The following is a 225,436-nucleotide window of genomic DNA, read 5'->3' as shown; positions in this document are numbered from 1 at the left end:
CCGGAGACTGGCCCACGTGTCGGCTGAACGCCGTACTGAAGGTGCTCGCCGAGCTGTACCCGACGCGCTCGGCGACCTCGGCGATGGCGAGCTCCCGGCGGCGAAGCAGCCCCCGCGCAACGGCCATCCGCCAGTCCAGCAGGTACTCCATCGGGGGCAGCCCCACGGTGCGCGTAAAGCGAGCGAAGAATGCCGAGCGCGAAAGCGCCGCGCTCTTCGCGAGCTGCGCCACCGTCCACGGCCGCGTGAGGTGACCGTGCAGCTGCCGTATCGCGGGTGCGAGCCGCGCATCCGCCAGGCCGCGCAGGAGCCCCGGAGGCGCGTCGTCGCTCGAGGTCGACCGCAGCGCCTCGATGAGCAGTAGCTCCACGAGCCGCGTGAGCACGAGGTCGCGGCCCGAGCGCTGCTCGCTCGTCTCGTCGCCGACGAGTCGTACCAGCACGGAGAGTCGCTCCACGCCGCACACGTGCACCTGAGCCGGGAGCAACGACACCATCAGGGCCGCGTCAGGCGAGTCGAAGACGAAGTAACCGCCGAGCAGGCGCACGTCGGGATGGCCGCCACGCGTGCCGTGACGCACCTCACCCTTCGGAGAGGGCGTCACCTTGGGGTTGATGCGCTCGGGTGTCACCGGCTCGAAGCCGGACATGGTGAAGCCCGGCGTCGCCGGCAGGAGTACGAAATCGCCCGCCTCGAGCGTGAGGGCGGGCTGGCCGTCGACAGCGAGTCGGCAGCGTCCTTCGAGCACGGCACAGAAGCTCGGCTGGCCAAAGTCCGAGTAGCGAACACCCCAGCGCCCCGCTCCGCTGATGCCCTTCGAGAAGACGGCTCGTGGTTGAAGCAGGGCGATGACTTCCGAGAGAGGGTCGGTCATCGCTGGACTCTAGCAAACGAAATATGGACCGCACGTGGTGGAGAGTCCTGTCGGCCGCACGTACCTTGAGACCATCGACGCCGCGCGAATCGCGGCAATGCAAGGAGTCGACATGAAGACGGTGCTCATCACGGGGTGCTCCTCCGGCTACGGACTCGAGACCGCGCGCCACTTCCACGCGCAGGGCTGGAACGTGGTCGCCACCATGCGAACGCCACGCGAGGACGTCCTCCCTCGTTCGGACCGGCTGCGCGTGGTGCCGCTCGACGTGACGAAGCCCGAGAGCATCGCGGCGGCGCTGGAGGCGAGCGGGCCCATCGACGTGCTCGTCAACAACGCGGGCATCGGGCTCATGGGGGCCTTCGAGGCCACGCCGATGGCCACGGTGCGTGACGTGTTCGAGACCAACGTCTTCGGTGTGATGGCGATGACGCAGGCGGTGCTGCCCCGGTTTCGCGCACGCAAGTCGGGAGTGGTTGTGAACGTGACGTCCAGCGCGACGCTGGCGCCGATGCCGCTGGTGGCTGTGTACACCGCGAGCAAGGTGGCCATCGAAGGGTTCACGGCGTCGCTCGCGTTCGAGCTCGAAGCCTTCAACCTGCGCGTGAAGCTCGTCGAGCCGGGCTATTGCCCGAGCACCCGTTTCACGAGCAACGGCAGCCCCCGCATGGAAGGGCTGTTCCCCGAGGCGTATGCGCCTTTCGCACAGCGCATCTTCGCCTCATTCGGGCAGCCGGCCGCGGTGACGCGCGAGTCCGACGTGGCCGAAGCGGTCTGGCACGCCGCGAACGACACGTCGGAGAAGCTCCGTTTTCCCGCGGGTCCCGACGCGGTTGCGCTGGCCCGGTCGGCGTGAGCAGGCTCAACCGCGAGCTCAGCTCCCCGAAGGTGCCGTAGCGGCGAGGGCTTCGGCGGCGGGGACGCTCCTGGCTCCTCCCCGGCGGTATTCGCGCCGGTACGCCCCCGGGGTGCTCCCTCCCCAGCGTTTGAAGGCCCGATTGAACGAGGCCTCGCTCTGGTAGCCGATGACCGTCGCGAGCTCGCTCAACGGAGTCTGGCTCTCACGAAGGAGCTGGGCGGCCTTCGTCATCCGCCACCGCGCGAGGTACTCCAAGGGGGGCTTTCCGACGAGCGCGGTGAAGCGGGCGGCGAAGCCGGAGCGTGAGAGGGCGACGGCCGATGCGAGGCTCTCGACGGTCCAGGGGGCGGCGGGTCTCTCGTGGATGAGCGAGAGGGCCTTTCCAATCTGGGGATCCGCGAGCGCGCACAGCCCATGCTCCTGGCACTGACGTGTCGCGATGTGCGCCCGCAGGGCCTGCACGAGCAGGATGTCCGCGAGCCGGCTCATGACGACGGTCGCCCCCGGGCTGGACGAGGCACTCTCGGTGATGAGGAGTTGAGCGGTCGACGCCAGCGACGGGGCTATCGCCGGATCATCCGCGGCGACGTGGACGAGGCGCGGGAGCCGCTCGAACAGCAGCGTGCGCGGCGAGGCGCCGAGCCGGAAGGAGCCCGCGACCAGGGTGGTGCGTTCGCCATCGCCTCCGAGCCGTATCGGCCCCACCCCCCGGGTTCGCTTGCATTCGCCCTGCCCCAGGATGTGGAGCGGACTTCCTTCCGCGTCGCGGAGCGTGTGCGCTCCGCCGTGCGGGAGCAGGGCCAGGTCTCCGGCCGACAGGGTGACTGCTCCCTCGAGTCCCTCGACTTCCAGGCGAGCGCTTCCGCGCGCGAGCAGGACGATGTGCGCGCAAGGCCTCTCGCAAAACTGGATGCCCCAAGGCGCACACAGCTCGAAGCGGCCATACATGACGGTCGACAGGCGCATCGTGTCCAGCACGTCGGCGAGGACATCCGAGCCCTGCTCGTCCTGTGGCTCTGGACGCCCTGCAAATTCTTTTGGACTGGACGACATGGCGCGTCCATAGCGGCCTCGGCATTTCCTGGCCATGCCAAACACCTCGAAGCTGCTGTCTCCCTTTCGTCTCGGCCGTCTCGAACTGAAGAACCGGATGGTGATGGCGCCCATGACGCGCAGCCGGGCGCTGGTCGACGGCAATGTGCCCACCCCCCTGGCGGTGCCCTACTACACGCAGCGCGCCTCCGCGGGGCTCCTCATCACCGAGGCCACCCAGGTCAGCCCTCAGGGCGTGGGGTACATCCGCACGCCTGGCGTGCACTCGCCCGAGCAGGTGGCGGGCTGGAGGAAGGTGACGGGGGCCGTCCACGCGGCGGGCGGAATCATCTTCGCGCAGCTGTGGCACGTGGGGCGTGTCTCGCACCCGGATTTCCATGACGGTCGCTTGCCGGTGGCTCCCTCGGCAATCGGGTACGAAGGGGAGGTCTTCACGTTCCAGGGCAAGAAGCGCGTCGTGACGCCGCGAGCGCTCGAGACCGGGGAACTGCCCGGCGTCGTCGAGCAGTTCCGGCGCGCGGCCGAGAACGCCCGGGAGGCGGGCTTCGATGGCGTCGAGCTGCACGGCAGCAACGGCTACCTGTTGGATCAGTTCCTGCGGGATGGCTCCAACCAGCGCACGGATGCGTACGGCGGCAGCATCGAGAACCGGGCTCGTTTCCCGCTGGAGGTGGCGCAGGCGGTGGTGGGCGTCTGGGGCGCGGAGCGGGTGGGGTACCGGCTCTCGCCGCAATCGTTTCCCTACGCAGGCGTGACGGATTCCACGCCGGCCGAGACGTTCACCTATATGGCGCGCGAGCTGAGCCGGTTGGGGCTCGGCTATCTGCACGTGACCGAGGCCGTGTCGGGCCAGGGAGTGCCGAGCCCGGAGCAGCGCATCTCCCCGCTGCTGCGCAAGGCGTTCCAGGGAGCGTTCATCGTCAACGGTGGCTACGAAGCGCAGACCGGCGAGGCGGCGATTGCCCTGGGCGAGGCTGATCTCGTGGCCTACGGCGTGCCGTTCCTCGCCAACCCGGACCTGCCGGAGCGCTTCCGGCATGAAGCTCCCCTCAACCCGGTGGACGCCTCCACCTTCTTCACCGGCGAGGAGAAGGGCTACACGGACTACCCGACGCTGCGCTAGCTGCTCGAAGGGCAGTGAGCTCGAAGCTCGAGCCGCGCCCGGCAGCGCTCAGGCGATTGCGGCCGGGCCGGTGGGAGCCGTGAGGGGAGGGGCGAGCGCGGCGAGGGCCTCGCTGAGGAGGGCACAGTGCGGGTCGTTCTCCTCGGCGCGGGCGAGCCAGCGTGCTGCATTTTCGCGGTCGCCCAGCCGCGCGCAGCCCAGCACCAGGGTGCTGGCTCTACGGCAGGCCTCCATGGCTCAAGCTGAAGCTATCATGACGGAGCAGGCCACCTGGCCCGACGACCCATCGCGGGGGAGCGGGCCTGGCGCCTGAGCGAGGACAGACCGTGGAATTCCGACACCTCTCCGCACCCGCCTGGTCGGCGTTCAAGTCCTGGCTGCTCAAGTTGCGCGGCGTTCCCATCTCCCACCTCCGGCTCCTGGCCGGCGGCTGTCCGGCGGAGGAGCTGCCCGCGCTCGCGAAGGAACTCAAGCGCGTGCGGGCCGACTTCAAGAAGCGCCCCAACGAGGTCTCGGCTCCTGCGGACGAACGCCTCCGGACGGACTACGCGGCGCTCGGTGTGCCCTGGTCCGCGTGGAGCGAGGTGGCGCGCGAGGTCCAGCGCGACCTGAAGCGCAAACGGTACGCGCGCTGGACGGGGGCGGATGCGCTCGAGTTTCCCGAGGGGCCTTCCGCCGAGGACCTGGTGACCGTCTTGTTGTTCGGAGGCGTGGAGCAGGCACGACCCCATCTGCTGCGCCGCGCGTCGCTCGCCGCAGGCTCGCTCGAGGCGCTGTGGTGCCGCTGGCTGGCGGGTGAGCCGCTCGAACCCGAGACGCTGCGCTCGTTCGCGGGTGCACCGGAGCGACTCGCCGAGCCCCTCTACACTCCAGGCATCGGGGAGGTGCTGCCGCTGTTCTTCGTCCATCCCGACCCCGCACGCGCCGAGCGGGCGCTGGAGGTCGCCTCAGCCCAGATGGGCTCGGCCCGGTCGCAACTGTTGATGGACTTCCTGCGCTCCCTGCTCGGCCTGTGGCGTCAGGACACTTCGGTGGAGGAGGTGAGGGCGCGCTTCGATACGTGTGTCGCGACCGTCTCGCCCTCCGAGGTCGCCCATCTGAGCGCGCCCGCCTATCTGTATTGCCGATACATCGAGGCACTCCCCCCGCACGCGCTGCTGGAACGGGTGGGCTCGCGTCTCGAGCGCATCGCCGTGCCTGCCCGGGTTGCCGATGTCCAGCCCGTCATGGAGGCCCTCGCCGCGCTCGAGGAGTTGACGGCCATGGGCCTGGGCCTCCGCGTGGAGCAGCGGCCCGGGGATGTTCTCCTCTCCGCACAGGAGCCGGAGATTGGGGGAGGGGACGAGCTCCTGTAGCGCCGCCGTATGCGATATGTGGAGTCCCCCCTCGAAGTGGAGTGGGTCCACCCGCCATGAGTCGCCGCGCCGGACCCTCGGGTCGGCTACGGCGCGAGAAACGGCAGCAGCTCTCCGGTCTTCTGCCACATCGACGACGGATACGCCTGCGCCGAGCTGAAGCCTTTGTTCGTGAAGAAGTACTCGTAGCCAGACTGGTACGACGCCTTCCAGCCGTAGCCGGGATGGTCGGGCTCGCTCCACTCCGTCGTCGGGATGCCCATCGCTTGGAGCGCCGTGCCGAGCCACTGGTTGTAGAGGAGGCCTGCCCACAGGGAGTTGCCCTCGCTGCCCGTGCTGGAGTCTCCGCTCACCTTGCGCGTGATGTTCCGGTAGTCGCAGTAGCTGCCGGCCTTGAGGGCGCCTCCCGCGCTTCCGGCGGTCACCACCGGGACGGAGAAGGAGAAGTGTGGGGTGTTGCCGTTCTCCTGTGCCCACGCGACCAGCGAGTCATCCAGCAGCGTTCCACCCGCGCCGTTCGAGAACCGCTCGAAACGGGAGACGAGGTCGAGGAACACTTGCGAGAAGAAGACCTGGTTGAACTGGACCACCAGGTCCTGGTTCGCCCCGGCCACGGTCGCCGGATGAACGACGTTGTTGTGCCAGTCTTCACCCTGTGGGGCGCGGGTGGTGAACGTCAGGTTCTGGTTGTTCTCGTCGATGCTGATGGTGGCGATGCGACAGACGCCGCAGTTCATCGCCACTGCGAGCACCTCGTTGATGAGCCGGAAGTATTCGACGTTCTTCGCAGGATCTCCCGCGAAGGAACCCGAATTTCGAAGCGACAGGTTGTCGGTGGTGGGCCGCGACGGCACCTGGCAGCCGGTGCTGGTGGTCCCCAGCCGGCGTTGCAGCTCCGCGACTGCGTCGATGTGCTGGTCCAGTCGCGTCTTGTCCTCGGCCGAGAGCCGACCGCTGCCGTTGCGCAGCCGCCGGTAGCTTTCGAGAATCTTGTCCACCACCGGTGCCCGGGAGGAGCCGGAGCTGCCGGTGCCGGCCAGCAAGGTGTCGAACAGGGCGAGCGAGCTCTCGGTGCCGCTGATAGAGCTCGAAGCGACCCCGGAGGAACGAACCCCGGCGGTGCTGTACCCCCAGCTGCCGCTCGAGGTGCCTGAGGCGGCGATGGCGACGCTTCGATTCCGGACGGAGGCGACGCTCGGGTAGAAGGCCGGAGAGTAGGCCATCACCTGGTCGATGGTCGCTCGAGGCGAGTCGGGCCGCTGCTTGTCGAAGTCGTAGTAGCCCAGCGCGGCGCCGAAGTTGTGGCCCATGTACAGGGGGAAGTCGAGGCCCCGCAGGATGTTCATCTTCGAGACGAGGGTGGGCGTGAGCACCGTCGACCTCGCGGTCAGCACCCGACTGATGACCGCATCACCGCTCGCGTTGACTGGCGCGGCCAGCGTCCCTCGCCGGACGTCGTGGTCCGCGTAGAACAGGCTCTGTGTCAGCGCCGGGTCCGCCGGCCACATGTTCGCGCCGAAGATGGCGCCATGCGGGGTGCGGAAGTGCACGAAACACTTCGGGCGCTGAGCCGTCTGGGCTTTCGCTTCGCTGGGGCTCAAGAGCGATGGGAGCAGCGGCAACGCCAGCACGGCTCCGCCCGCGCCGCGCAGAAACATGCGGCGGTCCACTCGGAAGACAGGTGTCCTGCTCACTGGAAGCTCCTCTGCTTGAATGTGGGGTGATTGGCGACTGCCTTCAGCATGTCGGACATGGGCGCGCCGCTGCGCGCGAGCGTCTCCATCTCCGAGAGCAGGCAGCCATCCCGCTCGGTGGACTCCACGCGGGCGTGCGAGAAGCGGAAGTAGTGCCGCGCGACGCAGGACTCGAAGAGCTGGCTGTCATCGAGCATCTTCGTGAGCTCGGCGGCGTTGGAGACGACTCGCCACTCGGCGTCGTAGACCCGCATCTCCGCCACGGTGTCCACCGAGGGTGCGGTGGTCACGTGGCCCTGCGGGTCGAACAGCCGCTCCACGCTGCGCTCTCGCCCGAGCGCATCGAACCCTTCCAGCACGAAGCCCGGCGGATTGATGGTGTGGTTATGACATCCACCACAGCTGCCTCCGGAGGTGAGCTGGGTCACCACCTGTCGCGTCGTCAGGGTGTCGGTCGGCTTGGGAGGCCTGTCGCTGGCGTTGGGAGGTGGGGCTCCGACCTGCTGGCAGAGCAGTGCGTTTCGCACCAGGTACCCCTTGTGGATGGGACGCGTCGACGCGGTTCCCGTGGCCAGCAACGCAGCGCGTGTCAGCAGCCCGCCGCGGTTCTGGGAAGGGATGACCGGCGCCGGACCGGACCCATTCCAGACGGGCACATCGTAGATGGAGGCCAGGAATGGGTCCGCCGTGTAGGACCTCCGGTCGCGGAGGAAGTCGCTCACCGAGCCACCCGACACGACGGTCTGCCAGGCAGAGAGCTGGACGTCTTCGAACATCGCGGTGCGTGCGGCGTCCGTGGGCATCTCCGCCCCGACGAAGGCCTGGTAGACCGGGTCGTTCCGGAGCGCCACCAGCGACGGCAGCTCCTCGAGCCGCAGCCACTCGCTGACGAACTCGTGCAGCGAGCTTCGCAGCTGGGGGCTTTGCATCATCCGGTTGAGCTCGGCAGTGAAGCCGCTCGCAGTCAGGAGTGAGCCATTGGTCGCCGCGGCCCAGAGCGCGTCGTCTGGAGGCGCTTGCCAGAATTGATAGGACAGCCTCGAGGCCAGCTCGAACGCGGAGAGAGGGCTCACCGACTGGCTGGCATTCGTTCCATGCTCGACCCGGTAGAGGAACCAGGGCGAGCTCAGGAGCGTGGTGATGACGTCGGCCACCGCCGCCCTGTCCACCGGAGTGGCCCCGGCGATGTCCGCGAAGACGGTGACCTCCGCCGTCGGCAGTGGGTAGCGCAGGACGCGGGAGCCCCATCCACGGATGAAGGTCTCCAGACAGGCTCGGTCGTTGCCGGTCTGGCTGTCGCTCGCGCAGCTGCCCAGGAGGGCGTTGCGGCGCGCGTCGCTGCTGGTGAGCTCCTGGGCCACGGTTTTCCCCAGGTCGTACATGACGTCGACCTGGGACTGCTGGATGGACTGGTCCAGCCGGCTGTAGCCGCCCTTCAAGTCACCGGGCGCGGGTGTGCGCTGGTCCGTGGGGTACCGGGCGAAGACGGGCTCAATCTTCGTCCAGATGGCGTCCGCCTCGTTCGGCAATGCGCGGGCAATGGCGAAGCGAAGCGAGTTCGCCAGCTGCGTCCGGGACAGCCTGGGCAATGGCAGGTCCGCGGGGACGGCGTTCGCGTCGCAGGAGAACTGCGCCGGCGCAGGGGGGATGGGCACGGACGAAGCCGGCGGAGCGGAATCGTCTCCGCCGGGGGGGTCGTCTCCGCCGGGACTGATTTGCTCGGCGCTGCCAGAACAGGCGACCGCGCCAGCGCAAAGAAGCAGGAGGCTCACGTAGCGTGGAAACGTCATGCCCCCAGCTACGCGCGCGGCCGAAAAAACTTTCCTCCCCGTGAGGGCAGGCAGCAGGAGTGCACGGGCGGCCGATGCTGGCTGTGGTCCACGGTCGACGGTACTCTCACCGTCACCGCATGACCGCTCTGCTCAGCGCGCTCTCCCTCGTCTTCCTGACCCAGGCCCCGGCGGTGTCCGTTTCCTTCGACCTTCGTCCCCTGTCCGACCAGGACTATCGGCGGTGGGACGGCGTGGAGCTGGAGCGAAAGGTGGCGCTCCGGTTGATACAGGAGGGCTTCGCGGTCGTCTCTCCGGAGCGCCCGGCGCAGCTTCGACTGCGCGCAAGCCGCACTCCAGAAGGACTGCGGCTCGAGGCAGTCGGGCCGCGGCAACGGGTCGAGCAGCGCGTTCGGGTGGGGCGGGGTTCGCTCGCGGAGCTTCACCTGGAAATCGCCCAGAAGCTCTCGGAGATGACGCGGGCGCTGAAGCCCGAGCCGGAGCCGCCCCCGCCCGCGCCTGTGCCCCCGCCTCCCGAGCCCGCGCTCCCGCCTCCCGTGGCGGTGGCTTCCGCCCCACTGCGCTCCGAGCTGGACCTGAGCCTGGGCCTGGGTTCGCTCTGGCGTGGACCCGCGGTCGACCCACACCTCCTGCTCTCCATCAGGCGCGGCCTGGGGGTGTTCGGCCTCGAGGCGGAGGCGGGGCTCGGGGGAGCTCGCGGCGCAGCGCTGACCGTGTTCGAGGTGCAAGGTGGCGCCTTCTTCAGTTATCGGCGCTCCGTAGCGGAGCGCCTTCAGATAGAACCTGGCGCGGGCGTGGGCCTCGTCCTCCACACCTTCCAGCTCGCGGACCCCTGGGTGTCGGCCCAAGCGGGTACGCAGCTGTCTCCCGCAGGCTGGGCCCGGATGAAGCTCCGGTGGAGGTTCACCGAGCGCCTCGCGGCGGAGTTGCGCGTGGCCCTGGGCCTGCTGAGGCCCATGTCCCATGTGAGCGAGGGCGGAACGCTGTGGTCGCGGGGAGGCGCGAGGCTCGAAACCGGCGCCAACCTCTCCTGGCAGCCGTAACCTTCGAGGAAAGTTTCTCCGGCTCCAATCGTAGGTCCCCAGGTGCTGGATGTCGCACGCTCCCCACTCCAAGGCCCCGCCCGCCCTGCCTGCCCGACCTGTGTCGTTCGATACGCTCTATGAGGAGCACTCCGAGGCTGTCTTCTTCTGGGCCAAGCGGTATGCGGCCGGCCGCTCGGGCTGGGCCGAAGACGTCACCCACGATGTCTTCCTCAAGGCCTGGGAGCACCGAGCCTGGCTGCGCGAGGAGGACGTGAGGGGCTGGCTGTTTCGCGTCACGCAGAACGTGGCGATCTCCACCTTGCGGCGCGAGAACACGTTTCGACGGCGCGTCGCCGACTTCCTGTTTCCGCCGCAGCGCACGGAGACGGAGTCCACGCCCGAGGCGGCCCTCGAGCGGCGAGAGGCGGTGCGCAGCGCCACGGCGGCGCTGGACCGCTTGCCGGGGCAGGAGCGCGTGGTGATGGGTTTGAAGATGCTGGATGACCTGAGCCAGCGCGAAATTGCCCAGCTCCTCTCGCTGTCAGAGGGCTACGTGTCGAAGTTGATCAGCCGCGCCCAGGAGCGTCTGTCGGCCTGGGGATGGAAGGTGGACGATGGCTCCTCGTGACTTCCGCGCCGAGCTCCGGCGTGAAGACCAGCTCCGCCGCGAGCAGGGGATGTCCCCGGCCGCCCGGGCCCGGCTGTGGTCGCGGCTGCGGGACGCACGCGAGTCGAAGCCGGCACGGCACAGACGTCCTGCGTGGTGGATGCTCGCCGCGTCGGCAGTGGCGCTGGTCCTCGCGGTGTTCTTCTGGCGCACTCCGTCCGCCCGCTCGCTGGGGGGGCTCGAACTCGCGCAGGCCACTCCCGACCTGAAGGTGCGGGAAGACGCCGCGGGTGTGGAAATCCAGATGGGTGAGGCCTCCCTGGTGGACGCGGCCCGAGGCATCACCCTCCGAAACCTGGGGCCGCTCGTCGTTCATCGTGAACCGTCGGGGGTGCGACTGGTCCGCGGCCGCGCGGAGTTCTCGGTGAAGCGCCGAAAGCCAGGTGCACCCCCCGCTGTCGTGCTCGTGTCAGGCGGGGCCATTGAGGTCATGGGCACGCGCTTCACGGTGGAGGAGCGGGAAGCGGGTGGAGCGGTCACCCTGCACGAAGGCGCCATTGTCTTCCGTCGGCTCACGGGTGAGGTGGTTCAGCTGCGGGTGGGGCAGACGTTGGAGTGGCCGGTGGCCGAGCCAGCGCCTTCCGAGCCGGAGCCGCCCCAGCCACTGGCGACGTCCAGCCCGGGGGGCGCCTCCTCCCGACCACCCGTTGCGGCTGCCCGTGCCCCGAGCGTGGACGAAATCTTGCGAGAGTTGGAGGTCCTTCGCGGTCGGCGCGAGTTCGAGCAAGCGGCGCGGCACCTCGAGGCGGCGATGCGCAAGCAGCCAGCGGCGACGCGGGAGCACCTCAGCTTCGAGCTGGGCTCGTTGCTCACGTACCAGCTCAAAGACGCGCAGCGCGCCTGCGCGCATTGGGTCCGGCACGAACGACAGTTCCGGCGTGGGCGCTATGCGGAGGCGGTCCAGCGTGCCCGTGGGACGCTGTCTTGTCAGGCCGGCGAACGCGAGACAGAGCGATGAGACTGGGACGCTGGAGCATGCTGTCGCTGGTCGCGGCGCTCACCGCCTGCGAGCCGGCCATCATCGACCATTCCCCCCACTCCAATCTGCTCGACGCCGAGACGGCTTCCCTCGAGACCGGGCTCGGACAGTGGGCCGCGTGGTACTCGGTGGCCGTTTCGAGAGAGCCTACCGCTGCGAGAGACGGCGAAGCGGGCATGCGCGTGGAGGTGAGCGAGCTGTACGGCTGGGGCATCCAACTCGACAACTGGCCGGGGTTTGCCGCATCCCCGGGGGCGCACCGCGCTTCTTTCTGGGCACGCGGGACGCCGGAACGCTCACTGGTCGCCCAGATGCGGGTCAGCTGGCGCGATGCAGGCGGCCGGGAGCTGCAGTCGGAGCTGCTCTCCAGCCCGGTGCTTTCCGCGGAGTGGGTTCGGACCGCTCGCGAGCTGACGGCCCCGGCCGGAACGGAACGGGTGGGGGTGGAGGTGACAGGCACCGAGGGTGCCCCAGGCGATGTCATCGAGCTGGATGTCCTGGTCGTGCAGGCATTGAGCGCGCCTTGAGCAACTCCTGCGCCTCCAACCTCAGAGACCCCTGCAGGTTGGAGGAACCCTGCAAGGGTATTCGAGTTGCAAATGTAAAGACAAACCCCGGAGCCGTGGGAACTCACGCCGCGCGAGCGCGGACCGGTGCGGGGCTCAGTAGTAAAGCCACCGCGCCGCGGAGGACGTGCTGGTGCGGGCGCAGATGAGGTCACTGGTGGTGCCGTTGCTGGCGCAGCAATGCGTCGTCGCGCCCACGGGCGAGCAGAACGTGTTCGCAATCGAACTGCACGCCTTGTAGCCGGTACAGGTTTCGAACTGGGAGACCGTCGCCTCCGCACCGTCCGCAGGCGTGGCCTCGCTCTCCGGCCCGGTGTCTGCGCCGCCACATGCCATGAGGGAGAGGCCGAGGAACGCCGCCATCACAACAAGAGAACGCTTCATGAGAGACCCCTGTCGAGTGAGTGGAACGGGGGCCAGCGTAGTCTACTCACGCAGTGGAGCCCCCTCGGTTGTGAGCAACCGGTAGTGCGTGTCCTCCTTACCCTTACCGGTGGGGCGCATGTCGGAGTAGAGGAACTCGGCGTCAGCCACGGGTGACGAGGATATCCGGCCCGGATGTCACATCCCGCGGGCGTCCGGTGTCTCCATGTCGACGGAACCCGATACAGACACCAGGAGAAGACATGACCTCGCCCAGGATCCCCCCGAAGGAGATCACCGGACTCTACGGCGCGATAGTGAAGAAGTTCGCCGGCAGGACGTTCGGTCAGGTCCCCGAGTCGCTCGGCGTGATGTGGCACCACCTGCCGGTGCTCAAGGCCAGCATGGGCTTCGGGCAGAAGCTACAGAAGTGGGACCAGTGCGACGAGAGCCTGAAGTCGTACGCGCACATGGCGGTGGCGTCGCTGGTGGGCTGCTCGTGGTGCCTGGACTTCAACTACTTCATGGCCCACAACCATGGGTTGGACGTGGACAAGGCGCGGGAGATCCCACGGTGGCGGGAGTCGAACGTGTTCACCTCGCTGGAGCGGGAGGTGCTGGGGTATGCCGAGGCGATGAGCCAGACGCCCCCCACGGTGACCGACGAGATGGTCGCGAGCCTGAGGAAGCAGCTCGGTGCCGCAGCGCTCATCGAGCTCACCACTGTGATCGGGTTCGCCAACCTGACGACCCGCTCCAACACCGCCCTGGGCATCGAGTCGGAGGGCTTCTCCGCCTCGTGCGGGCTGAAGCCGATGGCCCAGCCGAGCGCACGGCCGGGGGGAGCGTCCGCGTCATGACGGCCTCGATGCGCCCGACGTCGCCGGGAGGCGAGCCTCTCGGCGACGGGGCCTACTCGACCTCCTCGCCCGACGCGGCCCGCGCTCCGCCAGGCTCGGAGGACCCCTTCGTCACCCACCGCAGCCTGCTCTTCACGGTCGCGTACGAGATGCTCGGCTCCGCGGCCGACGCCGAGGACGTCGTGCAGGAGGCCTGGCTGCGGTGGGCGGACCTCGGTGACGCAGGTCGGGCCGAGGTGCGCGACCCACGCGTCTACCTGGTCCGGATCGTCACCCGGCAGGCCCTCAACCGGCTACGCACGCTCGCCCGCCGCAAGGAGGAGTACGTCGGCGAGTGGCTGCCCGAGCCGTTGCTCACCAGCCCCGATGTCGCCAAGGACGTCGAGCTCGCGGAGAGCGTCTCGATCGCGATGCTCACCGTGCTGGAGACCCTCACCCCGGCCGAGCGGGCGGTGTTCGTGCTCCGGGAGGTCTTCGACATGCCGTATGAAGAGATCGCCCCGGCGCTCGACAAGACGCCAGCCGCCGTCCGGCAGATCGCCCACCGGGCGCGGGAGCACGTGGCCGCACGCCGGCCCCGGATGCGGGTCGACCGGGCAGAGCAGCAGGCCGTCCTGGAGCGGTTCCTGGCTGCGGTCAGCTCTGGCGACTTGCAGGGCCTGCTCGACGTGCTCGCCCCCGACGTGGTGCTGGTCGCCGACGGCGGCGGCCTGGCGACGGCGGCCCGGCGCCCGGTTGTCGGCGGCGATCGCGTGGCCGGGTTCCTGTCCCGCTTCCCCACGCTCGCCCCTGGCGCTCGGATCGCGACCGTGTGGATCAACGGCGCGCCCGCGCTCCGGATCGACGCCGCCGGCGACTTCGACACAGCGGTCAGCGTCGTCGTCGAGAGCGGCCGGATCACCCGGATCTATGCCATGCGCAACCCGCACAAGATGGCCCGGCTCGACGAGCAGGTGACGCTGAGCCGGTAGCGGACATGGATCGGCTGCACCCGAGCATTGGAGAGTTGCCCGACAGGTGGGAGCGGACCGCGGCGGTCCTCGTGTCAGGGGGCGACGGTCGCGGCGGCGCTCGGCGGGACGTGGGCCTCCACCCAGCCCACGATGTCTCCGACGACCTTGGCCGCGTCGGGCTCGTGCGCGAGGTCGTGGCGCTGGCCCTCGTAGATGATGAGGCGCTTGTCGGTGCTCGTGGCCTGCGCCACCAGGGCGCGGCTGCCATCGATGGAGGTGATGACGTCCTCGCCCCCGTGCACCACCAGCAGTGGGAGCTTCAGGTCCTGGAACTTCCCAGCGAGCGCTTCGATGCCGGCGATGAGCGCCTTGACGGAGCGCGCGGGCAGCTTCTCGTGGGTGATGAGCGGATCCGCGAGGAACCGCTCCTTCTCCGGGCCGTCGTGCAGGAACATCTGGCTGTCCAGGTCCTGCGCGGGCAGCCCGGGGAGGATCGTGCCGAAGATCTTCGCCAGGCGCGTGTCGAAGCCGGACACCCCAGGAGGTAGCACGATGCCCGCGCCGCTCAGGATGAGCCCCGACACGTCGGGGGCGTGCTGGAGCGCGTAGTGCGTGGCGATGAGCCCGCCCATGCTGTGGCCGAACACCACCACCGGCACGCCCGGGTGTCGCGCGCGGGCGTCCTGGACGACGCCATCCACGTCATCCACCAACTGCTGCATGGACTCCATGCGCTGGCGGTCACCGCCGGAATGGCCGTGGCCCCGGTGGTCCTGCGCGACGACGGCGAAGCCCTGGGCCTGGAGCGCATCCGCGAGCCGGCCGTAGCGGTCGGAGTAGTCCCGCAGGCCGTGGATGAGGATCACCACGCCGCGCACGGGCGGCTGGGCGGGCTCCCACCGGACGCTGCTCAGGCACATGCCGTCGGAGGCGGTCCGCTCGAAGCCGGGGGACGTGGCGGGACGCGTGCGGCACGCGGTGGCGGCTGCGCAGCCCTGCAACAGGACGAGCGCGGCCAGGGTGGTGAGGATGGGGACGGAGAGGAAGGGCTTGTTCATGGCGTCCAATGCACCATGCGGTGTCCCGGCCCACATCGGCCAGATGGCGGATCACACGATGCCCGCGCGCGCGGCCACCAGCGAGGCGCCCGCGCGGGTGCTCACGCCCAGCTTTTCGTAGATGTGGATGGTGTGGTGCTGCACCGTGCGGTCCGACACCCCGAGCTTCTCCGCGATCTCCTTGTTCGTCGCTCCGCCCGCCAGCAGGCGCAGCACGTCCACCTCACGGGGCGTCAGCGCGGACGTGGGGCCAGGGTCCGGCGCGCGCCGGACATCCTTCGTCCCGGTCACCACCGCGACGCAGTCCGCATCCAGCCGGCCCGCCTTCACCTCGGCCTCCAGGACCTGTCTGGCCAGGGGGACGGTCCGCGCGGGACGGTGGGGGCGCTCCTCCTGGAGCGCGACCCAGACGTCGGCCACCGCGAGCAGTCGCGCGGCCCGGGACAGGGCGGCTGGCGCGAGGCCCCGGGGATAGCCTCCGCCATCCAGTCGCTCGTGATGCGCGCCCGCGAGCTTCGCTGCGTCCCGCAGCATGGGCGTGGCGGTGAGCAGTTGCTCGGTGGCGTGGGCATGGGCCCGGGACGTCTCCCGGTCCGAGGGGGACCATTCGGGTCGCAGCCACAGGCCGGTGGGCAGGGTCACATGTCCCAGGTCGTGCAGATACGCCGCGAGTTGGAGCGTGGCCTGCTCCGCCGCGTCCAGGCCCAGGCGGGGCGCGGCGGATGCGCACGCTTCCGCCACGCGCCGTGAGTGTCCGCGGGTGAAGGGGCTCTGCAGGTCCGCGAAGTCCCCGAAGGTCGTTGCCAGCGTGGTGGCGTCGATGGTGGGCGGTGATTCGAGCAGGCACGCTTCCGCCGCGTCGATGCGCGCATCCGACAAGGTCTGGAGCGAGGCGGTCGCGGCCAGGGCCCGCTTCGCCCACGCCGGGTCCAGCGTCGTCCCGGATTGCAGCGCCAGGGCCTCCTGCGCGACGGCCGTGCCCGAGCCGACGAAGAAGACGACGGCCACATGCGCCGCCTGCGCGACGCGCCCGACTTCATGCAGAGCCGTGCCGCCCAGGAGGCGCGGACCGCCCGCGCCGTCCCAGCGCTCGTAGGCCTCATCCAGCCCCTGGAGCACCCGTGCGTCCAGCCCCAGGCCGGAGGCGAGCAGTCGCGCCGCGCCACATGCCTCCGCGAACCATTCCGAGCGCAGTCGCCGCGACGACGTCAGCAGGCGCGCCAGTCCGACGGCGCGGCGGGGCAGGCTGGGGTTGGCGTCCAGGACCGAGCGCACGACATGCTCGGGGCGGCCCGCGTCCCCGCGCAGCAGGTTGCGGCGCAGGTGGACGTCATTGCCCAGCCGCGACTCCTGGGCCGCGTAGGCGGTGCAGCCCAGGTGGCGCAGCAGGCCCACGTAGAAGGCGGCCCGGGCGTCGTCCCGGGACAGTCCGCCGTCCAGCGCCAGCTCCAGCGCGAACAGACCGGTCAGCAGGCTCTTCTCCCCCTCCAGCCCATTGGCGAGGTCGAGCACGGAGGACAGCGCGGAGAGCGAAGCCACCGGATCCTGGCGCAGGTTCATCACGGGAAGAGCTTGGCACGGAGCAAGTGCCCGGAGCACAGCGGTTGCGGACCCGGCGCGCATCGGCCAGTTGGCGGATGCGCTCCACCACGGGGGCGGGGCGCTGCTGGCGCAAGGCGAGCCGGTGCGCGAGCGCGGCCCGCGAGTTGGAGCGGTGCGCCTTCGCGGCTTCGGCCGTCAGCTCACTTGGGGGCTGGTGGGGCGGTTCCTCCAACTCGAGCTCCCGGCGATGTGAATGAAAGTCCCGGGTCCCCGTCATGAAGGACACAGCGCGAGGGGGGCGGCAACAGTTGCCCCTCCGCTGGAGACCTCAAGGAAAAGGAGAAGTCCCATGTTTGCGGCTCGCAGTGGCGCCGAGGCTGGTCGTGCGCGTGATAACCGATCGTCCGCGAAGGGCAGGGGATGGGTAGCGCTCGCGCTGCTGCTCCTGCCGCTGACGGCGGCGGCGGGACCGGGCCCGAACTACCGCTGGGACGAATCGCGCAACCGCCCCGGGCCCAACCGCTGCCACGATGACTCGCAGTGCGATGGCGCACGCACGTGCAGCCCCGCGGGCTGGTGTCAGGGCGAGGCACGCCCCACGCCGCCCCCTCCGCCTCCTGGGCGTTCGGAGCGGGACCATGGCCGGGGAGAGACGCGTCCCCAGCGCAGCACCTTCATCCGCAGCAAGCTCGCGGGGCTCGTCATCGACATCGGGGAGAACAACCGCTCGCCCGGCGCGGGGCTCGTCGCCTTCCGGGCCAGGTCCAACCGCGAGGGCAATGACAACCAGATGTGGGAGCTGGTGCCCACGCAAGGTGGCTACCTCATCCGCAGCCGGCTCAACGGGCTCGTGCTCGACGTGGAGGGGGCCAACGAGGCCGCGGGAACCCGCGTGATCACCTGGGAGGCCCACGGCGGACTCAATCAGGTGTGGCAGCTCGTGCCCGGTCGCGTCCGCGGCACCTACTTCATCCAGAGCCGGCTCAACGGCTTTGTGCTGGATATCGAGGGCGGCAGGACGGATGGCGCGGGGCGGATCATCACCTTCCCCATGCATCGCGATGGGCCGGCGGACAACCAGCTCTGGCGGCTGGACATCTGACCCCATCACCACGGGGCGCAGGAGACGGCAGGTCATGCGTGGCAGCACCTGCGCCACCGGGTCACCGACACGTGACTTCGTGTGGGGCAGGGCGCGTCGCGCCCGCTCCATGCTCGTCAATAGCGGGTGCTGGGAATCACGCCGAGCGATTCTGGAGCACCGTTCTCCAAAGCCTCTGGAAGGGTTGGAGGAGGCCACTGTGCCTAGCCACCGGTACGATCGCCGAGCTGCGTAGAGTCTCGGTCCTTCCAACAACACCCCCATGGACCTGCGCCTGCTGCACCGTCCTGCCTACGTCCGCAGGACGGGAGAGGTGTGCCCATACGCAGGCAGAGAGGCGTTGAGGCGTCTGGTCCGAGCGTAATGCCGACCTCTCTCAAGTGGGAGAGAGGACCCGGCGGCTCGTCGTGCATACTGCTCACCGTGAGGGTATGGGGAGAGGCGCACGGAGTTGCAGCCGTGTCGCAGAGTCTACCACCTCCTGCTGTCCGGTCCGCCTTGAGCGCCCTGTGTGATGTTGGTCCTTCCTTCCGATGGGGAGCTTGGCTTGATGCCCGCGCTGGTCGCTCTTTGCGGAACGCCTTGCCTGCAGCGGCGGTAGCGCGGGCCGTTTCACGAACGGCATTGGTCGAGGCTGCCCCTGCGCCGCAGTTAGGACGAACTGCTGGGGCTTGGGACGAAGTCTCTCGACCGCGGCAGGCGCCCAACTCGACCTGGCGCTCACCTCCGCCACCTTGTCGATGCCTCGGAAGTTCTCACGGGTAGCAGACATCAGGAACCCAAACCTCAAAGTTGCCCTGTGTCGTTAGCGACCCTGCCTACGCCTCGTCGGCGCAGGAACTCAACAGTCCCGCGCGCCGCGCACGCGCCTTGATGCCCCCGTGACGCAGCGACCGAATTTGGGGTAGGCACAAGCAGCGGGGCGCGTGGCGGGCGATGCGAGCGGGACGGAAGAGCCTCTCGTTCGACGATCCTTTCCGATCCTGATTGATCTTGAGCGCTCTGCGTAGAGCCTGATACGCTGGCGCAGCGTCCGAGGTGGGCGCTAGCGGGAGTCCTGCGTCTTTCGCGCTGCTGGAGCGGTCAATGTACCAGCATGAACCCTGGGCGTCGGCGGACGAGGTCGCCAAGCACCTCGGCATCGCCAAGGACACGGTATACCGGTGGATCGAGTCGAAGTCCCTGCCGGCGCACCGGGTCGGGCGCCTATGGAAGTTCAAGCTATCGCAGGTCGACGAGTGGATTGAGGCAGGCGGTGCTGCGGAGCCCGAAGGCAACGATGAGCGGGGGTGAACAGAAACTCGACAACACCGCGTAGTCAGCGGCACGGCCTACTGGCAGACGGCAAGAGCAACCGCCCCGCGCTCAACTGCGCCGACGCCTGCCGCGAGCGGCCGACGACGCCCCAGTGGCTGCTACCTGTGTGCGACGCCCGCCCCGAGTCGCGGGTCGTCTGGCTCGTTGACACCCCAGCGAATGCCCAGAGCAAAGACTGAACGTGGCCACCGATGAACTCAGCCGAACGCCAACTCGAAGAGTCGCTCATCTCTAAGCTCGTGGGCCTCAAGTACGAGTACCGCGAAGATATTCGCGACCGCGATGCCCTCGAACGCAACTTCCGCCAGAACTTCGAAAAGCTCAACCACGTAAACCTCACCGACGGCGAGTTTCAGCGGCTCCTCGATGAGCTCGTCACCCAGGACGTGTACGAAGCTGCACGCGCCCTGCGAAACCGTGAGGCGTTCGTCCGCGACGACGGCACCCCGCTCAACTACACCCTCGTCAACATCAAGGACTGGTGCAAGAACACCTTCGAAGTCGTCAACCAGCTCCGCATCAACACCGACAACAGCCACCACCGCTACGACGTCATCCTCCTTATCAACGGAGTCCCCGTCGTCCAGATTGAGCTGAAAACGCTCGGCATCAGCCCGCGGCGGGCGATGGAGCAGATCGTCGACTACAAGAACGACCCGGGCAACGGGTACACGAAGACGTTGCTGTGCTTCGTCCAGCTCTTCATCGTGAGCAACCGGACGGACACTTGGTACTTCGCCAACAACAACACACGGCATTTCGCCTTCGACGCTGACGAGCGCTTCCTCCCCATCTACCAGTTCGCCGCCGAGGACAACACGAAGATCACGCACCTCGACGACTTCGCGGATCGGTTCCTGGCCAAGTGCACGCTCGGTCAGATGATCAGCAGGTACATGGTCCTCATCGCCAGCGAGCAGAAGCTGATGATGATGCGCCCGTACCAGATCTACGCCGTCAAGGCCATCGTCGACTGCATCGAGCAGAACTGCGGCAACGGATACATCTGGCACACGACCGGCTCCGGCAAGACGCTGACCTCCTTCAAGGCATCGACGCTACTCAAGACGAACGAGAGCATTCACAAATGCCTTTTCGTCGTTGACCGCAAGGACCTCGATCGCCAAACCCGCGAGGAGTTCAATCGCTTCCAGCAGGGCTGCGTCGAAGAAAACACCAACACCGCGACGCTCGTCGAGCGCCTGCTGTCTGACGACTACGCCGACAAGGTCATCGTCACCACGATTCAGAAGCTTGGGCTCGCCCTCGACGAGAATAGCAAGCACAACAAGCAGAACGTCGCCCAAGGACGCGTCACCTACAAGCAGCGCCTCGAATCTCTCCGCGACAAGCGGATGGTCTTCATCTTCGATGAGTGCCATCGTTCGCAGTTCGGCGAGAACCACAAGGCCATCAAGGAGTTCTTCCCCAACTCCCAGCTTTTCGGGTTCACCGGCACCCCGATCTTCGAGGACAACGCGACCGTCAAGCAGATCGAGGGCGACGTCGCCACCCTGCGCACGACGACGGACCTCTTCCAGAAGCAACTCCACGCCTACACCATCACCCACGCCATCGAGGACCGGAACGTCCTCCGCTTTCACGTCGACTACTACAGACCGAAGAACGCGCCGGCTCTGAAGCCCGGCCAATCCCTCGCCAAACAAGCCGTCGCTCAGGCCATCCTCGACAAGCACGATGCTGCGACTGGACGCCGCCGTTTCAACGCTCTGCTGGCGACGGCCTCGATCAACGACGCCATTGAGTACTACGAGGTCTTCAAGAGGCTCCAGGCCGACAGAAGGTCAGCAGACCCCGACTTCGTGCCTCTCAAGATCGCCGCGGTGTTCTCCCCGCCGGCAGAGGGCAACAAGGACGTCCAGCAGATCCAAGAGGACCTCCCTCAGGAGAAGGAGGACAACCGCCACGACCCTGAGGGCAAGAAGGGCGCGCTCAAGGTGATTATCTCCGACTACAACCAGCAGTACGGCACCAATCACGACATCAACAACTTCGACCTTTACTATCAGGACGTTCAGCAGCGCATCAAGGACCAGCAGTTCCCCAACCGCGACCTGCCGCGCCGGGGCGAGGAGAAGATCGACCTCACGATCGTCGTCGACATGCTGCTCACGGGGTTCGACGCGAAGTACCTCAACACGCTTTACGTCGACAAGAACCTCAAGCACCACGGCCTGATCCAGGCCTTCTCCCGCACGAACCGCGTCCTCAACGCCACGAAACCCTACGGCCACATCCTCGACTTCCGCCAGCAGCAAGACAGCGTCGACACCGCCATCGCTCTCTTCTCCGGTGCGCAGGCTGATCGGGCCCGCGAGATCTGGTTGGTCGACAAGGCTCCCGTCGTCATCGACAACTTCAAGCAGGCCGTCGCCGACCTTGGCGAGTTCATGACGTCGCAGGGCCTCGAAGCCAAGCCCGATCAGGTGAAAAACCTCATGGGCGACGACGCCCGCGCCCAGTTCATCAAGCGGTTCAAGGAGGTCCAGCGCCTCCAGACGCAGCTTGACCAGTACACCAACCTTACTGACGAGCAGCGAGCGCAGATTGAACAGGCCCTGCCCAAGGACGACCTCCGCGCCTTCCGCGGCGTGTACCTCGAAACCGCGCAACGCCTGAAGGAGCAGCAGGGGGCCTCTGGAAAGGAGGGCCAGCCTGCGAGCGCCGAGGTCGACCAACTCGACTTCGAGTTCGTCCTCTTCGCCTCCGCCGTCATCGACTACGACTACATCATGAAGCTGATCGCCAAGTACTCGGGGCAGGACCCGAAGAAGCTCACGATCAGCCGCGAGCAGCTCATTGGGCTCATCCAGTCCGACGCCAAGTTCATGGACGAGCGGGACGAGATCACCGAGTACGTTCGCTCGCTCAAGGAGGGCGAGGGCCTCGACGAAGCCGCCATCCGTGCCGGTTACGAGCAGTTCAAGGCCGAGAAGCAGGCCCAGCAGATCGCTCATCTCGCCCATGCCCATCGACTGACGACCGAGTCGCTCTCGGCCTTCGTTGACACCATCCTCCAGCGCATGATCTTCGATGGCGAGCAGCTCACCGACCTGATGGAGCCGCTCGGTCTCGGCTGGCGCGAACGCCGCGAGCGCGAACTCGCGCTCATGGCCGACCTCGTCCCCCTCCTGAACAAGCGGGCCCATGGCCGGGAAATCTCGGGCCTCAATGCATACGAGCATGGGGGGGCACGATGACGGCTCGCGAGCCATCACGCTCGGTACCCAGGCTGCGGTTTCCCGAGTTCGAGTGCCAGCGCGGGTGGCCGCTTACGACCCTCGGAGCGGTATTGGACGAACATGGACTCAAGAGCGACGGCACGTCAGACGTGCACTCGGTGTCGCTTGCCAAGGGCATCGTGCCGCAGGTCGAGCACATGGGCCGGAGCTTCGCTGCGAGTGACACAGGGCACTACAGCCTCGTCCGGCCTTTTGATGTCGTGTACACCAGAAGTCCGCTCGCTAGTTTCAAGCTCGGGATCGTCAAGCAACACAGAAGAGACTACAACGCAATCGTCTCGCCGCTTTACGGCGTGTTTGCGCCCAAGAACCGACATGTTGGCCTGCTCGTTGAAGCTTTCTTCGAAAGCCCGGCGCGAGCCTTCCGCTACCTTGATCCTCTCGCACAGAAGGGCGCGAAGAACACCATCCAGCTCTCCAATGAACGATTCCTCTCCGGCTCACTCTGCCTGCCGGAAGACGAGGATGAGCAGCAAAAGGTAGCCGAATGCCTCGGCTCGCTGGACGAGTTGATCGCTGCGGAGGGCCGAAAGCTCGAAGCGCTGGGGCAGCACAAAGAAGGGCTGATGGCGCGGCTCTTCCCACAGGGAGACGAGTCCGTGCCGCGCCTCCGTTTCCCCGAGTTCCAAGACGCCGGGCATTGGGAGAGAGAGCCCTTATCCAAACTCTGCGACATCAAACACGGCTATGCCTTCGAGGGAGAGTTTTTCAGCGACGAGGGCAAGTATGTGCTGCTCACGCCTGGTAACTTCTACGAGCGAGGCGGCTACCGCGACCGAGGCGAGAAGCAGAAATACTACACCGGCGAAATTCCCCGCGACTACGTGCTCAATCGCGGGGACTTGCTCGTGGCGATGACTGAGCAGGCAGCCGGTTTGCTTGGCAGCTCTATTCTCGTTCTGGATTCCGACAAGTTCCTGCACAACCAGCGACTCGGCCTTGTCACGAAAAAAATCGGAGTCGCGTGGAGCAATGAGTTCTTCTTCTATGTCTTCAACACGCAGCCCGTTCGAGAGGCGATTCATGGCAGCGCGTCCGGCATGAAAGTGCGTCATACTTCGCCGACAAAGATTGGCCAAGTCGTCGTCTCCTTTCCAGCCTCGCTGTCAGAACAACAACGCATCGCGGACTGCCTTTCCGCGCTCGACGCCCGCATCGCCGCACAGACTGGCAAGCTCGACGCCCTCAAGCAGCACAAGCAGGGTTTGCTGCAGCAGCTCTTCCCGAGCCTGGAGGGCGAGGCGCAATGACCGACGCCAGCTACGCGGATCTGCCGGGCGTCGCCACGCACCTTCGGGCGCTGCTGGCCGACAAGGCCCAGAAAAAGCCAGACAAGAGTCCGTTCGTTCTGCTCTATGCCTTCAACGGCACCGGCAAGACGCGACTGTCCGCCGCCTTCAAGGACCTCGGCAAGGTCATCGACCAACACGGTGAGGTGCAGAGCCGCGACACGCTCTATTTCAACGCGTTCACGGAGGACCTCTTCTCGTGGGACAACGATCTGGAGAACGACCAGCACCGCACGCTGAAGCTCAACGCGGCTTCCAGCTTCTTCGTCGGGCTGAACGAGTTGGAGATCGAGAACCGGATCCGCCCGCTGTTGGACCGCTATGCGGACTTCGACTTCAAGATCAACTTTGAGTTTGACCAGGTGACCGGCAAGATCGCCAGCGCGGAGGTTACCTTCTCTCGGAACGTGCTGAGCGGCGACGGCGACGCTACGAGACTCGACGAGGTCGACGGCATCAAGATCTCGCGGGGCGAAGAGAACATCTTTGTCTGGTGCTTCTTCCTCGCCATCCTCCAGCTCGCTCTCGATGGAGCGGAGGCATACAAGTGGGTCGAACATGTGTACATCGACGACCCGATCTCATCCCTCGATGAGCACAACGCCATCGTCGTCGGAAACCACCTAGTCCAGCTCTACCGCGAGGCACAGCGGCCGATCAAGACGGTTGTGTCGACGCACCACGCGCTGTTCTTCAATGTCCTGCATTACGAATTGAAGAATCACGTATTCACTCCACTTCAGTTCACTCTCAAGCGCGATCGTCGCAAGGACGGATACGTTCTTCCAGAACACCGTGGCGACACCCCACAGTTCTATCACGTCGCGGCCCTGGCAGATCTGTGGCAGGTGGCCCAGAGTGGGCAGGCGAGCACGTTTCATTTCAATATCTTGCGCACGGTGCTCGAGAAGACCGCCCTCTTTCTTGGCTACAGCCACTTCTCGAAGTGCATCAAGGATGCCGATGATGACGCAGACGGCATCCTTCACCAGCGTTTCGTTGATCTGCTGAGCCACGGTAAGTACTCGATGTACGAGCCAACCGAGATGGCTGACGACACGAAGGACTACTTCCTCACGATCTTGAAGGGGTTCGTGGAGCGCCACCCATTCAATCGAGAGCTGGTACCCGAACCCGCCGGAGACACTGAGAAAGCATGACCGAGAACAACCAAGCACAGCTCGGAAAGACGCTCTGGACCATCGCCGACCAACTCCGCGGGGCGATGAACGCGGACGACTTCCGCGACTACATGCTCGCGTTCTTGTTCCTCCGCTACCTGTCGGACAACTACGAGCAGGCCGCGAAGAAGGAACTCGGGCGGGACTACCCAAACCCGAACGCGATCGGCAACGGAGGGCGGTCTTCGTTGTCGGTGTGGTACGCCGATAACCCGGGCGATGTGACGGCGTTCGAGAAGCAGATGCGGCTCAAGGCCCACTACGTCATCCGGCCCGAGCACCTGTGGACCAGCATCGCCCACATGGCTCGCACCCAGGACGGAGAACTCCTCAACACTCTCCAGGCCGGGTTCAAGTACATCGAGAACGAGTCGTTCCAGAGCGCGTTTTCGGGCCTGTTCTCCGAGATCAATCTCGGGTCTGACAAGCTCGGCAAGACCTACGCCGACCGCAACGCGAAGCTCTGCACGATCATCACCAAGATCGCCGAGGGGCTTGCGGAGTTCTCCACCGATAGCGACACACTGGGGGACGCCTACGAGTACCTGATCGGCCAGTTCGCCGCGGGCTCGGGCAAGAAGGCGGGCGAGTTCTACACGCCGCAGCGGATCTCGGACATCCTCTCCGCGATCGTCACGCTTGACAGCCAGGAGCCGAAGACCGGCAAGCGGAAGCATCTCGCTAGCGTGATGGACTTCGCCTGCGGCTCGGGCTCCCTGCTGCTCAACGTGCGCAAGCGCATGGGGCCGCACGGTATCGGCAAGATCTATGGGCAGGAAAAGAACATTACTACCTATAACCTCGCGCGGATGAACATGCTCCTGCACGGGGTCAAGGACTCGGAGTTCGAGATCTACCACGGTGACACGCTCACCAACGACTGGGACATGCTCCGCGAGACGAACCCCGCGAAGAAGCCTTACTTCGATGCAGTGGTCGCCAACCCGCCCTTCAGCTACCGGTGGGAACCCACCGAGGCGCTAGGCGAGGACGTGCGCTTCAAGAACTACGGGCTCGCGCCGAAGTCGGCTGCGGACTTTGCGTTCCTCCTGCACGGCTTTCACTACCTGAAAGACGAAGGCGTGATGGCGATCATCCTGCCGCACGGCGTGCTGTTCCGGGGGGGCGCCGAGTCCAAGATTCGCACGAAGCTGCTGGAGGACGGGCACATCGACACGGTCATCGGGTTGCCAGCGAACCTCTTCTACTCGACCGGCATTCCCGTGTGCATTCTGGTGCTGAAGAAGTGCAAGAAGCCCGATGACGTGCTGTTCATCAACGCGGCCGAGCATTTCGAGAAGGGCAAGCGTCAGAACGTCCTGAGCGACGAGCACATCGAAATAATCATCGACACCTACAAGCATCGCAGGGAGGAGGATCGCTACTCCAGGCGGGTGGAGATGGCGGAGATCAAGGAGAATGGTTACAACCTGAACATCTCGCGCTACGTGAGCACGGCCAAGCTGGAGGTCGAGATCGACCTGGCGGCGACGCACCAGGAGCTGGTGCAGATCGAAGATGAAATCCGCGAGGCGAAGGACCGCCACAACGACTTCCTCGAACAGCTTGGGCTGGAACCGTTGCCGTAGGTGCACGTCCCGCGCGTCCGCCCCAGCCCCGACGTCGACGCAGCCACCTGTGGCTACCGAATATTCGTATCCGTCCGGTGAACGCCGTGCCGGACTGCTTGAGGACGGACGGGAGCTGTGCTCGGCTGTGGTCGCGAGCCCATGCGTGAGCGGGTTGATGGCAGGGACCTGAGCGATGGCGCTCAGGAGGAGTCGGCGACGCGCAGGCGCTTCCACTGGTGCGGCAGCAGCTCGACGATGCGCGACTGGGGATGCGTCTGCACGCGCAGCAGCACGTCGGCCAGGTACGCCTCGGGGTTGACGTCGTTGGCCTCGCAGGTGGCCACCAGCGCGTAGAGGCCGGCCAGGTTCTCTCCCGCGGCCTCGTGGCCGACGAAGAGAAAATTCTTCCTTCCCAGCGCTGCCTTTCTGAGCGCCGCCTCTGAGCGGTTGTTGTCCAAGGGCAGGCGCTCATCGGAGACGAAGCGGCTCAGGGCGTCCCATTGCTTCAGCGCGTAGGAAATGGCCTGCCCCAGCGGCCCCTTCGGCGGATGCTGCGGAGCCTGCTGCTCGAGCCAGGCGCGCAGCTGCCCGAGAACAGGCTCGCTGTGCCGCTGGCGCAGCTCGCGGTGGGCGGACGTGCGCACCACATCCGCCTCGCGCGCCTGGGTGTCAAGGACCGGGGTCATGGACCGCGTGAGGGTCGGCCAAGCGGATCGCCCTGTTGAGCTCTTCAGGGAGCGGTGGCGAGCGCGTCGAAGAAGCGGCGGCGTACATGCGCCCAACACCCGACGCGAGTGCGCCCGTCGGGCAGCGTCACCGGGTTGTAGCCAGTGTAGCCATCCACCACGAGCGCGCCCGTCGTGCCGCCCAGCACGTCCAGGGGTGTCTTGCCCCCGCGCCCCATGCTGAAGCGGTAGCCGATGAGCCACTCGCCCTTCTCGTTCTGGGTGAGGAATGTCCAAAGGTAGCCCAGCCGCGTCTTCTTCACGTCCAGCACTCGCAGCGGCGTCTCGTCGGCCCACACCACCTCGGCGGACGCAATGCATTGCAGCAGGTGCCGCGACAGCGGCAGCAGGACCGAGGCGGACAGGTGGAAGAGGTCCGTCAGCGTGCTGCGACTCATCGGCACGCCGCCCCTCTCAATGCGCTGGGCCAGCCGGTGCAGCGGCATGGCGTCGGCGCACTTGGACGTCACCACGTGCGCCAGGATGCCCGGGCCGTACTCGCCCTTATCCACCACCTTGGCGGGCGCGGGCGCCGTCACCACGCCCTGGCCGCACTTGCATGAGAGGACTTCCTGCACGTGCACCTGCCGCTCGAAGCGGGCCGGCAGGTACTCGTACATCTCCGTGGTGCGTCCCTGGCCCAAGGCTTTCAACTCCTCGCTGCCGCAGGCCGGGCAGCGACGCGCTTCGGCGGGGACGTCATGGCGAATCTCGCGCGTCAGCGCCCCCTCGGCCTTGCGGACCGCACGCTCGCGCCGCTTCTTCCTGGCCGCCTCGTCGCGCGCCGCCTTCGACTCCTCGCCCGCCGCTTCCCCGCGCAGCTCGCACGCCACGGACGGCATCCGCTCCGTCTTCCTGCCGAAGACGTGGCGCTCCAGCGCCGCCATCTTCCCCTCCAGCGAGGTCAGCCGCCCTCTCAACTCCTCGGCTTCTTCGCGCCAGGGGCAGTGGTGGTCGAGTGGGAGGACGCGTGGCACCCGGACTCAACAACGCGTCGGGTAGGCCCTTCACGAGGCGACGTGCTCAGGTACCTGTCCGCCCCGGGGGCGTCCAGGCGGGCTGGCGCTTCACCTCGGCCACGTCGATGCCGTCCAGCAGCATCGCCAGCTGCGTGGCGTCGAGCGCGACGGACTGCGCGTCGGCGTCCACCGGCGGCAGTCGGAAGCGGCCCGTCTCCAGGCGCTTGTAGAAGAGGCACAGCCCCGTGCCGTCGTAGAAGAGCACCTTGAGCGCGCTTCTCCGCTTGCCGAAGAAGACGAAGAGCGCCCCGCTGCGCGTCGGGCGGCCCAGCCGCTCCTCCACCAGTCCCGCCAACCGCTCGAAGCCCCAGCGCAAGTCGATGGGCTGAAGCCCGACGAAGATTTCGACGCCGTGCGGAATCATCGCGCCACGCTCCGGCCCGCCACCCCGAGCGCCTCCAGCACCACCCCCACCGTCGCCACGTCCGCGCCAGGCGGAACCAGGACACGTGCGCCCTGCACTTCGATGATGACCTGGGCGGTCCGCGGCGCCGCCTCGACGGAGGCCGTGGCCGTGACCAGCCGCACCATGGGCAGCACGGAGCCCGCCTCACCGCGCGCTGTCTCCGCCAGACGACTGGACCATCGGTACAGCGGGCCCGTCGTGAACTCCTGGCCCTTGCAGTACTCCGCCGCGCTCAGCCCGCTGGCGCGCCAGTCCGCGACTCGCTTCCTCCACAGCTCCTCGTTTGCCATGCGCCCCACCTTGCGCGCGCCGGCTCAGCTCCACCAGACGGGGCTCGTGCATCGGATACGGAAGAAACGCGGCCAGTAAGTGGGCTGAGCGCCTACCCGGCCGGTCATTCCGTGCATCCTCGCGCCCCCCACGAGCACCGCCCCCGCGGTGCGCCCAGGGACGCGCGCGGATGAGCTACCGGAGAGTCGACATGGACAGGTTGAGAGAGTTGGTGCGGCTGCACCGCATGGGGACGTGTGCGCGCGAAGTGGCACGACTGTTGGGAATGGGCCCGAATACGGAGAGGACATACCGCGGCGCTCTCTGCGGCCGGTGTGCTGGAGGGACCAGCCGATGCGGTGCCCGAGTTGGAGGTGCTCAAGGCGCTGGTGCAGGCGCACCTGCCGTCGAGGCTGCCACCGCCAGCAGACCTCGTCGCTGGTGCCCTGGCAGCAGCGCGTGGAGGGGTTGCTCGGGCAGGGACTGGGGCCCCGCGCCATCCACGACAGGCTGCGGTTGGAGGTGGAGGGCTTCGCGGCGAGCTACTTCTCCACCGTGGAGCAACTCCGGAGGGCCCAACTGGAGTGGGCCCACCCACCGGTACAACGAACACTGGCTGCTGGAGCGCCACAACTTCCTCTCGCCGAGGGACCCGACGGTCGGCTCTTTAATATGGCCGCTCGGTAGTGGAGGAACGTGTGTGGGGCGAAGGCTGGGGCTACCGGGAGTTTGGAATCAGTGAAAGGCGCACGTCAGCGAGTGCGTTATGACTTGGACGGGCCTGTAGAAGGAGTCTCTAAGAATGAAGGAGCCTCAGTTCTGCCCGATGTCGTAGTGAGTTGTCACCCGGAGACAACGCCGGATTCAGGAGAACTCATACGCGCTGAGGCCCCCATCACCAGTGCGAGTATTTATGGGGAGCTTTTGGGAGGAAGCACTTTGCGCTCGTAACTCTCTTGGTCGAGCGGACAGTCAATGAGGCTCATGAAGTCGCGCTTGTTCAGGCGGCACTGCTTTGCCATCCGAGCCAACAGAAAGTCGTCGAGGTCTGAGCCCGAATGACTGGTCTTTGTGAAGATGGCGGTCTTCTTGTTACTCCCAAGCTCGTGATAGGCGTAGTAGTGGTGGTCGCCATCCGTTTGAACAAAGCCTTTACGCTGGAGAGCAGTCTCGACATCCTTACGTTTGCGACTAGCCATTCTTCCTGCTCACGCGTCGGCTGAGATCCTGGCGAAGCTGCAAGGCATCATCCGCAAGTGTAGAGGGATCGGTTTCGACATACTCGCGCCAGAGAAAGGCTAACTGTTCGGCAAGCTCGTCGGCCAGTTTCTCCCGTGTACGTCCATGCACCATGACGTGCAGCTCAGGATGTTCCGCCACAAAATATTGCTGGCTCTCCTCATCGAGAGAAGGGGTAAGAACTAGAGGAGGAGATAAACTGTACTCTTGGCCATCATGCTCGATGGAAACGAAAGTCATTGGGCTGAGGTCAACCGGCTCGATGTTACTTACCTCCATGAGCTTTTTGGGGTGGCCTTCCTCGTCAACAACGAAGTAACCCGTTACCTGAAAGAGGCCTCGTCTGGCTTCAAGGAGGCGCTCCTCGACTTGCGGCAAGTAGACGCAGTCAACCTCCTTTTGGGTGGGGGGATAGAGGATGACGACCTTTCGCTCCGAGAAGTCAATCCTGACCATTTGGCCAATCACCGAGGTCGTTTCGCGACGCTCCTCGGGGGTGCTCAGCCACTGCTCATCCGTCCATTGCTCAAGAGCGGGCATGGCCTTGGGGCCGAGGATGATTTCTTGGTCCCGGTTTTTAGCGGTCAGGGCCAATCCCCAGGCATCACCTCGCTTTGGCAGCAGCTTCTTTGTCTCTTGAAGGAGTCGCTGTCGGTAGGCCGAGTCTGGGACGAGGTTTTTGACCTGCTCGAAGCTGCCGCGGGCGACTGCGTCCCAAAGCGTGTAGATATCGTTCAGAAGGCCGTGTGCATGAACAGGTTCCGGGAAGCTGGGAATGCCCTCTCCGATGTCCATGGGAACGGCGTAGCTGCCAGGCTGGGGGAGAGCGCAGCGCAAGGTGTAGCGCTTGCGGAAGTCCGCGCTGGGCTTGAATCGTTGGTGGACTTCCAGCCCCTCGCGAGAGGCAGCGAGGAGCCAAGCGGTTTGCTGCATGCCTTCGAGCGTACGGACCAGAACCTCTGCCGGGACAGTGTGGTCCTCGGTCACAGGGCCGGTAATGCGCAGTTGGCCTTCGTGATCGGTCCCCATAAAGTTGCCTCAGACTTCTCGATTCGCCCTGGAACAATACGTCAACAGGGGAGAGGATGCCTGAACTGGCCTGAGGTATTCGAGGCAAAAAAGGCCCCGCCATTTCTGGCAGGGCCTCTTCACTTCAGCTCCCCGACGAGGACTCGAACCTCGGACCTAGTGATTAACAGTCACCCGCTCTACCGGCTGAGCTATCGGGGAATATGTACGTCGCGGCAAAACGGCGTTGCCGAGATGACGCGCTTTGTAGAGAACGGAGCCCGCCGTGTCAACAGTCCCGTTTGATCCGCTCTCGCGGCTTCACTCCCAGCCCTGGTCCGCGCTCGCGGGCCTGGTCTCCATTGCCTCGGAGGCCATTGCCCAGGTGCTCGCCGGCTCCCCGGCCGAGCGCGTCCTCGACCGCACCCTCCGAGACCACCGCCACCTCTCCCGGGAGCAGCGCCAGGCCCTCAAGGAGGCCGTCTACAACGTCGGCCTCTGGCGCCGCCGCCTCGGCTTCCTCCTGGGCCGCGAGGACGCCACACCCCCCTTCCTCCTCTACGCCCTGCTGCACGGCCTGGCCGGAGTCCCCGTCGCCGAGGCCGCCGCCCTCGCCGGCCTCGGGGAGGGCCCGCCCCCGGTCCTGAACGCCGGGGACGCCCCCACGCTCGCCCTCCGGGCCTCCCTGCCGGACTGGCTCGCCGACCACTTCGCCCGCGAGCTGGGCCCCGAAGCCGACGCCTTCTGCGCTCATCTCAACGTGCCCGGCCCCATCACCCTGCGCGCCAACCCGCTGCGCACCTCTCGCGACGCCCTCGCGGAGCGCCTCCTCACCGAGGGCGTCACCACCCGGCCCGGCCCGTGGAGTCCCCTCGCGCTCCACGTCGAGGGCCCGCGCCCCAACCTCTACGGTCTGCCCTCTCTGCGCGAGGGCCTCTTCGAGGTCCAGGACGAGGGCAGCCAGCTCCTCGGGCTCCTGGTGGAGGCCCACCCCGGGGAGACGGTGCTGGACCTGTGTGCCGGCGCCGGTGGCAAGACGCTGCTGCTGGGCGCGGAGATGAAGGACGCCGGCCGGCTGATGGCGTACGACCCGGACCCCGAGCGCCTCGACCGGCTCCTCCAGCGCAGCGCCCGCGCCGGCCTCTCGCACGTGCAGGTGCTCCGCACGCCGCCGGAGCCAGGGCTTGGCGCCGACCGCGTCCTCGTGGACGCGCCGTGCTCGGAGCTGGGCTCCTTGCGCCGCGGCCCCGACCTGCGCTTCCGCGCCAGCCCGGACGTGCTCGCCCACTTCCCTCCGCTGCAGCAGGACATCCTCCAGCACGCGGGCGACCTCGTGCGTCCCGGGGGCCGGCTCGTCTACGCGACGTGCACGGTGAACCGCGCGGAGAACGAGGACCTCGTCACGGCGTTCCTCGCCTCGCGGCCCGAGTTCCACCTCGTGCGTCCGGGCGCGGGCTGGCTCGCGCCCGCGTGTGTCCGGGACGGGTTCCTCTTCGTCGCGCCGCACCGCCATGGCACGGACGCCTTCTTCGCCGCCGTCATGGAGCGCTCGGCCGGGTAGGGGAGGAGGCGCCGAGCGGCCGCAGTGTCCTCGTTCCGACGGACGGGGGTACTCAACGCTTCGAGTCGCGCTGGCTCGAAACGGCGTGCCCCCCACGGCCCCGGTGCTATGAAGCGCGACGTGCGTTGGCTCAAGCCCCTCTCGCTTCGTCCCCGCGACACCGTCCACGTCGTCGCCCCCGCTTCCGCCTTCGACCGCCCCGGCTTCGAGGTGGGCCTGGCCGTCCTCGCGGAGCGCTACACCCCCGTCCACCGTCCCGACATCTTCTCCTCGCACCGCTACCTCGCGGGAGATGACGTCCGGCGCACGGAGGAACTCTCCCGCGCCCTGCTGGACCGCGACGCCCGCGCCATCTTCTGCGCCCGCGGCGGCTACGGCAGCGCCCGCCTCCTGCCGGACCTCCCGCTCGCGGACGCCACGCATACCGCCTTCTGCGGCTTCTCGGACGTCACCTCCGTCCACGGCGCCATGCAGGTGCTCGGCCGCGTCTCCATCCACGCGCCCGTGCTCACGCAGCTCGGCCGGCAGCCGGTGGAGGTTCGCGACTACCTCTTCCGCCTCCTCGAGTCCCCCGAGGCCCCGCCGCCGCTGACGGGCACGGCCACCTACGTGCCCGGCATGGCGGAGGGCCACCTCGTCGGCGGCAACCTCTCCGTCCTCACCCGGCTCATCGGCACGCCGTACATGCCGCCGCTCGACGGCGCGGTGCTCCTGCTGGAGGACGTCACCGAGCGCCCGTACCGCATCGACCGCATGTGGACGCACCTGCGCCTCTCGGGCGTCTTCTCGCGCGTGCGCGGCATCGTCCTGGGCGACTTCACCTCGTGCGAGGAGCGGAAGGCGGACTACTCCAGCGCGGACGTGCTCCGGGAGCTGGCGAAGGAGGCGGGCCTGCCCTGCGCCGCCGGCTTCCCCATCGGCCACGGTGACATCAACTACCCCGTCGCCCTGGGCACCCAGGTGCGGTTGGACGCCGACGCCGCGCGCCTCACCTTCCTCGAAGGAGCCGTGCGCGCATGAGCGGCAGTCCCCACCCCATCGCGATTCTGCAGACCGTCCTCGACGACGCGTGCAAAATCGGTGTCTTCCCCGCGGCCCAGGCCATCGTCCTGCACCGGGGCGTCCAGGTCTTCGGCCACGTGACGGGCAAGGTCTCCGGCGACACGCGCTTCGACCTCGCCTCCGTCACCAAGGTGCTCGGCACCACGGCCCTCTTCCTGCGCCTGTGGACGGAGGGCAAGGTGGGCCCGGACACGCACGTGTCCCGCTTCTTCCCCGGCTCGCCCGTGGGCGACGCGGGTGCCACCGTGGCGGACCTGCTCTACCACCGCTCCGGCCTGCCGCCCTTCGTGCCCTTCTTCGCCCAGGCGCTCACCGCTCACCCGGAGCTGCTCGACGCGGACTGTCCCTCCGCCGTGCGCGCCCGCGTCCGCGAGGACGTCATCCAGGCCGCCGCCGCCACGCCGCTCGCCGCCGCGCCGCGCACCCGCACCGCGTACAGCGACGTGGGCTTCATCCTCCTCGGCGAAATCCTCTCCCGCGCCGCCAACGCCCCGCTGGACACGCTCTTCACGCGCTACATCGCCGAGCCGCTCGGCCTGTCCGCGCGCTTCCACCGCCTCACGGACTTCCCCGCCGACTCCACCCCCGCGCCCACCGGCGCCACGCGTCCTCGCGAGCCCGCGCCCGGCCAGGAGGGACTCTGGAAGGACGTGCCCACGCAGCCCACGCGGCCCGGTGAGGTCGACGACGACAACGCCTGGGTGATGGACGGCGTGGCCGGACACGCGGGCCTCTTCGGCACCGCGGTGGACGTGGCCCGCTTCGGGCAGGCCGTGCTGGACGGGTGCTCCGGCGGCGCGGCGGTTGCGCCCGGCCCGCTGTGGCACCGCCTGCTGGCCACCGACTCGCTCGTGGAGGGCAGCACGCGCTCCATGGGCTTCGACTCGCCGTCCGCGACGCTGTCGAGCGCGGGCCACTACATCGGCGACACGCCGCCGGGCGCGGTGGGGCACCTGGGCTTCACCGGCACCAGTCTCTGGGTGGACCTGCGCCGCTCGCTGGTGGTGGCGCTCGTCACCAACCGCGTGGCCAACGGCCGCAACGAATTGCGCATCCGCGACTTTCGACCCGTCTTCCACGACCTCGTCGTGGAGGCGCTCGACCTCACCGACTTGAAGCAGGGAACGCATGGCTGACGACAACGGAAACGTCCTCGAGACTCTCGAACCCGGCAGTGTGCGCCGCATCCACCTGGTGGGCGTGGCCGGCACCGGCATGGGCTCCTTCGCGGGCATGCTCAAGGCCGCTGGCTACGAAGTCACCGGCAGCGACGAGAATGTCTACCCGCCCATGAGCGACATGCTCAGGACATGGGGCATCCCCGCCTCCTCGCCCTACCGTCCGGAGAACCTGGACGCGGCGAAGCCGGACCTCGTCATCATCGGCAACGTCATCCGCCGCGTGAATCCGGAGGCCACCGCCGTGCGCGAGCGCGGCCTCAAGCAGATGAGCTTCCCCGCCGCGCTGGGCTCGCTCTTCCTGGACCGCTCGCACTCGGTGGTCGTGGCCGGCACGCACGGCAAGACGACCACGTCCTCGCTCATGGCGCACGTGCTGGTGGAGGCCGGCAAGGACCCGTCCTTCCTCGTGGGCGGCGTCACCCAGAACTACGCGGGCAACTACCGCGTGGGGAAGGGGCCGCACTTCGTCGTCGAGGGCGACGAGTACGACACCGCGTACTGGGACAAGGGCTCCAAGTTCCTCCACTACCGCCCGCGCACCGCCATCCTCACCAGCGTGGAATTCGACCACGCGGACATCTTCCGCGATTTGCCCCACTACGAGGCCACCTTCGAGAAGTTCGTCCGGCTCATCCCGAAGGACGGGCAGCTCGTCGTCTGCGCCGCGTACCCCAACGCCGTGAAGCTCTCGCGCGAGGGCTGCCTGGGGCGCGTGGTGACGTACGTGGCGAAGGAGGGCGCGGACGCGGACTACACGCCGCGCGGTGTGTCCTTCAGCGCCGCGGGCGCGCGCTTCGACGTGGTGGAGCGCGGCCAGGTGCTGGGCACGGTGGACCTGCCCATGGGCGGCCTGCACAACGTGGAGAACGCGCTGAGCGTCATCGCCGCGGCGCGCGGCCTGGGCCTGTCCTTCGAGGAGATTCGCAAGGGCCTGGCGACGTTCAGCGGCGTGAAGCGCCGGCAGGAGGTGCGAGGTGAGCCCGGCGGCATCATGGTGGTGGACGACTTCGCGCACCACCCCACCGCGGTGCGGGAGACCATCGCCGCCGTCCACAACCGCTACCCCGAGCGGCGGCTGTGGGCCATCTTCGAGCCGCGCTCCAACACCAGCCGCCGCAACATCCACCAGGAGGACTACGCGCACGCCTTCACCGGCGCCGCCCGCGCCAGCCTCAAGGTGCCCGAGCGCCACGACAAGGTGCCCGTCGGTGAGGAGCTGGACGTGCGAAAGCTCGTCGCGGACCTCCAGGCCCAGGGCATCGCCGCGGAGGGCTCCACGGACGTGCAGGCGATGGTGGAGCTGGTGGCCCGCGAGTCCCGTCCCGGCGACGTGCTGCTCGTCATGAGCAACGGCGCCTTCGGTGGCTTCATCGACAAGCTGCTCGCGGCCCTCAAGGCGCGGCTGGGAGCCTGAAGATGCGCACGCGTCCTTCCCTCGCCGCCCTGATTGCGGCCCTCGCGCTCGCCGGGTGCGCGAAGTCGCAACTGCCGCCACTCACCGACCCCGCCCCCAGCGGCGGCGGCGCGGCGACGGCACCGGAGGCCCGCGCGGGCACTCCGCTGGAGTTCAAGGTGAGGCGCTACCCCGGCGGCGAGCCGTATGACCTCGCCAGCGACAGGGGCAGCGTGGTGCTGCTGGACGTGTGGGCCACCTGGTGCGAGCCGTGCCGGGACGCGCTGCCCTTCTATGAGAACCTCGCGCGCGAGTACGCCGGCCGGGGCCTCAAAATCTATGCGCTGAGCGTGGACGAGGACGCGCGCGCCATTGCCCCCTTCCTGCAGGAGACGAAGGTGGGGTTGCCCATCCTCCTGGACGAGAATGCCCAGGTGGCCGAGCGCACGCTGAAGGTGAAGGGCATGCCCACCACCTTCTACATCGACCGCCGCGGCGTGGTGCGCCACCTCGAGGAGGGCTTCGCCGAGGAGTTCCTCACGCGCTACCAGTCGCACATCGAGGCGCTGCTCGCCGAGCCCGCGCCGTAGGGAAGGGAAGCGACGTCATGTCCCAGGACACGCCCGCCACCTTGCGCCGCACCGCGGAGGAGGGCGCCCGCCTCGCCGGCCGCATCCTCAAGGACCGGTTCCTGGGCGAGCGCACGATTGAGTACAAGGGCGGCATCGACCTGGTGACGGACGCGGACAAGGCGTCGGAGGAAGCGCTGCTCGCCTTCATCCGCGAGCGCCACCCGACGCACGCCATCCTCGCCGAGGAGAGCGGCGCCAGCGCCGGCGCCAACCACTTGCGCTGGCTGGTGGACCCGCTGGACGGCACCACCAACTACGCGCACCGCGTGCCGCACTTCTGCGTCAGCGTCGCCGTGGAGGGCCCCGGCGGCGTGCTGGCCGGCGCCGTCTATGACCCGATGCTGGACGAGCTCTTCTCCGCCGCGCGGGGCGAGGGCGGCACGCTGAATGGCCGCCCGCTGCGCGCCAGCGGCGTCGCCACGCTGCACGGGGCGCTCTTGTGCACGGGCTTCCCCTACGACGTGCGCGAGCGCCCGGAGGGGCCGGTGGGCCTCTTCAACCGCTTCATCCTCCGCGCCCAGGGCATGCGCCGCACCGGCAGCGCCGCCATGGACCTGGCCTACGTGGCCGCGGGCCGCTTCGACGGCTTCTTCGAGTTCGGCCTCAAGCCGTGGGACATCGCCGCGGGCTCGCTGCTGGTGGAAGAGGCCGGCGGTGTCATCCGCCACGTCACCGGCGCGCCCTTCAGCGTGCTGCGCGGGGACGTGATTGCCTCCGCGCCCGCGCTCGCGCCGGAACTGCTGGCCGAGGCGAAGCGCTTCGTGGACGACATGGACTGGAAGCCGAAGGGCTAGAAGAAGCTCTCCGGCACGAAGACGATGTCGCCGGGCTGGAGCATGAAGTTCTTCTCCCGCCCCACGCCGATGTCCTCGACGGGCACGCGAATCTTGCGCTCCTGCCCATTCACCACGCGCGTCACCAGCGTGTTGTTCTTCGCCGCCAGCTTGGTGAAGCCGCCCGCCAGCGTAATCGCCTGGACGATGGACATCTCCCCGTCCACCGGGAAGGTGCCGGGCTTCTGCACCTCGCCGAAGACGAAGACCTTCTGCGAGTTGTACTCGCGGATGAGCACCGACACCTGCGGCCGGCGCACGTAGCGCGCCAGGCACGTCTGCAGCGCGTCCGCCGCGCCGCTGGGCGTCTTCCCCTCCAGCGGCACCTTGCCGCACAGCGGGTAGTCGATGGTGCCCTCGGGGGACACGCGCCAGGTACCCGAGTGCTCGGGCTCCTGGAAGACGCGCACCTCCACCACGTCACCGGGGCCCAGCGTGCCGCCACCCGCGCGTGCTTCCCCTGCCTCGGCCGCCGGCGTGGGAGTCGGCGGGGGCGGGCGGGAAGCCGTGCCGAAGCACGCGGGCAACGCCGCGAGGAGCACCACGGCCAGGGAGGAGCGAGTGAGGGTCATTCCAGGTGGGGCGCCCCGGCATGTCGCCAGGGCAGGGCAGGAGCGGTGCGGCTTCAGTACGTCACGGAGAGGCGAGCATACCCCTCGTGGCGCGTGTAGTTGAGGCCGCCGCCCGTCACCGAGGACGTCCGCGAGCCCAGCATGTAGCCGGCCGCGAAGGAGAGCCACGGGCGGAACTGGTACTCGGGGCCCACGTCCAGGCTGACGAGGGTGTCACCGCGGTCGCCGGTGAAGCTGATGAAGTCCACCGCGCCGCCCGCGTGCAGCGTCAGCTTGCCGCCAAAAATCGCCCGTGCCTCGCCATAGCCGCGGTTGTCGGTGAAGAGGCCGTAGGCCGCCACCGGCTCCAGCGTGCGCAGGTAGCCCGCCTTGAAGCTCAGGGTGGGGCTGAAGAGGTACGTGCCCTCGAGCTGCGCGAGGAAGGTGCCCCCGCCCGCGGCGGCGAGGTTCTGCCCCCAGCCCGCCTTGGCCGTCACCGCCACCTTGGGCGACACCAGGCCCGCGACACCGAGGAGGGCGCGCGCCAGCGTGGCGCCCTGGGTGCCGTCGTTGAAGTAGCTGCGCAGGTCCACGCCCGTGTCCATGACGACGGCCGTCTTCGGCAGGAAGCGCCAGCGGCCCTCCAGGCCGAAGTGCAGGTTGCCGTAGTCGAACCGGTCCGCCGTGAGCGGGTCGCACACGCCTTCCGTGCAGTCCACCGGGCTGGTGGCGCCGAGCGGCTCGAAGAACTCCACCGCGTAGGCCGCGTTGGGCGTGAGCTCCACCGCGCCGCCGCCCGGCCTCCACGGCACCTTCACCCGCGCCTCGTTGAAGAGGCTGAGCACGCCCGCGCCAATGGCCGCGGTGCGCGTGCGGTCTGAGCGCACGAACTGGTCCGACACCTCCAGCGACAGCGGGGCGTCCGGGTTGAGGCGCGCCAGCAGGTCCGCCGCGCCTTCCAGGTGCGACGCGGTGCCCGAGTCGGCCGTCATCAGGCCCGTGTACAGCACGTAGTCCAGGTTGGCGTTCAGGTTCAGCGCCAGCTGGGAGGATGGCACCTCCAGCCGGAACCCGGGCCGGAAGTGCATGGCGAACTCGCCCGACAGATTCGGGGAGATGCCCGACGTCGTCGGCTCCTCACCGGCGGGGGTGGCGAAGTAGCCCACGCCGCTGTCCAGCCGCGTCTCCAGGTCGAAGTACGGGTGAAGCCGCCCGCTGCCCACCTTGAAGCCATTGCCGCCGAGGGGTGGCGTTGCCACCGATTCCTGGGCCGTGGAGGTGCCGCTCAGCGCCAGCAGCGCCAGCACACCCCAACCCCCCCAAGATTTCCCAGGCAGCTTCATGGTTCAGAAGGACTTCCCTGATGGAAGGGTTACCCTCTCCCACCTTTCACGCGTACGGCCCGAGGCGTCATAACACGCGCATTCGCCGGGGCCGAAATCATTGTTGGACACAGGATGGAGACTCGCTCGGTGAGCCAGAGGGCACGCGGAGCGTCAGCGGATGGGGCTGGCCGGAGGCGGGCGGACGACGACGTCATCCGGCACCGGCGGCCGGGTGGGGTCCCCGCCAGGCAGGTTCTCCGGTTCCTCCACCTCCACGAAGAGGTTCTCATCCGTGCGGAAGGCCAGCTGGCCGATGCACTCCTCGGCCTCGGCGCGCAGCTGCGTCACCTTCTGCCGGGCGATCATGACCTTGGTGTATTCGTGGTCGCTGGTGGAGGTCTCCTTGCGCGACAGGGCCTCCTGGAGCGACACGTCGGCCTGCTCGGAGATGCGCAGCAGGCCCTTTATCTGGGTGAGCTTCTCGTTGGCGCAGTTGAGCTTCACCACGTCCTTGGTGCGCCGCGCCTCTTCCACCTTGCCCAGCACCTGGCGGAGCACCTCGCGCATGGCGCCCAGGGACTGGGTGCTGCGCGTGAGCTTCTCTCCGTCCGGCACGTCGCTGGCCTTCTCGAAGCTCACGGACGCGGCGGCGGGTGCCGGCGGCGCGCCAGCGGGCTGGGACGGTGCCTGGCCCTGCGCCAGCGCCACCCCGGCGGCGAGTACCACGACAAGCGTTCCCACGGTGCGCATGCGCCTCACGGCTCTCCCCGGCCCTTCCATGAAGGTCAAAGCGTAGAGTCAGGGGGGTAGGGTGTCAAACCGACCACGGTCCAGGTTTTCAGGCCTTCCCAGCGAGGCGGGCATTGGCCTCGCGCAAGCGGGCAGACAGGCTCCGGGCGATGTTGACGACGACGAAGGTGAAGCCGTCGCCGTGCGACTGCCGGAAGGCGCGCAAGTCCTGCGCGGTGAGCTGGAGCAGGTCCGCGTCCGTCTTCGCGCGCACGGTGGCGGAGCGGTAGTCCTTGTCGATGAGGCCCATCTCCCCGAAGAACTCGGGGGAGGACAGGACGATGAGCGGGTGCACGTCGCCGGAGGGCTGACGGCGCACCACCTCCACCTGCCCGTCGACGATGACGAAGAGGCTGTCGCCCAGGTCTCCTTCCTCGAAGACGACCTCTCCGGCCGCGAAGCGGCGCATCCGCGCGAGCTCGGCCAGGCGGGCGAGCTCCGCGGGGGAGAGCATCTCGAAGAGGGGTGACGACGAAATGACGGACAGCTTCTCCATGGTCCCCCCGGGGCCCTGGTGGGATGGCGTAGGCGTTGGAGCCTACCCCGCCGGAGAGAAGACGAAGGGATAGGAAACAGCGGTGTCGGAGTCGGGCTTGAAGGGGAACGCCCAGTTGCGGATGGTGGTGCGGATGCAGCTGCCCACCGCCTCGCTGCCGAGGGTGTTCTCCTCGATTTCGACTTCGCCGGCGCGGCCCGAGGGCTTGATGACGAAGCGCACCACCACCTTGCCCTTGAGGTTGGGGTTTCGCTTCAGCTCCTTCTCGTAGCAGCTCTGGATGGACTTGAGGCGCGAGCGGACGTAGCGGGCCAGCGCCGCGCGGTCCACGTCCGAGCTCTCCACGTCCGGGGTCGCGTCCTGCACCCTGCCCTGCACCTGGGCCTCCTTCTTGGTGCCCAGGTCCACCTTGCCGCCGCCCTGCGTGCCCACTTCGCCGATGCCCGTCACCCGGCCAGCGCCGCCGCCGCGCGGGCCGGTGCCGCCGCCCACGGAGGCCTCGGTGGCCACGCCCACGCCGCCCGCGCCGGCCAGCGCCGCGGCGATGTCGCCACCGCCGCTGGCTCCGCCCAGCACGTCCGCGAAGGCGCCCTGGCCCCCGCCGCCGTTGGAGCCGAGAATCTTGAGCAGGCCCTTGCCGGAGACCTTCTTCACCACCTCGGCGCGGCGCTCGGCGGCGTCACCGCCCGCGGGCTTGGTATCGGCCTTGTCCGCCGCGTCCTTCGGCTCGTCGCCCTTCTTGTCGTCCTTGGGGGCCTCGGAGGGGCCGGCCTCGGCGACGCGGGGCGCCTCCTGCGGGCGCTGGGGGATGATGGCGCGCACGAAGCGGTCATCCAGCTGGTCCAGGGCCAGCTCGGGCTCCTTGGGCGCTTCCGCGGAGATGATGAGCGCGGCGCCGGAGAAGTGGATGAAGAGCGAGGCCGCGAGGATGCCGAAGAAGACGCGGTCCATCGTCTTCCACATGCTGACGCGGATGTCCGCGGGCAGCACCGGCTTCGCGTCTTCCAGAGGCGGCGCGACGAACTGGAAGAAGAGGGTGACGTCGCCCAGCTCCACCTTGCCGCGGGCGCTCTCCTGCAGCGGCAGGACGTAGAGGTCGCCGCGGCGGGTGGCCAGCCCCTGCGAGCGCAGGGCGTCGAAGTCCACGTCCGAGGAGCCGAGGTTGACGCGGCCCTTCATGGTTTCGTCGATGACGAGCTGGAACTGCTGGCCCTGGAGCTCCAGCAGGGAGAAGCGGGCCGGCCGGTCATCCGCCGAGGGCAGGACGATGGTGTTCCGGGCGTCACTGCCGATGGTGACGTTGTCGCGGCGGACGTGGTGCTCCTCGACGATGCGGCCGTTCTGGATGACGCCGACGCGGAGCAGCTTGTTCTGCGGAGTGGCTGCCATGGGCTTAGAAGGGGTCCTGCTCCACGCTCTTGACGACCTTGGGCACGAAGGTCTCCGTGCGACTCAGCTCGTCGAAGCTCAGGTTGGAGCGTGGAAGGATGTAGAAGGCCTGGGGCTTCTGGATGCGCCCCTCGACGGTGATGGCGTCCAGGCGGATGACCTTGCGCGGCTTCTTGGCCGTCCCCGAGGTCGCCGTGGACGTGCTGCCGGACGTGCTCGCGCTGGACGTGCTGGCGCTGCCCGCGGACGCGGAGTCCTGCGCGAGCACGGGCGCGGCGGCGAGCAGCATGAGGAGGGCGAGGGCGGTGCGCATGGTGGGCCTACTGGGCGTCGTTGGCGAGCTTACCCGAGCCGGCCGGCGCGGGGGCAGGGGTAGGGGTGGTGGGCGACTGTGCACTCCCCGGCTGGGACACCGCACCCGGAGCAGAGGTTCCCTCGGAGGTCCGGGCGGTGGCGGCGCCCTTCTTCTTCCGGACGGTTTTCGCCTTCTTGCTGGTGGCCGGGGCCTTCTCGGCCTCGGGGGCAGGGGGCTGGGCCTCGGCCGTCGGAGCCGGCGTGCTGGCCTGCTTCTGGGCGGCGGCCTTCGCTTCGGCGGCCTGCTTGTCGGCGGCGGCCTTGTCGGCCTCGGCCTTCTGCTGCTCCTCGGTCTTGCGGAGCTGGTCCTTGCGCTCGCGCTCGCGGCGGCGCTCCTCGCGTTCGATTCCCTTGCGCGCGTCCTTCACGTACTGGTCGATGCGCTCGTCCCGCCCGCCCTTGCCCTGGTACTGCTCGAAGTAGCTGATGACCGTCTTGAACCGCTCGAGCGTGTCCACCCCGGGCGGCTCCACGTCCAGGTAGAGGATGGCGAGGTTGAAGTACGGGTCCGCCGAGGCCGGCACCAGCTTCAGCACCTGCTCGTACTCGGCGCGGGCGCGGGCGAAGTCGCCCTGGCCCCGGTACGCGTTGCCCAGGTTGAGGCGCGCGGAGGCGAAGTCCGGCGCGGCGCGCACCGCGGCCTCCAGCTCCGTGACGGCGGCGGGGTAGTCCTGCGCCTCGTTGAGCAGCGCGCCGAAGTTGTTGCGCGCCTCCGCGAAGTCGGGCCTGAGCCGCGCGGCTTCCTTGAACTCCTCCAGCGCCTGCGGGCGCGCCTTGAGGTCCAGGTACACCAGGCCCAGCGCGTTGTGCGTGGCCGCGTCCTCCGCGTCGATGGCGCGCGCGTTCTCCAGCACCATGCGCGCCAGCTCGTGCTTGCCCTCGCGGTAGTAGACCTGCGCCAGCACCTGCATGGCGCGCACGTGGCGCTCGTCGCCCTTGAGCGCGAGCTTGGCCTCGGACGCGGCGGACTCGTGCTTCTTCTGCTGGAGCAGCGTGACGGCCAGCGCGGTGCGCAGCGGCACCGAGTCCTTGCGCGTCTCGAGCAGCCCGCGCAGCTCTGCTTCGAGCTTCACCGAGCGGCCCGTGCGGCCGTACAGGCGCGCGAGGCAGTCCCACGCGGCCTCCTGCTCGGGGGCCACGGCCAGGGCCTGGCGGTAGGAGCGCTCCGCGTCGTCCGGCTTGCCCAGCCGCTCCTGCACGATGCCCAGGTTCGTCCACGCGTAGGCGAGCTTGGGCTGCTCCTGCGTCAGCGTCCGCAGCGCGGCTTCGGCCGCGGTCAGCTCTCCCCTGCGGGCGATGTCCACCGCGCGCGCGAAGTCTCGCGCCGGGCCCCGGGGCTCCTCGGGGCGCACGAGGGCGGCGTCCGCGGGCTTCGCGGCCTGGGCCTGTGCATCCGTGCCGGCGGTCCCCGCGTCGGCGGCGGTGCCGTCCGTCACGGGCGCGGGCGTTGCTGAATCCGCGCGCGGCTGCGGGCCGGAGGCGCAGGCCGACAGCAGCAGGCCGGATGCGACGGCGGCGAAGAGTGCGCGGGCGCCGGGGAAACGCGAGGTGGGGCTCACTGTGCACCTCCGCCACTGAGCTTCGGCTCTTCCCGCGGGGTGGCAGGGCGAGGGCCGTCCACGGTGCCCACAAGGCCATCCGGGTAGGCGCCGTCCGCGGAGAGGGCCTGCTTGGGCTCCTTCAGCACCGGGTACTCCTTGGGGCGGAAGCGGTTGAGGGCCTCGAGCGTGCGCCGCGTCCACTCGTTGGAGATGCGATTCTTCCGCGCCTCCGCGAGCGTGGCCGCGTAGCTCTCCACCGCCGCGTCCTCCAGGGCCGTCGTCTGCTGCGCGAGCTGGTCCTGGTACACCACCACCGCCTCTTCACCCAGGCGCTTCACCTCCGCCGGGACGGGCGTCTCGATGATGGTGTTGGCGAAGCGCTCCAGCGCATGGCCGCGCCGGTACAGCGCCGCCAGCGTCCACTCCAGCCGCTTGTACGGGTAGACGCGCGCGTAGGCCTCGTTCACCGACTTCACCGCGTTGCGCTTCGCCGTGAAGCTGCGCTCCAGCGCCTTGCCCTTGCCGCCAATCTTCAGGCGGTCGAACTTCTTCAGCTCGGCCTCCGCCGCCTGGAAGCGGCCATAGGCGGCCGCGTCCGCCGCGAGCGGGTGCGTGTCCGGCTGGAGCTTGCGCCGGTCGAACTCGCCGGCCGCCTGCGTCCACGCGCGCTGCGCCTCGCGCTCGTTGCCCAGCTTCTGGTGCGCGTCACCCATGCGCCGGTAGGCGTCCACCACCAGCTCCACCTGGCCGGGCTTGCGCGAGAACTTGGTGACGAACTCCTGGAGCGCGCGAATCTGCCCGCGCTCGTCGCCCTGCTTCTCGTAGATGAGGGCGGCGCGGTACTGGTTCTTCGGCGCGTCCTCCGCGTTGGGGAACAGGTCCGCGTAGCGCAGGAAGACCGCCGCCGCCTCGGGGTAGCGCTGCTGGCCCTCCAGCAGGCGGCCGGTGTTGAAGAGCGCGGCCTCGCGGTCCTTCGACTTCGGGTAGTCCTTCACCAGCTTCTGGTAGCTGCCCACCGCCTTGTCGAAGTCGTACGAGTTCTCCGCGTTCACCGCCACGCGGAACAGCGCCGCGTCCGCCAGGGACGACTTGGGGTACTCGCGGTAGATGCGCTCGTAGAGCTTCAGCGCGGAGTCGAAGCGGCGCGTTTTTTCGTAGGCGACCGCGGCGTTGTTGAGGGCCTTGTCCGCGAACTCGTGGCGCGGCTCCTCGTCCACCAACTGGATGTACTTCTTCGCGGCCTCGTCGTGCTTGCCCTCGGCCATGAGCTGGTCGGCCAGCTTGAAGCGGCCGGCGAGCTTGAACTTGACCAGGTCCTTGTGGAGGTCGCTGGACGGGTCGATGACCTGCGAGTTGGCGGCCAGCCGCGCGCTGACCTCCTCCACGCTCTTCCAGTCCTTGTCGATGAGGAACGTCTCGACGATGAGGTTGGTGGAGAACTTCGCCACCTCGTGCTTCGGGTACGTCTGGACGATGGACTCGAAGCGGCGGCGCGCCTCGGGGAAGTCGTTGTGCGAGTAGTACAGCTCCGCGGCCTTGTACGCGATGCCCGGCGCCTTCTCCCCCTTGGGGAGCATGGCCAGGTACTTGTCCGACGCGGTGATGAGCTTCTGCTCGGTGGCGGTGAAGGCGACGGGCTGCACCACCTCGCCCTCGGGGCGCTCGGTGGAGCGCAGCGGCTTCAAGTCCGGCGCCTGCCCGGACTGCACGTCGACGACGAGCTGCTGCTGCCACGCGAGCACCGCGTTGAGCGCGGCGTCGTCGCGGTGCTTCTCCGCCACGTTGGTGTCGCGCACCAATTCGTAGCCCTTCGCGGCGGCGGCGAACTGGAAGGAATTGTAGAGGCACTCCGCGTGGTAGAAGCGCATCTCGCCCGCGCTCTTGCTGCGGGGGAAGCGCTCCAGGTAGGCGCCGTACGCGCGCGCGGCCACCTGGAAGCCCGCGTTGGCCTGCTCGAACTTGCCCTCCTGCTTGAACACCAGCGCCTGCTGGTGGTGGTAGGTGGCGGTGCCGTAGAGGCTGCGCTCGACGAGCGCGTTCGCCTCGGAGAGCACCTCCGGGTCGCGCTTGTTCTTCTCGTACCAGGCGGTGCCCGGCTGGTAGAGGTTGGCCAGTGTCTCGGACTCGGTGAAGGACTCGGCCATCAGCCGGTCGCCCGTGTACGCCTGGACGATGCGCTGCTGCAGCCGCGGCGCGTCCGGGGCGAGCGGGTCCTTCGCCAGCACCAGCCGGTACGCTTCGATGGCGGCCGGGTACTTCGTCTGGTCGAAGTAGACGTTGCCCAGGCGCCGGTACACCTCCGCCTCGTACGGGCGGGCGCCGCGCTGCGCGAAGAGGGCCTGCGCGCGGGGGACGCCGCCCCACGTCTCGTCCGCGAGGGAGATGGCCACGTACTGGAGGGCCTCCTCGCGCAAGTCGCCGCCGGCCTTCTCGTCACCCCGGGCCACGCGCTGGGCCTCGTAGAAGTCCGCGAGCGTGAGGAACGAGCCCACCGCTTCGTCGAAGCGGTCCATGCGGTAGTACGTCCAGCCCAGCTTGTAGACGGCCTTGTCGTAGAGCGGGTGCGCGGTGTCGCGGCTGGCGGACTCGAAGGCGAAGGCGGCCTTGTCCAGCGCCTTCGGGTCCTCGTAGTCCTCGAACCAGTGCTCGCCGATGCGCACCCACGCCTCGGTGGAGAAGCGGCTCTTCGGGTAGCGCGAGATGAGCTGCTCGTAGGCGAGGAGGCTCTCGTCGAACTGCTTCTGCTCTTCCAGGCAGTAGCCCAGCAGGTACGTGGCGCCGTCGTTGAGGCGGTAGGCCGGGAAGTCCTTCAGCAGCCGGCGATAGAGCGCGATGGAGTCCGAGTAGTCCACCGTCGGCTCGGTGGGCACTTCCGCATCGGGGTTGCTTTCCGCCACCTCGAGCCTGTCGCGGTACTCCTTGCTCAACACCAGGTACGCGTCCGCGGAGCGCTCGTAGTACAGCTCCGCGAGGCGGAACATCACGTCCGGCGTGTAGCGCGGCTCGTTGGGGTAGCTGAGGAGGAACTTCTCGAAGCGGGCGATGGCGGCCAGGCGCTCCTTGCGCTCCTGGGACTCCAAATCACGGATGGCCTTCTCGTACGAGCCCGACAGCGAGCCGCGCTTCTGCTCGTACTTGCGCTCCACCAGCTGCTGCACCTCGCGGTGGAACTCGCGCGACTCCTCCTCGTACGTCTTCAGCGCGCGGCTCACGTCCTGGAGCAGCGCTTCCTGCTCGGGCGTGCGGCCCAGTCCCTTCAGGTACTCGGGGCGCGACGGGGCCGGCGCGGGCGCGGCCGGCGTGGCGTCCGCGGCGGGCGCTTCCTTGGGCGCGGAGGCAGGAGCCGCCGCCGGAGCGTCGGCCTTCCCGGCCTCCTGGGCGCCGGACGGAAGGGAGGTGAGGGCGAGCAGGGCCGCGAGGAGGCCGTGGCGCATCACTTGCCGTCCTCCACCAGGACGTCGCGGAACTCGGCGTCCAGCTCGCGCAGGGCCTTGTCCTTCTGTGCGGACAGCTTCTGGATTTCCGTCGTCTTGTCCTGCTTCTCGGTGAAGGCCACGTCCACCACGCCGACGTCCGCCTTCAGCACCAGGTCGTAGAACTGCTGCCGCACGCGGCGGAAGCTCTCGTAGGCGATGCGGCCCACCAGGTTGCGCGCGTCGCCCGTCACCGAGGCCACCTCCGCCTCGTAGCGGTTGAGCAGCTCCTGTTCGGCCACCACCTTCTCGTGGATGACGCGGCCGCGCGTCTCCAGCCGGGTGCGCAGCACGCCCCGCGCCGCCGCCACGCGGGCGCGCATCGCGTCCGTGCGGCCCCGCACCTCGTGGGCCTTGAGCAGCATGCTCGCGGCGTCCGGGGACAGGCGGGCTTCAGCGGCGGCCAGCAATTCGTGCTCGCGATGCAGCGCCTCGGCGTACCCGGCGCGGATGGTCTGCTCGCCGGCCAGCTGCGTGGCCGCGGCGTTGCGCTCGTCCATCAGCCGCGCGCGCGTGGCGGCCAGCTCCGCCTGCAGGTCCGCCAGGGTCTGCGTCTCCGCCTGGAGCTGCACGAGGAACTCGCGCTCTTCATTGGGGTCCGACTTGCGCTCCAGGCGCGTGTCGTCCACCCACTTGCGGATGGAGGTGGCGACGGCCTCCATGCTGCGCAGCTCGTAGCCCAGGCGGAAGGCGTCGCGGTCCACCGCGTCCACGCGGGCCTGCATGCGCTGGCGCCGCTCCTCCAGCTCCTGAATCGTGGTGGGCAGCTTGCCGAAGCGCACGCCCAGGGCCTCACGCTCGCGCCTCAGGCCCGTCAGTTGCTCGCGCTCCGCGGGAGTGAGCACGTCCTCCAGCGCGGCGCCCTCCAGGCGCACCAGCGCGGCCTCCGCGTGGGTGAGGGCGGTGTCCACCGCGTCCGCGCGTGTGTAGCCCTCCTGCAGCTCCGGGAAGGTCTCCAGCCCGCGCGTGTCCAGCGCCTGGAGGATGCGCTTCGCGAGGTCCTGCGCCTCGCCCGCGCCCTTACGGCCGCTGTCGATGTCACCCACCATCCGGATGGCCTCGGCCACCTCGCGCTCCGTGGTGGCGTAGCGCAGCGCGAGCGGGGGCAGGAGCGTGCTGATGTCCGGCGAGGCGTCCGTGCGCGCGAGGAGCCGGTCGAAGTACACCACCGGGTCCCGGTCCACGCGCAGCAGGTTGTCCATCGTGTCCCGCACCGGGCGGAAGGTGTCGATGACGTGCGTGTACGTGTCGATGGACTGGTCGTAGCTGTGCAGCTTCTGCAGCAGGTTGCCGTGGAGCAGGCGCGCCTCGGGCGCCAGCTGCGAGTCGGGCGCCACCAGCAGCAAGATGTCGATGGCGTTCTTCGCCAGCTGGTGGTTGCCCATCTTCACGTGGACCCAGGCCACCTCGTAGAGCGAGTCCGGGAAGGACTCACTGTCGCGCGGCACCCGGCTGTACGTGTCCAGCGCCTCGTCGAAGCGGCCCGTCTCGTACAAGAGCCGCCCCAGCGACATCAGCGCCAGCTCGCGCACGCGCTGTGTGTCGGCCTCGGGCGACGTGCCGGTGGTGGGGCGCCGCACGCCGGGGGCCACTGCGTGGACCTGCGGGGCCTGCGCGGTAGGGGAGAGCGCCAGCTGCTGGAACTGCTGGATGGCGCCGGGCAGGTCGCCGGCCTGCACGGACAGCACGCCCAGGTGGTACGCGGCCTGGAGGCGGAAGGCGCCGTCCGGGGACTGCGCCAGTGGGGTGAAGGCGGCGCGCGCGCGGGCGAGGCGCTCCTCGGGCGGCAGGTCCACGCGGCGGAAGAGCCACTTCGCGTAGACGTACGCCATCTCCGCGGGCAGCTGCCCGCCGGACAGGGCGCGTGCCTTCTCCACGTAGCCGTCCACGCCCTCGTAGTGGTTGAGGCGCCCGGCCACGACGAGGAAGCGCGACAGGGCGTCGCGGTAGCGGGTGGAGGAGATGGGCAGCGCGAGCAGCTCGCGGAGGTACAGCCTCGCGCCGATGTAGTTGTTCTGCTGGAGGAGCGAGTCCGCCAGGTAGAAGAGCGCGTCCGTGTAGCGCGCGTGGCTCTTGAAGCGCGGCTCGCTCACCAGGTCGTAGAAGAGGACGGACGCCGCCGGCCAGTCTCCCAGCAGGTACTGAATCTCTCCGTCGGAGAAGCGGCGCTCGCGCGAGTCGTCCTCGCTGGGCTCGGCGCGCTGCGAGTACTGCAGCTCCACGAAGCGCAGGTTCTCCTCGGCGCCCCGCAGCCCCTGCTCCACGGCGACGAGCTGCTGCGTCAGGTCGCGCGAGGACAGGCGCGACGCCGGACGGGGCTCGGCGGCGGGGGCGGGCGCGGTGCCCAGCAGGGCGGCCGCGAGGGCGAGGGCGCGGAGCGACGCGTTCACCAGTGGGTCCCTACTTCGTCTCGGAGGAGGTGGTGGCCGGGGTCGGCGCGCCGTCCGCGGGCGTCACCTTGCGGCCGGGGTCCTTCGACACGTCGATGTCGTAGCGCACCGCGGGCCGGTCCTTCAGGTCCGTCGTCATGCCGCCCTGCTCGAAGCCCACCACGCGCACCGTGGACAGCTTCCCGGGCTCCGCGTTGAAGGTGTAGCTGGATTGCACCTTGAACTTGTAGCCCTCCAGGTAGCTGAACACGCCGTAGCCGTTGCCGCGGTACACCAGCCGCACGGCAATCTGGTGCTGCCCGGGGACGATGCGGCCGTTGAAGATTTCGAACTCCAGGCGCTTGCCCAGGTCTCCCTCGGTGTCCACCTGCGTGTAGATGGGCGCGCCGTCGAGCGCGTACGCCACCGACTCCAGGAGGAAGGAGCCTCCCATCTCGTTCTTGTGGACGATGACCGCGCGCGAGCCGGTGGAGACGTCACCGCCGAGCACCGACTCCTGCAACAGCAGGAGCCGCGCCTTGGAGCGGTAGATCTTCTCCTTCAGGTCGACGACCTCCTCTTCCAGCGTCTTCACGCGGGTGTCGAAGGCCTCGTCCGCCGTCTGGGCCTGGGTGGCCTGCGCCGCGGAGGACTGCGCGGCGGCGGGCGGTGCGGCGGCGGCGGGCTCCTGCGCGAGCGCCGGCATCCAGGCGGTGGCGCTCAGGAGCGCGAGGAGGTGGAAGGTGGCGGCAGCGACACGCACGGTGCGACCTCAAGAAGCTGGACGGCCCGACCCGACGGCCGAGGTCATAGCACCCTTCCCGGCGGGCCGTCTTGTCACGACCGGTGCGAGCGGCCGACGCCCGCCCGGTGGCCTGCTTGCTTCAGCCGCCCTTCTTGAGCTCCGTGAGGACCAGCTTCGCCACCGCCTTGAGCGTGTCGAACACGCCGACACCGGTGGGCGCCACCGCCTGGTACTCGGGGATGTTGCGCGGGTTGAGCGCCTTGCGCATCTCCTCCACCGTCACCGCGTTGGGCAGGTCGCGCTTGTTGTACTGGACCACGTACGGAATCTTGTTCAGGTCGTAGCCCTGCTCGGCGAGGTTCACACGGAGGTTCTCGATCGACTCCATGTTGGCCTCCATGCGCTCGATCTGACTGTCGGCGACGAAGACCACGCCGTCCACGCCCTTGAGGATGAGCTTGCGGCTGGCGTCGTAGAAGACCTGACCTGGCACCGTGTACAGGTGGAAGCGCGTCTTGAAGCCGCGAATCTCACCGAGCGACAGCGGGAGGAAGTCGAAGAAGAGCGTGCGGTCCGTCTCCGTGGAGAGCGAGATGAGCTTGCCCTTCGTCTCCGCCGCGGTCTTGTTGTAGATGTACTGGAGGTTGGTCGTCTTCCCGCAGAGGCCGGGCCCGTAATAGACAATCTTGCAGTTGATTTCGCGGGATGAGTAATTGATGAAGGACATGGCTTCCCGGCTTACTCGCTGAAGAGGTTGTCGATATCGTCGTCGGAGATCTCGGCGAAGGGCGACCCGGCTCCAGGGCTGTCGGTCTTCTTCACCAGGCTCTCGAAGATCTTCGTGAGCTCGTCGCTGGCCTTCTTGATGCGAAGGCGGACGAGGCCGAGGCTGGTGCGGTTGTCGAAGATGACGACCAGCACGACCCGGCTGCCGACGATGGTCATGTACAGCGAGTCCTTGGCCCCCTCGTGGAACTGGTTGGGGAACTCGTTCTCACCGATCAGCTTGGCCAGGCCGCCCATCGCCGCCACGTTGCCGGCCGTCAGCGAGGCCAGCGAGGTGGTGTCGATGTTCTGAGTCTGTCCGGCCGAGGAGATGAGCTGACCGTTCTTGTCGACGAGGAAGACCACCTTCGCGTTCGCGTCCTTCGTGAGCCGGTCGCAAACGGCGTTGATCTTGGTGAACTCCTCTTCGTACATCACCAGTTGCGTGCCCATGGGCGTATGCGCTCCTCAGCGTTCGCTCGCCCCGCTCACGCGATGCTCCGATTGTTTCTGGAGTGAATCCCGGAGGTTAGACGAGGCGCTACCGACCGTGAGGATGCTTAGCAAAGCGAACCCACTCCAGCAAGAAGCCATCCGCTCTCCGAGCGCGATCTGCGGCCGTCCCCATGCCGTACGGACGGGCTGTAGGAAGGCGGCGGGGGTGCACGGAGCCCTCCGCCGGCCATTCCGGGGTCACGGGGTTGGGGGTGTTCGCGGCTTTCTCTATACTCGGCCGGGCTTTGCATCCCCCCATCCCCCTCTCTAACCTCCTGGCGCGGCTGGCGCTGGTGTTCCTCGTGCTGGTTCCCCCGGCCTCCGCCCGGGCGGAGCAGGTGGCCGAGCATGCTTCGCTGCGCCTGCGCTACGGCGTGGCGCTGCGCGACGGGCAGCAGGCGGATGTAGGGCCGGGGCTCACCTACGAGGGCTTGACTCCGAACGACCTGGCGGTGGTGGGCATGGGGTGGGTGGGCCCGTGGCTGGGCGCGTGGGCGGGCGTGCAGCGCGAGGCGTTCGACTTGAAGGAGGGCGCGCTGCGGATCACCGGCGGCAGCCTGCTGCGCGCGTCGGTGGGCCCGAGGGCGCGGTTGTTCCTGGGGCCGGTGCGGGCGGAGGTGGGGGCGGGCTACGGCTTCGCGCAGCTCCCGCTCTTCGGCAGCTCGGCGGAGCCGGTGCTGGCGCGGGGCGTGCGGCACGCGGCGGTGGTGAATGGGCGCGTGCTGGTGCCGCTCTTCCTGGGGCTGAAGCTGGAGGCGCGCGGCGAGTTGCCGGTGACGCTGGCGGCGCGAGACGCGTCGGGCGCCGAGGCGGAGGCCACGGGCTTCTCGGCGGGAGGCGCGCTGCTGATTCCGCTGAAGCGCGCGTCGCGGTGGGGCGGCACGCTGGTGCTGGACTTCCAGCACGTGCGGGACACGGTGACGCTGGCGGACGGGACGCGCTCGGAGCAGCGGCTGCGCCGGGTGGGCGCGGCGCTGGAGTTGACGTGGAATGACTTCGTGCCTGCCGCTGCGCCGCTTCCTCCCGTGCGGGTGCCGGCGGGGACGCTGTCGCTTCAAGTGGTGGATGCGGAGACGGGCGCGGCGCTGCCGGGGGCACGGGTGGTGGTGGGGGATGTGGAGCGCGTGGCGGACGCGCAGGGCCGCGTGGACACGGAGCTGCCTCCGGGCGAGGTGGCGGCGCGGGTGAGCGCGGAGGGCTATGCCCCCGAGGAGGCGCGGGCCACGGTGGAGGACGGTGGGCGCGCGGCGGTGGAGGTGCGGGCGCGCAAGCTGCCTCCTCCCACGGGAGCGCTGCGGGTGACGGTGGTGAATGCGCAGAATGGCGTGCCGCTGCCGGGTGTTCGCGTGGCGGTGGGCTCGACGGAGGTGCGCACGGACATGATGGGACAGGCGCGCGTGAAGGACCTGGCGCCCGGACCGGTGGCGGTGACGGTGAAGTCCCCGGGCTTCCGTCCCGCGGAGGAGGCGGCCGTGGTGGTCGCCGGGCAGGAGTCGGCGCTGTCCGTGCCGCTGGCGTCGGAGCGCAAGAGCGGGCCGGCCACGCTCACCGGACAGGTGCGCAGCATGCGTGGCGGAAAGCCGCTGGCCGCGACGCTGCGCATTCCGCTGGCGAAGGTGCGCACGCGCGCGGATGCGAAGGGCGCCTTCAATGTCCGCGTGAAGGGCGGGACGTACCGCATCACAATCTCCGCCCCCGGGCACCTGTCGCAGACGAAGTCCATCAAGCTGCGCGATGGCGAGCAGGCCATCTTCAACGTCGACCTCTTCCCGAGGCAGAAACGGTGAGCACCGCGCGCCCCTACTTGCTGGCCGTCCTTTCCCTCGCCACGGGCACGTCCGCCCCTGCTCTGTCTCAGAGGTGTGAATGGTGAGCACCGCGCGCCGCTACTTCCTGGCCGTCCTGCTCCTCGCCACGGACACGGCCGCCCCTGCTCTGCCTCAGAGGCGTGAATGGTGAGCACCGCGCGTCCCTATTTCCTGTCCCTCATGCTCCTCGTCGCGGGCTGCGACGAGGACGCCGCCACGCCGTCCGCGACGCCCGTGGCCCCGGCCCCCGTGCCGGACGCGGGCCCGGGTGCGGAGCTTGGACGCCTGGAGGGACTGTCCGGCGAGGTGCGGCTGGAGCGTGGAGGGAAGTTGCTTCCGGCGGTGGCGGGGCCTCTCCACGGCGGCGACGCGGTGGAGACAGGCGCGGGGGGCGCGGCGACGGTGCGCTTTCCGGACGGGCGCTCGGTGGAGGTGGGGCCGGACGCGCGCTTCGCCATGGGCGAGGACTCGGGCGGCATCGTCATGCAGGTGGAGCGCGGCATCATCCTGTCGCGCGTGCCCGCGGGGGCGCGCCCCAGCAGCCCGGGGGCGAAGAAGGTGACGCTGAGCATCCTCACGCCCTTCGGCCTCACCCGCGTGGGCTCGGACGCGCCCAGCGAGGTGAGCGTGGCGGTGGAGAAGGACGCCGGCCGCGTGGAGGTGCGGCTGGGCGCCATCGAGTTCGTGGGCAAGGACGGGCAGGAGCTCCGCGCCGCACAGGGCGAGGCGGTGGCGGTGGCCGGCGGCAAGGTGGAGCTGGTGCGCACGCCGCGCGTGGTGGAGCTGGCGCCCATCCCCGTGACGGTGCGCCTGGGCGCGGGCCGCGCGGAGGTGCGTCCGCAGGGCACGGTGCGCTGGCGCCCGGTGAAGAAGCAGGGCGAGGTGCTGTCACCGGGAGACGGCGTGCGCACGCGTCCGGGCGGCACGGCGGTGCTGGCGCTGGAGGGCTCGTCCTCCGTGCTGTCGCTGGGCTCGGGCACGGAGCTGGTGCTGGAGTCGGCGGGGCAGGGCGGCACCACGGACGAGGCGCGGGTGGACCTGCGGCAGGGCGGGCTGGGGCTGCAGCTCGCGCAGGGCCGCACCAGTCGCGTGGTGTTGCCGGGGCTGGGCCTGGAGGGCAGCGGGGCAGGGCTGGAGGTGCGGCGCACGGCCACGGGCTACCGCGTGGACGCCTTCACCGGACAGGTGACGCTGGTGCGCGGCGAGTCGAGGCAGCCACTGCGCGCCGGAGAGCGCGCCACGCTGGAGGGCACGTCCGGCGCCGCTCGCGTCGAGCCGCTCGCGCCCGCGCCGCTCGCGCTGAGCATGGGCGACGGCGCGGAGGTGTACCACCAGGGCCTTTCCGAGGTGGCCTTCACCTGGGAGGGCGAGGGCGCGGCGCAGGTGGAAGTGGCCACGGACGCGGGCTTCACGCGGCCGGTGCTGACGGGCACGGTGTACCGGCCCTTCGTCAACGTCTCCGCCCCCGCGCGCGGCACGCTGTACTGGCGGGTGCGCCGCGAGGACGGGACGGAGATGGCGAAGGGCAGCGCGAGCTTCGCTCCGGAGCGCCCGTCGAAGGACCTGGACCGCGTGCGCAACGTGGTGCCGGAGGGGCCGGAGAAGACGACCATCTTCTACCAGGACAAGCCTCCGGCGGTGACCTTCACCTACGGGGCGGAGGCCTCGGCGGCGAAGTACCGCGTGGCGGTGTACCGCGTGGGCGCGCTGGGCACTCCGGTGGCCGAGCGCATCGTGCCGGACACGCGCGCCGCGCTGGACGCGGGGGCGCTGGTCGAGGGCAGCTACCTGTGGTCCGTCACGCCGCTGTCGGCGTCGGGAGCGCAGCTCAAGGGCGGACGGATGAACAAGCTGGAGCTGGTCTACGACAACTCGGTGCCGGAGCTGGTGGTGGCCTCGCCGCGCAACGGCACCCGGGCCGCGGAGAAGGTGCGGGCCACGGGGGTGGCGCCGGTGGACGCGCGCCTGTCCATCAATGGACGTCCGATACCCCTGGATGGCAAACACCGTTTCAGTACCTGGGTGGAGCCGGTGGGCACCCCCCCGATGCTGGTGTTTAAGATGAACCGTCCCGGTGCCCCGGAAGTCCACACGGTGCGCACCCTGAAACCACGAGGGCCGTGAGGATGACACCCACCCAGACGCCCCGGCCCGTTCCCGAGGAAGCCTCCCCGCCCCTGCTGCGCCCCTATGGCCAGTACGTGCTGGTGCGGAAGCTGGCCGAGGGCGGCATGGCGGAAATCTTCCTCGCCAAGCTGCTGGGCGCGGACAACTTCGAGCGCAACGTCGTCATCAAGCGCATGTTGCCGCACCTGTCGAACATCCCCGACTTCGTGGAGATGTTCCGCGACGAGGCGCGGCTGGCGGCGAAGCTGTCCCACCCCAACATCGTGCAGATACAGGAGCTCGGCTTCACCGAGGGCTGCTACTACATCTGCATGGAGTACCTCGCGGGCGAGGACTTCTCCACGACGCTGCGGCTGGCGGGACGGCGGCGGCAGTACGTGCCCTTCCCGGTGGTGCTGCGCGTGCTCATCGACGCGGCGCACGGGCTGCACTACGCCCACGAGTTCTGTGCCGAGTCCGGGCAGCCGCTGAACATCGTCCACCGCGACATCTCTCCCTCCAACCTGTACCTGACGTACCAGGGACAGGTGAAGGTGCTGGACTTCGGCATCGCCAAGGCCGAGTCGAGGCTCGTCAACACGCGCACCGGCGTGGTGAAGGGCAAGTACATGTACATGGCGCCGGAGCAGGCGCAGGGGAAGGAAGTGGACCGGCGCGCGGACGTCTTCGCGCTGGGCGTGAGCCTCTACGAGGCGCTCACCCACGTGCGGCCCTTCTCGCGGGAGAACGACCTGGCGGTGCTCAACGCGCTCCTGCATGGCGAGTTCAAGCGCCCGCGCGAGCTGCGGCCCGACCTGCCCGAGGAGCTGGAGGCCATCATCCTCAAGGCCATGGCCTTCAAGGCCGAGGACCGCTACCCCACGGCGGAGGCCTTCGCCGAGGGCCTGGAGGCGTTCCTCGGGGAGAACCTGAGCGCGTCCGGCACATCGCAGCTGGGCGCCTTCCTGCGCGGCCACTTCGGCGAGGAGCGCTTCACGGAGCGCACCCGCATCCCGACGCTGGCCACGCTCACCGCCACGCACGGCACGGAAGGTTCGCCCGTGCAGGTGCCGGCGGGGGCGAAGCCCGCGACGGACGTGTACGGAAGTCGTTCCCAGGGGGCCGATGCGCTCACGGCGATGGCTCCGGGAAGGCCGTCCCAGCCTGCCGTCGCGGCGGGTGTGGGCGCGGTGCCGGCCGGGCCGCAGGTGCCGGTACAGGCTGCTGCCGTGGGCTCCGAACCTGGGCGTCGGCGCTGGCTCACGGCCAGCATCGGTGTCGCGGGAGCGCTGCTGCTGGCCGGTGCGGCCGTCGTCGGCTACGCCGGTGTCCAGCGGGTCCAGACGTCTCCGTCCATCGTGCAGCCTCCCGAGGCGGCGGGGGGGCAGGCGGTTCCGGCCCCGGTCGGGAGCAATGGCGCCACGGCGGCGGGTGGCGTCGCGGCGACGGGGACTCCCGCGCCGGCGGGCGACCCCGTGGGCGCGACGCCTGTTGCCCTCGCGGCGGGTGGCTCCCCGGAGGCTGCCGCGGGTTCTCCTCAGGGAACGCCGGTGGGTGACACGGCGGCGACCGCGCAGGACTCCGAGCACGCGGGCGTCGCCGGGGTTGCGAGCGCGGCGGTGGGCTCCGAGACGGACGAGAATGCGTCCCCGGAGCAGGGCAGGAAGCCGGAGGCTCGTACCGCCACCGCGAAGAAGCTGGTGACGCTGGGCATCGAGGACATCCAGCGCGTCGTGTCGCGCGGGCGGGCCCGCATCACCTCCTGCTTCGAGCGCTTCAAGACGGACCTGCCGTCGTCGCAGGGAGAGGTGCAGGTGCAGCTCACCATTGCCTCGTCGGGCAAGGTGCAGGCGGGGACGCGCGGGCCGCTGGCCTCGACAGGAGTGGGACGCTGCCTGGAGGCGCAGGCCGAGCGGCTGCGCTTCCCGGCCCACCGGGACCAGGAAGTCACCGTGGTGATGCCCTTCTCGTGGCGGGTGACGGAGTAGCGGCGCCGGAAGCCCGGCGCCGCCAGGTGCTCTTCGGCTACAGGTCGCGGCGGGCGGACAGCGCCTTCGCCAGCGTGGCCTGGTCCGCGAACTCCAGGTCGCCACCCATGGGCAGGCCCTGGGCGATGCGGGTGACGCGCAGGCCCATGGGCTTGAGCAGGCGCGTCAGGTAGAGCGCGGTGGCCTCGCCCTCGACGTCCGGGTTGGTGGCGACGATGAGCTCCTCCACCCGGCTGTCGTTGAGGCGCTCCAGCAGTTCCTTGATGCGCAGCTGCTCCGGGCCCACGCCCTCCAGCGGAGAGAGCACGCCGTGCAGGACATGGTAGCGGCCCTTGAACTCGCGCGTGCGCTCGAGCGCCATCAGGTCCGCGAAGGTCTCCACCACGCAGAGCACGCGCTCGTCACGGCGGGAGTCCCGGCAGAAGCCGCACGTCTCCGAGTCGGTGAGGGAGAAGCAGCGCACGCACAGGTGCACCTTCTCCTTCACCTCGCGGATGGCCAGGGACAGGTCCGAGGCGTACTCGCCGGGCGCCCGCAGGATGTGGAACGCGAGGCGCTGGGCGGTCTTCTCGCCAATGCCCGGCAGCTTCGCGAGCTGGGCGACAAGTCGATTCAGCGGATCGGGAGTCATCCGGTATCAGGTAACGCCGGGGATCTTGATGCCGCCGGAGATTTTCGCGAGCTCGCGCTGCATGTGCTGGCGGCTGCTCGCCAGGGCAGCATTCACGGCGGCGGTGATGAGGTCCTCGAGCATCGACGGGTCATTCGGGTCGATGGCGGACTTGTCGATCTTGATGCTGCGGATCTCCTGGATGCCGTTGGCGACCACCGTGACGAGGCCCTCGCCGGACTTGGCCTCGACGGTTTCCTCCGCCAGCTGCTGCTTCCGCTCTTCAATCTTCTCCGTCAGCTTGTTCGCCTGCCGGATGAAGTAGTTCAGGTCGACGCCAGGCATGTGCTTCCTCGGTACTCGTGGGAGCGGGTGCCGTCATTGGCCCCGCCCGGGCGTGGAATGAGGGCGCACCCTACCGTTGCGCGCGGTGGTTGTCAGGCGCTGTCGTCCGGAGTGTCGGCCGCAGGGACGGCCGAGGGGCGCTCGGGCTCGTAGACCTGGATGTGCTCGATTTCGCCTCCCAGGAACTTGAGCACCGCGCGGACGGCGGGGTGTCCGCGCACCTTGCCCTCCGTGCTCTTCTCGTGGTTGGCGCGGCTCTGGGCGTCCTGCTCGGCGATGCTAAGCGTGGCCCGGCTGTCGTCGGCGGTGATGTCCTGGAAGGACAGCCTCACCGGGCGGCCGAAGTGCTCGGCCAGGAGCTTGTCGATGGTGGTCTTGCCCGCGGCGGCCGACACCGTCATCCGGTGCAGGCCCGCCGTGGGCAGATAGCCGAGGACGATTTCCCCCGCCCGCATGGACAGGAGGCGGCCGTTGGCCAGTGCCGTTCCATGACGGAGCGAGGAGCCCTTCACGCTCTCCACCGCGGCCCGCCATCGCTCGATGAGGGGCAGGTTCGGGTTGTCGCGGCCGCGGGTGACAGGGAGCGGTGCTGAGGACTCCGGCTCTGGCTCGGCGTCGGGTTCCGGGGTGAAGCTGGCGGGTGCGCGTGGCGCTGGTGCGGCGGCCGGAGGGGGCGTGAAGGTGGGGCTCGCGGGGACCATTGCCTCGGTGCCAGGCGCGCGCGGGGCGGACGTGGGCTCGAAGGTGGCGGGCGCATGCGCGCTCAAGGACGCGACGGCTGAGGCAAGTGCGGAGTCGGGCGAGTACACGCTCGGGGCATCGCCAACAGGTTCAGGCGAGGAGCCGGGAGCATGTGTGGCCAGCGCTGCATCGGCGGAGGCCGTGGCGGCGAGGGGCTCGGACGGGACGTCGTCCGGGATGCACTCGCCAGAGGCGCAGCCCTCGGGCGAGGCCTCCTCGGGGTAGAAGCGCGCGTCGTCATCCTCCGCGTAGGGCGGCGGCTCGGACGGACCGGGCTGCGGCTCCGGCTTGCGGACGTTGGTGACGCGGACCGAGGGCGCGGGCTCGGTGGTGCGCGACAGCGGCGTGGCTCCAGCCGGAGGCAGCGGAGGTGCGGACGGGGCCTGGGCGCCACCATTCTTCCGGAGGAAGGAGAGCGGGCGCGCGGCCGTCGGCGGCAGCCCGTCCATCAGCGGTCCGGACGACGCCACGTCCTCGGCGGAGTACGCGGGGACGGCCGAGGCTGCTGACGCCGTCAACGCCGTGGCGCCAGCACCTCCTCCGTTGCGCAGGAATGACAGGGGCCGGGCCGCGGAGGGCGGCAGGTCGTCCATGAGTGGCCCGGTCGGGGCCACGGGCGGCATGACAGGAATCGCGGGCCCTGCGTGCATCGGCTCTGCATGGCGCGCGACTTCCACCGAGCGCATCGGCTCGGCGGACTGCCTCGGCTCGCCCATGGGCACGGGCTCCGCGTCACGCACGGGCTCGACCGCGGGCCTGGTGTCCCACGGACGTGGGGCAGGGGAGGACTGAGACGGGACGTCGTGCCGGGACTCAGGCGCGAAAGTTCGTGGGACTGGAGCGACCTCCCGGCGCTCCAGCGGTGTTCTTCGAAGCGCCTTCCCCCTGGGGAAGCCCGGCCGCGAGCCGGTCCACCCGCGCGAGCAGCTCCGGAATCGAGCCACCCGGCGAGAGCTGGATGGCCTTGAGCAGGGCCATCTCCAGCGCGAGCCTCGGCTGGGCCGCGCGCGACACGTCCCAGACGCAGCCGTGCACCACGTCGAACAGGCGCGTGAGCTGCGCGGTCTCCGCTTCCTTCGCCAGCGCCAGCAGCGCCTTCTGCTCGGACTCGGCCAGCTCGTCCGGGGCCTGGTTCAGCGTCTTGGTGACGAAGAGGTGCCGCAGCTGCAGCGCCAGCTCCTCCGCCAGCCGCTTCAGGTCCAGGCCGCGATTGAAGACCTCCTCCACGCGCTCGAGGATGCGCTTCGCGTCCTTGCGCACCAGCGCCTCGGCGAAGTCCTGCACCATCGTACGGTCGATGGCGCCCAGCGCCTCGGCCACGTCTTCATCCGTGGGGTTGGCGCCGCACGACGCGAGAATCTGGTCCAGGAGGCTGAGCGCGTCGCGCATGCCGCCCTCGGACTGGCGCACCACCAGCGACAGCGAGCGGTCGGAGATGCCCGCCCCCTCCGCCTTGCAGATCTCCTGCAGCCGCTGGAGCATCCGCGCCGCCGAAATCCGGCGGAAGTTGTGGCGCTGGCACCGCGAGAGGATGGTGTCCGGGAGCTTGTGCGCCTCGGTGGTCGCGAAGATGAACTTCACGTGCCCGGGCGGCTCCTCCAGCGTCTTGAGCAGCGCGTTGAACGCCGCCCCCGACAGCATGTGGACCTCGTCGATGATGTAGATCTTGTGCCTGTCCCGCTGCGGCAGGTACTTCGCGTTCTCGCGAATCTCGCGGACGTTCTCCACGCCGTTGTTGGAGGCACCGTCGATTTCCGCCACGTCCACGCTGGTGCCGGCGGCAATCTCCGTGCACGCGCGGCACTCGCCACACGGGCTCGCCGTGGGGCCCTTCTCGCAGTTGAGGGCCTTGGCGAGCAGGCGGGCGGCCGTCGTCTTGCCGACTCCACGAGGGCCGCAGAACAGGTACGCGTGAGCGACCCGGTCCATCTTGATGGCGTTCGCGACGGTCCGGACGACGTGCTCCTGTCCGGTCATGTCATCGAATTTCTGCGGCCGCCATTTACGCGCGAGGACGAGGTAGCTCATGTGCCCGGTCATCTAAACACGACGGCGTGAATGATCCATCTCATTGCCTCCCCACGAGGTGGGGCAGCACTCAGCGTCCGAGCGCCTGTAGCACCACGCCGGCCGCGTTGTGTCCGGCCGCCCCGATGACGCTGCCCGCGGGGTGGCACCCGGCGCTGCAGAAGTAGAGCCCCTGCACCGGCGTCTCGTAGGGCAGCCGGTCGGTGAAGCCCCGCTTGTTGTCCACATGGTGGATGTGGCCGCCCGTAATCCCGAAGTGCTTCTCGATTTTCGGCGGCGTGAGCACGAAGGTCTCCTGCACCAAATCACTGGTGCCGGGAGCGAAGCGGTCGCAGATGGACAGGAGCTGCTTCACGTAGCGCGACTCCTCCTGCTCCCACGTCGTGCCCTTGAGCGCGTAGGGCACCCACTCCACGAAGAGGGCGGAGTTGTGGTGCCCCTCGGCATCGCGCAGCGACGGGTCCACCGTGGTGTGGATGTACCACTCGATGGAGGGGAACTCCGACAGCCTGCCCTCCTGCGTGTCCTTGTAGGAGCGCGCCAGCGCCCCGAGCACGTCGTCCTCCTGCGGCAGCAGGTGGATGGTGGGGCCGAACTGGCCGCGGTCCTCGGGAAGGCACGTGAAGCGGGGCAGGCCCTTGAGGCACAGGTTCACCTTCAGCGTGGTGCCCGGCACCGCCATGGCATCCACCTTGGCCCGGTAGTCCGCGGGCAGCGCACCCTGCTCCACCAGCTTCAGCGTGCGGAAGGGGTCGCCGTTGGACACGACGACGGCGGCGTTCACCTCCTCGCCATTCTCCAGCACCACGCCCTTCACCACGCCCCGGTCCACGCGCACGGAGGTGACTTTCGCGCCGGTGCGAATCTGCGCGCCGTACTTCCGCGCGACGTTGGCGATGGACTGCGTGACGGTGCCCATGCCGCCGCCGACAATCATCCACGTGCCACCACTGCCGGGCAGCCGGCACATGTTGTGGACGAGCAGGTTCATCCCCGTGCCGGGCGTGTCGTAGCCGCCGTCGAGGCCGGAGAACGCGTCCGTCACCGCGTACATGGCCTTCACGAGGTCGGACTTGAAGCCGAAGCGCTCCAGGTACTCGCGCGCCGTGCCCCGGCACAGCCGCACGAAGTGCTGGCGCAGGGCGGGGCGCACGAAGCGCTCGGCGGTTTCTTCGATGGACACCGGGGGCTGGAGCCACGTCGGGGCGATATCGTCGCGCAGCGCGGCCAGCTCGGCGTTCATCGCCTGGTTGGCCTCCCAGTCCGCCTGGGAGAAGAACTCGAGGAACTGGCGCTTCAGCTCGCGCTCGTCCGAGCCGAACAGGAGGTAGCGCTTGCCGGTGGTGGGCAGGAAGTAGTGCGGATCCCTGCGCTTGAGGGGCAGCTCCAGCTCCAGCTCGCGCAGCAACTCCGGCGGCATGAGGCCCAGCAGGTACGCGCCGGTGGACACGCCCAGCTTCGGCGCGGTGCGGAAGGGGTACTCCGTGCGGCACGCGCCGCCAATCACGTCCTTGTCCTCGAGGACGGTAACCGAGAGTCCCCTGCGCGCCAGCAGCGCTGCTGTCACGAGCCCGTTGTGACCCGCGCCCACCACGATGACGTCCGGCATGTCTGCTCCTCCTGGATGGCCCGCGTTCCTACCCCAACCCGAGCGGAGAGCGAGCGGACGAACGTCGCGCATCTTGCGCCCGGGCGGCGGGACGGGGAGAGTCAGCCGCGACCGTGTCCTCGCCCGCTCTCCAGTTCCCGGCCCCCGCCGTTCCCGAGTCAACACCCGAGCCGGCCTCGGACCTGCCCGGCCCCGCGCCCCGAAATGGTCGGCGCTGGCCCGTCTTCCTGCTGCCGGTGGTGGCGCTGCTGCCCGCCGTCATCGCCGTGCTGCAGCTGGGCCGCATCCACCCGGACGAGGTGTACCAGGCCCTGGAGCCCGCCTGGTGGCGCGTCCACGGCTACGGCGTGCTCGCCTGGGAGTGGAAGGACGGCATCCGCAACTGGGCCGTCCCCGGCGTGCTGGCCGGCTTCCTGAAACTGGCGGACCTGCTCGGAATCACCCGTCCCCAGGGCTACCGGGCGGTGGTGGCCCTCCCGCAGGCGGCGCTGCACGCCTGGAGCGTCTGGGCCGCGTACCGCTTCGCCGCGCGCCGGGCCGGGCCCGCGGGTGGATGGCTGGCCGCCCTCCTGGTGGGCCTCTACGGGCCGGTGCTCGTCTTCGCGGGGCGCACCCTGGGCGAGTCCTTCTCCGCCTCCTTCCTCCTGGTGGCCATGGAGGCGTTGGACAGGCGCGAGCGCCCGGTGCGCGCGGGCCTCGTGGGCGGCGCGGCCCTGGGGCTGGCGGTGGTGACGCGCTACCCGTCGGCCATCTTCGTCCTGGCCGCGCTGGTGTGGCTGGTGGCGGCGCGGCGCTGGCGGCTGCTGGCCTTCACCTGCGCCGGCGGGCTGGTGGTGGCGGCGGGGCTGGGCGCCCTGGATTGGGCCACCTGGGGCTCACCGTTCCATTCGTTCCTGGCCTACGCGCGCTTCAACGTCTTCTCCGAGGGCGCGGCGGCGCGCTTCGGCTCGGACCCTCCCAGCTACTACGCGCGGCCGCTCCTCACCGCCGTGCCCCTCTGGGCATGGGGCGCCGCGCTCCTGGGTGTGGCCGCCCTGCGCCAGCGCCTCGCGTTGTCCCTGCCGCTGTGGTGCGCGGCCGTGTACACGGGCGTGCTGCTGGCCACCGCGCACAAGGAGGAGCGCTTCCTCTACCCCGGTCTGGTGCTGGCCGTGCTGGCCGCGGCGGCGCCGGTGGCGGCCTTCATCGCCACACGCGCACGGGCTGACGCCCGGTGGAGTCTCGTGGCGCTCGCCCTGGGGACAGGCCTGGGTACGGCCGCCTTCTTCCCCTCCAGCGACCTGCGGGCGGACCAGTTCCGCGCCATTGTCGCCGCCACGGAAGGGGGCGGCGCGCGCGGGCTGCTCATCGTCAACGAGGGGCTGTGGGGCGCCGGCGGCTTCTTCTACCTGGGCCAGCAGATTCCCTGGCTCACCTGCGACTGGCCCCAAGACGGCGCCTTCCAGCACGCCATGCGCGACAGCAGCTTCAACCGCGCCGTCACCTTCGAGGACCGAGCCCTCGCGGAGCTCCAGGCGGCCGGCTTCCGCGTGGCGCGCAGAATCGGCCGCGAGACACTCCTCGTCCGCGAATAGGCAGACATGGAAGCGGGCGCGGGGCTGCCCGCAAAGGCGAAGAGCCGGCACCCTGAAACAGGGTGCCGGCTCTTCAAAAGAAACGGCCGGGACACACGCGGAAGTACGCTACCGTTGCTTCCTTCCGGACCTGGCGGAGTTCACGCCTCCACGTTGCCCCGACCACAAAGTCTGTAACAACCTACTGCTGAAACAACAACGGAGAGGGTGGGATTCGAACCCACGATACCCTTTCAGATATACACGCGTTCCAGGCGTGCGCCTTCAACCGCTCGGCCACCTCTCCAGAAGTCTGGAGCGGAGAGCGTAGGATTCGAACCTACGGTACCGTTACCGGTACGCCTGATTTCGAGTCAGGTGCCTTCGACCACTCGGCCAGCTCTCCAGTATTCAGTTTTCACGTTTCTTCGCGCGCAAGCGCTCGAAGAACGTCTTCAAAAGCTGGCGACTTTCGTCCGCCAGGATGCCACTTGTGACCTGGAGCCGGTGGTTGTGTCGAGGCTCCTCGACCAGGTTGTAGAGCGAACCGACCGCGCCCGCCTTCGGATCCGAGGTGCCGAACACCAACCGCGTCACCCGGGATTGAACCAGCGCACCAGCGCACATGGCACACGGCTCCAGCGTCACATACAGGGTGACGCCCGAGAGCCGCCAGACGCCCAGGCTCCGTGCCGCGGCATCCATTGCGAGCATCTCGGCATGAGCGAGTGGGTTGCGGTCCACTTCGCGGCGGTTGAAGCCGGTGCCAATGACCTTTCCGTCATGCACCGCAACCGCACCGACGGGGACCTCTCCGAGTTCCGCGGCTTCCCGCGCGAGCGCAAGCGCCTGCTGCATGAAAGCTTCGTCGTCACTCATGGAGACGGGTGCTCGGAAGAAGAAGTGCGCTCCCTGGAGGATTCGAACCTCCGGCCTTCGGATTCGTAGTCCGACGCTCTATCCAGCTGAGCTAAGGGAGCATTTCTTCCGGCGCTGCTACTGCTACAAGTGGCGGAGAGAGAGGGATTCGAACCCTCGATACCCTTTCGAGTATGCAGGTTTAGCAAACCTGTGCCTTCAGCCTCTCGGCCATCTCTCCAGCTTTTTTCTGTCAAAGAACCACAAAACTCAAGCACAAAATCGGAGGCGGTAGGATTCGAACCTACGGAGGGCTTGCACCCTCTGCGGTTTTCAAGACCGCTGCCTTCAACCGCTCGGCCACGCCTCCAGGCTTCAGAGCCGGCGGAGTCCCTCGGTCCGACGGCGACCGTGGGGCCGCCCTTCTACCTCATTCGGGGCCCGTTGCAAGCCGGATTCAAGGCTCAAAGTGGCTTCAGTTCCTTCAGCCCCCCCATGTACGGCCACAACGCCTCCGGGATGGCCACGCTTCCGTCCTCGCGCTGGTAGTTCTCCAGGATGGCGACGGTCGTCCGCCCCACCGCCAGGCCACTGCCGTTGAGCGTGTGGACGAGCTGGGGCTTGTCCCCCTTCTGGGCCCGGTAGCGGATCTTCGCCCGGCGGGCCTGGAAGTCGCCGAAGTCCGAGCAGGAGGAGATCTCGCGGTACGTGTCCTGGCCCGGCAGCCAGACCTCGATGTCGTACGTCTTGCGGGAGCCGAAGCCCATGTCCCCGGTACACAGCAGCATCACGCGGTGGTGCAGCCCGAGCCGGCGGAGGATGTCGCAGGCGTCGTCCGTCAGCGCCTCCAACTCGTCCAGGCTCTTCTCCGGTGGGGAGAACTTCACCAGCTCCACCTTGTGGAACTGGTGCTGGCGGATGAGGCCGCGCGTGTCCTTGCCCGCCGAGCCGGCCTCGGCGCGGAAGCACGGGCTGAAGGCGCAGTAGCGCAGGGGGAGCTGCTCGCCCTCCAGGATTTCGTCCGCGTGGTAGTTGGTGACGGGGACTTCCGCGGTGGGGATGAGGAAGCGCTCCGGGTCCCCCAGCGTCTTGAAGGCGTCGTCCTCGAACTTGGGCAGCTGCCCGGTGCCCATCATCGACTCGCGCAGCACCAGGTAGGGCGGAAGCATCTCCAGGTAGCCCTTCTGGGTGTGCACATCGAGCATGAACGAGGCGAGCGCCCGCTCCAGCCGCGCCAGCGCGCCCTTGTAGAAGGCGAAGCGGCTGCCGGAGACCTTGGCGGCGCGCTCGAAGTCGAGCATGCCCAGCTTCTCGCCCAGCTCGAAGTGCTGCTTCGGCGCGAAGAGGAGGTTCGGCTTCTCGCCCCAGGCGCGCACCTGGACGTTGTCCTCGGCGCCGGCGCCCACGGGCACGGACTCGTGCGGCACGTTGGGGATGAGCAGGAGGATGCGGTTGATCTCCTCCTCCACTTCCTTGAGGCGGGCCTCCTTCTCCTTGATTTCCTGCGAGACGGCGCGCATGTCCCCGCGCAGCGCGTCCAGGGCCTTGGGGTCCTCCTTCGCCTTGCGCTTCATCTCCTCGTTGGCCGCGTTCCGCCGGGCGGACAGCGACTCCATGGAGACGTACAGCTCGCGCCGCTCGGAGAAGAGGCGCTGGAAGGGGCCGAGGTCCAGGCTGCCGCCCCGCGTCTTCAGGCGGGCGACAACGGCATCGAAGTTCTGCGCGACATAGCGGAGGTCCAGCATGGGGCGCCTTCTAGTCACCCCGCGCGGGAGCCACAAGGTTCCTCGTGCGTGGGGTGCTCAGGGGCCGACGCCCGGGAGCCCTTCTGGCTGACGCCGGCCGTGCGGGAGGCCACGGCCGGCCGCCTGTCGGGGAGCCCGCGGGGACTAGTTCTGCAGGTCGTAGATTTCGTCCTCGATGTCCTTCTTGTCCGTCGCGTCCGGCTTCTTGGAGAGGTAGTCCTTGAACGCCTGGACGGCCTCGCGGCGCTTGTTGCGCTCCTTATAGGCGAAGCCCAGGTAGTAGTAGGACATGGGGTTCTCCGGCTCCACGCTGGTGGCCTTGCGGTACCAGTCGATGGCCTTGGCGTACTGGGCCTGCTCCGTGAAGGCGCGAGCGACCTTGTAATAGACGTAGGTCAGCTTCGGGTCCTGCTTGAGGGCCGTCTCGTAGCGCTTCACCGCGTCGTTCCACCGGGCGGCGCTGAAGTACGCGTCACCGATGGAGCCCAGCACGCGGGTGCGGCGCGGGTCGGCCTTGAGGCTGGCCTCGAACGAGGTGATGGCCTCGTCGAACTGGCCGCCCTCCAGGTACGCATGGCCGAGCGCCTCGTGGGCGTCCGCGTTCTGCGCGTCCAGTTCCACCGCCTTCTGCCACTCCTTCATGGCGTCCGGCAGGTTCTTCGCGTCGCGCAGGATGACGCCGTAGGCGTAGTGGTAGTCCGGGCGTGAGGGCGCGCGCTCCACCGCCTTGCGCATGTTGTCCACGGCGCCGGTGAACTCCAGCCGCTTCGCCTTGACGAGCCCCAGGTAGTAGAGCGCCTCGTGGTTGGAGGGCTCGTTGCTCAGCGCCAGGCCCAGGTTGCTCTCCGCGCCGGCCAGGTCGCCCTTCTCCAGCAGCACCGCGCCCAGCGTAATCGGCGTGGTGGTGGAGCGGGGGTCCTCGGCCTTGGCCTTCTCCAGCTCCGCCACCGCCTCCTCGAGCTGGCCCAGCCGCCAGAGGACGATGCCGCGCTGCAGCCGGCCGTCCTTCAGCAGGTGCGGGTCCAGCTCCAGCGCGACGTTGGCCTCCGTCTTCGCCTTCTCCAAATCGCTGTTCAGCAGCGCCACGCGAGACAGGCCCAGGTGGGCGTCGGCGAGGTTGGGGTCCAGCTGCACGGCCCGCTCGAACTCCTGCTGGCCCAGCAGCGCGTTGTTCTCCGCCAGGGCCAGCTCGCCGAGGCCCGCGCGCACGCCGGCGTGGTCCGGGGCCTTGGCGGCCGCCAGCTCCAGCTGGGTGCGCGCCTCGGCGTTGCGGCGCTGGCGCAGGTAGAAGCGGCCCAGGTACAGGCTGGCCTCCACCAGCTTGTCGTCCGCGGCGATGGCGCGCTTGTAGTGGCCCTCCGCCTCGACGGCCTTGTCGAGCGCGTCCTCGATGCGGCCGTAGAGGTACGCGATGCGCGCCTCGCTGGGGAAGCGCTTGTTGGCCTTCTGCACCGCGTCCAGGGCGGCCTGCATCTTCCCCGTCATCACCAGGGTGGTGATGTGGCCGTCCGTGTACTCGAGGTTGTCGGCCTCCTTGGTGGCCAGCTCCGCGTAGAGGGGCTGCGCGCCCTCGTAGTTGCGCTGCGAGCGCAGCACGAGAGCGAGCTGGCCCTTGAGGAATGCGGAGCCCTTGTCCTTCTCCATGGCGGCCGTCAGCTCGGCCTCGGCCTCCTTGGGCTTGTGCTGCTGGAAGAGGGCCACGCCCTTGAGGCCGCGGGCGCGGGCGAGCTCCGCCGGGCCCAGCGCGGACTTGACGTCCTCGGCCAGGGCGCGGTCCACGGCCTGGGCGCCCTTCTCCCCGTCCTTGCGCACGAGCAACTCCACCGCGGCCAGCTCCACCGCGGAGGCGACGTGCTTCGGGTCGGCATCCAGGGCCGCGGCATACGAAGCGGCGGCCTCGTCCGCACGGCCCGCGGCCTGGTGCAGGTTGCCCAGGGCGTGGTGCGCCTTGGCGGACTTCGCGTCGCGGGCCAGCACCTTCTTCAGCGTCTCCATGGCCTGGGTCAGGTCGCGCTTCTGCCCGTGGGCCTCGGCCAGCAGGAAGGCCAGCTCCAGGTCGCCCTGGTTGGCCTCGCGGCTGTATGCATCCGCCAGCGCGGGGAGCACCGTGTCGGCCTGGCGCGAGGTGAGGGCCATGGCCGCGGCGGCCTTGATGACGTCCACGTCCTTCTCACCGAGCAGCTCGATGTCCGGCATCGCCTCCTGGCAGCGGGCAATGTCGTTCGCGTCGGCGGCGGCGTAGCGGCGCTGCAGGTAGTGGACGGACTGGCACCACAGCGAGCGCACCGCGGGGTACTCGCCCTGCGCGAGCACCTGGGTGCTGAGGGTGTACGCCTGCTTGTAGCTGGCGAAGGTGTCCTGGAGCAGGGCCTGGCGCGCGTCGTCCACCAGCTTCGCCTGGGGCGAGCCGGCGGAGACGCGGGAGGGGAAGAGGGCGCGGCGGCCGTAGGCGCCGTAGCGCGAGCCGAACTCCATGCCCACGCCGATGCCCAGCAGCACCACGCCCACTCCGGCGGCCACCATCAGGGGGATGCGCTTCTTCCACTTCTCCGTGGTGCCAGTGCGGTCCACCACGGCCACGCCGGCCATGCGGCCCTCGTAGAGCTGCTCCAGCCGCTTCATGCTGGCCTGCTGTGGGGCGGCGTCGGCGCGGGGGGCATCGGCGGTGGCCACGGTGGGGGCCGCGCTGGGCGTCACCACCTTGGCGGGGCCCTCCATCAGCCGCTGGATGGCGGCGGCGAAGGTGGCCACGGTGCCGATGGGCGACCAGCTCTCCGAGTCCGTGGAGACGTCCTCGTTGCCGAGCAGCTGCCCGTCCTCGAGCATCTTGACGATGACGCCCTCGTCGAACGGGCCGAACACCTTGCCCGAGCGGCGGCGCACGTGGAAGCGGCGCACCTTGGCTCCGGACTGGGCGCCCGCGTCCTTGCCGGCGGCGTCGTCGATGAACGACAGCATCTCCAGGCCGTCCGCGGGGCCGGCGTTGGGCGGGGGCGGCAGCGGCTCGGAGAGGTCCGCCTCCAGGTCGTCGCCGGGCCTCGCGGTGGGGTCGAACTCGAGCGCGTCGGGGATGCCGGCCGAGGCGGCCTGGGGCGGGGGCGAGCCGAAGTCCACGTCACCGAAGTCCACCGTCGGGTTGACGTTGGCGGGCGGCGGGGGCTCGGCGAAGTCGAGGTTGAAGTCCGGCGCGGGCGCGGCGGCCGGCGCGGGCGCGAAGTCCAGGGCGAACGGGTCCGCCGAGGGCGCGGGGACGGCCGGGGACTCGGCGAAGTCGAAGGACAGGTCCTGCGGCGGCGCGGCCGGCGCGGGCAGGTCCGAGTAGTCGGGCGGGCCCGCGGGGGAGGGCAGGTCCGAGTAGTCCATGCCCGCGGGCGGCGGGGGCAGGGCGAACGGGTCACCGCCCGCGGGAGACGGCAGCTCGCCGAAGTCGAACGACGGCGCGCTCGAGGCGGGCGGAGGCGGCAGGGCGAACGGGTCCTCGCCGGGCATCGGCGGCTGCGCGTACGCGTCCGGCGGCGGGGGCAGGGCGAACGGGTCCGTCTCGGGCGTCATGCCCACGGGCGGCGGAGGCAGGGCGAACGGGTCCTCGCCGGGCATCGGCGGCTGCGCGTACGCGTCCGGCGGCGGGGGTAGGGCGAACGGGTCCGCCTCGGGCGGAGCGCCGAAGTCGGGCGCCTGCGCGCGCTGGGGCGTGGGCGGCAGGGCGTAGGCCTGGGCCTCGCCGCTCGGCGGCTCGATGTCGAAGGCGAACGGGTCCGCCGCGGCCTGGGGCTCGGCGGGGACGGGCAGCGCGTCGTCGGAGAAGTCGAAGTCGCGCGCGGTGCCGCGCACCTCGTCGGTGGTGCCGTAGGTCGGCGCGGCGGCGGCCGGCTCCTCGGAGAAGTCGAAGTCGCGCGCGGTGCCGCGCACCTCGTCGGTGGTGCCGTAGGTCGGCGCGGCGGGGGGCGGCTCGCGGTACGCGTCGCTCGGCAGCGGGATGCGGACGACGCGCGTCACGTCCCGGTTCTCGGGCGCGGGCTGCGGGTTGTCGTCGTACTCGCTGAAGGAGTCCATCGGCGAGGCCGCACCCGGCAGGGGAATGGCCTCGGACCGGGGCGCGGCCACGCCGGGCAGGGGAATGGCGGCGGCGGACGTCTCGGCGTACCCGCCGTCGTCGAAGGCGAACGCGTCCGCCTCCGGCGCGGCGCCCGGCAGCGGGATGGCCTCCGAGTACGACGGCGCGGCTCCCGGCAGGGGAATGGCCTGCGAGTACGACGGCGCGGCGGCCGGCAGCGGAATGGCGGCGGCTCTCGGCGCGCTCCCCGGCAGGGGAATCGCGGCCGACTGGGGCGCGGTGGCACCCGGCAGCGGAATGGCGGCGGACCGGGGCGCGGCCGAGCCCGGCAGGGGGATGGCGGCCGACTGCGGCGCGGCGGCACCCGGCAGCGGAATGGCGCCCGCGTCGAATGCGGAGGGCGCGGCCGAGCCCGGCAGGGGAATGGCGGCGGAGCCGTCATCGAAGGCGAACGCGTCCGAGTCCGGCGCGACGGCGCCCGGCAGGGGAATCGCGGCCGACGGCGCGGCGGCACCCGGCAGCGGAATGGCAGCGGCGGCCTGCGGCGCGGCGGCACCGGGCAGCGGAATGGCGGCGGCCTGCGGCGCGGACGGCGCGCTCACGGCCTCGAGCTTGATGGGGAAGGTCGTCTGGCACCGGGCGCACTTGAGCTTCGCGCCACCGGGCGGGATCCGCTTGTCATCGATGTTGTAGTTCGTCTGGCAAGACGGGCAGGAGACTTTCATGGGGTTCCTTCGACGGACCGGCAGGCGCGAATGGCTCGCGAGCGGGCATCGGAGCGCCTTCGCGGTGCGCGCAGGGTAGCAGAGCCGTTTCCACCCCGGAAAGAACGCGCCTGCCGATGCCGAACGGCCCCTCCCTTGGTCCCCCAGACGGGCGGGCAAGGGCTCTGTCCACCCGTCGGTGAGCGTCGTGCGTTCGTTTCCCCCCTCCCGGAGCGGAGGTGGTAGACCCGGCCTGTCATGGAACCCATCGTCATCCTTGGCGCGGGACTCGCGGGTCTGTCCACCGCCCATTTCCTCCGGAAGCCCTGGCGGCTCATCGAGAAGTCGGACCGGGTCGGCGGGCTCATCAAGACCGAGGTCATCGATGGGTGTTACTTCGACCCCACCGGCCACTGGCTGCACCTGAGGGACCCGGAGATCCAGAAGCTGGTGAACACCGTCTGGCTGCCGGAGCAGATGGTCCGCATCCAGCGCAAGGCGGGCATCTACTCGCGCGGGGTGTTCACCCGCTTCCCATACCAGGTCAACACCCATGGCCTGCCGCCGGACGTGGTGGCGGAGAACCTCGTCGGCTACGTGGAGGCCATCTACGGCGAGAAGGGCCGCGCGCTGCGCGAGCGCGAGCCGAAGAACTTCGAGGAGTTCATCCTCCGCTACATGGGCGAGGGCTTCGCGAAGAACTTCATGGTGCCCTACAACCAGAAGCTCTGGACGGTGCACCCGCGCGAGCTGTCCGCCGCCTGGGTGGGGCGCTTCGTGCCCCGCCCCAACCTCAAGGAAGTGGTGGACGGAGCGCTGGGCGCCGGCAGCGACGCCGTGGGCTACAACGCCTCGTTCCTCTACCCGCGCGAGGGCGGCATCGAGAGCCTCGCCCGCGCCATGCTGCGCCACCTGAAGGGCGGCGAGCTGAGCGTCAACCTGGAGCCCACCTCCATCGACTGGAAGGCCCGCAAGGTGACGCTGTCCGACGGACGCGTGCTGGGCTACTCGGGGCTGGTCTCCAGCATCTCCCTGCCGGGGCTGGTGGCGCTGCTGGCCAGGGGCGGCGCGGGCGTGCCGGAGGAGGTCGTGGCCGCGGCGAAGCGGCTGCGCGCCACCACCGTCACCTACGTGGCCGTGGGCGCGCGCGGGGCCAACCGCCAGCCCTGGCATTGGATCTACCTGCCGGAGCCGGAGTTCCACACGTACCGCATCGGCTCGCCCTCGGCGGTGTATGCGCCGCTGGCGCCGCCGGACACCTCCAGCTTCTACGTGGAGTACAGCCACCATGGCGAGCTGGCCCCCGCCACCGCGGAGAAGTACGCGGTGGAGGACCTGGTGCGCTCGCAGATGATCCACTCGGCGGACGACGTGCTCTTCGCCCGGGCGACGGAGATTCCGCACGCGTACGTGCTCTATGACGACGCATACGGGCCGGCGAAGGCGGAGATCCTCCGCTTCCTGGAGCACGCGGGCATCCTCATCGCCGGGCGCTACGGGCAGTGGGAGTACTCGTCCATGGAGGACGCCATCCTCGCGGGCCGTGCCTGCGCCCGGACGCTGAACGGTTGACGGCCCGGCTCTCGCCCCATATCTGAGGGACCCAATTCCATGGCCCCGCACCTCTCCGTCGTCATTCCTGTCTACAACGAGGAGTCCATCATCGCCTCGGCGGCGGAGGAATTGCGCCAGGGGCTGGATGCGCGCGGGCTCGACTACGAAATCATCTTCGCGGAGAACGGCTCGCGAGATGCCACGCCGCGCATTCTGGAAGACATGTGCGCGAAGAACCCGCGCCTGCGCTGGTTCCACTCAGAGCGGCCCAACTACGGCTCCGCGCTCAAGGCCGGCATCCTCATGGCCAGTGGCACGTACGTGGTCTGCGACGAAATCGACCTCTGTGACTTGACCTTCTACGACGCGGCGCTGCCGCGGCTGGAGCGGGGCGAGGCGGACATGGTGGTGGGCTCCAAGGCGGCCAAGGGTGCCAGCGACCAGCGCCCGCTGGTGCGCCGGGCGGCGACGCGCGTGCACAACGGCCTGTTGAAGGTGGCGCTGGGCTTCCAGGGCACGGACACGCACGGGCTGAAGGCCTTCCGCCGCGAGGCGCTCCTGCCTGTCATCCACAAGTGCGTGGTGGACATGGACGTGTTCGCCAGCGAGTTCGTCATCCGCGCCTGGCGCGAGGGGCTGAAGGTGATGGAGATTCCCATCCAGCTCCACGAGAAACGCCAGCCCTCCATCCACCTCTTCAAGCGCGTGCCCAACGTGCTCAAGAACGTGGGCAAGCTGTTCTACGTCATCCGCGTCCGCGGGACGTGAGCCGGTAGGAGGGCGCGCACCGTGCGGCTGGCGTCCATCTCCGTCGACCTCGACTCGCTGCCGCACTACTGCCGCATCCACGGTCTGCCGGAGTCGCTGCTCGACGAGCGCGCCCGCACCCTGGTGCACGCCGTGGCGGTGCCTCGCTTCCGCGAGCTGCTGGACGGGCTGGGGGCGCCGGGCACCTTCTTCGCCATCGGTGAGGATTTGGAGTCGGACCCGGGCGCCGCGGCGGGGATGCGCGCGGCCCACGAAGCGGGCATCGAGGTGGCCAGCCACAGCCACGCGCATGACTACGCGCTCACGCGCCGGGGCCTGCCCGCCATCCGCGAGGACCTGGCGCGCGCGGATGCCGCCATCCTTGCGGCCACGGGAGTCAGGCCCGAGGGCTTCCGCGCTCCGGGCTACACGCTGAACGCGGACCTGTATGCGGCCACGGCGGAGCAGGGCTACCGCTATGGCTCGTCCGCGTTCCCCGCCGCGCCGTACTACGCGGCGAAGGCGGCGGTGATGGGGGCGCTGGCGCTGGTGGGGCGGCCGTCGCGCTCGGTGCTGGACACGCCGCGCGTGCTGCTGGCGCCCCGCGTGCCCTACCGGCCGGACCCGTCACGGCCCTACCAGCGGGGCTCGGGCGCGGTGCTGGAATTGCCCATGGCGGTGACGCCGGGCGTGCGCTTCCCCTTCATCGGCACCTTCGCCACCACGCTGCCGCTGTCCGCCCTGCGCGCGGCCTGGCGCGCGTGCCGGAAGGACGCCTTCTTCAACTTCGAGCTGCATGGCGTGGACGTGCTGGACGCCACCGACGGGATTCCCCCCGAACTGGTGCGGCAGCAGCGGGATTTGCGCGTGAGCGCGGCCCGGAAGCTGGAGCGGCTGCGTGAAGTCTTCGGCTGGCTGAAGGCGGAGTGCGACGTCGTCACGCTGCGCGACGCGGCCGGGCGGCTCTCCACCTCGCTGTGAGCGGCGCCGCCCGCCGGGGCGTGTCCGCTGGCGCACTCCGTCATTCCCTCACTCCCGGAGTCCGGGCTGGTGGTGTAAAGAACCTCTCCTATGCTGGAGCGCCTCACCGACCGAGTGAAGAAGGGCCTGCGCGACTGGACGGACCGGCTGGCCAATGACGAGCAGAAGCACCGGCTCCAGGCGCTCGCCCGCCCGGAGAACGAGTACGGGGTGGACCCGTTCGGCTTCAGCCTCGACTACAGCCTGTCCGCCCTGGCGCCCTTCGTGTGGCTCTACCGGAACTACTTCCGCGTGGAGACGTACGGCATCGAGAAGGTGCCCGCCGGCCGGGTGCTGCTGGTGTCCAACCACTCGGGCCAGATTCCGTTGGACGGGGCCATGATTGGCGTCTCCATGATGCTGGAGGCCAGCCCGCCGCGCGCCATCCGCAGCATGGTGGAGAAGTGGGTGCCCTCGCTGCCCTACGTGTCCACCTTCATGGCCCGCGTGGGCCAGATTGTCGGCACCCCCGAGAACTGCCGCCGGCTGCTGGACGCGGAGGAGGCCATCCTCGTCTTCCCCGAGGGGACGCGCGGCATCAACAAGCTGTGGCCCCAGCGCTACCAGCTCCAGGAGTTCGGCCTGGGCTTCATGCGGCTCGCGCTGGAGACGCGCACGCCCATCATCCCCGTCGCCGTCGTCGGCGCCGAGGAGCAGGCCCCCGCGCTGATGGACTTGAAGCCGGTGGCGAAGCTGCTCGGCTTTCCGTCCTTCCCCGTGACGCCGACGGGCCTGCCCATCCCCCTGCCGACGAAGTACCGCATCTACTTCGGCGACCCACTGCGCTTCACCGGCCGCCCGGATGACGAGGACAGCGAGCTGGACAAGAAGGTCCGCACCGTGAAGGCCGCGATTCAGTCCATGCTGCACCAGGGGCTCAAGGAGCGTCGGGGGGTGTTCTGGTGAGCGCCACGTCCAGCAGTGCCACGCGGCCGGCCGTCGTCGTCACTGGCATCAGCGGCAACCTCGGCCGCACGCTCGCCAAGCTGCTCCACAAGCACGAGCGCATCATCGGCATCGACCGACGCCCCTTCGTGGGCCGGCCGAAAGACGTGGAGATGTACGAGCTCGACCTGCGCAAGAAGAAGGCCGAGGACGTCTTCCGCAAGAACGAGGTCAAGGCCGTCATCCACATGGGCATCATGCATGACCCGCGGATGAGCGAGGAGGAGCACCACTCCTTCAACGTCGTGGGCACCACGCGCCTGCTGGAGTACTGCGCGAAGTACGGCGTGAAGAAGGTGGTGGTCCTCTCCTCGGCCAACGTCTACGGCCCGAGCCCGGACAACTCCAACTTCCTCACCGAGGACGCGCCGCTGATGGCGGCCAGCCGCTTCTCCGGGGTCAGAGACCTCATCGAAGTGGACATGCTCGCGCACAGCTTCTTCTGGAAGCACCCGCACATCGAGACGGTCATCCTCCGTCCCGTCCACATCGTCGGGCCCACAATCAAAAACGCGCCCTCCAACTACCTGCGGCTGCGCCGGCCGTGGGTGATGGCCGGCTTCGACCCCATGGTGCAGCTCATCCACGTGGAGGACGTGGCGCGCGCCATGGTGGCGGCCCTCCGCCCCGAGCCCAAGGGCGTCTACAACGTGGTGGGCCCCGGCGAGGTGCCGCTGTCCTCGGTGATGCGCGAGTTGGGCAACACCCCCATCCCCGTGCCGCACCCCATTGCCCGGCCGCTGTTGCGCACGTTGTTCAAATACCGGCTCGCCAACTTCCCGCCCCCGGAGCTGGACCACATCCAGTTCCTGTGCGCCGTGGATGGCAGCCGTTGGGTGACGGACGTGAGCTGGAAGCCCCGTAACTCCATGCGGGACACCATCCGCTCCGTCCTCGGCGAGTAGCGACGGGGCAGCGACGGGAAAGTCCGAGACCTCCCTGACACCGATGTCACGCCTGGCGTGACGCCTCCTTCACGGGTCACTGACAGCGATGTCAGGACCCGGGCAGGAGAGCAGGCGGGCGGCCGGGCGTCTGGGATTGCAACCCCTTGAATCTCCAATGGCCCGCCTGCCTCCAAAGACTCGCATGGAGGCTGGCACTCGCATTGCTCTAGGGAAGCCACGAAACGGCGCGGCGACGCGGGCCTGGACACAGCGTCGCCATCTGCCCACCTGTCAGGGCGCCCCATTGGGGGGTTCCCGACGCCTATCGTCTCGGCCGGCCCCGAGACGGTAGGCGGATTTTTTAGGGCGCCCCATTGGGGGGCACCCGACGCCCACCGCCTCGGCCGGCCCCGAGACGGTAGGCGGATTCTTGTAGGGAGCCTCATTGGGGGGCACCCGACGCCCACCGCCTCGGCCGGCCCCGAGACGGTGGGCGGTTTCTTTTCTACGGCAGCTCGCCCTCGAAGGGCCCTTCGAGCTGCCGCTCCAGCAGCCACGCCCCGTTGCGGAGGACGAACTCCGACGTGACGAGGGCGGTGCGCGCGGAGGCGGAGGGCAGGCGCATCCACTGGATGCGGCTCTGCACCGTGGCGCGCTGCCCGTCCTCGGACAGCTTCACGTCCTCGATTTCGTAGTCGGTGACGGTGAGGTCCTGGTCGTCGTTCTGTTTGATGCGCGCGCGCTGGAAGTCCTCGCGCCGCTCCGGGACGATGAACCGGGCGGCCGAGCGGTAGTCCCGCCAGCGGATGACCTGGTGGAAGCTCTCCACCGTGCCCTTGAGTGCCTCCAGGCTGGATTTCTTGGACGTGGTTGCGCACGCCCCGAGGACGAGCACGAGGAAGAGGGCGGACAGGCGTTTCACGGCAGGGACGGTAGCACCCGCGAGCATCCCCGGACGAGGACGGGGTGGTATGGTCCGGCTCCCCCTCCCGAGTACCGGAGTCGTGAGCGCACATGGCCAAGTCGATGGTGGAGCGATACGAGCAGCTCCTCCGGCAGGACCCTACTTCTTCCGTCTTCGTCGAGCTGGCCAAGGCCCTGCTGGAAAAGGGGGACGCGGCGCGTGCCATCGAGGTCTGCGGGCAGGGCATCTCCCACCACCCCACGTCCACGGTCGGCCGGGTGCTGTGGGGCAAGGCGCTCATCCAACTGGGGCGTCCCGCGGAGGCGATGGAGCAGTTCGACCAGGCCATCGGCATCGAGAAGGACAACCCCTACGCGTACAACCTCATCGGCGAGGTGCTGCTGCAGCGCGGGCTGTTCCGCTCGGCGTTGCCGATTCTGCGCAAGGCCGTGGCGCTGCAGCCCAATGACGGGCGCGTGAAGCTGTGGCTGGAGCAGGCCCAGCAGGCCCTGGCCGGCGGCCCCGCTCCGGTGTTCGCGGACCTGATGGGGCTGGAGAAGACCAAGACGGCGCAGGAGGGCGAGTCCCCGGATTCGGCCGAGGACGGCGCGCAGGAGGCCGCTTCGTCGTCGCCCATGGCGGCCGCGAGGCTGCGCGCCGCCGCGCTCGGTGACGCCGCGAAGGCGAAGCCGGCGGGTGGGCGTGAGGCGAATGGCGCGGCCGGAGCGCGCACTCCTGAAGGTGCCCCTGGCGGCGACGCGGGTGCACGGCGCGCGGAGGGCGCGGCCGACACGGGCACCGAGGCGGATGGCGGAGCTGTTGGCTCGGGACAAGCGAGTGCGTCCGCGAAGGCCGGCCGCACGGCCACGGGTGAGCAGCCCCGCGCAGGGGTGGATGGCGCATCAGGCGATGTGGCGTCCTCACTCGGGCTGATGAACCGTCAGGTCCCCGTGCTGCGGCCGGTGGCTGGCACGGAGCTGCCGGGCCTGGACCTCTCGCTCGACGACGAGGCCCCCGCCAGGGGCGACGGCGCCCCGGGCTCCAACGAAGCGTCGGGTGCGTCCGGGGACGGAGCCTCTGGCGAGCACACCGCGTCCTCGACGGGAACGTCGGACGCCGCCAGCGACGAGGCGTCTGGCACCGAGGATGGAGGCTCACCGGAGGCCGGGAGCCCGGACCTGCTCCAGGCCGCTCCGCCCGAGGGCACCAGTGAGCTGCCGCTGCTCCTCTCCGGCGAGTTCACCACGGCGAAGCCCACGATTCCCGCCGCGGGGGGCGGGCTGCTGGGAGACCTGCCGCCTCCCGACCCCACCGCGCGCAACCCCGTTGCCGCGCGCACGGCCTCACCGGTGCGCCCTTCGGGTGGCAAGCGCTCGCTGCTCGACGACATCCCGGATGCGACGGCGACCGCCAACCCCACCGTCGCCGCGAAGGCCAAGGCCCCCGCGCCGGACACGGAGGCGCTCACCGTCGCCTACGAGCAGGAGCTTCGCGAGAAGCTCAAGCGCGAGGCCGCCAAGACGTCGTTCATCGCCCGGCACGGCGTGAAGATTGCCGGCGCGGTGGTGGCGGTGCTGGTGCTCGGCATCGCGGTCATCGGCTTCATCAAGATCAGCTCGGACCACGGCGGACAGACGCTCAACGAGGCGCTGGCCCGCGCCGAGGACCTCACCGTCCAGGACACGCGGACCTCGCTGGACGCGGCGCTCGCGCAGCTCCAGCTCGCCCGGGAGATGGACGAGAGCAGCAGCCGCGCCTGGGCGCTCACCGCCTGGACGCACGCGCTGCTCTTCGCGGACCACGGCCTGTCTCCGGACGACCGGCGCCAGGCGCTGGAGGCGCTGGAGAAGCCGGGCGTGAAGGAGGGCTCTCCCGGCCTGGTGCTCGTCACCAACGTGCTGGTGGCGGATGACCGGGGGCGCGAGCCCGCCCGCCGCGCGCTGCTCTCCTCCACCGAGGATGGCACCGAGGTCCACGCGCTCGCCGCCAGCCTCCTGCTCGCGGCGAAGGACGAGAAGAAGGCGCTGGAGCGCTTCGACCGCGCGCTCCGGGCCTCGCCCGCCAACGTGCGCGCGCTGGTGGCGCTGGGGAACTACTACCTCGCCTCCGAGGACTTCGCGCAGGCCGTCGAGATGTTCGAGCGCGCTCGCAAGAAGTCGCCCGAGCACCCCGCGGCCCGCATCGGCCTCGCCGAGGCGCGGCTCGCGCTGGACCAGGACCTGGACGCGGCGCTCGCGGACGTGGCGCCGCTCGCGCAGGACGCGAAGCTGCCGGACACGCTGAAGGGGCGCCAGCAACTGGTCCACGGCGAGCTGCTCTCCGCCAAGGGCAAGCATGACGAGGCCCGCGCCCTGCTGGGCAAGGGCGCGCAGGGGCCCATGGCCTTCGACTTCCAGCTCGCGCTCGGTGCGGCCAGCCGCGCCGCGGGGAAGCTGGACGCGGCGCAGGCTGCCTACGAGGCCGCCCTCAAGCTGCAGCCCAAGAGCGACGAGGCCCGCGAGGGCCTGGGTCGCGCCCTGTTGGATAGAGACCGTGAGCGAGAGGTGCTGACGCGCCTGGAGGCGGACGGGGGCCGCAAGGTGGCCATGGTGCGCGGCGCCGCGTACGCGCGCCTGGGAGACTGGAAGCGGGCCCGCACGGAGCTGGCGCGCACGCGCGTGAATGACCGCTACCCGCCGGAGGCCATGTCCTGGCTGGCCCTGGCCGACGCCGCGGAGGGCAACGCGCCCCAGGCGCGCGAGCTGCTGGAGAAGGCGCTGGCGGCCTCCAAGCACCCGCGCAACGACATGCGGCTGGCGCTGGGGCAGGTGTACTGGCGCGAGCGCGCCTTCGACAAGGCGCAGGCCCAGTTCGAGGAGGCGCAGAAGGACCCGCGCGACTACGAGGCATCCTGCTCGCTGGGGCGGCTGCTGCTGTCGCGCGGGCTGCCGGACATGGCCCTCAAGCCGCTGACGCAGGCGGTGGAGCGCAACGGCGCGCACGGCGAGTCCCGCGACGCGCTGGGCCGCACACTGCTGGCCCTGGGGCGCACGCCGGAGGCCCTCAAGCAGTTCGAGGCCTGGCAGCTGGAGAACCCGGGCAGCGCGGGGGCACACAAGGGCTTCGCGCTCGCGCTGTACCACGCCGGCCGCCGCAAGGAGGCGGAAGGGGCGGCGGGTCGCGCCGCGAAGCTGGCGCCGGACGACGCGGAGGCGCACCGGCTGCGCGCCGCCATCCTCTTCGCCGCCGGGGACGCGCGGGGCGGCTTCTCCGCGCTCGAGCGCGCCAACAAGCTGGACCCGAAGGACCCGGACACCTTCTGCGAGATTGCCCACGCCTTCCTGCGCCAGGGCAACGTGGACAACGCGGACGCGGCCTTCGCCGCCGCCCGGCGCGAGGGGCCGGACGCCACCTGCGGCCGAGTGGGCGAAATCTACGCGCAGCTCCCCTCGGGCGGGCGCGCCGCGGCGCGGACGCTGGAGGACCTGGCCGCCCGCGCGCCCACCGTCTGGGACAAGGCCTTCGCTCAGGCCACCATGGCGCGCGTGCTGCTCGGCGCCGGGGCGCTGAAGGACGCGCGCTCCGCGGCGGACGAGGCGGTGCGGCTGGCGCCGTTCGAAGGCCGCTCGCACCTGGCGCTGGGGATGGTGGCCCTCAAGCAGCGGCAGGAGGCAGCGGCGAAGACGGCGCTGGCGAAGGCCGTGGAGCTGGAGCCCACGGATGGCCTGGCCCACCTGGCGCTGGCGGACGTGCTGGTGCGGGAGTCGGCGGAGCTGCCCCGCGCGGTGGAGTCCTACGAGGCCTTCCTGCGGCTGGCGGACGGCTCTCCGGAGGCGGCGCGGGTGAAGAAGGCGCTGCCCGTCCTCAAGAAGAAGGCGGCCAGATAGCGTGACGTCCTACCCACCCCGCCCCGAGGCGGCCCCGCTGCTGCGCATCATGTGGGGCAACGCCTTCCTGCTGTCGCTGCTCTACCTGGTGCTGGGCGTCGGCGTGGAGCTGGCGCTGCGGCTGTACCCCACGCGCTTCCTCCAGCGGCTGTCGCTGTCGCTGGACTCGCTCCCGGCCCGCGCGCTGGAGCTGACGGGGGCCCTGGAGCCGCTGCGTGAGGCCTACTTCAGCGGCCGCATCACCGAGTCCGGCGTGCGCGTCGTCTTCGGCGTCACCACCGTGCTCGTCATCTTCCTGCTCGCGCTGGTGGTGGGCTCCCTCATGGGCGGGCTCCGCTTCTTCATGGCGCGCCGTGCGTGGCGCCGCGCGGGCGGGCGCTAGCGAAGCACCCGCTCAGGCCAGCCGCCGGGACTTCCGCACCCGGGGCGGAGTCGCCGGCACCGCCTGCGGCTCATGCCCCGCCGCGCGGGCCATGAGGCAGATTTCCACCACCTTGGGGCCGAAGCGCTCCCAGCGGCTCTCCCCGGTGCCCTTCACCGAGAGGAAGGCGTCCCTATCAATGGGCAGCGCCGAGGACAGCCCCAGCAGCGTGGCGTCGTTGAAGATGATGAAGGGCGCCACCCCCAAATCCTTCGCCAGCTCCCTGCGCCAGCGGCGCAGCTCCGTGGAGGCCAGCTCGCTGTAGCTCGTCACCGGCGCGGAGGCGAATGACGCGGCACGCGGCCGGGACGCCGCGGGGCCCGAGGCGAGCAGTGGCGGCATCTTCTCCGGCGCGCACACATCGCAGTTGCCGCATGACGCTGCCGCGTCCTGCTGGCCGAAGTACCGCAGAATCGCCGAGCGCCGGCACTTCTTGTCCCGGTCCGTGTACGCGTACTCCGTCATCCGCCGCAGGAGCGCGAGGTTCTGCCGCTCCTGCTCGCGCACGCGGCTCAAGTCGAGTCCCAGCTCACGGAAGGCCACCCGCTCCAGCGCGCGGATGGAGCGCCCGGCGAAGGGCCGCCGCACCCGCGCCGCGCCGGACTTCTCCAAGAGCCCCAGCGCGTGCCGCACCTCGTCCACCGACAGCCCCGTGCGCCGCGCGAGAATGGGCAGCTCCGTCGTGGCCTGCCGCCCCACGGGGAAGGTCTCCAGCAGTGACTTGAGCAGCCGCTGCGCGTCCGCCGCATGCGGGTGCGCGGCCAGCGCCTTCTCCGTCAGCGTGATTCCGTGCTCGCCCTCGCCCCGGCCACCGCGCTCGATTTTCCCCTCGCGCTCCAGGATGCGCAGCGCCGCGGACACCTCGAACTCGCTGGCATTCACCGTGCCCGCGAGCGCGTACACACCACGCTCGAACTCCTCCACCGACTGGAGCACGCCCCACACGTCCCCGAACACCGCCTCCGAGGGGTGGCTGCTCTGGATGAGCCGCTCCTGCGTGTACACGTCCGAGTGGTTGAAGAGCAGCACCGCCCGCGCGTCGCCTCCGTCGCGGCCCGCGCGGCCAATCTCCTGGTAGTACGCCTCCACCGCGCGGGGGATGTTGGCGTGGGCCACGAAGCGGATGTCCGCCTTGTCGATGCCCATGCCGAACGCATTGGTGGCCACCGCCACCGCGTCCTTCGTGGACATGAACGTGTCCTGCGCCTTGCGGCGCGCGTCGTCCTCCATGCCCGCGTGGTACAGCACCGCCTTCAGCCCCTTGCCGTGCAGCTCGGAGAAGATGCCCTCCGCCGCCCGCCGCGTGGAGCAGTAGATGATGCCGCTGCCCCCCAGCGCCGCCAGCCGCCCGCAGGCCTCGAACCTGTCCGAGTCCCCGCCCACCTCCTGCTTGCCCAGAAAGAGGTTGGGCCTGTCGAACCCCTCCATGAACTCGCGCGGGTCCTTCATCAGCAGCACGCGGACGATGTCCGCGCGCACCTCGGGCGTGGCCGTGGCCGTCAGCGCCACCGTGCGCGGCGGGCGCAGGCGCTTGCGCACCTGGCCCAGCAGCGCGTAGTCCGGCCGGAAGTCGTGGCCCCACTGCGAGATGCAGTGCGCCTCGTCCACGGCGAGCAGGTCCACGCCCAGCTCGGACACCGTCTCCAGGAAGCTCTGGCTCCGGAAGCGCTCGGGCGCCACGTACAAGAGCTTGTACTCCCGCGCGCGCAGCCGGCGCATGCGCTCCGCGCGCTCCAAATCCGACAGCGACGAGTTGATGAAGGTGGCCGGAATGCCGCGCGCGGTGAGCGCCTCCACCTGGTCCTTCATCAGCGCAATCAGCGGCGACACCACCAGCGTCAGCCCCGGCAGCAGCGTGGCGGGCAGCTGGTAGCACAGGCTCTTGCCCGCGCCGGTGGGCATCACCACCACCGTGTTGCGCCCGCTCATCACCGAGGAGATGACGGGGGCCTGACCCGGCCGGAACTCCGACAGGCCGAAGTGGCGAACCAGTCCCTGCTGAGCTTCCTCGAAGTAGGGCAGGGCCACCGGCATCGCGCGCATGTTCACCATCCTGGTCCGGCCGTCAACGGAAACGTCGCCGGCGTGCCACCCCACCTCACAGGTCAAGCCCCGGTGGGACGGGAACACCCAGCAGCGCCCGTTTGCGCGCCACCTCCCGCATCCTCAACGCCGTCCGCTGCGGCTCCAGCCGGCCGTCAACCACCACGTCCCCCTCGCGCACTCCCGCCGGCAGCGACGCCCGCTCCACCGTGCATGCCTGCCCGGTATCCAGCCGCACCACCTGCGCCCGCGCGTCCTCCAGCAACTCCACCTGCACCGCGCTCCACACTCCCAACGCACCGACCATCATCCGCCGCCTCCATTCGCGCTCCAGCCGCGCTTCGTCTCCCACTCCGTGTCCGGGAACAGTCCCCGCTCCATCATCGACACGTAGGCGCCGTCCCCCACCACCACGTGGTCCAGCACCTTGATGTTGAGCAGCTGCGCCGCGGAGATGAGGTGCCGCGTCAGCCCCACGTCCTGGATGCTCGGCTCCGGGTCTCCGGACGGGTGGTTGTGCGCCAGGACGATGGCGGTGGCGCGCGCGGTGAGCGCCGCGGCGAACACCTCGCGCGGGTCCACCGGGCACGCATTCATGGTGCCCTCCGCCACGCGCGCGTCATGCACCAGCACGTTGCGCGCGTTGAAGCACAGCACGTGGAACACCTCGCGCCGCAGTGCGCCCAGCTTGGGCCCCAGGTACGCGTGAATCTCCTGCGGCGTGCGCAGCTTGGGCCGCCGCTCCACCGTGCGCTGCGCGCGGCGTCCCAATTCCAGCGCCGCCAGCACCTGCGCGGCGCGCACCGGCCCCACGCCGGGCAACAGGCTCAACGCCAGCGGCTCCTCCTGCACCAGGGCCTTGAGGCCGCCGTCTCGTGACAGCAGTGTGCCCGCCAGCTGCAAGGGCCCGGGCGAGCGCGGCCCCGGGCCCCACACCACGCACAGCAGCTCCGGGTCGGTGAGGGCCTCCGCCCCCAACCGGAAGAGGCGCTCGCGCGACTCCTCCACGCCCCCGGCCCCACGCGCCCGCACCGTCCCGCCGCCCGCGGATTCTCCGCCCGCCCACGCCGCTTCCGCTGCCTGCTCCATCCCGCCCACCTCCACGGGTGTGGGACAAAGCAACGCGCGTGCCTGCCTGCTCTACCTGGGGAGTCCTCCTCCCACCCGTCCCGACTCGCGCGAAGCAGCCCGTCTTCCGGACGGACATGCACGCACCACCCCACCTCTCGGGGCGTGAGACTAGAAGCGGGAGATGGCGAAGAAGGCCTTTATCTTGTCGTTCGTCTCGCGCAGCCGCTCACTCAGCGTGCGGACGAACGTCCAGAGCAGCACGTACGCCAGGTCCTTGTCGGTGAACATGAGCTGGTCCAGCTTCGCGCGCTCGATGACCCACACCGTGCAGCTCACGTGGGCGATGGCGTCCGCCGAGCGGGGAGAGTCCTCGATTACCGCCATCTCTCCGAAATACTGTCCAGACTCCAGGATGGCGAGCGCCTCCTCGCCGATGCCGGGCACCGTCTTGGAAATGCGGACCTTGCCCTTCTCGATTACGAACATCTCCTGGCCGGCCTCTCCCTCGCGGAAGAGGAAGGCGCCCGCCGGGTAGTCCCGGGAGTGGCCGATTTGCGCCACCTTGGCGAGCTGGCCCTGGGTCAAACCCTCGAACAGCGCAACCTTCTTGAGGACAGCGGCATCCATGAGGCCAGCTTCGTATCACGCGCCCGAGGGCCTCTGGTACCTTCGAGGCTCCAACAGGACAGGGAGGACCAGGTGGCGGAGGAGAAGATCAACAAGGTGACCATCATCGGCTCGGGGCCGGCGGGCTACACCGCGGCCATCTACGCCGCGCGTGCCAACCTGCAACCCGTGGTGTTCGCCGGAGGCCCCACGCTGGACCATCCCCAGCGCGTCCCCGGTGGCCAGCTCATGGTGACGACGGACGTGGAGAACTACCCCGGCTTCCCGGAGGCGATTACCGGCCCGGAGCTGATGGACCGGTTCCAGAAGCAGGCCGAGCGCTTCGGCACCGTCATCCACATGGAGAACGTCGTGAAGGTCGACTTCTCCCAGCGCCCCTTCCTCATCACGGGGGAGAGCGTCAGCTACCGCTCGGAGACGGTCATCATCTCCACCGGGGCCACGGCCAAGTGGCTGGGCGTGAAGGGCGAGGACGCCTACAAGAACCGGGGCGTATCCGCGTGCGCCACCTGTGACGGCGCCTTCTTCAAGAACCAGGACGTCATCGTGGTGGGTGGCGGCGACACGGCGATGGAGGAGGCCACGTACCTGGCGAAAATCGTCAAGCACGTCACCGTCGTCCACCGCCGCGACTCGCTGCGCGCCTCCAAGGTGATGCAGGAGCGCGCGCTGCAGAACCCCAAGATTTCCTTCCTGTGGAACTCCGCGGTGGAGGAAGTCGTGGGCGGCCCCAAGGGCATGTCGGGCGCGGTGGTGCGCAACCTGAAGACGGGTGACAGCCAGCTGCTCAACGTCACCGGCCTCTTCGTCGCCATCGGCCACACGCCGAACACGGAGCTGTTCCAGGGCATCCTGGAGACGCACCAGGGCGGCTACCTCAAGACGGTGCCGGGCAGCACCCGCACCAACATCGAGGGCGTGTTCGCCTGCGGTGACGTGCAGGACAGCTACTACCGCCAGGCCATCACCGCCGCCGGCACCGGCTGCATGGCGGCCATCGACGCCGAGCGCTGGCTCATCGAGCACGGCGAGTAGCCCTCAGCCGCCGCGTGACACCGGCGAGCACTTCACGAGGCCGGCCCGCATCCTTCGGGCCGGCCTTGCCATTCCAAGCAAGGACGCCCATCCAACCATGAGCACGAAGCAGAAGACGGTGGCGGTGCACGCCGGCAGCCGGCTGACCGGGAGCAAGGCGGTGCCCGTCTCTCCGGCCATCTACCCCTCGGCGGTGAACTGGTTCGACAGCAGCGACGATTTGGACGGCGCGCTCGACGGGAAGGACTACGCCTACGCCCGCATCAGCGCCCCCAATACGACGCTGCTGGAGGAAGCCGTGGCCGCGCTGGAGGGCGCCGACGCGTGCGTCGCGTACGCCAGCGGCATGGCCGCGCTCCGCTCCGTCTTCGAGGCGCAGGGCTTCAAGTCGGGTGACAGGCTGGTGATGCCGGCGGACGGCTACGGCGTCACGCGGCTGCTCTACAAGAACCTGTGCGCCACGCTGGGCGTGGAGCTGCACGCGCTGCTGATGACGGACGCGCGCACGCCCGAGCGCATCCGCGAGCTGCGCCCGCGCATGGTGCTGGCGGAGAGCATCACCAACCCGCTCTTGCGCGTGCCGGACCTGCGCGTCCTGTCGAAGGTGAGCCGCGACGTGGGCGCCACGTTCGTGGTGGACGCCACCTTCCCGTCGCCCGCGGGGCAGCGCTCGCTGGAACTGGGCGCGGACTACGCGGTGCAGTCCACCAGCAAGTGGCTCAACGGCCACAGCGATGCGCTGGGTGGCACGGTGAGCGGCTCGAATGCGCGCATCGCTCCGCTGCGCTCGGCGCGCATCCTCGCGGGTGACGTGCTGGGGCCCTTCGAGGCGTGGCTCACGCTGCGCGGCCTGCGCACGCTGCCGGTGCGGATGAAGGCCCATGCCGAGCACGCGGCGCACGTGGCGAAGCGTCTGTCGGACTCGCCGCTACTCGAGCGCGTCATCTACCCGGGCCTGCCCTCGCACCCGGACCACGCGGTGGCGAAGGAGTTGCTGAACGGCGGCGGCCCCATGGTGGCCTTCGAAATCAAGGGCATCGGCCGTCCGGAGGGGATGCGCTTCCTGGAGGGGCTCCAGGTGTGCCGGCCGGGCCCGTCGCTCGGGGACGTGTGCACGCTGGTGATGCACGCGGCCAGCGCGAGCGCGCGCCGCATGACGCCGGAGGAGCGCGCCACGGCGGGCATCCAGGAGAACCTCATCCGCGTGTCCGTGGGGCTGGAGGACCCGGACGACATCGTCGAGGACCTGCTCGGCGCGGTGGCGCAGGTGGTGCGCCGGTGAAGATGGTGGACGTGGGCGACAAGCCCAAGACGGAGCGCGTGGCGGTGGCCACCGCGCGGCTGCGCATGCTCCCCGCCACCCGTGAGCGCATCCTCGCGGGGAAGGTGGAGAAGGGGGACGTGCTCGCCGCGGCCCGGCTCGCCGGCATCATGGCCGCCAAGCGCACCCCGGACTTCGTGCCGCTCTGCCACCCGATTGCGCTCGCGGGCGTGGAGGTGACGCTCACGCCAGAGGAGGCGGGGCTGTCCGTCCGCGTGCAGGTGAAGACGGTGGACCGCACGGGCGTGGAGATGGAGGCCCTCACCGCGGCGTGCGCGGCGGCGCTCACCGTCTATGACATGTGCAAGAGCGTGGACCGGGGCATGGTGCTGGAGGCCGTGCAGCTCGAGCACAAGGCCGGCGGCCGCTCCGGCACGTGGGACCGCGAGGCGGAAGGCCCGGGCGAGACGCCGGCTCCGCGCGCGCGCGGTGGGAAGCGGAAGGGCGCTGTGGAAGGCGCGCGTTCCGCACCGACTCCGACGGCACGGGGGGGGAAGCGGAGCGAAGCGGCAACGGCCGCGCGCGAATCGCCGGCTCCCACCGGGCGGGGTGGGAAGCGGGGGAAGCGAGTCGGTGAGGCGGAGGGCCTGCGCGAAGCCCTTGCCACCGTTGTCAGCGCCGGAAAGCGCACGAAGCGGGGCGGCTGAGCGGGGCTACCGCCACGACAGCTCGAACGTGGCACCGGCGCCCTCGCGGGAGAGCACCCCCACGCGCACGTCGCGGGCGCCCGCCAGATCCAGGCAGGCCTCGAGGATGCCCTGGTAGTAGCCCGGCTGGTCCATCACCTCGTTGATCCACAGCTCGCAGTGCGTGGCGCTCCGCTCGGTGAAGCGGGACTCCACGTAGTTGTCCGCGCTCTGGAACGTCTCGTTGATTCGCCGCATCGAGCGCAGCGGCCCCAACAGCCGCCCCATGCTCACCATGGCGCGCCCCAGCGCGGTGCGCTCCACGCTTCGCGCCAGCATCTGTCCCAGCATCCGGTACGCCTCGCCCGTGGGCACGGCCGGGTAGAGGTCCGCGACGATGATGGCCAGGCTGCGCCTCCACGTGTCGAAGGAGTACGCGGGCCTCAGCCGCTCCGTCGCGTCCAGCCCCGCCTCCCTCAGCGCGTTGTACGCCGCGGGCGACAGGCGCAGCCGCACCGACGGCTGGAGGAGCCAGTCGACAGTGTGCTCGAAGATGACGCGCTGCCTCGGCGCGGGCTCGGCCCGGGCCTGCTCCCCCCATGCATGCATGGCGCGGCTCCTGGAGTGCTCCGGCCGGTGTGGTGCCGGAGGGACAGGATACGAGGGGGCCACCCACATTCCGGCGGGCCCGCGCCCCGCATCCGACGGCTCCCGGACGTTGCACGCGCGCCGTGTTCATCCCGCGACGCAAGCCTCCGCGACGAAGGCGTGGGTCTACTTCGCGCCACCTGCCTCCGCGCGCAGCCGCTCCAGGAAGAAGGCCACCACCACGAGCGAGTGGGTGATGTGGCCCTCCAGGATGAGCCGGGGCACGTCCGCGCGCGGGTGCAACTCCACGGCGATGTCCTCGCCCTCGTCCTGCTGTCCCGCGTGATGCTTCACGCAGTCCAGCGCGAGGTAGCTGAAGCACTGGTTGGCCTGGAGCGCGGGGTTGGGGTGCACTGCGCCGAGCGGCACCACGCGGCCCGGCACGTAGCCCGTCTCCTCCTCCAGCTCGCGCGCCGCCGCCACCGCCGGGTCCTCGCCCGGCTCCACCATGCCGCCGGGAATCTCCAGCGTGGCGGACTGGATGCCGAAGCGGAACTGCCGCACCAGCACGAGCTCGTCATTCGTCGTGACGGCGATGACATTCACCCAGTCAGAGCAGTCCACGAGCACGCGCGACGCCTCGTGGCCCGTGCGCGGGTCCGCCCAGCGGTCCTCGCGCACCTTCAGCACGCGGTAGTCGAGCTCCAACCCCCGGCGCAGTCGCAGCCAGGGCTTCACCGTCTGGGACACGTGGATTTCCTCCCGGGCCCAAAGGCCCGGAGTGTCAGTCCGGGCCCGCAGGGCCCGGCGCCTTCAGTTGAGCAGCGAGGCGCGCTCACGCAGCTCGCGGGCCGTCAGCTCCAGCCTGTCGCGGTCCGGCGCTTCGGGGGACAGCTCCAGGCAGCGCTCCACGTCCTTGAGCGCCGCGCGGTAGGCGCCCAGGTTGGCCAGCAGCGCCGCGCGCGTGCGCAGCTCACCCGGGTGGTCCGGCGCCAGCAGCAGCAGCAGGTCCACCACCGCCAGCCCGCGCTCACAGTCCTCGCGGCCCAGGTACACGCGCCGCAGGTTGGACAGCATGCGGTACGTAATCAGCTCCACCGGAGCGGGCGCCAGCATGGCCCGGTCGAACTTGAGCTGCGGCGCCACGCGCTTGAGCAATTCCTCACAGCCGTGCTCGGTGAGGATGTCCCCGTGGTGGAACGGGTCCATGACGAGCTTGTGGTCCCCCGCGTCGTGCGCCACCAGGAAGTGGCCGGGGAAGGGCACGCCATACAGGGAGATGCCCGCGCGCCGCGCCACCTCCAGGTAGACGACGGACAGCGTTATCGGCAGCCCCACCTTCCGCTCCAGCACCTGGTTCAGGAAGCTGTTCTCCGGCGAGTGGTAGTCGTCCTCGTTGCCGCGAAAGCCCTCGATGTCGGCCAGCACGTGGCGCAGCGCGCGCAGCGGCGCCAGGGCCTCGCCCTTCTCCTTGAGCCGCTCCGTTTCCACCTGCACCCGACACGCCAGCACGTCCAGCATGTGCAGGCAGCCGGGGGCGTCCAGCGTGGGGTGGTCCAGGGTGGCGATGGCGAGCGCGGCCAGGTCCAGTCGCGGCGGCTCGGCGGCCAGCGCCGACACCAACCGCTCCCGCGCCAGCGGCGGGCTGAATCCAGAGGGAATACTCACGACGGGAACCAGTAACCCACGGCGGGCCGGACGGCAAAGGCAGGCAGACGACCGTCAGATTGCAGGCGGAGCAAGCGGCAGCCGTCCCTTGATTTCCGCACGCAGCGCCACCTGGGCCGAAATCAGCCCGGACAGGATTCCATCCTCGAACTCGAATGTAGGGTGTTGCTTGAGTTCCGGGAAGTCGTGGGGATTGCGGAGCTCCTCGGGGGAGATGTTGGGCACGGCCTCGCGGGCGAGCCGCAGCACCTTGGCCTGTTGTTGAGAAATCATCCGGTCGAAGAGCTGGGACGAAAGCTCCAGCATCTCCTGGGCCAACTGCTCTGTCATGAGGGGGCCTACTCCTGTGCGATGTCCCACTTCGCCCGGCGGTAGCTGTAACGGAAGGCGGACGCGTCCGCCTCCTTTGCGTTGCCCTCGGTCTCCCGGCCGTCCAGGAAGGCCACGAAGTCGAACTGGCGGTCCTCGCGGCCGTACTCGGCGTCGAAGACGCGGACCAGCTCGTTGGCGGGCAGCGTGCGGCGGCCGGCCACGTCCACCAGGGGAACGCTCAGGCCCTTCGTCTCCGTGGAGGGCGCGTAGGACTTCCACACCAGCTCGGTGCACACGAGCGTCTGGTCGGAGAAGAAGTCGAAGTTGAAGTCGTAGGGGCGGCCCTGGAAGGTGAAGGCGCGCAGCACGGCGCGGGCCTTGTCCAGCTTGGACAGGCGGGGGCGCATGACGCCCAGGTAGTCCACGCGCATGCCGTGCTCCAGGCCGGTGAAGGACACGCCCTCGCTGATGGACTCGATGATGCGGATGGGGTCGCCGTGCGTGTCCTTGCCGGTGTACTCGGCCCACTTGGTGGGGAAGGCCTTGGCGAGGTGCTGCGAGAAGGAGGCGGGCTTGCCGGGCAGGGTGGCGGCCCAGGCCTTCACGTCCGAGTCGTTGTCGAAGTAGGCGGCGAGCTCGTCCGGGGTGCCGACGAAGAGCTCCGCGTGCGGCCAGAAGCCCGGCAGGCCGACGTTGGAGAGGAACCAGTTCTGCCGGGCCACCATGATGTCGCCGGGCTCCATGCGCTTGAGCACCGCGAGCACCTGCTCACGGGCGATGAGCGGCTGGCCGATGCGGTGCACGCGCGTGTCGCCCATCCACTCGGCCACGGCGCGCTGCACGGGGAAGAAGGCGCGCTGCGCGCCGTCCACGGTGAGGTCTGTTGCCGCCTTGGCGAAGAGGGTGGGGCCGCGCTTCACGAGCAGGCCCTTCGCCACCTTGCTGTTCTCCTTCATCTCCTGCATCACCCAGGGCACGCGCGGGGCGTCCAGCGCGCCGGCGCGGGACAGCAGGGGGCGCAGCTGCTCCTTGTAGCCGTCACCGGTGATGAGCTGCGTGGTGGTGGCCACGTGGATGACCTTCTCCTTGAAGCGGGCGAAGGCGCGCGGGGGCAGGCCGTACTCGGGGGCGGGCTCGTCCAGCAGGACTTCCAGCTGCTGCCGGCCGCCGGTCAGCTCCGCGTAGGTGAGGCCGTGCGCGAGCTCCGTGGTGAGCGCGCCGTGCGTGAGGAGGAAGCCCCAGGCGTGCTTCTTCGGCTGCGTGAGGGAGGGCACCTTCACGAAGTCCCAGTAGCGCTGGCGGATGACCTCGGTGGAGACGAAGTAGTCGAAGAAGGCGGCCCAGGTGGTGAGCAGCAGGCGCTTCTGGTCCGGCGTGTACGGCTCGCTCTGCTTCTGGAGGTAGACGCCGCGCGACTTCTTCACCGACTCCTGCAGGGCCCGCAGGCCCGTGGCGTAGCGCTCCAGCTGGGCGAGGTCCCGCTGGGCCTGGGCGACGAAGGCGTCGTCATCCAGCGCGTAGATGTCCGCGGCGGCGGTGGGCGCGGCGGAGGGGGCGGGCGTGGCTGGCGGGGTGGCGGGCGTGCTGGCGAGCGCAAGCCAGGCGAGCAGGAGGGGTGCGGCGGGCATGGGCGTGGGGCTCCGGCGGAAACAGGGGCTGCGAGGCGCACTCTACCTCGGGAAGGGCAAAGGCGGCTGGCCCCCTGGCCGGGCGGGGGTGGGACGGATGCGGTGCGGGTGGTCCCGCGCAGGGGGCATCCCCATTTTGTTCCTTACCCACGCTGCGCCCGGGCCCTGGTGTCCGGGCAGAAAGGCAGAGTCACGATGGCATACGGACTCGCGGAAGACCCCGGGCTTTCCATCACCTCGCACCTCGACTCGGTGGACTACCCCGCGGAGCGAGAGCAGATCGTTCGGGCCGCGGAGGACAGTGGCGCTCCCGTCGACATCATCAACGTCCTCAAGTCGCTGCCGCGGACGGAGTACGCGTCGCGCGAGCACGTGATGCGAGACCTGGCGGAGGCTGCGAGGCGGTTCGGCGCGCCCTGGCTGAAGGACGACGATGGTGTGGACAGGGACCGGCGCAACATCGGGCGAGACCTGGTGGAGAACGCGCCCGCTGGCCACACGCGGCACCCGTGAAGTACCGGTCCGTCGGATGAGGAAGCGCTCGCGGGCGCTGGCGCTTTCTGCCAGCGTGCGCGGGCGCATGCGTCCAGGCCTCCTGCTGAGCTGTCTCGTGCTGTCCCTGACCGCCGCCTGTCGAAGGGCGCCGCCGCCGATGGTCCCCACGGCCGCGCGGCCGCCGCCGGTGCGGCTCGACTTCCAGCCTCCCGTGGACCGGGTCCTCACCGAGACGGTGCGCGCCGTGCGCGTGGTGGAGCGCGCAGGTGCGGCCGTGCGCGAGGAGGCGGAGCTGACCACGGAGACGCGCTTCACGCCCGCGGAGGGTGGGTGGCTGCTGGCGCAGGTGGTGCCGCGCTCGCGGCTGGTGCGCGGTGGCGCGGCGAGCGCCGTGGACGGAGGCTCGCAGGGGACTGCGCAGGGCTCCGCGGTGCCGCAGGGCGCCGCGCAGGGTTCGCAAGCGCCGTCGGGCGCAAGCGCGCAGCAAGGTGCCGCGCAGGGCTCCACGGGCGGCACCGAGGTGGACACCTGGGTGGACGACGTACTCACGCGCTTCACGCTGCGGGTGCGGCTGGCGGCGGACGGCACCTTCGTGAAGCTCGTGTCACCCGAGTCCGCGCTGGAGGCGCTGCGGCAGGTGGTGCCGGCGGGGACGGATGCGGCGGCGCTGGAGCGCTTCTTTTCTCCCGAGGTCCTCGAGGCGAGGACGCGCCGCGAGTGGGAGGCGCGCTACTCGGGCCTGTTCCGGCGCAACCTCATGGAGGGGCAGCGCATCTGGGCGGTGGACGTATTGCCCCTGGGCGACACGCAGGTGGCGTACGTGCTGGAGCGCACGGTGCAGGGCACGCGGGACACGGACTACGGCGACGCGCTGGTGCTGAGCCTGCGCTGCCTGGACGCGCTTCCGGCGGATGCGACAACCGAGCTGACGGACGCGTTGGAGACGGCGGGCCGGCCGCAGCTCACTCCAGGCGTGACGTGCGAGGGCGAGCAGCTGGTGGCGCGGGGCCGCTTCGTCCCGGTGAGCCGGGAGCTGACGGTGAAGGCGACGGTGGCGGGAGAGCAGTGGACCATCACCACGGAGTCGAAAGCACAGGGTCTTCAGGAGGAGGCGCGATGAGCTGGGAACAGAACCTCGTGGAGGACGAAGCGGGCGTGGAGCGCGTGGTGCAGGGCGCGCGGCGGGTGGCGGTGCTGGGCATCAAGACGGAGCAGCAGTCGGGGCAGCCGGCCTTCTACGTGCCGGACTACCTGGCGCGGGCCGGCGTGGACGTGGTGCCGGTGCCCGTCTACTACCCGGACGTGACGCACATCATGGGCAAGCCGGTGTTCCGGCGGCTCGCGGACGTGCCCGGTGACGTGGACCTGGTGGACGTCTTCCGCCGGCCGCAGGACATCGACGCGCACGTGGACGACATCATCGCCAAGAAGCCCAAGGCCGTGTGGTTCCAGTCCGGCATCCGCAACGACGCCGCGGCGGAGAAGCTGGCGAAGGCGGGCATCCAGGTGGTGCAGGACCGCTGCCTGATGGTGGACCACCGGCGGTACGGGAAGCGCTGAGCCGCGCCGTGCCCGGGGCCCGCGCCAGGAAGCGCGCGGGCCCGGGCCGTTACTCAGTACTGCCCGGAGATGACCTTGGGCAGCGCCTTGCGCAAGTCAGGCAGCGGACCAATCTGCTGCGAGCTGGCCGCCTGTGCGGTGCCGTTGTTGCGGAGCAGGCCACGCATCTGGATGCTCGTCAGGCGGCGGCCGTTGGCCAGGGCCACGCCCTGCGCGCTGGCGGCGGCGCCGACGATGACGGGCGAGGCGCTCGACGTGCCGCTGAAGACCGCCGTGTAGTACTGGTCCTCGCCGCTGGCGAACTTGTCGCCGTAGCCCAGCGAGTAGACCTTCTCACCCCAGCCGTGCACGTCCACGCGGCTGCCGTAGTTCGTCCAGCACATGGGCACGCGCGTGGTGGCGGTGCTGGCGCCCACGATGATGGCGCCCGATTCGCGCACGCTGCGGTTGAAGGCATTGCCGTATGCCGCCGCGTCCAGGTTGGCGCTGCCGTTGCCCGCCGCCTCCACCACGATGACGCCGTTGGCCGTCGCGGTGCGGATGGCGTCGTAGTTCGCCGTCCAGTACTCCATGGCGATGTAGTTGCACTGGCTGGTGTTGCACGTGCACGCCGTGCCGTCCGACGGGCCGCCAGCGTGCAGCTCGATGAGGACGATGCCGCCCAGGCCCGCGGCCGTGGCCGCCTTGGAGATGGCGCTCGCGGTGCTCTGCGAGGCGATGCCCTCGATGCCCACCCGCGCCGCGTTCGCGATGCCCGTGGTGCCGTACGCGTTGGACACGCTGGCAATCACACCCAGCACCGCCGTGCCGTGGTTGCGCCAGGCGAGGTCCGCGTACTGCGTGCCGCCCGTGTAGAACATCGCGGGCATGTCCTCGTGCGTGGTGCGCCACGCGCCCTCGATGTCCACCACCTTCACGTTGGTGCCCGTGCCGCCCGCCACCGTCCACGCGTAGCTGGCGTCCACGCCGCCGGGCGCCACGCTCAGGTAGCCCTGGCTGGACTGGTACAGCGGCGTGGTGGGCGGGACGTCCGCCGCGGCCAGCAGGCCTCGCAGCGCCGCGTCCATGCCGAAGTTCACCATGGCCGGCTCGGGCGGAGGCTCGGCGTAGGCCACCTCCACGCCGTCCAGGCGGTTCAGCTCGTTCACCAGGTCCGCCACGCCTCCGGCGGTGGTGCCCGGCAGCAGCGGCACCTCGAAGTAGAGGTTGAGGTCAGCGAGCTGCTGCCCGCTGCGCGCCTCACCAGCGGCCTTGCGCGCCTCCAGCACGGGCTCGGCGTCGTCGAAGAGGCGCGCGGGGGCGCCGAGGCGCGGCGCGCGCTGCAGCAGGGACTCCACGGCGGCGGCATCGGCGCGCAGGCTCGCGTCGCTCAGGCCGCGGCCGGCCAGCAGCGAGCGCTCCGCCTCGCCCCGCTCGGAGGCGATGGGCACCAGGCGGTTGTCACGCAGGCGCACGCGGCTGCCCTCGTGGAACTTCACCACGATGCGCTCCACGTACGTGTTCGCGGCCAGCTCGCGGCCGGTGTGCTTCTCAGCGAGGCCACGGGGCTCCAGCGGCTTCGGGGCGGCTCCGGCGGCGGGCGCCAGCGCCAGGAGGGACAGGGACAGCAGCGCACCACGCAGGGGACGCATGGACAGGAAGGACGACATCGGCATGGACTGCCTCCACTTCGAGAAGAGGACGGCCGTGATGCGCGCCTCCGGGCTCAGGCCCGGAGGAACACGAATCACGCGGACGTCTTACAATTCCGGTCTGTCATCGAATGCCCGTTAGGGTCTGGAGATTGTCTGAAACCGGACATGGGCGCCGGCTGCGGTCGGGCGTCATGGAGTGCCTCCGGGCGCGGGTAGGTGTCGTCCGCCTCACCCGTGCTGGCGCCTCGGTGCATCTGCCGGGTCGATGATCCGCGTGTTAGGTGCGTGAGGCAGTCCGGGGGGAGCGCATGCACTCAGGTCAAGTGTTGGGAGGGGCCCTGTGCGGGGTCCTTCTCGTCCTCGTGCCCCTGGGGGCGCACGCGGCACCGGGGCCCGAGGTGCGCCCCTACCTCGTGTCCGTGGGGCGCCTCTACGAGGACCTGGAGTTCGAGCGCGCACTCGAGCAGCTCGTCACGGCCCGGCACCTGTGTCGCGGACTCGAGGACGACGTGGCGCTGTCGCTCTGGGAGGGCATCCTCCTGGCGGAGCTGAGCCGCACGGAGCAGGCCAATGCGGCCTTCAAGGCCGCATTGTTCCTCCAGCCCGAAGCGCGGCTTCCGGCGAAGGTGTCGCCCAAGATGTCTCGCCAGTTCGAGGCGCTGCGAGTGGGCGTCAAACGCGGCCTGGCCAGGGGGGAGCGCGCGCCGGAGGCGCCCGCGCCCGCCGCCGTGGCGGATGCTCCGCGCAAGGAGTTGGTGGAGTCTCCACGGGTCGAAGCTCCGTCCCCCGTAGTGCCCGCGACCCTGGAGGCCCCGGTGGCGCGTGCCGAGGTGCCGCTCGCGCGCGGCCCCGAGACGCGAACGGAGTCCTCGCTGCGCTCCAGGGCGCATCTGCCCGCCATCATCGGTGGCGCGCTGGCCGCCGCCGGTGGCGTGTCGTGGGCGCTGTCCCGGACGGAATTGTCGAAGCTGCGGAGCGCGGATGCCTCGCTGGCCACGCCGGCGGACGTGGACCGGAGCGTCTCGCGCGGCCGCACGTTGCAGACCGCGGGCGTGGGCCTGGTGGGCGCGGGAGTGGTCGGGCTGGGCGTGGCGGCCGGGATGTATCTCCTCGGCGCGCCCACGGAGCATGTCTCGGTGAGCATGGGGACGGATGGGACGTCGGCCCTCGTGTCCGGGAGGTGGCCGTGAGGACGCTCCCGCTGTGGGCCGTGCTGGTGTTGCTGGGCACGGGCTGTGCCGACTTCGACGTGGAGAAGCAGGAACTCTGCGAACGGTTTCCTGCGCGCTGCGGGACAAGCATCGGAGGGGACGAAGACCCGGATGCGGGCGCGGGGCCAGCCGCGCCGGACGCGGGTACTGCGCCGGACGCAGGCGGCCCGCCGCGAGTGACGAATACCCAGCCGCTGATGCCCATGACCCAGGGGGGAGGCACGCTCACGTTCCAGGTCGCAACGGAGACGCCTCCGGCAGGCAGCCTGCGCTTCGAGTGGTCCGCCACCTCGGGCTCGCTGGGCGTGCAGGAAGACGGCGCGACCACCAGCCGCATCCAGTGGACGGCTCCGGACTGCCTTCCCGACGGGACACCGCCCTTCGTCACGGCCACCATCACCCACTCCCTGGGACCTTTCACCCCGGTCCGGTTCCTCGTCGGTGGGGTACCGGACTGCCCGGCCTGGAAGCCCGCGGGCACCCTGTCCGTCAGCCGTGAGCGCTTCACCGCCACCATGCTGTACGACGGCAGGATCCTGGTGGTGGGCGGCCTCGACGGGAGCACCACCCTGACCTCCGCGGAGCTCTATGACCCCGTGGCAGGCACCGTCTCCCCCACCAGCGCAATGACGGTGGCGCGTTCGGGCCACAGCGCGACACTGCTGTCCACGGGGCAGGTGCTGGTCGCGGGCGGGAGCAACTCCAGTGGCCCCCTGACGTCCGCCGAGCTCTACGACCCGAGCACGGGAACCTGGACCCAGACAGGCGTCATGGCCAATGGCCGGTACTTCCACTCGGCCGTCCGATTGATGAACGGGAAGGTGCTGGTGGCGGGGGGCTGGGGAGCCATCGTCTCGCTCAACACCGCGGAGTTGTACGACCCGAGCGCGGGCACGTGGTCCGCGACGGGGTCGCTGCTTCAGGCCCGTCATGGCCACACGCTGACCGTCCTGGCGGGCGGCGGGGTGCTGGCCGTGGGGGGAACCCGGACGTACTTCGGTAGCGGGGGGGCGCCGGCCTCGGAGTTCCTCGCCACCGCGGAGCTGTTTGACCCGTACGAGGGCACGGGCACCTGGTCCTCCACTGGCTCCATGGCCCAGGCCCGGCGCGCGGGCCACTCGGCCACCCTGCTGGGCTCGGGCAAGGTGCTGGTGCTCGCGGGCACCGGTGCAACCGCGCCCCTCACCACGGGAGAGCTCTATGACCCGTCATCGCGCACCTGGTCGTCCATCCGTGCCATGGCGTCCCCGGGGCGCACCGGCCACGGTGCCAGTCTCCTGGGCTCGGGAAAGGTGCTGGTCACCGGCGGCAGCTATGGCAATCCGCTGCGGACCGCGGAGCTGTATGACCCGGAACGCGATGCGTGGAGCTCCGCGCCGGGAATGGCCGCGTCGCGCACGGGCCATGCGGCCTTCACCATTCCACAAGGGGATGCGTTGGTCCTGGGCGGAGGGGTGACGGGCGTGGAGCGCTACGAGCCAGGCACTGGCGTCTGGAAGCGCACGAACGGCATGGGCTCGGTGCGCAAGCGCCACACGATGACGCTGCTGACCTCCGGCCAGGTCCTCGTCACAGGCGGGGTGGATTCCACCGGTGCACGGCTCGCCACCGCGGAGCTGTTCGATCCGCTCACGGGTCGGTGGTCTCGCACGGGTGACATGGCCACTCCGCGTGAGAGCCATACGGCCACGCTGCTGTCTTCGGGGCGGGTGCTCGTGACGGGAGGCACGGCGGAGAATGTCCCCTCGGAGGTGTACGACCCGGGCTCCGGGAGCTGGACCGCGAGCGGCCTCATGAGTCTGAACCGTAGCAGCCACACGGCGACGTTGCTGCTCTCGGGCCGGGTGCTCGTCACCGGTGGAACGGGAGGCTTCGCGTCGGCGGAGCTGTACGACCCGGACGCTGGAACCTGGGCCTATACGACGAGCATGGCGGAGGGACGCACTGCCCATGCGGCGACGCTGCTGCCTTCAGGGAAGGTGCTGGTCACGGGCGGCCAGAGCGGAAAGACGTACCTCGCCACCGCGGAGATTTATGACGAGGTGGAGAATGGGAGCTGGACTCAAGCCACCTCCATGCGCCTGCCCCGGAGTGCGCACACTGCCACGTTGCTGCCCTCGGGCCAGGTCTTCGTGGCCGGAGGCTTTCGGGTCCTGCCCGGCTCGAGCAATGAGCTTCTCGCCGCGCACTCTCTCGAGGCCACGGATTCCTACGCTTCCGAGAGTGGCCAATGGACTGCCTTGAGCAACATGACCGCCGGAGGCTTCATGCTCTCTGGACGTCATGACCACGCCGCCGTGCTCCTTCCAGGTGGAAGAGTGATGGTGATTGGGGGGACCACCAAGCCGGGAGGAAGCCCCAACTACTACACCAACTTCACCTCGGAGATTCATGACCCGGCCACGGGGCACTGGACTCCCACGAGCAAGACTGTCGGGGAGCGACGCAGCGGTCACCGCGCATTGCTGCTCCCCACCGGAAGGGTGCTCGTCACGGGCGGCACCAACGACACGGGGGCGGAGCTCTACATCCCCTGAAGCGCCTCACCACTCCGCTTGCGCGAAGGGCACCGGAGGCCGCGCCAGGGCGCGCTCGGCGGACAGGCGCGCCTGGTCCAGCGCGTCGAAGCCGCGCTCCATCGTCGTCGGCGTCACCGGCGGCAGGTTGGACACGACGACGTAGACGGGCACCTGCCGCTGCTCCAGCACGGTGAGCTGGAGCCGGAAGTGGTCTCTCCGGAGCGCCGCCGAGCCCGACGCCAGCCCCTGCGCGTACGCCATGGGCCCACCCACCACCTTGCGCGTCCGGCTGGGCAGGAAGTGCACGAGGATGGCGTCCAGGTCCTTCCCCACCGCGCTCTCGTTGAGCGACAGCGCGGGCGCCTTGTCCACCAGTCCGCCGTCCCAGTACAGGTTGCCCTCCAGTGGCACCGCGCGGAACAGGCCCGGGTACGCGCAGGTGGCGTGGACGCGCGGGGCCAGCTCGCCCGAGGTGAAGACCTCGTGCCGGCCCAGCGTGAGGTTGGACGCCACCAGCAGCAGCGGGTGCGGCAGGTCCTCGAAGCTGCGCACCGCCAGCGTGTCCTCCAGCAGCCTCCGGAAGCGCTCACCCTTGAGCAGGCCCGTCATCCCGTGGCCGATGGCATCCGCGTTCAGCACCGCGCCAATCGGATCCGGGTCCCAGAAGTTGGCGCGCGTCTGCCGCAGCACCAGTTCCTCAATCGCGTGCACGGGGATGCCCGCCGCCGCGTACGCCGCCACCATGCCGCCGGCGGAGGTGCCCGCGTACACCTGGGGCCTGAGCCCCGAGGCCGCCAGCCCCTTGAGGAAGCCGGCGTGCCCATAGAAGCCGAAGTAGCCCGCGGAGAGGACCAGGCCGAACCGCTTTCCATCGAGGAGCTGGTGCAGGGTGGGAGAGGCCATTCCCAGGATGTACGCCACTGTCCGGAATCAGGCAACGCGATGCGTCTAGAGAGTGCTGGCGGTTGTCGGAGTATCGACGTATGTTGATGCGACGATATGGAGGAGCTGTCCCAGTCATTCCGGGTGCTCGGAGACCCGACGCGCCTGCGCATCCTGCGGTTGGTGGCCGAGGCCCCGTTGAACGTGACGGAGCTGGTGTCCCTCGTGGGCGTGGCGCAGTCGTCGGTGTCGCACCACCTGGGCAAGCTCAAGGGCCTGGGGCTCCTGCGTGAGGAGCGGCAGGCGGGCTTCAGCTACTACTCGCTGGCGCTGGAGCAGCAGGACTCGCGCTGGCCGCTCATCCGGCTGGCGCGCGAGGCGGACGACGCGGCGGGGGACTCGGCGCGACTGAAGGATTTGCTGCGCGCGCGCGAGGACAGGCAGGCGCTCAACGAGCGGCTCCTGGAGCCGGGCCAGTCGTGGTTCCTGTGGGCCGGGGCGCTGGCGTCGCTCTTGCCGCCGCTGGACGTGGCGGACTTCGGCTGTGGCACCGGCGTGCTGAGCGTGGCGATTGCGCGGTGGGCGCGGCACGTGTGGGCCATCGACCAGAACGCGGACGCGCTGGTGCAGGCCCGCGAGCGCGCCGGCCGCGAGGCGCGCTCCAACATCACCTTCCTGTGCGAGGACCTGCAGCGCCTGTCGTTGAAGGCGGGGCGGATGGACCTCGTCGTGATTTCGCAGAGCCTCCACCACGTGGAGTCCCCCGAGGCGGCGCTGGCCGAGGCCGCCCGCCTGCTCAAGCCGGGCGGCCGGCTGGTGCTGCTGGAGCTGATGCCGCACGAGGAGCGCTGGGTGCTGGAGCGGTTGGGCCACCGGCACCTGGGCTTCGCGCCCGAGTCTCTCGAAGCCGCCCTGCGCGAGGCCGGCTTCACGTCCCTTACCCGCGACACGCACGCGCGCGACGGGGCCAGTCCCTTCCGCGTCTTCCTGCTGACCGGAGTCAAACCATCATGACGAGCCACCTGCCCGCCGCACTGCCTCCCCCTTCTGGTGAGAACGGCCGCCGCGTGGAGGCCCTGCGCACCGCCATGCGCGAGCGCGTGCTGGTGCTGGACGGCGCCATGGGCACGCTGCTCCAGAACCACGACCTCAAGGCGGCGGACTTCGGAGGCGCGGAGTACGAGGGCTGCAACGAGAATCTCGTCCTCACCCGGCCCGAGCTCGTGGAGAGCATCCACGCGCGCTACTTCGCGGCGGGCGCGGACGTGACGGAGACGGACACCTTCGGCGCCACGCCGCTGGTGCTCAACGAGTTCGGCCTGGGACACAAGGCGCTCGAAATCAACGAAGTCGCCTCCCGGCTCGCGCGCAACGCCGCCGCCGCCGCCGAGGCGAAGGACGGCCGCATGCGCTGGGTGGCGGGCTCCATTGGCCCCACCACCAAGGCCATCAGCGTCACCGGCGGCATCACCTTCGAGGAGCTGGTGCAGAACTTCGCCGTGCAGGCCGAGGGGCTCGCGCTCGGCGGCTCGGACTACCTGCTGGTGGAGACGGCGCAGGACACGCGCAACGTGAAGGCGGCGCTCCTCGGAATCGAGCAGGCCTTCCGCAAGTTGGGCTACTCGCTGCCGGTGGCGGTGTCCGGCACGATTGAACCCATGGGCACCATGCTCGCGGGGCAGAGCGTGGAGAGCCTCGCCGCATCGCTGGAGCATGCGGACCTCCTGTACCTCGGGCTCAACTGCGCCACGGGCCCGGACTTCATGACGGACCACCTGCGCTCGCTGTCCGCGATGAGCCCGTTCCCCGTGTCGTGCGTGCCCAACGCGGGCCTGCCGGACGAGAACGGCCACTACCTCGAGACGCCGGACATGATTGCCCGCTCGCTCAAGCGCTTCTGTGAGCAGGGCTGGCTCAACGTGGTGGGTGGCTGTTGCGGCACGCACGCGGGCCACATCGAGACGCTCTCGCAGGCGGTGAAGGGGCTCAAGCCCCGGAATGCCTCGCCCCGGCCCCGCGCCTCGCTGTCCGGCGTGGACTACCTGGAGGTGAAGGACGACGAGCGCCCGCTCATCGTCGGCGAGCGCACCAACGTCATCGGCAGCAAGAAGTTCAAGGAGCTCATCGTCGCGGGCCAGCTCGACGACGCGTCCGAGATTGCTCGCGCGCAGGTGAAGCGGGGCGCGCAGGTCATCGACATCTGCCTCGCCAACCCGGACCGCGAAGAGCTGGAGGACATGCGCAACTTCCTGGAGGTGGTCGTCAAGAAGGTGCGCGTGCCCCTGATGATCGACTCCACGGACGAGCGTGTCATCGAGATGGCGCTCACGTACAGCCAGGGCAAGGCCATCATCAACTCGGTCAACCTGGAGGACGGCGAGGAGCGCTTCGAGAAGGTGGTGCCGCTGGCGCGCCGCTTCGGCGCGGCGCTGGTGGTGGGCTGCATCGACGAGGTGGGCATGGCCGTTCCGCGCCAGCGCAAGCTGGAGGTGGCGGAGCGCTCGTACGAGCTGCTCACGAAGAAGTACGGCATGAAGCCGGAGGACCTCTACTTCGACCCGCTCGTCTTCCCGTGCGCCTCCGGCGACGTGCAGTACACGGGCAGCGGCGTGGAGACGATTGAGGGCGTGCGCCTCATCAAGGAGCGCTTCCCGCGCTGCAAGACGGTGCTGGGCATCTCCAACGTGTCCTTCGGCCTGCCCACCGCAGGCCGCGAGGTGCTCAACTCCGTCTTCCTGTACCACTGCGTCCAGGCGGGCCTGGACATGGCGTTGGTCAACTCGGAGAAGCTGGAGCGCTACGCCTCGCTGCCGGAGGAGGAGCGCAAGCTGGCGGAGGACCTGCTCTACAACCGCGGCACGGACCCGGTGACGCCCTTCGCCGCGCACTTCCGCGAGCGCAAGCCGGCCCGCGCGGCCGTCAGCAGCCTGCCGCTGGAAGAGCGGCTGCAGCGCTACATCATCGAGGGCACGCGCGACGGCCTCACCGCGGACCTGGATGAGGCGATGAAGAAGTACGCGCCGCTGGAAATCATCAACGGCCCGCTGATGAAGGGCATGGACGAGGTGGGCCGCCTCTTCGCCGCCAACGAGCTGATTGTGGCGGAGGTGCTCCAGAGCGCCGAGTCGATGAAGGCCGCGGTGAACCACCTGGAGCCGCACATGAGCAAGGCCCAGGCGGCCATGCGCGGCAAGGTGGTGCTCGCCACGGTGAAGGGCGACGTGCACGACATCGGGAAGAACCTGGTGGAAATCATCCTCGCCAACAACGGCTTCCACGTCGTGAACCTGGGCATCAAGGTGCCGCCCGAGCAGCTGGTGCAGGCGGTGCGCGAGCACCGGCCGGACATCCTCGGCCTGTCGGGCCTGCTGGTGAAGAGCGCGCACCAGATGGTGGCGACGGCCGAAGACTTGAAGCGGGCCGGCGTGGAGACGCCGATTCTGGTGGGCGGCGCGGCGCTCAGCCGCAACTTCGTGGACCGCAACATCGCCCCGGCCTACGGCGGCGGCACGGTGGCCTACGCGCAGGACGCGATGAGCGGCCTGGACCTGGCGAAGCAGATCGTGGACCCGGGCGCGCACGAGAAGCTGCGCGGCGACCTGGCCGTGCGCCGCGAGAAGCTGGCGCAAGAGGTGAAGGAGCGCCCGGTTGCAGCGGCGCCCGTGTCGCGCGGACGCAGCGCCGAAATCCAGGTGCTGGAGACGGTGCCCAAGGCGCCGGACTTCGAGCGGCACGTGCTGACGAACACGCCGCTGGACCACATCTGGAAGTTCATCAACCCGGTGATGCTGTACGGGCGGCACCTGGGTCTGCGCTCTTCGTCGCGCGCGCTGGGCACGCCGGCCGAGGCGGAGCTGGCGAAGACGGAGGAGGGGCGCAAGGCGCTGGCGCTGAAGGAGGCGGTGGAGGAACTGAAGGGCGTGCTGCGCGGCGGGCTCATGCACGCGCGCTCCGTCTTCCAGTTCTTCCAGGCGGGCAGCGACGGCAGCCGGGTGGTGCTCTTCGACGGGAATACCGGCAAGGAGGCGGCGTCCTTCGACTTCCCCCGGCAGGACCGCGAGGGCGGGCTGTGCCTGGCGGACTACCTGCGGCCGCTGGAGGGCGGCAAGCCGCGCGACAACGTGGCCATGTTCGTCGTCACCGCGGGCGCGGGCATCCGCGAGCTGGCGGAGGAGCTGAAGGCGAAGGGCGAGTTCCTGAAGATGCACGCGGTGCAGGCGCTCGCGCTGGAGACGGCGGAGGGCTACGCGGAATTGCTGCACACGCAGTTGCGCAGCATGTGGGGCACGCCGGACCGTCCGGACATGACGATGCTGGAGCGCTTCCGCGCGGAGTACTCGGGCAAGCGCTACTCCTTCGGCTACCCCGCGTGCCCGCGCCTGGAGGACCAGTCGAAGCTGTTCGCCGCGCTGCGCCCGGAAGAAATCGGCGTGCAGCTCACCGACGGCTGCATGATGGAGCCGGAGGCCTCGGTGTCCGCCATCGTCTTCCACCACCCGCAGGCCTCGTACTTCTCCGTGACGTGAGCGGGTGACGGCGGCGCGTGGCTCGGAAGCTGCACCGGGTTCACGCGTCCTCTCTGGCCCAGAGGGGCCACACCCCGCTGGAGAGTTCCCGTGTCTGACATCCGTGTCGTGCTGCTCGTGCTCGGACTGTTCCCGGGCGCGGTGCTCGCCCAGTCCACCGAGTCATTGCAGCCACCGCCGCTCATCGGCGTGGAGGAGGTCGCCGAGGAGGAGTCGGCGGAGTCCGTCCCGCCCGAGGCGCTGCCCTCGCGGCCGGCCGCGGAGGTGGAGTGGGCGCCGGAGCCTCCCGGACGGGTGGCGGGCCGCGTGCTCCTCGAGTCCATGGGCGGGGCGGTGGGCGGCGTGGGAGGCGCGTTCGTGGGCATGGTGGCCACGCTTCCCATCGGGGGGCTGGGCTGCGACGGGGATGTCTGTGACGGCTCGGGCCTGGTGGGTGGCGCGCTCGTGGGCTGGTCGCTCGGCGCGGCGCTGGGGGTGTATGGCTCGGGCTCGCTGCTGGACGGGCGGGGACGCTTCCTCCCCACGGTGGGGCTGGGGTTGCTGGCGGGGAGTGCGGCGGCGGGGCTCTACATGTCGGACGTCGGCGCGGAGCAGGTGTTTCCCCTGCTCATCGTGCTCCCGCTGGCCACGTCCATCGTCACGTATGAGGTCACCTCGTCCTGGGCGCAGCCCGAGCCGCGCACGCTCGCGGCGTCGTCTCGCGGCACCGGCATGTGGTGGACGCCCACGGTGGGCGTGTCCTCGCGCGGTGGCACCCTGGGGTTGATGGGGCGCTTCTGACGTGTGTCGTTGAGTGCCGTGTATGGGGTTTCACGGATTCCTCCCATCCGATGTTTGTGTATTCCTTCCTGTTTCCACGGCTCACCAGGGAGGGAAGACAGACATGAAGAAGCTCTTCGCGACGGTTTGCCTCGCATTGGGTGTGATGGCGTGCGGCCCGGCCACGGACGGAGCGGAGGCGTCGCTCGAGTCCACCGAGCAGGCGCTGTGCCCGACGGGATGTCCCTTTGGCACCACGTCCCTGGGGTACTCGTGGGTGTGTACCGGCCAGACGTCGAGCACCTGTGCCTCGGGGTACGAGGAGGAGACGCTCTTCTGCCGCGACAACTCGACCGGGCAGATCGTGTCGGGTGGAACGACGTGCCGCAGGCGGTGCGGCTGCGCCATCGAAGCGGAGTGAGCGCGCCCGCGGCTAGAAGCGTGCGCCCAGGCTGAGTCCGGCGGTGAGGAGGTCGCCTTCGTAGCTGGGGCCGGAGGTGAAGGCCTCACCGCCGATGATGCGGTAGCTGGCGCGTGCGCCCGCCGTCACGCCATTGAACCGGTACTCGACGCCGGCCGCGAGCGGGAACTCCGGGACGAAGCCATTGCGTTCATCCGGTGCGCCATTCGTGTAGATGTAGCTGATGCCCAGGCCCGCGCCGACGAAGGGCTTCCAGTGCCCCCCGAGCGTGGGCCCGAGCTTGGCGACAGCGCCCAGGTTGTGCCGCCACAGCGCGCCGACGTTGGACTGCGCGAAGCCATTGGCCGAGCCCTCGTAGCCGGCCTCCAGGCCGAGGGCCGGGAGGAGCGGCGTCTCCCACTGGATGTCCATGAAGGCGCCCACGTCCGTCTCGCCGCCGAGCGGTCCGGTGTAGCTCGTCAGCCCGCTGTGCACCGTCAATCCAGAAGCCCCGAAGCCGGGCGCCGGCTGCAGCTCCGGGTTGCTGTCCTCCGCGAGGGCCGGGGTGGCCAGCAGCGCCGCCGCCAGGGTGCCCGCCCGCAATGCGTGTCGCGTCATCGCCGCGTCCCTCCTCGGCCCGCCAGGCGTGTCCGCGGAAAGCATGGGGCCGGGACGAGAGGTCCGGAACCCGGCACGCGGGGGATGTTGAGCAGCCCCGGAGGGAGGGGCGAGCGGTTAGAGTGGGTGCATGAGCGCCCCGAACATCCGTCGAGCCGTCCAGCTGCTGCCCGCCTGCGCCACCACCGGAATCGGGAGCCTGCCGCACACGCAGGTGGAGCTGGGGCTCCAGGCCGCGCTGGCGCAGGACATCCCCTTCCTGCCGCAGCTCCCGGTGGGGCACCCGTCCGAGCTGATGATTCCCGCCGCCCTGGAGGGGCTGCCGGGCCTGGCCTTCGACGCGGAAGGGCTGTGCACGGTGGACCTGGCGGCGTGGGAGGCGGGGCGCGCGGACTTCGAGGCGCGGCTGGAGGCGGCGCTGTCCGCCGGGAAGCTGGAGGCGTACGAGCCCTCGCCGGAGGGGTGCCGCGCCTGGCGGCCCTTCCTGTGGGAGGTGGAGACGCGGAAGCTGGCCTTCGCGAAGGCGCAGCTCGCGGGGCCCTTCACGGTGCGCTCGGTGGCGCGCGCCTCGACGGGGCAGTCCGCGCTGGAGGTGCCGGGGCTGGACCAGGCAATCTTCCGGCTGGTGCTGGCGCGCTCGCTGGCCATGGTGAAGGCGCTGCGGCGCGCGGGCACCACGCCGCTGTTCTTCCTGGACGAGCCGGGGCTCTACGCCTTCCAGCGCACGCAGCCGCGGCACCTGCTGGCGCTGCAGGAGCTGAAGCTGCTGGTGGTGGCGCTGCAGCGCGAGGGCGCGCTGGTGGGCGTGCACTGCTGCGGCAACACGGACTGGGGCGCGCTGCTGGACGTGCAGCCGGACCTGCTGTCGCTGGACGTGCGGCTGTCGCTGGATGCGATGGTGGAGGAGCGCGAGGCACTGGAGCGCTTCCTCGCGTCGGGCGCGACGCTCAGCCTGGGCATCGTCCCCACGGACCTGGCGTCCGCGTACGAGGTGGGGGAGCTGGTGGACTCGGTGGAGGCGTCGCTGAAGGCGGCGCTGCCGCGCGGCTTCACCTTCCCGCAGGTGGTGTCCACCGTGGTGCTGACGCCCGCGTGCGGGCTGGCGATGCGCTCGGTGGTGGACGCCGAGCGCATCCTGGAGGAGCTGAAGGCGGCGCAGCGACGGCTGCGCGGGGCGCTCGAGGCGGAGCGTCCCGCGGCCCGCCAGACGCCCAATCCCCACTGAGGGGGTGTGCGGCTACTGGCGGCCGAGGCGCAGCTCGCGCTCCGCCTGGAACCAGTCATGCTCGGGGTTGCCGGGCGTGCTGCCCCGGGCGAGGAAGATTTCGTAGGCCCGTCGGGCAATCTGCTCGTGGGTGGGGCTGTTGCGGAGCGCCGAAGTCATGGGCTCCGTATTCGTGGGGCGCGCGGGCATGCTCGCCGGTGTGTGGGGGGTCTGCTTGTTGGCGGTATTGCGTGCCATGGGAGCCTCCTCCAGAGGGGTTGACGCGCGGAGTCTGGGGCGCGGATGGGCGCGTGCGTAACCGACCCCCAGGGTCAGGGGTTCTCGGAGCAACAGGATGAATGAGGCTCTGTCGGGTGTCGGACAGGGGACCTGCCGCACCGTGTGAGGGCGCGCCGCACCTGCGGAGTGGGGCCCCGGCGCTGTCAATCTCCGCGCAACACACCCGAGGCGAGCGCGGCGTCCAGCGCGCGCTGCATGGCGGTGCTCATGCCGAGCGCGGACGCCTCTTCGGGAGTGCACCAGCGCAGCTCCTGGAAGGCGGGCGTGCGCGTGGGGCGCTGGGGCCCGGACACGCGGAGCAGGCGCAGCGTGAGGTCGCGGTGGGTGAGTTGCCGCTTCACCGTGCCCAGCGCGCCTTCGAGCTTCACCTCCGTGCCCAGCGCGGCGGCGAGCCGCGTGGTGGCGTCGGCGGCCGGAAGGTCTTCGTCCACCTCGGCGGCGGGCAGCTCCCACAGGCCGCCGAAGAGGCCCGCGTCCGCGCGACGGGCGAAGAGGAGGGTGCCCGCGTGCGTCCATACCGCGAGGGCCAGCGTCAGCTTCTTGGGCGCGGCGCGCACCTTGGCGGGAGGCAACTCATCCACGCGCCCCTTGCGGAAGGCGAGGCACGCGTCGCGCACGGGGCACAGCAGGCACAGCGGGCTCTCCGGCCGGCACACGGTGGCGCCGTGCTCCATGAGGGCCTGGTTGAAGTCGCCGGGCCGCTCGCCCTTCACCAACGCGGTGGCGAGGGTCCACAGCGTGGCCTCGCGCTCGCGGTCTCCGGGGAGTCCTTCCACCTCGAAGAGGCGCGACAGCACACGGGCGACGTTGCCGTCGACGAGGGGCGCTTCCTCTCCGAAGGCGATGGAGGCCACCGCGCCCGCGGTGTAGCGGCCGAAGCCGGGCAGGGTGAGGAGCTCCTCGGCGGTGGCGGGCAGCTTGCCGCCGAAGCGCGACACCACTTCCTGCGCGGCGCGGTGCAGGTTGCGAGCGCGGCTGTAGTAGCCCAGCCCCTTCCACCCTGCGAGCACGTCGTCCAGCGGCGCGGCGGCCAGCGCGAGCGCCGTCGGGAAGCGCGTGAGGAAGCGCTCCCAGTATGGAATCACCGTCGACACCTGCGTCTGCTGGAGCATGACCTCGCTCAGCCAGATGGCATACGGGTCTCTCGTCCGGCGCCACGGCAAGTCACGCTTGCTGCGGTCGTACCAGCCGAGCAGCGGACCGCGCACGGCGGCGAGGTGCGCGGAGCCTGGAACGGCGATGGGCGCGGCGGACGCGGTGCGCTTCGCGCGGCGGGCGGGAGTCGCGGTGACAGAGGGGGCGCTGTCTTCCACGCGGAGCGCTTGAGCGGTAGGTCCACGCTCGCCCGCCGTCTTCTCGCGCGCGGAAGGGGCGCTGCGCTTCACGGGGGATGCGCGCTTCGCACGCGGCTTCGGGCCCGAGGTGTCAGGTGCATCGGAGGCCGGGGCCTGCTCGGACCCGGCCCGCTTCGTACGAGGACTCCGGAGACTCATGCGTCCTTCTTCGGCTGACGTGCGTCGGCGGCCAGGCGTCGGGCGACGCGGTCGAACAGTCCGGGCACCAGCCGGTTGGCCATCACCATGACGCGGCCGGGGAGGGTGAGCACGGTGTCGCGGCGTCCGCGCAGGCTGGCGCGCACCATGGCGGTGGCGACCTCCTCGGCGGACATGGCCCTCAGCGGAATGGCGTCCTGCTTCCATCCCTCCGCGTGGAGGCGATTCTCCCGGAACTCGCTCTCGGTGAGCCCGGGCGAGACGAGCAGCACGCGGATACCTTCGGCGGCCAGCTCCGCGCGGAGCGACTCGGTCATCACATTCACGGCGGCCTTGGACGCGCAGTAGCCGCCCAGCATCGGCAGGCCCCGGTGGCCCAGGACCGAGCTGACGTTGACCACCTGCGCCCCCGGGCGCTTGCGCAACAGCGGCAGCGCCGCGCGAGTCACCCGCCACAGCGCGAACACGTTCAGCTCGAACACCTGCCGTAGCTGCGCCTCGCTGATCGCCTCCAGCGGGCCATAGAGCCCCTGGCCCGCGTTGTTGACGAGCACGTCCAGGCCCCCGAAGGCGGCCTCCGTTTCGCGCACCAGGTGCTCCACGTCCTCGCCGCGAGTCACGTCGCACCGCACCGGCAGTGCTCTCGCTCCGAGTGCCGTCACTTCACGGGCCGCGTCCTCCAGCTCCGCCAGCCGCCGGGCCGCGAGCACCACGTCGGCGCCTGCCTCCGCATACCGCTTCGCCGCCGCCCGCCCGATGCCCGCGGAAGCCCCGGTAATGAGGACCGTCCGGCCCTTGTAGGGTTGGGTCTTCATAGCGCGCGCACCTTACCCGCACGGTTCGGTCGCCCAAGTGTCTTTCAACGCAAGGCGGGCGCTCGTTTCCTTGCTCGTCCCCCTTCTGGAGGGGCAGACGAACGCCTAGGATGCGCCGCTTCCATGCGGCGCCCCACCCTCAGCAACGACTTCTCCTGGTCCAAGAGCCGCCACGAGAAGTTCTCCGAGTGCCTTCGTGCGTATTACCTCTACTACTACCGCTCCTGGGGCGGGTGGGAGGCGGACGCGGCGAAGGACGTGCGGGAGCTGTACGTGCTGAAGAAGCTGGCCAACCGCTTCAGTTGGGCCGGCAGCGTGGTGCACGAGAGCATCAAGGACGTGCTGCTCGACTGGCAGGCGGGGCGGGTGGTGGACCCGGCGACGGTGGAGGCGCGGGCGCGCAAGCTGATGCAGGACGACTTCCGGCACTCGCGTGGGAAGGCGTACTGGAACCAGAAGTACCGCAAGCAGTTCACCGGCCTGGTGGAGCACGAGTACGGCGACACGGTGCCGGACGAGGCGTGGAAGCAGAACTGGGAGACGGTGCGCGGCGCGCTCGCGTGGTTCTTCGCGTCGCGCTGGCCGCAGCTCGCGCGGGGCCTGAAGCCGCAGCAGTGGCTGGAGGTGGATGCCGGCTTCGACTTCGCGCACTTCACCCTGGACGGCATCAAGGTCTTCGCCATTCCGGACTTCGCCTTCGTGGACGCGGACGGCACCACGGTGGTGGTGGACTGGAAGACGGGCAAGTCGCGGGACGGATACGACGAGCAGGTGCTCGGCTACGCGCTCTACGTGTCGCAGCGCTACCGCGTCCCGGTGGAGAAGGTGCGCGCCTCGCTGGTGTACCTCAACGAGGGCAAGGAGCAGGACGTGACGGTGGACCCGGCGGCGATGGAGTCCTTCCGCCGCCACTTCGACGGGAGCGTGGCGAGGATGCGCGCGCTCCTGCAGGACGTGGCCACCAACACGCCGCTGGACGCGCCCGCCTTCCCGCCCACGGACGACGTGGGCTCCTGCGCGCGCTGCGTCTTCCGCCGCCCCTGCGGGCGCGAGGCCGCCGTGGCGGAGTTCCAGGCCCAGCGCCAGCAGCAGGTGGCCTGAAGCGGCGCGGAGGGTTGCCTACCGCGCCGAGGCCAGCCGCCGCACCACCACGCCGGCCGCATTCATGCCGAAGCACGACGTGACGAAGGCCACGCTGCCGTCAATCTGCGTGCGGTGGTCGCAGGTGTGGAATTCGTTGTCCTGCGGGCACACGCACAGGAAGCCGTCGGTGGCGTCGTCGTACTGGAGCGTCACCGGCATGCGCCGCGCTTCGATGGAGTAGACGGCGGTGATGCCGGTGTGCCGGTCCGTCTCCACGGCGTACTTGCGCTTGAGCAGCTTGCGGATGTCCTTGGCGAACGGGTCCATGTGCGTCTCGGACAGGTCCTCCACGCGGATGGCCGTGGGGTCCAGCCGGCCCGCGGCGCCCATGGAGCTGACCACCGGAATGCCCAGCGTCACGCAGCGGTGCAGCAGGTGCAGCTTGGCCTTCACGTTGTCGATGGCGTCCACCACGAAGTCGTACTGACCGGCCTGCAGCATCTGCTCGGCCACCTCCTCGCGGTAGAACTCGCGCACGGCTTCGACCTTCGCCTGCGGATTGATTTCCTGGCAGCGCTGGCCCATCAGCTCCGCCTTGCTCTTGCCCACGCTCTTCACCGTCGCGTGGAGCTGGCGGTTGGTGTTGGTGACGCAGACGTCGTCATGGTCCACCAGCGTCAGGTGACCGATGCCGCTGCGCACGAGCCCCTCGGCCGCGTAGCTGCCCACGCCGCCCAGGCCGAACACCACCACGCGTGCGTTGGCCAGCCGCTCCATCGCGTTGTCGCCCAGCAGCCGGCCCGTCCGGTCGAAGCGCCGGGAGAGCTTGAAGGGGCGGGCAAGCGAGTTGTCCCCCTTCGCCTGGGTGGCCGGGGCAACGGGCGGAGTCTCAGTCTCGGGGGTGGTCGAAGGGAGCGGCTGCGGGTTCATGGCGGTCCTCTATAACGCGACGCTCGCCTACCGCGAAGGCAGGGGGAAAGCTTCCCGGAACAGCCTACGCGCGTTCTCGGTCGTCTGCTGGGCGACCACCTCGACAGGCTCTCCCCGGACGCGGGCCATGCCCTCGATGATGCGGGGCAGGTAGCCGGGCTCGGAGCGCTGTCCCCGGTGGGGCGTGGGCGCCTGGTCCGGCGCGTCCGTCTCCGCCATCAGCCGCTCCAGGGGAATGGCCCGCAGCGCATCCAGCGGCTTGCGCGCCTCTGCCCACGTGACGGGGCCGGCGAAGGAGAAGTGGCAGCCCTTCTGGAGGTAGAAGCGCGCCAGGTCCACGCCGCCGCTGTAGCTGTGCATGAGCACGCCCGCCTCGGGCATCTGCTCCTGCTTGAGCAGCTCGATGAGCGCGGGGTGCAGCCGGTGGCAGTGCATCAGCACCGGCAGCCCATACTTGCGCGCGAGTGCCAGGTGCCGCTTCAGCACCAACACCTGACGCTCCAGCGACGCACCGGGAATGGAGGGACCGTCCAGGCCACACTCGCCCACGGCCGCCGCGCCGCCCTTGGACAGCAGCGCGTCGAGGTGTTCGAGCACGGCCTCGTCCTCCTCGGGAGGCATCTCCGGCAGGAGCTGTGGGTGGATGCCCAGGCCGACTTGAAGGCGCGCGTCCTGTCGCGACAGCTCGAGCAGGGGCTCCCAGTCATGCGGGCCGACGCCGGGAATCACGATGCCGTGGAGGCCCGCGGCCCAGGCGCGCTCGAGCACCTCGGAACGGTCAAGGTCGAAGCGAGTCGCATCCAGGTGGCAATGGGTGTCGATCATTGAGCACGCAGCACAGGTGGCCGTTCATTCAGGAACACGGCCTCCAGTTCCCGCGCAGCAAACCCCGCGCGGCCAGGAGTCGTGAAGCTATACGCGGCCCCCTGGTACTTCGGAGGGTCTTTATGACCAGACGTGTGGTTGTCAGCGCGCTGTGCTGCGCGCTGTGGGTGCTCACGACGGGCTGTGGGGATGAGTGTACCGATGCGTTCGACTGCCGTAACGACAACGGGCAGCCCGCAGCCGGGCAGGAGTGGAGCTGCAACTCGGACAACAAGTGCGAGCAGCGCCCGGTGGAGCAGCCTTCCGGTGAGGATGCGGGGACCGATGCGGGCACGGGAGAAGAGGACGCGGGCGTGGATGCGGGCGTGGACGCCGGCACGCAGGTGGACGCCGGTACCGACGCCGGCATGCAGGTGGACGCCGGCACCGACGCGGGCAGCATGAGCGTGCCCAAGGGCGAGGCCTGCATCTCGTCCGCGGACTGTCTGCCGGGCCTGCGCTGCGAGGGGACTCCGTCCCTGTGCCAGGCCATGCACGTGGCCGTCACCACCACCATGGATGCGGACGGGGGCTACATGGCCGTGGTCATGCGCTACGACACGCCCGGGATGGTGCCGCTGACGGACGCCGGCACGAGCAGCCGCTACCCGCGCTGGGGGCCGGGAGGCTCGAGGATTGGTTTCGCCCAGAATGCGATTGAAACGGGCAAGAACTCTGGAAATGAGGCAGGTGAGCTGGTCGTGCGCGACATCCCGCTCGTCGCGGACCAGGCGGCGGTCTTCGCGGATGGCGACACCGGCAATACCGAGAGCTTCCGCTACATGGAGTGGGAGCCGGGCACCTCCATCCTCTACGTCCGCAGGAAGGCCAGCAGCACGTCGGGCATCTCGGCGGTGCCGGCGGACGGTGGCGCGGTGGTGGAGGCCACGCAGACCGGGACGTTCCCGGACTGGGCCAGCGACGGAACGACGTTCGCGTTCAGCACGGCCACCGAGGGCCTGTCGACCTCGACGGTGGGAGGCACGCCCGCACCCATCGCCGGCTCGGGTGGCACCGCGGAGCAGCCGCACTACAACCGGGCCAACAACCAGCTGCTCTTCCTCAGGGCGGACGCGACGAAGCCCGGGGACTTCAACACCTCGCTCTTCGTGATTCCCGTCACGGGCGGCACGGTGCAGACGATTGCGGACTTCACCACCGAGCCCGTCACCGAGCCCGCGCCGGGCGGCTCCATCGACTCGTACATCGCCAATCCCGCCTGGGCGCCGGATGGCTCGATGGTCGCCTACGTGCGGGCCTACTACTCCAATCGGCAAGGGTTCGCGCCGGAGCTCTGTGGCAACGCCTCGGCCACGCTGTGCCCGGACCGGCCCGGCAACGTCCTCTTCGTCCGGCTCATCAACACGCAGACGGGTGCGGGGGCGGCGGACGAGGCCTCCTTCGTCGAAAGCGGGACGCTCCCGTCCTTCTCTCCGGATGGTCGCTACCTGGCCTACGTGAAGGGGGGCCAGCTCTACGTCCAGCAGATCGACCCGGCCACCGGACGGGCGGCCGCGGGCGTGGCCCCCATCATCCACCCGAAGGGCGGCTACACCATCCAGACCGGCGCCGGTGACGACCACCGCCCGCGCTGGCAGCCGAAGTAGGCCCAGGCGCCTGACGTCCTGGAGCACGAGGCCCGCGTCCCGCCACCGAGCGGGGCGCGGGCCTTCGTCTGTCCACCCGAAGCAAGACCGCGCAGTGCGTGGCCACGGGGCCGCGAACCCGTGCGCCCGGAGACGCACCGCGGCGTCAGGAACTCGGAGAGGTGTCTGGAAGGGAGCGCCCACCCGGGAGCGCCGGCATCCGGAAGCCCGGGCGGCGGCTAAAGGGTGAGCGGGAACGCGACATCCCTCCCGCCCGCGTCCCATCATCCGGGAGCGGCAGGAGGGGGCAGGGGAGGGGCTATCCCTCCAGGATGATGCGGCGCCCCAGCGCCCGGGTCATCTGCGGCGAAGTCACCAACTCCAGGACCTCCCCCAGCTCTCCGCCGGAGGTGTCGAAGGCCGCCGCGATGACCTCTCCCACCGTGAGGTGGGCCTTCTCCGCCACTGCCCGGGCCCGCTGGGCGGTCCGCCGCAGCGCCGGCATCACCCTTCGTCCCTGCCGGGTGAGTGTCCCGCTCTTGCGTGTCGTCCTCTTGGCCATGTGTTCCTCCCACCACGTCGCGCTGCACGGGTGAGTACACTTGGGGTCTGACATATGCAGACGGAGTGCCAGAGGCCTGGCTACCTGCCCGGTGTGACATGGCGCACTTTTCCCCAGTCGGATAGCGGGTTTCCGCGACACGCACGGTGAAATGGCGGGGTGCCCTCCGGGGTGGTGTTCCGTTCTGTCGAGTTTTTTCGTTCAGTTGGGCTCGCAATCTCGACGTTTCGTTCAACAGTCAAGGTTCTGGCAGCTGCCCAAAAGCGTCCGTAGGGCAGGTCTGTATGACCCCACTGTCACCCGACTTTCTCGCCCTCCAGGGTCATGCTCCCGAGTGGGATTCGAGGCCGCCCTGACGTGGAAGTCGCGTTGCGATAAGGGAGCCTCGCCATGAACGTCCAGGTCCTCTTCCACGACAGCTGCTTCGACGGCGCCGCCAGCGCGGCCGTCTTCTCGCGCTTCTACCGGGAGCGCCTCCGCCCGGACGCGGCCTTCCGGTACCTGGGGCTCGCGCACAAGCCGGGGGCCGAGGGCATCGACCCGGCCGTCTTCACCGGCGAGGAGAATGTCATCGTCGACTTCCGCTACAGCCAGGACGCGCGGCTGACGTGGTGGTTCGACCACCATGTCTCAGCTTTTCAGCAGCCCGGCGACGAAGCGCACTTCCGCGCGGACACCAGCGGCCGCAAGTTCCACGACGCGCACCGCAAGAGCTGCACGAAGTACCTCGCGGACGTGGCGCGCGAGCGCTTCGGCTGGGACGCCTCGCCCATGGCGGAGCTCATCCACTGGGCGGAACTCATCGATGGCGCGCAGTTCCCCACGCCGCAGATGGCGGTGGCCCTGGAGGAGCCCGCGCTGCGCATCATGACGGTGCTGGAGGCCAACAAGGACCCGGCCCTCATCCCGGAAGTCATCCGCCGCATGCAGTCCGAGCCGCTCGCGGCCATCGCCGCCTCGCCGCTCATCGCCGCGCCGCTGACCCCGCTGCTGGAGCGCCACCGCGGCCACATCGACCTGGTGCGCGCGAAGGCCCGCTACGAGCGCGGCGTCGTCTTCTTCGACCTGGTGGACGAGGGCGTGGACAGCCTCAACAAGTTCATCGCCTACGCCCTCTACCCGGACGCGCGCTACACGCTGTGGGTGGGCAAGGGGGCCTCGCGCGCGAAGGTGTCGCTCGGCTCCAACCCGTGGAAGCCCGAGCTGCGCCAGCACGACCTGGCCGCCATCGCCGGCCGCTACGGCGGGGGCGGGCACCCCGTCGTCGCCGCCGCCAGCTTCAAGGCGGACCAGGCGGACAAGGCCCGCGCCGCGTACGCCGAAATCCTCGCGGAGCTGTCCACCGCGGGCTGAAGCCTACCGGGGCTCGAAGAAGGGGAAGCCGGCCTGCCGCAAGAGCCGCACCACGGCCACCATGGGCAGGCCCTGCACGTTGGAGCGGTCTCCCTCGAGCCGCTCCAGCAGCGCCTGTCCGGCACCCTCCACCCGGTAGCTGCCGCAGCAGCCGTGCCACTCGTCCAGGTCCAGGTAGCGCTCCAGCTCGTCCGCCGGCACGCGGTAGAAGGTGAGGCGGGCGCGCTCCACGGCCTCGGTGATGTGGCCGCCCGGCCCCAGCAGGCACACACCGGTGTGGATGTCGTGGCCGCGCCCGAGCAGCTTGCCGAGCTGCCGCCGCGCGGCGTCCCGGTCGGCGGGCTTGGTGAGGATTTCGCCGCCCACCTCCACGAGCTGGTCCGCCCCCAGCACCCACGCGCCCGGGTTGCGGTCCTTCACCGCGCGGGCCTTGCGCACGGCCAGCTCCCGCACGGCCTCTGCGGCCGACAGGTGGGGGGACACGTGCTCGTCTACCCGCGGGGCCTCGGTGCGGTAGGGGATGCCCAGCCCGTCCATCAGGGCCCGCCGGGCGCTCGAAGTTGACGCCAGAATCAGGTCTCTCATAGGGCTTCCAACCGGGTGGACCTCCACTTCACGCAGGATGCCGCCAGGCGGGCGGGCATGCACGTCCCCGCTTCACGCCCACGGGGTGATGCCGTACCCTGGCGGCCCATGTCGCGGCGCTGTCTGCTCGCCCTCTGTCTCCTCCTGTCTGCCTGTAAGCGGAACGCCCCGGCCCCGGCGGTGCCGGACGCGGGCGCTCCAGCCCTGTCCTCCGTGGGTGCCTCCGCCGCGCCGGGCCCGGGCGCCCAGGGCTCCCCGGGCTCCCCGGGCTCCGGAGACGCTCCTGTCATGACGCCCGGAGACGCCACCCACCGGGTGCAGCCGCTTGCCGTATGCCGCGCGGAGGGCACGGCCCCGCTGGACGCGGCCCGCCGCTACTTCGACGACGGCCGCTTCGAGGAAGCCCTGTCCTGCGCCGCGCAGGCCGCCGCCCTGGAGCCGGACCTCGCCCCTGCCCACGCCGAGCGCGGCGTGGCGCTCGCCGCCCTCGGCCGTGAGACTGAGGCACAGCTCGCCTATGCGCGCGCGCTCGCCATCGACCCGGGAGACGCGGATGCGCTGCTCGGCTCGGCGCACCTGTACGCCGTGCAGCTGCCCTCCACGCGCGAGCGCGACGAACTGGGCGCCCTCTACGCCGAGCGCGGCCTGTCCCAGCCCGGTACGCCGCCGGAGCTGGTGCCGCACCTCGCTCTGGTGGCGGCCATGGCGTTCAACGACCTCGGCGAGTCCGAGGAGGCCCTCGCGCGCGCCGCCATCGTCCTGGCCCGCGAGCCGGGCAGCAAGGAGGCCCTCTACGAGCGCGCCCTCGCCCTCTTCGAGCTGTGCCGCTTCGCGGAGGCGCGGACGGCCTTCTCCACGTTGGTGGACGACGAGGAGCGCGCCGCGCACGCGTACCAGCACCTCGGGCTGCTGATGGAGCGCGAGGGGAAGTGGAAGCTGGCGCAGACGCACTTCGAGAAGGCCCGGCAGCTGGCTCCGGAGGACTTCCCCGCGCCGCCCCTGCCCTCGGAGGCGGACTTCCGCGCCGAGGTGACGCGCGCCGTGGCCGCGCTGCCCGCCGACATGCGTGGCGACCTGGAGGGCGTGCCCGTCACCGCGGAGGAGCTGCCCGCGGACGGAGATTTGCTGGCCAACCAGCCCCCGCTGTCGCCGACGATTCTGGGCCTCTTCCGGGGCCCCCCGCTGGGCGAGCCCTGCGACGGCACCGAGACGCCGTGCCGCTCCGTGGTGCTCTACCGGCGCAACCTGGCGCGCGCGGTGCGGACGTCCGATGAGCTGCGCGAGCAGATTCGCGTGACGTTGCTGCACGAAATCGGGCACCTTCGCGGCGAGGACGATGAAGAGCTGGCCGCGCGCGGCCTGGAGTGAAAAGCCCGATGCCCCCCCAAGCAGCACTTCCCGTCGCGCGCACCACCCCCAAGGGCGCGAAGTCGCTCCGCCATGGCAACCCCTGGCTGTACCGCACCGAGCTGGCCGCCCCGCCCGACGTGAAGGGCCCCGGCGCGGTGGTGCTGGTGGTGGACTCGCAGGGCAACCCCATCGGCCAGGCGCTCTACGCCCGCCGCTCGCCGCTGGCGCTGCGCCTGCTCACGCGCAAGGGCCCCGCCGAGGAGCCGGTGAACGACGCCTTCTTCCGCCGCCGGCTGGAGGCCGCGTTGGCGCGCCGCGCGCCACTGTCCGGCCGCGACGGCCTGCGCCTGGTGCACGGCGAGGCGGATCTGCTGCCCGGCCTCTTCGTGGACCGCTACGGGAAGGGCCTCACGCTGCAGACGCTCTCCGAGGGCATGGACGCGCGCAAGGAGTCGCTGGCGCGCATGCTGGTGGAGCTCACCGGCGCCACCCACGTGGTGGCCCGGGACGACGGCTCCGGCCGCGACTTCGAGGGCCTGCCCCGCGAGGCGCGCCTCCTCCATGGCGAGGGCGAGGCGCGCTTCACGTACCATGAGGGCGCGAGCCGCTTCGAGGTGGACCTCCTCGGGGACATGAAGACGGGCGCCTTCCTGGACCAGGTGGACAACCACCTGCGCGCCGGAGAGCTGGCGCGCGGCGAGGGGCTGGACCTCTTCAGCTACCACGGTGGTTTCGCCCTCTCGCTCTCGCGCAACTGCACCTCGGTGCTCGCGGTGGAGCAGGACGCGAAGGCCGCCGAGCGCGCGAAGGCCAACGCCGAGGCCAACGGCCGTGCCAACGTCAGTGTGGAGAACGCCAACGCCTTCGACGTGCTGCGCCGCTTCGACACGGAGGGCCGCCGCTTCGACACCATCGTGCTGGACCCGCCCGGCCTGGCCAAGCGCCGCGAGGGCCTGGCCACCGCGCTGCGCGCCTACCACGAGCTGAACCTGCGCGCCTTCCGCTGCCTCAAGCCGGACGGGCTGCTCGTCACCTGCTCCTGCTCGGGCAAGCTGGACCGCGCCGGCTTCGAGGAGATGGTGCTCGCGGCCGCCGCGGATGCGAAGCGGCCGGTGCAGATTCTGGAGCGCCGCGGCGCCGGGCTGGACCACCCGGTGCTCGGTGGCCTGCTGGAGACCGAGTACCTCAAGGCCCTCTACGTGAGGGCCCTGTAGCCACGCGGCGCGGGGGCCGCTACGGCAGCCCCAGCTCCTTCTTCAGCCGGCCCACGACCTTGAAGTACTCCGTCCTCGGGAAGGGGACGTTGAGGATGTGGAAGTCCTTCTTGGCCAGGCCCACGCAGCCGAAGCAGTAGTTGCAGTCCTGCAGGTTGCGGCTGAGCACCAGGTACGCGCTGCTGGTGCAGTTCTCGCTCTGCACGCAGTAGGCGCACGCGTGGCAGCTCTTGCACTCCACGCAGTGCGAGCAGTTGTTGCACAGCTCGCACCGGGTGCAGTGGGTGCATTGGAAGCAGCTGTCGCAGTCCTTGCAGAACATGCAGTTCGCGCAGCGCTGGCAGCCCTCGCACGCGTAGGAGCCGGGGTTGCCCGGGTCCGTCGCGTAGCTCTTGGTCAGCTTCTGGAATTGCTCCAGGAACTCCCGCTTGCCCAGCGTGGCCACTACCGCGCGCGCGGCCTTCTCCTCCGCGAGCGGGTCCACCTGGGGCCGCGTTCCTTTCTCCTTCACCACCAGGGACACTCCTTGCCCATGTCGGGTTTCACTGCAGCCGAGCCAGCCCGGCCAGGTCGATGCCTCGCGCCACGCGCCGCACTTCCACGGTGCCGGGGAAGCCCCGGCTGGTGACGGCCACCACGAAGCGGTCTCCCACCAGGAGGTTCGCCTCGGCCAGCGACTCCTCCGCGTCGTACCTCACGAAGCCCACCGCGTCGTTCCAGTGGATGGGGGCCGCCGGGTCGCTCGGCGCCTTGCCCTTCGACCGGTCCGCGGCCTCGCGGATGGCCTGTCCAATCTTCCCGCCCATCGTGGTGTCCACGATGCGCACCTTCACCTCTCGCCCCTCACCTCGCGTGTAGAGCCGCTCGGCCTCGGACACGGACACCTCGCCGTACTTCCCGGTGGAGCCCTGGGTGCGCGCCACGGTGAAGCCGTCCAGCGCTTCCGGCAGGAAGGGCGCCAACTGCTTGAAGTACACGCAGGGCGCGCTCGCCGCCGGGACGGACGGTGTCACCTCCGTCGGGGCGCTGGTGTGGTCCATGCAACCCGCGCCCACGCCGAGCGCTAGAAAAACGGCGGAGAGCCGGAGGAAGGGGTCGCGCACGGACGAATCAAAGGGTATCCCTGGCCGGCGCGCAATGGACCTCTCGAAGCTCAACCCTCCGCAGCGCGAGGCCGTGGTCACCCTCCAGGGTCCGCTCCTCGTGCTGGCGGGCGCTGGCAGCGGCAAGACTCGCGTCATCACCCACCGCATCGTCCACCTGCTCAACGAGCGGCCGGGCCACCTCATGGCCCGCAACGTGCTCGCCGTCACCTTCACCAACAAGGCGGCGACGGAGATGAAGGAGCGCCTGGTCCACATGGCGGGCCCGCGTGCGCAGGGCGTGCTGGTGTGCACCTTCCACGCTTTCGGTGCGGAGGTCCTCCGCGAGGACATCCACCGCCTGGGTTGGCCGAAGAAGTTCGCCATCGCGGACATGGGCGACCAGCTCGCCAACATCCGGCGCGCCATGCGCGAGCACAAAATCGACGACCGCGCCTTCGACGCGCGCAAGGTGCTCACGCTCATCTCCAAGGCGAAGAACTCGGGCAAGACGCCCGAGCCCAAGCCGGAGGGCATCGGCGACGACTACGACCTCATCACCCATCTCGTCTACCCGGACTACCAGCTCGCGCTGAAGGCGCAGGGCTCGGTGGACTTCGACGACCTCCTGCTCCTTCCCGCGCGCCTGCTGCGCGAGTTCCCGGACCTCTACGCCAAGTACACGCGGCGCTTCCGCTACCTGCTGGTGGACGAGTTCCAGGACACCAACACCGCCCAGCTGGAGCTGCTCAAGCTGCTGGCCGGTGAGCAGCGCAACGTGTGCGCGGTGGGTGACGACGACCAGTGCATCTACTCGTGGCGCGGCGCCGAGGTGCGCAACATCCTCGACTTCGACCGCTTCTTCCCGGGAGGGAAGGAGGTGCGGCTGGAGCAGAACTACCGCTCCGTCCAGATGGTGCTGGACGCGGCCAACGCCGTCATCGCGAAGAATCCCGAGCGCAAGGCCAAGCAGATGTGGACCGACCGCTCGGGCGGGCCGAAGGTGAAGGTGGTGAGCTGCCCCAACGACGAGGAGGAGGCCCGCTTCGTCGCGCACGAAATCCAGAAGCACATGGCACTGGGCGTCCCCGCGGACGACATCGCCGTGCTCTACCGCACCAACGGCCAGTCGCACCCCATCGAGGAGATGCTGCGCGAGAAGAGCATCCCCTACGAGGTCGTGGGCGGCAGCGAGTTCTTCGACCGGCGCGAGGTGAAGGACGTCATCGCGTACTTCAAGGTCATCGTGAACAAGCTGGACGAAATCTCGCTCCTGCGCATCGTCAACGTGCCGTCGCGCGGCATCGGTGACGTGACGATGGAGCGGCTGGCCGTCCACGCGCGCGGCGAGGGCGTCACGCTGTGGACGGTGATGCGCAAGGCCGACCAGTACGAAGACCTGCCGCCCGGCGCCGGGGGCAAGGTGCTCGAGTTCGTGGAGATGATCGAGCGCTACCGCGACGCGTACGAGTACGGCCAGCTCGCCACGGCCACGCGCAAGCTGCTGGAGGAGATTGGCTTCGCCGAGGCCACGCGCGCCCACGCGACGTCCTCCACCATCGCGGACAAGAAGCTCAAGAGCGTGGACATGGTCATCAACTCGCTGGAGAACTTCGAGAAGCGCGAGGGCCCCAAGGCCAGCCTCCTCACCTACCTCAACCGCCTGAGCCTGGACACGCGCCAGGAAGAGGAGGAGGTGCCCGGGGGCAACCGCCGCGTCACGCTGATGACGGTGCACGCCTCCAAGGGCCTGGAGTACCGGCTCGTCTTCTTCATCGGCATGGAGGAGGACCTGATGCCGCACGGCGGCATGCAGGGCGAGGCGCAGAACCTCGAGGAGGAGCGGCGCCTCTGCTACGTGGGCATCACCCGCGCCAAGGAGGTCCTGTACCTCACCCGCGCCAACGTCCGGACCAAGCGCGGCAAGGAGGTACCCCGCACGCCGTCCCGCTTCCTGGAGGACCTCCCCCCGGAGGTCGTGGAGAAGGTGGACCTGGAAGCACCGCGTCAGGGCCCCGCCACCACGGAGGAGAAGAACTTCTTCGCCAACCTCAAGGAGCGCTTCAAGAAGCCCCAGCCGGGCGGCTCCGGGCCGGCGCCTGGGGCGGCTCCCAGCCGGCCCGCGGGGCCTTCGGGAGGGGCGGGCGGGTAGGGGAGCGCCCCCCGTCAGCCCCGCCCATGCGGACTCCCGGAGAGGGTGGGGCGGGGAATCCGGACGGGAGGTGCGGAGCGACCTTGACTTGATCCTCCACACCCACTAGGACGGTCGGCCTTTCCGGGCCACGTGGAGTTTTCACGGCGGACCCGCGGTTGGTTTGGCACGAGCAGCGGCCCCTGGCATGCACACGGCGGCCGCGAGAAGTTGGAGTGCAAAGAAATGTCGCAGAAGACCTACAGCGCGAAGGCTGGGGACATCAAGCGCCAGTGGCACGTCATTGACGTGTCCGACAAGGTGCTGGGCCGCGCGGCGAGCCAGATTGCCACCCTCCTCAAGGGTAAGCACAAGGCGATCTACACGCCGTCCATCGATACCGGCGACCACGTCGTCGTCATCAACGCCGAAAAGGTGAAGGTGACGGGGACGAAGGAGCAGGACAAGCAGTACTACCGGCACTCCCGCGCCGGTTTCCCTGGTGGCTTGAAGATCACCAACCTGGAGAAGCTCCGCCAGCGTCACCCCGAGGACATCGTCATCAACGCCGTGCGCCGCATGCTTCCGCGTAACGCGCTCGGTCGGCAGATGATGACGAAGCTGAAGGTCTACGCGGGTGACACCCATCCTCACGCGGCCCAGAAGCCGGCCGCGTTTGAGGTCGAGGCGTAAAGGGAGACAACGTCCATGCCCATCCATCAAGAACTCGGTTTCTACGCCACCGGCCGCCGCAAGGAGGCCACCGCCCGCGTCTGGATTCGTCCCGGCACTGGCCAGGTCACCGTCAACGGTCGCGAGCTCAACGCCTACTTCGGTCGTGAGACCTCGAAGATGGTGCTCAACCAGCCCCTCGATATCCTCGAGCAGAAGGGCAAGCTCGACATCACGGTCAACGTGAAGGGCGGCGGTCTCTCCGGCCAGGCCGGCGCCATCCGTCACGGCATCGCCCGTGCGCTGTGCTCCTTCAACCCGGAGTTCCGTCCGGCGCTGAAGAAGGCCGGCTTCCTCACCCGCGATGCTCGCGCGGTCGAGCGCAAGAAGTACGGCCAGCCGGGCGCGCGTCGCCGGTTCCAGTTCTCCAAGCGCTAGGCGTCAAGCCCGGCAGCTTGCTTGTTTCCCCACGGCGGGGGTCCTCTTTCAAGGGCCTCCGCCGTTGTCTTTGCGGGGTCCGGAGCGGCCCATCGCATGAGGCCGAGGGCCTCTGCTACCATCCGGTCCGCTCATGGAACTGAACGAGATTCTGCAGATCGCCCTGCGCGGCGGTGCCTCCGACATTCATCTCAAGGCCGGCCTCCCGCCCATGTTCCGCGTGGACGGCTCGCTGGTGCCGCTCAAGGACGGCCGCCGCCTCCCCCCGGAGGAGGTCGCGCGCATGGCCTTCGGCATCATGAACGAGTTCCAGAAGGAGAAGTTCAAGTCGAGCAACGAGGTGGACCTGGCCTACGGCGTCCCCGGCCTGGGCCGCTTCCGCGTCAACGTCTTTCAGCAGCGCGGCACGGTGGGCGCCGTGCTTCGCGTCATCCCCTTCAAGGTGATGACGATGCAGGACCTGCTGCTGCCCCAGGTGCTCGCGAAGATTTGCGGCGAGGAGCGCGGCCTCGTGCTGGTGACGGGCACCACGGGCTCCGGTAAGTCCACCACGCTGGCGGCGATGATCGACCACATCAACGCCAACGAGACCAGCCACATCATGACGATTGAGGACCCCATCGAGTTCCTCATTCGCGACAAGCGCTCCATCGTGAACCAGCGCGAGGTCGGCGTGGACACGATGAGCTTCGCGCAGGCCCTCAAGAGCGCGCTGCGCCAGGACCCGGACGTCATCCTCGTCGGCGAAATGCGAGACCACGAGACGATTGAGACCGCACTCCACGCGGCGGAGACGGGCCACCTCGTGATGTCCACGCTGCACACGCTGGACGCGACGGAGACCATCAACCGCATCGTGTCCGCCTTCCCTCCGCACCAGCAGAAGCAGGTGCGCCTGCAGCTCGCGAGCGTGCTCAAGGGCGTGGTTTCTCAGCGCCTCGTGCCGCGCGCGGACGGCAAGGGCCGCGTGGCCGCGGTGGAGGTGCTGCGCGTCACCGCCCGCGTGCGCGAGCTCATCGAGGACAAGGACCGCACGAAGGAAATCCACGACGCGATTGCGCAGGGTACCGACTCGTACGGGATGCAGACCTTCGACCAGTCGCTGATGAGCCTGGTGCGCCAGGGGCTCGTCACCTACGAAGAGGCCCACCGTCAGGCCTCCAACCCGGACGACTTCGCGCTGCGCTTCTCCGGCATCAGCGGCACGTCCGACTCGAAGTGGGACAACTTCGACGCGAAGCCCGGCGAGTCGCGCCCCATCCCCGGCTCGGCCTCCTTCGCGCAGAAGGGCGCCCCCACCGCGGCGGCTCCGGCCCCGGCTCCGGCGACTCCGCCCACGCCGGCTCCGGTGTCGCAGGCAATGCGCCCGGGGGCTCCAGCGCCCGCCGCCGCGCCGCGTCCCGGTGCTCCGGCCCCCGCCGCCGCGCGTCCGCCCGCGCCCGCCGCGCGCCCGCCGACTCCGCCGCCCGCTCCAGCCCCGGCCCCGGCGCCTGCCGCGGGTGGGGATGACGACTTCCAGATTGAGCGCTTCTGATTCGCGGTAGCGGTGGGGCCGGTACTCCCGGCTCCGCCGCTACACGTGCACTTCGTTCGGCGCGCGCTGACCCGCTGTCACGGTGAAGCCGGGCACCTCCCGCCCTCCGCCGCTACGCGTCCCCTTCGCCCAGCAGCGCGCGCAGTCGCGACAGGCGAATCGGTCCCACCAGGCCTTCCTTGGAGAGCGCCTGGAGCAGCTGCGCGGTGGCGTGCACCTTGGCCTCCTGCTCCTCCTCGGGCCGGTCCACCACCTCCGCGTCGAGCACGGCCTCCATGTGCTCGGGGTTGATGGGCGCGGGCCCCTCCGACCACGCGATGTCGAACAGGGCGCGGGCCATGCCCTCGCGCACCTTGCGCTCGGCGTCGTTGGCGGCGCCCTTCACGAACGAGAGAAAGAGGGCGTCCACCGCTTCCTTGGTGAGGGAGGCCAGCGCGGGCACCTCGCCCAGCGACTCCTTCACGTACTCGGCGTCGAAGGCGTCCACGTCCTGCTCGTAGCCGAAGGCCTCCTCCAACAGGATGGACGCGATGAAGGCGTCCGCCTCCTCGTCGCTGGCGCCTTCCTCGGACAGCGCCGCGCGCGCCTTGCGCGTGGGCTCGGCCAGGTCGGCGTCCTCGCGCATGGCGCGGGCCGCGGCGTGGGCCGCGAGCAGCACCAGCGACGCCTGGGCGTCGGACGACAGGGCGCGGCCGCTCACACCGAGCAGCACGCCCTTGTGCTTGGGGTGCGCGGTGGCGGCCTCGATGAAGGCCTGCTCCTCGGGGGACAGGGCTTCACCGGACTGCTGCTTGCGAAGCGTCTCCCGGGCGGCATCGGCGGCAAGGAAGCGGGCGAGGACGGGGTGCATGGTTGCGCCTGTTACCACATGCTACGTATCCCGCCATGCATCCGGAGGATGACGGTCCCCCCGAAGACGCCGGCCCGGACGCGGTCCGCCGCGCCACGGACGCCTGTCTGAAGCTGCTCTCCGTGCGCGCCCGCAGCCGTCAGGAATTGGACGCGGCCCTCACGCGCAAGGGCTTCGCGGAAAAGGTCCGCGAGGAGGTGCTGTCGCGGGTGACGGGTTGGGGCTACCTCGACGACGCGCGCTTCGCCCAGGAGCGCGCCGCCGCGCTGCTACGCAAGGGACGGCTGGGCCCGCGCGCCGTGCTCCAGCGCCTCGAGGCCCACGGGCTGCCGGAGGAGGCGGCTCGCCAGGCGTTGGCCCAGGCGAGCGGCACGGAGGACTTCGACGCGGTGGCCACCGCGCGCGCGGTGCTGGAGGGGAAGGGGCTGCTCGGCCGCCCGCTCGACGCGAAGGAGCGGGCCCGCGCGGGACGGCTCCTCGACAGCCGGGGCTTTTCCGAAGACGTCATCCATCGGTTGCTGGGTGAAGCTTCGCTGGACCCCTCAGGCCCGGACGAATAGCGTGGTGGAGATGCGTTCCGCCGTCGCCTTCCTGACCGCCGTCCTGCTCTTCACCTCCGGCTGTGCGTCCCTCACCTCGGGACAGGCCGGTGAGCCCACCTACGCCAGCGCCGCTGAAGAGAATCTGCGCCTCGGCACGGAGGCCATGGAGAACAAGGACTTCCTCAAGGCCCAGAAGTACTTCGAGTACGTCCGCGCGAAGTTCCCCTACCAGGAGGCCGCCCGCGAGGCCGAGCTCAAGCTGGCGGACGTGGACTTCGCCCGCGAGGCCTGGCCCGAGGCGCGCGAGCAGTACGAGTCCTTCATCAAGCTCCACCCCACGCACCCCAAGGTGGACTACGCCGCCTACCGCTCCGCCCTCACGCACGTGGAGGACTACCCGTCGGAGTTCTTCGCCCTGCCGCCCCCGGAGGAGAAGGACCAGGGGGAGATCCGGGCCGCGCTGCTCGCCATGGAGGACTTCCGGCGCCAGTACCCGAAGTCCGAGTACGCCGACGACGCCAAGGCCCAGGCCGACGAGGCCCGCAAGCGTCTGGCGGAGCACGAGCTGTACGTGGCCCGCTTCTACCAGAAGCGCGAGCGGTGGAAGGCGGTGGCCCAGCGCCTGGAGTCGCTGCTGCGCCGCTACCCGGGCACCCAGTACGAGGAGGAGGCCCTCTTCGACCTGCACGCGGCCTACGTGAAGCTGAATGACCCGAAGAAGGCGGAGGAGACGCTGCGCCAGGTGCTGCGCCGGCTGCCAGGGACTCCCGCCGCGGAGCGCGCCCAGCGCATGCTGGGCACGTGAAGACGACCGAGGAGTGGAGCCGCCTCGGCGGCGCCCTCATCGTCGTGCTGGCGCTGGGCGCCACCCTGGCCGTCTTCGCCCCGCGCTTCCTCGGCGCGGCCGCCGGCCCCGAGGCGGAAATCATCACCACGCTGAAGGAGACCGAGGCCGAGGGGCTCACACTGCCCGTGCCCGGCTCCGACGTGCCCCTCAAGTCCCGCAAGCACCGCTTCGCTCGCATCACCGTGGTGGTGGCGCCGGGCGGGGAGCGAGCGGAAGCCCACGCCACGCTCGACTTCGACGGCACCCTGGGGACCACCGAGGTGGGCACCGCCGGGGTGGAGCGCGTGCCCTTCGTGCGGCGCGACGGGGACTGGGTGCCGGAGGGCACCGCGGCGCCCCGGCTGCAGGCTGTGGTGACGGCGCTGGAGTCCCGGCGTCGGGCCTTGCAGGCGGCGGACGCGGACGCCCTGGCGAAGCTGGCGGCGCCGGGCACTCCGGGTGTGGGCGGCCCGGAGTGGGAGGAGCTGAAGCAGATGCGCGCGCGCGGCTACCGGGCGGAGGCCTGGTACGTCCGGCTGGAGCGGGAAGAAGCTGTCGTTACCGAACACTGGCGCCTGCAGGGGGCCCTGCCCGCGCGCCCGGTGGACACCCGGGGCGAGCGCCAACTTTCCCTGACGCTTCGCGGTGATGAATTCTTGTTTTCGCCCGGGCTCATGTAGGCTAGCCGCCTCGGAGGCAGAGCCCGTTCGGGCCGATTCATGGAAGAGCCCCTCAAGCAGCTACTGACCCTCGGGCGCGGCTACTTCGAGAAGAAGCAGTACGCCCAGGCCGAGCAATACCTCGCGAAGATCGTCGAGCAGAACCCGACCTTCGCGGACGTGTTCAACATGCTCGGCATCATCTACCACGACCAGGGCCAGTTCGCCCGGGCGCAGCGCGCCTTCGAGTCCGCGCTGAAGCTCAACCCCGCGTACACCGAGGCGGCCCTCAACCTGGCCGTCATCTACAACGACATGGGGAAGTACGCCGAGGCGAAGGAGGTCTACCAGGCCGCCCTCTCCCAGCAGAAGACCGGCCCCGGCGAGCTGGACCCGTACGTGGAGAAGAAGATCGCCAACATGTACGGCGAGATTGGCGACGTCTTCGCCTCCAGCGGGGCGTGGGCGAAGGCCATCGAAGAGTACCGGCGAGCGCTCGGCCTTTGCCCCCAGTTCGTGGACATCCGCCTCAAGCTGGGCAATGCCTTGCGTGACGCGGGCGACAACGCCGCGGCCCTGGCCGAGTACGAGCAGGTCATCACCCAGAACCCATCTTTCATCCCGGGCCGTATCCAGTATGGAGTGGCGCTGTATTCGGCCGGGCGTCGGGCGGAGGCGGTGCGGGTCTGGGAGGACGTGCTGGCGCGCAGCCCGGATAACAAGAGCGCGCAGATGTACCTCAACCTGGTGAAGGACCCCGGCACGCCGGAGCAGGCCGGTTGATGACCATGGACACCCAAAAGACCTACGCCCTCAAGTTCATCTCCGGGAAGTACCAGGGTGGCGAGTTCCCGCTGAAGGCGGAGAAGCACATCGTCATCGGCCGCTCGAGCGAGCTGGACATGGTGCTCGTCGAGGACATGGTCTCCCGCAAGCACGCGAAGATCAGCTTCAGCGACGGGAAGATCACCATCGAGGACCTGGGCTCCACCAACGGCACCTTCGTCAACGGTGAGAAGGTGAAGCAGGCCCGGCTGAAGGAGGGTGACCGCATCCTCATCGGCACCTCCATCCTCAAGCTCGTCCACCAGGGCGCGGATGGCGCCAACGTCGACGAGAGCATGGCCAAGCAGAAGCTGGAGGAGGTCGCCGCCGTCCAGGCCGCGCGCACCACCAACAAGGCCAGCTCCATGACGGGGAAGATTGAAGAGATTCCCCTGCCGGACCTGCTCCAGCTCTTCCACACGTCCAAGAAGAACGGCGTGCTGGTGGTGACGAGCGACCAGGAGGGCCGCATCTACCTGCGCCAGGGCCGCGTGTACTACGCCGTCATCGGCGACAACCACAACCTGGGCCCGCAGAAGAGCTTCAACCGCATCATCACCTGGGAGCAGGGCGACTTCGAGCTGCGCCCGGCGGACAACCAGGAGTTCATGGTGGAGCTGGACTCGTCCACCGAGGCGCTCCTGATGGACTCGCTCCGCCAGCTGGACGAGATGAAGCGCCTGCAGCCGAACCTGCCGGCGCTGGACGCGCCGCTGGCGTTGGCCATGCCGCTGACGCCGCCGCTCAAGGAGCTGTCGCCGGAGATGCTCGACGTGCTCCAGCTGGTGCACAACTACGGCACCTTCGGCGCGGTGCTGGACCGCGCGGACGCGGACGACGTGGTGACGGCGGAAGCGGTGGCGCAGCTGCTGAAGCGCGACTACGTGCGCAAGGCCTGACGGACACGACGCGGCCTGATACCTGGGCCGCCCAGACGGGGAAGGGGAGCACCATGGCGGACGAGAAGCCGGGGAAGCCGAAGCGCCTCACCGAACTGAGTCACTGCGCGGGCTGAGCGGCGAAACTGCGGCCCGCGGACCTGGCGCAGGTCCTGCGCCTCCTGAAGACTGCCAAGAGTCCTCACGCGCTGGTGGGTTTCGCCACCAACGACGATGCGGCCGTCTATCGCCTCACGCCCGGCCTGGCCGTGGTGGAGACGGTGGACTTCTTCCCGCCCGTGGTGGACGACCCGTTCCAGTTCGGGGCCATCGCCGCGGCGAATGCCCTGTCGGACATCTACGCCATGGGCGCGCGGCCCCTGTTCGCCCTCAACCTGGTGGGCTTCCCGGATGGCCAGCCGCTGAAGGTGCTCTCGAAGATTCTGGCCGGCGGCCAGTCCAAGGCAGACGAGGCGGGCATCCCCATCCTCGGCGGCCACAGCGTGAGGGACCCGGAGCCGAAGTACGGCATGGCCGTCACCGGCGTGGTGCACCCGAAGAAGGTGCTCACCAACGCGGGCGCGAAGCCGGGAGACGTGCTCTTCCTCACCAAGCCCCTGGGCTCGGGCATCGCCACCACCGCCATCAAGCGGGGCGTGGCCTCGAAGCAGCTCTCCAAGCGCGTGGTGGCGGTGATGTCCGCCCTCAACCGCGCCGCGGGGGAGGTCTTCGCCTCGGGGAAGTTCAAGGTGAACGCCCTCACGGACGTGACGGGCTACGGCCTGCTGGGCCACCTGCTGGAGATGATGACCGGGGCCAAGGCGCGCGCGGCCATCGACCTGGAGCGCATCCCCCTCATCTCCGAGGTCGCCGGGCTGGCCGAGCAGGGTGTGGTGCCCGGTGGCACCAAGGCCAACCTCGCCCACGTGCTGAAGAAGGTGCGCTTCCCGGACGGGCTGCCCGAGCACATCCAGTGGGTGCTCGCGGATGCGCAGACCAACGGCGGGCTGCTGGCCAGCGTGCCCGCCCGCCATGCCCTGAAGGCGCTCAAGGCGCTGGAGGCGGCCGGTGTGGACGCCGCCCTCATCGGTGAAGTGCGGGCGGGGCGCCCCGGCATCGACGTCATCGGCTGAACGGCCCCCGGCCCGGATTTCGCCCCTGGGGGCTCCCTCCGCTAGCATCCGTCCCCGGTATGCCGTCGTCGCACCGCCCCCTCCTCGCCGTCCTGTCGCTGCTCTGCCTCGTGCCCCTCGCCGCGAGTGCGGGGGAGCGTCCCGCGCGCATCGTCATCGACCCGGGACACGGCGGCGCGCAGGAAGGTGCGAAGGGCCCCGCCGAGCTGCGCGAGAAGGAAATCGCACTCCAGATTGCCCAGCGCGTGCGGGCTCGGCTGGAGGCGGCCGGAGGCGACGTGTACCTCACGCGCGAGCGCGACGCGCAGGTGTCCCTCACGGAGCGCGTGTCGCTGACCAACGACCACGCCGCGGACCTCTTCCTCTCCATCCACGCCAACTCCATGCCCACGAAGCGGATGCGCGAGCGCACCGAGGGCATCGAGACCTACTTCCTCTCCGCCAACGCCTCCGGCGACGCCGCGCGCGCGGTGGCCGACCGGGAGAACGCCGAGGCCCCCGAGACTCGCGCGGCGCGTGGGGACTCCACGCTGGCCTTCATCCTCCAGGACCTGGTGCGCACCGAGGCGCACGCGGACTCGTCCCGGCTGGCCTACTCCATCCACCCGCGCCTCATCCGCGGCACGCGCGCGGCGGACCGGGGCGTGCAGCAGGCGCCCTTCTTCGTCCTCTCCGGCGTGGAGTGCCCCGCCGTCCTCGTCGAGGTGGGCTACATCTCCCATCCGCAGGAGGGCGCGAAGCTGGGCCGCGCCGAGTACCAGGAGAAGCTGGCCGAGGCGATTGCCGACGGCGTGCTGGCCTTCCTGAAGGAAACGCGCCGGCGCGACGCCGCCCGCGAGCCCCAGGTGGCCGGCCCCGTGTTGCCGTGAGGGCAGGCGGGCGCGGAGATTCCACCCACGCGGCGCGGCTCTGCTAGAGAGGGGTGGCCCACTCCATTTCCCAGGAGCCTGCCGTGCGTTCCTTCCAACGTGGTGCGCTGGACCTTCGCCCCGTCATCCTGACCCCCGGTGTCTCCCGCTACGCGGAGGGCTCCGTCCAGGTGGAGTTCGGCCACACCAAGGTGCTCGTCACCTGCTCCACCGAGGAGCGCGTGCCGCCGCACCTGATGGGCAAGGGCACCGGCTGGGTGACGGCCGAGTACGGCATGCTCCCCCGCGCCACGCACTCGCGGAACCAGCGCGAGTCCGCCAAGGGCAAGCAGACCGGCCGCACCATGGAAATCCAGCGCCTCATCGGCCGCTCCCTGCGCGCGGCGGTGGACCTGGCGTCCATTGGCCCCCGCACCTTCACCCTGGACTGCGACGTGCTCCAGGCGGACGGCGGCACGCGCACCGCCTCCATCACCGGGGCCTACGTGGCGCTGGTGCTCGCGATGCGCTCGCTCCAGAAGTCGGGCACCCTCACCAAGACGCCCAAGCTCACGCCGCTGGCCGCCGTGTCCGTGGGCGTGGTGAAGGGCGAGGTTCGGGTGGACCTGGACTACGACGAGGACTCCACCGCGGACGTGGACCTGAACCTCGTGGCCACCGCGGACGGCCGCATGGTGGAGCTGCAGGGCACCGCCGAGCACCAGCTCTTCGACCGCAAGACGCTGGACGCGATGGTGGACGGCGGGCTCGCCGCGATTCAGCAGCTCGTCGCCGCGCAGGCGAAGGTGCTGGGATGACGAAGAAGCCCCGGCTGCTCTTCGCCACCACCAACGCGGGCAAGCTGCGCGAGCTGCGTGGGCTGGTGGGGGACGCGGTGGAGGTGGTGTCCCTGGCGGACCTGCCGCCCCTGCCGGACGTCGTGGAGGACGAGGGCACCCTCGAGGGCAACGCGCTGAAGAAGGCCCGCGAGTACGCGCAGGCCACCGGGCTGCCCGCGCTGGCGGATGACTCGGGCCTGTTCGTGGACGCACTGGGAGGCCGGCCCGGAGTGCACTCGGCGCGTTATGCGCCGGGGGACGACCGCGCCCGCTACGAGAAGCTCCTCACCGAGCTGTCCGGCGTGCCCGACGAGAAGCGCACCGCGTCCTTCCGGTGCGCGCTGGCGCTGGTGAAGCCGGGCGGCGAGTCGAAGGTGGAGGTGGGCCGGTGCGAGGGCCGCATCGGCCATGCGCCGAGCGGAACGCACGGCTTCGGCTACGACCCGGTGTTCATCGTTTCGGACAAAGGCCGGACGATGGCGGAGCTGGCGGCGGAGGAGAAGGCCGCGGTGTCCCACCGGGGTGCGGCCTTCCGGATGATGAAGACCCACCTGCTCGGCCTGTAGCCGGGCTGAATGGAGCGGTGTCAGGCACGTCGGCCTTGCACGTCCGTTCGCGATGGTTCAACAATGCCGGACTCTACTTCTCGGGGCGTAGCGCAGCCTGGTAGCGCACCTGCCTTGGGCGCAGGGGGTCGGAGGTTCGAATCCTCTCGCCCCGACTTGAAGTAAAGCAGTTGGAAGCAGGCGGCCCGGCCAGCTCCAGTAGCTCAGCTGGATAGAGCACCGGCCTTCTAAGCCGGGGGTCGCAGGTTCGAGTCCTGCCTGGGGCGCCAACCTGCCTGCCGTCACATTTGGCCTTGAATGGCCACGGTTTCCACGATAGGGAAGCCGCGCTTCAAACGCCGTAGCGCTGTCACGGCGGCCATAGCTCAACTGGTTAGAGCGCAGGACTGTGACTCCTGAGGTTACCGGTTCGATCCCGGTTGGCCGCCCTCCTTCACCCGCCCCATTTCGTGCTGCGCTCGTAGCTCAACTGGATAGAGCACCGGGCTTCGAACCCGGGGGTTGGGGGTTCAAGTCCCTCCGAGCGCGCTCCTCCTCTCCCGAGTCGAGCCACCGCCGCCGGGAGACGACGCAAGACGCGAAAACGCCCCCGCCGCTCACTCGCGACGGGGGCGTTTCTCATTTCACGCCTCGAGCGGTGCGGACGGGCTTCAGGCCTCGTGGGCCGCGCCGCTGCCGTTCTTCGAAGAAGCGGGGACGCGGCAGCGCAGCTCCGTCTCAGCCTCCAGCGCGGCCAGGTTCTCCCGCATCGCCTTGGCCCAGCGCGCCTTCGGCTGCTCCATCAGCTTCTCGTTGGCCATGTCGATGGTCTCACTCAGCTCCTCGTCGGAGAGCTCGGAGGCCGTCTTCCCCTTGTACGGGCCGAACGCCACCACCACGGCGCTCTGCTTGGGGCGGGGGGCCGCCTCCACCACCACTTCCTTCGCGAGCGGCTCCTCCACGGGCGTCGCCGCGGGGGCGTGCGCCGCCTTGCCGTGCTTCTTCGGGGTGACAGGCGCGACAGGCTCGACGGGCTCAGCGACGGGCTCGGTCTCCACCGCGGCCTGCCGGGCGGGCGCGGGCGGTACCGGCACGTCCACCTCCAGCGCCGCGGGCACCGCCTGTGCCTTCTCCTCCTTCACCGGCGCGGGGGCCAGGGTGGGGAAGGACGCCTTCACGGGGCCGGGCTTCGCGCCCAGCACCTCGTATGGGCCGCTGGCGTGGCCGGGCTCCTCGTGCGCGTGCGTCGGCTCGTAGTCCTCGGCCGGCATCTCCTCGCGCACGTACAGGCCGCCGAAGGCCTCCGGGTACGCCTTGCGCAGGGCCGCCACGCGCGCGCACTTCTCGATCATCGTCGTGGGAATCTTGGCCCACAGCGGCGTCTGCTGGACGTAGCCGCTGAAGTCCAGCCACACGACGACGGGCAGCTTCCCGTCGCGCACCACGCGGGACCAGGCGCCCACCAGCGCGCCCTTGCGCTTGGCCGGGTTGAAGCGGTGCACCACCTCGCCCTTGCCCTGGTCCACGATGATTTCGTCCTCGGCGAACACGGCGGACGCCTGGATGCCCCTGAAGTCCGGGAAGCGCTCCGCGCGGGCGAGCATGCCGGCCTCGGACGGCTGGAACTCGTACTTCGTCACCCAGTTGGGCCGCTCGCGGTTGCCCACGTTCTGCCGGCGCGCCACGCAGAAGGCTTCCTTGAGCAGCGGGTCCAGGCCGCTGCGCTTGCACTGCTCGATGAAGAGGGCGAACTCGTCCTCGCTGATGCCCTTGGGGCAGATGGTGCGCCGCACGAGCTCCGCGCGCTCCCGGCTCCACTGCCCCTGCTGCGAGCCCTGTCCCGTCGCGCCGTCCGCCTTGTGGTGGATGTTGGCTTCCGTCACTGTCGTCTCCTGCATACGCTCTTCGCGAAAAGGGCGGACGACCACCGTCCGCCCGCCTGGTTGCCGCGGCGGCGACCCTCGTGCTGCATGAGTGCCCACGAAACTCTCGTGCGCCTCGTGTCCCGGAGTGCGGCTCGCGCACGACGCGTCGTGCGGCCGGGACGAAAGGCGTGCTACGGCCATGTTGAACAGCGGCGGGGGGCGCTTGCTTCATCCTCGTCCGGAGCCGTTCCGGGGGCTGGCCGTCGGGCGGGCGGACCGGCGTCAGGCGCTGGCTGCACCGGCCGTCAGATCCTCAGCAGCGGGGGAATGAAGGGTGCCCGAAAATACTTTTTGACAGCACGGTCGGGCTTCTGTAGTTACCGCCGCCACCTGGACGCCGCGCAGGCGACGGACCGGGGCAGTGCCGGGAGCGTAGCTCAATTGGCAGAGCAATGGACTCTTAATCCATAGGTTGTGGGTTCGATTCCCTCCGCTCTCACTCCGGGGCCCCTTCAGAAATGAAGGGGCCCCGTTTTCGTTTTCCGGCCACTGCCGTCCACCCGACGTTTCGCGGTAAGACGGCAGGGCGCGCGACGCACCCGGGCGGGTGGCGGAACTGGTAGACGCGCCAGACTTAGGATCTGGTACCGCAAGGTGTGAGGGTTCGAGTCCCTCCTCGCCCATTTCGCGTTGACCCGTTCGTGCCTATCCCCTAAAGGCGCACGTCCCACTTTTCCGGCGCCGCCCGGGACGGATGTCCGCCGCGGCGACGAGCGAGGCCCGCATGAAGGTCCAGGTCGAGGAGCTCTCTCCCATCGAGAAGAAGCTCTCCATCGAGGTCGAGAACGCCCGCGTGGCGGAGGAACTCAACCGCGCGTACACCAAGCTCGGCCAGCAGGTGCGGCTGCCTGGCTTCCGGCAGGGCAAGGTGCCCCGCCGCATCCTTGAGCAGCGCTTCCGCGATCAGGTCGAGGACGAGGTCATCCAGCGCGTCGTCCAGGCGGCGTACGTGGAGGCCATCCGCGAGCACAACGTGGAAGTCGTCGCCAACCCTCAGGTCACCAACTCCGGTATCAAGCCGGACGCACCCTTCACCTTCGAGGCGCGGGTCGAGGTGAAGCCCAAGGTGGAGGCGAAGGACTACGTCGAGCTGCCCCTGGCCAAGGCCGACACCGACGTCACCGACGCGCAGCTGGACGAGCAGCTTCAGCGCATGCGCTCGTCCATGGGCCGCATGGAGCCCGTCACGGACCGCGACACCGCGGCCGCCAATGACCACGTCACCATCGACTTCGAGGCCACCGTCGACGGCCAGCCCTTCCCCGGCAGCAAGGCCGACGGCATCACCGTCCAGGTGCAGCCGGGCGAGCTGGTGGAGTCGAAGATTGCCGCCCTGGAGGGCGTGAAGGTGGGCGAGTCCAAGGACATCGACTACGCCTTCCCGGCGGACTACCGGGTGGAGGAGGTGCGCGGGAAGACGGCGCGCTTCCACATCACCGCGAAGTCCCTCCAGAAGGAAATCACCCCCGAGCTCAACGACGACTTCGCCAAGAACACCGGCATCGCCCAGTCGCTCGACGAGCTGCGCACCAAGATGCGCGAGGACATGCAGAAGGCGCGCAAGCAGCAGGTGGAGGGCGAGGAGCGCGAGGCGCTCATGAAGGCCCTCATCGAGCGCAACGCCTTCGAGGTCCCCCGCGCCATGGTGGAGCGCGCCATGGACTCCATGCTGCGCGGCGCCCTGCAGCAGCTGCAGCGCTCGGGCGTGGACCCCAGCCGTCTGAACCTGGACTTCTCCCGCCTGCGCGAGGAGATGCGCGAGAAGGCCGTCCAGGAGGTGAAGGGCACGCTGCTGTTCGAGGCCATCGCCCAGAAGGAGGGCATCCAGGCCAACGACGCGGACGTGGACGCCCGCATCGAGCAGCTCGCCGCCGAGGCCGGTCAGCCCGTCGCCGCCGTGAAGAAGTACTTCAAGGGCCCGGACGAGCGGCTCGGGTTGTCTCTCCGACTGAGGGAGGAAAAGACGATTGAATTCCTGAGGGGTCGGGCGAAGTATTCGTGAGGTTCTTCATCTGAGTTCGTAAGTCCTCTTGAGGTCGACATGCCCTTCATGCCCGTTCCCTACGTCATCGAGCAGACCCACCGAGGTGAGCGCTCGTACGACATCTACAGCCGGCTCCTGAAGGACCGCATCGTCATGCTGGGCACCGAAATCGATGACGACGTGGCCAACGTCATCGTCGCCCAGCTGCTGTTCCTCGAGTCCGAGGACCCGGACAAGGACATCAACCTCTACGTGAACTCGCCTGGTGGCTCGGTGACGGCCGGCCTCGCCATCTACGACACCATGCAGTACCTGAAGTGTCCGGTGTCGACCATCTGCGTCGGGCAGGCGGCCTCCATGGGGGCCGTCCTCCTGCTCGCCGGTGCCAAGGGCAAGCGCTACTCGCTGCCCTCCAGCCGCATCATGATCCACCAGCCGCTCGGTGGCGTGCGCGGCCAGGCCACGGACATCGAAATCCAGGCCCGGGAAATCCTCCGCATGAAGGCCAAGCTCAACGAACTCATCGTCAAGCACACCGGCCAGACCATCGAGCGGGTGGAAAAGGACACGGACCGCGACTATTTCATGGGCGCGACCGAGGCGAAGGCCTACGGCATCATCGATGAAATCCAGAGCCCCCGGAAGGTCGTCGGGCTGGGCAAGGAAGAGAAGAAGTAGGCGGATGTCCGAGGCCCCGGGTCTCGGAGGGCGGCCGGAGCTCGCGGGAATGCGTCCCCGCGACTCCGGCTTTCTCGTTTCTGCGTCGGTGGCACCGCCCTGTTAAGTACCTGGAAGGTGCGTGGACGTTCCGGACAGGGGCTGACTAGATTGGGCTGGAGGCAGGGGTTGGGGCGGTCTTCAGGCGTGGGGCCTTACAGGCGCAGCGAGGGATGACATGGCGGGCAAGAACGTGGAGAAGCGAGACAACCAGACCCTCTGCTGCTCCTTCTGCGGCAAGTCGCAGAAGGAAGTGAAGAAGCTCATCGCGGGGCCGACGGTCTACATCTGCGACGAGTGCATCGGGCTCTGCAACGACATCATCGCGGAGGAGATCGACCGCGAGGAGACCAAGGACACCAAGCTGCGCATCCCCCGGCCTTCGGAAATCAAGGCCGTGCTGGACGAGTACGTCATCGGCCAGGAGCGCGCGAAGAAGACGCTGTCGGTGGCGGTGCACAACCACTACAAGCGCATCGAGTCCAAGGTCGCCATGGAGGACGTGGAGCTCCAGAAGAGCAACATCCTCCTGCTGGGCCCCACCGGTAGCGGCAAGACGCTGCTCGCGCAGACGCTGGCGCGCATCCTCAACGTCCCCTTCACCATCGCCGACGCCACGTGCCTCACCGAGGCCGGCTACGTGGGCGAGGACGTGGAGAACATCATCGTCAACCTGCTCCAGGCGGCCGACCACGACATCGAGCGGGCGCAGCGCGGCATCGTCTACATCGACGAAATCGACAAGATTGCGCGCAAGTCGGAGAACCCCTCCATCACCCGCGACGTCAGCGGCGAGGGCGTTCAGCAGGCCCTGTTGAAGATCATCGAAGGCACGGTGGCCAACGTTCCGCCCAAGGGTGGCCGCAAGCACCCGCAGCAGGAGTTCCTGCAGGTGGACACCACCAACATCCTCTTCATCTGCGGCGGCGCGTTTGGTGGTCTGGACCAGGTCATCGAGCGGCGGCTGGGCGGGCGCAGCCTGGGCTTCGGCGCGGACATCCAGTCCAAGAAGCAGCGCAACCTCACGGAGCTGCTCAAGCACGTGGAGCCGGAGGACCTGCTCAAGTTCGGCATGATTCCGGAGTTCATCGGTCGCCTGCCCATCATCACCGCGCTGGAGGAGCTGGACGAGCCCGCGCTCATCAACATCCTCAACCAGCCGAAGAACGCGCTCACCAAGCAGTACAAAAAACTCTTCGAGCTGGACGGCGTCGCCCTCAAGTTCACCGACGGCGCGCTGAAGGCCATCGCCGGCGAGGCCATCCGCCGCAAGGCCGGGGCCCGCGGCCTGCGCTCCATCCTCGAGTCGGCCATGCTGGACGTGATGTACGAAATCCCGTCCCGCAAGACGGCCCGCGAGGTGCTCATCTCCGAGGAGGTCATCCTCAAGAAGAGCGAGCCGGTGGTGCTCCACTCGCAGGAGAAGGAGTCCACCGAGCCGAAGAAGGAATCCGCCTAGAGCGCGGACCTTGTGGCCCGCGTGAATCGCGGGCTGATGAAGCTTGACGGGGCGCGTCACGGAGCCAATGAGGCGGCTCCGGCGCGCCCCGCGCGTTAGCAGAGGGGCCGGGCGTTTCCTGCCCCACCACACTTTTTGTGGGACGACCCGGGGCCTTTCTGTATGTGCTGGGGCCCCATGAGAAAGCTGCTCGTCCCTGCGTTGCTGTCCCTCGTCGCGTGCGCCAGCCAGAAGGAAGCGGCGCGTGAGGAGCTTCCGGCGTCCGCGTCCGCGGCGCCGAGCGAACTGACACGGCCGGCCATCCAGGCGTCGGCCCAGGAGTCCTCGCGAATGAACTACCCGGCGACCCGGGCCGAGCCCGTGGTGGACGCGCTGCATGGCGCGCAGGTGGCGGACCCCTACCGGTGGCTGGAGGACGAGAAGGCCCCCGAGGTCCAGACGTGGATGAAGGCGCAGGACGCGCTGGCGCGCGGAGAGCTCGCGAAGATGCCGGGCCGCGACGCGCTCGCCAGCCGCTTCCGCGAGCTGTTCTACACGGACTCCATCTCCCCGCCGTCGCGCCGCAACGGCCGCTTCTTCTACGTCCGCACCCACAAGGACAAGGAGAAGTCCGTCGTCTACTGGCGGGACGGCGAGCACGGCACGGAGAAGGTGCTGTTGGATCCGAACACCTGGAGCAAGGACGGCACCCTCTCCATGGGCATGTGGGCGCCCTCGTGGGACGGCAAGAAGGTGGTGTTCTCCCAGAAGCCCAACGCCGCGGACGAGGCGGTGCTCCATGTCATGGACGTGGACACGGGCGAGTGGTCCAAGGTCGACGTGATTGAGGGCGGCAAGTACGCCTCGCCCAAGTGGACGCCGGACAACAAGGGCTTCTATTACGAGTGGCTGCCCACGGACCCGAGCATCCCCGTGGACGCGCGGCCCGGCTACACCACCATCCGCTACCACGTGCTGGGCACGGACCCGACGAAGGACGCGCTGGTGCACCCGCGCACGGGGGACCCCACCACCTTCCTCCAGTCCGACTTGAGCCGGGACGGCAAGTACCTCTTCGTCTACGTCATCCGCGGCTGGAGCGAGAACGACATCTACTGGAAGCGGCCGGGCGAGAAGGACTTCCGCCTGCTCGTGAAGGGGCAGGGCGCCAAGTACGAGCTGCAGGCGTGGAAGGACCGCTTCTACGTCACCACGGACGAGGGCGCCCCGCGCCAGCGCGTCTTCGCGGTGGACCCGGCGAAGCCCGAGCGCGCCGCGTGGAAGGAAATCGTCCCCGAGGACCCGGTGGCCTCCCTGCAGGGCGCCAAGGTCGTCGGTGGGCACCTGGCGATGGAGTACCTCAAGGACGCCACCACCGAGGTGCGCGTGGCCACCCTGGAGGGCAAGCCGGTGCGCACGGTGCAGCTGCCGGGCGTGGGAGCCGCTTCCAACCTGGTGGGTCTGGAGGACCTGGACGAGGCGTACTTCATCTTCACGTCCTTCACGACGCCGCGGCTCGTCTACAAGACGTCCGTCAGCACCGGGAAGTCCGAGGAGTGGGCCCGCGTGGAGCTGCCCATGGACCCGGACGCCTACACGGTGCAGCAGGTCTTCTATCCGTCGAAGGACGGCACCCGGGTGCCGATGTTCCTCGTGTACCGCAAGGGCCTGAAGCAGGACGGCACCGCGCCCACGCTCCTCTACGGGTACGGCGGCTTCAATGTGAATATGGAGCCCACCTTCCGGGCGAGCATCCTGCCCTGGCTGGACGCGGGCGGCGTGTACGCGGTGGCCAACCTGCGCGGCGGCGGCGAGTACGGGAAGTCCTGGCACGACGCCGGCCGCCTGGAGCACAAGCAGAACGTCTTCGACGACCTGCACGCGGCGGCCGAGTACCTCGCCCGCGAGAAGTTCACGCAAGCCCGGCGCCTGGCCATCTACGGCGGCAGCAACGGCGGCCTGCTGGTGGGCGCGGCGATGACGCAGCGCCCGGAGCTCTACGGTGCCGTGGTGTGCGCGGTGCCGCTCTTGGACATGGTGCGCTACCACCTCTTCGGGAGCGGCCGGACGTGGATTCCGGAGTACGGCTCGGCGGAGAAGGCCGAGGAGTTCAAGACGCTGTTCGCCTACTCGCCCTACCACCACGTGCGGCCGGACGTGCGCTACCCCGCGCTGCTGATGATGTCGTCGGACCATGACGACCGGGTGGACCCCATGCACGCCCGCAAGTTCGTGGCGGCGGTGCAGAACGCGTCGGGCAACCGCTCGGCTGCCCTGCTGCGAATCGAGGCGAATGCAGGCCACGGTGGCGCGGATCAGGTGGCCAAGCAGATTGAGTCCAGCGCGGATCTCTACGCTTTCCTCTTCCACGTGCTGGAGGTGCAGATGCGCCAGGGTGGGGTGGCTGCGCAGGGCCGCTGACATACCGGGCGGACGCCCGGGGAGGCTACGGGTGTTCCCTTGATGGCAGGACACCGTTCCCCAATCTTGAGGCGGGGAACGGCGCCCGAAATCGCCGTGTTATAGACGTGCTTCACCCCGTGTGCGCGCTCTCCAGGCGGGCAGGCGGGCAACTCTTCAATGGCCTGTCTCCCCGGCAGGCCAGCAGGTGGCGGATACATGTTCTTCGGACGTGACGACAAGAAGGAAGCCCAGAAGCGCGGACTCACAGTCCCGCTCTTGCCCCTTCGGGACATCATCGTGTTCCCGCACATGGTGGTGCCGCTGTTCGTCGGCCGGGAGAAGTCCATCGCGGCTTTGAAGGACGCGATGGCGCACAAGGGGCCGGACGACAAGGCCGTCATCCTGCTGGCCGCGCAGAAGAAGGCCAAGACCAACGACCCCACCCCGGACGACATCTTCCACTTCGGTACGCTGGGACACGTCATCCAGCTCCTCCCCCTGCCTGACGGCACGGTGAAGGTGCTGGTCGAAGGCGTGCGCCGCGCCCGGGTGAAGAAGTTCCACCCCAACGACGCCTTCTTCATGGTGGAGGTCGAGGAGGTCGAGGAGCAGACCGAGAAGAGCGTGGAGCTGGAGGCGCTCGTTCGCAGCGTCCACTCCGTGTTCGAGGCCTTCGTCAAGCTCAACAAGCGCATCCCGCCTGAGATGCTCATGCAGGTGGCGAGCATCGACGACCCGGCGCGGCTCGCGGACACCATCGTCGCGCACCTCTCGCTGAAGCTGAATGACAAGCAGGCCCTGCTCGAGACGGAGTCCCCGGCCAAGCGCCTGGAGAAGCTCTACGAGCTGATGCAGGGTGAGATCGAGATTCTCCAGGTGGAGAAGAAGATCCGCACGCGCGTCAAGAAGCAGATGGAGAAGACCCAGAAGGAGTACTACCTGAATGAGCAGATGCAGGCCATTCAGAAGGAGCTGGGTGAGCGCGACGAGTTCAAGAACGAAATCCAGGAGATTGAAGAGAAGCTGAAGAACAAGCGGATGAGCAAGGAGGCCACGCTCAAGGTCAAGAAGGAGCTGAAGAAGCTCCGGATGATGAGCCCGATGAGCGCCGAGGCCACGGTCGTCCGCAACTACATCGACTGGATCATCAGCCTGCCCTGGTACGACGAGACCCAGGACCGCCTGGACGTCACCGAGGCGGAGCGGGTGCTCAACGAGGACCACTACGGCCTGAAGAAGCCGAAGGAGCGCATCCTCGAGTACCTGGCGGTGCAGCAGCTGGTGAAGAAGCTCAAGGGCCCCGTGCTGTGCTTCGTGGGTCCTCCGGGCGTGGGCAAGACGTCGCTGGCGCGCTCGATTGCTCGGGCCACCGGCCGCAAGTTCGTGCGTCTGTCATTGGGCGGCGTGCGTGACGAGGCGGAGATTCGCGGCCACCGGCGCACGTACATCGGCGCGATGCCGGGCAAGCTCATCCAGTCGCTGAAGAAGGCGGGCAGCAACAACCCCGTCTTCCTGCTCGACGAAATCGACAAGATGTCCACCGACTTCCGAGGCGACCCGAGCGCGGCGCTGCTGGAGGTGCTGGACCCCGAGCAGAACCACAACTTCAACGACCACTACCTGGACCTCGACTACGACCTGTCCAAGGTGATGTTCATCTGCACCGCGAACACGATGCACAACATCCCCGGTCCGCTGCAGGACCGCATGGAAGTGATTCGCATCGCGGGCTACACGGAGCCGGAGAAGCTCTCGATTGCCCGGCGCTACCTCATCCCGAAGGAGCAGGAGGCCAACGGGCTGGCGGACGTGAAGGTGGACATCAGCGACCCCGCGCTGCGGACCATCATCCACCGCTACACGCGTGAGTCGGGCGTGCGCTCGCTCGAGCGTGAGATTGGCGGCGTGTTCCGGAAGATTGCCCGCGACGTGCTGAAGAACGGCAAGCGCGACATGGCGGTCGACCGGAAGCTGGCGATGAAGTTCCTGGGCACCCCGCGCTACCGCTACGGCATGGCGGAGACCGAGGACCAGGTGGGCATCGTCACCGGCCTTGCGTGGACGGAGCTGGGCGGTGAAATCCTCACCACCGAAGCCACCATCATGCCGGGCAAGGGCAAGCTCATCATCACCGGCAAGCTGGGTGAGGTGATGCAGGAGTCCGCGCAGGCGGCCATGTCCTACGTGCGCAGCCGCGCCGAGCGGTTCGGCATCGACAAGAAGGTGTTCGAGAACTACGACATCCACGTCCACCTGCCGGAGGGCGCGATTCCGAAGGACGGCCCCTCCGCGGGCGTCACCATCTGCACGGCGCTGGTGAGCGCGCTGACGCGCACGCTGATTCGGCGCGACGTGGCGATGACGGGTGAAATCACCCTGCGCGGGCGGGTGCTGCCCATTGGCGGCCTGAAGGAGAAGACGCTGGCCGCGCACCGGGCGGGCATCAAGACGGTCCTGATTCCGAAGGCGAACAAGAAGGACCTGAAGGACATCCCGCTGAAGATTCGCAAGCAGCTGCGCATCATCCCGGTGGAGTTCGTGGACGAGGTGCTCCGCGAGGCGCTGGTGCTGGAGAAGCCGGAAGAGTTCGGCCGCAAGCCCACCAGCGACGGCGCGAAGTCGACGCCGTCGTCGGAGCTGGCGTCCGCGTCTACTCCGGCCGTGGCCCCGGCGTAACGCCGGGCGGCACGGGTTGAAGGCCCCTTCTCGGGGGCACTGAGTTGAAGAGAAGCCAGGATGCCGGACGACCGAGGTCGCCGGACTCCTGGCTTCTCTCTTTCCGGGCTCCGGGCGCTTCGGGGTACAACGGGCCCCGGTGGCCTCCCGCGCTCGACTCCGGTGGACGTTCCTCGTGTTGGTCCTGGCGGCCACGGCCTGTGGGCCGTGCGGCTTCCAGCCAGACCCCGGCGTGAAGGTGGTGGTGCCGTCCATGCCCACCACACTGGACTGGAGCCACTCGGACCCGGAGAGCTGGGCGAACTATCCCGTCATGCTCGCCACCCAGCGCGGGCTCACCGTGCTGGGGGCGGACTACTCCGTGCAGCCCGGCCTGGCCGAGCGCTGGGAGCGTGTTACCGACGACCAGGGCCGCGAGGTCTACACCTTCCACCTGCGACCGGACGTGCGCTGGTCGGACGGCTCGCCGCTCACCGCGCATGACTTCGTCATCGGCTGGCGGCGCGCGCTGCGCGGACGTGAGCGCGGAGAGATGGTGGACCTGGCGGGCGCGGCCGACGCACTGGCGGCCCAGGAGCGCGGTGCCCCCGAGGCCGAGGTGCGCGCCGCGCTGGAGCGCGTGGGCGTGGAGGCCGTGGACGCGCACACCCTGCGGGTGACGCTGGCCCGGCCACGCAGCTACTTCCTGGCCCGCGTGGCCAATGTCTACATCTTCTACCCCGCGCCCTCGGCGGACCTGGAGGGGAAGTCCGACGAGGACGTGCGCGACTACTTCGACCGGCCGCGTGACGGGCGCCCGCTGGCACTGGGGCCATACCGGGTGGAGCGCTGGGACCGCGCCGGCGAGCGCGTGCGGCTGGTCTACAACCCGGCCACCGCCTTCCCTCCGCCGCTGCAGCCTGGCGAGACGCCCGCGCCCGTCATCACGCTGATGAAGTCTGAGATTGGCCCCGCGCTGTACGAGCGCGGCCGGGTGGACTTCGTGTTCATGGACAGCGCCGCGTCGCTGCGCATGCGCCGGCCGGAGGACCTGCAGCGCGAGCCGCTGCTGTCCACGTACTTCCTCGCCTTCAACACCGAGCGTCCTCCGCTGAACCGGCCCGAGGTGCGGCGCGCGCTGGCCCGCGCGCTTGACAGGGATGCGCTGATGGCCGGACTGCTGCCGGCGGCCCGGACGTCCAACGTGTTGCTGCCACCGGAGCTGCCCGGTGCCGCCACGCCCGAGGAGGCCGCGCGCCTGCCGAGCTACGCCCCCGAGGCTGCGAAGGCCGAGCTGGCCCGCGTGCCTGGGTTGGACCGGCCGCTGCGGCTCGTCTACCGGCAGGGCGACGGGTTCCTCCCGGAGGTGGCCATCGCGGAGCGCGTGGCGGCGCAGCTGGCGCGGGTGGGCGTGCAGGTGGTGCTGGATGCGCGCTCGGACTTCTCGGCGGAGATTGCGCGGCGCTCGGCGGAGGGGCCTCGCGTGTATGACCTGTATCTGCGCCGCCTGGGGGGGGACTACGCGCACCCGAACACCTTCTTCACCCTGTTCGAGAAGGAGGGCAACCACCAGACGGGCTGGGAGACGCAGGCCGGTGGCGAGCCCATGGCTCGCTTCGAGCGGCTGCTCGAGGCGGGCGACGGCGAGCCGGACGAGGAGAAGGCTCGCGCGCTGTATGCCCAGGCTCAGGAGGTGCTGGTGGGCGAGCAGGCGGTCATTGCGCCCATCTACCATCCGGACCGCTACTTCCGCGTCCGGGCTCGGCTGCGCGGGCTGGACGTAGACCCCTTCAACTTCCTCGCGCTGCGTGCATTGCGGCTGGCTCCCGCGACGGAAGCCCAGGCGGGAGTCGCCCCATGAGCCTGCTGCCGCGATGGTGCGTTGCCCTGTTGGCGGAATGGCTTCGTCTCGGGGATTCATTCGAGCTCGGGGGCGGCCCCGCCCGGCGCCCGGTGGACGCGGAAGGAACGTTCATTCCGCGAGCCCGCCGCCCGATGGAAGCGGAAGGAACGTTCATTCCGCGAGCCCGCCGCTCGGACGGGCGGGGCGGAGTGCCAGGGGCCTCTCGCGTCCTGAGTCAGACGCGGCGGGACACATGGTGGCTGTCGCGACAGCGCATGGCCTTGCTTGCGGGGTGGCTTTGCTTCGCGGAAGCGGGCCGCTCCGGAGTGACGCCATGAGGCTCGTGACGCAGCGGTTGGCTCGGCAGCTGGTGCTGGTGCCCCTCGTGGCGGTGGCCTCGTACTTCCTCATGGCCTCGCTGCCGCTCACCACGGAGACGGATGCCAAGCGGCAGGTCTCCAAGGAACTGGCCGCCTCGTACCAGCGCGACCTCGGCATCGGCGAGCCACTGGGCTTCATGCGTCCCTGGCAGAAGCTCTTCCGCGGCGAGCGGCTGGGCACCAGCGCGCAGGGCATCACCGGCGACGAGCTGCTGCTGAAGCTCTCCGGCAGCGTGGGCGTGGGGTTGATGGCACTGCCGCTCGCGTTGGCTTGGGCGCTCGGCTTCGCGCTGCTTCGCACGCGGTGGCGTCGAGGGAAGTGGGCGACACTGGGGGACGTGGTACCGGCGGTGGCCTTCGGCACGCCGGTCTTCATTCCCGCGCTGTTGCTGGCTCCCAGCGTGGTGGAGCGCGGGAACATGCTGCCGGAGTTGTGCGCGGCGCTCTGTACCTCGGTGTGGCCCGGCATCTTCCTGGGCACGCTGGTGGGGGACTCGCTGGAGACGGAGCTGTCTCGCGACTACGTGCGCACCGCGCTGGGCAAGGGCCTGACCTACGGCACGGTGCTCCGTCGTCACGTGCTGCCCAACGTGTGGCCCGCGATGCTCGACGCCGTGGGGCCGGTGGCCACCTCGCTGCTCGCCGGCTCGTTCGCCGCGGAGCGCGTCTTCGGCCTGCCGTACTTCGGCCAGCTCTACGTGCTGGCGGTGCTCAACAAGCAGGTGGCCGTCGTCGTGGTGGCCACCACCACCTTCGCGTCGCTGCTCGTCCTCGTGAGCCTCGCGGTCGAGGTGCTTCGCTACGCGGTGGACCCTCGCTCCCGGGAGGCCACGACATGAGCCGCGTTCCCTCGCGAGCCCGCTTCGGCCTGGCGCTCCTGATTGGCCTGGGCGTGCTCAGCCTCGTCGCGGGCCGCCTCTTCCCGGAGGCTCTCGCCAGCACCTGCCCGCTGGGCATGGACCCCACGCGCCCCGACCGCACCGTGTGCGAGCTCGCCTTCGGTGGGCTCTGGGTGTCCCTCGCCGTGGGCCTCGCGGCGGGCGCGCTGTCCACGCTCATCGGCCTCGCCGTGGCCGCGGTGGCGCGCCTCTCCGGTGGCACCGTGGAGCAGGCCCTGCTGCGCGCGGTGGACGCCGTCTTCGCATTGCCCGACGTGCTGGTGGTCATGGTGCTCCAGCTCGCGGGCCAGTCCCTCTCGGACGCGGGGGCGGGCGGAGGACTCGGCCCCTTCGGGCTCATGGTCGCTTCACTCGCCCTGGTCGGCTGGGCGGGCCCGGCGCGCATGTTCCGCAACCGGCTGGCCACGCTGGAGTCGCAGGAGTACGTCGCGGCCGCCCGGGCGCTCGGCGGGGGAGGGGTCCACCTGTTGCGCGTCCACCTGTGGCCCGCGCTGCGCCCCTTCGCGCTGGCCGTGTTCCTCAGCCGCCTGCCCGCCGCCATCCTCACCGAGTCCACCGTGAGCTTCTTCGGCATCGCTCGCATGGAGCCCATGTCCCTGGGCCGCTACCTGGGCACCAGCTACGCGGCCCTCATCTACGAGGGCGGCGGTCGCGTGGTGCTGCCCGCGTGGGCGCTGCTGGTGCTGCTGGTGCTCGGTGCCTCGCTTGCTTCCCAGGCGCTCTCGGCGGCCCCTCGCCGCGCCGCCTGAGGGAGGTCTCAGGGGTGGGAGAGGCACCTGCTCCCGTGGAATGCCCAACGTTGGGGGGTGGGTTTCCATCACACGGAAACCTTTTGCCCACCGGTGCACTCATGTCCCTCCCCACCGTCGAAGAGCTGCCCATCTCCACCGGCCACGACTCGAGCGAGCGCACCACGCGCAGCGACGACTTGAAGCTCGAACCGGCGCGCGGCGCGGTGCTCGTCGTCGAGGACGACCCGACGCACCGGGAAATCCTCGTGGAGATGCTCGCGGGCTGGGGCTACGAGCCGCTCCCCGTGGGCAGCGCGGAGGAGGCGGAGTTCGCCGTGCGCAACAAGCGCATGGACGCCGCCGTCGTCGACGTCTTCCTGCCCGGTCGCAGCGGCGCCACGCTCATGTCCAAGCTGCGCGAGCGCTTCCCCCAGGCGGTGCTCATCGGCGTGAGCGCCATGAGCGACGCGGCCATGGCGCGCAAGTGCAAGGGCCTGGGCGCGGACCTCTTCATCGGCAAGCCCCTCAACCCCGAGAAGCTCGCCGAGGCGCTCCAGTCCAGGCACACGAGCTGGCACTGACGTCGCCCTCATGCTGCGGGGGTGGACGGCCCGGAACCCGGGGTACGGGTTCCGGTTGCGCCGTCCCCGCGAACGGTTGATGCTCCTCTCGTGAAGAACCTTGCTCCCGGACTCCTGCTGGCCATGCCCCAGCTCGGGGACCCGAACTTCTACCGCTCGGTCATCTTGATGATCGAGCACGGGGAGACGGGCTCCATGGGGCTCGTCATCAACCGGGGGGCCCCCCTCACGCTCGGTGAGCTGGCGCGCGGCCAGAACATGGGCATCGCCTCGGCGCGGACGGAGCAGTCCGTCTTCGTGGGCGGCCCCGTGGAGCCGCAGCGCGGCTTCGTCCTGCACGATGACCCGGAGCAGACCGAGAAGCACCCGGTGCTGCCCGGCCTGTTCCTGAGCGTCACGCTGGACGCGCTGGGGCCGCTGTTGGAGAACCCCTCGCGGCGCCTGCGCTTCTGCCTGGGCTACGCGGGCTGGGGCCCCAAGCAGCTGGAGAGCGAGATTGCCGCCGGCTCCTGGCTCTTCGCCGAGGCGACCGCCGAGGCGGTGCTGGGCCTGGAGCCCTCGAAACTGTGGGAGACCACGTTGCGTGGCATGGGCGTGGACCCGGCCATGCTGGTGATGGGAAGGGGGATGAACTGATGCTCGACGCCGACTTCGTCAGGACTCGCATTCTCGAGGCCCTGCCGGGCTCCGAGGTGGAGGTTAGAGATACCACCGGGACGGGAGACCACTTCGAGGCGCGGGTGGTGAGCCCCGCCTTTGCTGGCAAACCCATGGTGCAGCAGCACCAGCTCGTCTATGCGCCCCTGCAGCAGTGGCTGAAGACGGGCGAGCTGCACGCCCTCGCGCTGAAGACCTATTCGCCCGAGCAGTGGCAGAAGCTCGGCCAACGCTAGCTAGAAGGAGACGCTGTCGATGACCCCTGAGCTCAAGGCCCGGCTGGAGAAGGAAACCCAGTCGCACAAAATCGTCCTGTTCATGAAGGGCAACGCCCTCTTCCCGCAGTGCGGCTTCTCCGCGCGGGCGCTGCAGCTGTTGCAGCCCTACGGCGAGGTCCACACGGTGGACGTGCTGGCGGACCCCGAGGTGCGCCAGGGCATCAAGGACCTCACGAACTGGCCCACCATTCCGCAGATCTTCATCAACGGGCAGTTCGTCGGCGGCTCCGACATCCTCATGGAGCTGGCCGAGCGCGGTGAGCTGGCGGACGTGGTCGCCGGCAAGTCCCCGGCCTGACGGGGCTCGCGGGCCTTGGGGGGAGGGGGAGACCGACTCCCCCCGGTGCGGCTAGAATGGTTCGCCGCTGCCCCGAGGAACCGCCGTGGTCACCGCAACACAACCCAACAATTCCGAGAAGCAGGACGACACCGTCGAAGCGCCGGGAACCCCGGCCGCCTCCGGGAACGTCCCCGTCGCCGATACCAATGCCGCCGTTGCGCTGAAGGACACCGCGCTCCCGGCCACCGCGCCCAACGTGGCGGTGGACCCGGACGACCTGGTGGCCACGGCGAAGACGCCCACCCTCATGGAGAAGGTGCAGGACTTCCGCACCCGCCACGAGAAGTGGGAGATGGCGGTCTTCTTCTTCGGCGGCTTCATCTACGACATCGTCTCGCTCAGCCGCATCGACGACACGCTGACGCAGGTGCAGAGCTTCGCGTACCTGCTCATCCTGACCTCGCTGCTGCTCTTGGAGCAGCGCTTCCCGGACGGCACGGAGCCGCCGAAGCTGCTGGCGAAGGTGTGGCGCTGGCGCGAGGACGCGGTGCACTTCTTCTTCGGAAGCCTGCTCAGCGTCTTCATGCTGATTCTGTTCAAGGCCACGTCGGGCTTCACGCCCTACCTGTTCGTGGTGGGCCTGTTCGCGCTGCTGGTGGCCAACGAGCTGCCGCGCTTCCGGCAGGTGGGCCCCGTCATCCGCGTGGTGCTGCTCAGCCTGTGCGTGACGCTGTACTTCGCGTGCCTCTTGCCCGTGCTGATTGGCCGCATGGGCTTCTGGGTGTTCCTGCTGGCCGTGGCCCTGGGCTGCGCGAGCGTCTTCGGGCTGATGCGCCTGATTGAGCGCTGGCGTCCGGACGTGGAGTTCCTGGTCCGCAACGTGGCCATCCCCGGCTTCGGCGTGCAGGGCGTGCTGCTGGTGCTCTACCTGGTGGGCGTGATTCCGCCGCTGCCGGTGGCCGTGCAGTTCGCGGACATCTACCACAAGGTGGAGCGGGTCAGCCCCGGCGTGTACCAGCTGTCCGCGGTGGACGACTCCGTCTGGTTCAAGCCGTGGACGTGGTTCGGCCCGGACTTCCTGATGCAGCCGGGCGACAAGCCGTACTACTTCTTCCGCATCTTCGCGCCCAAGGGCTTCGCGCCCTACAAGGTCCGCGTGCGCTGGTACTACGACCACCCCGACAAGGGTTGGACGACGTTCGGCAGCGGCTTCATGCTCAACGTGAGCAGCAACGGGACGGACGGCGGCTACCGCTCCTTCGCGACGACGTCCAACCTGAAGCCCGGCGACTGGCGCGTGGTGCTGGAGACCGAGGACGGGCACGAAATCCACCGCATCAACTTCTCGGTGGGCCCGGACGCGCGCCCCGAGCCGCGCCAGTACAAGCTGGAGTACTCCACCCTCAAGGTGATGAGTCCGCTGTCACCCGAGGACTGGGAGAAGACGCGCAGCAAGACGGCCACGCCGAAGCCCGCGGCCGGTGCAGCGCCCGAGCCGGCGCCAGGCGCGGTGGGGACGGAGCCCGGCGAGACGGCGCCGTAGCACCGTCCTCCGGGCCCTCAAGGGAGAAGGCCGCTACTTCTTCGCGGTCTTCCACACGGACTTCATCCACGCCTCCACGTCCTTCGCGGTGCGGGGAATCTTTCCGGAGAGGACCTTGCAGCCGCGCGCGGTGACGACGACGTCGTCTTCAATCCGCACGCCGATGCCGCGGTAGCGCCGCGGCACGGTGAGGTCGTCCGTCTGGAAGTACAGGCCGGGCTCCACCGTCAGCACCATGCCGGGCTGAAGCTTGCCGTACTTGTACGCCTCCTGCCGCGCCTGGGCGCAGTCGTGCACGTCCAGGCCCAGCATGTGGCTGACGTTGTGCAACGAGTAGCGCTTGTAGAACTGGTGCTCGTCCTTGAGTGCCTCCTCGGCGCTCTCCAGGATGCCGAGCGACTCCAGGCCCTTCGCCAGCACGCGCATGGCCACGCGGTTGGGCTCCATGAAGTCGTTGCCCGGCTTCACCGCGGCAATCGCCTGGTCCTGTGCCTCCAGCACCAGCTCGTAGATTTCGCGCTGCTCCTTCGAGAACTTCCCGGAGAGGGGCAGGGTGCGGGTGATGTCCGCCGTGTAGAGCGTGTGGCCCTCCACGCCCGCGTCCAGCAGGAGCAAATCCCCCGGGACGAGCGGCCCGTCATTGCGCGTCCAGTGCAGCACGCACGCGTGCGAGCCGCTGGCGGCGATGGTGCCGTAGCCCACGTCGTTGCCCTCCACGCGGGCGCGCAGGTTGAAGATGCCCTCCACGTAGCGCTCCGACTTCGCCGTCTTCAGGCCGCGGATGACGTCCTCGAAGCCGCGCTGGGTGGAGTCGATGGAGGCCTGCAGCTCGCGCAGCTCCTGCGCGTCCTTGAGCAGCCGCATCTCGGAGAGGGCCTGGGCCATGGCCTTGTCGCGCTCTCCGCCCTCGGGAATCGCGGTGTCCACCTTGGGCGAGAAGTTGCGCAGCACGCGCGTGGGCCGGCTGACGGCGCCGTGCAGGCCAGCGAGGTAGTCCTTCAGCCCGTCGAGGCCGCGCGCCTCGTCCACGCCGAAGCGGGCCTGGCTCTCCTTCACGCCCAGGCGCGGGCCCACCCACAGCTCGCCCTTCACGCGGTCCGTGAAGAAGGTGGCGTCACTGCGGCCCGGGTTGGGCTCCACGAAGAGGAGGTCGGTGTGGCCGCCGCCCTCCTTCGGCTGGAGGATGAGGACGCAGTCCGGCTCGGTGTTGCCGGTGAGGTAGTAGAAGTCGGTGCCCGGCCGGAAGCGGTAGTAGGTGTCGTTGGCGCGCACCTTCTCGTGGCCGGTGGGGATGATGAGCGTCTCGCCGGGGAACAGCTTGGAGAGGGCGCGGCGGCGGGCGCGGAAGGCGTCGGCGTTCTTCAGCTTGGGAGGCAGCTTCTTCGCGCCCGGCTTCCAGCGCTTCACCATGAAGTCGAGCAGGGCCGGGGGTGGCACCGTGTCGTGGCTGGCGGGCTTCGCGGGCGCGGCCTGAGGCTCGGAGGTGACGAGGGGCTGCTGCTCACCCACGGCGGGCTGCGAGGTGCCGTCGGCGGCGGGGGCGGTGGCGGAGGGGTTGGACGTGGCCATGGCGTGTGACTTTTCAACAGCGCCCGGCAACGCTTCAAGTCCGAGATGGCTCCTGACGCGGAGCAGTGTCCTCTCGCAGAAGGGCCACCTGCCCCAGGAGGACGGGGACGGCCGTCTCCACCCGGAGGATGCGCGGGCCCAGGGAGAAGGGGCGGAAGCCATGGGCCTCGAGGAGGTCGGCTTCGAAGGGGACCCAGCCGCCGTCGGGGCCGATGGCCAGCACCACCCGCTCGGCCGTGTCCGCCCCGGCCGCGCGCAGGGGCTGCTTCGCGGGCGGGTGGGGGAGCAGCCGGACGGCGCCCGGGCCGAAGAGGGCGGCCGACTCGTCCTCGACGAAGGGGCGGAAGCGCTCGCGGATGAGGACCTCCGGCAGGTGCGTGTCCCGGGCCTGCTCCAGGCCCTGGAGGAGCAGCTCGCGCACGAAGGCGGCGTCCAGCACCTTGGAGTCGAAGTAGCTCTTCTCCACGCGGGCCGCGTTGACCAGCACCACGCGGTCCACGCCTAGCGAGGCCACCGCGGGGAGGACCTTCTTGAGGGCTTTGGGGCGGGGGATGGCGAGGAGCAGGTCTACGCCCGCTCGGGGGGGCGGCGGGTCGGTGAGGGAGACGCGCAGGTGCAGGACGCCGGCGCTGTTCTCCAGCACCTCGCCGGTGCCGGTGAGGCCGCCCAGGCGGCCCACGCGCAGGGACTCGCCGGGCTCGGCGCGCAGCACCTCGCGGGCGTGCTGGGCCCGGCGTCCGGTGAGGCGGGCGGTGCCGTCCGGGAGGAAGTCCTCGTCGAAGAGCAGGAGCAGATTCACGGGGCTTCTGTACTCCGTCACCCGGGGGCTTGGGGGGGACATCTTGGGCCGGGACTCCAGGGTACGGGAGCCGTGGGTCGGCTGCCTCCCCGGTCGGCCTCCGCACGGCCTGTCGGCAGTGCTTGCCCCTCTCCGGGGCGTACCGTAAAGGCTGACTGTGCGTAACTTGTGTCTTCGCTGCCGCCGTCCCGAGAGTACCTGCTACTGCGCGCAACTGCCGCCCCCGCTGGAGACCCGGACGCGCGTCGTCTTCCTCCAGCATCCGCGTGAGCGGCGCGTGGCCATTGGCACGGCACGCATGGCCCGCCTGGCGCTGCGCAATGCCGAGCTGCACGAGGGCGTGGACTTCACCGACCACGCGCGGCTGGCGCAGCTGGCGGCGAAGCCGGAGTCGGTGGCCGTGCTCTTCCCGGGCGACAATGCCATCACGGTGGAGGAGGCCAGCAGGAATCCGCCGGAGACCATCATCGTCGTGGACGGCACGTGGCCCCAGGCGAAGAAGGTCGTCTCGCGAAACCCGCTGCTCGCCAGCCTGCCGCGCATCAGCTTCGTGCCCCGCCGGCCGAGCAACTACCGCATCCGCGCCGAGCCCGCGGACCACTGTGTCTCCACCATCGAGGCCGTGGTGGAGATGCTGGGCATCCTGGAGGGGGACCCGGAGCGCTTCGACACCATGCTCAAGGCCTTCGAGTACATGGTGGACACGCAGCTGGAGCGGCAGTCGCAGCGGACGTCGCCGAACCGCCGCCGCATCTACTTCGGCCCGTGGCGTCCGCCGCTGGAGCTGCGCACGCTGGCCGACCGCTTCGAGAACCTCGTCGTCTTCTACGGCGAGGCCAACGCGCACCCGACTGGAACGAACATTCCTTCCGAGTTGGTCCACGCGGTGGCCTGCCGCCCGGCCACGGGAGAGCGCTTCGAGGCCGTCATCGCCCCCGAGCAGCCGCTGGCGCGCAGCACGCCGCTGCACGTGGAGTTGCCCGAGGAGGTGCTGTTCGCGGGAGAGCCCCGCACGCAGGCGCTGGCGCGGTTCGAGGCGTTCCTCCGCCCCGATGACGAGCTGGCCGTGTGGACCACCTTCGCGCTGGACTTGCTGTGGGAGGGAGGCGTCACCCGGCGGCCGGCGCGCAACGTGCGACTGGCCACGGCGCGCGCGCTGAAGGGCAAGGCGGGCGGGGTGGAGCAGGCCATGGAGTTGCTGCAAGGACCGGAGGTGCCCGACTGGGCTCCCGGGCGCGCGGGCCGGCGCATCCGTGCGCTCGAGTCCGTGGTGCGCGAGCTGGTGGCGCGGGGGAATGCCACGGAGCCGCCGCAGAAGCTGCAGCGCACCGGCTCGGACGGCTGACCCCGGCGGCGCGCCGAGGACTTCAGGGGAGGCGCCCGGTGCGGCCTCCCGGATTCAGCGGCGCCGTGGGAAGTCGTTGAGGGCCTGTCGGTGGGTCCAGCCGAGGGGCGTGCTGAGGGTTCTTCTTGGCCAGGCACTGCGCTCGAAGCTGGCGCGCCTGGTCGCGGTGGTCCGCACGCGGGCTCCGCTGTGCAATCTCGTCCAGGCCCACCAGGAAGCTCTCGCACGTGCGGGGGCTCATCTGGAGCCGCGCGTACCCCAGGAAGCGCTCGTCCGCGTTGCCCGACAGCAGGGCCATGGGAATCAGCGGCTTCTTCTTCTCCTTCGTGGGCCGCTCCGCCACGGCGGTGGGAGGCGGTGGGGCAGGGGGCTCGGCCATCTTCGGGGGCAGCTGCTCCGTCACGGACTTCGCGGGGTAGGGCGCGAACTCCTGGTCGGGGTCCACTTCGGAGGGCACCGCGCCCTTGGACGGAGACACCTCGGCCACCACCTGCGTGCGAGCAGGGATTTCTTCCGGCGGCGGGGCCTGCTCCTGCTGTGGGGACTGCTTGCTTTCAGGGCGTGACACCTGCGGCCGCGTCTCCTTCATGGCCACCACCGGCTTCTCCGTGGCCGGAGCCTGCACCACCGCGTCGGGTGCGCTCAGCTCCGCGAAGGCCCGCTGGTCGGGCTCGGATACCGGCGCGTGCTTCAAAGTCTGCTTCCGCGAATCCAGCTCCACCCGCTCGCCCGCGCTCACCAGTCGCGGAGGCTGGCCCTCCACCTCCACGCGCACGCGTCCTTCCGCCACGGCCACCGCCGCTCCGTGCTCGGTGTGCTCCACCGTGAAGACGGTGCCCACCACGGACACGCGCAGGCCCGCCGCCTCCACCAGGAAGCCCTCGCGCTGCGCATGCGAGGCCTGCACCGACAGCCGGCCCCGACGCACCGTGAGGTGGACGTCGCGCGCCTCCGCTCGGGACAGCTCCACCTCCGAGCCCGCCGACAGCCGCACCCGGCTCGCGTCCGGCAGCCGCAGCAGCGCCGTGGCGCGCGCGGGCGTCCGGACCGCGACACCCGAGCGCAGCTTCGTGCCCGCCTGGAGCGTCTGCTCCGCGCCGCCTGCCTCGCGCACCATCGCGCCCGAGGTGCTCTCCGCCTGCGCCGTATCGGTGCTGCCGGTGCCTTCACGCGGCAGCTCCGCCAGGACGCCAGCACCGTCGCGCACCGTCCCCACCTGGGGCGTGCCCGCGTGCTCCACCTGGGGCGTGCCCGCGTGCTCCACCTGGGGCGTGCCCGGAGCACCGTCCCCGTCGAGCACCGCCACCGTCGTGCCCGGGGCCACGTCCGGCGTCCGCAACATCCAGAAGCCCAGCATCGCCGCGCAGGCCCCCGCGAGCAGCATGGCCCACGGGAGCCGGGACCTCGGGACCGCCAAGGCGCCGGGCCGCCAGGACCCGGATGCCGGCTTCACCCGCTGCGCCGCCGCTTCACGCAGCCTCGCCCACGGCCCCAGGGACCGGGACGCCGCTTGTCGCGCCGCCGCGGCCTGGAGCCCCGCGTCCACCGCGCTCCAGCGCACGTCCGGCGTCACCTCGCGCGCCTCGTGCAGCACCGCGCGGGACTGCCTCACCCGTGCCAGTTCCGCCGCGCACTCCGCGCACCCGGACACGTGGGCCTCCACGCGCGAGCGCTCCGCCGCGTCCAGCTCGCCCGCAGCCAGCGCCCACAGTGCCTGGACCTCATGGCCGGCCATGGGGAGCTCCAGGGCGGCGGGTGACGAGCAGTCGCTGCATGGCCTCGTTGAACTCCAGTCTCGCGTGGTGCAGTCGGCTGCGGACGGTGTTGACCGAACTTCCCACGGCTTCGGCAATCTCGTCCGGGCTCATGCCGCACAGCTCGTAGTAGACGAAGACGATGCGCTTCTTCGGCTTCAGCCGCTCCAGCGCCAGCTCCACCAGCCGTGCCGCCTGGCGCCGGGCCGCGGCGCGCTCGGGGTCCTCCCCCGGTGACTCCTGCTCCGGCGGCTCCGCGAACGAGTCCTCCGGCCGCCGCCGCTTCCAGCGCAGGTGCGACAGCGCCACGTTGGAGCACACCCGGTAGAAGAACGTCCGGAAGCGCGACTCGCCCCGGTAGCCCTTCACCGCCGTCAGCAGCCGCAGGTACGTCTCCTGGAGCAGGTCCTCCACCTCCACCCGGTCGCCCACCAGGTGTCGCAGCGTCCGCGCCGCGTCCAACCGCGTGACCTGGTAGAGCTGCTCGAAGGCGGCGAGGTCTCCGTCCTGGACCCGACGCACCAGGAGGTGGAGCTGGGCCTCATCCGCGCTCACTGGCGCGGGCACATCTCTCGCAAGGCGCTCGGCCGGCGCGCTGACTTCCGCCAGTGAACGAGTTCCTCTGAAGAACACCGGAGGCGCTCCCTCGGGGGCCGGCAACGGTTCTGCTCTTTTCATGAGCGCGCCGCTGCCGATGTGAATGGTCCAGGCCAGCACAGACTACCTCCGTACTGACTGGGTCGCCGCTCCCAATGCGGGCGATCAAAATTATTGTTTGATCAGCCGTACAGCCTCCGGCGTCAAACGCGCCTGAACCCGGACAACCCACCCGGTGGCCGGACCGGTCCCCCAGCTTTCTCGGAGTACCTACTCATGAGGAATACCCCCGCGCGCAGCGTGCTGCTGTCGCTTTTGCTTTTGCTTGGATCGACCCTACCGGGCTGCATCATCCACGAGAACGACGACTGGTACGACGACGAGGAGTATTGCTACAGCAACTCGGACTGCGACAGTGGTGAGACCTGTCGCGATAACTGTTGTTACGAGGTGCCGCCCGACTCGACGAGCTGCTCCGCCTCCCGCGACTGCGACCGGGGCGAGGTGTGCGTCAACAACGTCTGCTACACGCCCTGCGTGCGTGACCTGGATTGTGGCTCGGGCAACAAGTGCGCCGATCACTTCTGCGTTCCCGGCCAGGGTGGCTCGCGCCCGGACAGTGGGACGGATGCTGGCACGCGCACGGACGGTGGCACGCGCCCGGATGCCGGCTCGGATGGTGGAACGCGTCCGGACGCAGGCCCGGGCGGCACGTGCCGGCTGAACGCGGACTGCGGGGCGGGCAACTACTGCATCAACAACACCTGCTACCACGGCTGCACGGCGGACACGCAGTGCCCCTCCACGGACGCGTGTGTCTCCGGCGTGTGCCGCACGCGCCCGCCGGACCCGAACGCGTGCACCTCCGCCTACCAGTGCCAGGAGGGGAAGGACTGCGTGGACGGCCAGTGCCGCGAGTCCTGCGACTCCACCACCGAGTGCCCGCCCGAGTACTCGTGCCACATCGGCTACTGCATGCCCATTCCCAGCGGGGGCGAGTGCCGCGCCAACTGCGACTGCCCCTCCGGCCAGGTCTGCACCAATGGTCAGTGCAAGTCGCCGCAGCCGGACCCGGGCCAGGCCTGCGTGGCCACCTGTGACTGCCCCTCCGGTCAGGTCTGCACCAGCGGCTACTGCAAGTCGCCCACGCCGCCGCCCCCGCCTCCGGACGCGGGCACGGGCCCGGCGTGCGTGGCCAACTGCGACTGCCCCTCCGGCCAGGTCTGCAGCAGCGGCCACTGCAAGTCGCCCACGCCTCCGCCCACGACGGACGCGGGCACCTCGCCGGTGTGCCGCGCCAACTGCGAGTGCCCCGCGGGCAACGTGTGCAACAGCGGCGTGTGCAAGCCGGTGAATCAGGGCAGCGGCAAAGCGTGCGTCGCCAACTGCGAGTGCCCCGCCGGCGAGCGCTGCATCGACAACGTCTGCTGGCTGTAGCCCGGCCCTCGGTAGAGCGGTGGCCCCTTTGCGGTCAGGGGGCCACCATCCGCCAGCACCGGTGGATTTCCTTCCGCTGGAAGTCCTCGGGGATGGAGCCGGGGGTGATTTCCTCCACGTCCATTCCCCGCGCGGCCGCGTCGCTGAGCTCGAAGCCGAGGAAGTTGGTGGAGAAGTAGACGACGCCGCCGGGCGCGAGCAGCGCCCGGATGGCGGCCAGCAGGCGCGGGTGGTCTCTCTGCACGTTGAAGCTGCCGGACATCTTCTTCGACGTGGAGAAGGACGGCGGGTCGCACACCACCAGGTCGTAGCGCTCCGGCTCGTCGGCCTGCGCTTCCACCCACGCCTTCGCGTCCGCGCGCACCAGCACGTGCCGCGCATCCGCGAGCCCGTTCAAGTCCAGGTTGGCCTCGGCCCAGTCGAGGTACGTGTTGGACAGGTCCACCGTCGTGGTGCTCGCGGCACCGCCCGCGGCGGCGTACACGGTGAAGGCCCCGGTGTACGCGAAGAGGTTGAGGAAGTGCTTGCCCCTGGCCTCCTCGCGCACGCGCGCGCGGGTGTTGCGGTGGTCCATGAAGAGGCCGGTGTCGAGGTAGTCGCCGAGGTTGACCCAGAACTTCAGGCCCTGCTCCTCCACCACGATTCGGCTGCTGCCCTCGCCCACCCGGCCGTACTGCGAGCGGCCCCAGGGCTGGGGCGTGTGCGTCTTCACGAAGGTGCGCTCGGGCGGGACGCCGAGCACCTCCGTCACCGCGGCGAGCACCTCCTCGCGCTGGGACTCGGCGGTGCCGGACTTGAGGGCGCGGCGGCGCGGGTACTCCACCACGTGCGCGCGGTCGCCGTAGAGGTCGATGGCGTACGGGTACTCGGGAATGTCCCTGTCGTAGACGCGGAAGGCCGTCAGCCCTTGCGCGCGGGCCCACTTGCGGAAGCGCTTCGCGTCCTTGCGCAGCCGGTTGGCGAACATACCCACCGGGTCGGTTGCCCCTTGCGCGCCGTGGTTACCTTCTGAATCCGTCATGCCCAAGCGTCCTTCCGTCCAGACCGCGGCCCCCCTCATCCCCGAGTCCCCGACGTACGACAAGCTCCGAAAGGCGGCCTCGGTGCATCCGTCGTCCATCTTGCGTGCACCGGGCCCGGAGGCGCGCGAGGCGTTCCTCGAGGATTTGCGCACGGTGGCGCGGCTCATCCATGGCCGTGGCGCGGAGGCGGGGGAGGGCGCGCACGCGCCGATGTGAGTGGTCGCGCGCCGCCCGCCATCCCGGGCCATGCGTCGCGAGTGGGGGCCTGGCCGTTTCCGCACCGCGGAATCTGGTTCCGCCCGCGTGCGCTGCGTCATGGGGAGTGGCGGGCGTGCGATGTCTTCTCTGAATATCGAGCCCTCCGGGGTAGTCTTCGTCCGCAAACGAACCCCGCACCGGAGGACCCCGAATGACTGCAAGCCGTTGGTTGGGACTGGCCACGCTGACCGTGCTGTTCGCCTCGAGCGCCCTGGCGGAGGATGCGAAGGCGGACACCACGTCACCGGTGGGCCGGTGGACGACCATTGATGACGAGACGAAGAAGCCGAAGTCCGTCATCGCCATCTACGAAGAGAACGGGAAGCTCTTTGGCAAGATCGAGAAGCTCTTCCGCGAGCCGAAGGAAGACCAGAACCCGGTCTGCGACAAGTGCGAGGGGACGCTGAAGAACCAGCCCATCCTCGGGATGGTCATCCTGCAGAACCTCAAGAAGGACGATGACGAGTGGACGGGCGGCACCATCATGGACCCGGCCAACGGCAAGACCTACAAGTGCAAGATTGCCGTCGAGGACGGTGGCAAGAAGCTGAAGGTCCGCGGCTTCGTCGGCATGTCCCTGTTCGGCCGCACCCAGCACTGGGTCAAGGCGGAGTAGTCCCGAGGTCGGGCCTCGACCATGAGTCGTGAGTCCGACAAACGGCGATGGCGGCGTCACCTCAGCGTGCGCCGCCGGGCCACCGTGGGTGGGCGTGACAGCGCCCGCGTCGGGCGCTGGACGCCGTCCGGAATGTGAGCGGGCGGTTGCTGGTACCCGCCTCGCGCCTGACCGAGACTCTCGGGCCATGAGCGTGCGCATCGCGAAGAACGGGCCCGTCACCACCGTCGTCCTTCACCGACCCGAGGTGCGCAACGCGGTGGACGGCCCCACCGCGCAGGAGCTCGTGGCCGCCTTCCGCGCCTTCGATGCGGACCCGGACTCGCGTGTGGGCGTCTTCCACGGCGAGGGCGGCACCTTCTGCGCGGGCGCGGACCTCAAGGCCGTCTCCGAGGGCCGGCTGCCCCGGCTCAGCCCGGACGGCGACGGTCCGATGGGTCCCTCGCGCATGGTGCTGGGCAAGCCCGTCATCGCGGCCATCGCCGGCCATGCGGTGGCGGGGGGCCTGGAGCTGGCCTTGTGGTGTGACTTGCGCGTGGCGGAGGAGGACGCGGTGCTGGGCGTCTTCTGCCGGCGTTGGGGTGTACCGCTCATCGACGGCGGAACTGTGCGCCTCCCCCGGCTCATCGGCCTGTCGCGGGCCATGGACCTCATCCTCACCGGCCGCCCCGTGTCGGCCCAGGAGGCGCTGGCCATGGGGCTGGTCAACCGCGTGGTGCCGAAGGGCCAGGCCCGGCAGGCCGCCGAGGCGCTGGCTCGCGAGGTCGCCGCCTTCCCCCAGGAGTGCATGAACGCCGACCGGGCCTCGGCCTACGAGCAGGCGGGCCTGGGCCTGGAGGAAGCACTGCGTCAGGAGTTCGAGCGCGGCGTGAAGGTGCTGGAGTCCGAGTCCATCGCCGGCGCCACCCGCTTCGCCCGGGGGGCGGGCCGGCACGGGAAGTTCGAGTAGGCCGAGTAGGCTCGGTGAGCGGGTCAGCGGCGCTCCTGGTGCGTGGCCGGGAGGGCTGTGTTAGTTCCCCGGCCATGCGCTTCGACACGCTTGCCATTCATGCCGGCCAGGAGCCGGACCCCACGACGGGCGCCATCATGACGCCCGTGTACCTGACCTCCACCTACGTCCAGGACGGGCCCGGAGAGCACAAGGGCTACGAGTACAGCCGGACGCAGAACCCCACGCGCAAGGCGCTCCAGGACTGCCTCGCCGCGCTGGAAGGCGCGAAGTACGGCGCCGCCTTTGCCTCCGGCCTCGCGGGCACGGACATGCTGATGCACATGCTGGATGCCGGCGACCACGTCGTCGTCTCCGACGATGTGTACGGCGGCACCTTCCGCATCTTCGACAAGGTCTTCAAGCGCTCGGGCCTCAACTTCTCCTTCGTGGACCTCTCCAAGCCGGAGAGCTTCGAGGCGGCGATTACGCCGAAGACGAAGATGGTGTGGGTCGAGTCCCCCACCAACCCGATGCTCAAGCTCATCGACCTGGCGCGCATCGCCGAGGTGGCGAAGAAGCGGAACATCCTCTCCGTCGCGGACAACACCTTCATGACGCCGTACTTCCAGCGCCCGCTGGACCTCGGCTTCGACGTGGTGGCGCACTCCACCACCAAGTACCTCAACGGCCACAGCGACGTGGTGGGCGGCTTCGTCTGCACCAGCCGCGATGACATCGCCGAGCGGATGTACTTCCTCCAGAACGCGGTGGGCGGCGTGTCCGGCGCCTTCGACAGCTTCCTGGTGCTGCGCGGCGTGAAGACGCTGCACGTGCGCATGGACCGCCACGCGCACAACGCGATGAAGGTGTCGCAGTTCCTCGCCACGCACCCGAAGGTGAAGAAGGTGACGTACCCGGGCCTGGAGACGCACCCGCAGCACCAGCTCGCGCGCCAGCAGATGACGGGCTTCGGCGGCATGCTGACCTTCGACATCCACGGCGGCCTGGAGGCCGCGCGTCGCTTCCTCAAGACGGTGAAGGTCTTCGCCTGCGCCGAGTCGCTCGGTGGCGTGGAGTCGCTCATCGAGCACCCCGCCATCATGACCCACGCCTCCATCCCGAAGGAGACGCGCGAGAAGCTCGGCATCGCCGACGGCTTCATCCGCCTGTCCGTGGGCATCGAGGACGCGCAGGACCTCTGCGATGACCTCGCGCAGGCGCTCGACACGGTGAAGTAGGCCGCTCGCTCCTCAGCACACCGAACCACCGAGGGCCTCCCCGCTTCCCTACCCGGAGCTGCGCGGAGGCCCTTCGTGTGTCCGCACGTCGAAGCGCCTGCCTGGCCGCCTGCGCTTCGGCCGGGTCATGGGATGCCGCGTCACAGAATGGAATGTCCGCTGCCGGACACCGTTTGGGCACCCACGATGCGCAACCGATTCATTCCGACGTCGTGTCTGCTGGGTGCGCTGCTCGCCGCTGCTTCCGGCTGTGACGCACTTCCCACTCCCACCACCGACCAGAACTTTCCCGTCGAGCTGCCGGCGCCTGACGCGCGCGGCGCGGCGGCCGAGCTGACCGCCACCGGCTGCAGCCTCCTCACCACCACGGCCGTCACGGCCAGCGGTGATGACGGCGCCGGCAGCGTCGCCGCCAACACCCAGGACGACAACCTCGCCACCCGGTGGAGCGGGCCGGGCAAGGGCGCCTGGCTCACCATGGACCTGGGCGCCTCCAAGTCGATTGCCGGCACCACGGTGGCCTGGCACCAGGGCAACACGCGGCAGAACTACTTCGTCATCTCCACCTCGACGGACGGCACCACCTTCACCCAGGCGACCTCGGGGACGAGCGCCCTGAACACCGCCGCGCAGACGTATGCCTTCAGCGCGCGGCAGGCGCGCTACGTGCGCGTCACCGTCAACGGCAACTCGGTGAACGACTGGGCCTCCATCACCGAGTCGCGCGCCTGTGCGCAGCAGACGACGCCGCCGCCGACTCCCACGCCCGTGCCCACGGCGGACTCGGGGCCGGCGCTGCCTCGGCTGCCGTACCTCCAGAGCGTGGGCCAGACGAGCGCCCTCGTCGCCTTCCGCTCCGGCGTGTCCTGCACGCCCTTCGTGCGCTACGGCGAGGGCACGGACCTGTCGCGCACCGCCACCGCCACCGTGGCGGGCTGGCGGCACGCAGTGAAGCTGACGGGCCTGTTGCCGGGGCGGACGTACGGCTACAGCGTGGAGGCGTGCGGCTCCGTCACCGGCGTGCGTGCCTTCCGCACCGCGTCCGCGACGGGCACGCAGCGCGTGCGCTTCACCACCCTGGGCGACTTCGGCACGGGCGGCAGCTCACAGAAGGCCGTGATTGCCATGATGAACAAGCCGGAGTGGCGCGGCGAGTTCCTGGTGGCGCTCGGCGACAACGCCTACTCCTCCGGCACGGAGCAGGAGTTCCAGGACCGCATGTTCACCCCCATGGGGACGCTGCTGCGCGAGGTGCCCATCTTCCCCTCGCTGGGCAACCACGAGTACGTGACGAACCAGGGGCAGCCGTACCTGGACAACTTCTACCTGCCCACCAACAACCCCGCGGGCACGGAGCGCTACTACTCGTTCGACTGGGGCAACGTGCACTTCGTGGCGCTCGACTCCAACTGCGCCATCGGCCTCGCGTCGTCGGACCGCTGCACGGCCACCGCGCAGAAGACGTGGGCGGAGCAGGACCTGGCGGCGACGAAGCAGTCCTGGAAGATTGTCTTCTTCCACCACCCGGCCTGGTCCAGCGGCGAGCACGGCTCGCAGCTCTCCGTGCGCCGCAACTACGCGCCCATCTTCGAGGCGAACGGCGTGGACCTCGTGCTCACCGGGCATGACCACAACTACGAGCGCAGCAAGCCGATGAAGGGCGACGCGGTGGCTCCGTCGGGGACGCGTGGCATTCCGTACGTCGTGGTGGGCAGCGGTGGCGCCACCCTGCGGCCCTTCCCCGGCAGCCAGCCCTCGTGGACCGCGCTGCGCGACAACACGACGTATGGCTTCATGGACGTGGTGGTGGACGGCGGCACGCTGACGGCGAAGCTCATCTCCTCCACCGGCGCGGTGAAGGACACGCTCACCCTCACCAAGACGCTGCCGACGACGGTGAGCGCGACGCTGAAGGCCTGGTCGCAGGAGACGGAAACCGTGTCCGGCCCGGTGGACGACCCGGCGCGCGCCCCCGCGGGCCTGCGCTTCGACCAGCCGCTGCCTCCCGCGGACCGCCTGGAGGACACGGCGGACCACGACGAGCCCGTGAGCCCGTAGCTCTCGCATCACTGAAGTACCGGGGCCTCCCGTCCTCCTCCGCGAGGACGTGGAGGCCCTTCGTATGTCCCACGCCCTGACACACGGCACATCGCGGGCTGGCGCGCGCCGGCCCGCGGTTTTATGAGAGGCGGCATGCGCTACTTCGACGACTTCCAGCCAGGTGAGGTGAGCGAGTTCGGGCCGTACGTCATCTCGCGCGAGGACATCATCGCCTTCGCGAAGCAGTTCGACCCGCAGCCCTTCCACCTGAGCGACGAGGGTGGCCGCGAGAGCATCTTCGGCGGCATCATCGCCAGCGGATGGCACACCGCCTCCATCTGCCACAAGCTCATCGTGGAGGGCCTGCTCGGGAAGGCCGCCAGCCTGGGCTCGCCCGGCCTGGACGAGCTGCGCTGGCTCAAGCCCGTGCGCCCCGGGGACTCGCTCACCGTCCGCACCGAGGTGCTCACCACCACGCCGTCGCGCAGCAAGGCGGACCGCGGCGCCATCAAGTTCCGCTTCGAGGTCCGCAACCAGCACGGCGACGTGGTGATGACCGAGCTGGCCAACGCCCTCTTCGCGCGGCGGCCGGCGACGTAGGCAGCGCGTCGTGCCCTGAAAACACCGAGGGCCTCCCGCTCCCAGCCTGGGTGCGTGGAGGCCCTCCGTGCTTCAGGTGCCTACGGAGACTACGCCGCCGTGCGGTGCAGGTAGTCGATGAGGTCGATCTTCGTGACGATGGCCACGACCTTCTCGCCCTCCTTCACCACCGCGACGTTGTCCTGGGCGAAGACCTCGCGCAGGCGGGTGATGCTGGTGTCGGGCGACAGCGCGCCCTGCAGCGGCGAGACGATGGCGTCGATGGCGTCGCCGAACTTCACCTTGCCGGCCACCAGGGCGTTGAGCAGGTCGTACTCGTGCACCATGCCCACCGCGCGGCCCTCCTCGGTGACGACGGGCATCTGGCTGATGCCATGGCCCCGCATGGTCTCCACCACCTGGTCCACCTTGTCGCCCTTGCGCGCCGTCTTCACGTCCTTGCGCTTGTCGCCAATGATGTCGCGCACGGTGCCGGTGCCCTTCTCCTCCAGGAAGCCGTTGTCGCGCATCCACTCGTCCGAGTGGAACTTGCTGATGTAGCTGCTGCCCGAGTCGGGGAGCACCACGACAATCGTCTTGCCCTTGCCCACTTCCTTCGCCAGCTGCACGGCCACGTGCACCGCCGCGCCGGAGGAGCCACCCGCGAAGATGCCCTCCTCGCGCGCCAGGCGCCGCGCCGCGAGGAAGGACTGGCGGTCATCCACCTGCCGCACGTCGTCCACGACCTTGAAGTCCATGGCGCCGCACAGCATGTCCTCGCCGATACCTTCCACCTTGTAGACGTGCGGCTCGGTCAGCTTGCCCGTCTTGAAGTAGCCCTCGTAGACGGAGCCCTCCGGGTCCACGCCCACGTTCTTCAGGCCGGGGATCTTCTCCTTCAGGAACTTGCCGGCGCCGCTCATGGTGCCGCCGGTGCCCAGGCCCGACACGAAGTAGTCGAACTTCCCTTCGGTCTGCTCGTAGATCTCCGGCCCGGTCAGCTTGTAGTGGGCCTCGATGTTGTCGGGGTTGTGGTACTGGTTCAGCATGAAGGCGCCGGGCGTCTCACGGTGCAGGCGCTTGGCCGTCTCGTAGTAGCTGCGCGGGTCCTCGGCCGGCACGTTGGTCGGCGTCACCACCACCTGCGCGCCCAGGGCCTTGAGGCGGTTGATCTTCTCCAGGGACATCTTGTCCGGCATGGTGAAGATGCACTTGTAGCCCTTCACCGCCGCCGCGAGCGCCACGCCCATGCCGGTGTTGCCGGACGTGTTCTCCACGATGGTGCCGCCGGGCTTGAGCTTCCCCTCCCGCTCGGCCTTCTCGATGATGTAGAGCGCCATGCGGTCCTTGATGGACGCGCCCGGGTTCATGAACTCGCACTTCACGAGCACGGTGGCGTCGTTCGGGCCGACGAGCTTGTTGAGCTTGACCAGCGGCGTGTGACCGATGGCGGAGAGAATGGTGTCGTGGATGTCCATCACGGCTTCCGGAAAAAGGGTTCGCGGCGCGTCTTATATGTCGCCGCCCGGGCCCGGTCGACAGCACGCGACATCTCGGCCCCTCGGTGAGGAACAGGGCCGGGTCCGCCGTCCTTCCAGACCCCCGCTACCGGGGCCCGGCCGGCCGCATGCCGGGGGCGGGCCCCAGGGCTGTCGCACTCCGGCGGGCCCTGGCCTCTCTCCTCGGGCGCCAGGCGGCCCTCAACGCGGTGCGACGTGGTGTGTGGGGTAGGGTGCCGCGTCGCGTACGTGACAGCCCGGGGGGCTTCCGGCCGTTCGCGTCTCGTGGGCTTTGACCCGGATGGGGGCGCCTCCCATACTCGGGAGTCTCTCGTCTCAACCCCCTCTGGAGAATCCCGTCGATATGGAACTCGAGGCCGCCCTGCGCGACCAGGTGGGACAGGCCATCGGCCGTCCCGTTCCCCACGCTGCCATCAAGAAGCTGAAGGGCGACGCGAGCAACCGCTCGTACTACCGCGTTGGCGCGGCGCCCGAGAGCTGGGTGGTGATGGTGATGCCGCCGGACGCGACGAAGAAGAGCGAGGAGGCCACCAAGGGTGAGCCCCCGAAGGAGCTGCCCTTCGTCAATGTGCACCGCTACCTGGAGAAGCTGGGCGTGCGCGTGCCGCGCATCCTCCGCTACGACGAGCCGGCGGGGATGATGGTCCTGGAGGACCTGAGCGACATCACCTTCGAGTCCGCGCTGGAGGGCGGCAAGCACCAGGACGCGCTCTACACCCGCGCGGTGGACCTGCTGGCGCGCCTGCGCGTGCAGGCGGAGAAGCACCAGGACCCGGACTGCCTCGCCTTCACGCGCGCGTTCGACGAGGACCTGTACGACTGGGAGCTGCACCACTTCCGCGAGTGGGGCCTGGAGGCGTGGAGCGGCAAGCAGCCCACCGCCGCCGAGCGCGCCGAGCTGGACCGCACCTTCCGCGACATCGCGAAGCAGCTGGCCGCCGCGCCGCGCGGCTTCACGCACCGCGACTACCAGAGCCGCAACATCATGGTGAAGGAGGGCGAGCTGGTCGTCATCGACTTCCAGGACGCCCTCCAGGGCCCGCGCCAGTACGACCTGGTGGCCCTCTTGCGCGACAGCTACGTGGAGCTGGACCGCGCCTTCGTGGACAAGATGCTGGACCGCTACATCGCGACGTTCGAAGCGGCGAGCGGCGAGACCATCGACGCGGCGGCGTTCAAGTCCTTCTTCGACCTGCTCACCATCCAGCGCAAGCTGAAGGACGCGGGCCGCTTCGAGTTCATCAACCGCGTGAAGGGCAACCCGGGCTTCCTGGTGTCCATCCCCGCGTCGCTGCGCTACGTGCGCGACGCCTTCGCGCGCAAGCCGGAGCTGCGCAAGCTGCAGGAGCTGGTGGCGAAGTACGTCCCCGAGCTGGCCGCTTAAAGGCCCTGAGCTCGGAGAGGGGTAGCGACAATGAAGGCGATGGTCCTCTGCGCGGGGCTGGGTACCCGCCTGCGTCCACTCACCGAGCGCTGGCCCAAGCCGGCGATGCCGTTCCTCGGGCAGCCGCTGCTGCGCTACCACCTGGCGGTGCTGAAGGCCGCGGGCGTGACGGCGGTGGGCATCAACACCCACCACCTGCCGGACACCATGGCGGAGGTGGCCCGCGCCGAGTGTGCGCGCCTGAAGCTGCCGCTGCACGTGGTGCACGAGCCCGTCATCCAGGGCACCGGCGGCGGCATCCGCGGCCTGCGCGACTTCCTCTCCGGGGATGACTTCCTCGTGTTCAACGGGGACATCCTCTACCCGGTGGACCTGCAGCCCGTGGTGGCCATGCACCGTGCGTCCGGCGCGGTGGCCACCATGGTGCTGCAGCCCATGCCGGAGGGAGAGAAGTACGCGGCGGTGGAGCTGGACGGCGCGGGCCGGGTGCGGCGCATCGCCGGCCACGGCCCCGGCGGCGAGGGCCTGTCCCCGTGGCACTTCACCGGCGTGCACGTGATGTCCCCGCGCATCTTCGACTTCATGACGGCCGAGGGGCCCGAGGACATCAACCGCGAAGTCTACGTGCGCGCCATGCAGGCGGGGCAGACGGTGCGCGGCGTGCGGGTGGACGGGTACTGGTCCGATTTGGGCACGCCGTCGCGCTACCTGGCCACGGTGCAGGACGTGCTTGCCGGGCGAGTGCGGCTGGAGTGGCTGGGTGTGGACTCGCCGCTGGCCGGTACGATGCGCGGGCCCGGGGGCGCGTGGCTGTCTCCGGAGGCGCAGGTGGACACGACGTCGGTGGAGGGGCCCGTGTACATCGGGCGCGGTGCCGCCGTGGCGGCTGGGGCCTCGGTGGGTCCGGGCGTGTCCGTGGGCGCGGGTGCGAAGCTGGGCGCGGACGTGAAGGTGCAGCGCGCCGCCGTGTTCGAGGAGACCGAGGTGGCTGCCGGCGAGACGCTGTCCGAGGTCCTCGCGTGGGGCCCGCACCGGATTCCCGCGCCGCTTGGCGGGCGGTGAGGCTTCGAGCGGCGGACGGGCCCCGGTGCTTCGGGGCCCTCCACCGCGAGGAGGCGCGGCTCAGGCGGCGTGATAGCGCGCCAGCACGCAGGTGACGTTGTCGTTGCCACCGGCGGCGTTGGCCAGGTCGATGAGCTGGCCGCAGGCCTTCTCCAGCTCGGGCGTGCGCTGGAGGATGTCCTGCATCTGCGCGTCCGTCACCATGCCGCTCAGGCCGTCCGAGCACAGCAGGAAGACGTCGCCCTCCTGCGGCTCCACGCGCGACACGTCCACCTGGACGTTCTCCTTCATGCCCAGCGCGCGGACGATGACGTTCTTGTGTGGGAAGTTTTCGATTTCCTCCGGCGAGAGCTTCTTCGCCTTGAGGTAGTCGTTGAGGAGCGAGTGGTCCTCCGTCACCTGCTTGAGCACGCCGGAGCGGAAGAAGTACACCCGGCTGTCGCCCACGTGGCCCACGTAGGCCACGTCGCTGGCGAAGTGGACGGTGACGATGGTCGTCCCCATGCCCTTGTACTTCGTCTCGATGGTGGCCTTCTCGTAGATGCGCGCGTTGGCGAGCTTGATGCCGGTGGACAGCCGGTTCTCGTCGTAGTTGCGCTGCTTGTCCATCTTGAAGGGCCAGGTGCAGTCCTGGTCCTTGGACGTCATCCGGTAGAACTCACCGAGCTCGTCCACCGCGATGCGGCTGGCAATCTCCCCGGACGAGTGGCCACCCATGCCATCCGCCACGCAGAAGAGGTTCTCCTCCTGGAGCACCAGGAAGTTGTCCTCGTTGTGATTCCGCTTCATCCCGACGTGGGTGCTGCCGGCTACCTCGATGCGCATGCTCGGGAACTCTTCTGGAGGGGGCGGGAAACTGGCGCCCGAGAGTAACAAAGCCCTCGGAAAACGGTCAAAACTCGTGCCTGCCCGCTGTTCAGGCGGGGGATTCGAGGCTCAAGGAGACCGGGTCGAAGGTCAATCGGTCACCCTCCCGGGTGCCGCTCGCTTCGAGGACGCCGGCCGGCAGCTCCAGCACGGAGCGTGACTGGAAGTAGACGGACGTTGCCCTCCAGGGAGGGAGTGCGGACAACTGCTTGACGATGACGCCCTGGCGGTCCAGGAACACCACGTCGATGGGGATGCGCATGAAGAAGGTGTGGATGGAGTTGCAGGGGAGGATGTGCAGCCCCTCGCCCACGGCGAGCGAGCGCCGCCCCATGAGCCCCTTGAAGCGGTGGAGGAACCCGGTGGCCTGCTCGGCCCGGTCCGCCAAGAGCCGCTGCCGCGTCTCGTTGTTCACCCTCCAGTGCATGTAGCCCGTTCTATCCCATGCTCGAACCCCTGGCGCGTCCGCTGCACCTGGTCCTGGTCTCCCCCCAGATTCCGCCCAACACGGGCAACGTCGCCCGCCTGTGCGCGGTGACGGGCTGCCGCCTCATCCTCGTGGAGCCGCTGGGCTTCTCCATCGACGACAAGCACCTGAAGCGGGCGGGGCTGGACTACTGGGACAAGGTGTTCCTGAAGCTGTATCCCACCTATGCGGCGTACGTGGAGGACTTCCCGGACGCCCGGCGGTGGCTGTTCTCCGCGCGGGCGGAGACGTCGCTGTACGAGGCCCGGTTCCAGGAGGGAGACCACCTGGTTTTCGGCTCGGAAGTTACAGGCCTGTTGCCCGAGGTGATGGAGGGGGGGACGGGGACGGCGGTGACGATTCCCATGCTCTCGGAGCGGCGGAGTCTGAACCTGTCCACGGCGGTGGGTATCGGGGCCTATGAGGCCCTGAGGCAGGTGGCCTTCAGCGGAGCGGGCAGGCAGGCACCCCCGGCAAGTTGAGGGGCGGTGCAGAGGGACTACACTGCGACGGAGCATGACCCCGTCGCAGGCCGCCGAAGCGCTGTACTCCGCCCACAAGACCCGAGCCACCGGGAGGCTGACGCTTTCCGCGGGAGGGCGTGAGTCGCGGTTGCACTTGCGAGAGGGCAACCTCGTGGGCACGCAGCTGGGGTTTGGCTACCAGAGCCCGGCGCAGGCGCTCTTGCAGAGCGGGATGCTCGGCGCGGAGGCGCTGGACGCGCTGTGGGCGCGGGGCGGGGCGGGGGCGCCGGACGAGGAATTGCTGGAGGAGTACGGCCTGGAGCCGGACGCGGTGGTGGAGCAGCAGGTGCTCGCCCACGTGCGGAGGCTGAGCGAACTGGCCGAGCGCGCGGCGTTCGAGCCCGGGGCGGTGGAGGAGGACTTCCGGCCGATTGCGGGTGCGCGGGTGGTGCGCGCGGCGCTGGAGGCGCCGGTCGGTGGGAGCCGGGTTGCGCGGGTGTTTCGCTGTGAGGACGTGGCGAAGTGTGCCCCGTGGCTCACGGATGCGGCGGAGCGCGAGTTCCTGGCGACGCTGGGGGAGTTCCGGCAGCCGGAAGGGCTGACGGCCGCGCAGGAGGCACTGCTCCTCGTTCTGGAGCGCGAGGGGTGCGTTCAGGCGCTGTCGGTGGAGGAGTGGGAGGCGCGGGAACAGGCGCGGCGTGAGGCGGAGGAGGAGGCGCGGCGGCAGGCGGAGGAGGAGGCGCGGCGGCGAGCTGAAGAGGCACGGTTGGCCGAGGAGGCCCGACTCGCGGAAGAGGCGCGTCGCGCGGAAGAGGCACGGCTGGCTGAAGAGGTGCGTCTCGCGGAAGAGCGTCGTCTGGCGGAAGAGGCGCGTCGCGCGGAAGAGGCCCGGCTCGCGGAAGAGCGTCGTCTGGCTGAAGAGGCCCGGCTGGCTGAAGAGGCCCGGCTCGAAGAGGAGCGCCGTAGGGCTGAGGAGGCTCGGCTCGCCGAAGAGGCGCGGCTGGCCGAGGAAGCGCGTCGCGAGGCGGAGCGTCGCAGGCTTGAAGAGGAAGCCCGCATTGCTGAGGCTGCAAGGCTCGAAGCCGAGCGGATCCGGGCAGAGGAGGAGGCTCGGCTCGCCGAGGAGGCACGGCTAGAGGAAGAGCGCCGTCGCGCCGAAGAAGTGGCCCGACTCGAAGAGGAGCGGCGCCAGGCCGAAGAGGCTGCTCGACTGGCTGAGGAGGCTCGGCTCGCGGAAGAGGCTCGACTCGCCGAGGAGCGCCGCCTCGCGGAGGAGGCTCGACTCCGTGCCGAAGAAGAGGAACGGCGCGCTGCGGAGGAACTTCGGAGGGCCGAAGAAGCCCGCCTCGAAGAGGAACGGCGCCTTGCTGAAGAGGCGCGCCTGGAAGAGGAACTCAGGCTGGCGGAAGAGGCGCGTCTCGCGGAGGAGGCTCGACGGGCCGAAGAAGCACGACTGGCAGAAGAGGCGCGTCTCGCTGAGGAGCATCGCCTCGCCGAAGAGGCCCGGCTGGCTGAAGAAGCTCGGCTCGCTGAGGAAGCACGAAGGGCTGAAGAGGCTCGGCTGGCTGAAGAGGCCCGTCTGGTCGAAGAGGCTCGTCGCGCCGAAGAGGCTGCTCGCCTCGCGGAAGAGGCCAGACTCGCTGAAGAAGCACGGCTGGCTGAAGAAGCCCGTGTTGCTGAGCAGCGCCGCCTTGAAGCGGAAGCCCGCCGCGCGGAGGACCTGAGATTCGCGGAAGAGGCGCGTCAGGAGGAGGAGCGCCGTCTTGCGGAAGAAGCCCGCCTTGCTGAAGAGGCTCGGCTCGCTGAAGTGGCTCGCCTCGAAGAGGAGCGTCGCCTTGCGGAAGTCGCTCGGCTGGCGGAGGAGGCACGGCTCGCGGAAGAGGCCCGACTCGAAGAGGAGCGCCAGCGGGAAGAGGCCCGACTCGCGGAAGAGGCCCGACTCGCGGAGGCGGCGCGTCTCGCTGAAGAGGCCCGGTTGGCTGAAGAGGCCCGGGTTGCCGAACAGCGGAGGATTGAAGAGGAGGCTCGACTCCAAGAGGAGTTGAGGCTCGCGGAGGAGGCGCGCCGGGCCGAGGAAGTGCGTCGCAAGATCGCAGAAGAAGAGCTGCGCCTCGCCGAAGAAGCGCGATTGATGGAGGAGGCTCGCCTCGCGGAAGAAGAGGCGCTGCGTGCGGAGGAGGCGCGTCTCGCGGAAGAGGCACGTCTTGCTGAGGAAGCCCGCCTCGCTGAAGCAGCTCGTCGTGCGGAAGAGGCCCGACTCGCTGAAGAGGCTCGACTGGCGGAAGAAGCGCGCCTCGAAGAAGAGCGTCGCCTCGCGGAAGAGGCCCGACTCGCTGAAGAGGCTCGACTCGCTGAAGAGGCTCGACTGGCGGAAGAAGCGCGCCTCGCGGAGGAGACACGTCGTGCCGAAGAGGCTAGGCGCGAAGAAGAGGCGCGCAGGGCAGAAGAGGCCCGCCTCGCGGAAGAGCGACGCCAGGCTGAAGAAGCACTCAGAGCGGAAGAGGCTCGGCTCGCGGAAGAAGCACGTGTCGCTGAAGAGGCCCGCATAGCGGAAGAGATGCGCCTCGCGGAAGAGCGGCGCATCGATGAGGAGAACCGGCTTGCTGAAGAGACACGGCGAGCTGAAGAGGCGCGCATCGCAGAGGAAGCCCGACTCGCCGAAGAGGCTCGGCTCGAGGAGGAGCGTCGGCTCGCGGAAGCGGCTCGGCTTGAGGAGGAATCGCGTCGAGTAGAAGAGGCTCGGTTCGCGGAGGAACGACGCCTCGCCGAAGAGGCCCGGCTGGCTGAAGAAGCGCGACTGGCTGAGGAAGCTCGGCGGGCCGAAGAGGCTCGCATCGCCGAAGAGGTTCGTCGGGCTGAGGAAGCCCGCCTCGCGGAAGAGGCCCGTCAGGCCGAAGAGGCGCGCCTTGCTGAGGAAGCACGCCTCGCGGAAGAGGCTCGTCGCGCTGAGGAAGCTCGCGTCGCGGAAGAGGCCCGTCAGGCCGAAGAGGCGCGCCTCGCTGAAGAAGCTCGTGTCGCGGAAGGGGCTCGCCTCGCTGAAGAAGCACGTATTGCTGAAGAGGCTCGCCTCGCTGAGGAAGCTCGCGTCGCGGAAGAGGCTCGCGTCGCGGAGGCAGCGCGCATCGCTGAGGAAGCGCGCGTTGCGGAAGAGGCCCGCCTTGCTGAGGAAGCTCGTGTCGCGGAAGAGGCCCGCCGCGCCGAGGACGCACGCATCGCTGAAGAGGCTCGCCTGGCAGAAGAGGCCCGCCTCGCAGAGGAAGCTCGCGTCGCGGAAGAGGCTCGTCTCGCAGAGGAAGCTCGTGTCGCGGAAGAGGCTCGTCTCGCAGAGGAAGCTCGCGTCGCGGAAGAGGCTCGTGTCGCGGAATCGGCTCGTCTCGCAGAAGAAGCTCGCCTAGCCGAAGAGGCCCGCCATGCCGAGGAGGTTCGGCTCGAAGTAGAGCGTCGCCGCGCTGAAGCGGTCCGTCGCGCGAAGGAGGCGCGTCTCGCGGAGCAGGCCCGACTCGCTGAAGAGGCCCGGCTCGCTGAAGAGGCCCGGCTCGCTGAAGAGGCCCGGCTCGCCGAAGAAGCCCGGCTCGCGGAAGAGGCCCGTCAGCAGGAAGAAGCCCGGCTCGCCGAAGAAGCCCGCCTCGCCGCAGAGGCCCGCCAATCCCAGCAGCTCTCCTCCGCGCCCAGCCCGGATGACGCCGACGCCCTCACCCTCGACGTCGGTGACATCATCTCCGCCGACCCCGAGCCTCCGAAGTCCTCCGGCTCGTGGGCGGATGCCGTCCCGCCGTCCGCCGCCTCCCTGGAGCTCCCCTCCCAGCCCGAGAGCCCCGACACCCTCCGCATCGCCCGCCAGCTCGCCCAGGCCGCGCTGCTTCACGACATGGAGGAGGCGCTCCGCCGCTCGCAGACGCAGCCGCTGGAGCCCTGGCTCGCCGAGGAGCCTCCCCGCACCACTCCGCCCACTCGCACGAAGGACCTCGTCCCCGTGCAGGACGAGCCGTGGCAGGCGCGCGAGTCCTCCCAGTCCACCCCGGCGGAACCCGAGGAACTGCCCCTGCTGGAGGTCGAACCCGAGGTCTGGGACGACGCCGTTCCCGCCTCCGACCCGCTGCCCGCGCCTCCGGCCCGAGCCCCCGCCGCGGGGCCTCCGGTCCTGACTCCGTCCGACGCACCCCCCTCCGCTCGCGGCGCCACGCCCCGGGGCGCGCCCCCCGTCCTCACGCCCACCCCTTCGCTCCCGCTCACGGCGGAAACTTCGTCCACGGAGGACGACAGCCTGTGGGCCACCCGTCCGGCACCCAGTTCCGCGCCGCCGCCGCTCCGGCTGGGGCCTGCCTCGGCCAAGGCGGGGGAGGAGGACCTGTGGCGCATCGTCGCCTTCGACAAGGACGAGGGCGCCGCCAACCTCACGGCCTCCTTCGAGGCGGCCCTCATGCAGGTGGACTCACACCTGGAATCGCTCGTCCGCTCGGATGTCAATCCGGCGAGCGTCGATTTCAACGAGCCCCCCATAGAGGCCATTGTTGAAGCGACGATCGAACCAGAGGCACCTCTGGATCCGGGGACCTTCCCCGGTGACAACACCGGGCCAACTGGACAGACTGCATGGGCCGAGCCGTCCGGAGACCTGGACGACTGGGACTTCGACGAGGACGACGTGGCGGCAGACCCCTCCAACCCCGACGAGGCAGCGAAGCTCCGGCGCCAGCGCCTGCTGCGCCGTGCGATGGAGAACATGGGCGTGCTCGGCTCGCGCCCTCCCGCCACGGTGGGTGCGACACCCACGAGCGAGCCCTCCCAGGCCGCGTCCACCCCGGCCGCCGCCACCGAGCCTCCCAAGCCGGACGAGGCGCGGCTCGCCCAGCAGATCGAGCAGCGCTACGCCGACATCCAGGCGAAGCGGGACCACTTCTTCGTGCTCGGCCTCCCGCAGGATGCCTCGCGCGACCAGGTGAAGACGGCGTTCCTCAGCCTCGCCAAGGTCTTCCACCCGGACCGGCTGCCGCCGACGATTCCCCACCTGGCGCCGAAGATGACCTCCGTCTTCGAGGCCATCCGCGAGGCCTACGAGGCCCTCTACGACGACGCCCGGCGCAAGGCGTACCAGCAGAACCTCCAGGCGCAGCCGGCCCCGCCGAAGCCGCTCACGCCGTCCGCCACGCCGGCCAGTCCGGCCGCTCGCGCCGCGGGGCGCCCCGACAGCAGCCCGGACGACCTCTACAAGATGGGCGAGGTCTTCTTCCGCAAGCGCGACTTCACCACCGCGTCGGACCACTACGAGCGCGCCTACTCGATGGACGCGAAGCCCGTGTACCTGGCCGCTCGCGCCTGGGCCATCTACATGGACCCGGCGCGCAAGGCGGACATGGCCAAGGCCAAGCAGATGATGGCGGACGCCGTGCGCACCGACCCCAACTGCGACCGCGCCCACTACCAGCTCGGCGTCATCGCCCGTGTCGAGGGAGACATGGACCGCGCCGAGCGCCACTTCCGCGATGCGGTGCGCGCCAACTCCAAGCACCTGGAAGCCAACCAGGAGCTGCGCCTCATCGAGATGCGCAAGAAGAACCCGCCGAAGAAAGGCGGCTTCTTCCGCTGACCCGCCCACGGGCGCCCGCGAGCCTCACGCATCGTGCGGGTGCCTTTGCAGCGGGCCTTCTCGGCCCTCCCAGGAACCGGGCTCGATTGCCGCCTGTCCAGCAGGGGGCCAGCCAGAGGCTCCGCCGTCCCGAGCCATTGACATGCCTGGAAAGCGGGCAGGATGCTCCCGCGTCAGGCTCTCTGTAGAAGTTCGCAGTGACGAAAGGCAAGTAACGTGGCCAAGCAGCACCTGCTCCTGGTCGATGGTGACGCAAAGAGCCTCCGCGTGATGGAGGTCAGCCTGAAGAAGGCTGGCTTCTCCGTGACGACGGCCATCCACGGCAAGGATGCGCTGGAGAAGGTCCAGATCAGCCCACCGGACCTCGTGCTGGCCGACACGAAGATGCCGGAGATGGACGGCTTCGAGCTGTGCAAGGCGCTCAAGTCCGACGAGCGCTTCAAGTTCATCCCGTACGTCTTCCTGACGAACCAGAAGTCGGTCGAGTTCAAGGTGCGCGGCCTCGAGCTCGGTGGCGACGACTATCTGACCAAGCCGATCTACATCAAAGAGATTGTCACCCGCGTGAAGATGATCCTCCAGAAGGCGGAGAAGGAGAGGATCGAGAAGCGGGAGACGACGAAGGGCGGCTTCGCCGGCAGCCTCGCCGACATGGGCGTGGTGGACCTGGTGCAGACGTTCGAGATTGGCCGCAAGACGGGCCTCATCAACATCCAGGGCGAGCGCACCGGCACCGTCTACTTCAAGGACGGACGGGTCATCGACGCGGAGCTGGGGCGGCTGAAGGGCGAGAACGCCTTCTACCGCATGCTCAACACCTTCGAGGGCCAGTTCGAGGTGCAGTTCAGCGCGCTGGACCGCCCGGAGCGCATTGAAATCTCCACCCAGGGCCTGCTGATGGAGGGCATGCGCCGCCTGGACGAGTGGGGGCGCATGCTCGAGCAGCTGCCGCCGCTCGAGACGGTGTTCGAGATTGACTACCACCAGCTCGCCGACCGCCTCTCGGAGATTCCGGACGAGGTCAACGGGCTGCTGCGCCTGTTCGACGGCAAGCGCACCCTGAGCCGCGTGGTGGAGGACTCGGACTTCGAGGACCTCGCCGCGCTGGGCATCATCAGCAAGCTGTACTTCGAGGGCCTCATCCGCGAGCTGGGCAACGCCCCGCTGGAGCCGGTGCAGAGCAGCAAGCCCGGCATCGAGCAGTGGCTCAACGCGGCGCCGCCTCCGAGCGCGCCCGTGGAGCCCGCGCCCGTGGCCGTGGCCCCGGAGCCGCCGCCCGTGGCGCCGGAGCCGCCTCCGAGCGTCCCCGTGGCCGTCGCGCCCGTGGAAGCCCCCAGTGTTCCCGTGGCCGTCGCGCCCGTGGAAGTCCCGGTCGCGCCGCGCTCGATGCCGCCGAGCGTGCTCGCGCCGCCCGCGGGCGTGGAGGACGAGGCCCCGTCCGCGCCCGCCGCGACGGGCCCGGCCCAGCCGGCCAACGTCGTCGTCTTCCCCGCGAGGCCCCGGCGCAATGGCGTCGCCGAGGAGCCGGCGGCGGCGCCCCCGCTGCCTCCCGCGGAGGAGGGCTCGTCCTTCCTCGTGGAGCCGCCTCCGGCCCACCGCGCCGTGGAGCAGGCGCACCGCAGCCTCCTGCTGGACTGGAGCCGCGTCGACACCGACGGCATCAGCTCGGCGTCCACTTGGGGGCCGGGTTCGCTGTGGTCTCCCTCGCCGCGCACCTTCGGGGGCTCGGGCGGACAGGGCTCCTCGGCCCCGGCGTTCGGCCAGAGCTCCGCTGCCGCTGAGTCGGCCGCCTCGCGCGCGCCCATCTTCGGCGGCGCCGCCGTGGGCCCCAATCCGCTGCCGCCCGTGCCGCCGCCCACCCCGGCGCCTCCGTCGTCCGAGGTGACGCTGGTGAGCGGCAGGGGCGCCCCGTCCCAGTCTGGCTCCAGCGTGCCGCCGGTGGCGCCGGTGTCCGCGGCCGACGAGTCCGTCCTGGAGGTCGAGGAAGTCCCTTCGCCTCCACCCCAGCAGCTCGCGCTGCCGCCGTACCCGGGCCACGGCGTTGCCGCGCCGGTGGCGCCCGCCCTCACCGAGGAGCCGCGGACGCCGAGCGCTGTGCCGACGCCCGTCACCGCGCCGCCCGCCGAGCCGAAGCCCGCTGAAGCGAAGCCCGTCGAGACAAAGCCTGTCGAGGCGAAGCCCGCGCCGGCCTCGAAGCCCGCCGAGGTGAAGCCCACCCCCGCGTCGAACGAGGACCTCTCCGACGCCGCGCTGGCCCAGTCCGTCCGTCCCAAGCGCACCGGCCTGTACGTGGCCGTCGGCGTGCTGCTCATCGGCGCCGTCGCCGCGGTCGTCGTCGTGGGTGGTGGCTCCGGTGGGAAGGAGAAGGAGCCCGCGCCGAAGCCTCCGGTGGAGCAGCCGACCCCCGTCGACACGGTGAAGCCGCCTGAGCCCCAGAAGGACCCGACGCCCCCTCCGACGGAGACCGCCACGCCGACGGCCGCCGTCGACGCGGGGACGGCCACCGCCGTCGTGACTCCGCCCACGCCTGTCGCCACGCCGGATGCCGGGGCGGCTACTGCGGAGGCTCCGAAGCCCGAGGGTGCGGACCCGGTCGTCAACACGCCGCCGGTGGACCCGGAAGTCGAGTACGCGAACCTGGTGAAGGCGGCGAAGGCGGCCATCGTCGGTGGTCGGCACAAGTCCGCCGCCATCAGCTACCGCAAGGCGCTGGTCCTCAAGCCGGCCGCCACGGAGGCGAAGGCGGGCCTGGGCATCGCGCTGGTGAACGGCTCCACGTCGGACTCGGCGTACCGCGAGGCCGCGAAGCTCCTCCAGGAAGTGGTCAGGGAGGACGACCGGAATGCGCGCGCCTGGCTGTCGCTCGGCATGGCGTACCAGTTCACCAGTCGGAATTCGCAGGCGGCCGAGGCCTACAAGCGATACTTGTTCCTGGAACCGACGGGAGCCTCCGCCAACGAGGTCCGCTCGCTGCTCAAGGGCCTGGGCAACTGAGCGGGCTGGCGGCTGGCTCCCACCGCCTCGGAGAAGTGAGCCGCCTTGCTCGTCCTCGGACTGGAAACCTCCTGTGATGAAACCGCCGCCGCCGTCGTGGAGGACGGCCGGCGCGTGCTGTCGGACGTCGTCTCCACCCAGGTGGACATCCACCGGCGCTGGGGCGGGGTGGTGCCGGAGCTGGCCAGCCGCAACCACATCGTCCAGGTGATGCCCGTCATCCACGAGGCCCTCACCCGCGCGCAGAAGACGCTCGACGACGTGGACCTCATCGCCGTCACCTCCGGCCCGGGCCTCATCGGCGCGCTGCTGGTGGGCCTGCAGGTGGCCAAGGGGCTGAGCCTCGCCACCGGCAAGCCCTTCGTCGGCGCCAACCACCTCGAAGGCCACCTGCTGGCCATCCGCCTCATCGAGGAGGCCCCGGAGCCGCCGTTCCTCGGGCTCGTCGTGTCCGGCGGGCACACCAGCCTCTACGACGTGCAGGCCTATGGCAGCTACCGGCTGGTGGGCAGCACCCGCGACGACGCGGCTGGCGAGGCCTACGACAAGACGGCGCGCATCCTCGGGTTGCCGTACCCGGGTGGGCTGCCCATCGACCAGCTCGCGCAGCAGGGGAACCCGGAGGCCATCCGCTTCCCGCGCGCGTTGCCCGGCGACAACTTCGACGTCTCCTTCTCCGGCCTGAAGACGGCGGTGCTGCACCACACGCAGAAGCACGGCGTGCCGGGAGGGCAGGCGCTGTCCGACCTGTGCGCGTCCTTCCAGGAGGCGGTGGCGGACGTGCTGTCGAAGAAGCTGGTGGCCGCCGCGCGCCGGCTGGGCCACAAGAACCTGGTGTTGTGCGGGGGCGTGGCGGCCAACTCGCGGCTGCGCGCGCTGTGCAAGGCGCGGGCGGAGGAGCGGGGGCTGAACATGTTCCTGCCGCCGGTGCGGTTGTGCACGGACAATGGGGCGATGATCGCGGTGGCGGGGTATGAGGCCTACCGCCGCGGCCTGCGCGGAGACTTCCGCCTGGCGGCGGACCCCGCCTGGCGCATGTAGCGAGAAGGAGACCGGGTGGAACAGCCGCGAGACATCCTCAAGCGTCATGGACTGCGCCCCAAGCACAGCTGGGGGCAGAACTTCCTCGGGGACGAGGAGGCATTGGAGACCATCGCCGACGCGGTGAACCTGCGCGAGGGCGAGCCGGTGGTGGAGTTGGGCCCTGGCCTCGGCCACCTCACGCGCTTCCTCGCCGCGACGAAGGCGCGCGTCACCGCCGTGGAGCGGGACCGCGACATGCTGACGGTGCTGGAGAAGGAGGCCATCCCCGGCGTGCACGTGGTGGCCGGCAACGCCGCCACCGTGGACTTCGCCGAGGTGGCCGGCGCGCCCGACGTGGCGGTGGTGGGCAACCTCCCGTACCACCTGTCCAGCCAGATTCTCTTCCGCGTGCTGGAGCAGCGCGCCCACGTGTCGCGCGCCGTCTTCACGCTGCAGAAGGAAGTGGTGGAGCGGCTCGCCGCGGTGCCCGGCAACCGGGACTACGGCCTGCTCACCGTGCTGCTCGGCCTGCACTTCGACGCGGAGAACATCCTCACGCTGGAGTCCTGGCGCTTCCACCCGCCGCCGAAGGTGGACTCCGCCGTGCTGCGCCTCACCCGCCGCAAGGCCCCGCGCGCGCCCATCATCGACGAGGCCCGCTTCATCCGCGTGGTGAAGGCGTCCTTCTCCCACCGGCGCAAGACGCTGCTCAACTCCATCAAGTCGGACACCACGCTCGGCTCACCGGAGGTGCTGCTCGCCGCGCTGCAGACGGCCGGCATCGACCCGCAGCGCCGCGCGGAGACGCTCGCGCCCGAGGAGTTCGCCGCCATCGAGCGCGCGCTCGGGCCGGTGGTGGAGAAGCTGCCCCCTCCGAAGCTGGAGGAGTAGGGCGGAGGCCTGGCGCTCGCGCCGGCCCGGCCTGCGTGCGGGCTCTACCGCTCGCGCAGGCCCAGCGCTTGGAGCAGGCCGCCCTGCTGCTCCAGGTACGCGAAGAACTCGGCCTCGGGAATGCGCATGCGCGCCAGCACGCCGCGGAGGATTTCCTCCACCGTGCCGTCCTGCCGGCGCTTGAGCTCCAGAGCCGTCTTCAGGAGCACCACGCCGTAGAGAGGATCCGGCTCCACCGGCGGTGCGGGTGTGGACTTGGAGGTGGTGCTCTGGCGGGCCTCCTCCAGCAACACCACCGTCTTCACCCGCTGCCTGCCACTCATGTCCGGAGACCGTCCCGCGCACACGCCATGAAGTCGCGCGGACCGTAGGGGATGCCCTCCGGAGCGTCAAGGGAGCGCGAGCGTCCCGGACGCTCGGTGCGGCCGTGGAAAATTGCCGGATTCCAGCGCCCGTGTTGTGTTATCCGCCCGGGTGCGTGGCCGTGCCCTCGCGCAGGTGCGCGCGCGGCCTCGAGTCGCGCATTCCGCGGTCGGGAGGCCTCGGCGGATGGACTACCGGTACATCGTGGTCGAGGGGCCCATTGGCGTGGGCAAGACGAGCCTCTCCAACATCCTCGCGGAGCGCCTGTCCGGCCGGCGCATCCTCGAGGTGGTGGAGGAAAATCCCTTCCTCTCCAGCTTCTATTCGGACCGGCAGAAGTTCGCGTTCCAGACGCAGATCTTCTTCCTCCTGTCGCGCTTCCGGCAGCAGCAGGACCTGTTCCAGCAGGACCTCTTCAGCTCGATGACGGTCAGCGACTACCTGTTCGCGAAGGACCGCATCTTCGCCCACCTCAACCTGGACGCCCACGAGCTCGCCCTCTATGAGCGCGTCTTCGAGGCGCTCGGGCCCCGCGTGGCCAAGCCGGACCTCGTTGTCTACCTCCAGGCCCGCCTGGACGTGTTGCTGCAACGCATCAAGAAGCGGGGCCGCGAGTTCGAGCGCAAGTTCGACTCGGGGTACCTGGAGGGGCTCGTCCACTCCTACAACACCTTCTTCTTCCACTACACGGAGACGCCACTGTTGGTGGTCGACACCTCGGACATCGACTTCGTCAACAACGAGGCGGACCGGGAGGACCTCCTGGCCACCATCCGGAAGGCGAAGCCGGGGACCCAGCATTACCTTCCAAAGGCTTCCCGGCGGGCCTGAGTCCAGGCTCCCGTCAGGCCGCACGCCCTCCAGGCCCCCACGGCCGCCCGGAGGGCGTTAGAGTGCGGTGAAGACTCCGGGCTTCCGGCGATCCCGCAAGGGACGGCGAGGGGCGAAGGGGTCTGCAACGGCCGTTCAACCCGTCGACAACAGGAGGTGAACCGTGAAGGACAAGGTCACCATCCATACGCTGAAGCGCTTCAAGCAGATCGGCCAGAAGATCTGCATGGTTACCGCCTACGACGCCACGTTCGCCCACATCCTCGACCAGGCGGGCGCGGACGTGCTGCTGGTGGGTGACTCGCTGGGCATGGTCGTCCAAGGCCATGACTCCACGCTGCCGGTGACGATGGACCAGATGGTCTATCACTCCGCCGCCGTGACGCGCGGCGCGCGCCGGGCCCACGTGGTGGGTGACCTCCCCTTCATGAGCTACCAGGTGTCGCCGCAGGACGCGGTGCGCAACGCGGGCCGGCTCGTGTCCGAGGGTGGCGTGGGCAGCATCAAGCTGGAGGGTGGCGCCGAGTTCGCGGAGACGGTGCGCGCGATTACCCGCGCCAGCATCCCCGTGATGGGCCACCTGGGGCTGACGCCGCAGTCCGTCCACAAGATGGGCGGCTATGTCGTGCAGGGCCGCGACGAGGACCAGGCCCGCAAGATTCTCGATGACGCGCTGGCGCTGGAGCAGGCCGGGGCCTACGCGATTGTGCTGGAGGGCGTGCCGCTGGAACTGGCGCGCACGGTGACGCAGAGCCTGTCCATCCCCACCATCGGCATTGGCGCGGGCGTGGACTGTGACGGCCAGGTCCTCGTTTGTTACGACCTGTTGGGGATGAACCCGGACTTCAAGCCCAAGTTCGTCAAGCGCTACGCCAACCTGCACGGCTCGATTACGGAGGCGGCCGGCGCCTTCTTCTCCGAGGTCCGCAAGGGCGCGTTCCCCGACGAGGACCACTCCTTCAAGTCGAGCAAGAACATCCGCCTGGTGGCGGGCAACCCCGCGGCGCCGCGCGTGGAGTCGTCCACCGCCACCGCCGAGGGCGGCGAGAAGATTGGCCCCGTCTACGGGGTTCCGGTCTAGCCATGGGCACCGCAGTCCTGCGCACCGTGGAGGAAGTGAAGGCGTGGGTCGCAGGGCTGCGCCGTGAGGGGCGCCGGCTCGCGCTGGTGCCCACCATGGGGTTCCTGCACGAGGGGCACCTCTCGCTCATGCGCGAGGGGCGCTCCCGCGCCGACGTGGTGGCGACGTCCATCTTCGTCAACCCCACCCAGTTCGGCCCGAAGGAAGACCTCTCGCGCTACCCCCGGGACCTCTCCGGGGACGTGGCGAAGTGCGCCAGCGCGGGCGTGGACGTCGTCTTCGCGCCGGAGGACCCCAAGGCGATGTACCCGCCGGGGTACCAGACGTACGTGGAGGTGACGGAGGTCAGCCAGGGCCTGTGCGGCGAAAGGCGACCCGGTCACTTCCGTGGCGTGGCCACCATTGTCACCCAGTTGCTGTGCCTCTTCCGGCCGGACGTGGCGCTCTTCGGGGAGAAGGACTACCAGCAGCTTCAGGTCATCAAGGCGCTGAACCGCGATTTGCACCTGGGCGCGGACATCGTCGGCATGGCGACGGTGCGCGAGCCGGACGGGCTGGCGATGAGCAGCCGCAATGCCTACCTGTCGCCCGAGGAGCGGAAGCGGGCGCTGTCTCTCTCGAGGGGGCTGAAGGCGGCCCAGGCGCTCCTGCGGGAGGGCACCCGGGAGGCGGGCGCGCTGGTGGGCGCCGTCCGTCGCGAGCTGGAGGCGGCGGGGCTGCGCGAGGACTACGTGGAACTGGTGGACGCGGAGCGGCTGACGTCCCTGGCCTCGGTGGCGCCCGGGCAGTCCGCCCGCCTGCTCGTCGCGGCCTTCAGTGGAACGACGCGCCTCATCGACAACATGCCGCTGGGCGGTTAGGAGACGCGGGACGCGTATGACAACCAGCGGCAAGTCGAAGGGACCCGGCGGTGAGCCCGGGGTGAAGGTCATCGCCGAGAACCGGCGTGCGCGCTTCGACTACACGGTGGACGAGAAGCTGGAGGCCGGTCTGGAGCTGACCGGCAGCGAGGTGAAGTCGCTGAGGGAGGGAGTCGCCAACCTGTCGGACGCCTACGCGCTTCCCAAGGGAGACGAGCTGTTCCTCCTCAACGCCAACATCGGCTCCTACAAGGCCGCCAGCCTCTTCGACCACCTGCCCACACGGGGCCGGAAGCTGTTGCTGCACCGGGCCGAGATTGACCGTTGGGCGGCGAAGGTGCGGGAGCGGGGTTATTCCATCATCCCGCTTGTGCTGTACTTCAAGAATGGACGGGCCAAGGTGGAGCTGGGGCTCTGCCGCGGGAAGAATCACGAAGACCGGCGCCAGGACATCAAGGAGCGGGAGACGAAGCGGGAGATGGACCGGGCGATGCGCCGACGTTGAGAGGGGCGCCCGAATTTTTCTCGCCGTACACCGATGGACGAAAAGAAGGGTCTCGACAAGAAGGAGCGGCTGCTGGCCGCGCTCGACCAGGGGATGGTGATGATCCACCTGGACGCGCGCCGCCCCGGCGTGCTCGTCCCCGCCTCAATCAGGGGGGAGGCCCACCTGCGCCTCAACCTCTCCTACCGCTTCGACCCGCCGGATTTGACGGTGGGCGAGTGGGGCGTGCGCTGCACGCTGAGCTTCTCTGGCTCGCGCTTCACGGTGGCGGTGCCCTGGTCGGCGCTGTTCGCCATCGCCAGTCACGTGACGAAGGAGTTCTGGATGTACCCGGACGACATGCCGCCGGAGCTGCTCCAGCAGCCCGCGTCGGCACGTCCGCCGCAGCCCGTGCCGGTGGTGCCCGTGGCCGCCGAGCGCCCGCGCACCTTCCTGCGCGAGGTGCCCACCGCCAGCGAGCGCTCCAGTGAGCCGTCCGACGTGGCGCCACCGCCGGCACCGCCAGACGGGCCGCAGGACGACCCGCCGCCGCCGCGCCGGGGCCACCTGCGACTGGTGAAGTAAGGCTGAAGTGAGGCTGGAGTCAGGCTCAGCGCTCCAGCGCCACCTTGAACTCGACGGGCTCGCCGCCGCGGAAGGTGCCCTTCCACGGGCGGTAGCCCCTGAGCTTGAGCTGCACGGAGATGGGCTTGTCCGGGTAGAGGTTGTCCACGGCGAGGGGCGTGGTGCCCAGCTCCTGGCCCTCCACCAGCACCGTGGCGCCCGGCGGGTTGCTGACGATGCTCAGGATGGGCGAGGGCATCGGGACGCCCAGCTTCGCGAGCAGCATGGGCACCACCCAGGAGCGCGTGGTCAGGACCCAGAGGCCACCGCCGACCAGCGCCGCGACTACCCCGAGCGCGACGGCGGTACGCACCCAGCGCTTGCGAGCACGAGGCAGGTCCTGCTCCTCCACCCAGTCGCTCTCCGGACGCGGCGCGCGCGCTTCCAGCTCCAGCTCGTGGGCGGGAGTCTCGCGCAGGCTCCGCGGTGGGAGGGCTTCTGGAAGAGGGGCGGGCTCCGGCTGCGGGGCCGGCCTGTCCTGGCGGGCCTGGCCCGACGACGCGGAAGCCCTGGAGGCTGACGCGGCTGGCGGGCCCGCCGGCGCATGGGCCGTGAGAGCGGAGCCACCAGGAGCCGCCGCCGCGCGTGCGGAAGTCGTAGCGCCAACGTGGCCCGAGGGCCGGGTGCCACCGGGGGACGTCGCATGCGCCGGGCGTACCGGAGTCGCCGCGCCGGAGTGGCCCGTCGCCCCAGCGCCACCGGGAACCGTTGCGCCGAAAGCGACGGTGCGGCCCGAGGTGGACGTGGAGGAACCCGGGGCGTGAGCGGCCACGGGGGCGGAAGCCTCTGGCGTGAAGGCCTGCGAGGGCAGGGCGGCTTCCTCGGCGCAGAAGTCGCACGGCGCCTGCGGAGCGGACAGGGGCATCCCGCACGTCGCGCAGTTGCGGACCAGCCGCCCGCTGCTGCTGAGCGCCGGTCCTCCGGGCTCGAGCGCCACCTCCACTTCCTTCTCCGCCACGAGCGAGAAGGGCCCCGGGTTCGACGGGTGTGTGGCACCAGCCGGGGCCGACTTCGCGTCCACCCCTGCCTCGGCCTGCTCGCGCAGGGTGGGGGGCAGGGAGAGCCGCCTCATGAAGTCGGCCAGCGCGTGGGACGTGGCGGGCTCGCCCGAGCGGGCCAGCCAGCGCGCGAGCGTCTCGCTCAGGGCCTCGGGCGTCGGGAAGCGTTGCTCGGGGCCCCGCGCCAGCATGCGCAGGACGGCATCGGCCAGCGGTGCGGGCACGTCCGGAGGCAGCGGCGGAACCTCACGCGACAGGATGGCGTACACCACCGCCATGGGCTCCTTCACGTCGTGGAACGGATGCCGGCCTACGAGCAGTTCGTGGAAGACGATGCCCAGGGAGAACTGGTCGCTGAGGGCATTGGCCGGCGCGCCCTGGAGCACCTCGGGCGCGCTGTAGGCCTCCTTGCCGCGGAAGACGCCGGGCTCCGTGAGCGAGCCGCCCTCCAGCCGCGCGATGCCGAAGTCCGTCACCTTCACCTCGCCCTCGCGTGACACGAGGACGTTGGACGGGGACACGTCGCGGTGGGCCGCCATCACCGGGCGCCCGTCGTGCTGCTTCCGGTACGCGTGGGTGAGGCCCGCCTGTGTCTGGAGCACGATGAAGGCCGCCAGGTGCGGCGGGAAGCGCACGCCCTGCCGGGCGGCGGTGCGCAGCAGCACGCCGAGGTCCCAGCCGTCCACCAGCTCCATCACCAGGAAGAGTCCGCCGGGGCCCTGGCCCACGTCGTACACGGTGGCGATGTTCTGGTGCTGCAGCAGCATGGCCAGCCGCGCCTCGGCGAGGAACATGCGCGCGATGTCCGGCTCCTGCGCCAGCTGCGGCAGCACCCGCTTGATGGCCACCGCGCGCTCGAAGCCCTCCGTGCGCGCCACGCCGAGAAACAGCTCCGCCATGCCTCCAGAGGCCAGCTGCCGTACGAGCCGATAGCGTTCGTTCACGGACGGCCTTCCTCAGGTGACGGGCTGGGTGACCTCACGCAGCAGCTTCCAGGGATAGATGCCGGTGGTGTGGCCGTCGCTGAAGACGAAGGCCAGCGCATAGTTGCCCACCGGCTGGACTTCCTTGATGCGCAGGTCCGCGGACACCTTCGTCGCGTCGAGGGTGCGCTTGTTCGTCCACTCGTCCACGCACCCGGCGCACGGGCACTGCTGGCGCAGCAACTGCGCGGAGGCGGTCGTCCTCGCCCCGTCGTCCCAGCCCAGCTCCAGCCGGGAGCCGTCGGGAGCCACGCGGACATCCGTCCCGGAGACGGGCTTCTCGGCGGGCTTGATGCGGTCCCAGAAACTCAACGTGCACCTTCCGAAGTCTCAACAGCGCCGCGCCCTCCCTACCATCCTTCCAGCCCCATGGCGCGAGAAGCGCGCGCGAGCCGCCTACGAGGCGAGCTTGACGGGCAGCCGGTGGCCTTCCAGCCGCACGCCCTGCTTCGCCAGCACCCGCCGCAGCGCCAGCACCACCTGCGGGTCCAGCTGCGCGCCGCTGAGGTTGTCGAGAATCTCCATCGCCTTCTCCAGCGGCATGGCCTTCTGGTACGGGCGCGTGGAGGTGCAGGCGTCGAAGGTGTCCGCGCACGCGACGATGCGGGCCAGCAGGGGGATGTCCTCGCCCTGGAGCCGGTCCGGGTAGCCGGTGCCGTCCCAGCGCTCGTGGTGGTGGCGCACGCACGCGCGCACCGCGCCGAGGAAGCTCACCGGGCCGATGATGGCGTCGCCGATGGCCGGGTGCTCGCGCATGATGGCCATCTCCTGGTCCGTCAGCCGCGTCTGCTTGCAGAGGATGGACTCCACGATTCCAATCTTCCCGATGTCGTGGAGGATGCCGCCGTACTGGAGCTGCCGCAGCTCGCGCTCGGTGAGGTTCATCTCGCGGCCAACCTCCACCGCCACGTCGCCCACCCGCTGGCTGTGGCCGCGCGTGTACGCGTCCTTCGAGTCGATGGAGTTGGCCAGCGCGACGATGGTCTCCAGATAGCCCTTCTCCAGGCTCTCGTAGAGGCCGCGGTTCTCCATGTCGTACGCGAGCAGCTGCTTGCTCATGTAGTTGAACGTCTGGGCCAGCTCCCCCAGCTCGTTCTTCTGGGGGACGTCCACCTCCACGCCGAACTTGCCGCGCGCCAGCTCCAGCGCGCCCTTCGTGAAGCCCTTGAGGGGCCGCGTGAGGTTGCGCGAGAAGAGCGCCGCCAGCACCAGCGCGACGAGGATGGCCGCGCCCAGACCCAGGAGGATGCGGCGCTCCATGGCCTCCACCTGCCGATAGGCATGCTCCACCGGCTGCTCGGAGATGATGGCCCAGCCGGCCTCCGGCAGCACAGTGTACGCGGCGACGACCGCGTCCCGGCCCTCGCCGAAGTTGCCCACGTGGAACGTCTCCGTGTCCGGCTGGCGCTCCAGCTGCCGCAGCAGGTGCGCCACCGGGCGGCGCCGGGACACGTCCTCGCCCAGGCCCGCCACGCCTCCGCCTCCGGCGACGAGGTGCCCGTGCCGGTCCGCCACGTACGCGAAGCCGGTGCTGCCCACGCGCTCCTGCTCCAGCATCCGCCGCAGCCCCGCCAGCGACAGGTCCGCCGCGACGTAGCCCTTGACGGGCTCGCCCACGGGGAAGGCCAGCGTCACCACCGGCCCGTCTCCGTCCGGCCCCGTCACCACGTCCGCGTAGCGCAGCCCGTCCAGATTCTCCAGCAGCGCGCGGGCGCGCTCCTCGTGCCCGGCCAGCGAGCTGGGCGACACGTCATGCCGCGAGAAGGCCTGCAGGCCCGCCAGCCGCTTGCGGTCCGGGCCGAAGACGGTGAGCGCCAGCACCTCGCGCCGCTGCGTGAGCACCGACGCCAGGTGCGTCTGCTGCGCCTCCAGGGGCAGCGTGAAGAAGCCGGGCACGCGGGCCAGTCCCAGCACCGCGTCGGTGGGCTCGCCGAGGAAGGCCTCCGCCTTGAGCTGGAGCTGCTTCACGCGCTCCTGCGCCAGCTCCTGCGCGTCGCGCACCAGCAGCTCGCGCGTATGGGACACGGAGAGCCAGCCCACCATCAGCGTGGGGACGAAGCCCACCACCAGCATCAACAGGAGGATGGCTTTGAAAAGGCGCACGGTGCTGCTCCTCCAGTGGCTACTGCCACTGTCCCTTCTGCACTTCGAGCTTGAGCCGCTCCGACACCAGCTCGAAGCGCCGGGGGGCCCCGGGCTCGGACCGGCCCGCCGGGCCCAGCGCGCGGACCGTCCACCGGTAGCGGCCCGCCGGCAGCACGGGCAGCTTCACCTCCACGGTGGACACGGTCTGGGCGTAGACAGCGGTGCCTGCCGTGTCGTGTAGCACTTCCACCTCGTAACGCTCCGCTCCGGGCACTCCCGCCCAGGTCAGCTTCACCGGCCCCAGCCGGCCCGCCCTGTCCGGGCGCAGCTTCAGCAGCGCCCCATCCTCCGGCAATACCGGCTTCGGCGCCACCAGGGGGGGCAGCGGCGCCGGCGGCGGGGAGCCCTTCGCCACGCTGAGCGACTCTCCCGTGGCGACAGGCTGGGTAACGCCCTCGGCCTCCACGCGCACCGGCGGGCCCTTCTTCACGGTGACGGTGGTGGTGCCTCCGTCCGGGCCCACCTCCACGCTGAAGGCGGAGGGCTGCGGCGTGGGTGTCGCCGCCACCTGCCGTCCCGCCGCGTTGGCCGCCTCGGAGGCCAGGGTGTAGCGGGCGGCGCGGAAGTGAGACTCCGCCTCCCTCAGCCGCGCCTCGGCCTGGGGTGAAGTCCCCGCGTCTCCGACGAGCGTGCGCGCCGTCTCCAGCGCCCGCTGCGCCAGGGCGCGCTCCTGTCCGGGCACCTTCAGCCGCGTGCCCTCGGCCACGGTGTCCGTCGTCAGCCCGTTGAGCGCCTGGATTTCCTCCGCGGCCGCCGGGTCTCCCACGGTGCGCTCCGCCACCTGGCGCAGCGTCTCGTGGGGGCCCACCACCGCCGTGTCCTGCGCGGCGACGCCCAGCCCCGCCAGCAGCATGAGGAGCGCCATCCTCATTGGAAGACAATCTCCCTTCCGGCCTGGATGGTGGCCGCCGGGGTGGTGACGGAGAGGGACTGGGTGGCGGGCTTCTCCAGCTCCGCGTCGATGCGGCCGCGCAGCACCGTGAGGTCCGTGCGCGGCTGGCCCGGCCGCAGCCGCGTCTCGGCGATGCCGATGAGCGAGTCGCCGCCCAGGTGAACCGTGCCGCCGTCGCTGGCGAAGATGAGGTCCGCGCCCGCGCCCGACTCGGTGCGCACCTTGTCGTTCTCGAAGAGGGGGTGCCCCTCGCGCGCGACGCTCCAGTCATCCTCGGTGGCGCGCTTGATCTGCACCTCGCCCTTCAATGCCTTCAGGTGGGCGCGGGGGGCGAGGGCCGGACGCGCGGGCGGCGCGGGCGCAGGCGGCGTCTCCTCGGCGGTGCAGCCGAGCGGCGAGGCCGAGAGCGCGAGCGCGAGCAGCATGGGGGGCCAGCGTCGTCCGTTCACGTGGGGAGGTTCCGGGAAGCCGCAGTGTAGTGGGAGGGACTCGCGGGAAACGAGCCCGGCCACGCACACGCTAGTCCAGTCGCCGGTGCTGCAGGCAGGGCAGGTTGCGGCGGATGCGCGCCTGCAGTTCCGGGTCCACCGGCGCCAGCGCCAGCCCCTCGCCCTCCGACGCCCGCGCCGTCACCAGCCCCCAGGGGTCCACCACCATGGCGTGGCCATAGGTGAGGCGGTTGGCGGAGTGTTTCCCACCTTGTGCGGGCGCCAGCACGTACGCCTGGTTTTCAATGGCCCGCGCCCGGAGGAGCACCTCCCAGTGGTCCTTGCCCGTCATCAGCGTGAAGGCCGCCGGCACCGCCAGCAGGGTGGCGCCCTCCTTCGACAGCCGCCGGTACAGCTCCGGGAAGCGCAGGTCGTAGCAGACGGACAGGCCCAGCCGGCCCACCTCCGTCTGGGCGGCGACCACCTCGGTGCCCGGCGCCACGGCGGCGGACTCCTGATAGGTAGCCCCGTCACCCACCTCCACGTCGAACAGGTGCATCTTCCGGTAGACGGCCAGCCGCTCCCCGCCCGGTCCGAAGAGGACGCTGGTGTTGTAGAGCCGGTTCCCCGGCGCGCCCGCCTCCAGCACGCTGCCGGCCAGGAGCGTCACCTTCAGCTCGCGGGCCAGCTCCGCCATGCGGGCGAGCGTCGGGCCGTCGAGTCCCTCGGCGGCCCCGGGGCGCTCGGGCTCCGGACCCATCCACGAGAAGTTCTCCGGGAGACCGACGAGGCGGGCCCCCAGACTGGCCGCCCGCCGCACGAGGCGGGTGGCGACCTCCAGGTTGTGGCTCTTGTCCGCGGTGGACACCATCTGCGCGGCGGCGATGAGGTGCATGGACCCCGTTATAACGCCCGTCCGGGTCGCGGAACCCCTGGGAATTCCTTGCCCTGTCGGGCAGGTTTCACCCGGAGCAGGAGGGTGCGTCCTTCCTTTACACCCCGACGGGGCGTGTGCTACGGACGCCCCACATTTTTCGATGATGGACCTCGAAAAGTGGGCCGCGTGCCCGCTTTTCGCGTTTTTGGAGACCTGTTTCCCGGATATGTCGGAGAAGAACCTCAAGCAGACGGTGGAGGAGCGGGCCATGTCCCTGCTCGAGCCCATCGTCGCGGGTGAAGGCCTGGAGCTCGTGGACCTGGAATTCCTCCGGGAGCGCGAGGGCTGGGTCCTCCGGTTGTTCATCGACAAGCCGGGCGGGCGGGTGGGGTTGGAAGACTGCACCCAGGTGTCGCGTGCGGTGGACCCCGCGCTCGACGTGGAGGACCTGGTCCCCCACGAGTACAGCCTGGAGGTCTCCAGCCCTGGAGTGAACCGGCCGCTGAAGAAGCCGGCGCACTTCGAGCGGGTGAAGGGACAGAAGGTGAAGGTGAAGACGTTCGGGCCGCTGGGTGAGCCCCCGCGCAAGAACTTCACCGGCACGCTGACCGAGGTGGCGGGCGACGGCATCTCGGTGGAGGTGGAAGGCGCCGGAGCCTTCCACATCCTCTTCAAGGACATCGCGAAGGCGAACCTGGAGTTCGAGTTCTAGACGTCGACATACAGGGCGCCCCTCCGAGCGGGGACGCCCGTGGACCCTTTTAGGAGAACACCATGGCCACGCAACAAGCCAACCCGACCGTCAACCTCAACCTCGTCCTCGACCAGGTCGCCAAGGACAAGGGCATCGACCGGGCTGTGCTGATTGCCACCCTCGAAGACGCGATGAAGACCGCGGCCAAGAAGCACTTTGGTCAGGACCGCGAGCTCGAGGCCAAGTACGACCCCGACAAGGGCGTCGTGGAGCTGTTCCAGGCCATCACGGTGATGGACGAAATCGTCGACCCCGTCCAGGCGGTCAACCAGATCACCACGGCCGAGGCGCACCGCAAGGGCATGGAAGTGGAGTCCGGGGACGAGCTCGTCTTCCAGATCTTCTACCGCGACGAGGACGCCGCCGAGGCCAAGGCGCAGGACGACCAGTACGGCGACATCCTCCGCCTGAAGACCTTCCGCCGCGGCTTCGGCCGCATCGCCGCGCAGACGGCCAAGCAGGTCATCCTGCAGCGCACGCGTGACGCGGAGCGCGAGAACGTCTTCAACGAGTACAAGGACCGCAAGAACGAGATCGTCACCGGCATCGCCCGCCGGTTCGAGCGCGGCAACATCATCGTGGACCTGGGCCGCGCCGAGGCCGTGCTGCCGGTGCGCGAGCAGGTGCCGCGCGAGACGTACCGCCCCGGCGACCGCGTGCAGGCCTACGTGCTGGACGTGCTGCGCGAGTCCAAGGGCCCGCAGATCGTCCTCAGCCGCGCCTCCGTCAACCTGCTCACCAAGCTGTTCGAGATGGAGGTGCCCGAAATCGCCGAGGGCATCGTCGTCATCGAGGCGGCGGCGCGCGAGCCGGGTGGCCGCGCGAAGATCGCCGTCTCCAGCCGGGACTCGGACGTGGACCCGGTGGGCGCGTGCGTGGGCATGAAGGGCAGCCGCGTGCAGGCGGTGGTGCAGGAGCTGCGCGGCGAGAAGATCGACATCGTCCCCTTCGACGAGGACCCGGCCCGCTTCGTGTGCTCGGCGCTGGCCCCCGCGGAGGTCAGCCGCGTCATCATCGACGAGGCCAACCACGCCATGGAGCTCATCGTCCCCGACGACCAGCTCAGCCTCGCCATCGGCCGGCGCGGGCAGAACGTGCGCCTGGCGGCCCAGCTCACGGGCTGGAAGCTGGACATCAACAGCGAGAGCCGGGTGCGGGAGCTGCGCGAGTTCGCCAGCCGCTCGCTGGGCTCGCTGCCGGGCATCAACGAGATGCTGGTGGAGACGCTCTACGCCCACGGCTTCCGTCAGGCGCGGGACATCGCGGACGCGAATCCGGAGATGCTGGCGCAGATGCCCGGCATCGACCCCGCCCGCATCCCCTCCATGCAGGAGGCCGCGCGCAAGCGCATGGTGGAGGATCAGGCGGAGCTGTCGCGCATGGATTATGAAAGGGAGCAGGCCCGGTTGGCCGAGGCCCGGCGCCATCCGGACGAGCTCAACCAGTCCGAGCGCATGGCGCGTGTCAGGGGCGTCGGCGAGAAGACCATCGAGCAGCTCATCCTCGCCGGCTACAAGTCGGTGGAGGACATCGCCAACGAGAAGGACCTGGCGAAGCTGGGCGACGTGCCGGGTGTGGGAATCAAGAAGGCCCGCCAGCTGAAGAGCGCGGCGGAGAACTACCTCGTGGAGGAGGCGAAGCTGCGCGCGGAGCTGAACGCCGAGCGTGGCACGATGACGGCGACCCTGGACGGTGGCGCGGAAGCCACCAAGTCGCCGTAAGCTAGGGGAAGGAAGGGAACGTGGGGCGCCCGTCAGGCCGCAAGGCGTCGGGAGAGCAGAGCGCGGAGTCAGGTCCGGTCCGGATGTGCGTCGGATGCGGGTCCAAGCGACCGCAGGCGGAGCTCACCCGGTTCGTGATAGGGCCTGGGGGCGCCATCGAGGTGGACAGGGCACGGCGGCTGCCAGGACGGGGCGCCTACCTGTGCGGTGCCGGTTGTCTGACGGCGGCGCTGAAGCGGAAGGCCTTCGGAAGGGCCTTTCGCGGCAAGGCGGGGCAGGTTGACCCGTCGCAGCTCGGGCAGGCGTGGGTGCTGGGGACGGAGAGCTAAGGGGTGTGGGGGGGGAGTGGGTGTTAAGGACCACTCGCACACATTTTCGGGTTTGGACTAGGGTACTGCGCCCCGGAAGCCGGCGGAGCAGAAGGCCAACAAGGGCAATATGTCGAAGAAGCGCGTCCATGAAATCGCCAAGGAGCTCAAGGGCCACGGCATTGAGCTCGACAACAAGGAGGTCGTAAACGAGCTTTCTGCGCTCGGTTACGACGTCAAGAGCCACTCGTCTTCACTCGATGACGACCAGGCGACCGCCGCCGTCCAGAAGATCCTGGACAAGCGCAAGCCGAAGCAGGCCGCGCCGCCCGTGACGGCGAAGGGGTTCGTCGTCCGCCGCAAGGTGGGCGCGCCCGCTGGTGGTGCGTCCGCGGAGGCGGGCGAAGGCCAGCAGTACGACCATTCGCAGTACGAGCCGCCTCCCGCGGCATACGAAGCGCCTCCGGCCGCCTACCGGGCCGAGGAGCCGCCGTCGGCTCCCGTCGTCGAGGCATCCCAGGCCCCTGTCGAGGCGCCGAGGGCTGTTGAGTCGAAGCCGGTGGAGGCCGCCCCGGAGGTTCCGGAGGCTCCCGCCGTCGCCGCCACCCCGCAGCAGCCCGCGCCTGTCGCGGAGGCCCCTCAGGCCCCCGCCGCCGTCGCGGCTCCGTCCACGCCCGCTGCCGAGGCCCCCAGGGCTCCGGTCGAGGCACCCCGCGCCGCCGTGCAGCCTCCTGCCGGCGCGCAGCCCACTTCCCCAGCCCAGGAGCGCTCCACCTTGCCCCAACCCCCCCCTCGCTCACCGGTCCCGCCGACTGTCCGGACGCCTTCGAGCCCTTCGACGTCCGCAACTGTCGTGTCCCGTGGCCCGGGCTATGTCCAGCGTGGTGGTCCAGGCGGTGGTCGTCCCGGAGGCCCGGGCGGTCCGGGTGGCCGTCCCGGGGGTCCGGGTGGCCCGGGTGGCCGTCCCGGGGGTCCGGGCGGCCCGGGTGGCCGTCCCGGTGGTCCGGGCGGCCCGGGTGGCCGTCCCGGTGGCCCGGGCGGTCGTCCCAGCTATCAGGGGCAGACGTATCAGGGTCCGGGCGCGCGTCCGGGTCAGCCGCCGGTGCGTCCCACCGGCGCGCCGGGTGTCGGTGCCCAGGCTTCGGCCGGCGGCACGGCGGCTCCCGCGGGTCCCACCATCATGGTGGGCGGCGTGCCCCACGCCCAGGTGACGCCCACTGCGGGCGGCCCTGCCCGTCCCACGGCCACCCAGGCCGTCGTCATCTCGCGCCCGCTCATCCAGGTGCGCCGCGTGACGCCCACGGCCGGCCAGGCCAAGCAGTACCCCATGGCGCCGGGCCGCAACGGCATCCCCGAGCGGCGTGAGTACAAGGTCGTTCCGGACCACCTGGGCCGGGGCCGCGAGCTGGTGGACGTCTCCAAGAACAAGGAGCGGGGCCAGCGCAAGCGCACCAGTGGCGATACGACCAGCGTGTCCAAGCAGGAACTGACGGACATGGTCTGGGGCCGCGTCACCATCCCCATCCGTGGCAAGAAGAAGAAGCCCACGAAGAAGGGCGCCAAGACTCAAATCACCCAGATGGCCGAGGAGAAGAAGGTCATCAAGCTGCAGGAGGGCATCAGCGTGTCCGACCTGGGCCAGCGCATGGGTGTGCGCAGCGCGGACATCATCAAGAAGCTGATGGGCCTGGGGAAGATGGCCACGGCCAACCAGATGGTGGACGCGGACACCGCGGAGATGCTGGCCACCGACTACGGCTGGAAGATCGACCGCGTCGGCTTCGAGGTGGAGGACTACCTGCCCGAGGTGGAGGCCCGTCCCGAGGACGAGCGTCCCCGTCCGCCGGTCGTCACCATCATGGGCCACGTCGACCACGGCAAGACGAGCCTCCTGGACGCCATCCGCAAGGCCAACGTGGCCGCGGGCGAGGCGGGCGGCATCACCCAGCACATCGGCGCGTACAGCATCTCCACGGCGCGCGGCGACGTCACGTTCCTCGACACGCCGGGCCACGAGGCCTTCACGTCCATGCGCGCCCGTGGCGCCGACGTGACGGACATCGTGGTGTTGGTGGTCGCCGCGGACGACGGCGTGATGCCCCAGACGGTGGAGGCCATCAAGCACGCCAAGGCGGCGGAAGTCCCCATCGTCGTCGCCATCAACAAGATGGACGTGCCGGGCGCCAACCTGGACCGCGTGAAGAAGGACCTGGCCACCCACGAGCTCGTGCCGGAAGAGTGGGGCGGCGACACCATCATGGTGCCGGTCTCCGCGAAGACGAAGGAGAACCTGGAGCTGCTGCTGGAGAACCTGGCCCTCCAGGCCGAGGTGCTCGAGCTGACGGCCAACCCGAGCCGTCCGTCGGTGGGCGCCATCATCGAGGCGAAGCTGGACCGCGGCCGCGGGCCGGTGGCCACGATTCTGGTGCAGGAGGGCACGCTGAAGCTGGGCGACGCCGTCGTCACCGGCGCGCACTACGGCCGTGTCCGCGCCATGACGAACAGCCGCGGCGAGCAGGTCAAGGAAGTGAAGCCCGGCTACTGCGCCGAGGTCGTCGGTCTGTCCGGCGTGCCGAGCGCGGGTGACGCCATCAACGTGGTGGCGGACGAGAAGGCGGCCAAGCAGATCGCCGAGCACCGCAACATGAAGGACCGGCAGACCGAGCTCAGCAAGGTCAGCCGCGAGTCCCTGGAGCAGCTGTTCGCCAAGACGAAGGCGGGCGGCGGTCCCAAGGAACTGCGCGTCGTCATCAAGGCGGACGTGCAGGGCTCGGCCGAGGCCGTCAAGCAGGCGGTGCAGAAGCTCTCCACGCACAAGGTCAAGGTGGAGATCATCCACTCGGGCGTGGGCGCCATCACCGAGGGCGACGTGATGCGGGCGGCGGCCTCCAAGGGCGTCGTGCTGGGCTTCAACGTCAACCCCGAGTCCGGTGCCGAGGCCGCGGCCAAGGCGCAGGACGTGACGCTGCGCAGCTACTCCATCATCTACGAGCTCATCGACGGTGTGCGCGAGGACATGGAGGGGCTGCTGGAGCCCATCCGCACCGAGCGCAAGCTGGGTCGCGCGGAGGTGCGCAACACCTTCAACGTGCCCCGCCTGGGCACCATCGCCGGCGCGGCGGTGCTGGACGGTGTCATCAAGCGCGGCTCGTTCGTGCGGCTCATGCGCGAGAACAAGCAGCTGTTCTCCGGGAAGATGGCGTCGCTGCGGCGCTTCAAGGACGACGTCAAGGAGGTCGCGCAGGGCTTCGAGTGCGGTATCGGCATCGAGAACTTCAACGACCTCAAGCCCGGTGACATCATCGAGGCCTACGAGATCGAAGAGACTCGTCAGAGCCTCACGTAGTCGACAGTCCAGTGCCCTCCCTGAACCCCTGGGAAGACCCCATCTTCCCAGGGCGCTGATGCCCCGGTGGCCGCCCTTCGTGGCGCGTCCGCCGGTGGCTGGGGGACTTCCATGTTCGTAGGTGTCGCACGCCTCACCCTCCAGATTCCGGACAGCGGGTCGCTCAAGTCCAAGCGGCAGGTGCTCCGCCGGGTGACGGACCGGGTGAAGGCCCGTTTCAACGTGGCCATGGCCGAGGTCGATGATCAGGATCTCTGGCAGAAGGCCGCGCTCGCCCTCGCGGTGGTGGGGAATGACCGCCGCCACGTGGACGAGCAATTGGAGAAGGTCATCCACTTCATCGAGGAGATGTACGTCGCCCCGCTGATGGCGCGGGAGACGGAGATCCTCGGCTTCGGGGACCAGCTGTTCTCCGGCGGGGCCACCCGCTCGCCCGGCCGGAGTCCGTCTCCGCGCATGGCTTCAGCTGACGAAGAGGACGGTGACGAGGACTCCTTTGACGCGGAGGCCTCGCCCGAGGATGCGGCGGCGCAGTCGGAGGCCGCCATCGCCCGCTTCCTGAGGGGTGACAAGGCGTCGCTGGCGGAGGCGGAGGGGCTGGGGGAGTGGGAGCGCCGGCATGAAGGCGACAACGAGGGGGGCCCCGCAATGGGCCGCCCGTCTCCGTCGGGCGGTGGACGGATGACCTTGGATGAGGCGCGGGCCCGGGCCCGCACCCTGCGCAATCCGCGAGACTGGGAGAAGAAATGACGACGCATTCCCGACCGGAGCGCGTGGGACAGGAAATCCAGGCGGCCATCGGCGACCTGCTCGCCCGGGGCATGCTGAGGGACCCGCGCATCGGCTACATCACGATTACGGGCGTGAAGGTCTCTCCGGACCTTCGCGTGGCCAAGGTCTTCTATTCGATGATTGGCACCGAGCAGGAGCGTGCCGACACGCAGAAGGGGCTGGAGGCCGCCAAGGGCTTCGTGCGTCGCGAGGTGACGTCCACCGTCAACCTGCGCGTGTCGCCCGAAATCTTCTTCTCCTTCGACGAGTCCGTGGGAGAGGGTGACAAGATTGACCGTCTCCTTCGCGAGGTCCGGAGCAAGGAAGGCTGGTAGTTCCAGCCCCGGGCCCACAATATTGGCGTGACATGGACGGCGTCCTGGTCATCGACAAGCCCTCGGGCCCCACGTCTTTTGACGTGGTGCGACAGGTGCGTTCGCTGCTCAAGCTGAAGAAGGTGGGCCACACGGGGACGTTGGACCCGATGGCCACCGGCGTGCTGCCGCTATGCCTGGGTGAGGCCACCAAGGTGGCGGGCTTCATCACCGAGGGCGACAAGGCCTACGACGCCACGGTGCGCCTGGGCGCGGAGACGGACACGCAGGACGCGCAGGGCCAGGTGACGGCCCGGGCGCCCGTGCCGCCGCTGACGCCCGCCCTGCTGGAGTCCGCGCTGGCGCGCTTCCGGGGCTCCTTCGACCAGGTGCCGCCCATGTACTCGGCGGTGAAGGTGGCCGGGAAGCGGCTGTACGAGCTGGCGCGCGCCGGCGAGGAGGTGGAGCGGGCCGCCCGCCACGTCACCGTCTACGAGCTGGTGCTGCGCGACTACTCCGCGGACCGGCTGCAGCTGTCGGTGCGCTGCTCCAAGGGCTTCTTCGTGCGCACGCTGGCCTTCGACCTGGGCCGCGCGCTGGGCTGCGGTGCCCACCTGGAGGCCCTGCGGCGCACGCACAGCGGCCCCTTCACCCTGGCCCAGGCGCTGCCACTGGCGGACCTGCCGGCCCTGGCGAAGGAGGGCGCGCTGGCGCCGCGGCTGGTGTCCATGGCGGACGCGCTGGTGGAGTTGCCCGAGGTGCGTGTGAGCGCGGCGGAGGCCCAGCGGGTGTCGCACGGCGTGCCGGTGGAGGTGCCCGCGGGGCGGCCCGGCCGGGTGCGCGTCATGGGCCCGGACGGCGCGCTGCTGGCGGTGGCCGAAGTGGTGGCCGGACGGCTGCGCTACCTTCGAGTGCTCGTCTAGCGTGGCGCGTGCCGGCGAAGTCACGGTGGTGGTGGCTCCCGCGCTGCGAGGCGCCTTCGAGGGCCGCCGCGAGCTGAGCCTGGGCCTGCCCGCCAGCGGCAGCGTGGGCGACGTGCTGGAGTCCCTCTTCCAGCTCTACCCCCGCGTCCGGCAGTACCTGGCGGGGGAGCGGGGCGGGCAGGGCCTGTACCTCCACATCGCCCTGGACGAGCGGGCGAGCGAGGAGCTGGCCCACGGGGGCGGGGGACTATCCGCCGGCCTGAAGCTGTATTTCTTCGCACTGTCGAGGACGCCAGGCGCTCGGCAGGCAGGCGTCGAAGGTTGACCCTGTGGGGGGCGGAGCTTATAAGCCCCCCCGCCGTTAGAAGGACGAGACCCGGTCTGTACCCCTCCGCGGACCGTGGTGACTCGAGCAGTCTTCCACCGGAGTGGGCGAAGGAAGCAACACATGTCGGCATTGCATACCGAGCGCAAGACGGAGCTGGTGGCGAAGTTCCGGACGCATGAGACGGACACCGGCTCTCCCGAGGTGCAGGTGGCGCTGCTGTCCGAGCGCATCAACATGCTCACCGAGCACTTCAAGACGCACAAGAAGGACCACCACTCCCGGCGCGGTCTGCTGAAGCTGGTCGGTCAGCGTCGCCGGCTGCTGGACTACCTCAAGTCCAAGGATGTCACCCGGTACAAGAAGCTCATCGAGGGGCTCGGCATCCGCAAGTAGTCAGCGGAGCAGCACACGGGGCGCTGGCAGCAACCAGCGCCCCGCGTGTTTAAGACGTAGGCGGTAGGAAGTGGTTTGGAAGTGACGTTGTAGAAGCGCGGTGGGTGGTGGCGGGCAAGGGAGTGGTGCCGTCGGAGGTTTTGGTTTCCGTTCGGACCGGCTGACCCAGGGGTCAGCCGGTGCGATCAGGGATCAAAAGTTCCGAGACATCCCTCCGGCGCTCCGCAAGCGCCCTCCGCAGTACAGGCTGGCGGTTGCCTGTCGTGCGCCTGTCCCAGGCCCTGGCGACCGCTCATACACCCCGAGGGCCCTCCCGGGGTGCCTGGCCCCATTTGCGGGCCGGGTGCGTGCGGTGGGGTCCTCGCCCCTGAAGTACCCAGAGGCACGGACATGCTGAAGAAGAGCGTCAAGATTGGTGAGAGCGAGCTGAGCATTGAAGTGGGCCGCATGGCGAAGCAGGCCGACGGCTCCGTGGTGGTGCGCTACGGCGACACCATGCTGCTCGTGACGGCGGTGAGCGCGCGGGAGAAGAAGGACATCGACTTCCTCCCCCTCACGGTGGAGTACCAGGAGAAGCTGTACTCGGCGGGCCGCATCCCCGGCAGCTACTTCAAGCGCGAGGGCCGCCTGACGGAGAAGGAGACGCTGGCCAGCCGCCTCGTCGACCGCTCCCTGCGCCCGCTGTTCCCGGAAGGCTACGCGTACGAGACGCAGGTCATCGCCAGCGTCATCTCCTCGGACCCGGACAACGAGGGTGACATCCACGGCATCACCGGCGCCTCCGCGGCGCTCTGGGTGTCGGACATCCCGTTCAACGGTCCCCTCGCCGGCATCCGCGTGGGCCGCGTCGGCGGTCAGTTCGTCGCCAACCCCACCTCGAAGCAGCGTGAGCAGAGCGACCTGGACCTGGTCATGGCCGTCAGCCGCGAGGCCATCGTCATGGTCGAGGGCGGCGCGGAAGAGGTGTCCGAGGCGGACATGGTGGCCGCGCTCGAGTTCGGCTTCAAGACGGCGCAGCCCGCGCTGGACATGCAGGACGAGCTGCGCCGCGAGCTGAAGAAGCAGGTGCGCTCCTTCGACAAGCCCGCCGCGGTGGACGAGGGCCTGCGCGCCAAGGTGCGCGAGCTGGCGATGGACGCCATCAAGGCCGGCTATGGCATCAAGGAGAAGGGTGCCCGCTACGACGCGCTCTCCAAGGCGAAGAAGGAGGCGCTCGCGAAGCTCAAGGAGCAGCTGGGCGACGGCTACACCCCGCTGGTGGAGAAGCACGCCAAGGCGGTGGTGGAGGACCTGAAGTACGAGCACATGCGCGAGATGACGGTCAACGGTGGCCGCATCGGTGCGCGCGGGCACGACGTGGTGCGCGCGATTACGTGTGAGGTCGGCGTGCTGCCCCGCACGCACGGCAGCGCGCTCTTCACCCGCGGCGAGACGCAGGCGCTCGTGGTGGCCACGCTGGGCACCAGCGACGACGAGCAGCGCCTGGAGATGCTGGGCGGCATGGCCTTCAAGCGCTTCATGCTGCACTACAACTTCCCCCCGTTCAGCGTGAACGAGACGAAGCCGCTGCGCGGCCCGGGCCGCCGTGAAGTCGGCCACGGTGCGCTGGCGGAGCGCGCGCTGCGCAACATGGTGCCCAAGAGCGAGTCGTTCCCGTACACGGTGCGCCTGGTGTCGGACATCCTGGAGTCCAACGGCTCCTCGTCCATGGCCTCCGTCTGCGGCGGCACGCTGGCGCTGATGGACGCGGGCGTCCCCATCAAGTCCCCGGTGGCGGGCATCGCCATGGGCCTGGTGAAGGAGGGCGACAAGGTCGCCATCCTCTCGGACATCCTCGGTGACGAGGACCACCTGGGCGACATGGACTTCAAGGTGTGCGGCACCACGAAGGGCATCACCTCCATCCAGATGGACATCAAGATCACCGGCCTCACCACGGAGATCATGAGCCGCGCGCTGGAGCAGGCGCGTCAGGGCCGCATCCACATCCTGGGTGAGATGCTCAAGTCGCTGGCCACTCCCCGCAAGGAGATCAGCCAGTACGCGCCGCGCATCACCACCATCCAGATTCGTCCCGAGTTCATCAAGAACGTCATCGGGCCGGGCGGCAAGGTCATCAAGGACATCATCGCCCGCACCGGCGCCGCGATTAACATCGAGGACTCCGGCCGCGTGGACATCGCCAGCGCCAACGGCGACGCGGTGAAGGCCGCCATCGCCATGATTCAGGCGCTCACGCGCGAGGCGGAGATCGGCAAGGTCTACACGGGCACGGTGCGCAAGATTGCCGAGTTCGGCGCCTTCGTGGAGCTGTTCCCCGGCACCGACGGCCTCATCCACATCTCCGAGCTGTCCGACAAGCGCGTCAAGAGCGTGTCCGACGTGCTGAAGGAGGGCGACGAGGTGCTGGTGAAGGTGGTCAGCATCGACAAGACGGGCAAGATCCGCCTGTCCCGCAAGGAGGCGATGGCGGAGCGCGCGGCGGCGCAGCAGCCGGCCGGTGACGGCCTTCCCGCGCAGCAGGCCCCCGAGGCCACCCAGCCGGACGCCAAGGCCTGAACAGGGCCTGACGCCGGACGGCTCGGGCCCGTGAGGGCCTGAGCGGATGACGCCTCCTTCCGCCACCGCGCGGGAGGGGGCGTTTTCGTTTCTGGCGCGGATGGCTTAGACCGGGGGCAGGGGGCCGTGCGTTGGAGGTGCGAGCCCCGTCCTGGAGGCCTCGTGCCGCCCCGACCGCCCGCCGCCTCGCCGCCGTCCTCGAACTTCATCGCCGACGTGTCCCGCTTCCTCGGTGGCTTCCGGTGGGCCTTCATGCCGCTGGGGCTGCTGGCGCTGGTGGCCGTGGGCGTCCACTCCGCGGCGGACACGCTGGACGACCGGCTGCTGGCGGTGGTGGACCGGGCGGACTCACTCTTCGACGCGCTGGTGGGCCGCTACGACGTCACCGCGCCCATGGTGGAGTGGCTGTCGCTGGAGTCGCGCACCCGGCTGGCCCGCATGCTCGCGCTGGCGTGGGAGCTGTCCGCGGACCTCGTGCTGGCCCTGCCCGCGCTCGGCTACCGGGAAGTACGGGCGCCCGTGCCGGCGGAGGCCTGGCGCGCGGCGATGGGGCAGCAGGAGGCGCGGCCCTCGTGGCGCGCGCTGTGGACGCGGTGCCTGCGCCGGCCCACGCCCATGCGGTGGCTGCGGCCGCTGGCCACGGCGGCGGTAGCGCTGGCGGGGGCGTGCGCGGTGGCGCGGCTCGTCCAGGGCACCGTGTACCTCTCCTGGCGCGAGCTGATGGGTGACAGCGCGGCGGACGTGGCGGCACGGGGGCTGGCCCTGGGCACACTGCTGGGCGTGCTCGTGTCGCTGGGGTGGCGCGCGGTGCTGCGCAACCTGCAGGCCGCGGACGCGGCCTGTGAGGAGGACGGAGGGAAGGGGGCCTTCCGCCGCGGGCTGGTGGGGTGCGCGGTGGTGGTGCCGCTGGCGGTGGCGGCCGTGTTGGATGCGTCTCCGGTGCTGTCCTTCCTGCGCTGACGAGGCCCCATGTTCCCGAGTCGCGCGAAAGGCTTGCTGGACTTCTGCATGGCGGTGCTGTGCTTGTGGGCGGCGTACCACCACACGCCCGCGGGCGCGCTGGTGCGCCGGGGCGCGGCGTGGGCCACCGGGACGCGCAGCACCGCGCGCCCGCTGCTCGCGTACTACGACGGCATGACGGGCACGTCGCTGTCCGAGCCCCTGGTGGCGCCCGAGGCGCCGCTGGCGAGGCCGCTGACGGACGCGGAGGCGCTGGCCTGGGGCACGCACCTGGCGCTCAAGGGCCTGGACGTGCGCGCCCGGCAGCCCGTGCTGGCGCTGGCCACGGAGCTGGGCGTGTCCTCCACGGCGCTGCTCGACGCGGGCGAGGGGCCGGACGCCGCGAAGAAGCTGCATGCGGCGCTGGAGGCGGACTTCCCCGGGGACGAGGCGCGGCTGACGGCGCTGTTCGCGGGCCGGGTGCCCGCGCGCTACGCGCTGGAGCGGGTGACGGCGGAGGGTGGGGTGCCCACGCTGGAGCGGCTGGCGGGGCAGCTGCCTCCCGGCTTCGAGGGCGCATCCGTGGGCGCGGCGCAGGCCCTGGCCCTGGCCACCGCGTTCGGCCTGGCGTGGCCGGTCCATGAGGGCGCGCGGGTGTCGAGTCCCTTCGGCGAGCGCCTCCACCCCGTGTTGGGCACCCGGAAGATGCACACCGGCGTGGACCTGAGCGTGCCCACCGGGACGTCCGTGGTGGCGGTGTCCGCGGGCGTGGTGCGGCGCGCGAGCGAGGACGCGGTGAATGGCCGCGTCCTCGTGTTGGACCACGGGCGCGGGGTGACGACGGCGTACTGCCACAACTCGGAGCTGGTGGTGACGGTGGGGCAGCGGGTGGAGCGCGGGCAGCTAATCGCCCGCTCGGGCAACACGGGCCGCTCCACCGGGCCGCACCTGCACTACCAGCTGGAGCTCGCCTCGCGGCCCATGGACCCGCTGAAGTTCCGCACCGCGCTGCGCACGGCGGCCGCCCAGGGCCTCACGCCCTGAGCCGCCGGAAACTGGCGCCGGTGAGTCGGTGTGGCATGAAGTTGCACATGGCCTCTCCGCTGATTGTGAGGGTGCGTCGCGTGCGCGCCCACCCGGACCCGCTGCCGCTGCCCCGCTACGAGACGGAGCTGGCTGCCGGGCTCGACTTGCGCGCGGACATCGAGGGCGAGCGCGTGCTGGGGCCGCTGGAGCGGCTGGCGGTGCCCACGGGGCTCGCGCTCACGCTGCCGCCCGGGTACGAGGGCCAGGTGCGGCCCCGCTCGGGGCTGGCGCTGCGCCACGGCGTGACGCTGCTCAACGCGCCGGGGACGGTGGACGCGGACTACCGGGGCGAGGTGCAGGTCATCCTCGTCAACCTCTCCCAGGAGCCCTTCACGCTGCGTCGTGGCGACCGTGTGGCGCAGCTGGTCGTGGCGCCCGTCACGTCCGTGGAGTTGCAAGAGGTGGACGTGCTGGACGCCACGGAGCGAGGTGAAAGGGGCTTCGGTTCCACGGGCCGGTAGACTCCTGACTCCGCTCGTCGTTCCTTGCTGTCAGGGGAGCGGGCAGAATATGAGGGCAGGCCGCCCCCCGTGGTGGCCATCCCCCGACTGGCCCCTGGAGTCCCACCGCTTTGCTTTGCCACCGCTGCGGCAGTCACGTCCCACCGACGACAGACACCTGTCCCACCTGCGGGCTGAAGTACGACGCGGCGTCGCGCCCCCAGGCCGGCGCCGCGCGCAGGCGGGGACTGGAGGGCGCTCCCTACAAGCAGGGGGACGTCGTCGCCGGCCGCTACGCCATCCAGGAAGTGGTGGGCTCTGGCCCCATGGGCTTCGTCTTCCGGGCCCAGGACCAGGAGATTGACGTCGAGCTCGCCCTCAAGACGGTGCTCCCGCGCCTGGTACAGCAGCCGGAGGAGCGCACCCAGTTCTCGCTGTCGCTGCGCGTGGGCAAGAAGCTCAACCATCCCAACCTCCTGCGTGTGTACGAGGAGGGCCAGGACGGGGACCGGCCCTTCTTCACCATGCAGCTGCTGGAGGGGATGACGCTGCGGCGGATGCTGGAGCAGCGCGCGACGCGCGGGCAGCTCTTCTCGCTGAAGGACGTGGAGCCGCTGGTGGCGCAGATGGCCGCCGCGCTGGATGCCGCGCACCGCTTCGGGCCGCACTCCGACCTCAAGCCGGAGAACGTCATCGTCCTGCCGGACCTGCTGAAGGTGACGGACTACGGGCTGGGGCTGGCGGTGCCGCACCTGCCCTTCGTCCAGGCCCAGAAGGGCCACCGCGCGGACGTCTACATCGCCCCGGAGTACATCGCCGGGGGCGAGCTGGACACGCGCATGGACGTGTACTCGCTCGGCGTCATCCTGGGCGAGCTCGTCGCGGGGCTGCTCCCGGAAGAAGGCGTCATCCCCGGGCTGTCCATGCACCACCCGGACCTGCCGACGTCCTTCGAGGCGCTCTACCGGCGCGCGCTCAACCCCAACCCGCTGGCCCGCCCGAAGACGGCGGGAGAGCTGCACGCGGAGCTCGCCAGCATCCTCTCGCGCACGCCGGCCGCCATCGTGGCGGCGCAGCGCGTGCCTCCGGGCTCGCCCCAGTCCGCCAGTGCAAAGGCCGCGTCCCGGCCTCCGCCGCCCCCGCCGGTGCCCACCGGCATGATGCCCTCCATTCCTCTCGAGACGGCCTCGCCCGGAGTCGCCTCGCCCGGAGTCGCCGCGCCAAGGCCGCTGCCTCCCGAGGAGGAGGAGCCGCCCCCGCCTGATGCCACGCAGCCCCTGGATGCCGCGACGCTGGCGGCCATCATGGGCGGCGCCCACCCGTCGACGGTTGGCGCCGGAGGACACCCCTCGCAGCGCCTGACGGAACAGGCCCTGCCGTTCGTCACCCCGCCCGCGCCCAGGGCGCCTCCGGGCCCCGCGCCCCGTCCCTCGGGACCGGTGCCTTCCATGTCGCCCCCGGCGCCTCGTCCTTCAGGGCCTGTGCCCCCCGTTGCGTCGCCCCGTCCCTCGGCACCCATGCCTGTCGCGCAGCCTCGGGGGGCCCCGGCGCGCATGGAGGCGGAGGCGGCTCGCTCCAGCGCGCCCACCCAGGACGCGGGGCCCTCGGTCTCTGGCGTCCGCGCCAGCATGCCGACGCTGGAGGCCACTCCGGCGGTGTCCGCCGCTCGGACCGCGCCGCGCACCCTGGACCTCTCGCCCGCGGTCTCCGGCGCACGCTCCGGGCCGCGCACGCTGGACTCCTCGCCCACGATGTCGGGAGCCCGCTCGGGCGCGCGGCGCCTGGACTCACCGACGACGTCCGCGGCGCGCTCCGCCCCGCGAATCGGCGCGCTGCCCACGCAGCCGGTCATGCGGGCGGCGAAGTCGAAGTCGCGCTCCACCATGTGGATGGTGCTCCTCATCGTGGGCGGCCTCGCCCTGGGCCTGGGCGGCGGCTACGTGCTGATGCGCCTGCGCCAGCAGGCGATGGCCTCGGGAGGCACTGGAGGCCCCGTCCCGCTCGGGCAGGCAGGGCGCGAGGGCATGGCTCCTTCCGCCGGGGAGGGGACCTCCGCCGTGGCCGCACCCGTGGGGGACTGCCCCGCGGGGATGCGCCGCGTGAGTGGCGGCGCGTTCAAGATGGGGACGTCGGTGGACGACTCGATGAAGTTCCTCGACGAACTCCCGCTCACCAGCTTGCAGGTGCCCACCTTCTGCATCGACGAGTACGAGTACCCCAACCAGGCCGGGCAGGCGCCGAAGGTGGAGGTGAGCTGGGAGGAGGCTCGCGCCCTGTGCGAAGGCGCGGGGAAGCGGCTGTGCTCGGAGGAGGAGTGGGAGAAGGCCTGCAAGGGCCCGGGCAACGCCCGCTTCCCGTACGGCAACCCGTACGACGCAGACGCCTGCAACACCAAGACGTCCGCGGGCGTGGACAGGAAGCTGGCGGCCTCCGGCGCCTTCAGGAACTGCCGCTCCGCTTATGGCGTGGTGGACCTGGCCGGCAACGTGGCGGAGTGGACGGCCACGAAGTTCGACAAGGTGGACTTCACGCAGAAGGGCGGCGCGTTCAACCGGCAGGACTATGCGTCGCGCTGCTCGGCCCGGAAGAACGGCGCCCCGACGGAGCGCTCGGGCTCGCTGGGCTTCCGCTGCTGCGCGGGCGCGAGGCCGTGAGCTTCTGAGCTGTGGGCGGCGCGCTCGCCGGGCCCCACGGCCAGTGGCCAACAGTCCGTGTGACGTCGCCCGCCTGACCGCCAGCGAAAGGCTTCAAACAGAAGCGCTGGCGGTGGGGCGACGGGAGGGGTAGGACCCGCCGCGAGGAAGTCAGGTCCGTCCTCCGACGCCGTGCTGGAGTGGCTCCGGCTCACGGCGCGGTGGACCTTGCCGCGAAGGTCTGCCCGTGATTCCGCGATACAGCCGACAGGAGATGTCCTCCCTCTGGTCCGATGAGGCCCGCTACCGCCGCTGGCGCGACGTGGAGCTCGCCGCGCTGGAGGGCATGGTGGAGGCGGGGCTCGCTCCCCGTGAGGCGCTGGCCGACTGCGTTCAGCGCGCGGGCGACTTCACCGCCGCCGACGCCGCGAAGATTGAGGAAATCGAGCGCACCACCAAGCACGACGTCATCGCCTTCCTCACCTTCATGGAGGAGCGGGTGGGGCCCAGCGCGCGCTGGCTGCACCTGGGCATGACGTCCTCGGACGTGCTCGACACGTCCCTGGGTCTCACGCTGCGTGACGCGTTGGACCTCATCCTCAAGGACCTCGAGCGCGTCATGGCCGCGGTGGAGAAGCGCGCCTTCGAGCACAAGCACACGCTCCAGATGGGCCGCAGCCACGGCATCCACGCCGAGCCCATCACCTTCGGCCACAAGCTGGCCATCTGGTACGACGAGCTGCGCCGCGGCCGCACGCGCCTGCAGCACGCGCGCGACACCATCGCCGTGGGCAAGATTTCCGGCGCGGTGGGCACCTTCGCGCACCTGCCTCCGGCGGTGGAGGAGCACGTCTGCCGCAAGCTGGGCCTCAAGCCGGCGCCGGCCTCCAGCCAGGTGGTGCAGCGCGACAGGCACGCGGAGTTCTTCACCGCGCTGGCGCTGCTGGGCTCCAGCATCGAGAAGTTCGCGGTGGAGATTCGCCACCTGCAGCGCACGGAGGTGCGCGAGGCGGAGGAGCCCTTCACCGCCGGGCAGAAGGGCTCCAGCGCGATGCCGCACAAGCGCAACCCGATTCTGTCGGAGAACCTCACCGGCCTGGCGCGCCTGCTGCGCGGCTACGCGGTGAGCGCGATGGAGGACGTGGCGCTGTGGCACGAGCGGGACATCTCGCACTCGTCCGTGGAGCGCGTCATCGGCCCGGACGCCACCATCCTCATGGACTTCATGCTCGTCCGCTTCGCGCGGCTGATGGAGGACCTGCGCGTCTACCCGGAGCAGATGAAGAAGAACCTGGAGCTGCTCGGCGGCGTGGTGAATTCGCAGCGGCTGTTGCTGGAGCTGGCGCGCAAGGGCATGGACCGGCAGGCCGCGTACGTCATCGTCCAGCGCAACGCGATGAAGCTGTACGAGGAGGGCACCGACTTCCGCAAGGCCCTGCTCGCGGACGCGGACCTGGCGAAGATGATGACGCCCGAGGAGATTTCCGACTGCTTCTCCCCGGGCTACCACACGCGCCACATGGACGACGTGTTCCGCCGCGTGTTCGGCCGGAGCGAGTAGTCCCCGGCCGTCACTCCGCGCGAGGGACTACTTCAGGTAGCCCTTCGCGCGCAGGTTGCGCTCGATGCGCGCGTGCACGTCACCGGGCTCCAGCACCATGGGAGCGCCGGTAATCCGCTCGTAGGCCGCGAGGTACTTGGTGGCCAGGTCCTCGCGCACGCTGTCGGGGATGACGGGCGGGGTGCCCTGGCCGGAGAAGTTCCGCTCGCGGATGAGCCACTGGCGGATGTTCTCCTTGTCCAGCATCCGCTGGTCCTCGCCCTTGGCGAAGCGCGCCTCGTACTCGTCCGCCACCCAGTAGCGGCTGGAGTCCGGGGTGTGCATCTCGTCGATGACGTAGAGCGTGTCGCCCACCTTGCCGAACTCGTACTTGGTGTCGACGAGGATGAGGCCCCGCGTCCGCGCCCACTTCTGGCCCTCCAGGAAGAGCGCCTTGGCGGCCTCGGTGACGCGCGCCCAGTCCCTCGGCGTCGCGAGCCCTCGCGCCAGCAAGTCCTTCTCGGAGATGGGCTCGTCGTGCTGGCCGTACTCCGCCTTGGTGGACGGGGTGATGATGGGCTCGGGGAAGGCCTGGTCCTTGCGCATGCCTTCCGGGAAGGGCACGCCGTAGACGGTGTGCGTGCCCTTCTGGAAGTCGCGCCACAGGCTGCCGGTGAGGTAGCCGCGGACCACGACTTCAATCGCGAAGGGCTGGCAGGCGCGCGCCACGGTGACGTTCGGGTCCGGCACGTCCAGCACGTGGTTGGGGCAGATGTGCTTGGTGCGCTCGAACCAGAAGGCGGACAGCCGGTTCAGCACCTCGCCCTTGAAGGGGATGGTGGTGAGGATGTGGTCGAACGCGGAGAGCCGGTCCGTGGTGACGAGGATGAGCTTGTCACCCTGCCGGTACGTCTCGCGGACCTTGCCGCGGTACTGCTGGCCGAGCGACGGCAGGTCCGTCTGCTTGAGCGTGAGGGAGAGCTGAGCGTGAAGTGCGGAGGTGTCCACAAGCGCCTCGAGGTCCACCCCTCGCTGGGAGTGGCGAGAGAAAGGTGGGCCTTCCGTAAGAGGCGCGCGACTCTACTGGAGCGTGGCCGGCATGGAAGCGGGACCGTACGCCGCTGCCAGGTACAGGAAGGCCGGGTTGATGCGCAGAATTCCGTCCACGTAGGCCACCGCGTACGGAGCGCCCGACGCACGGTCCACCTGCACCGCGCCCTCCGGGTGGATGCCCCAGTGGGCGAGCAGCGTGCGAGCCACCAGCTCCGCGGCCTCGCGCTCGGACAGGCCCTGCAGGCCCTCGCGGCGGTCTTCCGGCCAACGCTCGCCGGCGCGCGCATCGAACACCAGCTGGATGCCGCCGCCCGCGTCCGGAGACTGGAAGAGGTCCATCTTCGCGTCGAAGCCCCGCGCCGCGAGCAGCTCCCCCTGCTGACTGATGGGGAACAGCACCAGCGCCTGCGCCGCCTGGCCGGCTTCCACCACGGACTGGCGGGCCACCTCGCGGAACAGCTCGAGCCGCGTCGCCGGGGACTCGAACTCGAGGAACTCCGGCGGGTTGGTGAGAGCCTGTCGGGCGCTCATCGTGGCGCGCGCGGGCACGCCAGCCTCACCACAGGCGGTGAGGACGGTGACCAGCGAGAGGAGCAACCCAGGGAGCCAGCGACGCATGACGAGCGGGAATATACCGATCTCCCTCCGGATCAACCAGCTAAACTCGGAGGCATGCGTCCAGGGGAGTACCTCACCGTCGTCCTGCACCAGACGCGCTCGCCCGACAACCTGGGGGCCGTGGCGCGCGTCATGGCCAACTTCGGGTTTTCACGGCTGATTCTGTCGGACCCCGCCACCTACTCGTTCCGCGGCGCCGAGCGCCTGGCCGTGAAGAGTGACGCCGTGCTGGAGCGCATGGCCGTGGCGCGCGATCTGCCGGAGGCGCTGAAGGACTGCGTGTATGCCGTCGGCACCACGTCTCGCACCCAGCTCAAGGGGCGCACCGCCCTGACGCCGGAGGAAGCCGTCCGGAAGCTGGCGGAGGAGAGCCAGCGCGGGCGGGTGGCGCTCGTGTTCGGTGGCGAGCAGCGCGGCATGTCCGACGAGGAGCTGGCGCGCTGCACCGACGTGCTCGTCATCCCGACCTCGGATGTGCAGCCGTCCATGAACCTGGCGCAGTCCGCGGCGGTGCTGCTCTACCTCTGCCACCGTCAGGGGATGGAGCCGGCCGCGCCTGCCGTGGCGCAGGCGTCAGTGGAAGGCGCACGCATCGGCACGCTCAACGCGCTGGCGGCGCGCATGCGCGAGGTGCTGCTCAAGGCGGAGTTCCTCAACCCCCAGGCGCCGGAGCACGTGCTGAACGAGCTGGAGCTGACGTTGATGCGTTCGCGGCTCACCCAGCGCGAGGCGGAGCTGTGGCTCACGGCCTTCAAGCACGTGGGGCGCGCGGTGGCGCGGGGCACCTCCACCTGAACAGAGGGGATGCCCCGGCGCCGCGGGACTGCGAAGGGACGACGGCTTAGGCCGCCGCTTCCTTCTTGTACGTCTCGCCGTAGTGCTTCTCGCACAGGCCGGCCTTCATCGTCTTCACGCGGCAGTCGGGCTTGGAGCAGGTGCGGTAACGGGAGTGGGGCAGCTCGCCCTGCCGCCACTTCTTGAAGTGGAAGAAGCAGTAGCTCTTGGCGCGGTAGGGGCGCTTGCAGCCCTCAACCGTGCACGCCTTCTTGCCACTGCCCTTGGCGGTGCGCGGCCAATGGGTGAGCTTCGTCGTCTGAGCCTCGGCCATCTGGAACTCTCCTGCGAACGATGCGGAATCGCGGCGCCACACCGAGGTGGAACCCGCCGCCGGGTACGGAAAAAGGCGCACTGTCTAGCGCCCATGCAACCCGAACGCAAGGAGGCCGGAGAATGCCGGGAGCCCCAGAGGGGGCCGGCCCCCCGTCAGGGCATGGGTGCGCCGTCCTCTGAACCGTCGGCGTCCTCGTCCCCTTCCGGAGCGGGAGGGGGCCCCCGGAAGGCCTTGGTGCGGGGGACGGGCGACAGCAGGTCCTCCAGCACCGTCTGGCCCCGGGTGGGCTGGCGCTGCGGCGTGCTGGCGGCCAGGGTGGGAGCCGGCGCTTCCTCGGCCGGCATCTCCTCGAGCTTCACCGTCACCTTCATGGGTCGGCCCAGCCGGTGGACCTTGAGGCGCACGGGGCGGCCCACGCCACGAGCGGCCACCTGCCAGCGCAGCGTGTGGGCCCGCGACACGCGCCGCGAGTCCAGGCCGACGATGACGTCCCCGGCCTGCAGTCCCGCGCGCTCGCCCGGCCCGCCCTCTGCAATGTCCGTCACCACCACGCCCCGGCCGCGCGGCAGGTTGTAGGCGTCCGCCACCTCGGGCGAGAAGTCCTGCACGCTGATGCCCATCCACCCGCGGCGCACCCGGCCGTGGGCCTGCAGCTGCGGAATCACCGTCTTGGCGATGTCGATGGGGATGGCGAAGCCGATGCCCTGGCCCGCCACGTTGACGGCGTTGGCCACCGCCACCACGTCGCCGTGCAGGTCGAGCACGGGCCCGCCCGAGTTGCCCGGGTTGATGGACGCGTCCATCTGGATGTAGTCGAAGTCGCCGTCGCGGCCGTTGGGCGTCACGTCCGTGCGGCCCATGTAGCTGACCACGCCCACCGTCACCGAGTGCGTCAGGCCGAACGGGTTGCCAATGACGACAATCCAGTCCGCCGAGCGCACGTGCGTCGCCGAGGCCAGCTTCAGCACCGGCAGCCGGCGCGGGGCCTCAATCTTCAGGAGGGCGCAGTCGGTGCGGTCGTCCTGGCCCACCACGCGGGCGGGGTACTCCTCCACGCCGCCGCGCGGGTGCAGCACGGAGATGCTCACCTCCGTCGCGCCCTCCACCACGTGCGCGCTGGTGAGGATGTAGCCGTCCGGGTGGATGATGAAGCCGGAGCCGATGCCCTTCTGCGGCTCCTCGCCGGACACGGCCGTCTCCGCCGTCTCCTGCCTCGTGGTGATGGACACCACCGCCGGCATGGCCCGCCGCGCCACCTCGCTCAAGGTGGCGCGCTGTTGGTGCAGTGTGCGGTTCTTGGCTTCGAGCCACAGCCGCTCACGTCCGCGTCCGGCGGCCTGCGCTGGCAGCACCAGCGCGCTCACCAGCGCGGCAAAGAATACGACGCCCCTGACTCCGGCCCTGCCCATGGCCCCGCCTCCGCCCCAACACCGCCTGGGCGCAAGCTAGGGAGTGGGGATTTCCAGCGGAAGCGGGCCTGGAGGGCGATCTACTTCTTCTGAGCGATGATGCGGTTCACCGCAGCACGGTCCTCGGCGCTGATGCGCTCGCGGGGCGCCGCATCCGTCTTCCGGGAGACAGCGTCCTTCGCATCCTCGTACGCGTCCTCCAGTCCGTCCTTCACCCGGTCCACGGCATCCGGCTTCACGCTGCGCTTCCACGCCCGCTGCATGTGCTCCAGCGGCGTGCGGCCATCCACCTCGCCCGTCGACAGGAAGATGCCGAGTCCCACCGCGCAGGCCGTCCAGACGATGAACTTCAACGCTCCCATTCTCACAGCCTCCTACCTCTTCGTACATCGGCCGGAGGTGGCTGGCCAGTTTCCGACCGCGGGTGGGCGCAAGTCGCTGACAGGGCGGGGTGGGGCCCTTATGGTCCGCGGGCTTGCAACCCGAAGAACTCTTCCAATCGGCCCGTGAGCGGGCGGCGCAGCTGGACGTGGGACGTGGGGACGCGGCGGTGGAGCGCGTCCGGGCGGCGGCGGCCTCGCTTTTCGCCCGCATCCCCGAGCCCCCGGTGTACCGCCGCGCGGAGGACCCCTCGCGCAAGGCCGCGCAGGCGCTGCTGCCGGAAATGGAGCGCGTGCTGGCGGAGGCCCTGGCGGCCGGGCGGAACCCGGCGGCGACGGCCGCGCTGGAGAAGCTGGTGGCGGCGCTGCTGGCCCACGGCGAGGCGCTGTGCCACACGGCGGACGGCCGGCTGGAGGCCGCAGAGACGGCATGGCGGCGCGCGCAGGAGCTGGAGCGGGCGGCGCACCCCACGCGGCACCTGGTGACGGCGCCGCCGCGCCCGCCGCCGGTGTTCGACAAGGACTCCCGAGTCTCGCGGTATGACCCGCGCTCCGCGCCCCAGGCGACGGTGAAGCTGGTGTGCCCCAACACCGGCTGCAAGCGCTTGAATGACTTCACCTTCCTCACGAGCCAGGCCCACAACCCCTTCGTCTGCCCGGTGTGCCACACGCCCTTCCTCGCCTACTTCGGCGAGCTGCGCGGGCTGGAGGTGGAGGTCCGCCGCAGCTCGAAGCGCTACTTCTTCACCGTGGACGAGGTGGGCCCCGCGGGCACCACGCGCATCGAGTTCGAGGAGGCGAGCGGCCAGGAGTTCCCCGCCGCCCGGCGCGACCTGCTGGCCTTCCTCTACACGGAGGCGCGCGAGCTGAAGGTGGTGGTGAACCTCACCAACCATCGGCTCATGTGGGTGAGCCCGGCGTCCACGTGCTTCGTGGCGACGGTGGCCTTCGGCGAGGGCGCGCCGGAGCTGGTTGCCTTCCGTGCGTACCGGGACGACGTGCTGCGGAAGAGGGCGCTCGGACGCGTGTTCATCCGGGGCTACTATCGCTGGGGCCCCGGGGTGGCGGCGTGGGTATCGCGCCGTCCCATGGCCCGTGGCGGCGTGCGGTGGGTGTTGCGGCGGGTGCACGGCCGCCTGACGAGGAGTGGACTCGCGTGACGCAGGAAGGAATTGGAGCTCCACCGCCACCGCGGAAGGGCCTCGGCACGAAGGTGGTGCTGGGCCTGCTGGCGGCGCTGGGGCTGGCGGGCGTGGTGTACCTCGGGGTGATGGAGGCGCAGCGCGCGAAGCTGGTGCCGGACGGGACGTCCGCGCCCTCCATGGTGCTGGAGCGCCATGGCGGCGGGACGCTGAAGCTGGAGGAACTCAAGGGCCAGGTGGTGATGCTGGACTTCTGGGCCACCTGGTGCCCGCCGTGCCGCGAGGAGATGCCCTCGCTGGTGAAGCTGGCCAAGGAGTACGAGCCGCAGGGGTTGGTCTTCGTGGCGGCCAGCCGCGACGACGGGCCCCGGGCGCCCCGGCTGGTGGAGGCCTTCATGAAGCGCACCCTGCCGGACCTGCAGCCCTACGTCGTGTACGCGAGCGACGAGGTGGCCCAGGCCTTCCAGGTGACGGCGCTGCCCACGCTCTACTTCCTGGACCGCGAGGGCAAGGTGATGGACGCCCAGCGCGGCTCCATGTCCGAGGACGCCCTGCGCCGCCGCATCGAGCGCGCCCTGAAGCAGCAGTGAGCAGCCGGGGCGCACGGCGCCCCCACTGATTTTCGTCCAGAAAAAGGAGCGCATCGCATGTCCTGGGTCCTCACGCTGTCGCTGCTGGCCGCGGCACCGGCGCCAGGCGCTCCGGCCGCGAAGAAGGGCCCGGAAGTCGAGGCGCTACGCGCGAAGGCGACGAAGCTCTACCGCGCGAAGAAGTACGACGAGGCCTGCGCCCTGTTCGCGCACGTCGTGAAGCTCGCGCCGGAGCAGGGCTCCACGTTCGCGGACCTCGGGCTGTGCCTGCAGAAGCAGGAGAAGATGGATGCGGCGCGCGCCGCGTACCTCCGGGCGCTCAGGCTGAGCGACGCGGACCCCGTCACCCGCACCAACGTCTACTTCAACCTCGCCGCGTTCCAGGACGTGACGCCGCCCCAGGTCCGGCTGGAGTCGAGCCCCACGCCCCGGGGCCACATGCTCATGGTGCCCGCCAACGGCCCCTGCGCGCCGCTGCCGTCCTCGGAGCCGAGCTGCAAGAAGGAGCTGATGGCCTGCGTCGAGGAGTGGTCCTCCTCGAAGGACCCGGGCGCCTACGCGGACCTCCGGCACCTGACGGCGAGCGGCTTCAACCTGCGCATCTTCGGCGGGGGCAAGCCGGCCGGCGCCGTGAAGCGCGAGTCGGGGTTCTGCGACAACGCACCAGCCGTGGGCAGCGTCACCTCTCCGCCCCCGCAGACCTGCATCTTCTGGTCGAGCAATCTGGAGGACGGCGAGAGCTGCCAGACGAACGATGCGCCCTGCATGGCGGAAATCGACCTGCTCGCGAAGGACGAGGGGCACTGCAAGCTCGTCTACGTGGACCCGTGCAAGGGCCGCGTGGCCGTCGCCTGCGAGGGCGCCCGCTTCAAGGTGAAGAAGACCTGGGTGGGCGAGGTGATGGTAGTGCCCGCGAAGTAGGGGCGGGGCGCCATCGCTGGCGCCCCCACCCTGAAGGCACTGCTACTTCTTGTCCTTCTCCGGCGCCGGAGTCGTCCCGGGAGCGGGAGTCTTCCCCGGCGGCGGCTGCTGCCCGGCGGGGACGACCGTCTCCTTCGGCGCGGTCTCCACCTCGGAGCGGACGAGGCGGAAGTCGACGCGGCGGTTCTTCGCGCGGCCCAGCGCGGTGTCGTTGGTGGCGATGGGCCGGTCGAAGCCGAAGCCCTCGGAGCTGAGGCGCTTGCGGTCGATGCCCTTGCTCACGAGGTACTCCAGCACGGAGCGCGCGCGCTTGTCGGACAGGCTCATGTTGAGCGGGCGCGAGCCGCGGTTGTCGGTGTGGCCTTCGATGCGCACGGGGCCCAACGTGGGATTCTTCCGCAGCACCGTGGCCACCTCGTCCAGCAGCGGGTACGAGCGCTTCTGGATGACGGCGGAGCCCGTCTCGAAGAGCACGTTGCCCTTGATGCGGATGCGGTCCGACTCCACGAAGACATAGGGCGGCGAGTCGAACGGGCAGCCGTTGTTCTCAGGCGGGCCGAACTGGTCGGGGCAGTCGTCCTCGTTGTCGGGCACCTCGTCGCCGTCGGTGTCCGGGCAGCCGTCGTAGTCCTTGGGGCCGGGCTTGTCCGGGCACTTGTCGAACTCGTCGGTGATGCCGTCGCCGTCGGTGTCCTTCTCCGGGCAGCCCTTGCGCTCCTTGGGGCCCTTCTCCATGACGCAGCCGTCTTCACCGTCGACGACGCCGTCACCGTCGTTGTCCGGGTCCATGCAGCCGTCGTTGTCCTGGAACCCGTCCCGGTCCTCCGGCTCGGTGGGACAGCGGTCGCGGATGTCGGGCACGCCGTCGCCGTCCGAGTCGAGGAATGTCTCGTCGTAGCGAATCGCGAACATGACCCGCAGGGCCTCGCGCCCGTAGCCGCTGGAGAGGTTGATGCCGCGGCCCACGTTCAGCTCCAGGCCCCAGTTGCCCCACACCTTCGCGCGGGCGCCGACCAGCACCTCCCACGGCGACTTGAGCGAGTCCGCCTGGTCGAAGTTGAAGGGACGCACCAGCGGCGTGCCCAGGTGCATCTCCGCCACGCCCTCCACGTCCGTGAAGCGGCCCAGGTTGGGCAGCTCCGCGATGGCACCCGCGCCCACCGTCAGCTCGTCGTCCACGAGCAGGTTGAGGTACTGCGCATGAGGCCGCAGGCGCACGCCCACGTTGCCCAGCACGCGGAAGGGAATGGGGAGGAACGTGAAGCGCTGCTCCGCCGCCAGGCGCGGGGCCCAGAGCACGCCGCGCTCGCCGGTGAAGCTGGACGCGCTGCCGGTGGGCAGCCGCACCTCGGCCACGAGGGACAGGCCCACGGGGAACTTCTCGCGGTCCAGCAGGTGGACACGCGGCAACAGGCGGATGTCGCCCAGCGTGGTGCTGCTCACGCCCGCGGCGCCCGGGAAGTCCGGCGCGTCGAGCGCGTCGCTCAGCAGGTTGAAGTTGTCCCCCTGCAGCAGCGTGACGGGCAGGTCCACCGCCAGCTCCAGCCGCTCGTGCAGCTGGTACGCGAAGAGCAGGTGCGCGTCGAGCCGGTAGGGGAGCAGGTCCCCCAGCTTCTCGTCACCCAGCTTCAGCGCGAGGATGCGCCAGTTGAAGTCGAAGAGGAGCGCCCCGCGGAAGCTGCCGACGGGCTCGCCCGAGGCGGCGCCCTCCAGCGCGATGCCGCTGTGCTGCGCGGCGGTGGGCTTGACCGGGACTGCGTCGAAGCCACGGGAGAAGGGGTCGTGTTCCGCGCGGGCCGCCACAGTGAATAGCAGCAGGCCCAGGGTCGCGAGTCGGATGGCTGAGCCGCTCAGGATGCCTCGCATGGCTCAGGCTCTTAGCACTCGATACCGGAGGGCGGAAGCAAATGACCCACCCTCCGGTATCAATACAGCCGTGTGTTATTTCTCCATCACAGACTGCGCGGGGACGATTTCAATCGCATCCGGGCGCAGGGGCAGCTTGAAGGTGGAGAGGGCCTCGTCCTGCTTCAGCAGCGCGTCGTCCTTGGGCGAGGCGTAGGTGATGGGCGAGGGCTTGCCAGCGCGCAGCGCCTGCGCGAGCCCGTCCGCATCCTGGGTGACGAAGGCGAAGTTGAGCGCGTCCGGGTGGACGTGGCGGCGCAGCGCCTCCTGCACCGTCTGCGGCGTCATCTTCGCGAGCGCCTGGCGGTACTGCTCCAGGAAGTTCGGCGTGCCGTAGTAGAGCGAGTCGATGGCGTAGCCCAGGCGCCGCTGGTCCGTCTGCTCCCAGAGGCGGGTGTAGCCCTGGAGGTAGCCCTTCATCAGCTCGAGGCGCTCCTGGGGAATGCCCTCCTTCACCAACTGGTCCAGGAAGTACACCGCGCCACGGGTGGCGAACACGCCGTTGGCGGGCACCACCGGGCGAATCCAGATGGAGTGGAGCTGCTGCGTGCGGGCGATGTTGGTCCGGTTGTACGTGGAGCCGGGGTCCTCGATGAAGTTCTCCGCGTAGGCGTAGTTGCCGTAGTTGAGTCCGCGCTTCTCGCGCAGCTCGTTGAAGAGCACGCCGAGGAACTGCCGGTGCTCACCCAGGTGGGAGAAGGCCAGCGCGAGCGGGAAGAAGTCCGGGTCCCCACGGCGCACGGGCGTGACGTAGCCCATGCTGACGGCGGTGGAGAGGGTGGACTTCTGGACGATGACGGCGCGGCCGCTCGTCGTGGGCACGGGCGGCAATTCCACGAGCGGGGCGCCCTGGGCGGGCAGCGCGGACAGGCGCGAGGTGAGGGCCTGCTTCAGCGCGTCGTCCACCGGGCCGGCGAGGCCGATGACCAGCCGGTCCTGCGTGAAGACGCGCCTGGCGTGGGCCTTCACGTCGTCCAGCGTAATCGCCTTCAGCCCCTGCACGGTGCCGCCGACGAAGTGCGCGTACGGGTGGCCCTGGTAGAGCAGCGCATCGAGCGCCACCTTGCCGAGCGCCTCGTCATTGGCGCTGCGCAGGCCGTTCTCCACGTCGCTGATGGCGTTGGCGCGCAGGCGCTCCAGCTCGGCGGCGTCCAGGCGCGGGTTGAGGACGACGTCGGTGAGGATGTCGAGGAAGCGCGGCAGGAAGTCCTTGTGGACGCGGCCGGAGAAGGTGGTGAACTCCTTGTCGGTGTACGCCCCCAGCTGCGCGGCCATGGGGTAGAGCGCGTCCAAGAGCTGCGCGGACGTGAGCTTCTGCGTGCCACCCTGGGCCATCAGCGTGGCGGTGAGGTCGGTGAGCCCCTCCTTGCCCTTCGGGTCATCCACCGAGCCCGAGTGGAAGACGAGCCGGAACGCGACGATGGGCGTGTCCGGGCGGGCCAGCACCACCAGCTCCATGGGCTTGGGCTGGCGCAGCGGCACGGCGGGCACGGCCTCCGGACGCGCGGGCGGCTGCGGCTCGGCGGGCTTGGCCTGCTCCAGCGCGGCGGAGGACGGCACCGCGGGGGGCGGCGCATTCGTGTCCGGAGGCGGAGTCTGGGTGGTGGCGCAGCCGGCGAGTCCCAGCAGGGCGGCGAGCGAAACGAGAGCACGGGTCTTCATCACTTCGTCCCTCCGGCGCCGGCCGTCTTGGGGGTGAGGCTGAGCTCGATGAGTCTGTTGGCGGTCAGGTACTTCTTGGTGAAGTCCTGGAGCTGCGCGGGCGTCACCTTGGCCAGGTTCTGCAGGTGGCGCTGGAGCCCGTCGGGCATGCCGAGGATGCCGGCATACAGCGCCAGGCGGATGCCCACGTCGCGGGGGGTCTGCAGCGACATCAGCAGGCCGTAGCGCGAATGGTCCTGGATGGCCTTCACGCGCGCGGCGTCCACGCGGCCGGCGGCGAGGTTGCTCACCTCCTTGAGGAGGGCCAGCCGCACCTGCTCGCGCTGACGCTCGTCCTTGAGCGTGGCGGTGAGGCTGAAGAGGTGCGGGTCTCTGTGCTCGCCGTAGTCACTGCCGATGTCCTCCACGAGCTGCTTGTCCAGCACCAGCGACTTGTACGCGGGGCTGGTGGGACCGGTGAGGTAGTCCACGAGCACCGTCTGCAGCGCGGCGTCCATGGTGGTGGCGGACGCGGCCGGGGTGCGCCAGGCCAGGACCTGGCGGGGCTGGGTGGGCTGAGGCCAATCGATGTGCGCGCTGCGCGGGCCGCCCTGCGGAGGCTCGGCGGGGACCTTCACGTTGGCGACCTTGCGGTCCCACGGGCCGTAGTTCTCGCGGACGAGCTGCATCACCTTCGCGTCGTCGAAGTCACCGACGATGAAGAGCAGGGTGTTGTCGGGGGTGTACCAGCGCTGGAAGAAGTCGCGGCTGTACTGGTAGGCCTGGGGCATGGCCTTGATGTCGTCGTAGAAGCCCAGGGTGGTGTGCCGGTACGTGTGGCGCTGGAAGGCGGCGGCGTTGAGCTCCTCCTCCATCTTGAGGTACGGCGCGGCGGCGTTCTTGTGGTACTCGCCGAGCACCGCGAGCGCCTCCGTCTGGAAGGCGGGCTCGGCGTACTCGAGGTTGCGGAAGCGGTCCGCCTCCAGCTCGATGAGCTGCGGCAGGCCAGAGGACGGACCGTACGAGTAGTAGACGGTGACGTCGTCCATGGTGAAGGCGTTGTCGTCGTAGCCGAAGGTGCCCATGACCTTCTCGCGCGAGCCCTCGGGGTGGGTCTTCGTGCCCTTGAACATCATGTGCTCGAAGAAGTGGGCGAAGCCCGTCTTGCCGGGCTCCACCTCGTTGCGCGAGCCCACGCGCACGACGGTGACGTAGGCGATGATGCCCTGGGACGGGTAGGGCACGCGCACCACGGTGAGGCCGTTGGGCAGCTTCTCCGTGTTGAGGGTGTAGGGGAAGGAGGCGGTCGGCCCGGACTGGGCGGCGGCCGGCAGGGCAGTGCCCAGCAGGAGCAGCAGGAGAGGGAGCAGTCGACTCATTCGGGGTCCTCGTGGCCGGGACACGACCCGGCGGGGAGGCGACCCTACGACGGCCCGGTCGTTGGGGGTGCAGCTTGTGACGCGAGTGTCCGGCGGCGTGCGCCGAAGTGTGGGGCGGGAGGGTCAGGAGGATTGACGGACCCCCGTCAGCGGTTAATGTGAGGAGGCGCGGTTGAAGCGGACCGCGCGGCAGTCGCAGTGGCAGTCAACCCAACCGGGGGCGACCTGGTTTCGACGGGGGCATTGAAGTTCGAGACGCGTGCCGAGCTTGTCTGGTAGCTCGTAAATCCAACCCGGCAGAATCACAAAAGCCAACGACAACGTTGAGCTCGCGCTGGCTGCCTAAAAACAGCTTCTAGTGCGCGGTCCCCCCGCCCTCGGCCTGTGGGGTTGGGTCAGACCGTCATAATGCAGGCTGGCTGCCAAGGGTGCCTGGGCCCGAGGTGGCGAGATCTTTCCAGGACCGGCTCGGAGTATCCCGTCCGTGGGAGCCTCCGGGACGTAGCAAATCGCGGACTACGCACGTAGGGTCGAAGAGCAGAAGGCTTTCGGACGCGGGTTCGATTCCCGCCGCCTCCAAGCAGCAAAGAACCCCGTGGCACCGCAAGGTGCCACGGGGTTTTGTTTTGCGCGGCACCGCCAGTCCG

General features: G+C 69.8%; 192 protein-coding genes, 12 tRNA genes, 2 other RNA genes and 2 pseudogenes (1 of these 208 only partly in view). 122 read left to right on the top strand and 86 right to left on the bottom strand.

The annotated features are described in order from the left end of the window. On the bottom strand, positions 1-874 hold the 5' portion of the coding sequence (locus tag G4D86_RS21715; RefSeq protein ID WP_163995881.1) for an AraC family transcriptional regulator. 59 nt of this gene lie to the left of the window's left edge; 874 of the gene's 933 nt are visible here — the first part of the coding sequence; it begins with the start codon at positions 872-874; its stop codon lies off the left edge, out of view. Positions 875-986: 112 nt separating this feature from the next. On the opposite strand from G4D86_RS21715, the gene G4D86_RS21710 reads away from it, so the two are divergent. Beyond that, a complete protein-coding gene (locus G4D86_RS21710; RefSeq protein ID WP_205519671.1) occupies positions 987-1,730 on the top strand; it encodes an SDR family oxidoreductase in 744 nt (247 codons plus the stop codon). Between the two features lie 18 nt (positions 1,731-1,748). Here the strand turns inward: G4D86_RS21710 and G4D86_RS21705 are convergent, their stop codons facing one another. Next, positions 1,749-2,786 carry an AraC family transcriptional regulator gene (locus G4D86_RS21705; RefSeq protein WP_163995879.1) on the bottom strand — a complete coding sequence of 346 codons (1,038 nt, stop codon included), beginning with the start codon at positions 2,784-2,786 and terminating at the stop codon, positions 1,749-1,751. A 34-nt stretch (positions 2,787-2,820) separates the two neighbouring features. On the opposite strand from G4D86_RS21705, the gene G4D86_RS21700 reads away from it, so the two are divergent. Both G4D86_RS21700 and G4D86_RS21695 read left to right on the top strand, forming a co-directional pair. Then, positions 2,821-3,909 (top strand): alkene reductase, encoded by a 1,089-nt coding sequence (locus G4D86_RS21700; RefSeq protein WP_163995878.1) that lies wholly within the window; start codon positions 2,821-2,823, stop codon positions 3,907-3,909. A 326-nt stretch (positions 3,910-4,235) separates the two neighbouring features. Then, on the top strand, positions 4,236-5,264 hold the full coding sequence (locus tag G4D86_RS21695) for a hypothetical protein (protein ID WP_163995877.1): 1,029 nt from the start codon (positions 4,236-4,238) through the stop codon (positions 5,262-5,264). Positions 5,265-5,350: 86 nt separating this feature from the next. Here the strand turns inward: G4D86_RS21695 and G4D86_RS21690 are convergent, their stop codons facing one another. Both G4D86_RS21690 and G4D86_RS21685 read right to left on the bottom strand, forming a co-directional pair. After that, positions 5,351-6,814: a DUF1552 domain-containing protein gene (locus tag G4D86_RS21690; protein ID WP_240360389.1), complete on the bottom strand. Its 1,464-nt coding sequence runs from the start codon at positions 6,812-6,814 to the stop codon at positions 5,351-5,353. Positions 6,815-6,954: 140 nt separating this feature from the next. Beyond that, positions 6,955-8,613 carry a DUF1592 domain-containing protein gene (locus tag G4D86_RS21685; protein WP_240360388.1) on the bottom strand — a complete coding sequence of 553 codons (1,659 nt, stop codon included), beginning with the start codon at positions 8,611-8,613 and terminating at the stop codon, positions 6,955-6,957. A 254-nt stretch (positions 8,614-8,867) separates the two neighbouring features. Here G4D86_RS21685 and G4D86_RS21680 point away from each other — a divergent pair, with 254 nt between their 5' ends. From G4D86_RS21680 to G4D86_RS21665, 4 genes are read left to right on the top strand one after another with little or no spacing between them, the layout of a single operon-like run. Beyond that, on the top strand, positions 8,868-9,791 hold the full coding sequence (locus G4D86_RS21680) for a hypothetical protein (protein WP_163995875.1): 924 nt from the start codon (positions 8,868-8,870) through the stop codon (positions 9,789-9,791). Between the two features lie 49 nt (positions 9,792-9,840). Further along, the gene (locus tag G4D86_RS21675; protein WP_163995874.1) at positions 9,841-10,401 is read left to right on the top strand and encodes an RNA polymerase sigma factor; all 561 of its coding nucleotides are present in this window, start codon (positions 9,841-9,843) and stop codon (positions 10,399-10,401) included. Then, complete coding sequence (locus G4D86_RS21670) at positions 10,388-11,398, top strand: FecR domain-containing protein (protein ID WP_240360387.1); 1,011 nt, start codon at positions 10,388-10,390, stop codon at positions 11,396-11,398. The genes G4D86_RS21675 and G4D86_RS21670 overlap by 14 nt, the downstream gene beginning before the upstream one ends. A gap of 17 nt (positions 11,399-11,415) precedes the next feature. Continuing rightward, positions 11,416-11,946 (top strand): hypothetical protein, encoded by a 531-nt coding sequence (locus G4D86_RS21665; protein ID WP_240360386.1) that lies wholly within the window; start codon positions 11,416-11,418, stop codon positions 11,944-11,946. Positions 11,947-12,081: 135 nt separating this feature from the next. Here the strand turns inward: G4D86_RS21665 and G4D86_RS21660 are convergent, their stop codons facing one another. Then, entirely contained in the window at positions 12,082-12,369 is a 288-nt protein-coding gene (locus G4D86_RS21660; RefSeq protein WP_163995872.1) for a hypothetical protein, read from the bottom strand. 242 nt (positions 12,370-12,611) lie between these two features. Between G4D86_RS21660 and G4D86_RS21655 the strand changes: the two genes are divergently transcribed. Both G4D86_RS21655 and G4D86_RS21650 read left to right on the top strand, forming a co-directional pair. After that, positions 12,612-13,208, top strand: coding sequence for a carboxymuconolactone decarboxylase family protein (locus tag G4D86_RS21655; protein ID WP_163995871.1), 597 nt, complete (start codon positions 12,612-12,614; stop codon positions 13,206-13,208). Continuing rightward, on the top strand, positions 13,205-14,179 hold the full coding sequence (locus tag G4D86_RS21650; RefSeq protein WP_240360385.1) for an RNA polymerase sigma-70 factor: 975 nt from the start codon (positions 13,205-13,207) through the stop codon (positions 14,177-14,179). The genes G4D86_RS21655 and G4D86_RS21650 overlap by 4 nt, the downstream gene beginning before the upstream one ends. A gap of 74 nt (positions 14,180-14,253) precedes the next feature. Here G4D86_RS21650 and G4D86_RS21645 read toward each other — a convergent pair whose 3' ends face one another. Continuing rightward, on the bottom strand, positions 14,254-15,219 hold the full coding sequence (locus tag G4D86_RS21645; protein WP_163995870.1) for an alpha/beta hydrolase: 966 nt from the start codon (positions 15,217-15,219) through the stop codon (positions 14,254-14,256). A 51-nt stretch (positions 15,220-15,270) separates the two neighbouring features. Continuing rightward, on the bottom strand, positions 15,271-16,779 hold the full coding sequence (locus tag G4D86_RS21640; protein WP_163995869.1) for an HD domain-containing phosphohydrolase: 1,509 nt from the start codon (positions 16,777-16,779) through the stop codon (positions 15,271-15,273). Positions 16,780-17,110: 331 nt separating this feature from the next. Here G4D86_RS21640 and G4D86_RS21635 point away from each other — a divergent pair, with 331 nt between their 5' ends. The 6 genes from G4D86_RS21635 to G4D86_RS21610 all read left to right on the top strand — a co-directional run bounded on the left by G4D86_RS21635 (position 17,111) and on the right by G4D86_RS21610 (position 26,502). Next, positions 17,111-17,863, top strand: coding sequence for an RICIN domain-containing protein (locus tag G4D86_RS21635; protein WP_163995868.1), 753 nt, complete (start codon positions 17,111-17,113; stop codon positions 17,861-17,863). A gap of 1,086 nt (positions 17,864-18,949) precedes the next feature. Continuing rightward, complete coding sequence (locus G4D86_RS21630; RefSeq protein WP_163995867.1) at positions 18,950-19,156, top strand: helix-turn-helix domain-containing protein; 207 nt, start codon at positions 18,950-18,952, stop codon at positions 19,154-19,156. Between the two features lie 215 nt (positions 19,157-19,371). Further along, positions 19,372-22,401, top strand: a complete 3,030-nt coding sequence (locus G4D86_RS21625) for a type I restriction endonuclease subunit R (protein ID WP_163995866.1) — start codon at positions 19,372-19,374, stop codon at positions 22,399-22,401. A 92-nt stretch (positions 22,402-22,493) separates the two neighbouring features. Next, a complete protein-coding gene (locus G4D86_RS21620; RefSeq protein ID WP_163995865.1) occupies positions 22,494-23,693 on the top strand; it encodes a restriction endonuclease subunit S in 1,200 nt (399 codons plus the stop codon). After that, a complete protein-coding gene (locus tag G4D86_RS21615) occupies positions 23,690-24,892 on the top strand; it encodes an AAA family ATPase (protein WP_163995864.1) in 1,203 nt (400 codons plus the stop codon). Before G4D86_RS21620 ends, G4D86_RS21615 begins: the two co-directional genes overlap by 4 nt. Beyond that, positions 24,889-26,502 (top strand): type I restriction-modification system subunit M, encoded by a 1,614-nt coding sequence (locus tag G4D86_RS21610; RefSeq protein WP_163995863.1) that lies wholly within the window; start codon positions 24,889-24,891, stop codon positions 26,500-26,502. Before G4D86_RS21615 ends, G4D86_RS21610 begins: the two co-directional genes overlap by 4 nt. Before the next feature lie 182 nt (positions 26,503-26,684). Here G4D86_RS21610 and tnpC read toward each other — a convergent pair. The 6 genes and pseudogenes from tnpC to G4D86_RS21580 all read right to left on the bottom strand — a co-directional run bounded on the left by tnpC (position 26,685) and on the right by G4D86_RS21580 (position 31,373). Then, a pseudogene (gene tnpC, locus G4D86_RS21605) lies at positions 26,685-28,096 on the bottom strand (IS66 family transposase). A gap of 136 nt (positions 28,097-28,232) precedes the next feature. Beyond that, on the bottom strand, positions 28,233-28,592 hold the full coding sequence (gene tnpB / locus G4D86_RS21600; RefSeq protein ID WP_163995862.1) for an IS66 family insertion sequence element accessory protein TnpB: 360 nt from the start codon (positions 28,590-28,592) through the stop codon (positions 28,233-28,235). Next, complete coding sequence (gene tnpA, locus G4D86_RS21595; RefSeq protein WP_163995861.1) at positions 28,589-28,924, bottom strand: IS66 family insertion sequence element accessory protein TnpA; 336 nt, start codon at positions 28,922-28,924, stop codon at positions 28,589-28,591. Before tnpA ends, tnpB begins: the two co-directional genes overlap by 4 nt. Before the next feature lie 891 nt (positions 28,925-29,815). Then, positions 29,816-30,103, bottom strand: coding sequence for a type II toxin-antitoxin system HicA family toxin (locus G4D86_RS21590; protein ID WP_163995860.1), 288 nt, complete (start codon positions 30,101-30,103; stop codon positions 29,816-29,818). Continuing rightward, positions 30,096-31,172, bottom strand: a complete 1,077-nt coding sequence (locus G4D86_RS21585) for a hypothetical protein (RefSeq protein ID WP_163995859.1) — start codon at positions 31,170-31,172, stop codon at positions 30,096-30,098. The genes G4D86_RS21590 and G4D86_RS21585 overlap by 8 nt, the downstream gene beginning before the upstream one ends. A 128-nt stretch (positions 31,173-31,300) precedes the next feature. Continuing rightward, positions 31,301-31,373: transfer RNA gene (locus G4D86_RS21580), tRNA-Asn, on the bottom strand. Positions 31,374-31,512: 139 nt separating this feature from the next. Here G4D86_RS21580 and G4D86_RS21575 point away from each other — a divergent pair. The 6 genes from G4D86_RS21575 (at position 31,513) to G4D86_RS21550 (ending at position 37,774) form a co-directional block, all read left to right on the top strand. After that, positions 31,513-32,712 carry an RsmB/NOP family class I SAM-dependent RNA methyltransferase gene (locus tag G4D86_RS21575; protein ID WP_205519681.1) on the top strand — a complete coding sequence of 400 codons (1,200 nt, stop codon included), beginning with the start codon at positions 31,513-31,515 and terminating at the stop codon, positions 32,710-32,712. A gap of 108 nt (positions 32,713-32,820) precedes the next feature. Further along, entirely contained in the window at positions 32,821-33,732 is a 912-nt protein-coding gene (locus G4D86_RS21570) for a S66 peptidase family protein (RefSeq protein ID WP_163995857.1), read from the top strand. Next, complete coding sequence (locus tag G4D86_RS21565) at positions 33,729-34,910, top strand: serine hydrolase domain-containing protein (protein ID WP_163995856.1); 1,182 nt, start codon at positions 33,729-33,731, stop codon at positions 34,908-34,910. Before G4D86_RS21570 ends, G4D86_RS21565 begins: the two co-directional genes overlap by 4 nt. Further along, positions 34,903-36,369, top strand: a complete 1,467-nt coding sequence (gene mpl / locus G4D86_RS21560) for a UDP-N-acetylmuramate:L-alanyl-gamma-D-glutamyl-meso-diaminopimelate ligase (protein WP_163995855.1) — start codon at positions 34,903-34,905, stop codon at positions 36,367-36,369. The genes G4D86_RS21565 and mpl overlap by 8 nt, the downstream gene beginning before the upstream one ends. A 2-nt stretch (positions 36,370-36,371) precedes the next feature. Next, positions 36,372-36,938: a TlpA disulfide reductase family protein gene (locus tag G4D86_RS21555; RefSeq protein ID WP_163995854.1), complete on the top strand. Its 567-nt coding sequence runs from the start codon at positions 36,372-36,374 to the stop codon at positions 36,936-36,938. Positions 36,939-36,955: 17 nt separating this feature from the next. Continuing rightward, complete coding sequence (locus G4D86_RS21550; protein ID WP_163995853.1) at positions 36,956-37,774, top strand: inositol monophosphatase family protein; 819 nt, start codon at positions 36,956-36,958, stop codon at positions 37,772-37,774. Here the strand turns inward: G4D86_RS21550 and G4D86_RS21545 are convergent. The 12 genes from G4D86_RS21545 to mglB form a co-directional block, all read right to left on the bottom strand. After that, the gene (locus tag G4D86_RS21545; RefSeq protein WP_163995852.1) at positions 37,771-38,385 is read right to left on the bottom strand and encodes a polysaccharide biosynthesis/export family protein; all 615 of its coding nucleotides are present in this window, start codon (positions 38,383-38,385) and stop codon (positions 37,771-37,773) included. The genes G4D86_RS21550 and G4D86_RS21545 overlap by 4 nt on opposite strands. A 53-nt stretch (positions 38,386-38,438) precedes the next feature. Beyond that, a complete protein-coding gene (locus tag G4D86_RS21540) occupies positions 38,439-39,707 on the bottom strand; it encodes a hypothetical protein (protein WP_163995851.1) in 1,269 nt (422 codons plus the stop codon). 153 nt (positions 39,708-39,860) lie between these two features. Continuing rightward, positions 39,861-40,439, bottom strand: coding sequence for a hypothetical protein (locus G4D86_RS21535; RefSeq protein WP_205519670.1), 579 nt, complete (start codon positions 40,437-40,439; stop codon positions 39,861-39,863). Positions 40,440-40,527: 88 nt separating this feature from the next. Next, positions 40,528-40,974, bottom strand: coding sequence for a Crp/Fnr family transcriptional regulator (locus G4D86_RS21530; RefSeq protein WP_163995849.1), 447 nt, complete (start codon positions 40,972-40,974; stop codon positions 40,528-40,530). A 42-nt stretch (positions 40,975-41,016) separates the two neighbouring features. Further along, positions 41,017-42,363 (bottom strand): AgmX/PglI C-terminal domain-containing protein, encoded by a 1,347-nt coding sequence (locus G4D86_RS21525; RefSeq protein ID WP_163995848.1) that lies wholly within the window; start codon positions 42,361-42,363, stop codon positions 41,017-41,019. Between the two features lie 4 nt (positions 42,364-42,367). Beyond that, positions 42,368-42,676, bottom strand: coding sequence for a hypothetical protein (locus tag G4D86_RS21520; RefSeq protein WP_163995847.1), 309 nt, complete (start codon positions 42,674-42,676; stop codon positions 42,368-42,370). 7 nt (positions 42,677-42,683) lie between these two features. Continuing rightward, positions 42,684-44,276 carry a tetratricopeptide repeat protein gene (locus tag G4D86_RS21515; RefSeq protein WP_163995846.1) on the bottom strand — a complete coding sequence of 531 codons (1,593 nt, stop codon included), beginning with the start codon at positions 44,274-44,276 and terminating at the stop codon, positions 42,684-42,686. Next, positions 44,273-47,692, bottom strand: a complete 3,420-nt coding sequence (locus G4D86_RS21510) for a tetratricopeptide repeat protein (RefSeq protein ID WP_163995845.1) — start codon at positions 47,690-47,692, stop codon at positions 44,273-44,275. The genes G4D86_RS21515 and G4D86_RS21510 overlap by 4 nt, the downstream gene beginning before the upstream one ends. Then, the gene (locus G4D86_RS21505) at positions 47,692-50,121 is read right to left on the bottom strand and encodes a tetratricopeptide repeat protein (protein ID WP_163995844.1); all 2,430 of its coding nucleotides are present in this window, start codon (positions 50,119-50,121) and stop codon (positions 47,692-47,694) included. Before G4D86_RS21505 ends, G4D86_RS21510 begins: the two co-directional genes overlap by 1 nt. Before the next feature lie 10 nt (positions 50,122-50,131). Then, positions 50,132-50,863: a dihydrolipoamide acetyltransferase gene (locus G4D86_RS21500; RefSeq protein ID WP_163995843.1), complete on the bottom strand. Its 732-nt coding sequence runs from the start codon at positions 50,861-50,863 to the stop codon at positions 50,132-50,134. Positions 50,864-50,984: 121 nt separating this feature from the next. Then, positions 50,985-51,572: a gliding-motility regulator Ras-like GTPase MglA gene (gene mglA, locus G4D86_RS21495; protein ID WP_015347803.1), complete on the bottom strand. Its 588-nt coding sequence runs from the start codon at positions 51,570-51,572 to the stop codon at positions 50,985-50,987. Positions 51,573-51,583: 11 nt separating this feature from the next. Continuing rightward, positions 51,584-52,063, bottom strand: coding sequence for a gliding-motility regulator GTPase-activating protein MglB (gene mglB, locus G4D86_RS21490; protein WP_002637270.1), 480 nt, complete (start codon positions 52,061-52,063; stop codon positions 51,584-51,586). Positions 52,064-52,350: 287 nt separating this feature from the next. Here mglB and G4D86_RS53845 point away from each other — a divergent pair, with 287 nt between their 5' ends. From G4D86_RS53845 to G4D86_RS21475, 3 genes are all read left to right on the top strand, one after another. Continuing rightward, the gene (locus G4D86_RS53845) at positions 52,351-53,892 is read left to right on the top strand and encodes an MSCRAMM family protein (protein ID WP_275899132.1); all 1,542 of its coding nucleotides are present in this window, start codon (positions 52,351-52,353) and stop codon (positions 53,890-53,892) included. A gap of 165 nt (positions 53,893-54,057) precedes the next feature. Further along, positions 54,058-56,037 carry a FecR family protein gene (locus G4D86_RS21480; protein ID WP_420821862.1) on the top strand — a complete coding sequence of 660 codons (1,980 nt, stop codon included), beginning with the start codon at positions 54,058-54,060 and terminating at the stop codon, positions 56,035-56,037. Positions 56,038-56,039: 2 nt separating this feature from the next. Beyond that, entirely contained in the window at positions 56,040-58,007 is a 1,968-nt protein-coding gene (locus G4D86_RS21475) for a protein kinase domain-containing protein (protein WP_163995841.1), read from the top strand. A 37-nt stretch (positions 58,008-58,044) separates the two neighbouring features. On the opposite strand, the gene recR is transcribed toward G4D86_RS21475, so the two are convergent. The 5 genes from recR to G4D86_RS21450 form a co-directional block, all read right to left on the bottom strand. Further along, positions 58,045-58,638, bottom strand: a complete 594-nt coding sequence (gene recR, locus G4D86_RS21470) for a recombination mediator RecR (protein WP_163995840.1) — start codon at positions 58,636-58,638, stop codon at positions 58,045-58,047. Positions 58,639-58,644: 6 nt separating this feature from the next. Further along, complete coding sequence (locus G4D86_RS21465; RefSeq protein ID WP_163995839.1) at positions 58,645-58,962, bottom strand: YbaB/EbfC family nucleoid-associated protein; 318 nt, start codon at positions 58,960-58,962, stop codon at positions 58,645-58,647. Positions 58,963-59,054: 92 nt separating this feature from the next. Next, on the bottom strand, positions 59,055-60,419 hold the full coding sequence (locus G4D86_RS21460) for a DNA polymerase III subunit gamma/tau (RefSeq protein ID WP_240360384.1): 1,365 nt from the start codon (positions 60,417-60,419) through the stop codon (positions 59,055-59,057). Between the two features lie 97 nt (positions 60,420-60,516). Then, positions 60,517-61,731 carry a DNA polymerase III subunit gamma/tau gene (dnaX, locus tag G4D86_RS21455; RefSeq protein ID WP_163995838.1) on the bottom strand — a complete coding sequence of 405 codons (1,215 nt, stop codon included), beginning with the start codon at positions 61,729-61,731 and terminating at the stop codon, positions 60,517-60,519. A gap of 70 nt (positions 61,732-61,801) precedes the next feature. Continuing rightward, a complete protein-coding gene (locus tag G4D86_RS21450) occupies positions 61,802-63,340 on the bottom strand; it encodes a phytoene desaturase family protein (RefSeq protein WP_163995837.1) in 1,539 nt (512 codons plus the stop codon). Positions 63,341-63,453: 113 nt separating this feature from the next. On the opposite strand from G4D86_RS21450, the gene G4D86_RS21445 reads away from it, so the two are divergent. Next, positions 63,454-64,914 carry a glycosyltransferase family 39 protein gene (locus G4D86_RS21445; protein WP_163995836.1) on the top strand — a complete coding sequence of 487 codons (1,461 nt, stop codon included), beginning with the start codon at positions 63,454-63,456 and terminating at the stop codon, positions 64,912-64,914. Positions 64,915-64,990: 76 nt separating this feature from the next. Here the strand turns inward: G4D86_RS21445 and ffs are convergent. The 9 genes from ffs to G4D86_RS21400 form a co-directional block, all read right to left on the bottom strand. Continuing rightward, positions 64,991-65,083, bottom strand: an RNA gene (gene ffs, locus G4D86_RS21440) — signal recognition particle sRNA small type. A gap of 30 nt (positions 65,084-65,113) precedes the next feature. Then, positions 65,114-65,200: transfer RNA gene (locus tag G4D86_RS21435), tRNA-Ser, on the bottom strand. 12 nt (positions 65,201-65,212) lie between these two features. Then, a tRNA-Ser gene (locus G4D86_RS21430) sits at positions 65,213-65,299 on the bottom strand. Positions 65,300-65,304: 5 nt separating this feature from the next. Continuing rightward, the gene (tadA, locus tag G4D86_RS21425; RefSeq protein WP_163995835.1) at positions 65,305-65,772 is read right to left on the bottom strand and encodes a tRNA adenosine(34) deaminase TadA; all 468 of its coding nucleotides are present in this window, start codon (positions 65,770-65,772) and stop codon (positions 65,305-65,307) included. A 27-nt stretch (positions 65,773-65,799) separates the two neighbouring features. Further along, positions 65,800-65,873 (bottom strand) — tRNA-Arg (locus G4D86_RS21420). Positions 65,874-65,902: 29 nt separating this feature from the next. Further along, positions 65,903-65,992, bottom strand: a tRNA-Ser gene (locus G4D86_RS21415). A gap of 42 nt (positions 65,993-66,034) precedes the next feature. Then, positions 66,035-66,121, bottom strand: a tRNA-Ser gene (locus G4D86_RS21410). Between the two features lie 94 nt (positions 66,122-66,215). Continuing rightward, complete coding sequence (gene serS / locus G4D86_RS21405) at positions 66,216-67,496, bottom strand: serine--tRNA ligase (protein ID WP_163995834.1); 1,281 nt, start codon at positions 67,494-67,496, stop codon at positions 66,216-66,218. 144 nt (positions 67,497-67,640) lie between these two features. Further along, positions 67,641-72,275, bottom strand: a complete 4,635-nt coding sequence (locus G4D86_RS21400; RefSeq protein WP_163995833.1) for a tetratricopeptide repeat protein — start codon at positions 72,273-72,275, stop codon at positions 67,641-67,643. 237 nt (positions 72,276-72,512) lie between these two features. On the opposite strand from G4D86_RS21400, the gene G4D86_RS21395 reads away from it, so the two are divergent. The 5 genes from G4D86_RS21395 (at position 72,513) to G4D86_RS21375 (ending at position 77,425) form a co-directional block, all read left to right on the top strand. Beyond that, the gene (locus G4D86_RS21395; RefSeq protein WP_163995832.1) at positions 72,513-73,826 is read left to right on the top strand and encodes a protoporphyrinogen/coproporphyrinogen oxidase; all 1,314 of its coding nucleotides are present in this window, start codon (positions 72,513-72,515) and stop codon (positions 73,824-73,826) included. A 39-nt stretch (positions 73,827-73,865) separates the two neighbouring features. Further along, the gene (locus G4D86_RS21390) at positions 73,866-74,576 is read left to right on the top strand and encodes a glycosyltransferase family 2 protein (protein ID WP_163995831.1); all 711 of its coding nucleotides are present in this window, start codon (positions 73,866-73,868) and stop codon (positions 74,574-74,576) included. A gap of 21 nt (positions 74,577-74,597) precedes the next feature. Further along, complete coding sequence (locus tag G4D86_RS21385; protein WP_163995830.1) at positions 74,598-75,536, top strand: polysaccharide deacetylase family protein; 939 nt, start codon at positions 74,598-74,600, stop codon at positions 75,534-75,536. Positions 75,537-75,626: 90 nt separating this feature from the next. Then, positions 75,627-76,481 carry a lysophospholipid acyltransferase family protein gene (locus G4D86_RS21380; RefSeq protein WP_163995829.1) on the top strand — a complete coding sequence of 285 codons (855 nt, stop codon included), beginning with the start codon at positions 75,627-75,629 and terminating at the stop codon, positions 76,479-76,481. Beyond that, entirely contained in the window at positions 76,478-77,425 is a 948-nt protein-coding gene (locus G4D86_RS21375; protein ID WP_163995828.1) for an SDR family oxidoreductase, read from the top strand. The genes G4D86_RS21380 and G4D86_RS21375 overlap by 4 nt, the downstream gene beginning before the upstream one ends. Before the next feature lie 487 nt (positions 77,426-77,912). Here G4D86_RS21375 and G4D86_RS21370 read toward each other — a convergent pair whose 3' ends face one another. After that, complete coding sequence (locus G4D86_RS21370; RefSeq protein WP_163995827.1) at positions 77,913-78,329, bottom strand: hypothetical protein; 417 nt, start codon at positions 78,327-78,329, stop codon at positions 77,913-77,915. Positions 78,330-78,421: 92 nt separating this feature from the next. Here G4D86_RS21370 and G4D86_RS21365 point away from each other — a divergent pair, with 92 nt between their 5' ends. Both G4D86_RS21365 and G4D86_RS21360 read left to right on the top strand, forming a co-directional pair. Then, a complete protein-coding gene (locus G4D86_RS21365; RefSeq protein WP_163995826.1) occupies positions 78,422-82,177 on the top strand; it encodes a tetratricopeptide repeat protein in 3,756 nt (1,251 codons plus the stop codon). A gap of 49 nt (positions 82,178-82,226) precedes the next feature. Continuing rightward, the gene (locus G4D86_RS21360) at positions 82,227-82,559 is read left to right on the top strand and encodes a hypothetical protein (protein ID WP_163995994.1); all 333 of its coding nucleotides are present in this window, start codon (positions 82,227-82,229) and stop codon (positions 82,557-82,559) included. A 12-nt stretch (positions 82,560-82,571) separates the two neighbouring features. Here the strand turns inward: G4D86_RS21360 and G4D86_RS21355 are convergent, their stop codons facing one another. From G4D86_RS21355 to G4D86_RS21340, 4 genes are all read right to left on the bottom strand, one after another. After that, the gene (locus G4D86_RS21355; protein ID WP_163995825.1) at positions 82,572-84,650 is read right to left on the bottom strand and encodes a RecQ family ATP-dependent DNA helicase; all 2,079 of its coding nucleotides are present in this window, start codon (positions 84,648-84,650) and stop codon (positions 82,572-82,574) included. Positions 84,651-84,696: 46 nt separating this feature from the next. Continuing rightward, positions 84,697-84,948 carry a DUF3006 domain-containing protein gene (locus G4D86_RS21350; protein WP_163995993.1) on the bottom strand — a complete coding sequence of 84 codons (252 nt, stop codon included), beginning with the start codon at positions 84,946-84,948 and terminating at the stop codon, positions 84,697-84,699. Then, positions 84,948-85,730: a RadC family protein gene (gene radC, locus G4D86_RS21345; protein WP_163995824.1), complete on the bottom strand. Its 783-nt coding sequence runs from the start codon at positions 85,728-85,730 to the stop codon at positions 84,948-84,950. The genes G4D86_RS21350 and radC overlap by 1 nt, the downstream gene beginning before the upstream one ends. 150 nt (positions 85,731-85,880) lie before the next feature. Further along, positions 85,881-86,339: a Crp/Fnr family transcriptional regulator gene (locus G4D86_RS21340; protein ID WP_163995823.1), complete on the bottom strand. Its 459-nt coding sequence runs from the start codon at positions 86,337-86,339 to the stop codon at positions 85,881-85,883. A gap of 72 nt (positions 86,340-86,411) precedes the next feature. On the opposite strand from G4D86_RS21340, the gene trxB reads away from it, so the two are divergent. The 3 genes and pseudogenes from trxB to moaC all read left to right on the top strand — a co-directional run. Next, the gene (trxB, locus tag G4D86_RS21335) at positions 86,412-87,374 is read left to right on the top strand and encodes a thioredoxin-disulfide reductase (RefSeq protein WP_163995822.1); all 963 of its coding nucleotides are present in this window, start codon (positions 86,412-86,414) and stop codon (positions 87,372-87,374) included. A 97-nt stretch (positions 87,375-87,471) separates the two neighbouring features. Then, positions 87,472-88,656, top strand: a complete 1,185-nt coding sequence (locus tag G4D86_RS21330) for a trans-sulfuration enzyme family protein (RefSeq protein WP_163995821.1) — start codon at positions 87,472-87,474, stop codon at positions 88,654-88,656. Beyond that, a pseudogene (moaC, locus tag G4D86_RS21325) lies at positions 88,653-89,138 on the top strand (cyclic pyranopterin monophosphate synthase MoaC); the annotation flags it as partial. The gene G4D86_RS21330 and the pseudogene moaC, both read left to right, overlap by 4 nt. 210 nt (positions 89,139-89,348) lie before the next feature. On the opposite strand, the gene G4D86_RS21320 reads toward moaC, so the two are convergent. From G4D86_RS21320 to G4D86_RS21300, 5 genes are all read right to left on the bottom strand, one after another. After that, on the bottom strand, positions 89,349-89,930 hold the full coding sequence (locus G4D86_RS21320) for a DUF2378 family protein (RefSeq protein WP_163995820.1): 582 nt from the start codon (positions 89,928-89,930) through the stop codon (positions 89,349-89,351). 165 nt (positions 89,931-90,095) lie between these two features. Beyond that, positions 90,096-90,659, bottom strand: a complete 564-nt coding sequence (locus tag G4D86_RS21315) for an NUDIX hydrolase (RefSeq protein WP_163995819.1) — start codon at positions 90,657-90,659, stop codon at positions 90,096-90,098. 63 nt (positions 90,660-90,722) lie between these two features. Next, complete coding sequence (locus G4D86_RS21310; protein WP_163995992.1) at positions 90,723-91,547, bottom strand: SirB1 family protein; 825 nt, start codon at positions 91,545-91,547, stop codon at positions 90,723-90,725. Between the two features lie 84 nt (positions 91,548-91,631). After that, positions 91,632-91,907, bottom strand: coding sequence for a hypothetical protein (locus G4D86_RS21305; protein ID WP_163995818.1), 276 nt, complete (start codon positions 91,905-91,907; stop codon positions 91,632-91,634). An 8-nt stretch (positions 91,908-91,915) separates the two neighbouring features. Further along, positions 91,916-93,517, bottom strand: coding sequence for a YiiX/YebB-like N1pC/P60 family cysteine hydrolase (locus G4D86_RS21300; protein ID WP_163995817.1), 1,602 nt, complete (start codon positions 93,515-93,517; stop codon positions 91,916-91,918). A gap of 195 nt (positions 93,518-93,712) precedes the next feature. Here G4D86_RS21300 and G4D86_RS21295 point away from each other — a divergent pair, with 195 nt between their 5' ends. From G4D86_RS21295 to G4D86_RS21285, 3 genes are all read left to right on the top strand, one after another. Beyond that, positions 93,713-94,030, top strand: a complete 318-nt coding sequence (locus tag G4D86_RS21295; RefSeq protein WP_163995816.1) for a DUF2795 domain-containing protein — start codon at positions 93,713-93,715, stop codon at positions 94,028-94,030. Between the two features lie 67 nt (positions 94,031-94,097). After that, on the top strand, positions 94,098-95,132 hold the full coding sequence (locus tag G4D86_RS53020) for a hypothetical protein (RefSeq protein WP_240360383.1): 1,035 nt from the start codon (positions 94,098-94,100) through the stop codon (positions 95,130-95,132). Next, positions 95,129-95,572, top strand: coding sequence for a CoA-binding protein (locus G4D86_RS21285; RefSeq protein WP_163995815.1), 444 nt, complete (start codon positions 95,129-95,131; stop codon positions 95,570-95,572). Before G4D86_RS53020 ends, G4D86_RS21285 begins: the two co-directional genes overlap by 4 nt. A 53-nt stretch (positions 95,573-95,625) precedes the next feature. Here G4D86_RS21285 and G4D86_RS21280 read toward each other — a convergent pair whose 3' ends face one another. Next, the gene (locus G4D86_RS21280) at positions 95,626-97,227 is read right to left on the bottom strand and encodes a S8 family peptidase (RefSeq protein ID WP_163995814.1); all 1,602 of its coding nucleotides are present in this window, start codon (positions 97,225-97,227) and stop codon (positions 95,626-95,628) included. Positions 97,228-97,514: 287 nt separating this feature from the next. Here G4D86_RS21280 and G4D86_RS21275 point away from each other — a divergent pair, with 287 nt between their 5' ends. After that, complete coding sequence (locus tag G4D86_RS21275; protein WP_163995813.1) at positions 97,515-98,396, top strand: hypothetical protein; 882 nt, start codon at positions 97,515-97,517, stop codon at positions 98,394-98,396. Continuing rightward, a complete protein-coding gene (locus tag G4D86_RS21270; RefSeq protein ID WP_163995812.1) occupies positions 98,393-100,954 on the top strand; it encodes a Kelch repeat-containing protein in 2,562 nt (853 codons plus the stop codon). The genes G4D86_RS21275 and G4D86_RS21270 overlap by 4 nt, the downstream gene beginning before the upstream one ends. Positions 100,955-100,960: 6 nt before the next feature. Here G4D86_RS21270 and G4D86_RS21265 read toward each other — a convergent pair whose 3' ends face one another. After that, positions 100,961-101,839, bottom strand: a complete 879-nt coding sequence (locus G4D86_RS21265; protein WP_163995811.1) for a patatin-like phospholipase family protein — start codon at positions 101,837-101,839, stop codon at positions 100,961-100,963. 96 nt (positions 101,840-101,935) lie between these two features. On the opposite strand from G4D86_RS21265, the gene G4D86_RS21260 reads away from it, so the two are divergent. The 4 genes from G4D86_RS21260 (at position 101,936) to G4D86_RS21245 (ending at position 107,524) form a co-directional block, all read left to right on the top strand. Beyond that, on the top strand, positions 101,936-102,832 hold the full coding sequence (locus G4D86_RS21260) for an ArsR/SmtB family transcription factor (RefSeq protein WP_163995810.1): 897 nt from the start codon (positions 101,936-101,938) through the stop codon (positions 102,830-102,832). Beyond that, positions 102,829-106,344 (top strand): methionine synthase, encoded by a 3,516-nt coding sequence (gene metH, locus G4D86_RS21255; RefSeq protein WP_163995809.1) that lies wholly within the window; start codon positions 102,829-102,831, stop codon positions 106,342-106,344. The genes G4D86_RS21260 and metH overlap by 4 nt, the downstream gene beginning before the upstream one ends. Before the next feature lie 90 nt (positions 106,345-106,434). Then, positions 106,435-107,124 (top strand): hypothetical protein, encoded by a 690-nt coding sequence (locus G4D86_RS21250; RefSeq protein ID WP_163995808.1) that lies wholly within the window; start codon positions 106,435-106,437, stop codon positions 107,122-107,124. 103 nt (positions 107,125-107,227) lie between these two features. Continuing rightward, entirely contained in the window at positions 107,228-107,524 is a 297-nt protein-coding gene (locus G4D86_RS21245; RefSeq protein WP_163995807.1) for a hypothetical protein, read from the top strand. Positions 107,525-107,536: 12 nt separating this feature from the next. Here G4D86_RS21245 and G4D86_RS21240 read toward each other — a convergent pair whose 3' ends face one another. Continuing rightward, positions 107,537-108,121 (bottom strand): outer membrane protein, encoded by a 585-nt coding sequence (locus tag G4D86_RS21240; RefSeq protein ID WP_240360382.1) that lies wholly within the window; start codon positions 108,119-108,121, stop codon positions 107,537-107,539. Between the two features lie 130 nt (positions 108,122-108,251). On the opposite strand from G4D86_RS21240, the gene G4D86_RS21235 reads away from it, so the two are divergent. Further along, entirely contained in the window at positions 108,252-109,346 is a 1,095-nt protein-coding gene (locus tag G4D86_RS21235; protein ID WP_163995805.1) for a uroporphyrinogen decarboxylase/cobalamine-independent methonine synthase family protein, read from the top strand. Positions 109,347-109,358: 12 nt separating this feature from the next. Here G4D86_RS21235 and G4D86_RS21230 read toward each other — a convergent pair whose 3' ends face one another. From G4D86_RS21230 to G4D86_RS21220, 3 genes are all read right to left on the bottom strand, one after another. Continuing rightward, the gene (locus G4D86_RS21230; RefSeq protein ID WP_163995804.1) at positions 109,359-109,583 is read right to left on the bottom strand and encodes a DUF2934 domain-containing protein; all 225 of its coding nucleotides are present in this window, start codon (positions 109,581-109,583) and stop codon (positions 109,359-109,361) included. Between the two features lie 185 nt (positions 109,584-109,768). Further along, positions 109,769-110,938 (bottom strand): A/G-specific adenine glycosylase, encoded by a 1,170-nt coding sequence (mutY, locus tag G4D86_RS21225; RefSeq protein WP_163995991.1) that lies wholly within the window; start codon positions 110,936-110,938, stop codon positions 109,769-109,771. 176 nt (positions 110,939-111,114) lie between these two features. Beyond that, complete coding sequence (locus G4D86_RS21220) at positions 111,115-111,933, bottom strand: SDR family oxidoreductase (protein WP_163995803.1); 819 nt, start codon at positions 111,931-111,933, stop codon at positions 111,115-111,117. A gap of 123 nt (positions 111,934-112,056) precedes the next feature. Between G4D86_RS21220 and G4D86_RS21215 the strand changes: the two genes are divergently transcribed. Continuing rightward, a complete protein-coding gene (locus G4D86_RS21215) occupies positions 112,057-113,034 on the top strand; it encodes a PD-(D/E)XK nuclease family protein (RefSeq protein WP_163995802.1) in 978 nt (325 codons plus the stop codon). An 18-nt stretch (positions 113,035-113,052) separates the two neighbouring features. Here the strand turns inward: G4D86_RS21215 and G4D86_RS21210 are convergent, their stop codons facing one another. Next, positions 113,053-113,946, bottom strand: a complete 894-nt coding sequence (locus tag G4D86_RS21210) for a tRNA threonylcarbamoyladenosine dehydratase (RefSeq protein WP_163995801.1) — start codon at positions 113,944-113,946, stop codon at positions 113,053-113,055. 27 nt (positions 113,947-113,973) lie between these two features. Further along, positions 113,974-114,771, bottom strand: coding sequence for a TatD family hydrolase (locus tag G4D86_RS21205; protein WP_163995800.1), 798 nt, complete (start codon positions 114,769-114,771; stop codon positions 113,974-113,976). Positions 114,772-114,893: 122 nt separating this feature from the next. On the opposite strand from G4D86_RS21205, the gene G4D86_RS21200 reads away from it, so the two are divergent. Continuing rightward, positions 114,894-116,417: a TolB family protein gene (locus G4D86_RS21200; protein WP_163995799.1), complete on the top strand. Its 1,524-nt coding sequence runs from the start codon at positions 114,894-114,896 to the stop codon at positions 116,415-116,417. A 298-nt stretch (positions 116,418-116,715) separates the two neighbouring features. Here G4D86_RS21200 and G4D86_RS21195 read toward each other — a convergent pair whose 3' ends face one another. Then, a complete protein-coding gene (locus tag G4D86_RS21195; RefSeq protein ID WP_205519669.1) occupies positions 116,716-116,958 on the bottom strand; it encodes a hypothetical protein in 243 nt (80 codons plus the stop codon). A gap of 390 nt (positions 116,959-117,348) precedes the next feature. Here G4D86_RS21195 and G4D86_RS21190 point away from each other — a divergent pair, with 390 nt between their 5' ends. Continuing rightward, positions 117,349-118,311 (top strand): DHH family phosphoesterase, encoded by a 963-nt coding sequence (locus G4D86_RS21190; protein WP_163995798.1) that lies wholly within the window; start codon positions 117,349-117,351, stop codon positions 118,309-118,311. A gap of 3 nt (positions 118,312-118,314) precedes the next feature. Here the strand turns inward: G4D86_RS21190 and G4D86_RS21185 are convergent, their stop codons facing one another. Continuing rightward, positions 118,315-118,896: a Maf family protein gene (locus G4D86_RS21185; protein WP_163995797.1), complete on the bottom strand. Its 582-nt coding sequence runs from the start codon at positions 118,894-118,896 to the stop codon at positions 118,315-118,317. Between the two features lie 108 nt (positions 118,897-119,004). Between G4D86_RS21185 and G4D86_RS21180 the strand changes: the two genes are divergently transcribed. Together G4D86_RS21180 and G4D86_RS21175 are read left to right on the top strand one after the other, a co-directional pair. Then, the gene (locus tag G4D86_RS21180) at positions 119,005-120,264 is read left to right on the top strand and encodes a metallopeptidase family protein (protein ID WP_205519668.1); all 1,260 of its coding nucleotides are present in this window, start codon (positions 119,005-119,007) and stop codon (positions 120,262-120,264) included. Between the two features lie 8 nt (positions 120,265-120,272). Further along, positions 120,273-121,460 carry a class I SAM-dependent rRNA methyltransferase gene (locus G4D86_RS21175; RefSeq protein ID WP_163995795.1) on the top strand — a complete coding sequence of 396 codons (1,188 nt, stop codon included), beginning with the start codon at positions 120,273-120,275 and terminating at the stop codon, positions 121,458-121,460. Positions 121,461-121,479: 19 nt separating this feature from the next. Here G4D86_RS21175 and G4D86_RS21170 read toward each other — a convergent pair whose 3' ends face one another. Both G4D86_RS21170 and G4D86_RS21165 read right to left on the bottom strand, forming a co-directional pair. After that, on the bottom strand, positions 121,480-121,974 hold the full coding sequence (locus tag G4D86_RS21170) for a caib/baif family protein (RefSeq protein WP_205519667.1): 495 nt from the start codon (positions 121,972-121,974) through the stop codon (positions 121,480-121,482). Positions 121,975-122,002: 28 nt separating this feature from the next. Continuing rightward, on the bottom strand, positions 122,003-122,473 hold the full coding sequence (locus tag G4D86_RS21165; RefSeq protein WP_163995989.1) for a hypothetical protein: 471 nt from the start codon (positions 122,471-122,473) through the stop codon (positions 122,003-122,005). Positions 122,474-122,597: 124 nt separating this feature from the next. Here G4D86_RS21165 and G4D86_RS21160 point away from each other — a divergent pair, with 124 nt between their 5' ends. From G4D86_RS21160 to G4D86_RS21145, 4 genes are all read left to right on the top strand, one after another. Further along, on the top strand, positions 122,598-124,694 hold the full coding sequence (locus G4D86_RS21160; RefSeq protein ID WP_163995793.1) for an ATP-dependent helicase: 2,097 nt from the start codon (positions 122,598-122,600) through the stop codon (positions 124,692-124,694). A gap of 225 nt (positions 124,695-124,919) precedes the next feature. After that, entirely contained in the window at positions 124,920-125,366 is a 447-nt protein-coding gene (rplM, locus tag G4D86_RS21155) for a 50S ribosomal protein L13 (RefSeq protein WP_163995792.1), read from the top strand. A 15-nt stretch (positions 125,367-125,381) separates the two neighbouring features. Beyond that, on the top strand, positions 125,382-125,783 hold the full coding sequence (gene rpsI, locus G4D86_RS21150; protein WP_163995791.1) for a 30S ribosomal protein S9: 402 nt from the start codon (positions 125,382-125,384) through the stop codon (positions 125,781-125,783). Between the two features lie 133 nt (positions 125,784-125,916). Next, complete coding sequence (locus G4D86_RS21145) at positions 125,917-127,317, top strand: type IV pilus twitching motility protein PilT (protein WP_163995790.1); 1,401 nt, start codon at positions 125,917-125,919, stop codon at positions 127,315-127,317. A gap of 112 nt (positions 127,318-127,429) precedes the next feature. Here the strand turns inward: G4D86_RS21145 and G4D86_RS21140 are convergent, their stop codons facing one another. Further along, positions 127,430-128,167 carry a hypothetical protein gene (locus tag G4D86_RS21140; RefSeq protein WP_205519666.1) on the bottom strand — a complete coding sequence of 246 codons (738 nt, stop codon included), beginning with the start codon at positions 128,165-128,167 and terminating at the stop codon, positions 127,430-127,432. A 35-nt stretch (positions 128,168-128,202) separates the two neighbouring features. Here G4D86_RS21140 and G4D86_RS21135 point away from each other — a divergent pair, with 35 nt between their 5' ends. The 13 genes from G4D86_RS21135 to G4D86_RS21075 all read left to right on the top strand — a co-directional run bounded on the left by G4D86_RS21135 (position 128,203) and on the right by G4D86_RS21075 (position 135,811). Further along, entirely contained in the window at positions 128,203-128,727 is a 525-nt protein-coding gene (locus G4D86_RS21135) for a regulatory protein RecX (RefSeq protein WP_163995788.1), read from the top strand. A 10-nt stretch (positions 128,728-128,737) separates the two neighbouring features. Continuing rightward, positions 128,738-129,514, top strand: coding sequence for an outer membrane protein assembly factor BamD (locus G4D86_RS21130; protein ID WP_205519679.1), 777 nt, complete (start codon positions 128,738-128,740; stop codon positions 129,512-129,514). Then, entirely contained in the window at positions 129,511-130,215 is a 705-nt protein-coding gene (locus G4D86_RS21125) for a hypothetical protein (protein ID WP_163995786.1), read from the top strand. The genes G4D86_RS21130 and G4D86_RS21125 overlap by 4 nt, the downstream gene beginning before the upstream one ends. 39 nt (positions 130,216-130,254) lie before the next feature. Further along, positions 130,255-130,977, top strand: coding sequence for a tetratricopeptide repeat protein (locus tag G4D86_RS21120; RefSeq protein ID WP_163995785.1), 723 nt, complete (start codon positions 130,255-130,257; stop codon positions 130,975-130,977). 5 nt (positions 130,978-130,982) lie between these two features. Then, complete coding sequence (locus tag G4D86_RS21115; RefSeq protein WP_163995784.1) at positions 130,983-131,918, top strand: FHA domain-containing protein; 936 nt, start codon at positions 130,983-130,985, stop codon at positions 131,916-131,918. A 53-nt stretch (positions 131,919-131,971) separates the two neighbouring features. After that, the gene (gene selD, locus G4D86_RS21110) at positions 131,972-133,030 is read left to right on the top strand and encodes a selenide, water dikinase SelD (RefSeq protein ID WP_163995783.1); all 1,059 of its coding nucleotides are present in this window, start codon (positions 131,972-131,974) and stop codon (positions 133,028-133,030) included. A 59-nt stretch (positions 133,031-133,089) separates the two neighbouring features. Beyond that, positions 133,090-133,899 (top strand): N-acetylmuramoyl-L-alanine amidase family protein, encoded by an 810-nt coding sequence (locus G4D86_RS21105; RefSeq protein WP_163995782.1) that lies wholly within the window; start codon positions 133,090-133,092, stop codon positions 133,897-133,899. A gap of 83 nt (positions 133,900-133,982) precedes the next feature. After that, on the top strand, positions 133,983-134,696 hold the full coding sequence (gene rph, locus G4D86_RS21100) for a ribonuclease PH (RefSeq protein ID WP_163995781.1): 714 nt from the start codon (positions 133,983-133,985) through the stop codon (positions 134,694-134,696). Next, positions 134,693-135,283, top strand: coding sequence for an RdgB/HAM1 family non-canonical purine NTP pyrophosphatase (gene rdgB, locus G4D86_RS21095; RefSeq protein WP_163995780.1), 591 nt, complete (start codon positions 134,693-134,695; stop codon positions 135,281-135,283). The genes rph and rdgB overlap by 4 nt, the downstream gene beginning before the upstream one ends. An 81-nt stretch (positions 135,284-135,364) precedes the next feature. Then, a tRNA-Pro gene (locus G4D86_RS21090) sits at positions 135,365-135,438 on the top strand. Positions 135,439-135,475: 37 nt separating this feature from the next. Next, positions 135,476-135,552 (top strand) — tRNA-Arg (locus G4D86_RS21085). Positions 135,553-135,637: 85 nt separating this feature from the next. Beyond that, positions 135,638-135,711 (top strand) — tRNA-His (locus G4D86_RS21080). Positions 135,712-135,737: 26 nt separating this feature from the next. After that, positions 135,738-135,811, top strand: a tRNA-Arg gene (locus tag G4D86_RS21075). 122 nt (positions 135,812-135,933) lie between these two features. Here the strand turns inward: G4D86_RS21075 and bet are convergent. Further along, positions 135,934-137,160, bottom strand: coding sequence for a phage recombination protein Bet (gene bet / locus G4D86_RS21070; protein ID WP_163995779.1), 1,227 nt, complete (start codon positions 137,158-137,160; stop codon positions 135,934-135,936). Between the two features lie 393 nt (positions 137,161-137,553). Here bet and G4D86_RS21065 point away from each other — a divergent pair. From G4D86_RS21065 to G4D86_RS20995, 15 genes are all read left to right on the top strand, one after another. After that, positions 137,554-137,626 (top strand) — tRNA-Lys (locus tag G4D86_RS21065). A 102-nt stretch (positions 137,627-137,728) separates the two neighbouring features. Then, positions 137,729-137,810 (top strand) — tRNA-Leu (locus G4D86_RS21060). A 101-nt stretch (positions 137,811-137,911) separates the two neighbouring features. Continuing rightward, on the top strand, positions 137,912-139,189 hold the full coding sequence (tig, locus tag G4D86_RS21055; RefSeq protein WP_163995778.1) for a trigger factor: 1,278 nt from the start codon (positions 137,912-137,914) through the stop codon (positions 139,187-139,189). A gap of 39 nt (positions 139,190-139,228) precedes the next feature. Further along, positions 139,229-139,849 carry an ATP-dependent Clp endopeptidase proteolytic subunit ClpP gene (clpP, locus tag G4D86_RS21050; RefSeq protein ID WP_163995777.1) on the top strand — a complete coding sequence of 207 codons (621 nt, stop codon included), beginning with the start codon at positions 139,229-139,231 and terminating at the stop codon, positions 139,847-139,849. A 217-nt stretch (positions 139,850-140,066) separates the two neighbouring features. Continuing rightward, positions 140,067-141,347 carry an ATP-dependent Clp protease ATP-binding subunit ClpX gene (clpX, locus tag G4D86_RS21045; RefSeq protein ID WP_163995776.1) on the top strand — a complete coding sequence of 427 codons (1,281 nt, stop codon included), beginning with the start codon at positions 140,067-140,069 and terminating at the stop codon, positions 141,345-141,347. 177 nt (positions 141,348-141,524) lie between these two features. Further along, a complete protein-coding gene (locus G4D86_RS21040; protein WP_205519665.1) occupies positions 141,525-143,747 on the top strand; it encodes a prolyl oligopeptidase family serine peptidase in 2,223 nt (740 codons plus the stop codon). A 198-nt stretch (positions 143,748-143,945) separates the two neighbouring features. Then, positions 143,946-146,405 (top strand): endopeptidase La, encoded by a 2,460-nt coding sequence (gene lon, locus G4D86_RS21035; RefSeq protein WP_163995775.1) that lies wholly within the window; start codon positions 143,946-143,948, stop codon positions 146,403-146,405. 253 nt (positions 146,406-146,658) lie between these two features. After that, positions 146,659-148,245 carry a peptide ABC transporter substrate-binding protein gene (locus tag G4D86_RS21030; protein ID WP_240360401.1) on the top strand — a complete coding sequence of 529 codons (1,587 nt, stop codon included), beginning with the start codon at positions 146,659-146,661 and terminating at the stop codon, positions 148,243-148,245. A 316-nt stretch (positions 148,246-148,561) separates the two neighbouring features. Further along, positions 148,562-149,446: an ABC transporter permease subunit gene (locus G4D86_RS21025; protein WP_163995773.1), complete on the top strand. Its 885-nt coding sequence runs from the start codon at positions 148,562-148,564 to the stop codon at positions 149,444-149,446. Continuing rightward, entirely contained in the window at positions 149,443-150,255 is an 813-nt protein-coding gene (locus tag G4D86_RS21020; protein ID WP_163995772.1) for an ABC transporter permease subunit, read from the top strand. Before G4D86_RS21025 ends, G4D86_RS21020 begins: the two co-directional genes overlap by 4 nt. 101 nt (positions 150,256-150,356) lie before the next feature. After that, a complete protein-coding gene (locus tag G4D86_RS21015; protein WP_163995771.1) occupies positions 150,357-150,818 on the top strand; it encodes a response regulator in 462 nt (153 codons plus the stop codon). A gap of 90 nt (positions 150,819-150,908) precedes the next feature. Beyond that, positions 150,909-151,454, top strand: coding sequence for a YqgE/AlgH family protein (locus tag G4D86_RS21010; protein WP_163995770.1), 546 nt, complete (start codon positions 150,909-150,911; stop codon positions 151,452-151,454). Then, positions 151,454-151,711, top strand: a complete 258-nt coding sequence (locus G4D86_RS21005) for a BolA family protein (RefSeq protein WP_163995769.1) — start codon at positions 151,454-151,456, stop codon at positions 151,709-151,711. Before G4D86_RS21010 ends, G4D86_RS21005 begins: the two co-directional genes overlap by 1 nt. 19 nt (positions 151,712-151,730) lie before the next feature. Further along, complete coding sequence (gene grxD / locus G4D86_RS21000) at positions 151,731-152,051, top strand: Grx4 family monothiol glutaredoxin (protein ID WP_163995768.1); 321 nt, start codon at positions 151,731-151,733, stop codon at positions 152,049-152,051. An 85-nt stretch (positions 152,052-152,136) separates the two neighbouring features. Further along, complete coding sequence (locus tag G4D86_RS20995) at positions 152,137-153,576, top strand: DUF2914 domain-containing protein (RefSeq protein WP_163995767.1); 1,440 nt, start codon at positions 152,137-152,139, stop codon at positions 153,574-153,576. 33 nt (positions 153,577-153,609) lie between these two features. Here G4D86_RS20995 and G4D86_RS20990 read toward each other — a convergent pair whose 3' ends face one another. Both G4D86_RS20990 and G4D86_RS20985 read right to left on the bottom strand, forming a co-directional pair. Beyond that, on the bottom strand, positions 153,610-155,145 hold the full coding sequence (locus tag G4D86_RS20990) for an aminopeptidase P family protein (RefSeq protein WP_163995766.1): 1,536 nt from the start codon (positions 155,143-155,145) through the stop codon (positions 153,610-153,612). A 34-nt stretch (positions 155,146-155,179) separates the two neighbouring features. Continuing rightward, on the bottom strand, positions 155,180-155,944 hold the full coding sequence (locus tag G4D86_RS20985; protein ID WP_163995765.1) for a 16S rRNA (uracil(1498)-N(3))-methyltransferase: 765 nt from the start codon (positions 155,942-155,944) through the stop codon (positions 155,180-155,182). Positions 155,945-156,095: 151 nt separating this feature from the next. On the opposite strand from G4D86_RS20985, the gene G4D86_RS20980 reads away from it, so the two are divergent. Beyond that, positions 156,096-157,289: a tRNA-uridine aminocarboxypropyltransferase gene (locus G4D86_RS20980; protein ID WP_163995987.1), complete on the top strand. Its 1,194-nt coding sequence runs from the start codon at positions 156,096-156,098 to the stop codon at positions 157,287-157,289. A 22-nt stretch (positions 157,290-157,311) separates the two neighbouring features. On the opposite strand, the gene G4D86_RS20975 is transcribed toward G4D86_RS20980, so the two are convergent. After that, positions 157,312-159,024, bottom strand: a complete 1,713-nt coding sequence (locus G4D86_RS20975) for a FecR domain-containing protein (RefSeq protein ID WP_240360381.1) — start codon at positions 159,022-159,024, stop codon at positions 157,312-157,314. Next, complete coding sequence (locus G4D86_RS20970) at positions 159,011-159,610, bottom strand: RNA polymerase sigma factor (protein ID WP_240360380.1); 600 nt, start codon at positions 159,608-159,610, stop codon at positions 159,011-159,013. The genes G4D86_RS20975 and G4D86_RS20970 overlap by 14 nt, the downstream gene beginning before the upstream one ends. A 306-nt stretch (positions 159,611-159,916) precedes the next feature. Here G4D86_RS20970 and G4D86_RS20965 point away from each other — a divergent pair, with 306 nt between their 5' ends. Further along, a complete protein-coding gene (locus G4D86_RS20965; protein ID WP_163995763.1) occupies positions 159,917-161,077 on the top strand; it encodes a hypothetical protein in 1,161 nt (386 codons plus the stop codon). A gap of 34 nt (positions 161,078-161,111) precedes the next feature. On the opposite strand, the gene G4D86_RS20960 is transcribed toward G4D86_RS20965, so the two are convergent. Then, positions 161,112-162,098 carry a class I SAM-dependent methyltransferase gene (locus G4D86_RS20960; protein WP_240360379.1) on the bottom strand — a complete coding sequence of 329 codons (987 nt, stop codon included), beginning with the start codon at positions 162,096-162,098 and terminating at the stop codon, positions 161,112-161,114. Here G4D86_RS20960 and G4D86_RS53015 point away from each other — a divergent pair. The 6 genes from G4D86_RS53015 (at position 162,097) to G4D86_RS20930 (ending at position 167,782) form a co-directional block, all read left to right on the top strand. Next, on the top strand, positions 162,097-162,315 hold the full coding sequence (locus tag G4D86_RS53015; RefSeq protein WP_240360378.1) for a hypothetical protein: 219 nt from the start codon (positions 162,097-162,099) through the stop codon (positions 162,313-162,315). The genes G4D86_RS20960 and G4D86_RS53015 overlap by 2 nt on opposite strands. 193 nt (positions 162,316-162,508) lie before the next feature. Next, a complete protein-coding gene (locus G4D86_RS20950; protein ID WP_163995761.1) occupies positions 162,509-162,973 on the top strand; it encodes a DUF2147 domain-containing protein in 465 nt (154 codons plus the stop codon). Between the two features lie 187 nt (positions 162,974-163,160). Next, complete coding sequence (locus G4D86_RS20945) at positions 163,161-163,922, top strand: crotonase/enoyl-CoA hydratase family protein (RefSeq protein WP_163995760.1); 762 nt, start codon at positions 163,161-163,163, stop codon at positions 163,920-163,922. A 74-nt stretch (positions 163,923-163,996) separates the two neighbouring features. Beyond that, a complete protein-coding gene (locus G4D86_RS20940) occupies positions 163,997-165,142 on the top strand; it encodes a cystathionine gamma-synthase (RefSeq protein WP_163995759.1) in 1,146 nt (381 codons plus the stop codon). A 186-nt stretch (positions 165,143-165,328) separates the two neighbouring features. Then, the gene (locus tag G4D86_RS20935) at positions 165,329-167,200 is read left to right on the top strand and encodes a discoidin domain-containing protein (protein ID WP_163995758.1); all 1,872 of its coding nucleotides are present in this window, start codon (positions 165,329-165,331) and stop codon (positions 167,198-167,200) included. 135 nt (positions 167,201-167,335) lie between these two features. After that, on the top strand, positions 167,336-167,782 hold the full coding sequence (locus G4D86_RS20930) for a MaoC family dehydratase (protein WP_163995757.1): 447 nt from the start codon (positions 167,336-167,338) through the stop codon (positions 167,780-167,782). Positions 167,783-167,871: 89 nt separating this feature from the next. Here the strand turns inward: G4D86_RS20930 and G4D86_RS20925 are convergent, their stop codons facing one another. Continuing rightward, the gene (locus G4D86_RS20925) at positions 167,872-169,239 is read right to left on the bottom strand and encodes a pyridoxal-phosphate dependent enzyme (RefSeq protein WP_163995756.1); all 1,368 of its coding nucleotides are present in this window, start codon (positions 169,237-169,239) and stop codon (positions 167,872-167,874) included. Between the two features lie 385 nt (positions 169,240-169,624). Between G4D86_RS20925 and G4D86_RS20920 the strand changes: the two genes are divergently transcribed. Next, positions 169,625-170,665, top strand: a complete 1,041-nt coding sequence (locus G4D86_RS20920) for an aminoglycoside phosphotransferase family protein (protein WP_163995755.1) — start codon at positions 169,625-169,627, stop codon at positions 170,663-170,665. A gap of 30 nt (positions 170,666-170,695) precedes the next feature. Next, positions 170,696-171,727, top strand: coding sequence for a nucleotidyltransferase family protein (locus G4D86_RS20915; protein WP_163995754.1), 1,032 nt, complete (start codon positions 170,696-170,698; stop codon positions 171,725-171,727). Positions 171,728-171,787: 60 nt separating this feature from the next. Here the strand turns inward: G4D86_RS20915 and G4D86_RS20910 are convergent, their stop codons facing one another. Both G4D86_RS20910 and G4D86_RS20905 read right to left on the bottom strand, forming a co-directional pair. Continuing rightward, positions 171,788-172,552 (bottom strand): Stp1/IreP family PP2C-type Ser/Thr phosphatase, encoded by a 765-nt coding sequence (locus tag G4D86_RS20910; RefSeq protein ID WP_163995753.1) that lies wholly within the window; start codon positions 172,550-172,552, stop codon positions 171,788-171,790. Positions 172,553-172,643: 91 nt separating this feature from the next. Beyond that, complete coding sequence (locus tag G4D86_RS20905) at positions 172,644-173,021, bottom strand: DUF192 domain-containing protein (RefSeq protein ID WP_163995752.1); 378 nt, start codon at positions 173,019-173,021, stop codon at positions 172,644-172,646. Between the two features lie 17 nt (positions 173,022-173,038). Between G4D86_RS20905 and G4D86_RS20900 the strand changes: the two genes are divergently transcribed. From G4D86_RS20900 to rsmA, 5 genes are all read left to right on the top strand, one after another. After that, positions 173,039-173,542, top strand: coding sequence for a tRNA (cytidine(34)-2'-O)-methyltransferase (locus G4D86_RS20900; RefSeq protein ID WP_163995751.1), 504 nt, complete (start codon positions 173,039-173,041; stop codon positions 173,540-173,542). Between the two features lie 34 nt (positions 173,543-173,576). Further along, positions 173,577-179,111 carry a J domain-containing protein gene (locus tag G4D86_RS52175; protein WP_205519663.1) on the top strand — a complete coding sequence of 1,845 codons (5,535 nt, stop codon included), beginning with the start codon at positions 173,577-173,579 and terminating at the stop codon, positions 179,109-179,111. Positions 179,112-179,327: 216 nt separating this feature from the next. Then, entirely contained in the window at positions 179,328-182,105 is a 2,778-nt protein-coding gene (locus G4D86_RS20865) for a response regulator (RefSeq protein ID WP_163995745.1), read from the top strand. Positions 182,106-182,150: 45 nt separating this feature from the next. Further along, positions 182,151-183,146 (top strand): tRNA (adenosine(37)-N6)-threonylcarbamoyltransferase complex transferase subunit TsaD, encoded by a 996-nt coding sequence (tsaD, locus tag G4D86_RS20860; protein ID WP_163995744.1) that lies wholly within the window; start codon positions 182,151-182,153, stop codon positions 183,144-183,146. A 15-nt stretch (positions 183,147-183,161) separates the two neighbouring features. Beyond that, positions 183,162-184,019, top strand: a complete 858-nt coding sequence (gene rsmA, locus G4D86_RS20855) for a 16S rRNA (adenine(1518)-N(6)/adenine(1519)-N(6))-dimethyltransferase RsmA (protein ID WP_163995743.1) — start codon at positions 183,162-183,164, stop codon at positions 184,017-184,019. A 44-nt stretch (positions 184,020-184,063) separates the two neighbouring features. Here rsmA and G4D86_RS20850 read toward each other — a convergent pair whose 3' ends face one another. Then, entirely contained in the window at positions 184,064-184,342 is a 279-nt protein-coding gene (locus G4D86_RS20850; RefSeq protein ID WP_205519662.1) for a hypothetical protein, read from the bottom strand. Between the two features lie 226 nt (positions 184,343-184,568). Here G4D86_RS20850 and G4D86_RS20845 point away from each other — a divergent pair, with 226 nt between their 5' ends. From G4D86_RS20845 to G4D86_RS20825, 5 genes are all read left to right on the top strand, one after another. Then, positions 184,569-185,213 carry a deoxynucleoside kinase gene (locus G4D86_RS20845; RefSeq protein ID WP_163995741.1) on the top strand — a complete coding sequence of 215 codons (645 nt, stop codon included), beginning with the start codon at positions 184,569-184,571 and terminating at the stop codon, positions 185,211-185,213. 163 nt (positions 185,214-185,376) lie between these two features. Next, complete coding sequence (gene panB, locus G4D86_RS20840; RefSeq protein WP_163995740.1) at positions 185,377-186,294, top strand: 3-methyl-2-oxobutanoate hydroxymethyltransferase; 918 nt, start codon at positions 185,377-185,379, stop codon at positions 186,292-186,294. Between the two features lie 2 nt (positions 186,295-186,296). Continuing rightward, positions 186,297-187,154 (top strand): pantoate--beta-alanine ligase, encoded by an 858-nt coding sequence (panC, locus tag G4D86_RS20835; protein ID WP_163995739.1) that lies wholly within the window; start codon positions 186,297-186,299, stop codon positions 187,152-187,154. 16 nt (positions 187,155-187,170) lie between these two features. Next, positions 187,171-187,659: an SsrA-binding protein SmpB gene (smpB, locus tag G4D86_RS20830; protein WP_163995738.1), complete on the top strand. Its 489-nt coding sequence runs from the start codon at positions 187,171-187,173 to the stop codon at positions 187,657-187,659. A 33-nt stretch (positions 187,660-187,692) separates the two neighbouring features. Further along, positions 187,693-188,223 carry a ClpXP protease specificity-enhancing factor SspB gene (locus tag G4D86_RS20825; RefSeq protein ID WP_163995737.1) on the top strand — a complete coding sequence of 177 codons (531 nt, stop codon included), beginning with the start codon at positions 187,693-187,695 and terminating at the stop codon, positions 188,221-188,223. 25 nt (positions 188,224-188,248) lie between these two features. Here the strand turns inward: G4D86_RS20825 and G4D86_RS20820 are convergent, their stop codons facing one another. From G4D86_RS20820 to G4D86_RS20795, 6 genes are all read right to left on the bottom strand, one after another. After that, the gene (locus G4D86_RS20820) at positions 188,249-190,204 is read right to left on the bottom strand and encodes a serine/threonine-protein kinase (protein WP_163995736.1); all 1,956 of its coding nucleotides are present in this window, start codon (positions 190,202-190,204) and stop codon (positions 188,249-188,251) included. Between the two features lie 12 nt (positions 190,205-190,216). Next, on the bottom strand, positions 190,217-190,555 hold the full coding sequence (locus tag G4D86_RS20815) for a DUF971 domain-containing protein (RefSeq protein ID WP_163995735.1): 339 nt from the start codon (positions 190,553-190,555) through the stop codon (positions 190,217-190,219). 84 nt (positions 190,556-190,639) lie between these two features. Then, positions 190,640-192,346, bottom strand: a complete 1,707-nt coding sequence (locus tag G4D86_RS20810) for an HD domain-containing phosphohydrolase (protein ID WP_163995734.1) — start codon at positions 192,344-192,346, stop codon at positions 190,640-190,642. A 19-nt stretch (positions 192,347-192,365) separates the two neighbouring features. Next, positions 192,366-193,259, bottom strand: coding sequence for a peptidoglycan-binding protein LysM (locus G4D86_RS20805; protein ID WP_240360377.1), 894 nt, complete (start codon positions 193,257-193,259; stop codon positions 192,366-192,368). Beyond that, the gene (locus G4D86_RS20800) at positions 193,256-193,705 is read right to left on the bottom strand and encodes a FecR domain-containing protein (protein ID WP_205519678.1); all 450 of its coding nucleotides are present in this window, start codon (positions 193,703-193,705) and stop codon (positions 193,256-193,258) included. The genes G4D86_RS20805 and G4D86_RS20800 overlap by 4 nt, the downstream gene beginning before the upstream one ends. A 94-nt stretch (positions 193,706-193,799) precedes the next feature. Continuing rightward, entirely contained in the window at positions 193,800-194,603 is an 804-nt protein-coding gene (locus G4D86_RS20795; protein WP_163995732.1) for a carbon-nitrogen hydrolase family protein, read from the bottom strand. Between the two features lie 208 nt (positions 194,604-194,811). Here G4D86_RS20795 and G4D86_RS20790 point away from each other — a divergent pair, with 208 nt between their 5' ends. The 15 genes from G4D86_RS20790 to purB all read left to right on the top strand — a co-directional run bounded on the left by G4D86_RS20790 (position 194,812) and on the right by purB (position 212,661). Continuing rightward, positions 194,812-195,297, top strand: coding sequence for a ribosome maturation factor RimP (locus G4D86_RS20790; RefSeq protein ID WP_163995731.1), 486 nt, complete (start codon positions 194,812-194,814; stop codon positions 195,295-195,297). A gap of 62 nt (positions 195,298-195,359) precedes the next feature. Next, a complete protein-coding gene (nusA, locus tag G4D86_RS20785) occupies positions 195,360-197,060 on the top strand; it encodes a transcription termination factor NusA (RefSeq protein WP_163995730.1) in 1,701 nt (566 codons plus the stop codon). Positions 197,061-197,194: 134 nt separating this feature from the next. After that, on the top strand, positions 197,195-197,389 hold the full coding sequence (locus tag G4D86_RS53010; protein ID WP_240360376.1) for a DUF448 domain-containing protein: 195 nt from the start codon (positions 197,195-197,197) through the stop codon (positions 197,387-197,389). A 109-nt stretch (positions 197,390-197,498) separates the two neighbouring features. Then, positions 197,499-200,714 carry a translation initiation factor IF-2 gene (infB, locus tag G4D86_RS20775; RefSeq protein WP_163995728.1) on the top strand — a complete coding sequence of 1,072 codons (3,216 nt, stop codon included), beginning with the start codon at positions 197,499-197,501 and terminating at the stop codon, positions 200,712-200,714. A 111-nt stretch (positions 200,715-200,825) separates the two neighbouring features. After that, the gene (locus G4D86_RS20770) at positions 200,826-201,464 is read left to right on the top strand and encodes a DUF503 domain-containing protein (protein ID WP_163995727.1); all 639 of its coding nucleotides are present in this window, start codon (positions 200,826-200,828) and stop codon (positions 201,462-201,464) included. Next, on the top strand, positions 201,461-201,820 hold the full coding sequence (gene rbfA, locus G4D86_RS20765) for a 30S ribosome-binding factor RbfA (protein WP_163995726.1): 360 nt from the start codon (positions 201,461-201,463) through the stop codon (positions 201,818-201,820). Before G4D86_RS20770 ends, rbfA begins: the two co-directional genes overlap by 4 nt. Before the next feature lie 32 nt (positions 201,821-201,852). Continuing rightward, positions 201,853-202,722: a tRNA pseudouridine(55) synthase TruB gene (gene truB, locus G4D86_RS20760; protein ID WP_163995725.1), complete on the top strand. Its 870-nt coding sequence runs from the start codon at positions 201,853-201,855 to the stop codon at positions 202,720-202,722. A 1-nt stretch (position 202,723) separates the two neighbouring features. After that, positions 202,724-203,047, top strand: coding sequence for a MoaD/ThiS family protein (locus G4D86_RS20755; protein ID WP_163995724.1), 324 nt, complete (start codon positions 202,724-202,726; stop codon positions 203,045-203,047). Positions 203,048-203,170: 123 nt separating this feature from the next. Further along, entirely contained in the window at positions 203,171-203,443 is a 273-nt protein-coding gene (gene rpsO / locus G4D86_RS20750) for a 30S ribosomal protein S15 (protein ID WP_163995723.1), read from the top strand. Positions 203,444-203,833: 390 nt separating this feature from the next. Beyond that, complete coding sequence (gene pnp, locus G4D86_RS20745) at positions 203,834-206,002, top strand: polyribonucleotide nucleotidyltransferase (protein ID WP_163995722.1); 2,169 nt, start codon at positions 203,834-203,836, stop codon at positions 206,000-206,002. Positions 206,003-206,164: 162 nt separating this feature from the next. Beyond that, positions 206,165-206,962, top strand: coding sequence for a hypothetical protein (locus G4D86_RS20740; RefSeq protein WP_163995721.1), 798 nt, complete (start codon positions 206,165-206,167; stop codon positions 206,960-206,962). Positions 206,963-206,971: 9 nt separating this feature from the next. Further along, positions 206,972-207,985 carry a M23 family metallopeptidase gene (locus tag G4D86_RS20735; RefSeq protein ID WP_163995720.1) on the top strand — a complete coding sequence of 338 codons (1,014 nt, stop codon included), beginning with the start codon at positions 206,972-206,974 and terminating at the stop codon, positions 207,983-207,985. A gap of 47 nt (positions 207,986-208,032) precedes the next feature. Beyond that, positions 208,033-208,488 (top strand): dUTP diphosphatase, encoded by a 456-nt coding sequence (gene dut / locus G4D86_RS20730; protein ID WP_163995719.1) that lies wholly within the window; start codon positions 208,033-208,035, stop codon positions 208,486-208,488. A gap of 110 nt (positions 208,489-208,598) precedes the next feature. Continuing rightward, positions 208,599-211,121 carry a bifunctional serine/threonine-protein kinase/formylglycine-generating enzyme family protein gene (locus G4D86_RS20725; protein WP_163995718.1) on the top strand — a complete coding sequence of 841 codons (2,523 nt, stop codon included), beginning with the start codon at positions 208,599-208,601 and terminating at the stop codon, positions 211,119-211,121. A 226-nt stretch (positions 211,122-211,347) separates the two neighbouring features. Then, positions 211,348-212,661, top strand: coding sequence for an adenylosuccinate lyase (gene purB, locus G4D86_RS20720; protein ID WP_163995717.1), 1,314 nt, complete (start codon positions 211,348-211,350; stop codon positions 212,659-212,661). A gap of 27 nt (positions 212,662-212,688) precedes the next feature. Here purB and G4D86_RS20715 read toward each other — a convergent pair whose 3' ends face one another. Beyond that, on the bottom strand, positions 212,689-213,648 hold the full coding sequence (locus G4D86_RS20715) for a phosphoribosylaminoimidazolesuccinocarboxamide synthase (protein ID WP_163995716.1): 960 nt from the start codon (positions 213,646-213,648) through the stop codon (positions 212,689-212,691). Between the two features lie 72 nt (positions 213,649-213,720). Next, a complete protein-coding gene (locus G4D86_RS20710; protein WP_163995715.1) occupies positions 213,721-214,311 on the bottom strand; it encodes a hypothetical protein in 591 nt (196 codons plus the stop codon). Positions 214,312-214,365: 54 nt separating this feature from the next. Between G4D86_RS20710 and G4D86_RS20705 the strand changes: the two genes are divergently transcribed. Next, positions 214,366-215,106, top strand: coding sequence for an RNA methyltransferase (locus G4D86_RS20705; protein WP_163995714.1), 741 nt, complete (start codon positions 214,366-214,368; stop codon positions 215,104-215,106). Positions 215,107-215,152: 46 nt separating this feature from the next. On the opposite strand, the gene G4D86_RS20700 is transcribed toward G4D86_RS20705, so the two are convergent. The 3 genes from G4D86_RS20700 to G4D86_RS20690 form a co-directional block, all read right to left on the bottom strand. Beyond that, complete coding sequence (locus G4D86_RS20700; RefSeq protein ID WP_163995713.1) at positions 215,153-215,419, bottom strand: vegetative protein; 267 nt, start codon at positions 215,417-215,419, stop codon at positions 215,153-215,155. 155 nt (positions 215,420-215,574) lie between these two features. After that, the gene (locus tag G4D86_RS20695; protein WP_163995712.1) at positions 215,575-216,831 is read right to left on the bottom strand and encodes a S1C family serine protease; all 1,257 of its coding nucleotides are present in this window, start codon (positions 216,829-216,831) and stop codon (positions 215,575-215,577) included. 80 nt (positions 216,832-216,911) lie between these two features. After that, positions 216,912-217,193 (bottom strand): hypothetical protein, encoded by a 282-nt coding sequence (locus G4D86_RS20690; RefSeq protein WP_163995711.1) that lies wholly within the window; start codon positions 217,191-217,193, stop codon positions 216,912-216,914. A gap of 113 nt (positions 217,194-217,306) precedes the next feature. On the opposite strand from G4D86_RS20690, the gene G4D86_RS20685 reads away from it, so the two are divergent. Genes G4D86_RS20685 through G4D86_RS20675 form a run of 3 tightly spaced genes read left to right on the top strand, consistent with a single transcriptional unit; the run spans position 217,307 to position 219,864 of the window. Next, positions 217,307-218,371, top strand: a complete 1,065-nt coding sequence (locus G4D86_RS20685; RefSeq protein ID WP_240360375.1) for a CFI-box-CTERM domain-containing protein — start codon at positions 217,307-217,309, stop codon at positions 218,369-218,371. Beyond that, positions 218,368-218,943, top strand: coding sequence for a TlpA family protein disulfide reductase (locus G4D86_RS20680; RefSeq protein WP_205519660.1), 576 nt, complete (start codon positions 218,368-218,370; stop codon positions 218,941-218,943). Before G4D86_RS20685 ends, G4D86_RS20680 begins: the two co-directional genes overlap by 4 nt. A gap of 57 nt (positions 218,944-219,000) precedes the next feature. After that, a complete protein-coding gene (locus tag G4D86_RS20675) occupies positions 219,001-219,864 on the top strand; it encodes a tetratricopeptide repeat protein (RefSeq protein ID WP_163995709.1) in 864 nt (287 codons plus the stop codon). A gap of 42 nt (positions 219,865-219,906) precedes the next feature. Here G4D86_RS20675 and G4D86_RS20670 read toward each other — a convergent pair whose 3' ends face one another. The 3 genes from G4D86_RS20670 to G4D86_RS20660 form a co-directional block, all read right to left on the bottom strand. Further along, the gene (locus tag G4D86_RS20670; protein WP_163995708.1) at positions 219,907-221,730 is read right to left on the bottom strand and encodes an OmpA family protein; all 1,824 of its coding nucleotides are present in this window, start codon (positions 221,728-221,730) and stop codon (positions 219,907-219,909) included. 75 nt (positions 221,731-221,805) lie between these two features. After that, positions 221,806-223,431, bottom strand: a complete 1,626-nt coding sequence (locus tag G4D86_RS20665) for a M16 family metallopeptidase (protein ID WP_163995707.1) — start codon at positions 223,429-223,431, stop codon at positions 221,806-221,808. Continuing rightward, a complete protein-coding gene (locus G4D86_RS20660) occupies positions 223,431-224,789 on the bottom strand; it encodes a M16 family metallopeptidase (protein ID WP_163995706.1) in 1,359 nt (452 codons plus the stop codon). The genes G4D86_RS20665 and G4D86_RS20660 overlap by 1 nt, the downstream gene beginning before the upstream one ends. 216 nt (positions 224,790-225,005) lie before the next feature. Here G4D86_RS20660 and ssrA point away from each other — a divergent pair. Beyond that, positions 225,006-225,369: a transfer-messenger RNA gene (ssrA, locus tag G4D86_RS20655) on the top strand. Positions 225,370-225,436: the final 67 nt, after the last annotated feature.

This window comes from Pyxidicoccus caerfyrddinensis, from assembly GCF_010894405.1.
In the GTDB taxonomy this organism is placed as follows: Bacteria; Myxococcota; Myxococcia; order Myxococcales; family Myxococcaceae; genus Myxococcus; species Myxococcus caerfyrddinensis.
This window is presented reverse-complemented; position numbering and strand designations above follow the sequence as displayed.

Excerpts from the sequence above, each read along its gene's own strand:
- G4D86_RS20795 (WP_163995732.1), bottom strand. The coding sequence starts at position 194,603 with ATGCACCTCATCGCCGCCGCGCAGATGGTGTCCACCGCGGACAAGAGC.
- G4D86_RS21230 (WP_163995804.1), bottom strand. The coding sequence starts at position 109,583 with ATGGCACGCAATACCGCCAACAAGCAGACCCCCCACACACCGGCGAGC.
- G4D86_RS20905 (WP_163995752.1), bottom strand. The coding sequence starts at position 173,021 with ATGCACTGGAGGGTGAACAACGAGACGCGGCAGCGGCTCTTGGCGGAC.
- G4D86_RS21615 (WP_163995864.1), top strand. The coding sequence starts at position 23,690 with ATGACCGACGCCAGCTACGCGGATCTGCCGGGCGTCGCCACGCACCTT.
- G4D86_RS21655 (WP_163995871.1), top strand. The coding sequence starts at position 12,612 with ATGACCTCGCCCAGGATCCCCCCGAAGGAGATCACCGGACTCTACGGC.
- G4D86_RS21625 (WP_163995866.1), top strand. The coding sequence starts at position 19,372 with ATGAACTCAGCCGAACGCCAACTCGAAGAGTCGCTCATCTCTAAGCTC.
- G4D86_RS21115 (WP_163995784.1), top strand. The coding sequence starts at position 130,983 with ATGGACACCCAAAAGACCTACGCCCTCAAGTTCATCTCCGGGAAGTAC.
- G4D86_RS20805 (WP_240360377.1), bottom strand. The coding sequence starts at position 193,259 with ATGAGGATGGCGCTCCTCATGCTGCTGGCGGGGCTGGGCGTCGCCGCG.
- G4D86_RS21350 (WP_163995993.1), bottom strand. The coding sequence starts at position 84,948 with ATGGTCGGTGCGTTGGGAGTGTGGAGCGCGGTGCAGGTGGAGTTGCTG.
- G4D86_RS20965 (WP_163995763.1), top strand. The coding sequence starts at position 159,917 with ATGAGGAATACCCCCGCGCGCAGCGTGCTGCTGTCGCTTTTGCTTTTG.
- G4D86_RS21285 (WP_163995815.1), top strand. The coding sequence starts at position 95,129 with ATGAGCTGGGAACAGAACCTCGTGGAGGACGAAGCGGGCGTGGAGCGC.
- G4D86_RS20950 (WP_163995761.1), top strand. The coding sequence starts at position 162,509 with ATGACTGCAAGCCGTTGGTTGGGACTGGCCACGCTGACCGTGCTGTTC.
- G4D86_RS21245 (WP_163995807.1), top strand. The coding sequence starts at position 107,228 with ATGAAGAAGCTCTTCGCGACGGTTTGCCTCGCATTGGGTGTGATGGCG.
- G4D86_RS20960 (WP_240360379.1), bottom strand. The coding sequence starts at position 162,098 with ATGACGGATTCAGAAGGTAACCACGGCGCGCAAGGGGCAACCGACCCG.
- rdgB (WP_163995780.1), top strand. The coding sequence starts at position 134,693 with ATGACGAAGAAGCCCCGGCTGCTCTTCGCCACCACCAACGCGGGCAAG.
- G4D86_RS21320 (WP_163995820.1), bottom strand. The coding sequence starts at position 89,930 with ATGCATGCATGGGGGGAGCAGGCCCGGGCCGAGCCCGCGCCGAGGCAG.
- G4D86_RS20925 (WP_163995756.1), bottom strand. The coding sequence starts at position 169,239 with ATGGACATCCACGACACCATTCTCTCCGCCATCGGTCACACGCCGCTG.
- G4D86_RS20920 (WP_163995755.1), top strand. The coding sequence starts at position 169,625 with ATGGAACTCGAGGCCGCCCTGCGCGACCAGGTGGGACAGGCCATCGGC.
- G4D86_RS21195 (WP_205519669.1), bottom strand. The coding sequence starts at position 116,958 with ATGGCCAAGAGGACGACACGCAAGAGCGGGACACTCACCCGGCAGGGA.
- G4D86_RS21570 (WP_163995857.1), top strand. The coding sequence starts at position 32,821 with ATGAAGCGCGACGTGCGTTGGCTCAAGCCCCTCTCGCTTCGTCCCCGC.
- clpP (WP_163995777.1), top strand. The coding sequence starts at position 139,229 with ATGCCCTTCATGCCCGTTCCCTACGTCATCGAGCAGACCCACCGAGGT.
- G4D86_RS53015 (WP_240360378.1), top strand. The coding sequence starts at position 162,097 with ATGCCCAAGCGTCCTTCCGTCCAGACCGCGGCCCCCCTCATCCCCGAG.
- G4D86_RS21275 (WP_163995813.1), top strand. The coding sequence starts at position 97,515 with ATGCACTCAGGTCAAGTGTTGGGAGGGGCCCTGTGCGGGGTCCTTCTC.
- G4D86_RS21545 (WP_163995852.1), bottom strand. The coding sequence starts at position 38,385 with ATGACCCTCACTCGCTCCTCCCTGGCCGTGGTGCTCCTCGCGGCGTTG.
- G4D86_RS20900 (WP_163995751.1), top strand. The coding sequence starts at position 173,039 with ATGCTCGAACCCCTGGCGCGTCCGCTGCACCTGGTCCTGGTCTCCCCC.
- G4D86_RS21555 (WP_163995854.1), top strand. The coding sequence starts at position 36,372 with ATGCGCACGCGTCCTTCCCTCGCCGCCCTGATTGCGGCCCTCGCGCTC.
- G4D86_RS20845 (WP_163995741.1), top strand. The coding sequence starts at position 184,569 with ATGGACTACCGGTACATCGTGGTCGAGGGGCCCATTGGCGTGGGCAAG.
- G4D86_RS21540 (WP_163995851.1), bottom strand. The coding sequence starts at position 39,707 with ATGAAGCTGCCTGGGAAATCTTGGGGGGGTTGGGGTGTGCTGGCGCTG.
- G4D86_RS21460 (WP_240360384.1), bottom strand. The coding sequence starts at position 60,419 with ATGGGCGAGCCGAGGCAGTCCGCCGAGCCGATGCGCTCGGTGGAAGTC.
- G4D86_RS20665 (WP_163995707.1), bottom strand. The coding sequence starts at position 223,431 with ATGAAGACCCGTGCTCTCGTTTCGCTCGCCGCCCTGCTGGGACTCGCC.
- G4D86_RS20690 (WP_163995711.1), bottom strand. The coding sequence starts at position 217,193 with ATGGGAGCGTTGAAGTTCATCGTCTGGACGGCCTGCGCGGTGGGACTC.
- G4D86_RS21185 (WP_163995797.1), bottom strand. The coding sequence starts at position 118,896 with ATGAGAGACCTGATTCTGGCGTCAACTTCGAGCGCCCGGCGGGCCCTG.
- G4D86_RS21175 (WP_163995795.1), top strand. The coding sequence starts at position 120,273 with ATGCCCCCCCAAGCAGCACTTCCCGTCGCGCGCACCACCCCCAAGGGC.
- G4D86_RS21590 (WP_163995860.1), bottom strand. The coding sequence starts at position 30,103 with ATGGCTAGTCGCAAACGTAAGGATGTCGAGACTGCTCTCCAGCGTAAA.
- G4D86_RS21650 (WP_240360385.1), top strand. The coding sequence starts at position 13,205 with ATGACGGCCTCGATGCGCCCGACGTCGCCGGGAGGCGAGCCTCTCGGC.
- G4D86_RS21300 (WP_163995817.1), bottom strand. The coding sequence starts at position 93,517 with ATGCCCGCCGCACCCCTCCTGCTCGCCTGGCTTGCGCTCGCCAGCACG.
- G4D86_RS21205 (WP_163995800.1), bottom strand. The coding sequence starts at position 114,771 with ATGATCGACACCCATTGCCACCTGGATGCGACTCGCTTCGACCTTGAC.
- G4D86_RS21565 (WP_163995856.1), top strand. The coding sequence starts at position 33,729 with ATGAGCGGCAGTCCCCACCCCATCGCGATTCTGCAGACCGTCCTCGAC.
- G4D86_RS21180 (WP_205519668.1), top strand. The coding sequence starts at position 119,005 with ATGTCGCGGCGCTGTCTGCTCGCCCTCTGTCTCCTCCTGTCTGCCTGT.
- G4D86_RS20915 (WP_163995754.1), top strand. The coding sequence starts at position 170,696 with ATGAAGGCGATGGTCCTCTGCGCGGGGCTGGGTACCCGCCTGCGTCCA.
- G4D86_RS21260 (WP_163995810.1), top strand. The coding sequence starts at position 101,936 with ATGGAGGAGCTGTCCCAGTCATTCCGGGTGCTCGGAGACCCGACGCGC.
- G4D86_RS21330 (WP_163995821.1), top strand. The coding sequence starts at position 87,472 with ATGAGCACGAAGCAGAAGACGGTGGCGGTGCACGCCGGCAGCCGGCTG.
- G4D86_RS20975 (WP_240360381.1), bottom strand. The coding sequence starts at position 159,024 with ATGGCCGGCCATGAGGTCCAGGCACTGTGGGCGCTGGCTGCGGGCGAG.
- G4D86_RS21305 (WP_163995818.1), bottom strand. The coding sequence starts at position 91,907 with ATGACAGAGCAGTTGGCCCAGGAGATGCTGGAGCTTTCGTCCCAGCTC.
- G4D86_RS20945 (WP_163995760.1), top strand. The coding sequence starts at position 163,161 with ATGAGCGTGCGCATCGCGAAGAACGGGCCCGTCACCACCGTCGTCCTT.
- G4D86_RS21520 (WP_163995847.1), bottom strand. The coding sequence starts at position 42,676 with ATGCGCACCGCCCTCGCCCTCCTCATGCTGCTCGCCGCCGCGCCCGTG.
- grxD (WP_163995768.1), top strand. The coding sequence starts at position 151,731 with ATGACCCCTGAGCTCAAGGCCCGGCTGGAGAAGGAAACCCAGTCGCAC.
- G4D86_RS21610 (WP_163995863.1), top strand. The coding sequence starts at position 24,889 with ATGACCGAGAACAACCAAGCACAGCTCGGAAAGACGCTCTGGACCATC.
- G4D86_RS21280 (WP_163995814.1), bottom strand. The coding sequence starts at position 97,227 with ATGCCGATGTCGTCCTTCCTGTCCATGCGTCCCCTGCGTGGTGCGCTG.
- G4D86_RS21025 (WP_163995773.1), top strand. The coding sequence starts at position 148,562 with ATGAGGCTCGTGACGCAGCGGTTGGCTCGGCAGCTGGTGCTGGTGCCC.
- G4D86_RS21585 (WP_163995859.1), bottom strand. The coding sequence starts at position 31,172 with ATGGGGACCGATCACGAAGGCCAACTGCGCATTACCGGCCCTGTGACC.
- clpX (WP_163995776.1), top strand. The coding sequence starts at position 140,067 with ATGGCGGGCAAGAACGTGGAGAAGCGAGACAACCAGACCCTCTGCTGC.
- G4D86_RS20825 (WP_163995737.1), top strand. The coding sequence starts at position 187,693 with ATGGACGAAAAGAAGGGTCTCGACAAGAAGGAGCGGCTGCTGGCCGCG.
- G4D86_RS21240 (WP_240360382.1), bottom strand. The coding sequence starts at position 108,121 with ATGACGCGACACGCATTGCGGGCGGGCACCCTGGCGGCGGCGCTGCTG.
- G4D86_RS21465 (WP_163995839.1), bottom strand. The coding sequence starts at position 58,962 with ATGCCTGGCGTCGACCTGAACTACTTCATCCGGCAGGCGAACAAGCTG.
- G4D86_RS21220 (WP_163995803.1), bottom strand. The coding sequence starts at position 111,933 with ATGAAGACCCAACCCTACAAGGGCCGGACGGTCCTCATTACCGGGGCT.
- radC (WP_163995824.1), bottom strand. The coding sequence starts at position 85,730 with ATGGAGCAGGCAGCGGAAGCGGCGTGGGCGGGCGGAGAATCCGCGGGC.
- infB (WP_163995728.1), top strand. The coding sequence starts at position 197,499 with ATGTCGAAGAAGCGCGTCCATGAAATCGCCAAGGAGCTCAAGGGCCAC.
- G4D86_RS21105 (WP_163995782.1), top strand. The coding sequence starts at position 133,090 with ATGCCGTCGTCGCACCGCCCCCTCCTCGCCGTCCTGTCGCTGCTCTGC.
- G4D86_RS21135 (WP_163995788.1), top strand. The coding sequence starts at position 128,203 with ATGCATCCGGAGGATGACGGTCCCCCCGAAGACGCCGGCCCGGACGCG.
- G4D86_RS20940 (WP_163995759.1), top strand. The coding sequence starts at position 163,997 with ATGCGCTTCGACACGCTTGCCATTCATGCCGGCCAGGAGCCGGACCCC.
- G4D86_RS21530 (WP_163995849.1), bottom strand. The coding sequence starts at position 40,974 with ATGGAGAAGCTGTCCGTCATTTCGTCGTCACCCCTCTTCGAGATGCTC.
- G4D86_RS21210 (WP_163995801.1), bottom strand. The coding sequence starts at position 113,946 with ATGAACCCGCAGCCGCTCCCTTCGACCACCCCCGAGACTGAGACTCCG.
- panC (WP_163995739.1), top strand. The coding sequence starts at position 186,297 with ATGGGCACCGCAGTCCTGCGCACCGTGGAGGAAGTGAAGGCGTGGGTC.
- G4D86_RS20790 (WP_163995731.1), top strand. The coding sequence starts at position 194,812 with ATGTCGGAGAAGAACCTCAAGCAGACGGTGGAGGAGCGGGCCATGTCC.
- mpl (WP_163995855.1), top strand. The coding sequence starts at position 34,903 with ATGGCTGACGACAACGGAAACGTCCTCGAGACTCTCGAACCCGGCAGT.
- G4D86_RS20800 (WP_205519678.1), bottom strand. The coding sequence starts at position 193,705 with ATGCTGCTCGCGCTCGCGCTCTCGGCCTCGCCGCTCGGCTGCACCGCC.
- G4D86_RS21145 (WP_163995790.1), top strand. The coding sequence starts at position 125,917 with ATGGAACTGAACGAGATTCTGCAGATCGCCCTGCGCGGCGGTGCCTCC.
- tnpB (WP_163995862.1), bottom strand. The coding sequence starts at position 28,592 with ATGATTCCGCACGGCGTCGAAATCTTCGTCGGGCTTCAGCCCATCGAC.
- G4D86_RS20990 (WP_163995766.1), bottom strand. The coding sequence starts at position 155,145 with ATGGCCACGTCCAACCCCTCCGCCACCGCCCCCGCCGCCGACGGCACC.
- G4D86_RS20670 (WP_163995708.1), bottom strand. The coding sequence starts at position 221,730 with ATGCGAGGCATCCTGAGCGGCTCAGCCATCCGACTCGCGACCCTGGGC.
- G4D86_RS21040 (WP_205519665.1), top strand. The coding sequence starts at position 141,525 with ATGAGAAAGCTGCTCGTCCCTGCGTTGCTGTCCCTCGTCGCGTGCGCC.
- G4D86_RS21365 (WP_163995826.1), top strand. The coding sequence starts at position 78,422 with ATGGCCAAGTCGATGGTGGAGCGATACGAGCAGCTCCTCCGGCAGGAC.
- G4D86_RS21235 (WP_163995805.1), top strand. The coding sequence starts at position 108,252 with ATGAGCGCCCCGAACATCCGTCGAGCCGTCCAGCTGCTGCCCGCCTGC.
- G4D86_RS20705 (WP_163995714.1), top strand. The coding sequence starts at position 214,366 with ATGCGTCCAGGGGAGTACCTCACCGTCGTCCTGCACCAGACGCGCTCG.
- tig (WP_163995778.1), top strand. The coding sequence starts at position 137,912 with ATGAAGGTCCAGGTCGAGGAGCTCTCTCCCATCGAGAAGAAGCTCTCC.
- G4D86_RS52175 (WP_205519663.1), top strand. The coding sequence starts at position 173,577 with ATGACCCCGTCGCAGGCCGCCGAAGCGCTGTACTCCGCCCACAAGACC.
- G4D86_RS21340 (WP_163995823.1), bottom strand. The coding sequence starts at position 86,339 with ATGGATGCCGCTGTCCTCAAGAAGGTTGCGCTGTTCGAGGGTTTGACC.
- G4D86_RS21015 (WP_163995771.1), top strand. The coding sequence starts at position 150,357 with ATGTCCCTCCCCACCGTCGAAGAGCTGCCCATCTCCACCGGCCACGAC.
- G4D86_RS21190 (WP_163995798.1), top strand. The coding sequence starts at position 117,349 with ATGAACGTCCAGGTCCTCTTCCACGACAGCTGCTTCGACGGCGCCGCC.
- G4D86_RS21645 (WP_163995870.1), bottom strand. The coding sequence starts at position 15,219 with ATGAACAAGCCCTTCCTCTCCGTCCCCATCCTCACCACCCTGGCCGCG.
- G4D86_RS21030 (WP_240360401.1), top strand. The coding sequence starts at position 146,659 with ATGCCCACCACACTGGACTGGAGCCACTCGGACCCGGAGAGCTGGGCG.
- G4D86_RS20770 (WP_163995727.1), top strand. The coding sequence starts at position 200,826 with ATGTTCGTAGGTGTCGCACGCCTCACCCTCCAGATTCCGGACAGCGGG.
- G4D86_RS21705 (WP_163995879.1), bottom strand. The coding sequence starts at position 2,786 with ATGTCGTCCAGTCCAAAAGAATTTGCAGGGCGTCCAGAGCCACAGGAC.
- G4D86_RS21635 (WP_163995868.1), top strand. The coding sequence starts at position 17,111 with ATGTTTGCGGCTCGCAGTGGCGCCGAGGCTGGTCGTGCGCGTGATAAC.
- G4D86_RS21475 (WP_163995841.1), top strand. The coding sequence starts at position 56,040 with ATGACACCCACCCAGACGCCCCGGCCCGTTCCCGAGGAAGCCTCCCCG.
- G4D86_RS21360 (WP_163995994.1), top strand. The coding sequence starts at position 82,227 with ATGTGGGGCAACGCCTTCCTGCTGTCGCTGCTCTACCTGGTGCTGGGC.
- G4D86_RS21700 (WP_163995878.1), top strand. The coding sequence starts at position 2,821 with ATGCCAAACACCTCGAAGCTGCTGTCTCCCTTTCGTCTCGGCCGTCTC.
- G4D86_RS21355 (WP_163995825.1), bottom strand. The coding sequence starts at position 84,650 with ATGGTGAACATGCGCGCGATGCCGGTGGCCCTGCCCTACTTCGAGGAA.
- metH (WP_163995809.1), top strand. The coding sequence starts at position 102,829 with ATGACGAGCCACCTGCCCGCCGCACTGCCTCCCCCTTCTGGTGAGAAC.
- G4D86_RS21550 (WP_163995853.1), top strand. The coding sequence starts at position 36,956 with ATGTCCCAGGACACGCCCGCCACCTTGCGCCGCACCGCGGAGGAGGGC.
- G4D86_RS21005 (WP_163995769.1), top strand. The coding sequence starts at position 151,454 with ATGCTCGACGCCGACTTCGTCAGGACTCGCATTCTCGAGGCCCTGCCG.
- G4D86_RS21630 (WP_163995867.1), top strand. The coding sequence starts at position 18,950 with ATGTACCAGCATGAACCCTGGGCGTCGGCGGACGAGGTCGCCAAGCAC.
- G4D86_RS21295 (WP_163995816.1), top strand. The coding sequence starts at position 93,713 with ATGGCATACGGACTCGCGGAAGACCCCGGGCTTTCCATCACCTCGCAC.
- dnaX (WP_163995838.1), bottom strand. The coding sequence starts at position 61,731 with ATGAGCTACCTCGTCCTCGCGCGTAAATGGCGGCCGCAGAAATTCGAT.
- G4D86_RS21160 (WP_163995793.1), top strand. The coding sequence starts at position 122,598 with ATGGACCTCTCGAAGCTCAACCCTCCGCAGCGCGAGGCCGTGGTCACC.
- G4D86_RS21675 (WP_163995874.1), top strand. The coding sequence starts at position 9,841 with ATGTCGCACGCTCCCCACTCCAAGGCCCCGCCCGCCCTGCCTGCCCGA.
- rpsI (WP_163995791.1), top strand. The coding sequence starts at position 125,382 with ATGCCCATCCATCAAGAACTCGGTTTCTACGCCACCGGCCGCCGCAAG.
- bet (WP_163995779.1), bottom strand. The coding sequence starts at position 137,160 with ATGCAGGAGACGACAGTGACGGAAGCCAACATCCACCACAAGGCGGAC.
- G4D86_RS53020 (WP_240360383.1), top strand. The coding sequence starts at position 94,098 with ATGCGTCCAGGCCTCCTGCTGAGCTGTCTCGTGCTGTCCCTGACCGCC.
- rpsO (WP_163995723.1), top strand. The coding sequence starts at position 203,171 with ATGTCGGCATTGCATACCGAGCGCAAGACGGAGCTGGTGGCGAAGTTC.
- G4D86_RS21510 (WP_163995845.1), bottom strand. The coding sequence starts at position 47,692 with ATGCGCCACGGCCTCCTCGCGGCCCTGCTCGCCCTCACCTCCCTTCCG.
- G4D86_RS20850 (WP_205519662.1), bottom strand. The coding sequence starts at position 184,342 with ATGAGTGGCAGGCAGCGGGTGAAGACGGTGGTGTTGCTGGAGGAGGCC.
- G4D86_RS20675 (WP_163995709.1), top strand. The coding sequence starts at position 219,001 with ATGTCCTGGGTCCTCACGCTGTCGCTGCTGGCCGCGGCACCGGCGCCA.
- G4D86_RS21130 (WP_205519679.1), top strand. The coding sequence starts at position 128,738 with ATGCGTTCCGCCGTCGCCTTCCTGACCGCCGTCCTGCTCTTCACCTCC.
- G4D86_RS20710 (WP_163995715.1), bottom strand. The coding sequence starts at position 214,311 with ATGCGTCGCTGGCTCCCTGGGTTGCTCCTCTCGCTGGTCACCGTCCTC.
- rbfA (WP_163995726.1), top strand. The coding sequence starts at position 201,461 with ATGACGACGCATTCCCGACCGGAGCGCGTGGGACAGGAAATCCAGGCG.
- G4D86_RS21400 (WP_163995833.1), bottom strand. The coding sequence starts at position 72,275 with ATGAAAGTCTCCTGCCCGTCTTGCCAGACGAACTACAACATCGATGAC.
- G4D86_RS21020 (WP_163995772.1), top strand. The coding sequence starts at position 149,443 with ATGAGCCGCGTTCCCTCGCGAGCCCGCTTCGGCCTGGCGCTCCTGATT.
- G4D86_RS21480 (WP_420821862.1), top strand. The coding sequence starts at position 54,058 with ATGGTGAGCACCGCGCGTCCCTATTTCCTGTCCCTCATGCTCCTCGTC.
- G4D86_RS21525 (WP_163995848.1), bottom strand. The coding sequence starts at position 42,363 with ATGGCAGCCACTCCGCAGAACAAGCTGCTCCGCGTCGGCGTCATCCAG.
- G4D86_RS21390 (WP_163995831.1), top strand. The coding sequence starts at position 73,866 with ATGGCCCCGCACCTCTCCGTCGTCATTCCTGTCTACAACGAGGAGTCC.
- G4D86_RS21200 (WP_163995799.1), top strand. The coding sequence starts at position 114,894 with ATGACCAGACGTGTGGTTGTCAGCGCGCTGTGCTGCGCGCTGTGGGTG.
- G4D86_RS20930 (WP_163995757.1), top strand. The coding sequence starts at position 167,336 with ATGCGCTACTTCGACGACTTCCAGCCAGGTGAGGTGAGCGAGTTCGGG.
- G4D86_RS21140 (WP_205519666.1), bottom strand. The coding sequence starts at position 128,167 with ATGCACCCCGTCCTCGCCCGCTTCCTTGCCGCCGATGCCGCCCGGGAG.
- G4D86_RS21640 (WP_163995869.1), bottom strand. The coding sequence starts at position 16,779 with ATGAACCTGCGCCAGGATCCGGTGGCTTCGCTCTCCGCGCTGTCCTCC.
- G4D86_RS20910 (WP_163995753.1), bottom strand. The coding sequence starts at position 172,552 with ATGCGCATCGAGGTAGCCGGCAGCACCCACGTCGGGATGAAGCGGAAT.
- G4D86_RS21395 (WP_163995832.1), top strand. The coding sequence starts at position 72,513 with ATGGAACCCATCGTCATCCTTGGCGCGGGACTCGCGGGTCTGTCCACC.
- mglA (WP_015347803.1), bottom strand. The coding sequence starts at position 51,572 with ATGTCCTTCATCAATTACTCATCCCGCGAAATCAACTGCAAGATTGTC.
- truB (WP_163995725.1), top strand. The coding sequence starts at position 201,853 with ATGGACGGCGTCCTGGTCATCGACAAGCCCTCGGGCCCCACGTCTTTT.
- G4D86_RS21670 (WP_240360387.1), top strand. The coding sequence starts at position 10,388 with ATGGCTCCTCGTGACTTCCGCGCCGAGCTCCGGCGTGAAGACCAGCTC.
- G4D86_RS21665 (WP_240360386.1), top strand. The coding sequence starts at position 11,416 with ATGCTGTCGCTGGTCGCGGCGCTCACCGCCTGCGAGCCGGCCATCATC.
- G4D86_RS21215 (WP_163995802.1), top strand. The coding sequence starts at position 112,057 with ATGCGGCGCCCCACCCTCAGCAACGACTTCTCCTGGTCCAAGAGCCGC.
- dut (WP_163995719.1), top strand. The coding sequence starts at position 208,033 with ATGGCCTCTCCGCTGATTGTGAGGGTGCGTCGCGTGCGCGCCCACCCG.
- G4D86_RS21660 (WP_163995872.1), bottom strand. The coding sequence starts at position 12,369 with ATGAAGCGTTCTCTTGTTGTGATGGCGGCGTTCCTCGGCCTCTCCCTC.
- G4D86_RS20695 (WP_163995712.1), bottom strand. The coding sequence starts at position 216,831 with ATGGGCAGGGCCGGAGTCAGGGGCGTCGTATTCTTTGCCGCGCTGGTG.
- G4D86_RS20735 (WP_163995720.1), top strand. The coding sequence starts at position 206,972 with ATGTTCCCGAGTCGCGCGAAAGGCTTGCTGGACTTCTGCATGGCGGTG.
- tnpA (WP_163995861.1), bottom strand. The coding sequence starts at position 28,924 with ATGGCAAACGAGGAGCTGTGGAGGAAGCGAGTCGCGGACTGGCGCGCC.
- G4D86_RS21380 (WP_163995829.1), top strand. The coding sequence starts at position 75,627 with ATGCTGGAGCGCCTCACCGACCGAGTGAAGAAGGGCCTGCGCGACTGG.
- lon (WP_163995775.1), top strand. The coding sequence starts at position 143,946 with ATGTTCTTCGGACGTGACGACAAGAAGGAAGCCCAGAAGCGCGGACTC.
- G4D86_RS21265 (WP_163995811.1), bottom strand. The coding sequence starts at position 101,839 with ATGGCCTCTCCCACCCTGCACCAGCTCCTCGATGGAAAGCGGTTCGGC.
- rplM (WP_163995792.1), top strand. The coding sequence starts at position 124,920 with ATGTCGCAGAAGACCTACAGCGCGAAGGCTGGGGACATCAAGCGCCAG.
- G4D86_RS21710 (WP_205519671.1), top strand. The coding sequence starts at position 987 with ATGAAGACGGTGCTCATCACGGGGTGCTCCTCCGGCTACGGACTCGAG.
- G4D86_RS21680 (WP_163995875.1), top strand. The coding sequence starts at position 8,868 with ATGACCGCTCTGCTCAGCGCGCTCTCCCTCGTCTTCCTGACCCAGGCC.
- G4D86_RS20935 (WP_163995758.1), top strand. The coding sequence starts at position 165,329 with ATGCGCAACCGATTCATTCCGACGTCGTGTCTGCTGGGTGCGCTGCTC.
- smpB (WP_163995738.1), top strand. The coding sequence starts at position 187,171 with ATGACAACCAGCGGCAAGTCGAAGGGACCCGGCGGTGAGCCCGGGGTG.
- G4D86_RS21535 (WP_205519670.1), bottom strand. The coding sequence starts at position 40,439 with ATGCGCACCGTGGGAACGCTTGTCGTGGTACTCGCCGCCGGGGTGGCG.
- G4D86_RS21450 (WP_163995837.1), bottom strand. The coding sequence starts at position 63,340 with ATGCCGGACGTCATCGTGGTGGGCGCGGGTCACAACGGGCTCGTGACA.
- mglB (WP_002637270.1), bottom strand. The coding sequence starts at position 52,063 with ATGGGCACGCAACTGGTGATGTACGAAGAGGAGTTCACCAAGATCAAC.
- G4D86_RS20660 (WP_163995706.1), bottom strand. The coding sequence starts at position 224,789 with ATGAGTCGACTGCTCCCTCTCCTGCTGCTCCTGCTGGGCACTGCCCTG.
- G4D86_RS21120 (WP_163995785.1), top strand. The coding sequence starts at position 130,255 with ATGGAAGAGCCCCTCAAGCAGCTACTGACCCTCGGGCGCGGCTACTTC.
- serS (WP_163995834.1), bottom strand. The coding sequence starts at position 67,496 with ATGCTGGACCTCCGCTATGTCGCGCAGAACTTCGATGCCGTTGTCGCC.
- recR (WP_163995840.1), bottom strand. The coding sequence starts at position 58,638 with ATGACTCCCGATCCGCTGAATCGACTTGTCGCCCAGCTCGCGAAGCTG.
- tadA (WP_163995835.1), bottom strand. The coding sequence starts at position 65,772 with ATGAGTGACGACGAAGCTTTCATGCAGCAGGCGCTTGCGCTCGCGCGG.
- pnp (WP_163995722.1), top strand. The coding sequence starts at position 203,834 with ATGCTGAAGAAGAGCGTCAAGATTGGTGAGAGCGAGCTGAGCATTGAA.
- G4D86_RS20700 (WP_163995713.1), bottom strand. The coding sequence starts at position 215,419 with ATGGCCGAGGCTCAGACGACGAAGCTCACCCATTGGCCGCGCACCGCC.
- nusA (WP_163995730.1), top strand. The coding sequence starts at position 195,360 with ATGGCCACGCAACAAGCCAACCCGACCGTCAACCTCAACCTCGTCCTC.